At 71.1% G+C, this 192177-nt stretch carries 177 protein-coding genes and 1 pseudogene (1 of these 178 cut by a window edge); 88 read left to right on the forward strand and 90 right to left on the reverse strand.

Going from position 1 to position 192177, the window contains the following annotated elements; all coding sequences use genetic code 11:
• Window positions 1-4 carry the start of a TetR/AcrR family transcriptional regulator C-terminal domain-containing protein gene (locus AWQ68_RS17985; RefSeq protein WP_066941833.1) on the reverse strand. 911 nt of this gene lie to the left of the window's left edge, so 4 of the gene's 915 nt are visible here — the first part of the coding sequence; it begins with the start codon at window positions 2-4; its stop codon lies beyond the left edge, outside the window.
• A gap of 91 nt (window positions 5-95) precedes the next feature.
• On the opposite strand from AWQ68_RS17985, the gene AWQ68_RS17990 reads away from it, so the two are divergent.
• Window positions 96-1217, forward strand: a complete 1122-nt coding sequence (locus tag AWQ68_RS17990) for an FAD-dependent monooxygenase (RefSeq protein WP_066941835.1) — start codon at window positions 96-98, stop codon at window positions 1215-1217.
• Window positions 1218-1341: 124 nt separating this feature from the next.
• Here the strand turns inward: AWQ68_RS17990 and AWQ68_RS17995 are convergent, their stop codons facing one another.
• Entirely contained in the window at window positions 1342-1791 is a 450-nt protein-coding gene (locus AWQ68_RS17995) for a MarR family winged helix-turn-helix transcriptional regulator (RefSeq protein ID WP_066941836.1), read from the reverse strand.
• Between the two features lie 92 nt (window positions 1792-1883).
• On the opposite strand from AWQ68_RS17995, the gene AWQ68_RS18000 reads away from it, so the two are divergent.
• On the forward strand, window positions 1884-2354 hold the full coding sequence (locus AWQ68_RS18000; protein ID WP_066941838.1) for an SgcJ/EcaC family oxidoreductase: 471 nt from the start codon (window positions 1884-1886) through the stop codon (window positions 2352-2354).
• A 99-nt stretch (window positions 2355-2453) separates the two neighbouring features.
• Window positions 2454-3227 carry a CAP domain-containing protein gene (locus AWQ68_RS18005; RefSeq protein ID WP_066941840.1) on the forward strand — a complete coding sequence of 258 codons (774 nt, stop codon included), beginning with the start codon at window positions 2454-2456 and terminating at the stop codon, window positions 3225-3227.
• A gap of 75 nt (window positions 3228-3302) precedes the next feature.
• Here AWQ68_RS18005 and AWQ68_RS18010 read toward each other — a convergent pair whose 3' ends face one another.
• Window positions 3303-6230 carry a DUF6351 family protein gene (locus tag AWQ68_RS18010; protein WP_084464133.1) on the reverse strand — a complete coding sequence of 976 codons (2928 nt, stop codon included), beginning with the start codon at window positions 6228-6230 and terminating at the stop codon, window positions 3303-3305.
• Between the two features lie 82 nt (window positions 6231-6312).
• Window positions 6313-7770 carry a hypothetical protein gene (locus tag AWQ68_RS18015; RefSeq protein WP_066941842.1) on the reverse strand — a complete coding sequence of 486 codons (1458 nt, stop codon included), beginning with the start codon at window positions 7768-7770 and terminating at the stop codon, window positions 6313-6315.
• Window positions 7771-7936: 166 nt separating this feature from the next.
• Here AWQ68_RS18015 and AWQ68_RS18020 point away from each other — a divergent pair, with 166 nt between their 5' ends.
• The 7 genes from AWQ68_RS18020 to AWQ68_RS18050 are packed head-to-tail and all read left to right on the forward strand — an operon-like array spanning window position 7937 to window position 15936.
• Window positions 7937-9241, forward strand: a complete 1305-nt coding sequence (locus AWQ68_RS18020; protein ID WP_066941844.1) for an ABC transporter substrate-binding protein — start codon at window positions 7937-7939, stop codon at window positions 9239-9241.
• Window positions 9242-9271: 30 nt separating this feature from the next.
• The gene (locus AWQ68_RS18025; RefSeq protein WP_084464135.1) at window positions 9272-10222 is read left to right on the forward strand and encodes a carbohydrate ABC transporter permease; all 951 of its coding nucleotides are present in this window, start codon (window positions 9272-9274) and stop codon (window positions 10220-10222) included.
• Window positions 10219-11094, forward strand: a complete 876-nt coding sequence (locus AWQ68_RS18030) for a carbohydrate ABC transporter permease (RefSeq protein WP_084464136.1) — start codon at window positions 10219-10221, stop codon at window positions 11092-11094. Before AWQ68_RS18025 ends, AWQ68_RS18030 begins: the two co-directional genes overlap by 4 nt.
• Complete coding sequence (locus tag AWQ68_RS18035; RefSeq protein ID WP_084464137.1) at window positions 11091-12593, forward strand: DUF4127 family protein; 1503 nt, start codon at window positions 11091-11093, stop codon at window positions 12591-12593. The genes AWQ68_RS18030 and AWQ68_RS18035 overlap by 4 nt, the downstream gene beginning before the upstream one ends.
• Window positions 12590-13645 carry a LacI family DNA-binding transcriptional regulator gene (locus AWQ68_RS18040; RefSeq protein ID WP_066941848.1) on the forward strand — a complete coding sequence of 352 codons (1056 nt, stop codon included), beginning with the start codon at window positions 12590-12592 and terminating at the stop codon, window positions 13643-13645. The genes AWQ68_RS18035 and AWQ68_RS18040 overlap by 4 nt, the downstream gene beginning before the upstream one ends.
• Window positions 13646-15256 carry an FAD-dependent oxidoreductase gene (locus tag AWQ68_RS18045; RefSeq protein ID WP_066941850.1) on the forward strand — a complete coding sequence of 537 codons (1611 nt, stop codon included), beginning with the start codon at window positions 13646-13648 and terminating at the stop codon, window positions 15254-15256. It begins immediately after the preceding gene.
• Between the two features lie 14 nt (window positions 15257-15270).
• Window positions 15271-15936 carry a hypothetical protein gene (locus tag AWQ68_RS18050; protein WP_066941852.1) on the forward strand — a complete coding sequence of 222 codons (666 nt, stop codon included), beginning with the start codon at window positions 15271-15273 and terminating at the stop codon, window positions 15934-15936.
• A gap of 284 nt (window positions 15937-16220) precedes the next feature.
• Here AWQ68_RS18050 and AWQ68_RS18055 read toward each other — a convergent pair whose 3' ends face one another.
• The gene (locus tag AWQ68_RS18055) at window positions 16221-16910 is read right to left on the reverse strand and encodes a hypothetical protein (RefSeq protein WP_066941854.1); all 690 of its coding nucleotides are present in this window, start codon (window positions 16908-16910) and stop codon (window positions 16221-16223) included.
• A 259-nt stretch (window positions 16911-17169) separates the two neighbouring features.
• The gene (locus AWQ68_RS18060; RefSeq protein ID WP_066941856.1) at window positions 17170-18627 is read right to left on the reverse strand and encodes an MFS transporter; all 1458 of its coding nucleotides are present in this window, start codon (window positions 18625-18627) and stop codon (window positions 17170-17172) included.
• Between the two features lie 182 nt (window positions 18628-18809).
• Here AWQ68_RS18060 and AWQ68_RS18065 point away from each other — a divergent pair, with 182 nt between their 5' ends.
• Window positions 18810-19424, forward strand: coding sequence for a TetR/AcrR family transcriptional regulator (locus AWQ68_RS18065; RefSeq protein WP_157545417.1), 615 nt, complete (start codon window positions 18810-18812; stop codon window positions 19422-19424).
• A gap of 54 nt (window positions 19425-19478) precedes the next feature.
• Here the strand turns inward: AWQ68_RS18065 and AWQ68_RS18070 are convergent, their stop codons facing one another.
• A complete protein-coding gene (locus AWQ68_RS18070) occupies window positions 19479-19997 on the reverse strand; it encodes an Lrp/AsnC family transcriptional regulator (RefSeq protein WP_066941859.1) in 519 nt (172 codons plus the stop codon).
• Window positions 19998-20143: 146 nt separating this feature from the next.
• On the opposite strand from AWQ68_RS18070, the gene AWQ68_RS45730 reads away from it, so the two are divergent.
• Window positions 20144-22453, forward strand: coding sequence for a thiamine pyrophosphate-binding protein (locus tag AWQ68_RS45730; protein WP_281217669.1), 2310 nt, complete (start codon window positions 20144-20146; stop codon window positions 22451-22453).
• A gap of 36 nt (window positions 22454-22489) precedes the next feature.
• On the opposite strand, the gene AWQ68_RS18080 is transcribed toward AWQ68_RS45730, so the two are convergent.
• The 8 genes from AWQ68_RS18080 to AWQ68_RS18115 all read right to left on the reverse strand — a co-directional run bounded on the left by AWQ68_RS18080 (window position 22490) and on the right by AWQ68_RS18115 (window position 31998).
• Window positions 22490-23200 carry an ABC transporter ATP-binding protein gene (locus AWQ68_RS18080; RefSeq protein ID WP_066941864.1) on the reverse strand — a complete coding sequence of 237 codons (711 nt, stop codon included), beginning with the start codon at window positions 23198-23200 and terminating at the stop codon, window positions 22490-22492.
• On the reverse strand, window positions 23173-24966 hold the full coding sequence (locus AWQ68_RS18085; protein WP_066941866.1) for a dipeptide/oligopeptide/nickel ABC transporter permease/ATP-binding protein: 1794 nt from the start codon (window positions 24964-24966) through the stop codon (window positions 23173-23175). Before AWQ68_RS18085 ends, AWQ68_RS18080 begins: the two co-directional genes overlap by 28 nt.
• Entirely contained in the window at window positions 24966-25898 is a 933-nt protein-coding gene (locus AWQ68_RS18090) for an ABC transporter permease (RefSeq protein WP_066941868.1), read from the reverse strand. Before AWQ68_RS18090 ends, AWQ68_RS18085 begins: the two co-directional genes overlap by 1 nt.
• Window positions 25899-25914: 16 nt before the next feature.
• Window positions 25915-26739, reverse strand: coding sequence for a M55 family metallopeptidase (locus tag AWQ68_RS44270; RefSeq protein ID WP_066941870.1), 825 nt, complete (start codon window positions 26737-26739; stop codon window positions 25915-25917).
• Window position 26740: 1 nt separating this feature from the next.
• Entirely contained in the window at window positions 26741-28312 is a 1572-nt protein-coding gene (locus AWQ68_RS18100; protein WP_066941872.1) for an ABC transporter substrate-binding protein, read from the reverse strand.
• Between the two features lie 36 nt (window positions 28313-28348).
• Window positions 28349-29818 carry a class I adenylate-forming enzyme family protein gene (locus AWQ68_RS18105; RefSeq protein WP_066941874.1) on the reverse strand — a complete coding sequence of 490 codons (1470 nt, stop codon included), beginning with the start codon at window positions 29816-29818 and terminating at the stop codon, window positions 28349-28351.
• Between the two features lie 94 nt (window positions 29819-29912).
• Complete coding sequence (locus AWQ68_RS18110; protein WP_066941876.1) at window positions 29913-31316, reverse strand: amidase; 1404 nt, start codon at window positions 31314-31316, stop codon at window positions 29913-29915.
• Window positions 31306-31998, reverse strand: coding sequence for a TetR/AcrR family transcriptional regulator (locus AWQ68_RS18115; RefSeq protein ID WP_066941878.1), 693 nt, complete (start codon window positions 31996-31998; stop codon window positions 31306-31308). Before AWQ68_RS18115 ends, AWQ68_RS18110 begins: the two co-directional genes overlap by 11 nt.
• Window positions 31999-32094: 96 nt before the next feature.
• On the opposite strand from AWQ68_RS18115, the gene AWQ68_RS18120 reads away from it, so the two are divergent.
• Genes AWQ68_RS18120 through AWQ68_RS18140 form a run of 5 tightly spaced genes read left to right on the forward strand, consistent with a single transcriptional unit; the run spans window position 32095 to window position 38977 of the window.
• On the forward strand, window positions 32095-32907 hold the full coding sequence (locus tag AWQ68_RS18120) for an enoyl-CoA hydratase/isomerase family protein (protein ID WP_084464139.1): 813 nt from the start codon (window positions 32095-32097) through the stop codon (window positions 32905-32907).
• Window positions 32908-32909: 2 nt separating this feature from the next.
• Entirely contained in the window at window positions 32910-34097 is a 1188-nt protein-coding gene (locus tag AWQ68_RS18125) for an aminopeptidase (protein WP_066941880.1), read from the forward strand.
• 1 nt (window position 34098) lies between these two features.
• Window positions 34099-35733 (forward strand): serine hydrolase, encoded by a 1635-nt coding sequence (locus AWQ68_RS18130; RefSeq protein ID WP_066941882.1) that lies wholly within the window; start codon window positions 34099-34101, stop codon window positions 35731-35733.
• Window positions 35730-37622, forward strand: coding sequence for a S9 family peptidase (locus AWQ68_RS42540; RefSeq protein WP_066941883.1), 1893 nt, complete (start codon window positions 35730-35732; stop codon window positions 37620-37622). Before AWQ68_RS18130 ends, AWQ68_RS42540 begins: the two co-directional genes overlap by 4 nt.
• The gene (locus tag AWQ68_RS18140; protein WP_066941885.1) at window positions 37622-38977 is read left to right on the forward strand and encodes a serine hydrolase domain-containing protein; all 1356 of its coding nucleotides are present in this window, start codon (window positions 37622-37624) and stop codon (window positions 38975-38977) included. The genes AWQ68_RS42540 and AWQ68_RS18140 overlap by 1 nt, the downstream gene beginning before the upstream one ends.
• A 13-nt stretch (window positions 38978-38990) precedes the next feature.
• Here AWQ68_RS18140 and AWQ68_RS18145 read toward each other — a convergent pair whose 3' ends face one another.
• The 5 genes from AWQ68_RS18145 to AWQ68_RS18165 all read right to left on the reverse strand — a co-directional run bounded on the left by AWQ68_RS18145 (window position 38991) and on the right by AWQ68_RS18165 (window position 43091).
• Window positions 38991-39203, reverse strand: coding sequence for a fibronectin type III-like domain-contianing protein (locus AWQ68_RS18145; protein ID WP_066941887.1), 213 nt, complete (start codon window positions 39201-39203; stop codon window positions 38991-38993).
• A gap of 278 nt (window positions 39204-39481) precedes the next feature.
• Window positions 39482-40498, reverse strand: a complete 1017-nt coding sequence (locus tag AWQ68_RS18150; RefSeq protein ID WP_066941889.1) for a M48 family metalloprotease — start codon at window positions 40496-40498, stop codon at window positions 39482-39484.
• A gap of 3 nt (window positions 40499-40501) precedes the next feature.
• A complete protein-coding gene (locus tag AWQ68_RS18155; protein ID WP_066941891.1) occupies window positions 40502-40933 on the reverse strand; it encodes a BlaI/MecI/CopY family transcriptional regulator in 432 nt (143 codons plus the stop codon).
• Between the two features lie 59 nt (window positions 40934-40992).
• Window positions 40993-42180 (reverse strand): COG4705 family protein, encoded by a 1188-nt coding sequence (locus AWQ68_RS18160; protein WP_084464140.1) that lies wholly within the window; start codon window positions 42178-42180, stop codon window positions 40993-40995.
• Between the two features lie 548 nt (window positions 42181-42728).
• Window positions 42729-43091 (reverse strand): hypothetical protein, encoded by a 363-nt coding sequence (locus tag AWQ68_RS18165; RefSeq protein ID WP_157545421.1) that lies wholly within the window; start codon window positions 43089-43091, stop codon window positions 42729-42731.
• 203 nt (window positions 43092-43294) lie between these two features.
• Here AWQ68_RS18165 and AWQ68_RS40950 point away from each other — a divergent pair, with 203 nt between their 5' ends.
• Together AWQ68_RS40950 and AWQ68_RS18175 are read left to right on the forward strand one after the other, a co-directional pair.
• Window positions 43295-45112, forward strand: coding sequence for a glycosyltransferase (locus tag AWQ68_RS40950; RefSeq protein WP_084464141.1), 1818 nt, complete (start codon window positions 43295-43297; stop codon window positions 45110-45112).
• 158 nt (window positions 45113-45270) lie between these two features.
• Window positions 45271-46560 (forward strand): HAMP domain-containing sensor histidine kinase, encoded by a 1290-nt coding sequence (locus AWQ68_RS18175; protein WP_084464142.1) that lies wholly within the window; start codon window positions 45271-45273, stop codon window positions 46558-46560.
• A 15-nt stretch (window positions 46561-46575) separates the two neighbouring features.
• On the opposite strand, the gene AWQ68_RS18180 is transcribed toward AWQ68_RS18175, so the two are convergent.
• The 3 genes from AWQ68_RS18180 to AWQ68_RS18190 form a co-directional block, all read right to left on the reverse strand.
• Complete coding sequence (locus tag AWQ68_RS18180; protein ID WP_066941898.1) at window positions 46576-47253, reverse strand: response regulator transcription factor; 678 nt, start codon at window positions 47251-47253, stop codon at window positions 46576-46578.
• A gap of 273 nt (window positions 47254-47526) precedes the next feature.
• Window positions 47527-49467 carry a S9 family peptidase gene (locus AWQ68_RS18185; protein ID WP_066941900.1) on the reverse strand — a complete coding sequence of 647 codons (1941 nt, stop codon included), beginning with the start codon at window positions 49465-49467 and terminating at the stop codon, window positions 47527-47529.
• Window positions 49468-49611: 144 nt separating this feature from the next.
• Entirely contained in the window at window positions 49612-50172 is a 561-nt protein-coding gene (locus AWQ68_RS18190; RefSeq protein WP_066941902.1) for a TetR/AcrR family transcriptional regulator, read from the reverse strand.
• Window positions 50173-50229: 57 nt separating this feature from the next.
• Between AWQ68_RS18190 and AWQ68_RS18195 the strand changes: the two genes are divergently transcribed.
• The 7 genes from AWQ68_RS18195 (at window position 50230) to AWQ68_RS42545 (ending at window position 56731) form a co-directional block, all read left to right on the forward strand.
• Complete coding sequence (locus AWQ68_RS18195) at window positions 50230-51207, forward strand: DsbA family oxidoreductase (protein WP_066941904.1); 978 nt, start codon at window positions 50230-50232, stop codon at window positions 51205-51207.
• A gap of 167 nt (window positions 51208-51374) precedes the next feature.
• Window positions 51375-51764 carry a hypothetical protein gene (locus AWQ68_RS18200; RefSeq protein WP_157545423.1) on the forward strand — a complete coding sequence of 130 codons (390 nt, stop codon included), beginning with the start codon at window positions 51375-51377 and terminating at the stop codon, window positions 51762-51764.
• Between the two features lie 19 nt (window positions 51765-51783).
• Complete coding sequence (locus AWQ68_RS18205; RefSeq protein WP_066941907.1) at window positions 51784-52191, forward strand: hotdog family protein; 408 nt, start codon at window positions 51784-51786, stop codon at window positions 52189-52191.
• 120 nt (window positions 52192-52311) lie between these two features.
• Window positions 52312-53094, forward strand: coding sequence for a class I SAM-dependent methyltransferase (locus AWQ68_RS18210; RefSeq protein WP_218006917.1), 783 nt, complete (start codon window positions 52312-52314; stop codon window positions 53092-53094).
• Between the two features lie 171 nt (window positions 53095-53265).
• Window positions 53266-53703, forward strand: coding sequence for a Fur family transcriptional regulator (locus AWQ68_RS18215; protein WP_066941909.1), 438 nt, complete (start codon window positions 53266-53268; stop codon window positions 53701-53703).
• Window positions 53704-53803: 100 nt separating this feature from the next.
• On the forward strand, window positions 53804-55969 hold the full coding sequence (gene katG / locus AWQ68_RS18220; RefSeq protein WP_245655966.1) for a catalase/peroxidase HPI: 2166 nt from the start codon (window positions 53804-53806) through the stop codon (window positions 55967-55969).
• A gap of 519 nt (window positions 55970-56488) precedes the next feature.
• The gene (locus AWQ68_RS42545) at window positions 56489-56731 is read left to right on the forward strand and encodes a hypothetical protein (RefSeq protein WP_157545425.1); all 243 of its coding nucleotides are present in this window, start codon (window positions 56489-56491) and stop codon (window positions 56729-56731) included.
• A 152-nt stretch (window positions 56732-56883) separates the two neighbouring features.
• Here the strand turns inward: AWQ68_RS42545 and AWQ68_RS42550 are convergent, their stop codons facing one another.
• Window positions 56884-57132: a hypothetical protein gene (locus tag AWQ68_RS42550; RefSeq protein WP_157545427.1), complete on the reverse strand. Its 249-nt coding sequence runs from the start codon at window positions 57130-57132 to the stop codon at window positions 56884-56886.
• A 390-nt stretch (window positions 57133-57522) separates the two neighbouring features.
• Between AWQ68_RS42550 and AWQ68_RS18225 the strand changes: the two genes are divergently transcribed.
• Window positions 57523-58755: an NsdA family TPR-like regulatory protein gene (locus AWQ68_RS18225; protein ID WP_066942153.1), complete on the forward strand. Its 1233-nt coding sequence runs from the start codon at window positions 57523-57525 to the stop codon at window positions 58753-58755.
• Here the strand turns inward: AWQ68_RS18225 and AWQ68_RS40960 are convergent.
• Window positions 58705-58995, reverse strand: coding sequence for a helix-turn-helix domain-containing protein (locus tag AWQ68_RS40960; protein WP_157545429.1), 291 nt, complete (start codon window positions 58993-58995; stop codon window positions 58705-58707). The two genes, AWQ68_RS18225 and AWQ68_RS40960, sit on opposite strands and share 51 nt — an antisense overlap.
• A gap of 99 nt (window positions 58996-59094) precedes the next feature.
• On the opposite strand from AWQ68_RS40960, the gene AWQ68_RS18230 reads away from it, so the two are divergent.
• The gene (locus AWQ68_RS18230) at window positions 59095-59628 is read left to right on the forward strand and encodes a hypothetical protein (protein ID WP_157545431.1); all 534 of its coding nucleotides are present in this window, start codon (window positions 59095-59097) and stop codon (window positions 59626-59628) included.
• A 425-nt stretch (window positions 59629-60053) separates the two neighbouring features.
• Here the strand turns inward: AWQ68_RS18230 and AWQ68_RS18235 are convergent, their stop codons facing one another.
• Entirely contained in the window at window positions 60054-60347 is a 294-nt protein-coding gene (locus AWQ68_RS18235; protein WP_066941915.1) for a putative quinol monooxygenase, read from the reverse strand.
• Window positions 60348-60541: 194 nt separating this feature from the next.
• Here AWQ68_RS18235 and AWQ68_RS18240 point away from each other — a divergent pair, with 194 nt between their 5' ends.
• The 8 genes from AWQ68_RS18240 (at window position 60542) to AWQ68_RS18275 (ending at window position 71027) form a co-directional block, all read left to right on the forward strand.
• Entirely contained in the window at window positions 60542-61978 is a 1437-nt protein-coding gene (locus tag AWQ68_RS18240) for an MFS transporter (RefSeq protein ID WP_066941917.1), read from the forward strand.
• A gap of 39 nt (window positions 61979-62017) precedes the next feature.
• A complete protein-coding gene (locus tag AWQ68_RS18245) occupies window positions 62018-63598 on the forward strand; it encodes an FGGY family carbohydrate kinase (RefSeq protein ID WP_066941918.1) in 1581 nt (526 codons plus the stop codon).
• On the forward strand, window positions 63595-65277 hold the full coding sequence (locus tag AWQ68_RS18250) for a glycerol-3-phosphate dehydrogenase/oxidase (protein ID WP_066941920.1): 1683 nt from the start codon (window positions 63595-63597) through the stop codon (window positions 65275-65277). The genes AWQ68_RS18245 and AWQ68_RS18250 overlap by 4 nt, the downstream gene beginning before the upstream one ends.
• Window positions 65274-66836 (forward strand): FAD-binding oxidoreductase, encoded by a 1563-nt coding sequence (locus tag AWQ68_RS18255; RefSeq protein WP_066941922.1) that lies wholly within the window; start codon window positions 65274-65276, stop codon window positions 66834-66836. The genes AWQ68_RS18250 and AWQ68_RS18255 overlap by 4 nt, the downstream gene beginning before the upstream one ends.
• A gap of 16 nt (window positions 66837-66852) precedes the next feature.
• Complete coding sequence (locus tag AWQ68_RS18260) at window positions 66853-67464, forward strand: glycerol-3-phosphate responsive antiterminator (protein WP_066941924.1); 612 nt, start codon at window positions 66853-66855, stop codon at window positions 67462-67464.
• A gap of 238 nt (window positions 67465-67702) precedes the next feature.
• A complete protein-coding gene (locus AWQ68_RS18265) occupies window positions 67703-68806 on the forward strand; it encodes a DMT family transporter (RefSeq protein ID WP_245655979.1) in 1104 nt (367 codons plus the stop codon).
• On the forward strand, window positions 68806-69933 hold the full coding sequence (locus AWQ68_RS18270) for an alcohol dehydrogenase catalytic domain-containing protein (protein WP_066941926.1): 1128 nt from the start codon (window positions 68806-68808) through the stop codon (window positions 69931-69933). Before AWQ68_RS18265 ends, AWQ68_RS18270 begins: the two co-directional genes overlap by 1 nt.
• Window positions 69934-70319: 386 nt before the next feature.
• Entirely contained in the window at window positions 70320-71027 is a 708-nt protein-coding gene (locus tag AWQ68_RS18275; protein WP_066941928.1) for an alpha/beta fold hydrolase, read from the forward strand.
• Window positions 71028-71060: 33 nt separating this feature from the next.
• On the opposite strand, the gene AWQ68_RS18280 is transcribed toward AWQ68_RS18275, so the two are convergent.
• Together AWQ68_RS18280 and AWQ68_RS18285 are read right to left on the reverse strand one after the other, a co-directional pair.
• Window positions 71061-71720, reverse strand: coding sequence for a response regulator (locus tag AWQ68_RS18280; protein WP_066941930.1), 660 nt, complete (start codon window positions 71718-71720; stop codon window positions 71061-71063).
• Complete coding sequence (locus tag AWQ68_RS18285) at window positions 71717-73384, reverse strand: sensor histidine kinase (RefSeq protein ID WP_066941932.1); 1668 nt, start codon at window positions 73382-73384, stop codon at window positions 71717-71719. Before AWQ68_RS18285 ends, AWQ68_RS18280 begins: the two co-directional genes overlap by 4 nt.
• A 150-nt stretch (window positions 73385-73534) precedes the next feature.
• Here AWQ68_RS18285 and AWQ68_RS18290 point away from each other — a divergent pair, with 150 nt between their 5' ends.
• The 4 genes from AWQ68_RS18290 (at window position 73535) to AWQ68_RS18305 (ending at window position 77363) form a co-directional block, all read left to right on the forward strand.
• Window positions 73535-74350, forward strand: coding sequence for an ABC transporter ATP-binding protein (locus AWQ68_RS18290; RefSeq protein ID WP_066941934.1), 816 nt, complete (start codon window positions 73535-73537; stop codon window positions 74348-74350).
• Window positions 74340-75215: an ABC transporter permease gene (locus AWQ68_RS18295; RefSeq protein WP_066941936.1), complete on the forward strand. Its 876-nt coding sequence runs from the start codon at window positions 74340-74342 to the stop codon at window positions 75213-75215. The genes AWQ68_RS18290 and AWQ68_RS18295 overlap by 11 nt, the downstream gene beginning before the upstream one ends.
• 25 nt (window positions 75216-75240) lie before the next feature.
• On the forward strand, window positions 75241-76260 hold the full coding sequence (locus AWQ68_RS18300) for an ABC transporter substrate-binding protein (RefSeq protein WP_066941938.1): 1020 nt from the start codon (window positions 75241-75243) through the stop codon (window positions 76258-76260).
• A gap of 116 nt (window positions 76261-76376) precedes the next feature.
• The gene (locus AWQ68_RS18305) at window positions 76377-77363 is read left to right on the forward strand and encodes an NAD-dependent epimerase/dehydratase family protein (protein ID WP_066941940.1); all 987 of its coding nucleotides are present in this window, start codon (window positions 76377-76379) and stop codon (window positions 77361-77363) included.
• Between the two features lie 8 nt (window positions 77364-77371).
• On the opposite strand, the gene AWQ68_RS18310 is transcribed toward AWQ68_RS18305, so the two are convergent.
• The 6 genes from AWQ68_RS18310 to AWQ68_RS18335 form a co-directional block, all read right to left on the reverse strand.
• A complete protein-coding gene (locus tag AWQ68_RS18310; protein WP_066941942.1) occupies window positions 77372-79186 on the reverse strand; it encodes a glycoside hydrolase family 15 protein in 1815 nt (604 codons plus the stop codon).
• 40 nt (window positions 79187-79226) lie between these two features.
• The gene (locus tag AWQ68_RS18315; RefSeq protein ID WP_066941944.1) at window positions 79227-79778 is read right to left on the reverse strand and encodes a hypothetical protein; all 552 of its coding nucleotides are present in this window, start codon (window positions 79776-79778) and stop codon (window positions 79227-79229) included.
• Between the two features lie 5 nt (window positions 79779-79783).
• Complete coding sequence (locus AWQ68_RS18320; RefSeq protein ID WP_084464143.1) at window positions 79784-81130, reverse strand: molybdopterin-dependent oxidoreductase; 1347 nt, start codon at window positions 81128-81130, stop codon at window positions 79784-79786.
• Window positions 81131-81232: 102 nt separating this feature from the next.
• Window positions 81233-82798 (reverse strand): ArnT family glycosyltransferase, encoded by a 1566-nt coding sequence (locus tag AWQ68_RS18325; protein ID WP_066941947.1) that lies wholly within the window; start codon window positions 82796-82798, stop codon window positions 81233-81235.
• On the reverse strand, window positions 82795-83421 hold the full coding sequence (locus tag AWQ68_RS18330) for a TIGR04282 family arsenosugar biosynthesis glycosyltransferase (protein WP_066941949.1): 627 nt from the start codon (window positions 83419-83421) through the stop codon (window positions 82795-82797). Before AWQ68_RS18330 ends, AWQ68_RS18325 begins: the two co-directional genes overlap by 4 nt.
• Window positions 83422-83441: 20 nt before the next feature.
• On the reverse strand, window positions 83442-84092 hold the full coding sequence (locus AWQ68_RS18335; RefSeq protein WP_066941951.1) for a glycosyltransferase family 2 protein: 651 nt from the start codon (window positions 84090-84092) through the stop codon (window positions 83442-83444).
• Window positions 84093-84449: 357 nt separating this feature from the next.
• On the opposite strand from AWQ68_RS18335, the gene AWQ68_RS18340 reads away from it, so the two are divergent.
• The gene (locus tag AWQ68_RS18340) at window positions 84450-84764 is read left to right on the forward strand and encodes an alpha-amylase inhibitor (protein ID WP_066941953.1); all 315 of its coding nucleotides are present in this window, start codon (window positions 84450-84452) and stop codon (window positions 84762-84764) included.
• Window positions 84765-85044: 280 nt separating this feature from the next.
• On the opposite strand, the gene AWQ68_RS18345 is transcribed toward AWQ68_RS18340, so the two are convergent.
• Window positions 85045-85599 (reverse strand): hypothetical protein, encoded by a 555-nt coding sequence (locus AWQ68_RS18345; protein ID WP_218006918.1) that lies wholly within the window; start codon window positions 85597-85599, stop codon window positions 85045-85047.
• 693 nt (window positions 85600-86292) lie between these two features.
• Here AWQ68_RS18345 and AWQ68_RS18350 point away from each other — a divergent pair.
• From AWQ68_RS18350 to AWQ68_RS18385, 8 genes are all read left to right on the forward strand, one after another.
• Window positions 86293-87339, forward strand: a complete 1047-nt coding sequence (locus AWQ68_RS18350; RefSeq protein ID WP_066941955.1) for an iron-siderophore ABC transporter substrate-binding protein — start codon at window positions 86293-86295, stop codon at window positions 87337-87339.
• Between the two features lie 22 nt (window positions 87340-87361).
• Window positions 87362-88399 (forward strand): FecCD family ABC transporter permease, encoded by a 1038-nt coding sequence (locus tag AWQ68_RS18355; protein ID WP_066941957.1) that lies wholly within the window; start codon window positions 87362-87364, stop codon window positions 88397-88399.
• Window positions 88396-89448 (forward strand): FecCD family ABC transporter permease, encoded by a 1053-nt coding sequence (locus AWQ68_RS18360; RefSeq protein WP_066941959.1) that lies wholly within the window; start codon window positions 88396-88398, stop codon window positions 89446-89448. The genes AWQ68_RS18355 and AWQ68_RS18360 overlap by 4 nt, the downstream gene beginning before the upstream one ends.
• Window positions 89449-89492: 44 nt before the next feature.
• Window positions 89493-90275 carry an ABC transporter ATP-binding protein gene (locus tag AWQ68_RS18365; protein WP_245655967.1) on the forward strand — a complete coding sequence of 261 codons (783 nt, stop codon included), beginning with the start codon at window positions 89493-89495 and terminating at the stop codon, window positions 90273-90275.
• A 144-nt stretch (window positions 90276-90419) separates the two neighbouring features.
• The gene (locus AWQ68_RS18370; RefSeq protein ID WP_066941963.1) at window positions 90420-91385 is read left to right on the forward strand and encodes an alpha/beta hydrolase; all 966 of its coding nucleotides are present in this window, start codon (window positions 90420-90422) and stop codon (window positions 91383-91385) included.
• Entirely contained in the window at window positions 91378-92523 is a 1146-nt protein-coding gene (locus AWQ68_RS18375) for an acyltransferase family protein (RefSeq protein ID WP_066942159.1), read from the forward strand. The genes AWQ68_RS18370 and AWQ68_RS18375 overlap by 8 nt, the downstream gene beginning before the upstream one ends.
• Before the next feature lie 10 nt (window positions 92524-92533).
• On the forward strand, window positions 92534-93853 hold the full coding sequence (locus AWQ68_RS18380) for a sensor histidine kinase (protein ID WP_245655968.1): 1320 nt from the start codon (window positions 92534-92536) through the stop codon (window positions 93851-93853).
• Window positions 93850-94521, forward strand: a complete 672-nt coding sequence (locus AWQ68_RS18385) for a response regulator (protein WP_066941965.1) — start codon at window positions 93850-93852, stop codon at window positions 94519-94521. The genes AWQ68_RS18380 and AWQ68_RS18385 overlap by 4 nt, the downstream gene beginning before the upstream one ends.
• A 67-nt stretch (window positions 94522-94588) precedes the next feature.
• Here the strand turns inward: AWQ68_RS18385 and AWQ68_RS18390 are convergent, their stop codons facing one another.
• Window positions 94589-95449: a MerR family transcriptional regulator gene (locus AWQ68_RS18390; RefSeq protein WP_066941967.1), complete on the reverse strand. Its 861-nt coding sequence runs from the start codon at window positions 95447-95449 to the stop codon at window positions 94589-94591.
• Between the two features lie 103 nt (window positions 95450-95552).
• Between AWQ68_RS18390 and AWQ68_RS43585 the strand changes: the two genes are divergently transcribed.
• The 5 genes from AWQ68_RS43585 to AWQ68_RS18415 are packed head-to-tail and all read left to right on the forward strand — an operon-like array spanning window position 95553 to window position 101473.
• On the forward strand, window positions 95553-97811 hold the full coding sequence (locus tag AWQ68_RS43585) for an alpha/beta fold hydrolase (RefSeq protein ID WP_169808940.1): 2259 nt from the start codon (window positions 95553-95555) through the stop codon (window positions 97809-97811).
• Window positions 97808-99034, forward strand: coding sequence for a metal-dependent hydrolase family protein (locus tag AWQ68_RS18400; protein ID WP_066941970.1), 1227 nt, complete (start codon window positions 97808-97810; stop codon window positions 99032-99034). The genes AWQ68_RS43585 and AWQ68_RS18400 overlap by 4 nt, the downstream gene beginning before the upstream one ends.
• On the forward strand, window positions 99031-99588 hold the full coding sequence (locus AWQ68_RS18405; protein WP_066941972.1) for a YybH family protein: 558 nt from the start codon (window positions 99031-99033) through the stop codon (window positions 99586-99588). The genes AWQ68_RS18400 and AWQ68_RS18405 overlap by 4 nt, the downstream gene beginning before the upstream one ends.
• Window positions 99588-100586: an LLM class flavin-dependent oxidoreductase gene (locus tag AWQ68_RS18410; RefSeq protein WP_066941974.1), complete on the forward strand. Its 999-nt coding sequence runs from the start codon at window positions 99588-99590 to the stop codon at window positions 100584-100586. The genes AWQ68_RS18405 and AWQ68_RS18410 overlap by 1 nt, the downstream gene beginning before the upstream one ends.
• Window positions 100583-101473, forward strand: coding sequence for a DUF1028 domain-containing protein (locus AWQ68_RS18415; RefSeq protein WP_066941976.1), 891 nt, complete (start codon window positions 100583-100585; stop codon window positions 101471-101473). Before AWQ68_RS18410 ends, AWQ68_RS18415 begins: the two co-directional genes overlap by 4 nt.
• Window positions 101474-101652: 179 nt before the next feature.
• On the opposite strand, the gene AWQ68_RS18420 is transcribed toward AWQ68_RS18415, so the two are convergent.
• The 5 genes from AWQ68_RS18420 to AWQ68_RS18440 form a co-directional block, all read right to left on the reverse strand.
• On the reverse strand, window positions 101653-103608 hold the full coding sequence (locus AWQ68_RS18420; RefSeq protein ID WP_084464145.1) for an ABC transporter ATP-binding protein: 1956 nt from the start codon (window positions 103606-103608) through the stop codon (window positions 101653-101655).
• Complete coding sequence (locus AWQ68_RS18425; protein WP_157545435.1) at window positions 103605-105341, reverse strand: ABC transporter ATP-binding protein; 1737 nt, start codon at window positions 105339-105341, stop codon at window positions 103605-103607. Before AWQ68_RS18425 ends, AWQ68_RS18420 begins: the two co-directional genes overlap by 4 nt.
• Window positions 105341-105964 (reverse strand): TetR/AcrR family transcriptional regulator, encoded by a 624-nt coding sequence (locus AWQ68_RS18430; protein ID WP_066941982.1) that lies wholly within the window; start codon window positions 105962-105964, stop codon window positions 105341-105343. The genes AWQ68_RS18425 and AWQ68_RS18430 overlap by 1 nt, the downstream gene beginning before the upstream one ends.
• Window positions 105965-106126: 162 nt before the next feature.
• Window positions 106127-106417, reverse strand: a complete 291-nt coding sequence (locus AWQ68_RS18435; protein ID WP_245655969.1) for a DUF6204 family protein — start codon at window positions 106415-106417, stop codon at window positions 106127-106129.
• Between the two features lie 11 nt (window positions 106418-106428).
• Window positions 106429-107067 carry a TetR/AcrR family transcriptional regulator gene (locus AWQ68_RS18440; protein ID WP_066941984.1) on the reverse strand — a complete coding sequence of 213 codons (639 nt, stop codon included), beginning with the start codon at window positions 107065-107067 and terminating at the stop codon, window positions 106429-106431.
• Between the two features lie 196 nt (window positions 107068-107263).
• Between AWQ68_RS18440 and AWQ68_RS18445 the strand changes: the two genes are divergently transcribed.
• Together AWQ68_RS18445 and AWQ68_RS18450 are read left to right on the forward strand one after the other, a co-directional pair.
• Window positions 107264-107755: a pyridoxamine 5'-phosphate oxidase family protein gene (locus tag AWQ68_RS18445; RefSeq protein WP_066941985.1), complete on the forward strand. Its 492-nt coding sequence runs from the start codon at window positions 107264-107266 to the stop codon at window positions 107753-107755.
• Window positions 107756-107902: 147 nt separating this feature from the next.
• Window positions 107903-108700 carry an SDR family NAD(P)-dependent oxidoreductase gene (locus AWQ68_RS18450; RefSeq protein ID WP_066941987.1) on the forward strand — a complete coding sequence of 266 codons (798 nt, stop codon included), beginning with the start codon at window positions 107903-107905 and terminating at the stop codon, window positions 108698-108700.
• A 100-nt stretch (window positions 108701-108800) separates the two neighbouring features.
• Here the strand turns inward: AWQ68_RS18450 and AWQ68_RS18455 are convergent, their stop codons facing one another.
• Entirely contained in the window at window positions 108801-110027 is a 1227-nt protein-coding gene (locus AWQ68_RS18455) for a Cmx/CmrA family chloramphenicol efflux MFS transporter (RefSeq protein ID WP_245655970.1), read from the reverse strand.
• The gene (locus AWQ68_RS18460) at window positions 109994-110746 is read right to left on the reverse strand and encodes a glucose 1-dehydrogenase (protein WP_066941991.1); all 753 of its coding nucleotides are present in this window, start codon (window positions 110744-110746) and stop codon (window positions 109994-109996) included. Before AWQ68_RS18460 ends, AWQ68_RS18455 begins: the two co-directional genes overlap by 34 nt.
• A gap of 78 nt (window positions 110747-110824) precedes the next feature.
• Between AWQ68_RS18460 and AWQ68_RS18465 the strand changes: the two genes are divergently transcribed.
• On the forward strand, window positions 110825-111415 hold the full coding sequence (locus AWQ68_RS18465) for a TetR/AcrR family transcriptional regulator (RefSeq protein WP_066941993.1): 591 nt from the start codon (window positions 110825-110827) through the stop codon (window positions 111413-111415).
• Between the two features lie 39 nt (window positions 111416-111454).
• On the opposite strand, the gene AWQ68_RS18470 is transcribed toward AWQ68_RS18465, so the two are convergent.
• The gene (locus AWQ68_RS18470; RefSeq protein WP_066941995.1) at window positions 111455-111820 is read right to left on the reverse strand and encodes a nuclear transport factor 2 family protein; all 366 of its coding nucleotides are present in this window, start codon (window positions 111818-111820) and stop codon (window positions 111455-111457) included.
• A 101-nt stretch (window positions 111821-111921) separates the two neighbouring features.
• On the opposite strand from AWQ68_RS18470, the gene AWQ68_RS40970 reads away from it, so the two are divergent.
• A complete protein-coding gene (locus AWQ68_RS40970) occupies window positions 111922-112071 on the forward strand; it encodes a winged helix-turn-helix transcriptional regulator (protein ID WP_245655971.1) in 150 nt (49 codons plus the stop codon).
• A gap of 127 nt (window positions 112072-112198) precedes the next feature.
• On the opposite strand, the gene AWQ68_RS18475 is transcribed toward AWQ68_RS40970, so the two are convergent.
• The 3 genes from AWQ68_RS18475 to AWQ68_RS18485 form a co-directional block, all read right to left on the reverse strand.
• On the reverse strand, window positions 112199-113674 hold the full coding sequence (locus AWQ68_RS18475; RefSeq protein WP_084464146.1) for a cysteine desulfurase/sulfurtransferase TusA family protein: 1476 nt from the start codon (window positions 113672-113674) through the stop codon (window positions 112199-112201).
• Window positions 113671-114042, reverse strand: a complete 372-nt coding sequence (locus tag AWQ68_RS18480; protein ID WP_218006919.1) for a rhodanese-like domain-containing protein — start codon at window positions 114040-114042, stop codon at window positions 113671-113673. The genes AWQ68_RS18475 and AWQ68_RS18480 overlap by 4 nt, the downstream gene beginning before the upstream one ends.
• 250 nt (window positions 114043-114292) lie before the next feature.
• Window positions 114293-115948: a M4 family metallopeptidase gene (locus AWQ68_RS18485; protein ID WP_066941997.1), complete on the reverse strand. Its 1656-nt coding sequence runs from the start codon at window positions 115946-115948 to the stop codon at window positions 114293-114295.
• A 247-nt stretch (window positions 115949-116195) separates the two neighbouring features.
• Here AWQ68_RS18485 and AWQ68_RS18490 point away from each other — a divergent pair, with 247 nt between their 5' ends.
• On the forward strand, window positions 116196-117050 hold the full coding sequence (locus AWQ68_RS18490) for an HARBI1 family protein (protein WP_066941999.1): 855 nt from the start codon (window positions 116196-116198) through the stop codon (window positions 117048-117050).
• 672 nt (window positions 117051-117722) lie between these two features.
• On the forward strand, window positions 117723-118946 hold the full coding sequence (locus AWQ68_RS18495; RefSeq protein ID WP_066942001.1) for an MFS transporter: 1224 nt from the start codon (window positions 117723-117725) through the stop codon (window positions 118944-118946).
• A 6-nt stretch (window positions 118947-118952) separates the two neighbouring features.
• On the opposite strand, the gene AWQ68_RS18500 is transcribed toward AWQ68_RS18495, so the two are convergent.
• The 5 genes from AWQ68_RS18500 to AWQ68_RS18520 form a co-directional block, all read right to left on the reverse strand.
• The gene (locus AWQ68_RS18500; protein ID WP_084464163.1) at window positions 118953-119549 is read right to left on the reverse strand and encodes a response regulator; all 597 of its coding nucleotides are present in this window, start codon (window positions 119547-119549) and stop codon (window positions 118953-118955) included.
• Window positions 119549-120634, reverse strand: a complete 1086-nt coding sequence (locus AWQ68_RS18505; RefSeq protein ID WP_066942005.1) for a sensor histidine kinase — start codon at window positions 120632-120634, stop codon at window positions 119549-119551. Before AWQ68_RS18505 ends, AWQ68_RS18500 begins: the two co-directional genes overlap by 1 nt.
• Window positions 120635-120638: 4 nt before the next feature.
• Window positions 120639-121328 carry an ABC transporter permease gene (locus tag AWQ68_RS18510; protein ID WP_066942007.1) on the reverse strand — a complete coding sequence of 230 codons (690 nt, stop codon included), beginning with the start codon at window positions 121326-121328 and terminating at the stop codon, window positions 120639-120641.
• On the reverse strand, window positions 121325-122038 hold the full coding sequence (locus AWQ68_RS18515; protein ID WP_066942009.1) for an ABC transporter ATP-binding protein: 714 nt from the start codon (window positions 122036-122038) through the stop codon (window positions 121325-121327). Before AWQ68_RS18515 ends, AWQ68_RS18510 begins: the two co-directional genes overlap by 4 nt.
• A gap of 141 nt (window positions 122039-122179) precedes the next feature.
• Window positions 122180-122746, reverse strand: a complete 567-nt coding sequence (locus AWQ68_RS18520) for a DUF488 domain-containing protein (protein WP_066942011.1) — start codon at window positions 122744-122746, stop codon at window positions 122180-122182.
• Window positions 122747-122882: 136 nt separating this feature from the next.
• On the opposite strand from AWQ68_RS18520, the gene secY reads away from it, so the two are divergent.
• Complete coding sequence (gene secY, locus AWQ68_RS18525) at window positions 122883-124196, forward strand: preprotein translocase subunit SecY (protein WP_066942012.1); 1314 nt, start codon at window positions 122883-122885, stop codon at window positions 124194-124196.
• Here the strand turns inward: secY and AWQ68_RS18530 are convergent.
• From AWQ68_RS18530 to AWQ68_RS18545, 4 genes are all read right to left on the reverse strand, one after another.
• A complete protein-coding gene (locus tag AWQ68_RS18530) occupies window positions 124171-124836 on the reverse strand; it encodes a response regulator (RefSeq protein WP_281217683.1) in 666 nt (221 codons plus the stop codon). The two genes, secY and AWQ68_RS18530, sit on opposite strands and share 26 nt — an antisense overlap.
• 41 nt (window positions 124837-124877) lie before the next feature.
• Window positions 124878-125939: a sensor histidine kinase gene (locus AWQ68_RS18535; protein ID WP_169808941.1), complete on the reverse strand. Its 1062-nt coding sequence runs from the start codon at window positions 125937-125939 to the stop codon at window positions 124878-124880.
• A gap of 198 nt (window positions 125940-126137) precedes the next feature.
• The gene (locus AWQ68_RS18540) at window positions 126138-127367 is read right to left on the reverse strand and encodes a PP2C family protein-serine/threonine phosphatase (RefSeq protein WP_245655972.1); all 1230 of its coding nucleotides are present in this window, start codon (window positions 127365-127367) and stop codon (window positions 126138-126140) included.
• A 97-nt stretch (window positions 127368-127464) separates the two neighbouring features.
• Window positions 127465-127890: an IclR family transcriptional regulator domain-containing protein gene (locus tag AWQ68_RS18545; protein WP_444543171.1), complete on the reverse strand. Its 426-nt coding sequence runs from the start codon at window positions 127888-127890 to the stop codon at window positions 127465-127467.
• Window positions 127891-127910: 20 nt separating this feature from the next.
• Between AWQ68_RS18545 and AWQ68_RS18550 the strand changes: the two are divergent.
• Window positions 127911-128378, forward strand: a pseudogene (locus AWQ68_RS18550) (fumarylacetoacetate hydrolase family protein); the annotation flags it as partial.
• Window positions 128379-128567: 189 nt separating this feature from the next.
• Here AWQ68_RS18550 and AWQ68_RS18555 read toward each other — a convergent pair.
• Entirely contained in the window at window positions 128568-129665 is a 1098-nt protein-coding gene (locus AWQ68_RS18555) for an FUSC family protein (protein ID WP_084464148.1), read from the reverse strand.
• 446 nt (window positions 129666-130111) lie between these two features.
• Here AWQ68_RS18555 and AWQ68_RS18560 point away from each other — a divergent pair, with 446 nt between their 5' ends.
• Entirely contained in the window at window positions 130112-131089 is a 978-nt protein-coding gene (locus tag AWQ68_RS18560) for a sensor histidine kinase (RefSeq protein WP_169808942.1), read from the forward strand.
• A gap of 145 nt (window positions 131090-131234) precedes the next feature.
• On the opposite strand, the gene AWQ68_RS18565 is transcribed toward AWQ68_RS18560, so the two are convergent.
• From AWQ68_RS18565 to AWQ68_RS18595, 7 genes are all read right to left on the reverse strand, one after another.
• Window positions 131235-133301, reverse strand: a complete 2067-nt coding sequence (locus AWQ68_RS18565) for a sensor histidine kinase (RefSeq protein WP_066942022.1) — start codon at window positions 133299-133301, stop codon at window positions 131235-131237.
• A gap of 189 nt (window positions 133302-133490) precedes the next feature.
• A complete protein-coding gene (locus tag AWQ68_RS18570) occupies window positions 133491-133979 on the reverse strand; it encodes a nuclear transport factor 2 family protein (protein ID WP_066942024.1) in 489 nt (162 codons plus the stop codon).
• Window positions 133980-134146: 167 nt separating this feature from the next.
• Entirely contained in the window at window positions 134147-135469 is a 1323-nt protein-coding gene (locus AWQ68_RS18575; RefSeq protein WP_066942025.1) for an MFS transporter, read from the reverse strand.
• Between the two features lie 230 nt (window positions 135470-135699).
• Window positions 135700-137118, reverse strand: a complete 1419-nt coding sequence (locus AWQ68_RS18580) for an FAD-dependent oxidoreductase (protein WP_084464150.1) — start codon at window positions 137116-137118, stop codon at window positions 135700-135702.
• On the reverse strand, window positions 137115-137918 hold the full coding sequence (locus AWQ68_RS18585; protein WP_066942028.1) for an SDR family NAD(P)-dependent oxidoreductase: 804 nt from the start codon (window positions 137916-137918) through the stop codon (window positions 137115-137117). Before AWQ68_RS18585 ends, AWQ68_RS18580 begins: the two co-directional genes overlap by 4 nt.
• Window positions 137911-138744 (reverse strand): SDR family NAD(P)-dependent oxidoreductase, encoded by an 834-nt coding sequence (locus tag AWQ68_RS18590; RefSeq protein ID WP_066942030.1) that lies wholly within the window; start codon window positions 138742-138744, stop codon window positions 137911-137913. Before AWQ68_RS18590 ends, AWQ68_RS18585 begins: the two co-directional genes overlap by 8 nt.
• 69 nt (window positions 138745-138813) lie before the next feature.
• Window positions 138814-139251 carry a nuclear transport factor 2 family protein gene (locus tag AWQ68_RS18595; RefSeq protein WP_066942032.1) on the reverse strand — a complete coding sequence of 146 codons (438 nt, stop codon included), beginning with the start codon at window positions 139249-139251 and terminating at the stop codon, window positions 138814-138816.
• 170 nt (window positions 139252-139421) lie between these two features.
• Between AWQ68_RS18595 and AWQ68_RS18600 the strand changes: the two genes are divergently transcribed.
• The 3 genes from AWQ68_RS18600 (at window position 139422) to AWQ68_RS18610 (ending at window position 141397) form a co-directional block, all read left to right on the forward strand.
• Entirely contained in the window at window positions 139422-140105 is a 684-nt protein-coding gene (locus tag AWQ68_RS18600; protein ID WP_245655973.1) for an IclR family transcriptional regulator, read from the forward strand.
• A 72-nt stretch (window positions 140106-140177) separates the two neighbouring features.
• Complete coding sequence (locus tag AWQ68_RS18605) at window positions 140178-140855, forward strand: MerR family transcriptional regulator (RefSeq protein WP_218006920.1); 678 nt, start codon at window positions 140178-140180, stop codon at window positions 140853-140855.
• Window positions 140852-141397 (forward strand): flavoprotein, encoded by a 546-nt coding sequence (locus tag AWQ68_RS18610; protein WP_066942039.1) that lies wholly within the window; start codon window positions 140852-140854, stop codon window positions 141395-141397. The genes AWQ68_RS18605 and AWQ68_RS18610 overlap by 4 nt, the downstream gene beginning before the upstream one ends.
• 35 nt (window positions 141398-141432) lie before the next feature.
• Here the strand turns inward: AWQ68_RS18610 and AWQ68_RS18615 are convergent, their stop codons facing one another.
• Window positions 141433-141924 carry a GNAT family N-acetyltransferase gene (locus AWQ68_RS18615; RefSeq protein ID WP_218006921.1) on the reverse strand — a complete coding sequence of 164 codons (492 nt, stop codon included), beginning with the start codon at window positions 141922-141924 and terminating at the stop codon, window positions 141433-141435.
• Window positions 141925-142257: 333 nt separating this feature from the next.
• Here AWQ68_RS18615 and AWQ68_RS18620 point away from each other — a divergent pair, with 333 nt between their 5' ends.
• Window positions 142258-143307 (forward strand): RNA polymerase subunit sigma-70, encoded by a 1050-nt coding sequence (locus AWQ68_RS18620; RefSeq protein WP_066942041.1) that lies wholly within the window; start codon window positions 142258-142260, stop codon window positions 143305-143307.
• A gap of 86 nt (window positions 143308-143393) precedes the next feature.
• Window positions 143394-143834: a hypothetical protein gene (locus tag AWQ68_RS18625; protein WP_066942043.1), complete on the forward strand. Its 441-nt coding sequence runs from the start codon at window positions 143394-143396 to the stop codon at window positions 143832-143834.
• Window positions 143835-143987: 153 nt separating this feature from the next.
• Here AWQ68_RS18625 and AWQ68_RS18630 read toward each other — a convergent pair whose 3' ends face one another.
• On the reverse strand, window positions 143988-144248 hold the full coding sequence (locus tag AWQ68_RS18630; RefSeq protein WP_066942045.1) for a respiratory nitrate reductase subunit gamma: 261 nt from the start codon (window positions 144246-144248) through the stop codon (window positions 143988-143990).
• Between the two features lie 464 nt (window positions 144249-144712).
• On the opposite strand from AWQ68_RS18630, the gene AWQ68_RS18635 reads away from it, so the two are divergent.
• From AWQ68_RS18635 to AWQ68_RS18650, 4 genes are all read left to right on the forward strand, one after another.
• Window positions 144713-146116 (forward strand): MFS transporter, encoded by a 1404-nt coding sequence (locus tag AWQ68_RS18635; protein WP_066942047.1) that lies wholly within the window; start codon window positions 144713-144715, stop codon window positions 146114-146116.
• A gap of 187 nt (window positions 146117-146303) precedes the next feature.
• Entirely contained in the window at window positions 146304-146936 is a 633-nt protein-coding gene (locus AWQ68_RS18640) for a TetR/AcrR family transcriptional regulator (RefSeq protein WP_245655974.1), read from the forward strand.
• A 133-nt stretch (window positions 146937-147069) separates the two neighbouring features.
• Window positions 147070-147249 carry a hypothetical protein gene (locus AWQ68_RS18645; RefSeq protein ID WP_066942050.1) on the forward strand — a complete coding sequence of 60 codons (180 nt, stop codon included), beginning with the start codon at window positions 147070-147072 and terminating at the stop codon, window positions 147247-147249.
• Between the two features lie 85 nt (window positions 147250-147334).
• Window positions 147335-148531, forward strand: coding sequence for a low temperature requirement protein A (locus tag AWQ68_RS18650; RefSeq protein WP_066942053.1), 1197 nt, complete (start codon window positions 147335-147337; stop codon window positions 148529-148531).
• A gap of 79 nt (window positions 148532-148610) precedes the next feature.
• On the opposite strand, the gene AWQ68_RS18655 is transcribed toward AWQ68_RS18650, so the two are convergent.
• From AWQ68_RS18655 to AWQ68_RS18680, 6 genes are all read right to left on the reverse strand, one after another.
• Complete coding sequence (locus AWQ68_RS18655; RefSeq protein WP_066942055.1) at window positions 148611-149216, reverse strand: class I SAM-dependent methyltransferase; 606 nt, start codon at window positions 149214-149216, stop codon at window positions 148611-148613.
• An 82-nt stretch (window positions 149217-149298) separates the two neighbouring features.
• The gene (locus tag AWQ68_RS18660; RefSeq protein WP_066942056.1) at window positions 149299-150255 is read right to left on the reverse strand and encodes a TIGR01777 family oxidoreductase; all 957 of its coding nucleotides are present in this window, start codon (window positions 150253-150255) and stop codon (window positions 149299-149301) included.
• Between the two features lie 233 nt (window positions 150256-150488).
• On the reverse strand, window positions 150489-151250 hold the full coding sequence (locus AWQ68_RS18665) for a group II truncated hemoglobin (RefSeq protein ID WP_066942175.1): 762 nt from the start codon (window positions 151248-151250) through the stop codon (window positions 150489-150491).
• A 152-nt stretch (window positions 151251-151402) separates the two neighbouring features.
• Window positions 151403-152446, reverse strand: a complete 1044-nt coding sequence (locus AWQ68_RS18670) for a zinc-dependent alcohol dehydrogenase (RefSeq protein WP_066942058.1) — start codon at window positions 152444-152446, stop codon at window positions 151403-151405.
• A complete protein-coding gene (locus AWQ68_RS18675; RefSeq protein ID WP_066942060.1) occupies window positions 152443-153441 on the reverse strand; it encodes a Gfo/Idh/MocA family protein in 999 nt (332 codons plus the stop codon). Before AWQ68_RS18675 ends, AWQ68_RS18670 begins: the two co-directional genes overlap by 4 nt.
• Window positions 153438-154058 (reverse strand): polysaccharide deacetylase family protein, encoded by a 621-nt coding sequence (locus AWQ68_RS18680; protein ID WP_066942062.1) that lies wholly within the window; start codon window positions 154056-154058, stop codon window positions 153438-153440. The genes AWQ68_RS18675 and AWQ68_RS18680 overlap by 4 nt, the downstream gene beginning before the upstream one ends.
• A 140-nt stretch (window positions 154059-154198) precedes the next feature.
• Between AWQ68_RS18680 and AWQ68_RS42555 the strand changes: the two genes are divergently transcribed.
• The 8 genes from AWQ68_RS42555 to AWQ68_RS18720 all read left to right on the forward strand — a co-directional run bounded on the left by AWQ68_RS42555 (window position 154199) and on the right by AWQ68_RS18720 (window position 163633).
• Complete coding sequence (locus AWQ68_RS42555) at window positions 154199-154975, forward strand: GntR family transcriptional regulator (protein WP_066942064.1); 777 nt, start codon at window positions 154199-154201, stop codon at window positions 154973-154975.
• 9 nt (window positions 154976-154984) lie between these two features.
• Window positions 154985-156367: an ABC transporter substrate-binding protein gene (locus AWQ68_RS18690; protein ID WP_066942066.1), complete on the forward strand. Its 1383-nt coding sequence runs from the start codon at window positions 154985-154987 to the stop codon at window positions 156365-156367.
• A gap of 46 nt (window positions 156368-156413) precedes the next feature.
• Entirely contained in the window at window positions 156414-157346 is a 933-nt protein-coding gene (locus AWQ68_RS18695; protein ID WP_066942067.1) for a carbohydrate ABC transporter permease, read from the forward strand.
• Window positions 157347-157350: 4 nt separating this feature from the next.
• Window positions 157351-158382, forward strand: a complete 1032-nt coding sequence (locus AWQ68_RS18700; protein ID WP_157545439.1) for a carbohydrate ABC transporter permease — start codon at window positions 157351-157353, stop codon at window positions 158380-158382.
• A gap of 282 nt (window positions 158383-158664) precedes the next feature.
• Window positions 158665-159714 carry an NAD(P)-dependent alcohol dehydrogenase gene (locus AWQ68_RS18705; RefSeq protein WP_066942069.1) on the forward strand — a complete coding sequence of 350 codons (1050 nt, stop codon included), beginning with the start codon at window positions 158665-158667 and terminating at the stop codon, window positions 159712-159714.
• A gap of 36 nt (window positions 159715-159750) precedes the next feature.
• Window positions 159751-161580, forward strand: a complete 1830-nt coding sequence (locus tag AWQ68_RS18710) for a glycoside hydrolase family 15 protein (protein ID WP_066942071.1) — start codon at window positions 159751-159753, stop codon at window positions 161578-161580.
• Window positions 161577-162962: a glucose-6-phosphate dehydrogenase gene (locus tag AWQ68_RS18715; RefSeq protein WP_066942073.1), complete on the forward strand. Its 1386-nt coding sequence runs from the start codon at window positions 161577-161579 to the stop codon at window positions 162960-162962. Before AWQ68_RS18710 ends, AWQ68_RS18715 begins: the two co-directional genes overlap by 4 nt.
• Before the next feature lie 83 nt (window positions 162963-163045).
• A complete protein-coding gene (locus tag AWQ68_RS18720; protein ID WP_066942075.1) occupies window positions 163046-163633 on the forward strand; it encodes a histidine phosphatase family protein in 588 nt (195 codons plus the stop codon).
• A 20-nt stretch (window positions 163634-163653) separates the two neighbouring features.
• Here the strand turns inward: AWQ68_RS18720 and AWQ68_RS18725 are convergent, their stop codons facing one another.
• From AWQ68_RS18725 to AWQ68_RS18735, 3 genes are read right to left on the reverse strand one after another with little or no spacing between them, the layout of a single operon-like run.
• A complete protein-coding gene (locus AWQ68_RS18725; RefSeq protein WP_066942077.1) occupies window positions 163654-165186 on the reverse strand; it encodes a pyruvate, phosphate dikinase in 1533 nt (510 codons plus the stop codon).
• Window positions 165183-165794 (reverse strand): transcriptional regulator, encoded by a 612-nt coding sequence (locus AWQ68_RS18730; RefSeq protein WP_066942079.1) that lies wholly within the window; start codon window positions 165792-165794, stop codon window positions 165183-165185. The genes AWQ68_RS18725 and AWQ68_RS18730 overlap by 4 nt, the downstream gene beginning before the upstream one ends.
• Window positions 165791-166888, reverse strand: coding sequence for a TetR/AcrR family transcriptional regulator (locus tag AWQ68_RS18735; protein WP_066942081.1), 1098 nt, complete (start codon window positions 166886-166888; stop codon window positions 165791-165793). The genes AWQ68_RS18730 and AWQ68_RS18735 overlap by 4 nt, the downstream gene beginning before the upstream one ends.
• 353 nt (window positions 166889-167241) lie before the next feature.
• Here AWQ68_RS18735 and AWQ68_RS18740 point away from each other — a divergent pair, with 353 nt between their 5' ends.
• Window positions 167242-167592 carry a hypothetical protein gene (locus AWQ68_RS18740; RefSeq protein WP_066942082.1) on the forward strand — a complete coding sequence of 117 codons (351 nt, stop codon included), beginning with the start codon at window positions 167242-167244 and terminating at the stop codon, window positions 167590-167592.
• 81 nt (window positions 167593-167673) lie between these two features.
• On the opposite strand, the gene AWQ68_RS18745 is transcribed toward AWQ68_RS18740, so the two are convergent.
• Together AWQ68_RS18745 and AWQ68_RS18750 are read right to left on the reverse strand one after the other, a co-directional pair.
• On the reverse strand, window positions 167674-169233 hold the full coding sequence (locus AWQ68_RS18745) for an OmpA family protein (RefSeq protein WP_169808943.1): 1560 nt from the start codon (window positions 169231-169233) through the stop codon (window positions 167674-167676).
• 226 nt (window positions 169234-169459) lie between these two features.
• Window positions 169460-169858, reverse strand: a complete 399-nt coding sequence (locus AWQ68_RS18750; protein ID WP_157545441.1) for a hypothetical protein — start codon at window positions 169856-169858, stop codon at window positions 169460-169462.
• A 426-nt stretch (window positions 169859-170284) separates the two neighbouring features.
• Between AWQ68_RS18750 and AWQ68_RS18755 the strand changes: the two genes are divergently transcribed.
• Window positions 170285-171118, forward strand: coding sequence for a class I SAM-dependent methyltransferase (locus AWQ68_RS18755; RefSeq protein ID WP_245655975.1), 834 nt, complete (start codon window positions 170285-170287; stop codon window positions 171116-171118).
• Window positions 171119-171223: 105 nt separating this feature from the next.
• On the opposite strand, the gene AWQ68_RS18760 is transcribed toward AWQ68_RS18755, so the two are convergent.
• The 11 genes from AWQ68_RS18760 to AWQ68_RS18810 all read right to left on the reverse strand — a co-directional run bounded on the left by AWQ68_RS18760 (window position 171224) and on the right by AWQ68_RS18810 (window position 182591).
• A complete protein-coding gene (locus tag AWQ68_RS18760; RefSeq protein ID WP_066942090.1) occupies window positions 171224-171907 on the reverse strand; it encodes a carboxypeptidase-like regulatory domain-containing protein in 684 nt (227 codons plus the stop codon).
• A gap of 473 nt (window positions 171908-172380) precedes the next feature.
• On the reverse strand, window positions 172381-173079 hold the full coding sequence (locus AWQ68_RS18765) for a pentapeptide repeat-containing protein (RefSeq protein ID WP_066942092.1): 699 nt from the start codon (window positions 173077-173079) through the stop codon (window positions 172381-172383).
• A gap of 63 nt (window positions 173080-173142) precedes the next feature.
• The gene (locus tag AWQ68_RS18770; protein WP_157545445.1) at window positions 173143-173709 is read right to left on the reverse strand and encodes a TetR/AcrR family transcriptional regulator; all 567 of its coding nucleotides are present in this window, start codon (window positions 173707-173709) and stop codon (window positions 173143-173145) included.
• Between the two features lie 97 nt (window positions 173710-173806).
• A complete protein-coding gene (locus AWQ68_RS18775) occupies window positions 173807-175483 on the reverse strand; it encodes an urease subunit alpha (protein ID WP_066942096.1) in 1677 nt (558 codons plus the stop codon).
• Window positions 175480-176241, reverse strand: coding sequence for an urease subunit gamma (gene ureA / locus AWQ68_RS18780; protein ID WP_066942098.1), 762 nt, complete (start codon window positions 176239-176241; stop codon window positions 175480-175482). The genes AWQ68_RS18775 and ureA overlap by 4 nt, the downstream gene beginning before the upstream one ends.
• Window positions 176241-177098: an ABC transporter ATP-binding protein gene (locus AWQ68_RS18785; protein ID WP_066942100.1), complete on the reverse strand. Its 858-nt coding sequence runs from the start codon at window positions 177096-177098 to the stop codon at window positions 176241-176243. The genes ureA and AWQ68_RS18785 overlap by 1 nt, the downstream gene beginning before the upstream one ends.
• A 1-nt stretch (window position 177099) precedes the next feature.
• The gene (locus AWQ68_RS18790; RefSeq protein ID WP_066942101.1) at window positions 177100-178086 is read right to left on the reverse strand and encodes an ABC transporter ATP-binding protein; all 987 of its coding nucleotides are present in this window, start codon (window positions 178084-178086) and stop codon (window positions 177100-177102) included.
• Window positions 178083-178940: an ABC transporter permease gene (locus tag AWQ68_RS18795; RefSeq protein ID WP_066942103.1), complete on the reverse strand. Its 858-nt coding sequence runs from the start codon at window positions 178938-178940 to the stop codon at window positions 178083-178085. Before AWQ68_RS18795 ends, AWQ68_RS18790 begins: the two co-directional genes overlap by 4 nt.
• Window positions 178937-179890 (reverse strand): ABC transporter permease, encoded by a 954-nt coding sequence (locus AWQ68_RS18800; RefSeq protein ID WP_066942105.1) that lies wholly within the window; start codon window positions 179888-179890, stop codon window positions 178937-178939. Before AWQ68_RS18800 ends, AWQ68_RS18795 begins: the two co-directional genes overlap by 4 nt.
• Window positions 179887-181515, reverse strand: a complete 1629-nt coding sequence (locus AWQ68_RS18805) for an ABC transporter substrate-binding protein (protein ID WP_245655976.1) — start codon at window positions 181513-181515, stop codon at window positions 179887-179889. The genes AWQ68_RS18800 and AWQ68_RS18805 overlap by 4 nt, the downstream gene beginning before the upstream one ends.
• 77 nt (window positions 181516-181592) lie before the next feature.
• Window positions 181593-182591: an agmatine deiminase family protein gene (locus tag AWQ68_RS18810; RefSeq protein ID WP_084464157.1), complete on the reverse strand. Its 999-nt coding sequence runs from the start codon at window positions 182589-182591 to the stop codon at window positions 181593-181595.
• 109 nt (window positions 182592-182700) lie between these two features.
• Between AWQ68_RS18810 and AWQ68_RS18815 the strand changes: the two genes are divergently transcribed.
• The 6 genes from AWQ68_RS18815 (at window position 182701) to AWQ68_RS18840 (ending at window position 189419) form a co-directional block, all read left to right on the forward strand.
• On the forward strand, window positions 182701-183294 hold the full coding sequence (locus AWQ68_RS18815) for a TetR/AcrR family transcriptional regulator (RefSeq protein WP_218006922.1): 594 nt from the start codon (window positions 182701-182703) through the stop codon (window positions 183292-183294).
• 60 nt (window positions 183295-183354) lie between these two features.
• Window positions 183355-184566 (forward strand): PucR family transcriptional regulator, encoded by a 1212-nt coding sequence (locus AWQ68_RS18820; protein WP_066942111.1) that lies wholly within the window; start codon window positions 183355-183357, stop codon window positions 184564-184566.
• Between the two features lie 233 nt (window positions 184567-184799).
• Entirely contained in the window at window positions 184800-186113 is a 1314-nt protein-coding gene (locus AWQ68_RS18825; protein WP_066942113.1) for an MFS transporter, read from the forward strand.
• A 33-nt stretch (window positions 186114-186146) separates the two neighbouring features.
• Window positions 186147-187130: a dimethylarginine dimethylaminohydrolase family protein gene (locus AWQ68_RS18830; RefSeq protein WP_066942115.1), complete on the forward strand. Its 984-nt coding sequence runs from the start codon at window positions 186147-186149 to the stop codon at window positions 187128-187130.
• A complete protein-coding gene (locus AWQ68_RS18835; protein WP_066942117.1) occupies window positions 187120-188364 on the forward strand; it encodes a M20 family metallo-hydrolase in 1245 nt (414 codons plus the stop codon). Before AWQ68_RS18830 ends, AWQ68_RS18835 begins: the two co-directional genes overlap by 11 nt.
• 23 nt (window positions 188365-188387) lie before the next feature.
• On the forward strand, window positions 188388-189419 hold the full coding sequence (locus AWQ68_RS18840) for an agmatine deiminase family protein (protein WP_157545447.1): 1032 nt from the start codon (window positions 188388-188390) through the stop codon (window positions 189417-189419).
• A 67-nt stretch (window positions 189420-189486) separates the two neighbouring features.
• Here AWQ68_RS18840 and AWQ68_RS18845 read toward each other — a convergent pair whose 3' ends face one another.
• The gene (locus AWQ68_RS18845; protein WP_066942121.1) at window positions 189487-190758 is read right to left on the reverse strand and encodes an NAD(P)/FAD-dependent oxidoreductase; all 1272 of its coding nucleotides are present in this window, start codon (window positions 190756-190758) and stop codon (window positions 189487-189489) included.
• Window positions 190759-190867: 109 nt separating this feature from the next.
• Window positions 190868-192070, reverse strand: coding sequence for a PucR family transcriptional regulator (locus tag AWQ68_RS18850; protein ID WP_066942123.1), 1203 nt, complete (start codon window positions 192068-192070; stop codon window positions 190868-190870).
• Window positions 192071-192177: the final 107 nt, after the last annotated feature.

Below are 192177 nucleotides of genomic sequence, written 5' to 3' on the forward strand. Positions count from 1 at the left end.
CCATCGATCTGTCCTAGTACAGAAGAGGCAGGGGACGGCTGGATCTGTTCTAGCACAGTTGGGCGCTGCGGCGCAGGCGGGGATACCAAGGACTCGTGACTTCGATTCTGATCTCCGGCGCGAGCGTCGCCGGACCCGCGCTCGCGTACTTCCTCAGCCGGCACGGCTTCACCGTCACCGTGGTCGAACGTGCCCCCGCCCTGCGCCCCGGCGGGCAGGCGATCGACGTGCGCGGCGCCGCGCTCACGGTCGCCGAACGCCTGGGTGTCCACGCCGACCTGCGGCGGCGCCGTACGCACATGAAGGGCATGTCCATGCTGGACGGCGACGGCAACGAGCTGTGGCGGTCCACGGAGGTGGCGCTCTCCAGCGGCCGGCTCGACAGCGACGACGTGGAGGTGCTCCGCGACGACCTCACCGGCCTCCTCTACGACCGGACGCACCAGGACGTCGAGTACGTCTTCGGGGACTCCGTCACCTCGCTCGTCCAGGACGAGCACGGCGTGCACGTCACCTTCGAGCGCTCGGCTCCGCGCACCTTCGACCTGGTGGTCGGCGCGGACGGCCTGCACTCGAACGTGCGCAGGCTCGCCTTCGGCCCGGAGCGCGACTTCGTCCGCCACCTCGGGACGTACGTGTCGATCTTCTCCACGGAGAACTACCTGGGCCTGGAGGACTGGCAGACCTGGTTCGACGACGGCACGGTGGGCGGCGTCATCTATCCCGTGCGCGGCAACGCCGAACTCCGCGTCAACATCGGATTCCGGAGCGAGGACCCGGTCGAGTACGACCACCGCGACATCCAGGCGCAGAAGCGGCTCGTGGCCGAGCGCCTCGCGCACGCACGCTGGGAGGTGCCGCGTCTGGTCAAGGCGATGTGGACCGCGCCGGACTTCTACTTCGACTCGATGGCCCAGGTCAGCATGGACCGCTGGTCCGCCGGCCGGGTGACGCTGCTCGGTGACGCCGGCTACTGCGCCTCACCGCTGTCCGGGCAGGGCACCAGTCTGGCGCTGATCGGCGCGTACGTCCTGGCCGCCGAGCTGGCGGGGTCCGGGTACGAAGCCGCGTACGCCGCCTACGAGGCCCGGATGCGGCCGTTCGTGGAGCTCAACCAGGCGCTGATCGAGCAGAACCGCGAACTCATGGAACAGGACCCGTCGGGCGAAAGCCCGCTGGACAGCGTCAAGAACGCGATCCAGCTCCCGGAGCTGTGAGAAGCCGGGCGTGCGGGGCCCCGCGCCGTCCGAACTGAGCCGCTCGGTCGCCGAGGCCGCCACCCGCGCCGGGGGGCGGCCTCGGTGAAGCGCGGTGTTCGACCTGGCCTCCTTCGGCCGGCCCTCAGGCCCGCTTGTCGTGGAGTTCGGTGGTGGCGTCCAGATAGGCGTCGGCGGCGCGGGCGAAGTAGTCGAAGAGGACGGCCTGCTGCTCGGGTGAGTAGCCCTGGACGATCGCGCCGATCTTCTGGCGGGCCGGGGCCAGGACTTCGTCGAGGCCGCCGGGGCGGGCGACAAGCTCGACAATGATCTTGCGACGGTCGTCCGGATCGGGGACGCGGCGCACGTACCCCGCCTGCTCCAGTCGGTCGATCAGCCGGGTGGTGGGCCCGGTGGTCAAGCCGGTGCGGCGGCCGAGCTCGCCGGGGGTCATCGAGCCGCCCAGCCCCAGGACGTTCAACGCGTACAGGTCGGTCGCCCCCATGCCGACGGCCTTCGCTCCGGCGTGCCCGTGCAGCATCACGGCGCTGAGGTAGCGCCGGTACACCGCTCCCCCGTTCTCTGGCGTTGACATGTCTCACTTCCCTCCCTAACCTCTTCCTTAACGAAGAGAAATCTTCGACGAAGCAAATGCTCAAACGAAGCTATCACGAGAGGGTGCGAGCCATGAACATCTCCACCACCGCCCACGCCGCCGACACTGCCGCCGACACCGCCGCCGTCGCCGCCGTCCTGGACCGCCTCACCGCCGCCTGGAACGCCGGGGACGGGGTCGCCTACGGCGCCGAGTTCACCGACGACGCCACCTACATCACCTACGTGGGCACCCTCTATGTCGGCGGCACCGAGATCGGCAGCGCCCACCAGGCCCTGTTCGACAGTTTCCTCAAGGGCACCCGGCTCGCCGGCGAGATCGTCGGCATCCGCTTCACCGGCCCCGACACCGCCCTGGTCGTCACCCGCGGCGACGTCCACAAGGGCAAGCCCGGGAAGCTCCACAAGATCCAGACCTACACCCTGGTCCGCCAGGCGAACGGCGAGTGGAAGGTCGCCGCCTTCCAGAACACCAAGCACAAGGCCCTCATGGAGGCCATCTCCTTCAAGGCTCAGCCCGCCACCCGGCCCGCCGTCGCCTGACCGCCTTCCATGCCCTCGGACGTGCTTTAAAGGGCACCGCAAGGCGGCTGAAAGGCTCCCGGCTTATCACTGAGGAACGCCGACGCCGAGGAGCCCCCCATGAGCAGCCTCTTACCGTTCTCCCGCACGCCGCAGCGACTCGTCCCCGACAGCCCGGTGTCACACCGCCGGCAGGCCGCCGTCGCCGTGACCGGCGCCCTCCTGTTGAGCCTGGCCGGCGCCGTTTCCGTGGCACAGCCGGCAGCCGCCGCGGCCCCACCGCTGAAAGGCGCTGGAACCTGCGCGAACATCGACATGATCTACCAGCCCGCGTCCGCGTTCCCGGACACCAGCCGGGGACGTTTCGACTTCAGGATGCAGGTGAGCAAAATCCAGTCGGCGGTTCTGTGTCTGGTCAACGCCGAGCGGACCAACATGCGGCCGTTGACGAGCCCCATCGGGTTCAAGGGGACCCTCACACTCGGCACCGCCGCGGCCCGGCACGCCGCGGACGCCGTCGCTTTGCGCTGGTGGGGAAAAGTGGAGCCGGGTAAGAACTGCCGCCCCATGCAGGGCGACCCCACCACGTGCGATCCGCACATCAATCCGGAGACCGGCTCGACCCCGCTCAGCCGGGCCCAGGCGGTGGGCTACGGCCGCCGCTGCACCTCGTTCGCCGTCGCCGAGAACGCCTACGTGGGATGGGGGTCCGCGTCCGTCACGCCGCGCGCGGCCGTCACATGGTGGATGAACAGCAAGCCACACCGCGACAACATCCTCAACCCGGCTTTCACCGTGATGTACGCCAAGACAGCCCTGGGCAGCGCGGATCCGGCCGCCGGGTCCATCACCCCCGCCGTGACGTACGTCCAGATGTTCGGCCGCTGCAGCTGACGCCGGAAGTGAGCCGGGGGCGGAGCGGCATGCTCCGCCCCCGGCTTCGATCAGGTTGAGCAAAGGAGTCCGCCGTCAGAAGCGGAGCCAGGTGGCTCCCGTCCTCTGCTGGGACACTCCCGGCTTGGAGTAGTCGCACACCCCGCGAGGGAAGATCGTCCGCAAGCGGTCCCATTGCTCGTTGGTCCACGTCACCGCGTAACCGTCGCGCCTCGGCGGTGTCACCCGGCAGGTGATGATGTCGGCGGTGACGTCCTCCCCCGCCACCTCCCGGGGGAAGGACGCGGTCGGATACATCCGCTCACACGCGCTCGCCGGGTCGCGCTCGAGTGACTCGGCCACGAAGCGCGGTTCCGCGTCGCGGGTGTTGCAGCCCTCGGCCAGGGTGGCCGGCCGGGCGGCGACGATCCGCGTGATCTGCTTTCCGCCCGGGCGCAGGCCGTCGAGGTTCGTCAGCCAGTGGTCCATCTGGATCACCGCGTGCCGCACCAACGGGCTCTCCGTGCTGAACAGTCCGTATCGGGCGTCCTCCAGCAGGCTGACGTGGTTGGCCGCGGTGCCGTTGGCCTCCTTCAGCCGTTCCCGCATGGAGAACGTGTGGTAGCGGACGTGGATGTCGCCCCAGGACACGTCGTCCCAGTACGAGCGGTAATCGATGATCGGTATCGTGGCCAGCCCACGGCCGCCGCTCGTCACCCGTCCGGTGTGGTAGGCGATCCGCGCGGCCTTCGGGTCGGCCTCGACCCGCCGCGGTACGACGTTGGCGTCGGCGTCGAGGCCGCCGATGCGCTCGTTGAGGTCGAGGAACTGTTCCGGCGTGATGTTCCCGTCGTTCAGGGCGCCGAGCCCGTACTGGATGCCGACGTTGCCCAGCGGTCTGCGGGCGAACCCGGTGGCCGGGTCGGCGCCGTACACGTTGATCGCGTGGTCGTACACGCCGCAGCGGACACCGGTCGGGTTGGCGGCCGGGTCGTACCGCAGTTGCCCCGGCACGATCTCGCAGTTCTGCCGCGGGTCGATCCGCGAGGCGCCCCGTGACATGGCGGACACCATGGCGGCGGTGGCGAAGCCGGACGCCCGGCGCTTCTGCTCGTCCGTCCACGGGACCGTCGCTCCCGTGGTGAAGTACGTGTCGAGCAGCCGCGCGTCGGTGAGGAAGTTGACCGTGCTGACGCCGACGTCGGGGAACGAGCAGCCCACGACGATGCCGTCGAAGATGCCCGGGTAGTTGTCGGCGATCTGGTGGGCCTGGTACGACCCGCCGGAGCAGCCGTAGCCGATGGTGTGCTCCACCGGGCCGTGTCTCTCGACGAACAGCTCCTTCGTCATCATCGCCGACTCGGCCGCGATGACGTCGTTGCAGTTGTTCTCGAACACGTTCAGCGAGGACGACATCAGCGCGAACCCGCGGCCGAGCAGGAAGGGGTCGGTGACGGTGCCGGTGCTGTTGCCCGACCGGTACCACCCGCCCGCGCAGCCGCCGCCGAGGGTGAACACGGCCCGGCCGTTCCAGCCGGCGGGGCGCACGGTGGGAGACGGCTCCGGTTCGGCCAGCGGGTCGTGCAGCATGCTCATCTGGACCACCGCGCGGTTGGCGCCGGCGGTCTCCATCCGGACGATGAACGGGACCGTGGCGCCGAGCGAGTTCGTCGTGGTGGCCAGGTCGGCGGGGTAGGCGGTCGCGTCGGCCGGCCAGCGCCGGTACGCGCCGGTGGACGTTCGATAGAAGTAGTCGACCCTGGCCTTGATCGTGCAGTTCACGTCGAGCGGCTCACCGAGGGTCCCGCCGATCACCGGGATCTGGAACGACGCGGTCTCGCAGGCGAACGGCTGCTCGTGCGGGCCGGAGAACACCGGACCCTGCGCCGGATAATTCACCAGCGTGATCGAGCTGCGCGGCCGACGCGGGACCTGCGCGGTCACCTCGACCGTGTTCTGGCCCTCCCGCAGGCCGGTCACCAGCCCGATCAGCTCGTCGGCACCCGGTCCGTTCCGGAAGGCCGGCGTGACGTCGGTCCGGCCGTTCAATGTCACGCGCAGGCTCTCGCGCGGGACGGCGCGAGGGAGGTCGATCCGGAGCAGCGAGTCGCCTCCGGTCACCATGTCGGCTCTGCCGGAGATCGCGGAGATCCGCAGCTCCCCCGGCCCCGATCTGTCCGGCGCGGCGGTCACGGTGATCGTGACGGTCGCGGTGGATCGCTTGTCGCCGTCGCCGACCTCGTACGTGAACGTGTCCACGCCGACATACCCACGGTCCGGGCGGTAGCGGAACGCTCCGTCCGGGGAGGTCGTCAGGACGCCGTGGGACGGCTGTGACCAGGCCGCCACCGTGGGTGTGACGCCGTCGGGGAAGCGGTCGTTGCCGAGTACGCCGGGCGCGTCGGCCGTCAGTTCGGTCGCCTCCGGCGTGGTGAAGAAGTCGTCGGCGGCCGTGGCATGCGGCGTGGGCGGCCCCTCACCGGGTGCCCGGACGACCACCTCGTACACGCGGGCCACGTCCGTGCTGTGCCGCGACTTCTTGGTGATCACCAGGCGAAGCGCGCTCGTCACGATGTCGGTGGTGAACGTGACCACCGGCTTGGTGTTGTCGGTCGCCGTTCCGACCTTCACCCAGCCGGCGTCCGTCCGGGCTTCGACGGTGAAGTCCACGAGAACGGTGTCGGCATAGGGCGCGGGCCACCCGGAACCGCTGTAGATCCCGACCGTGCCGACCCGGGTCTCGGCCGGAAACGTGATCGTCAGCGTGGGGGTGGCGTCGCTCGCCGACGACATCCAGCGTGAGGACTCCGCGCACGCGCCGTCGATGGCGTTCTTCGCGCCGTAGCTCGAGCTGTAGGTCGAGGACGCCGCGACGGTCGCCCCCATCGCTCGATGGCCCGTGCATTCGATGTCCTGCGCCTGGGCGGTGGCGGACAGTGGCGCGGCCGTCAGGGAACTCGCTGTCAACACGGCGGCGGCGGACAGCGCGATTATCGAGGATCTCAGGATCTTCCTCGCGATCACGACATCTCCTCGTCAGCTAGGGGGGTGTGATCCGGGGGCGACGCCGGCCCGTCGACCGCGCGGTCGACGGGCCGGCGACCGCTCAGGGGCCGTCGGGGTAGACGAGGTGAACGCGGATGTTGGTCCAGTTCTGCGGGCAGGTCGCGGCCTGACAGTTGGCGGGGCTGTGCACCCCGACGAGCTCGGGGCTCAGATGCCAGGTCTTGCCGTAGTCGTAGGAGACCTCGAAGTACGTGGACTCGCTGAGGTTGCCCGGGTCGAACGTGGTCCGGGCGTACATGCCGAACACCGGCGCGATGGCCTCCCAGCCCGGGGAGAACGAGGGCGCGCCGTCGATGATGTACCGGTCGTCCCTCAGCCGCTGCCGGTCGGCGCCGACCGGGCCGACGATGAGCCACTGGGGACGGTCGATGAACGAGTTCTGCCCGAGGTCGTTGCTGAGGAACTTCACGTGGTTGGCGGGGACGATCTGGAAGCCGCCGCGGACGTTCTCATCCCAGCTGAAACCGACGTACGGCGAGGTCGAGAAGGTCAACGCGCCGGGGTGGTTGGTGTCCATCTGGCCGACGTGGGCGAACTCCGTGCCGCCGAAGCGCCCGGTGCCCTCCACACGCTGCACGACGTCGGCCACCCGGCGCTTCTCGCCCTGGGCGTAGCCGACGTAGATGCCCCCGTTCCGCGGGTGCGTCCGCCCGGCCACCGTGTCGCCGGCGGCCCAGTTCTCGAACTCGAGGTAGGTCGGCGAGGAGTTCCGCACCACCGGCCGGTAGGCGGTGAAGCGCAGCCGCCGCGGAGGCGCCGCGTTCGGGTCGCGGCGGAAGTGCTCGGCGATGGGGAGCCAGGACTGTCGCGTCTCGTCGAAGTAGCTCAGCGGCGAGCCGGCGGGCAGCGAGCTCTTCCCGCCGAAGATCCCCGAGCCTCCGGGGATGTCGGTGTAGATGGTGTCGGCCAGCCAGTTGCCGTGGTCGGCGCCGATGTAGCGGTCCGGGCGGATGTTGAGGAGGCTGGTGGTCCAGTCGCGCTGCCCGGTGGCCGGGTCGAAGTTCTCGTAGCGCAGCGGGTCGTAGCTCTCCTCGGGCCAGACCTTGGAGCGCAGGACGTAGACCGACGTGGCGAGCAGGTGCCCCGCGGTGCCGTCCACGGCGCGTGAGTACTTCGACGCCCAGAATCCGTCGTTGGCCTCGACGGTCGCGGTCGCCGGCCGTTGCACGTGCCCGAGCACCGTCCGCCTGCCGTCCAGCGCGACGTGCTCGATGGCGCCGCCGGTGACGTTGTCGATCTCGACGTGGAACTGGGCGACGAGGCGCGGCTTGTTCTCCGGCATGGCATGCGGGGGGATCTGCGCCCCCGCCATGTTGGTGATGCCCGACGACGCGCGGAGCGAGGGGTCCTTCGTGAGGGGCGACGCGCTCGCCGCGGTGGCGGGGACGAGCAGCGCCAGCGCGGCGACGCTCGTCCACCACAGCCGGGCGCCGCGGCGCCGACGGTCCGTTGTGGCGTGGGGGGTGTCCGAGCGCGCTGCTCGGCGGGTGGGAACCATGGGGGCGGCTCCTCCTCTTCTGGTGTTGCGCATTATCACGCCTGCAGTGCCGTCAGTGTTTCCAGCGAATCGTCGGCCTGTCAATATCCGGCCTTGACTGATAATGCGCAACACCTCCATGATGATGCGCATTATCGGGCTGGGTGCAGCCCGCAGAGGAGGCAAGATGATCAGGAAGTTGCGTGGAGCCTCGCGCCTGGCAGCCGCTCTCGTCGCGGTGACGGTCCTGAGCGCATGCGGCACGGGCGGCGGAGCCGGCTCAGGCGCCGACGCCGGCACTCTCCGGGTCTGGTTCCCGGGCAATCTCAGCGAGGAGATCGCCTGGGTGAACGAGAAGCTGGTCCCCGCGTTCAAGGCGGAGCACGGCGTCGACGTCCAGGTCGAGTTCGTGGACTGGGCCAACCTGGCCACGCGGCTGTCGACCGCCTTCGCCGGCGGTACGGCCCCCGACGTCTTCGGGCACGGCAACGCCGCGGCCGCCGGGTACGCCGCCAACAACCGGGTGATCGCGCTGGACGAGTACCTCGCGAAGATGCCCGCCGACGACGTGGCGGATCTGACGTTCCTCGACCAGGGCAAGGTGAACGGCAAGCAGGTCATCATGCCGCTGCGCGGCTTCGGCCACCTGCTCGCCTACCGCGCCGACCTGGTCAAGGAAGCGGGCCTCGACCCCGACTCCCCACCCCGGACGTGGCAGGAGCTGCGCTCGGCGGCGGACCGGCTGGTCGTGCGCAAGAGCGGCTCCATCACCCGTTCCGGCGTGATCGTCCCCGCCGACGATCCGACGAGCATGTCGCAGGCCTTCGGGAGCTTCCTGTTCCAGGCCGGCGGCGCCTTCCTCGACGAGAGCGGCACGACGATCACGTGGAACTCCGAGGCGGGCAAGCGGGCGCTCGGCTTCCTCGTCGATCTCTACAACGGCCCGCAGGCGGTGTCCACCGGCCTGGGCGAGGCGACGAGCGGGGCGGGGGCGCAGCACCCTCTCGTCACCGGGCGGGCGGCCATGGCCGTGATCACCGAGGCCACGCTCAAGAGCATTCACGAGCAGGCGCCCGACGTCGCCGCGCAGATCAAGGTGGCGCCGCCGCTGAAGGACGCCGTGGCGGCATCCTTCGGCGGGGCGGGCAACGGGTTGTTCATCAGCGCCGACTCCAAGCACAAGGACCAGGCGTGGGAGTTCATCGAGTTCCTGCTCAAGCCGGCGAACGCCAAGGCGTACGTCCAGGCCGTCGGCGGCATCCCGGCGCGAGCGTCCCTCGCCTCGGACCCGGACCTGGCGGCGAAGCCGTACATCAAGCCCTACATGGACGCCGCGTCCCAGTTCCGCGGGAACCCCAACGTCGAGACGTGGACGCAGCAGCGCGACGCGCTCTCCGCCGAGATCGAAGCCGCGCTGCGCGGCAAGGCGCCCGCCGGCGAGGCGCTCGACCGCGCGGCGGCGAAGGCCACGGCGCTGCTCAAGCGGAACTGACCGGCGGACGCGAACGGATGAAGCCCCATCATGGTGACTGACACCCGGCCGGCGGGAGCAGCCGTCAACCCTGATCCCGCCGGGCCGGCACGCGGGCCGAGGCGGCGCTCGCTCTACTCGGCCCAACGCAGAGCGGGCTGGATCCTGGTCCTGCCCGCCGTGTTCGCGCTCTCGTTGGTGACGATCGTGCCGATCGGGTACGGCTTCTACCTCAGCCTGACCTCGTACAACCCGGTCGAACGCGGCGGGCCCAGGTTCCACGGCCTGGACGGCTATCTCGATGTACTCGCCTCCGGCGAGTTCTGGCACGCCATCTGGGTCACCGTCCAGTACTCCTTCGGCACGCTCGTCCTGGCGGTGCCGGCGGCCCTCGGCCTGGCGCTGCTGGTCAACGGCCGGTTCCCGGGCGTCGCCCTCTTCCGCGCGGTGCTCTACCTGCCGCGCGTGGTGCCACTGGTCGCGGTGAGCATGATCTGGCTCTGGCTGTACTCCCACGACGGGCTGTTCAACTACCTGCTCGACCTGGTCGGCCTGCCGCCGGTGGACTTCCTCACCGACGAGGACAGCGCCCTGGCGTCGTTGATCGTGATGCGCGCCTGGAAGGCGCTCGGAGGCAGCATGATCATCTTCCTGGCGGGGCTCCAGGGGATCCCGAAATCGCTGCTGGAGGCCGCGTCCGTGGACGGGTGCGGACGCTGGCGGACGCTGCGGCACGTGATCCTGCCCCTACTCGTGCCGATCACCACCTACGTCGTCGTGGTCGACCTCATCTACCTCGCCCAGTCCTTCTCCGAGATCTACGTCCTGACCTCCGGAGGCCCCCTGTCCTCGACCACCGTCCTCAACATGCTGATCTACAACGAGGCATTCGAGCACTACCGGCTCGGCAACGCGAGCGCCATGGCGTTCCTGCTGTTCTGCCTGATCTTCGGGCTCGCCTACGTCAGCATCCGCACGATGGCGAGAGGAGGCCGACGGTGAACGCGCGACCGAGGATCGGCGGGACCGGGCCGCGCAGGACCGTCCTCGCCGGGGCCGTCGCCCTCCTGGTGGCGACGCCGTTCGTCTGGATGGTGTCGCTGGCCTTCAAGCCGAAGACCGAGGTGTTCGCCTATCCCCCGAGGCTGCTGCCCGAACAGCCGACGCTGGACAACTTCTCCTACGTCTGGAACTCCACGAACATCCCCGTGGCGATGACGAACAGCCTGATCGTGGCGGCGCTCACGGTCGCGGGGAACTGCGTCGCGGCGACCGCGGCCGGCTACGCCCTGGCGCGCATCGACTTCCGCGGGTCGAGATTGCTGTTCACGGCGGTGCTCGGCAGCGCCATGGTGCCGTCCATCGTGCAGCTGATCCCTCTGTTCCTCATCGTCAAGGGCTTCCCGCTGGCCGGCGGCAACGACCTGTTCGGCCAGGGCGGCACCGGGCTGCTCGACTCGCACGTCGGGCTCGTGCTGCCCATCCTGGTGCAGCCGTTGAACATCTACCTGGCCCGGCAGTACTTCCTCGACATGCCGCAGGAGCTGGCCGACGCCGGCCGCCTGGACGGCGCCGGTGAGCTGCGCATCTTCTGGCAGATCTATCTGCCGCTGGCCCGGCCGATCGTCGCCACCATCGCCATCCTGTCCTTCACCGGCGCGTGGGAGGACTTCCTGTGGCCGCTCGTGGCCGTGTCGTCGCCGGAGATGCAGACGCTGCCGCTGGCGCTCAGCTCGTTCGCCGGCAGCGGCGTGACCCAGTACGGCCCGCTGATGGCCGGCACGTTCCTCGCGATCGTGCCCGTCCTCGTGATCTTCATCGCGGGCCAGCGGCACTTCGTCCAGGGGCTGGGATCGGGAGGGGTCAAGGGATGAGCCGACGGACGCCGGTCGTGACGTTGCTCCCTCTCGACGACCGGCCGGTGAACACCGGCCACGTCGCCGGGCTGGCCGGCATCGCCGGAACCCGGCTGCGCCTCCCCCCGGCCGAGCTCCTGCCTCCTCGAGGCGCGCCCGCGGACATGGACGGAACGGCCCGGTGGCTGGAGCGTTCGGCGGCCGACAGCGACGCCGTCGTCGTCAGCGTCAACCAGCTCGCCTACGGCGGGTTCGTCGCCTCCCGGCGCACCGCGGAGCCGCTGGCCCGGACGCTGGCCCGCCTCGACGTGCTCCGCCGGATCCGGGCCGAGCGGCCGGCGCTCGACGTCCACGCCTTCGTGACGCTGATGCGGACCAAGCGGTTCGACGGCGCCGGGGCCGAGCCGGAGTACTGGGACCGGTACGGCCGGCGGTTCTTCACCCTGTCCGGGGAGACCTACCGGGCCGAACACGGCCGGCCGAGCGCGGCGGAGCGGGCCCGGGCGGCGATACCCGCGCCGTACGTCGCGGACTTCTTCACCCGGCGGATGCGCCTGCACGCCATGCAGCTCGCCTGCGTCGAGCTGGTCATGGAAGGGGTCGTGGACACGCTGTCGATCCTCGTCGAGGACAGCACGGTCGAGAGCGTGTCCACCAGCGAGCGGGAGTGGCTGGAGAACTGGATCGACCGCCTCGGCGTGGGCGACCGGGTTCGCTGCTTTCCGGGCGCCGACGAGGGCGCCGCCGTGCTGACCACGCGGGCCGCGCTGGAGCACGCCGGACTGCGGCCGAGGGTGGCCGTCGTGTGCCTCGACCCGGACGCTCTCCGGCGGATCGCGCCGTACGAGGACGTGCCCGTCGGCGACACGGTCGCGGGCCAGGCCGCCGCCGTCGGCGCCGAGCTGGTCGACGACCCCGGCCGGGCCGATCTCGTGCTCGCCGTGCATCCGCCGGGGGTGCCGCCACGCGACTGGTGCGCCTGGCCGGACGTGCCGGAGCGGGCGGGCGACGACGCGGCGCGGCTCGCCGCGCGACTGCGCGACCAGGTGGACTCCGGGCGACTGGTCGCGGTGGCGGACGTCGCCGACGCGAACGGCGCCGACCCCGCGCTGGTCATGGCGTTGCGCGACGCCGGACTCCTCCGGCGCCTCGCCGGTTACGCGGGGTGGAACACGGCCGGGAACACGATCGGCAGCGCGCTGGCCCAGGGATGCAGCCGGCTGCTCGCCGTCGACGACCGGCAACTGGTCGAGCACGCCCGGACCGTCACCCACCGCCTGGTGGATGATTGGGGGTATCAGACCTCGGCGCGGCGCGAGGTCCTCGCCGCGGAGACGGCCGACGGGGGCGACCGGATCGACCGGGTCACGCGGGAGCTGGAGGACCGCCTCGCGGAGCTCGGTCCGCCCGCCGATGATTTCCGCATCGTGCCAGGCAGCGTGTGCTTCCCATGGGATCGTCCCTTCGAGATCTCCTTTGAGCTGGGGCACCTCGAGGAAAGGAATGATCGCCTATGAAGGACGTACAGCGACGCCGGCCTCGCCAGTCCGACATCGCCAAGCTGGCCGGCGTCTCGCAGACGACGGTCTCCATCGTGATCAACGGGAGGGAGTCGGACACGATCCGGATCCCCCCGGAGACGCGGCAGCGTGTCTTCGATGTGGCCCGGGCGCTGGGATACGTCGCCGATCCGGTGGCGCGCAGCCTCGCCGGCGGCATGAACCACCTGGTCGGCGTCTACACGTTCGAGTCGATGTTCCCGATGGACCAGCACGACTTCTACTACCCGTTCCTGGTGGGCATCGAGGCCGCGGCCGAGGCGCTCGGCTACGACATGCTGATGTTCACCAGCGCCACCGGCTCCGACGGCGGCAGGTCGATCTACCGCGACGGCGTCAACCGGCTGCGGCTCGCCGACGGGTGCGTGCTGCTCGGCAAGGAGACCAACCGGGACGACATCGCCAGGTTGCGGGACGAGGGGTTCAGGTTCACGCTGATCGGCCGTCGTGACGTGTCCGGCCCGATCACGTACGTCACCGCGGACTACGCGACCGCCACGGAGGAGGTCGTCGACCACCTGGTGGAGCTCGGGCACGAGCGCATCGCCTACCTGACGGCGGCGGATCCGAGCGAACCCACCGCCGACCGCGACGCCGGGTTCTGGGCCGCCCGAGACCGGCACGGGCTCGACACCGGCGGGCTCGTCCTGCCGGTCCGCAAGGAGGCGGGACCGACGGCCGACGAGGTTCGGCGGCTGCTGGGAGCCGGGGCCACCGCGTTCGTCGCCCACGAGTCGGTGGTCGCCCTCCGGCTGCTCGACCTCCTCCGCGACATGGGCGTCGACGTGCCCGGCGCGTGCTCGGTGGCCGCGCTCAACGACCCGCCGGACGCCGTACCGGGTCCGGAGCTCACCTGCTTCCGCATACCGCGGCGGGAGATGGGGACGCGCGCGGTCGAGTTGCTGGTCGAGCAGCTCGAATCGGAAGCGGAGGTCGAGCCGCGGGCGGTCGCGCTGCCGTGCACTTTCGTCGCTGGACAGACCAGCGGCCCGAATCGAAAGGGATCATGAGTGACAGAGTTCCGCGCAGACGTGCTGGTGGCCGGCGGAGGGCTCGGCGGCATCGCGGCCGCACTGGCCGCGGCCGCGAACGGAGCGCGCGTCGTGCTCACCGAGGAGACGGCCTGGCTGGGCGGGCAGCTGACGACGCAGCTCGTCCCGCCCGACGAACACCCCTGGATCGAGTCCTTCGGAAGCACGGCGGGCTACCGGCGTCTGCGGAACGGAATCCGTGAGTACTACCGGCGCTGGTATCCGCTGCGATCCGCGTCGAGGTCGCTCGCGCACCTGAACCCCGGCGCGGGCCGGGTCGGCCCGCTGTGCCACGAGCCTCGCGTGGCACTGGCGGTGATCGAGGCCATGCTCGCGCCCTGGCAGGCCGCCGGGCGGATCGTCGTGCTGCGCCGGCACGTCCCGACCGCCGCCCAGGTCGACGGCGACCACGTGCGAGCGGTGACCTTCCACGACCTGGAGGCCGGGCGCGACGTGACCGTCGCGGCGACGTTCGTCCTCGACGCCACGGAGACCGGGGGCCTGCTGCCGATCACCGGAACCGAGTTCGTGACCGGCGCCGAATCGCAGGCCGACACGGGCGAGCCGCACGCCGCGGCGACCGCGCAGCCGTCGAACATGCAGGCGGTGTCCGTGTGCTTCGCGCTCTCGCATCACGCCGGGGAGAACCACACGATCGACAAGCCCGACGACTACGCGTCGTGGCGGGATCTGGCGCCCGAGTGGTGGCACGGCCCCCAGTTCGGATGGGTCGCCCCTCACCCGCACACCCTGGAGCCCCGGCGCTACGCCTTCACCCCGAACCCGGACGACGACCCGACCGCCATCGTCGCCGACCAGAGCAAGGATCCGGGGTCGGACGAACTGTGGTCGTTCCGGCGGATCCTGGCCAGGAACCACTTCCGGCCGGGCATGGTCGACAGCGACGTCACCATCGTGAACTGGCCGATGATCGACTACCTGGGCGGGCCGGTCATCGGCGGAACGGCGGAGCAGGACGCGACGCACACCGCGGCCGCGCGGGCGCAGAGCCTGAGCTTCCTCTACTGGCTGCAGACCGAGGCGCCCCGGCCCGACGGCGGCAGCGGCTGGCCCGGCCTGCGGCTGCGCCCCGACGTCACCGGCACGGCCGACGGCCTGGCGATGCGTCCGTACATCAGGGAATCGCGGCGGATCCGCGGGCAGTACCGGATCGTCGAGCAGGATCTCGCGGTGGCCGTCCGCCCCGAGGGCGCGGCGACCTACGACGACAGCGTCGGCGTCGGCGCGTACCGGATCGACCTGCATCCTTCGACCGGCGGGGACAACTACATCGACATCCCGGCCTGGCCGTTCCAGGTCCCGATGCGCGCCCTGGTCCCGGAACGCATGCGGAACGTGATCGCCGCGGGCAAGAACATCAGCACCACGCACATCACCAACGGCTGTTACCGGGTCCATCCGGTCGAGTGGACCGTGGGTGAGGCCGCCGGCCACCTCGCGTCGTTCTGCGTGGCCCGCCGCACCGAGCCGCACCAGATCACGGCGACGCCGAGCCTCCGGGCCGAGGTCCAGGAATCGATGGCCAGGCACGGCATGGAGCTGAGCTGGCCGAACGTCACCTACTACTGAGGCGGGGTTCTCGAATGCGTTTGCCCGAATCGCGGCTGGCCGTCCTGGTCAGCCTGCCGCGTAACGAGACCGCCCTCGCAGAGGCGGCGCGGCACGCGGGAGCCGACGGCCTGAAGGTGCACACGAACGTCCGGCACCGGGCCTCCGGGACGACCTTCGGGTCGCTGGACGACGAGTACGAGCGACTGCGCCCGATCCTCGCGCTCGGCGTTCCGACGGGCCTCGTCGTCGGCGCGGCGGGATCCGTGTCGACGACAGAGATGGTCGCGGCACACGACATGGGGTTCGACTACTTCGACGTCTACGCCGCCGACGCGCCCGCTGACTACGTCGATGCGTGCGGACCGGTGGCGGCCATGGTGGCTCTGGGGCCGGGCGACGGTCCGTCCCAGGCCCGCGCTCTGGTGCGGCGAGGAGTCCGGGCACTCGAGCTTTCCACGCTCGAACCCGAGCGGTACGGCACGCCGTTGTCACTCGGGACCCTGGCGAGATTGGAAGCGGTGGCATCGGTGGTCGACGTGCCCGTCATCGTGCCGAGCCAGCACGCGCTGGAGCCGCGTGACCTCGCGCTCCTCCGGGAGGCGGGCGCGGCCGCGGTGCTGCTGGGCGCGGTGGTGACCGGCGCCGATCCGTCCACATTCGGTGCGCGGATCGCCCCGTACGTCGCCGCTGCCGCCTGAGGCGAGTTCCAGCCGTTCTGCCGCCCCTCGGCGGCGCCGACCTTCGATCAGTTCCTCGGGCCCCTCAGCCATGCGGGCTTTGACGGAGTTTCATGCTGCGGCGCATGGCGGTGCTTGGACCGGACACTGGTCCGAGCACCGCTCGGTTTCCACGGGACCGCCTTCCGCCGGACGGCTCCGGGGTCATCCGGTGGCGGCGTGGAAGATCAGGACGCCGAGGGCGATGCCGCCCGCGATCGCGATCACGTGCAGCACGATCGACAGAGCGCGGATCGCGGTGGGGTTCATGCGTCGGGTCCGTTCAGCAGCAGGTTCTTCGCCCGGGCGTACTCGGCGTCGTCGATCCGGCCGGCCTGGTGGAGCGCGGCCAGCCGCTCCAACTCGCCGACCAGGTCGCCTTCGGTCGCCGGTGTACGGGAGGCTCCTCCCGCCGGAGCCGGGGATCTCACCGGGGCGGGCACGCGCGCGGGGACCGCGACGACCCGCCGGGGAATCGTGCGCGGTCCCCCGGCGGGCCCGGACGGCTCCCGCCCCCAGAACACGCCAAGGAAGACGTCCCGGTTGCGCAGGAACAGCAGCGGGACCCCGCCCATCAGGATGAAGAGCACCGCGCAGACCATGAAGCCCCCGTCGACGCCGTCCCCGGCATGCAGGGCCGAGTCGAGGAAGGCGTATCCGAGGCTGAGGAACAGCGCGGGCCAGGCCAGCGGGGTCAGCCTGGGCCCCACCGGGAGCGAGCTCGCGATGTAGAGGCCCATTCCGGCTATCCCGCCGAAGATCGAGCCGGGGACGATCCAGGCGACGCCCTCCGGACAGGGCGTCGCGATCTCGTACGCCCCGCCGGAGGCGCAGGAGCCGCCGATCGACATGACGGTGGAGGAGCCCAGATAGAGCAGGGTCAGACAGCAGCTGACGGTGCCCAGGCCGACGAGCGTCCCGAGGGAGCGCCGGACGAGTTGCAGGGGGGTGAGCACGCTCGCATCGTAGAAGCGGCGCGCCCCCTCGGACCAGAGGCAAGCAGGCCATTTCGGCAGCCGCGTGCCCACCCCTCCGCCTGGATGCACCATGTGACTTCTTGGCGGCCATCCGGCGCCGTCGTCAGCCGGACTCGCGGCGGCACAGTGGGCGATGGACGCGTCGGGCAGGCGGGCTGCCTCGCCGGCGACATGGACGATGCTGCCGCCGTCATCGTTCTTCTCCCGCAGTGGGAGGGCGGCCCGGTTGAGATCCGCTTCAGTCAGCGGCCTGGCGCGGCTTGGTGCGGAGAAAGAGTGCGGCGAGGAGGACGCCGAGAAGGACGAGGGCGGCGTTGACGGCTATGGCCACGGTGACACCGTGCAGGATCGCACCCGCGGTCACGGCGCCGGCGGTGGCGGCGGTGACGACGGCGGACATGATCGGGGTGCCCATCGTGATGCCGACCTGCTGCGACATGGTGGCCAGCCCGGTGGCGAGGCCCTGCTCGTGGTCGGGAAGTCCGCTGGTGGCGGTGACCATGAAGCCGACGATGACGAGCATGTTGCCGACGCCCCCGAAGAAGGTGGCGGGCAGCAGCAGCCCCATCGACGCGGCCGTGCTCGTGCCGAGAAGGAGTAGGGCGGCGGTGAAGACGGTCTGGATCAGGCCGCCTGCCACCAGCGTGGTCAGAGTCGAGGTCCTCGCGATCACCCTCGGCGCCAGCATGCCGCCGGCGACGGTGCCCAGGCCGAGGACGCCGAAGGAGATCCCGGCTGCCAGCGGGGAGAACCAGAGGGTCTTCTGCAGATACAGGGTGAGCAGGTAGACCAGGGACGTCTCGGTGACGAAGGCGAGCAGCCCCAGCACGTTCCCCCAGGCCACGTTCCGGCGGCGCAGGACGCGCAGCGGGACCAGCGGCTGGGCGACCTTCCGCTCCACGGCGTAGAAGACGGCCAGCAGGACGACGCCGGCGATCAGGCCGGTCAGGGCGTACGGGTTGGTCCAGCCGTACTCGCCGGCCTGCGTGAGCCCGTAGACGAGGCCGAGTAGGCCGAGGGTGACCGAGAGGGCGCCGGGAAGGTCCAGCTTGGGGCGGTCCTCGGGGCGCGACTCATTGATCACCGCCGGGGCGATCAGCAGGACGGCCAGCGCGACGGGGACGTTGATGAAGAAGGCCCACCGCCAGGACAGCAGGTCGGTCAGGACGCCGCCGAGGATCGCACCGGTGGTGAATCCGGCGGACATCAGAGCGCCGTTGAGACCGAGCGCCTTCTGCCGCAGCGGCCCTTCGGGGAAGGAGGTGGTCAGGAGGGACAGGCCGGCCGGGGTGACCGCCGCGGTGGCCAGGCCCTGTGCCACACGCGCGACAAGCAGGACACCGGGGCCGGCGGCCAGGCCGCCTGCCAGTGACGCCAGACCGAGGACACCCAGGCCCAGCAGGAAGATCCGCTTGCGGCCGACCAGGTCGCCGATGCGGCCGAAGAACAGCGTGAAGCCTGCCGCGCAGAGCGCGAAGGCGGTGGAGACCCACTGGAGATCGGCGAGGGAGAAGCCGAGACCGTCGCCGATCGCGGGCAGCCCCACGTTAAGGATCGAGAAGTCGACGGCAAGCATGAACTGCGCGACGAGAAGGACCGCGAGCACCAGCCGCAGGCGACCGGTCAGCCGCTGCGGAGCACCGGTGGGAGCAACCGCGCGAATCGTGCCGGACGCACCTGATCCAGGTCTGGACATGACCGAATTTCCTTTCGGGCTCACCCTCCTTCGAAACGGATTCCAGGAGGGCGCGAAGTCTGGGCAGCACCCACCACACTAACGGGTCTGCCGTTCCGTTAGCCGAGACTGTAGCATCAGGCATCGAACTAAAGGAACTGCAGTCCCGATACGCTGTCTTGGGAAACGAGAAGGAGAGCCCCGTGTCAGAGACCCCTGTCCCCGGCACCGTCCGTCCTGGTGGGCGCACCGCACGCGTCCGCGAGGCGGTGCTCCGGACAGCCGGAGACGTACTCGCCGAGGAAGGCTTCGACTCTCTGGACCTGGCGGAGATCGCTCGCCGCGCCGGCGTCGGGAAGACCACCGTCTACCGTCGCTGGGGCACCCCCGGCGCACTCGCGGCGGATCTTCTGGACGACATGGCCGTCCGGTCAGTCCCCCGAGCCGACACGGGATCGCTCGACGAGGACTTGCGCGCCAACGCGCGGCTGGTCGTCAAAACGCTCACAGACCCCCGGCAGGGACGTCTGTTCACCGCGCTCATCGCCGCGTCCCTCTGCGACGACCAGGCGGCCCAAGCCCTCCGCCGCTTCTACGCCGTACGCATCGACGAATGGGCCGGATGCGTGACGGACGCGATCCGACGAGGCGAGCTGCCTGAGACCACCAACCCCCGCCAGGTCATCGCCGCCGTCTCCGCCCCCCTCTACTACGCACTCCTCAACTCGGGCGAACGGCTGGACAGCGAGGCCGCCGACCGCGCAGCCGCCGCGACCGCGGTCGCGGCGCGCGCCGGGGTATTCGCGTCCGTGCCATGACCGCCGCCGAGCGCCTTTACGGCGTAGATCACAGAGCTGCGTGGCCGACCGGGGTCACGTGGGCCGATACGGCTGGCGCGCGGGCCGTTCCGGCGTACCGGCGGCCCGGCGGAGCAGCGGCGCGATGCGGTAGTCGACGAGCCGGCGCATGACGAGGGCGGTGTTCGTGCGCTCAACCCCTGGGATCGCGAGGATCTGACCCGCGATGCGGTAGAGGTCCTCCGCGCTCTCGGCGACGACGTGGATGAGCAGGTCGCTCGGCCCCGAGATGCCGTAGACCTGGAGGACTTCGGGAACGGCCTCCAGCGTCGCGGCCACCTCGTCCAGTTTCCGCTGGGTGACCTGGGCGGTGACGAACGCGGTCAAAGGGTAGCCCAGTGCCTGCGGGTCGACGCGGCGCTCGAAAGAGGCGAGGGCGCCGCTTTCCTCCAGCCGGGCCAATCTCGCGTGGGCGGTGTTGCGCGCGACGCCGGCCTGGTCGGCGATGGCCACGGTGGTGGCCCTGGGATGCGCGGCCAGTTCGAGCAGGATGCGGGCGTCTATGGCGTCGAGGGTGTGCGGTCGACTGGGCAAAGTGCTTACCCTCTCACAGGACGGACGAGCTGGGGTGCGCAGAATGCTCAATAGACTGCCACCTTATTGAGCAATGGCCAATGTCATTGCTTGAATTTTGCGCATCCGAAACGCCAGCGAAGGGTGCGCACACGATGATCAGCCCGGTGACCAGCCCGCGGACGACCGGTGAGTTCGCGGTGCTGCGTGAGGTGGAGAGCCGCGTGCTCTGGCTTTCCTCGGCCCTCATCCACCACGCGAACCGGGTACGGGAGAACCCCTCGGGGTTGAAGGTCGGCGGTCACCAGGCGTCCTCGGCGTCGATGGTGTCGATCATGACGACCTTGTGGTTCCGCCATCTGCGGCCGGAGGACCGGGTTTCGGTGAAGCCGCACGCGTCGCCGGTGCTCCACTCGATCAACTACCTCCTCGGCTGGCTGGACGCGTCGTACCTGCCACGGTTGCGGGAGTTCGGCGGGCTGCAGAGCTATCCGAGCCGGATCAAGGACCCCGACCCGGTGGACTACTCGACCGGGTCGGTCGGGATCGGGGCGACCGCGCCGATCTGGGGCGCCCTGTCGCGTCGCTACGTCGACACCGTGCTGGGAGGCGCAGGCACCGGCCGCCAGTACTCGCTGGTCGGCGACGCCGAACTCGACGAGGGCGCGGTGTGGGAGGCCGTGCTCGATCCCACGGTCGGCGAACTCGGCGAGGTGGTGTGGGTCGTCGACCTGAACCGGCAGTCGCTGGACCGGGTGGTGCCCAACATCGCGGCCGACAAGCTGCAGGGCATGTTCGCGGCGGCGGGCTGGCAGGTGATCACCGTCAAGTACGGGCATCTGCTGGAAGAGCTGTTCGCCCGGCCGGGCGGGGCGGAGCTGCGCAGGCGGATCGACGAGATGTCCAATCCCGAATATCAGCGGCTGCTGCGATGCGGCGCGCAGGAGCTCCGGCGGCGGCTCGCCGGGGTGGGACGGGGCGCGGCGGAGATCCAGGCGCTGGTCGACCAGGTCGACGACGACACGTTGGTGGACGCGATCGCGAACCTGGGCGGCCACGACCTGGAGGCCCTGGACCGGGCGTTCTCCTCCATCGACGACACGCGTCCCACGGTGATCTTCGCCTACACCGTCAAGGGGTACGGCCTGGCCACCAGGGGGCACCCGCAGAACCACTCGGCGCTGCTGACCGAGCGGCAGATGCAGGAGCTGGCGGACCGGGTCGGCGGTGACCTGGCCGACCCGTGGCGGGCCTTCTCGCCGGGCAGCGCGGCGCACGCCCTGTGCGCGCGGACGGCGGAGCGGCTGCGGAGGCCGGAGACGCCGTCGATCCAGTCTCCTGAGCTGCCCGCCGACATCGGTCGTACGCCCTCGGGCACCGCGACCACCCAGGCCGCCCTGGGCCGTACGCTGCTCGACCTGACGCGGGCGGCGCCGGAGGCGGCCAAGCGGGTGGTCACCGTGAGCCCGGATGTCAGCTCGTCGACCAACCTCGGAGGCTGGGTGAACAAAGTCGGCGTCTGGTCGGTCAACGAGCGCCTCGACTGGTTCGCCGACGACGCCGAGACCATCCTGCACTGGCAGGAGAAACCGACCGGCCAGCACATCGAACTGGGGATCGCGGAGACCAACCTCGTCAGCCTGATCGGGGAACTGGGCGCGACCTGGAGCCGGTGGGGACAGCCGCTGCTGCCGATCGGCGTCCTCTACGACCCGTTCGTGGAACGCGCGCTGGAGCCGTGGTCCTACGGCATCTACGCCGGCGGGCAGTCGATCCTGGTCGGTACACCGTCCGGCGTCTCGCTGGCGTCGGAAGGCGGCGCGCACCAGTCGATCAAGACGCCGTCGATCGGCCTGGAACAGCCGGGCTGCGTCTGCTACGAACCGGCGTTCGCCATCGACACCGAGTGGACGCTGCTGGCCAGCCTGGCCCGGCTGGGCAGGCCGGACGGCACCTCGGCCTATCTGCGGCTGTCCACGCGTCCCGTCGATCAGACCCTGGCGGCCGTGCCCACCGACCCCGCGGCGCGGGAACGGCGCAGGCGGCAGGTGGTCGCGGGCGCGTATCCGCTGCGGCGCGCGGAGAACCCCAAGGTCACGCTCGCCGCGATGGGGGCGGTGGTGCCCGAGGCGCTGGCCGCGGCGGACCGGCTGGACCGGCTCGGCGTTCCGGCGGACGTGGTCTGCGTGACGAGTCCCGACCTGCTGTACCGGGCGGTGCGGGCCCGTCAAGGCCATGAGCAGGCCGAGTCGTGGGTGCTGGACCAGGCGTTCCCCGCCGATCGAGCCGCTCCCCTCGTCACGGTGCTCGACGGGCATCCCCACACCCTGTCCTTCCTCGCGACCGTCAACCGGGTGCCGACCACGGCGCTGGGCGTCACCCGCTTCGGCCAGTCGGGGTCGCTCGACGACGTCTACCGGTACCACGGGCTGAACGCCGACAGCATCGTCGCCGCCGCGCTGGACCTGACCGAGTGACGAACCTCGGAGTCGTCGACGCGGCGGTCGATCAGCTCATCGCCGGGCTGTCGCGGTGCGGCCGACCTGGGGCACGGCGTCGAGCAGGGCGCGGGTGTAGGGCGCGTGGGGCCGGGACGTGATCTGTTCCGCCGGCCCCACCTCGACCAGCCTGCCCTCTCGCATGACCGCGATCACGTCGGCGACGTACCGGACGACGGCCAGGTTGTGCGAGATGAACAGCACGGAGAGGCCCAGCTCGCGGCGGAGCGACCGGATCAGGTTGAGCACCGCGCCCTGCACGGAGACGTCCAGGGCCGAGGTGATCTCGTCCGCCACGAGGAGGGAGGGCCTCGCCCCCAGCGCTCTGGCCAGGGCCACGCGCTGACGCTGCCCGCCGGACAGCTGCCGGGGGTAGGAGCCGGCCAGGGCGGGGTCCAGGTTCACGAGCGTGAGGAGCCTGGCCACTTCGGCCGCGCGGGCGGCGCGCGGCAGCTTCAGGCCCTCCGCCACGGACGCGCCCACCGTCATGCGCGGGTCGAGCGAGGCATAGGGATCCTGGAACACCATCTGGACCCGGTCGGCGCCGGTGACGGTCCCGGTGTGGGGAACCAGGCCGACCAGGGCCTTGGCGAGCGTGGACTTGCCCGATCCCGACTCGCCGACGAGGCCGACGATCGACCGTTCGGGAATGGCGAGCGACACGTCGTCCACGGCGACGTGCGTGCCGTAGCGGACGGTCAGTCGCTCGATTGCGGATGCAGGCATGCGATCCCATCCTCCAGGAGCGGCCGCGTGGTACGGCAGGCGGACGTGGCGGCGGCGCATCGGGGGGCGAACGCGCAGCCGTCGGGGTCGTCGAAGGGACTCGGCGGCTGTCCGGGGATCGTGGCCAGCGGCTTGTCCCGGTCGGTGGTCAGGTCGGGTGTGGCGGCGATGAGCGCCCGGGTGTACGGATGCCGGGCACGGCGCAGTTCCGCGACGGTCAGTTCCTCCACCACGCGGCCCGCGTACATGACGACGACGCGGTCGCACAGCTGCGAGACGACGGCGATGTCGTGGGAGATCAGGATGACCGCCGCCTCCTTGGCCGCCTCGCGCAGCAGCAGGAGGATGTCACGCTGCACGGTGACGTCGAGTGCGGTGGTCGGCTCGTCGGCGATGATCAGTTTGGGGGTCCCCATCAGGCCCATCGCGATGATCGCCCGCTGGCGCATCCCTCCGGAGAAGGTGTGCGGATGCTGGCGTGCCCGCTCCTCGGGCCGGGCGATGCGGACGCGACGGAGCCGGTCGACCGCCCGGGCGAGCGCCTCCTTGCGCGGCATCTTCTGATGTGTCGTCGACACCTCGGCCAGTTGGCCTCCCACTCGCAGGGCGGGGTTGAGCGTGGTCATCGGGTCCTGGAACACCATGGCGAGCGAGGTGCCCCGGAGACGGCGCAGCTCGCCGGGCGAAAGCGCGGACAGGTCCTGACCGCACAGGTTGATGCCGCCGGTGACCTCGCCGGGATAGGGGACGAGTCCGCCGATCGCCAGCGCGGTCAGGCTCTTGCCGCTGCCGGACTCCCCGACGACGCCGACGATCTCGCCGGGCGCGACGTCGAGGTGGACGTCGCGGACCGGAACGGCGCCGCCGGGGAAGGCGACGCTGAGGCCCCTCACCGACAGGACGCCCTCGGACCGGGCCTCCCTCAGCGCCTCGCCTGTCGCCGCGCCACGGGGGACGACCGCTCTGCGGGAGGCGGCCTTGGCCAGCCCCTCGCCGAGGAGGTTGAACCCGACCGCGGCCAGCCCGATCGCCACGGCAGGGCCGAGCGCCGCCTCCGGGTCGACGTAGACGCGGCTCAGCCCGTCGAACAGCAGCCGTCCCCAGTCGTAGTCGGGCGGCTGGACACCGAGTCCGAGAAACGAGAGCCCGGCCAGGCCGAGCAGCGATCCGCCGAACAGCAACGTGATGTTGAGCAGCAACGGCTCGGCGATGTTGGGCAGCACATGCCGTACCGCGATGCGCAGGCGGGACACGCCCAGCACACGCGCCGCCGAGACGTAGTCCGCGTTCGCGACGGAGGCGGCCAGCGTCTGCGTGAGCCGGGCCAGTACGGGTGCGGTGGCGATCCCCATGCCGAGGACGGCGCCGCGGGCGCCGAGCCCGGAGACGACCGCGGTGAACATCGCCAGCAGCAGCCCGGGGAAGGCCACCAGCGCGTTGATCGTCCCGGCGGCGGCGCGGGCGCCGCGCGGCGGCAGCACCGCGGGCAGCACGCCGAGCGGAAGGCCGATCGCCACGCCGACCACCGTGGCGAGGCAGGCGAGCAGCAGAGAGAGCCGGGTCGCGACGAGGATCCGGGCGAGCAGGTCGCGGCCGAGGTCGTCGGTGCCGAGCGGGTGCGCGGGCGAGTGTCCCTGCAGGATGGCGCCGTCGTCGATCCGGGCCGCGCTCTCCCCCCAGAGCGCCGGGCCGAGCAGGGCGAGCGTGAGGACGGCCGCCACGAGCAGCAGCCCGGTCAGCGGAGCGGGTGAACGGAGTGCGCGCATCACGTGCCCCTGATCGCCGAACGTGGGTCGAGCACGCCCAGGGCGACGTCGACGAGGAAATTGACCAGCAACACGATGGCGCCGTAGACGAGGATGACGGCCTGGGCGACCGGATAGTCCTTCTGCAGGATCGACTCCGTCATCCGCTGGCCCAGTCCGGGCCAGGCGAAGACGTTCTCGACGAGCACGGTGCCGGGGATCAGCGACGCCAACAGCAGCCCGCCGACGGTCAGCGTCGCCGTCAGCATGTTCGGCAGCAGGTGCCGCAGGTACAGGCGCCGGCGCGGCAGGTGCTTGGCCCGCGCCATGCGCAGGTAGTCCTTGTCCAGTTCGCGGAGGGCCTCGACTCGGACGAGCCTGGCCAGGACGGCGACCGGTCCCACAGCGAGCGCGATCACCGGAAGGACGTAGGAGGCGGGGCCGTCCTTGCCCGCGGGCGGCAGCCAGCCGAGCGTGATGGCGAACACCACGACGAGCCCGACCGCGAGGAGGAACTCGGGGATCGCCGCGATCGTGCCCGTGGCGGTGGTGAAGGCCAGCTCCGAGCCGGGGTTGCGGCCGTTCTCGGTCCTGATGGCGAGCCACATGCCCATGGGGATCGCGACGAGCAGCGCGATGAGCGCGGCCAGGACGGCCAGTTCGGCCGTGCTCGGCAGCCGGTCGGCGATGATGCCCGCGACCGTTTCCCTCGTCTGGAGCGAGGTGCCGAAGTCGCCGGTCAGCACGCCCTTGAGATAGCCGAGGAGCTGCTGGTGGATCGGCTCGTCCAGGCCGAGTTCGGCGCGGCGGGCGGCGACCAGTTCGGCCGGGGCCGCGGTCCCGAGCGAGGCTCTGACCGGATCGCCGGGGATGAGATGGATCATGGAGAAGGAGGCGAAGAGGAGTACGGCCAGCGAGACGGTGAGCCTGGCCAGGCGGCGGAGCAGGAACACGTGGGAGACCTCCCGTTCACGAGGCGGCCAGGCCGAGCGTGGCGACGAGCTCGACCAGGCGGTAGGCGGTCGGGTAGTCGGGGGCCGGGTAGCACAGCGTGGTGCCGCCGGTCCTCCGCATCCCGGGCACGAGCAGCGCGTGATCGGCCGTCGCGGTACGGTGCACGTCGATCTCCAGCTCGACCGGCCCGGTGAAGCGGGGCGGGCGCACCTCGGCGCGCGCGTCCAGCGCGGCGGGCACGGCATCCTCGATCAGTTCGCACGCGCGTACGGGATGCAGGCTGTCGGCGGCCGAGGCGCCCAGTGCCCGTTTCACCTCCACCGTGTGCACGCCGGGGATCGTCTGAGCGGCCTCCCGCACGGTCAGGTCGTCACCGGTGACCAGGACCGGCGCGGCTCCCAGGTGGGCGGCCAGCGCGGCGTTGAGCCCGATCTCGCCGAGGGAGCGTCCCTGACAGCGGACGTCGGCGATCACCGCGCCGCTCACCGTGTGGGCCAGGACCGCTCCGGCGGTGCCCGCCTTGGCGTGGTAGCCGAGGAAGATCACGGCGTCGGCGCCCCGTTCGAGGCCGGCCAGCATGCCGTACGTCTTGGGCCGGCCGCGCAGGACCCTGGCGCGGGGGTCGAGGTCGGGAAGGAGCAGGTTGCGGAAGGCCGCGTGGGCCTCGGTGACGGTGACGGTCGCGCCGGGGTGACGGGCCAGCACTCCCCTGACGGCGGCGTTCACCTCGGCGGTGAGCTGGCGACGGTGGCGTTCGTACTCGGGCTCGCCGGGGCGGACGTCCGCCGCGTCGGCCACACCGGCCACGCCTTCCATGTCGGCGGAGATCAGTACGCGCATGTCAGGCGGTGTCCATCTCGATCGTGAAGGGCAGCAGGTCCAACCGGAACCTCGCGCCGTTGCCGTACACGGGCTGGGCGATCTGCTGGAACGGCACAATGTCGAGGTTGCGGATCAGGGCGGTTTCGGCCTGGTTCCACAGCGCGCACCCCTGCTTGCCCGGCATGCCGGACGCCTTGGCCGCCAGCTCCTCGTACGCCTGGTTGCGGGTGCCAGCGAGGTTGCTGCCGCCTTCCGGGAAGGTCTTGCCGGAGAACCACGGGATCATCTGGGTGGGCAGGTGCCACACGATGGGCATCGCCAGCAGGTCCCACGAACCGTTCGCCATGGCCTCGTTGATCGCGATCTGGTTGCCGCCCTTGGGCAGCAGTTCGACTCCGGCGGCCTTGAGCTGCTGCTGCATGAGTTCGGCCGCCGCCGTGCCGTTGCCGGGCGACGTGACGAACGGAAGCGTGAACGACAGCCGGACGCCGTCCTTCACGCGTACCCCGTCGGGCCCCGGCTTCCAGCCCGCCCGGTCGAGCGCGCTCGTGGCGGCGGCGAGGTCGAAGGCCGGGACGTTGCCGGTGACGGTGTCGGCGGCGCAGACGGGCCGGCCGTTGGAGGAGGCCAGGATCTGGGTCATCGGGGTGCCCATGCCGCCGGTGGCGACCTTGCCGACCATGGCGAGGTCGAGCGCCCGGACGACGGCCTGGCGCACCCGGAGGTCGGCTCCGGGGTGGCCCTTGGTCTGGTTGAAGTACAGCTCGGCGGCGGGGGCGACGGACTCGGCTTTGAACAGCTTTCGCGCCTCCAGGCGGCGGCGGTCGGCGCCGAAGACGGCGGCGAAGTTGAGCTGCCCGGACAGCAGCATGTTGGCGGCGGTGGTCTCGCTGATCACCACGCGGGCGACGACGGTGTCGGGGTGCCGCCTGCTCCCGCCGGTCCCGATGTCCGGCGCCCACGCGTAGTCCTTGCGCCGGGTGAGCGTGTAGTGGTCGCCGCCGACGATCTCGGTGACCGTGTAGAGCCCGGTCCCGCCCTTGCCCGCGGCGCGCTGCCGGGGGTCGGCCAGCGCCGACCGGCACACGATCGGGACCGATCCCAGGTTGTTCACCAGGAAGGGGTCGGGCCGGCCGCTGGTCACGGTCACGGTGCCGGCGGCGTCGTCCGCGCTCGCCCGGGTCCCCGGTTGGACCCACAGGCCGAGCAGGGGCGAGGAGTGGGCGGGGTCGGCCACGTAGTTCAGCGCGGCGGCGATGTCGGAGGCGGTCAGCGGGGCACCGTCGGCGCAGGTGACGCCCTTGCGCAGCGTGAAGGCGGCGCTCCTGGCGTCGGCCCGCCAGGTGGTGGCCAGGTGCGGACGCGCCTCACCGTCGGCGTCGACGGCGACCAGGCGGTCGTACAGGAACGTTCCGATCAGCCTGGTCAGCGACATCGTCGTCTGGTATGGGTCGAGATTGCCCAGGTCGGTGCCGACGGCCATGGTGAAGGTGCCGCCGGTCGCACGGTGCTGACCGCCGGCGCCGCCGCAGGCGGCGAGCCCGAGGGTCGCGGCGACCGCGAGGGCCGCGGGCATGCGGAAGGATCTCATCGCTCCTCCAGGGCGTGAGAGGGGGGAGGGAGGTGGCTAGCGGCCGGCGAGCGCGCGCTTGTCGACCTTGCCGATCCCGAGCAGCGGCAGCTCGGAGACGATCGTGAGGCGCTTGGGCACCTTGTATCGGGCCAGCCGCTCCCGCAGATGGGCGATCAGCTCGTCGGGGTCGGTCGCGCCGCCGGAGGCCTGGACCCAGGCGTGCCCGACCTGCCCGTACAGGTCGTCGGGGACGCCGAGCACCGCGGCGGCCTGGACCGCGGGGTGGGATTCCAGCGCGATCTCTATCTCGCGGGGGTAGACGTTGTAGCCGCCGGACTTGAACGTCTCGTGGGTGCGTCCGACGAGTTCGAGGTTGCCGTCGGGCCGCCGCACCGCGAGGTCGCCGGTGTGCAGCCAGCCGTCCGGGTCGATGAGACGGGCGGTGGCCCCCGGGTTGCGCCAGTAGCCCAGGGCCCGGCACGCGCCGCGTACGACGATCTCGCCGGGCTCGCCGTCGGGCGCGTCGGCGCCGTCCTCGCCGAGGATCCTGATCTCGTACTCGGCCGCCGGGCGGCCGATCGTGCGGGTCAGCACGTCGTCGTCGGCGTCGGGATCGGCGAAGCACACCTCGCCGACGGTCTCGGTGCTGCCGTAGCTCATCACCAGCCGGTCACACCGTCGCCGCAGCTCGCTCACCAGCGCCGGGGAGGCCGCGCCGCCGCTCCAGAGGATCGCTTTCAGGTGCGACAGGTCGGCCCGCTCCCACAGGTCGGTGGCGACGCTGAGCTGCAGCATGGTCGGCACCGCGCCCCAGTACTCCACACGCTCGCGCTCCAGCAGCGCCAGCGCCTCGCGCGGGTCGTAGAGGTCCTGGAAGACCAGGCGTCCGCCGGCGACCAGGACCGTCATGCAGATGTTGCCCACCGAGCCGACGTGGTTGATCGGCAGGTTGCACAGCATCGACGGCGCGCCGCCGGTGAAGGTCCGCTCGCCCTGGATCCGCGCGGTGGTGATCAGCGACGTGTGCGAGAGCAGGGCGCCTTTGGGCCTGCCGGTCGAGCCCGAGGTGTAGACGATGAGCGCGGCGGAGCCGGGATCCACGACGGGGTCCGCGGCGAGCGGCGTGGCGACGCGCAGCGCCCGGCGCAACTCGTCTCCGCCGAGCGTGCCCTGTTCCAGGGCGGCATCGCCGAGGAGCGCCGCGGGATCGAGCACCACGCGGGGCTCGCTGTCGGCCAGCAGATAACGGAGTTCGTCGGGGCGGCTCCTGGGGTTGAGGCCCTGGAATACGGCGCCCAGCCGGGCCGCGGCCAGGAAGGCGAACAGGAAGCGCGGCTCGGGGTGGGAGGCGACCGCGACCCTGTCCCCGGCGCGCACCCCGGCGTCGCGGAGCGCGCCGGCCCAGCGGTCGATCTCGGTGTCGAGGTCGTGCCAGGTCCACCGGCCGGCGCCGTGGACGAGCGCCTCGCGGGCGGGGTGGCGGGCGGCGGCGGTGCGGATGACTTCACCGATCGATGGCGGCATCTCACTTCTCCGATCGTTGACGGGCGTGCTGATGCCCGTTGGGGGGGCAGGCTCACGCCGGGGCGTGACGCTCAGGGCGGGCGGTGAGGAGCGGCTAGCCGCGGGCGCGGGCCGGCAGGAAGGCGGCGCGTTCGGCCACGGCGGCCAGGCCGAGCAGCAGATCGTCGTGGAATCGGGCGGCGATCACCTGCATGCCCACGGGGAGTCCGTCGCGGGTCAATCCGGCGGGGATCGAGACGGCGGGTACACCGGTGAGGTTGGCGATCGGTCCGAACGGCTCCGCGCCTGACACTCCGGCGTCGCGGCCGTCGATCACGGTGGGGATGGGGCCTTCCGCGGCGAACGGCGGGCAGGCGGTTGAGGGGGTGATGAGCAGGTCGGTCTCGGCCAGCACGGCCGCCATCGCGGCCTCGAGGTCGGCGCAGGCGGCCAGCGCCGCGGCGTGCTCGGCGGCGGTGATCTGCTCGCCGCGCAGCGCGCCCTGGACGGTCGTCGGGCACAGCAGGTCGAGGACGTCCGGCCACGGTCCGAGCAGGCCGAGCTCGCGCCGGAGTTCGACGCAGGCGAGAACCAGCCAGGGCGGTCGGGCGTCCGGCAGCGTGAGCGGCCGTTCGTCCAGATGGAACCCGGCGAGCGCGGCGAGCCGGCGAGCGCCTTCCCTGGCGACTTCGACGACCTCCGGATCGACCGGCGCGAAGCCCATGTCGGCGGAGAATCTGGCCCGCAGCCCCGGCGGCGGCAGCCGTACGGCGAAGGCGCCCGGCCGGTGCGGCAGCGACCAGCGGTCGCCGGGACTGTCACCCGCGGCCGCCTCCAGGGCCAGCGCGGTGTCGGCCACGCTCGCGGCGAGCACGCCCGGCGTGGAGAACAGGTGGGAGGTGCGGCGCGGCACACGGCCGTGGGTCGGTTTGAGCCCGACCAGGCCGCAGAAGGCGGCCGGTTCGCGGATCGAGCCTCCGCCGTCACCGGCCGTGGCGAGCGGAACCAGTCCGGCCGCGACCGCGGCGGCGGAGCCGCCCGAGCTGCCGCCGGGGGTGAGCGCGGGCGACCAGGGGTTACGCGTCGGGCCGTGCGCCCGGGTCGAGGTCGCCGAGTCGAACCCGAACTCGGCGGTCGCGGTCTTGCCGATCGGGATCGCGCCCGCCCGGCGCAGCCGCCGTACGAGCGGGCTGTCGGCGTCGGCGGGCGGCGCGTGGGTGAACAGCAGCGATCCGGCCCTGGTCGGCATGCCCGCGCAGTCCTCCAGGTCCTTCACGCCGAACGGCACTCCGGCGAGCGGGCCGGGGTCCTTGCCGGCCGCCACCAGGGCGTCGATCTCGGCCGCCGCGCGGCGGGCGCCGTCGGGGTCCACGTGCACGAAGGCGTTGTGCTCGTCGGCCTCGACCGCGGCGAGCGCGGCGTCGACGACGTCGATCGCGCGGACGTGTCCGCGGCGTACCCGCTCGGCGGTCTCGGCCGCCGAGCGCGGGCGCGGGGTCGTGTCGGGGCTAGGTCTCACTCCACCCTCCTGTGGTCTCGCCGACCTTCGCCAGTTCCTCCGCGATGTCGGCGGCCAGGCCGTTCAGGTCGGGGATGGCGACGTCGGCGTGGGTGAGCCGGCGGTCGTCCGGCCCGCATGCGTTGATCAGGCCGAACGCCATGTCGACGAACGTCTCTCCGAGCGTGCGGTCGTCGACCGGCCCGCGAGGCGAGTACCAGCGGGCCACGCCGGTGCACATCTCCAGCAGCGCCAGCCTGGCGATGCCCAGCTCGTTGAAGCGGAACGCGCCGGCGGCTCGGCCCTCCGACAGCGCGTTGCGCCACAGCAGCTCGTAGCGGTCGCGCAGTTCCATGACCCGGCTCCTGGCCTCCTCACCGAGCGATCTCAGCTCGCTGTCGATCACCAGGGCGTCGAGCTGCGCGTGGGCGTGCACGTAGACGTGGACCGCCACCAGCCGGGCCAGACGCTCGGCCGGACCGGCCGCCCCCGCGAGGGCGGCCTCGGCGAGGTGGAGCAGCCGGGCGTTGCCGCGGTTCATCACCTGCGCCAGCAGGTCTTCCTTGGTGCCCATGTAGTGGTACAGGGCGCCGCTGGAGACCCCGGCACGCTCAGCGATCTCCCGGATGCCCGTGGCTGCGAAGCCCTTTTCCGCGAACAGTTCCAGCGCGGCCCGTTCGACCCGCTCACCCGTCGTCACCATTGCGCCATGCTGGCAGTCGATCGATCGATTAGTCAAGAGAGTGCCTGATAAAGCGAAGCCTTGTCAGGTAATCAATCGATCGATTACCTTCACCGCATGGTTCTCACCGACATCCCCCTCGCCGATCTGAGCGTGCGCGGACACGGGCCGGTCGTCACCGTCCAGGTCTCCCGGCCCGATGTGCTCAACGCGTTCAGGGCGCAGACACGGGCCGAGCTCGCCTCCGTCCTCGACGCCGTGCGCACCGACGACCACGTCCGGGTCGTCGTCCTCACCGGCGCGGGCCGGGCCTTCTCCGCGGGGCAGGACCTGCGCGAGCTGGGCGGGCGGCTACAGAACGAGGAGGCCTCCGACGACCAGCTCAGGCAGGGCATCGAGGAGCTGCAGGACCTCACCCGCGCGCTACTCGCGCTCCCCCAGGTGACGATCGCCGCGCTGAACGGCGTCGCCGTGGGGCTGGGCGCCGAGCTGGCGCTCGCCTGCGACCTGCGCGTCGCCGCGGAGAGCGCCGCGATCGGCTTCCCCGAGGCGCGCAGAGCCATGTTCCAGACCAACGGAGTCATGTGGCTGCTCCCCCGGATCGTGGGCCTGAGCCGCGCGAACGACCTGGTCCTGACCGGACGCCTGGTCCAGGCGGCGGAGGCGGGTCGCATCGGCCTGGTCCAGGGGGTCTGCCCGGACGCCGACCTCGCCTCGACCGTCGAGGCCCTGGCCGCCGACATCGCCGCCAACGCGCCGGGGTCGCTGCGTCTGGCCAAGCACCTGCTGCGCGACACCTGGGGTCTGGATCTCGCCCAGGTGATGACCCGGGAGACCGAAGGGATGCTGGCCTGCCTGCGAAGCCGGGACCTGCGGGAAGGGACCCTGGCCTTCCTCGATGGCCGGACCCCCCACTACGAAGGGCGTTGACGATGACGACTCTCGAATACAGGCTCGCCGAGCTGGCCGTCGGCTTCGGCGTCGCCCTCAGGCCGGGGCAGATCCTCGCGGTGGACGCCCTGGTCGGCCAGGAGAGCCTGGCCCGCGCGGTCGCGGACGTCGCCTACGGGGCCGGCGCCGCGTACGTGGACGTCCAGTACTTCGACCCGCGCGTGCGCCGCTCCAGGCTGCTGACGGGCGAGAACCTGACATTCACCCCGGGATGGCTGACCGGGCGGGTGGCCGAGCTGGCCGAGAGCGGCGCCGCGGCGATCCACCTGGTCGCGCCGACCGATCCCGCGCTCGCCGAGGGCGTGGACCCGCTCCGCTCGACGCTCGCCCACGACCGGATCCTGCCGGAGATGATGGCGCTGGCCCAGCGGCAGGCGATCGCCTGGTGCATGGTGCCCGGCCCCACCCAGGAATGGGCACGCGCGCTCCGGCCCGCGGCCGACCCCGGCACCGCCCTGGCCGCCCTGTGGGACGACGTGGCCTACGCCTGCCGCCTGGACGAGCCCGATCCGGCGGCGGCCTGGCGTGTGCGCACGGCCGAGCTGCGGCGGATCGCCGACCTGGCCAACGCCGGCCGCTGGGACGCGGTGCGCTTCCGCGGCCCCGGCACCGATCTGACCGTCGGCCTGTTCCCCACGTCCCGGTGGGCGGCCATCGGTGAGACCTCGGCGGGCGGTGCCACGTACCACGCCAACCTGCCCTCCGAGGAGGTCTACACCGCGCCCGACCCGCGCCGTACCTCGGGCGTCGCCACACTGCGGCGCCCCCGGCTGCTGCACGACGGCAGCCGGGTCGACGAGCTGACCCTGCGCTACGACGACGGACGTCTGGTCGCGGTCGAGGGAAAGGGCGACGTCGAGGCGATCCGCCGCCAGTTCGAGCGCGACCCGGGAGCCTCCCGGCTCGGCGAGGTGGCGCTCGTCGCCAGCGGCGGCAGATGCGGGCGCCTCGCCCCCACAGGCGCGGTCCTCCTGGACGAGAACGCCGGATGCCACATCGCGATGGGCACCCACTATCCGTACACGGTGGGCGATCCGGATCGCGAGCACGCCAACGTCAGCACGATCCACATGGACCTGGTGATCGGCGAGCGCGACGTCGAGGTGGACGCGGTGACCGCGACCGGGCAGGCCGTGCCGGTCCTGCGCCACGGGCAGTGGGTGATCTGAGATGGACGACCTGCTGCGGGCCATCGAGGACGAACGCGAGCGCTGCGGAGTGCCGGGCGCCGGCGTCGCCGTCGTACGGGCCGGTGAGACCGTACTGGAGCACGGCTTCGGTCCGGGAATCACCGCCGCCACCCACTTCCCGATCGGCTCGGTGACCAAGGCGTTCACCGCCACCGCCGCGGGCTCGCTCGTCGACGAGGGGTTGCTGGCCTGGGACGTGCCCGTGCGCGAGTATCTGCCCGGCTTCCGGATGTGGGACCGGGCGGCCACCGAGCAGCTCACCATGCGCGACCTGCTGTGCCACCGCTCGGGGCTGCCCCGCCACGACCAGGTCTGGTACGGCAACCGCGAGGCCACCAGGGCGGACGTGATGCGGGGCCTGCGCCACCTCCGGCCGAGCCGGCCCATCCGGCAGGAGTGGCAGTATTCCAACCTCATGTATCTGGCGGCGGGCGAGGTCGTCGCGCACCTCCACGGCGGGACGTGGGAGGACGCCGTGCGCGCCCGGGTGCTCCGGCCGCTCGGCATGTCCGGCACCTTCCTCACCTCGGACGAGGCGCTCGCCTCCGGTCGGCTGAGCGGCGGCCTCCTCGACGGCGGGCCGATGCCGCGCCGCGACCAGGACCTGTGCGGCGCGTCGGGCAGCATCATCTCCTCCGCCGCCGACATGGCGGCCTGGCTGCGGGCCAACCTGGACGGCGGCGTCGTGTCGGACGCGACGCTGCGCGAGCTGCACCGCCCGGCCATGCTGGTGCCGCCCCCGCCGATCCCGTGGGACGAGCTGCGTCCCATGGGCTACGCGCTCGGCTGGCACGTCGATATCTACCGCGGCCGGCGGGTCGTCCAGCACGGCGGCAACGTCTACGGCTACAGCGCCGTCGTCAGCCTCATGCCCGAGGAGGGCATCGGCGTCGTCGTGCTCACCAACGGCGACTTCAATCCACTGCGCGACATCGTCGCGTTCCGGGTGTACGACGAGTTGCTCGGTCTCGACCCGCTCCCGTGGGGCGACCGCTACCGCGAGATGTACGCCGCGGCGACCGAGGGACGCGGGCTGGCGGCGGCGCGGCGGCGTGAGCTGTCGGCGGGAGCGCCGCCCGGCCATCCGTGGGAGGAGTACGCGGGCGAGTACGCCCATCCCGCCTACGGCTCGCTGCACGTGACCGCGGGTCCGGACGGCCTCGCCGTCGCCCTCCGCGATCTCCCCCTCGCCACGCGGCACGTCAACCGGGAGGCGTTCGAACTTCACCTGGACACCCTGGATCAGACCTTCCCCGCCTGCTGGAACGCCGACTTCGAGGGGAACGTCCGCTCCGTGTCGGTCCTGTTCGAACCCAACGTCGAGCCGATCGAATTCGTCCGGGTCGCGCAGGAGGTCGCGCCGGACACCCTCGCCTCCTTGACGGGGTCGTACCGGATGGGGCCGGCCAGGGTGCTGGTCGAGCTGGTCGACGGCGCGCTGCGCGTCTCGGTGGTCAACCGGCCGAGCGCGGTGCTGAAACCCCGGCGCGGCCTGGTCTTCGACGTCGAGGGGCAGGCCGGCATGTGGGCCGAGTTCCTCCTCGACGCGGACGGCGCGGGCGGCGAACTGGTCGTCTGGCCGCTCGGCCGCTTCACGAAGGAGGCGACGGCGTGACCCATCTACGGATCGACGACCTGTACGACATCGCGCTTCCCCAGCAGCCGGCCGTCTCCCCGTCCGGAGAGGTCGTCTTCGTGCTGCGCCGCGCCGACCGCGACGCCGACAGAGACGTCACGGCACTGTGGCGCGCCGAAGGGCCGCTGACCTCCGGGCCCGCGGACCGGGCGCCCGCCTGGTCCCCGGACGGGCGCACGATCGCCTTCCTCCGCGCCGCCGACGGCCCGGCGCAGATATGGCTGCTGCCGATGCGCGGCGACGCCGTTCCCGAAGAGGCGGCGGAGCGGGTCACCGCGCTGCCGCTCGGCGCGGGCCCGCCCCGCTGGAGCCCGGACGGCACCGCGATCGCGTTCACCGCCCCCGTCTCCTCCGGCCCGATCGACCTCGACGCCCCGATCGAGATCGACAGGCTCGACTACCAGGCCGACGGGGCCGGACTGCTGCGCTCGGTGACCACCCAGGTGCATGTGCTCGACCTGACCACCGGAGAGGTCACCCAGGTGACCACGCGACATCGGCACACGGGCGATCCCGCGTGGTCCCCCGACGGCACGCGCCTGGCCTTCCCCGCCGCGCTCGACGACGACACCGACCTCACCGGCAACCTGGCCGCCTACGTCCTCGACCTGGAGACCGGCGCGGACCGGGTGGTCCTCGACGGCTCGGCGGGACCGGCGACCTGGACGCCCGACGGCCGCGCGCTGCTGATCGTGGGCCGCCGGGACACCCGTGCCGGGCACGCGGGCCTGCTGCTGGCCCCGCTCGACGGCGGCCCGGTCGTCGATCTCGCGGCCGGGCTCGACCGCAACGTCATGCCCGGCGAGACCGGCTACCCGGGGGCCAGGCCCCAGGTCACCGGGGATGGGCGCGCCGTCCTGTTCTGCGTGCGCGACGCGGGCCGTACCGACCTCTACCGGGTCGATCTGAGCGGCGGCCCGGCACGACGGGTGCTCGGCGAAGCCGGCCACGTCGTCTCCGAGGCGGCCCTCGCGCCGGACGGCATACTCGTGGCCGTCCGGTCCACCCCCACCAGCTTCGGCGACCTGGTCCGCGTCGAACCGGACGGCGGCACGCGGACGCTGTACAGCGGCGCCCGGCCGCTGCTGCCGTACCGGGAGCGCGTCTTCACCGTCGCCGACGGCACGACCGTGCACGGCTGGCTGCTGCGCGCCCCCGGCGCGAGCGGGCCGCAGCCGCTGCTGCTGGACATCCACGGCGGCCCACACAACGCCTGGAGCGGGTCGGCCGATCCGGCGCGCCTCTACCACCAGGTGCTCGCCGCGCGGGGCTGGAGCGTGCTCGTGCTCAACACGCGCGGCAGCGACGGGTACGGCGAGGCCTTCTACACCGCCACCTACGGCGCCTGGGGCGAGGCGGACGCGCGCGACTTCCTCGACCCTCTCGACGAACTGGTCCGCGACGGCCTGGCCGACCCGGCGCGGCTGGCCGTCACCGGCTACAGCTACGGGGGTTACATGACCTGCTACCTGACCGCGCACGACGACCGCTTCGCCGCGGCCGTCGCGGGCGCGCCGGTCAGCGACGTCACCGCGATGGTCGGCACCGCCGACCTCGGCCACCACATCGGGGTGCGCGAGCTGGCCGCCGAGCCGTGGGCGGCGCCCGAGCGTTACGTCGCCCAGTCGCCCCTCACCCGGGTCGGCGAGGTGCGCACACCGACGCTGCTCCTCCAGGGCGTGGCCGACCTGCGCTGCCCCATCGGCCAGTCCCAGCAGTGGTTCGCCGCGTTGCGCGAACGCCGCGTGCCCACGCGTCTGGTCCTCTATCCGGGCGCCGCGCACGAATTCCTCCTCACCGGCCGGCCCTCGCACCGCGCCGACTACAACCGCAGGGTCATCGACTGGGTCACTCGGGAGGAGCACTGATGTCCGCTCTCGAGTCCCTCGCCGACCGCCTCGCCGATCGGCTGCCCGGGCTGCTCGCGGCGTGCGGCGTGCCCGGAGCCGGCCTCGCGGTGCTCGTCGGCGACGAGATCGTGGAACACGCCGCGGGCGTGCTGAACGCCGCCACCGGCGTCGCCGCCACCACCGACTCGATCTTCCAGATCGGGTCCATCACCAAGATCTGGACCGCCACCCTGGCGATGCAGCTCGTGGACGAGGGGCGGCTCGACCTCGACGCGCCGGTCCGCGAGTACCTTCCCGGCTTCCGCCTGCGCGACGAGAGCGCCGCCCGCACGGTCACCGCCCGGCACCTCGCCGCCCACACCGCCGGCTTCGACGGCGACGTCGTCCCCCCTGTGGAGTGGGGCGACCAGGCGCTGGCGGCGTTCGTCGACGGGCTCGGCGGGGTCGGCCAGATCTTCCCGCCCGGTCTGATGTTCTCCTACAACAACCTCGGCTACGTCGTCCTCGGCCGGCTGGTGGAGGTGCTGCGCGGCCGGCCGTACGACCAGTGCCTGCGCGAGCACCTGCTCGCGCCGCTCGGGATCACGCACGCCGCGCCGACCCCGTGGGAGGCGGTCATGCGCCGGACGGCGGTCGGGCATATCGGGGGCGAACCGGCACCGCACTACGCTCCCGGCAGGCTGGAGGCCCCTGCGGGTTCGGTGCTGGCCATGCGCGCGCGGGACCTGCTGACCTTCGTCCGCATGCACCTTCGTGACGGACTCGCCGACGACGGCACCCGCGTGCTGTCGCGCGCGGGGGCGCGGCTGATGCGCTCGGTCCAGGTCGAGCAGCCCGACCTGGGCTGCCCGGGGGACGCGCGCGGCCTCGGCTGGGCGCTGTACGGCCGGCACGGCGGGACGCTCATCGGGCACAACGGCGGCACCGTCGGCCAGAACGCCTACCTGCGCGTCGTGCCGGAACGGGGGATCGCGGTCGCGCTGCTCACCAACGGCGGCGACCCGGCACACGTCTACGAGGAGGTCGTCGGAGGGGTCCTGGCGGAGCTGGCGGGGATCATCCCGCCGCCCCGGCCCGCGCCCGCCGCCGATCCCCGGGTCGTCGACGCCTGGCGCTACGTCGGCGTGTACGCCAACGACGTCGCCGAGACCACGGTCGAGCAGGACGCCTCCGGCCGGCTCTGGATGACGATCAAACCGATCGGAGCCGGGAGCGTCCTGCTCGGCGCGCCCGAACCGGTCGAGTTACTCGCCTACCGCGGCGACACGCTGCTGACGGCGGGTGAGCACACCGCGGTCGCCTTCCTCGGCGACGACGGCCAGGGCCGCGCCCTGTACGGCCACGCGGGCCGCGCCGTACGGAGGGTCGCATGACAGCCGCGCTCTCCTACAGAGTCAGGTCGGTGGTGAGGCGGATGTCGTCGAGTGAATGCCCGGTCCGGAGCACGTAGTCCCCGGAGACCAGGCGCCATCCGTCCGTGCCCCAGACCTCAGCCGCGTGGCGCGGGATCTCCACGGACACCTCGGCGGTCTCGCCGGGGCCGGCCTCGGCGACGGTGAACCCGGCCGGCCACCGCGCGGGCCGGGACTCGTCGAGCACCCCGTGATCACGCTACAACGCGCGCGACGCCGGGGACATCGTCCGATTTGGCTCACTCCTGGCCGGCGGTCTACGCCGTCGCCGCCTTGGCGCCGCTGCCGGCCGTGCCGCTCGTTCCCGGCCGCCGCCGCTGAGGACCCTACCCCGCGCGTACGGACCGCCGCTCGATCAGGGCGTCCAGGTCGGGCAGGAACCAGGCCCGCTCCCCCGGTCGTGTATCGTCCCCCACCGCTCCGCTGCCCAGGGTCACTTCATCGCAGAAAACGATCGCTCGAGTGTCATGGGCCTGACAGGACGGATGCGATCGTCTGAGAACCCCCGTACGGGGAGGATGACAGGACTGGCGCGGGCAGCTCGGCTTGGTCGAGCCGATCGTCGAGTTGGTCCACAGCCACCGAGGAACCCAGGAGGGTGATGGTGGTCAGTGCCAGCAGACCGACGGCGATGGCGCGGCGCGGGCGTGGTGCCGGTTCCAGCAGGGCGGCCGCACGCTGGGCGACGTGTCCACCGGTGGCCGAGAGGCTGACGGAGGCGGTGCCGGTGGATCCTTCGTCGAGGTCGTCGGCGCGTAGTGCGGCGGCCTTGGCAAGTGCCGCGCGGGCCAGCGCGCGGGCGACCAGCCGGCGGTTGCCGAGCCGGCGCGCCGCGGCTTCGTCGGCGGCTCGCTCGACCGCGAACCGCACCGCGCGGGCGGTGGGGCGCAGGAGGGGGTTGGTCGCGGAGGCGAGGTGCGCCGCCTGGACGTAGAGGTGGTGCCGGCCGGAGACGTGAGCTGCCTCATGGGCGAGCAGTACACGGCTTTCCTCACCGTCCAGAGCGTGCAGCATGGCGGTCGTCACGACAACACGTGCGGGAGTCCCGGGCAGGGCTGGAAGCGTGTAGGCGTCCGGCACGGCACCGGGCACGATGACCACGCCGTCGGGGCCCGGTACCAGCCGCCGGGCCGTACCCGCGACTCTGAACAGCTCGCGAACCATCCGCGCCGTCGTGTGGAAACCCGCGGCGAGCAGCAGTGCGGCGCCTGTCCCGGCCATCGCCTCGGCCGCCACCGGCCACGGCTGTTCGGCGCCGAGCCGGCTCGCGGACCAGCTGCCGAGCCGCGCCACCTCAGGTACCTGGGCGAATGACAGGAACCCGAGCGTGGCCAGCACCGTCCCCGTGCCCATGGCCACGACCACCATCGCGATCGGGACCAGCCGGACGGCCATCCCGGGCGGCAGAGATCGCGCGATCCACGGACCGAGAAGGCCGAGCACGAGATTGGCCGCCAGTGGCGACCACACCAGCCACGCCACCGCTCACTCGTCCGTTGTCCGGCGGGCACTCCCCCGCCTCTGGCGACCGTCTTCGAGGCCGCGCAGCAGCTCGGTGAGCAGCCGCTCGTCCTCGGGACCGAGGTCAGCGACGAAGTGAGCGAGAACACCGGCACGGTCACTGCCCTTCCCGAGCAGGCGACTCATCTGCGCGGCCACGGCGATGGACTGCGCCGCCTCAGCGTCGGAGGCCACCCGGTAGGCGTAGGCGCGGCCGGCGGGCTCGCGCTCGGCCAGCCCTCGCTTGTGCAGCCGGGCGAGGGTGGTCATGACGGTGGTGTAGGCGAGTTCGCCACCTAGCTGGGTCTGCACCTCGCCAGGGGTCAGCGGTCGACCGGCCTCGGTCAGGCAGTCCAGGATCTCCTGCTCCAGGACGCCCGGGGAACGCCTGCCTGACCTTCGCGGCGACTTGGTCATTCCCACCCCCAGGTCTACTACAGACGCCAATCGTAGCTCGTGGCGTCGAAGTGCGGGGCTCAGGCCTGCAGGTGTTTCAGGGTCTTCTCGAGGGTCCTCATCGCCGCTCCGCATCGCGCCTGGCTCGGGGAGTCGGCCCGCAACGCGGTCAGCGCCCCGTCGATCGCACCGTCCAGGGCGTGCCAGTCACCCGGCGAGCGGGGCTTGAGACCAGCCTCGGCGGCGTCCCAGGCCACCTCGAGATCCTTGATCCGAGCCTTCGCCCCGGCCAGGTCACCCTTGACGGTGAGAGCGTTGACGTCGTCGATGATGACGGCGAAGGAAGACAGGTCCCCGAGCTTGGAACTCGACACCTGCTTCACCGTCGCCGGGGAACCAGCCGGTTGGGCCGCGGCGCCTGCTGACATCCAACTGCCGATCCCGACGACGACCACGATGCCGGTGGCCGCCCACACCAGGTCCGCGGGCCGGCCCAGGCTCGCCCTGCTCGACTTGCCCTCGGCGTGCGAGCCCGCACGGCGGGCCCTGGTCGCGGCCACCTGCTCGCGGGCGACCAGCACGACGATGACGGCGAAGAACAGCATGCTGGTCCTGGTCGCGCCCAGGCCGAAACCACCGAGCGAGTGGTCCTGGGTCAGCAGGTCACCGACCGCGGCGCCCAGTGGGCGGGTCAGAATGTAGGCGGCCCAGAACGCCGGCACCTGCCAGGCCTCGACCCGCCAGAGCATCAGCGTGACGAGGAAGGCGCCGCCGAACAGCAGCGCGCCGTTGCGGAAGCCGAGGCTCAACGCCTCGGTGGCCAGGTCGCCTGCCGCGGTGCCGAGCGCGAACGTGGTCAGAATGGCTGCCCAGTAGAACGCCTCCCGCCGAGGCGTGTTGATCGCGGTGATCGACAGCGTCATCTCCTGCCGGTACCAGACGGCGAAGACCACGGCCAGAAGCACCGCGAACAGCGTCGTGCTGACGTACAGGCTGATCCCGAGCGTGTCGGTGAGGAAGTCGGTGATCTGCGTTCCCGAGATGCTCACCAAGACCACGGACAGCCAGTAGATCCACGGGGTGTAGCGGCGGGAGGACGTCTGCAGGACCAGAGCCGCCGCCAGGACGACGAACACCAGACCATCGGTCAGCACCGGGCCGAGCCCGACATTGACCGTGAGGTAGTCCGCGAACGTCTCGCCTACCGTGGTCGAGAGGATCTTGATGACCCAGAAGGTCGCTGTGACCAGGGGCACCTTGTTTGCCATCTGCCGTCGCCGAGGTGGGGCAGAAATGGACACCATGCGCACGCTCCAGACAGGAAAGGGACACGGTCACTGGCGCCTCAGGAGCACCAGCCAAGAGCAGATACTACTCGTACGAGTAGTAGTAAGCGGTCAAAGCCACGCCTCGGTATTCCCCCAGAACATCTCCGAGCCGATCACGTCGGCGGATGTCCAAGGGGGTGATCGAGGCCGAGTTGATGCCGGATCAAAGAGCGCTCAAGATCGCGAGGGCCCCATCAGATCTAGCGAGGGGACTGCCGGGTTTACCCGGCAGGGAATCGCTTCCTTGATATGGTTCTGTTGTTCGAAACGGGCAGGGCTTGTCCGTCGCCTACCTCGGCCGAGGGAAGCGAGAAGCCGCTCCCTTCAGGGAGCGGAGGAGTCACCGATGCCACCCTCCTACGTTCGTAAGTGAGCTGCCCAACGTGGCGGGGCGGCCCCGAGGCGGAGCGGCCCCGAGGCGGAGCCGTACGCTCAGGACCGAGCCGGGGACCCGGGCACGGCGAGTCTCGGGTTGCCCGGCGCCTGGCTCAGCCGTCCTCGGGCTCGCCGGCGTCGCCCTTGCTCTCCTGCTCGTGCTGGTCGCCCGCCTGGCCCTGCTTGCCTTCCTGGGGTTCGGACCCGGCCTCCCGCCCCTTGTCGTCCTGACCGTCCTCGGCCCCGGCCCTCTGGCCCTGCTCGTCCTCCTCGGTGCCCTCGTCGGGCTCCGCGTTCTCCGCGTTCTCTGCGGGCGGGGCGACCTCGGACTTGGAGTCCTGGTCGGCAGGGGCGGCGGAGGACTGGACGGGGGCGGGGCTCTGGTCGGTGGAGGAGGCGTACGCGGCGGCAGCTCCGCCGCCCGCCACGAGGACGGCCACGGCGGCGAGCCCGGGGATGGTCACAGACCTACGCATTGAAATATCTCCGATGCATTGACGTCGTACTGACCCCCTCAGTCTGCGGAAACGTGGGATAGCGGCAGGTTCGGCCAGCCATAACGCGAGGTTAATCCTGCTCCGAAACCCGGATCCGCACATGGCCACGCGCGCGCGAAGGTAAGCGCCGCGCTAACCGAGTGCTGAGCGGGCGCTGAGATGTCCCTCCATAGCGTGCGGTCATGCGATCAGGCAGCAGAACGACAGTCCCGACGCCGGTCTCCGCCGCGTTCCTGGGCCTGGGGGTGGTCGTCGGCTTCGCCGCGCGCACGCCCGCGTGGACCGCGGCGGACACGCGCGTGAGCCAGGCGGTGCAGTCCCTACGCGGCCCCTGGCTGACCGCACTGGCGCAGGTCCTGGACGTGGGTTTCGGCACAGTCGTCGGCACGGCCCTCTCCGCCCTCCTCGTCGTGGGTGTCGCCCTCTCCGGTCGGACGCGCGCCGCCGGAGGCATGCTGCTGGTGATCGCCGCCGGGTGGGGCGTGAGCGCGCCGGTCAAGGCCATCGTCACCCGTCCCCGGCCACCGGCGGTCCACGCCCTGGTGCGGGAACTGGGCCCCGACAGCTTTCCCAGCGGTCACGTGTGCCTGACCCTGTCGATCGCGATCGCCGTGGCACTGCTGGCCAGGAAGTCCCGTTTCGTCTGGCCTGTCGTGGCGGCGGGCGGCGTGCTGGTGGCCGGCCAGATGTTCGCCAGGGTCTACCTCGGAGCGCACTATCCCACCGACACCCTGGGCTCGATCATCCTCACCCCGGCCACCATCCACATCGCCGCCCACGCGCGGAGGCTCGGCGTGCTCCTGCTGCGCGCGGACAACCGCCGCAGGGCACGCCGTACCGGCCCGCCCGACACCCGCCAGGTGAAGATCCTCCTGCTGCACGCCCACGGCATGGGCGGGACCATCAGGACCGTCTTCAACCTCGCGGGCACCCTGGCGGCCGAGCACGATGTGGAGATCGTCAGCGTCGTCCGGACCAAGCCGGAGCCCTTCTTCCCGGTGCCGCCCGGCGTCCGCGTCACCTTCCTGGACGACCGCGTGGGCCGCCGCCCCCGTGGTCCGCGGCTCGCACGCCTGCTGCGCAGCCGTCTCATCCCGCCGGACGAGGCCGCGTACGACAGGTTCGACCTGCGCACCGACCTGGCCCTGCTGCGTTTCCTGCGCGGGCTGCGCACCGGCGTCCTGATCACCACGCGCCCCGGGCTCAACCTGGCCGCCGCCATGCTGGCTCCGCCCGGCGTGATCACGATCGGGCAGGAGCACGTCGGCTTCGGCTCGCACAAGCCCTCTGTCCGGGAGATGATCTCCCGCAGGTACGGCAGGCTCGACGCGCTGGTCACCCTGACCGAGACCGACCTGGGCGCCTACCGGGCGGCGCTGGGCCCCCGGGCGCCCCGGCACCTGCTGCGCATCCCCAACGCCGCGCCGCCCCTCACCGGCGGTCCCTCTCCCCTGAACGCCAAGACCGTCATCGCGATCGGCCGCCTGGTCAAGGTCAAGGGCTTCGACCTGCTGCTGCACGCCTGGGAACGGGTCAGCGCCGTACGTCCCGGCTGGATGCTGCGCATCGTCGGCTCAGGGCCCGAGCGCGCCCGGCTGCTCAAGCTGGTCGGCGAGCTCGGGCTGGCCTGCTCGGTCGAGTTCCCCGGTCCCTCGCGCGACGTCGGCGCCGAACTCGACGACGCCTCGATCTTCGTGCTCAGCTCGCGCCGCGAGGGATTCCCGATGGCGATCCTGGAGGCGCTGAGCAAGGGCGTGCCCGTGGTCGCCTTCGACTGCCCGCACGGCCCCGGCGAGATCGTCACCCACGGCCACGACGGGCTCCTGGTCCCCCGAAGGGACGTCGCCGCGCTGGCCGCGACGCTCGGCCTCCTCATCGACGACGAGAGCGAGCGCCGCATGATGGGAACCGCCGCGCTGACCACATCGAGACAGTACGACCCGGACGTCATCGGCCGGCGATGGACCGAGTTGCTGTCCGAGCTGGAAGCGGGCCACTGAACGGTCACCGGTCGCGCTCCCAGGTCGCCGCCGGCCCGGGCATGGCCAGGGCGATGGCGCTCTGCCGTACTTCATACGCGCCACGCCATGAACGGCCGGAGCACCCGCTGAGTAAAGGGTTAGCGGGGCGTTTACCTTGCCTCTGCCACCCTGGAGGGATGACAGCACAGGGCGTGCCGCTGCGGCGGCGGGTGCTGGTGGTGATCCTGAGCGTGACCGCCCTGGTCGTCGCGCTGTTCCTGGTGCCCCTGGCGGTCGCGGTGAACCTCCTCTACCACGACCAGACGGTGGCCGCCCTGCAACGCGACGCCGCCTGGGTCGCCGCCGCCGTCCCCGACGAACCGCGAGTGCCGTTGAAGCTGCCGACTGGCCTGCCGGGTGACCTGGCCATCGGTGGCTACAGCGTGCGCGGCACGCGAGTGTTCGGCAACGGCCCCGGCCACTCCAGCCTGGCCGCCTCCAGCAACGACGGCCGCGTGCACGACACAGTGGAGGCCGGATTCCTGGCCGTGTCCGCACCCGTGCCCTCCGACGAGGGCCCCGCGCTGGTCATCCGCGTGGCGACACCGAACTCGGAGGTCACGGAACGCGTCCATGAGGCGTGGCTGCTCATGGGCGGGCTCGCGCTGATCGTGATCGCGCTGGCCGCGGCTGCGGCCGTGCGACAGTCGGCCAGGCTGGCGGCCCCGCTGGAACGGCTGACCGCCGCCGCGCAGGCACTCGGCGGTGGCGACTTCAGCGTCCGCGCCTCCCCCTCGGGGCTGCGCGAGGCCGACCAGGCCGGGCAGGCGCTGGAGTCGACGGCGCGCCGCCTCGGCGACGTTCTCGCCCGCGAGCGGGCCTTCAGCGCCGACGTCTCCCACCAGCTGCGCACCGGGCTGACCGGCCTGCTGCTCGGCCTGGAGTCTTCACTGTCGCGCCCCGGCGCCGACCTGGCCTCCGCGGTCCGTACCGCGCTGGCCAGGGGCGAGCGGCTGCAGGAGGTCATCGACGATCTCGTACGGCTCAGCCGCGACAGCCGCGGGCCGAGCGAGCGGCTCGACGTCGCCGCGCTGATGGAGGAGCTCCGCCAGGAATGGCACGGCCCGCTGGCCGAGCACGGCCGCCGCCTGACCATCGCCGTGGAGCCCGCGCTGCCGCCGGTGACCGCCCAGCCCGCGGCCGTCCGGCAGATCCTGCGTGTCCTGCTCGACAACGCCCTGCGCCACGGCCAGGGGGAGGTCACCGTGACCGTCGCCGACGTGGGCCCCGGGACGGCCGTCGAGGTGGGCGACCACGGGCCGGGCGTGGCAGAAGGGGTGGACCCGTTCGTCAGGTCCAGCGGCCACAGCCACGGCATCGGACTCGCCCTGGCCCGCTCGCTGGCCGAGGCGGAGGGCGGCCGGCTGGTGCTCAGCCGGATCAGGCCGCCGCTGTTCAGCCTGCTGCTGCCCGGCGACGACATCTGACCGGACGGGCACGCGTCAGGGCTCGTAGCGGTAGCCGTGTCCGCGTACAGTGACGATCCGCTCCATCCCCTCGCCGTGCTCGGCCAGCTTGCGGCGCAGCGCGAACACGTGCACGTCAAGCGTCTTGGTGGGGCCGAACCAGTTTTCGTCCCACACCTCGTCCATGAGCTGCTCCCGCGCCACCACCTCGCCCGACCGGCTGACCAGCGCCGTCAGCAGGTCGAACTCCTTGGGCCGCAACGCCAGCTCCGCCTGGCCGATGTAGGCGCGCCGGGCGGGCAGGTCGAGCCGCAGCCGCCCGGCGGTCACCATGCGCTCCCCCTGCGCCGGGCTGCGCCGCCGCAGGTGGGCACGGATCCTGGCCATCAGCTCGGTCAGCCGGAACGGCTTGGTCAGGTAGTCGTCGGCCCCGGCGTCGAGCGCCACCACGACCTCGAACTCCTGCGTGCGGGCCGTGAGCACGACGATCACCGTGTCGGGCACCCTTGAGCGCAGCCGCCGACACAGGGCCACACCGTCCAGGTCGGGCAGCCCCAGGTCCAGCAGGACGAGGTCCGGCTGGTGCCGCTCGGCCGCCCGCAGCGCCTCGGCGCCGTCGGCGGCCGGCTCGGCCTCGTAACCCTGGGCCGCCAGCGCCTCGACCAGCTCGGACCTGATGACCAGGTCGTCTTCCACGACCAGCACACATGCCATGCGCCCGATGGTACGGGCGACGCCGTCATGCGAGGTTGAGCTGCCGAGATACGCCGAACCGATCGATGCCCCGGCCGAGCTTCGTGCTGAACTCACAGGAGCCCAGCGGCATCAGCGCCTGCCCGCCCTGGACAGCAGGCGGTCGATGTCCTCCTTGAAGGCCGGCGCCAGTCGCACGGCCCTGGCCTGCCGGCAGATGGCGGGAGGGCCGGACCAGGCCCCGCCACACAGGCGAATCCCACAGATTGATCACAATCCGACACGCACCCAAAACTATGCGTGATCCAGTGTGGGGTCGGCGAGCCATCGGTCGAACCACGCGCGGGTGCGCCGCAGCACGTCGAGCTGGTGATTGCGTTCCAGGATCGCGTGACCTTCTCTCGGGTAGACGACGAACTCGTGCTCGACGCCGAACCGCCGCAGGGCGCGATGGAAGTATGTGGCCTGGCCGACCGGCACATTCGGGTCGTCCTCGCCGTGCAGGATCAGCACCGGAGTGCTGATCCTGGAGGCGTAGGAGATGGGGCTGAGTCGATCGTGGCGGTGTGGGCCGGTTCCCTCCCAGCCGCAACTGCCGCCGAGTCCCGCGTCCCAGACGCCCAGTTCGCCGGTGGCGAGGAGCATGCCCCAGTCGCTGATGCCCGCACCCATCACCGCGGCCTTGAACCTGCTCGTCTGCCCGACGGCCCAGGCCGCCATGAACCCGCCGTGGCTCCACCCGCCGATCCCGAGCCGGTCGGGGTCGGCGATGCCGTCGGCGATCAGCAGGTCGACGCCGCTGACGATGTCCGTCCACTCGTCCATGCCGACCGCTCCCGCGACGCTCGCCGCGAAGGCGTGCCCACGGCCCTCGCCGCCGCGTGGATTGGGCAGGAAGACGGCGTACCCCGCGGTCGCGAGCCACTGCGCCGACGGGCTCATGCCGAGCAGTAACTGGTCGGCGTACCTGTCGTACGGGCCGCCGTGCACCAGCGTGATGAGCGGAAACGGGCCGTCCTGGCGGGTCTTGGCGACGGGCAGGATCACCAGCCCGTCGAGGTCGAGCCCGTCGGATGCCGTGTAGGACAGGCGTTCCTGCGTTCCCCACTCGATCCCGCGCAGCTCCGGCCTGGTGTCGCTGAGCCGCGCCAGCCGACCGGTGGGCGGCCCCGCGTGCACGTTTCTCGGCTCGTACGCCGTGCTCGCCACCACGGCGACGACGTCGCCCGAGCCGCTGGCCGTCATCAAGCCCGCATACCCGTCGAGGCGCGACATCGGCTGGAACCGCCGCGTTTCGGCATCGAGCCGGTGGATCGCGGTGTCGAGCCCGTCGGCGAACAGCGCCAGCGGCGGCCCGTCGGCGACCTGCGCCAGGCCCGACGGGCAGACGGTCATGCCGCTGGTCAGGTTGCGCTGCTCCTCCGCGGCGCCGTCCTCGGGCACGGTGAGATCGAAGACGGCGCGCCCCCCGACGGGGCCAGGTGGGGTCGTCCCCAGATAGCACAGGTGCCAGCTGCCGTCGGTCTTCCACCAGGTCAGGCCGGATGCCTCCAACCCGGCCGGGCCGAGATCCTGGACCTTGCCGGTTTCCGGGTCGACCAGGTGCAGCTCGCAGGCGGGGAAGACCGGATCGAGGTCCGGGGTGGCCCAGGTGAGCACCGCGATCGGGCCGCCGTCCGGGCGCTGCGCCAGTTCGACGACGTGCCTGTCGCCGAGCCCGTCCACCACGCGCAACCGGCCGGTGTCCAGGTCGAGCAGCCGCAACCGTCCGTACGGCACCCGCTCCCCCCACACCTTGGCGTCGTCGCGTTCGGCTTTCCTACGCTCGTCCTCATCGGTCGGCTCGTCGGCGGCCACCACTGCGACCAGCCGGTCGTCGGCGAGCGGAAGGTGGTAGGAGATCCCGCTCTTCCAGGTGGTCAGCGCCTGCACCTGCCCGCCGCCGACCGGGATCCGATGCAGCTGCGTGGTGCCTCGCGTCAGCCGATCGGATCCGAAGAAGAGCGAGGCCGCGTCCGGCGCCCAGCGGGGGTCGGCGTCTCGTGCCCTGCCTTCGGTCAGTTTCCTCGGCGGTGAGCTCCCGTCGGTGGCGGTGACCCAGATGGCGCTGCTCGGATGCTGCTCTTCGCGCGTGTACGCGGCGACCGTGTAGGCGACCCAGCGGCCGTCGGGAGAGATCATCGGATGCCGCGGGATGGCGCCGTCCACGATCAGCTCCGGTGTGACCGTACTCATCGAACCCGTCCTCCAGCATCGACGTCGGCGGGCACCCATCGGCTCAGGCGAGCACAGCAGGCGGCGGATCCTTGATCATCGTTATCCGCACTCAGCCTCGTCAACGGCCGAACCGATGTAAACGGCCTCCCCCGCCGCGCCACGTCAGGAGAGGCGGAAGAGCCGCCAGAACGCCAGGGTCACCTCCGCGGCGGGGGCGGGACGGTCGCCGGTGACCCAGTGCGCGATCACGCCGGTGAGGGCACCGGCCAGGTAGGTGGCGTGCATCTCGGCGGGGACGTCGTCGAATCCCCCGGGCCGTGACCCGTCGACGAAGCGCGCGGCCAGTTCGGCGGTCAGCCGTTCGCGCATGCGCGTGGCGAACAGCGCGCTGCCCTGGGCGCCCAGCATCCGCCGGTACAGCGTGGCGCGGGCGGCCACGTGCTCGAATAGGTCGATCAGCGGCTCGGGCGCCCGGTCCCGGGGTGCCTCTCGTGGGCACAGTGCGGCGGCCCGCGCGATCTGGGCGACCGTGTCCTCCATGGCGTCGGTCACGAGCGCGTCCACATCGGGGAAGTGCAGGTAGACCGTCGCCCTGTTCACGTCGGCGCGCCTGGCCACCTCCGCCATCGTGATGGAGCCCAGCTCCTTGTCGGCCGCCAGGTCGAGGATCGCGGCCCGCAGCCGGGCCCGGGTGCGCTGCGCGCGGGGATCATCCGGGTTCACGGTCCCGACTATACGACACATGTTGCTTAATCGACAGATGTCGCATAGATTCCCGGCATGCGAATCGAGATCTGGGCGGACGTCGTCTGCGCGTGGGCGTACATCGGCAAGCGGCGGCTGGAGGCGGCCCTGGCCGATCCGACCCTGGACGGCGTCCCCGTCGAGGTCGTGTGGCGGCCCTTCCGGATCGACCCCGCCGCCCCGGCTCAGGCCGTCCCGATCGAGGAGATGTACCGCGATCCGATGGTGGACGCCGCGCTCAGCCGGTGCGCGCCCGACCTGTCCCCCGCGGAGAACCGGGTCCGCGTCTCCGAGATCGCCGCCGAGGAGGGGCTGGGGCCGCGCTGGGGAGCGGCCTGGCGCGCCGACACCCACGACGCCCACCGGCTGCTCGCCCTGGCGTTCGAACACGGTGGAGCGGCCCGGCAGGACGCCGTGGCCGAGCAGGTGATGAAGGCGCACTTCATCGAGGGTCGCGACATCAGCGACCGCGAGGTCCTCGTGGCCATCGCGGCCGAGGCGGGCTTCGCCGACGGCGTCGCGCTGCTGGACGCCGGCGCGGGCGAGGACACGGTGACGGAGCTGCTGCTCACCGGCAAGGCCAGGGGCGTGGCGACCTCGCCGACGATCGTCGTCGGCGACCGCGCGTTGGCCGGCGCCCAGCCCGCAGAGGTGATCAGGGACTTCCTCCTCCAGGGCGGCCGGCGGCGCGAACTGCCCGAGGAGGTGGAACGCCTGCGCTATGCCGAGTCCCTCCTCGACCAGCGTGATCCGCTCGGCGCGCTCGTCCTGCTGCGGCCCCTGCTCGACGAGCACGGCGACGACCGCAACGTCCGCATGCTCGCCGCCCGCGCCTACTTCACCTCGGCGCAGCTCGGGCGGGCCCGCACCACGCTGGAGGGGCTGGTGGCCGACTCGCCGGACGACTCCTACGCCCGTCACCTGCTCGGCCGCACCCTCCAACGCCAGGGCCTGACCGCGGAGGCCGCCCCGCACCTGAGCATGGCCGCCGCCATGACCCCGGACTTCGCCTGAGCGACCCCGGCCCCGTCGGCGCCATGCGCGTTCCCCGGAACTGTTTCTTGTGTGACTTGTTGATCATCCGCCTGCCTGTGCGACATGATTCGAAGCGGCGGTTACCTATGAGTAGGTAGCGAGTCGACCGCCTTACGCCACGTCGTTCTCCCTTGCCGGAGGGGATGTTGTCATCGACCACCATCAAGAACGCTGTCCACGGAGAGATCGCCGTCGGCACCGTGCTGGTCTGGACGAAGCAGTACACGGACCAGGAGGTGGCCGAATACTGCGAGTTGAGCGGCGCGCCGGCGGATCCGCTGCCCGAGCACCTGCCGTACCTGCTGGCCTTCGCCCCGCTGACCAAGCTTGGAGGGGATCTCAACTACCTTTCCCGCCAGATGGACTGGGCGGCCACTCGATCGATCCGGCGAAACGAGGCGATCACCGCCGAGCTGGAGGTCACCCGCCTGGAACCGACCGACGGGATGACCAAGATCGCCTTCAATGCCCGCATCCGGTGCGGGGATGAGCTGGTGATCACCGGAAGCAGCAAGGGCCTCATCGTCGGCGAATAGAGAGATCGGACGTACCGCCGTGGGCATCACTCGTACCGCCACACGCGCCTTCACTTCGGAGGACATCGACGCCTGCGCCCGCCTCACCGGCGACTTCGGTTCGCACCACATGATCGGCATCGGTGACCGCCGGATGACCCAAGGCGTGCTCACCCTCTCCGCGGTGCCCCTGCTCGCCGAGCCCGGGGTGCACATGCGGGAGCTCTCCTTCACCTTCCTCGCCCCGGTCTACGCGGGAGACACGGTCACCGCCACCGTCCGTGCCACCGAATCCGAAGAGCTGGGCGAGGGTCTGGTCCTTATGACCTGTCAGGTCAGCGTGGCGAAGGACGACGGCACCACGGTTCTGACCGGCACCGGAATCGCCGAACTGTCCCGCACGCTGGCCGACGACCTCGCGACCGAGACGGCGACCGAAGAAAACTGAACCGCGCCCGCCGCCGGCCCCGAACCGCTCCTTCCTCATGTACGCGCTTCTGCACGACCACGATCCGGCGCACGGGGAGGAGCCACGATCGGTAACCGGGCGGCGAGTTACCGTGACCGCATGAACGATCCCATGACCTTCCCCGACCGGATTGTTTCGCGGGCGTTGTCGTTCGGCACCCAGGCGGCCGCGTACGCCGAGGAGCGCCCGGGATATCCCGATGAGGCGATCCTGTGGGCACTGGAACCCGTCCGCTCCCGCACGGCGCTGCGCGTCCTCGATCTGGGAGCGGGGACGGGAAAGCTGACGGAGGCGCTGCTCCGGCAGGCGGTCGACGTCGTCGCGGTGGAGCCCGATCCGAACATGCTCTCCGAGTTCCGGCAACGGTTTCCGGAGGTGAAGTCGCTCGCCGGGTCGGCGGAGAAGATCCCCCTGCCCGACGGCGCGGTCGACGCGATCCTGGTCGGACAGGCGATGCACTGGTTCGATCTCGATCGCGCCGTCCCGGAGATGGCCCGTGTACTGACCACTGGCGGGGTGGTGGCCGGACTCTGGAATCTGGACGACGACAGCGTCGCGTGGGTGCGCGGCCTGAACGAGGCCTCCGGCGGGTGCGCCACTCCGGCGAGCGCGGGCTGGCCCGAGTCGACCCGGTTGGACGGGCGGGTCTTCTCCGTCGTCGAGCACGCCCGGTTCGCGCATTCCCAGCGCAGGACGGCCGAGTCGCTCGCGGCGACGCTCGCCACGCGTTCCGGAATGCTGATCCTGTCCCAGGCGGGGCGGGAGGCCGCGATCATCCGGATCATCGAGTATCTGCGGTCGGTCCCTGAGACGGCGCACGGCGAGTTCGACCTGCCGCTCGTCACGGGCGTTCTGCGGGCACGGCTCGCCCCCGACCGGTAGCGGCCCGGCCCCTCCCGGGTTCGGCCGCGGGAGAAGGTCGTCGCGACGGTGACCCCATCGACCCGGGCAGCAGGCCACGCCGCACCAGGGCGAACGCCACCAGACACATTACTAAAATTGGGTTCTTCGTTCTCTTGTATGATTCGTGTTTATGAAGGTAGGTTTCGTCTCATGACCGCACCGAGGACCCCGACCACCGCAGAGGAGCTGCGCGGTGCCGGCCTGCGAGTGACGGCCGCCCGTGTCGCGCTGCTCGAGACCGTCCGGGCCGGCGACCATCTCGACGTCGAGGCGCTCGCCTCCGGGGTGCGCGACCGTGTGGGTCACGTCTCCCTCCAGGCCGTGTACGAGGCCCTCCACGCGCTCACCGCGGCAGGACTTGTCCGCCGCATCGAGCCGGCCGGCAGCCCGGCCCGGTTCGAGGGACGCGTCGGGGACAACCACCACCACGTCGTGTGCCGGTCATGCGGCGTCGTCGCCGACATCGACTGCGCGGTCGGCGAGGCGCCCTGCCTGTCCGCTTCCAACGACCACGGCTTCTCCATCGACGAGGCCGAGGTCATCTACTGGGGCCTGTGCCCCGCCTGTTCCACTGCCCGAAGTTCCTGAGCATCGTGATCCGCCCTAGTCCGGAAGGATTCCCGTGTCTGAGAACCATGACGCGATCGTCGTAGACGCAAAAACGGAGACTGAAGGTGGCTGCCCGGTCGTGCACGGGCGCGCCCCGCACCCCACTCAGGGCGGTGGAAACCGCCAGTGGTGGCCGGAGCGGCTCAACCTGAAGATCCTCGCCAAGAACCCCGCCGTGGCCAACCCGCTCGGTGGGGAGTTCGACTATGCGGAGGCGTTCAACACCCTCGATCTCGCTGCCGTGAAGCGGGACATCGCGGAGGTGCTGACGACCTCGCAGGACTGGTGGCCGGCCGACCACGGCCACTACGGCCCGCTCATGATCCGGATGGCCTGGCACAGCGCGGGCACCTACCGGGTCAGCGACGGCCGCGGTGGCGCCGGATCGGGCCAGCAGCGCTTCGCCCCCGTGAACAGCTGGCCGGACAACGCGAACCTCGACAAGGCCCGCCGCCTGCTCTGGCCGGTCAAGAAGAAGTACGGCCGGAAGATCTCGTGGGCCGACCTCCTGATCCTCGCCGGCAACGTCGCCCTGGAGTCGATGGGCTTCACGACCTTCGGCTACGCCGGCGGCCGCGTGGACGCCTGGGAGCCTGACGAGGACGTCTACTGGGGCCCCGAGACCACCTGGCTCGGCGACGAGCGCTACAGCGGCGACCGGGACCTCGAGAACCCCCTCGCCGCGGTCCAGATGGGCCTCATCTACGTGAACCCCGAGGGCCCGAACGGCAACCCGGACCCGCTCGCCTCGGCGCGCGACATCCGTGAGACCTTCCGCCGGATGGCGATGAACGACGAGGAGACGGTCGCCCTGATCGCGGGCGGCCACACCTTCGGGAAGACCCACGGCGCCGGCCCGGCGGACAACGTCGGCGCCGACCCCGAGGCCTCCCCGATCGAGCAGCAGGGCCTCGGCTGGAAGAGCACGTACGGCACCGGCAAGGGTGGCGACACGATCACCAGTGGTCTCGAGGTCACTTGGACCACCACCCCGACCACGTGGGACAACAGCTTCTTCGAGATCCTGTTCGGCTACGAGTGGGAGCTGACCAAGAGCCCCGCCGGCGCGAACCAGTGGAAGCCGAAGGACGGCGGCGGCGCCGGTACCGTCCCCGACGCCCACGACCCGTCGAAGAGCCACGCCCCGATGATGCTGACGACCGACCTCGCGCTCCGGGTCGACCCGATCTACGAGCAGATCTCGCGGCGCTTCCTGGAGAACCCCGACGAGTTCGCGGACGCCTTCGCCCGCGCGTGGTTCAAGCTGACCCACCGCGACATGGGCCCGGTCGCGCGCTACCTCGGCCCGGAGGTCCCGAGCGAGACGCTGCTGTGGCAGGACCCCCTCCCCGCGCGGACGTACGAGCTCATCGACGCCGAGGACGTCTCCGATCTCAAGGGCCGGATCCTTGCCTCGGGCCTGTCGGTGTCCCAGCTCGTGTCCACCGCGTGGGCGTCGGCCGCGTCCTTCCGCGGCAGCGACAAGCGCGGCGGCGCCAACGGCGCGCGCATCCGCCTCGAGCCGCAGAGGGGGTGGGAGGTCAACGACCCCGACCAGCTGGCGGCCGTGCTGCGCACGCTGGAGGGGATCCAGGAGGCGTTCAACGCCGGCCAGACCGGCGGCAAGCAGGTCTCGCTCGCCGACCTGATCGTGCTCGCCGGGTGTGCCGCCGTGGAGAAGGCCGCCAAGGACGCCGGCTTCGACGTCGAGGTCCCCTTCAAGCCCGGCCGGGTGGACGCCTCACAGGAGCAGACCGACATAGAGTCGGCCGCCGTGCTCGAGCCGGCCGCCGACGGGTTCCGCAACTACGTCGGGAAGGGCAGCCGGCTGCCGGCCGAGTACCTGCTGATCGACCGGGCGAACCTGCTGAACCTGAGCGCCCCGGAGATGACGGTCCTCGTGGGCGGCCTCCGCGTCCTGGACGCGAACTACCAGCAGTCGCCGCTCGGCGTCTTCACCACGACCCCCGGCTCGCTGACCAACGACTTCTTCGTCAACCTGCTCGACCTGGGCACGACGTGGAAGGCGACGTCCGAGGACGCGAGCACCTTCGAGGGTCTCGACGCCGCCACGGGCGAGGTCAAGTGGACCGGCAGCCGGGCCGACCTCGTCTTCGGGGCGAACTCCGAGCTGCGCGCGGTCGCGGAGGTCTACGCGAGCGACGACGCGAAGGAGAAGTTCGTGCACGACTTCGTCGCGGCGTGGAACAAGGTGATGAACCTCGACCGGTTCGACCTCGTCTGATCACGGCGTCCAGGCCGGCCACCGCGCCGGCCGGCCTGGACGTCCTCAACTCGGATGCTCTCGCCCCGCGCGCCCGCCGGACTCGGCGGCCGCGCGGGGCTTTCGCATCCCTCCCGATCGGCGAAGCGGGACCGTGATCGCGCCGTTTGGAACCACCCGGCTGTAGAGAGCTTCCACAGGAGGGAAGGAACCCACCTCAGCCACGTCAGCGACCCTTGGCGTCCACGCGATTACTCCTCGTAATCTTCTGGCCCATGGCAACGATGGATCGCGAAACGCTGCTGGAGCTCGTCCGCAACCGCCCCCTGCTGGCGGTCGAACTCCTCTGGGCCGCCCTATCCATGAGCGATGAGCAGCCGATCGATGTGGAAGCGCTCCTGCGACGACCTCCTTCGACAGGGCACGGGAGCACGGACGAGCCCGCGCTCGCGGCCCGCTATCGCAAGCTCATGTCCGAGGCACGCCGGTCCCGCGCACAGTCAGGCAGTATCCGGTGCGAGGGGTTGCGCGCGTTCCTGCATGCCCGAATATCTGAGGGCCTGGGCCAGGCCCACAGGTCGGCGGGACGCAGGGGAGCCCGGCTGGCGCAAGGCGGAGCGGGACCTGGCCGCGAAGCGGGACCGCGTGAGTTTCCTGGAGTCCGTGCTCGTCAACGAGCTCTACCTGTCGGTCGAAGAGCACGCCCAGGCGGAGCACCTGCTGAAGCTGGAGGCGTCCGCGTACGACTGGCATGCCCACTACCAGGACGACTGGCGCCCCTGAGCCTGGTCAACAGTCGTCCGTACCCGACGGAAGGAGAGTGAGCAGCGGTCGCTGCCGCCTGGAGCCGCCCTCCGTTCCGCTGGGCGTGGAGAATGCGACTTCGCCGGGAACACCGAAGTGGACCGCGGGGAAAGCCCGGGCAGGCGGGCGGCTCAGGTGGCGGGGCAGCGGTAGCCGGCGTCCCGGTTCGGGGAGCAGCAGACGACCGCGCACGAGACGAACCGGCCGCCGCGCAGCCAGATGCCCCACTGCACGTCCGCACCGGCCGCGGCTCTCCTCGATCCACCGCAGCTCCGTACGCGCGGCACGGCCGGATGCGGCGATACTCCTGGGAAGTCCTCGTCGTCCTCTTCTCCGACAACGACATCGAGCAGGAGCAGGCCCGCAGCGGTCACTGTCACCGGCCCCCTCCGCGATGCACTCCTGCGCGGCGATCACCTGGCACAGCTCGACCAGGTCGTCGGCGTCGACCGTCCGGTGCGCGCCCGCCTCCTCCTCGGCCGAGGGGAACGGCCGCTCGCGGGTCGCCCACAACCGCCCGGCGTCGCTGCGCATGATCCGCCACCCGGCGAACACCGGACGGGTGACGGCAACAGCCCTACTCTGTGTCATGGGTCAGGACCACCATCCTGTTCAAGGGGTCCGTACGGCGGTCGCAACGCCTGCGGACCCCGACTTCGGTCGCGTCACCTCCGATTACAACAGCGCGTAACCCTGCCACCACAGGTGTGATCAGGGGACACTAAGGGGTGGTCAGAACGTCCCCCGGGTCTGACAGCGAGGTGGTCACGATGGTCTCCGAACTTCCCGCATGGGCCGTACGGCTTCGCGCCGAGCGGCGTACCAGGCTTTGGAGCCAGAAGGACATGGCCCGCCGGCTCGTCGAGGTCGCCGACGACGATGTACGAGCACGACTCCCCTCGCGCGAGAGCATCGTCCGCCGCATCAAGGCGTACGAGGCAGGACACAACCAGCCCGACGACCCCTATCGTCTCCTGTACGCCCGCGCCTTCAGCCTCAGCGAGAACGAACTGTTCGGCGGTGCCCTCAGGAACGTCGGATCAGATGGCGACGATGAGTGGGACGCCCTGGAACTGGCTCGTCGGGCCTCCGCCACGGAGGTAGGGCGGGAGACTCTCGAACGGCTGGAGTCGGCGGTCGATGACCTGGCAGTGGCCTACCACGGGACGCCGCCCCGCGAACTGCTGATCCGCGTACGCCGTCACCTCGACTATGTCTCCCAACTCCTGGACGCCAGGAAGACGCTCGCCGAGCACCGGCGGCTTCTGGTCACCGGCGGCTGGCTGTCACTCATCGCCGCGACCTGCCTCATCGACCTGCGCAGGTTTCCGGCCGCCGCAGCGCGACTTCGTACGGCCGCCCAACTCGCAGAAGAGACCGGGCATCGCGAGATCACGGCATGGTGCCTGGAAACCGAGGCATGGCAGGTCCTTACCGAAGGCGATTACCGGCGGACCCTGGCCCTCTCCCAGGCAGCACAACAGGTCGCGCCGCGAAGCAGCGCGTCATACATTCAGGCGGCCGCACAGGAGGGCCGGGCCTGGGCACGCCTCGGTGCCGCCCGGGAGACACGCGATGCGCTGAACCGAGTGGCGCGGCTGGCGGCGCCGTTGCCTGTCCCGGACCAGCCCGAACACCACTACCGCTACGACCCCGCCAAATCCGACGCCTACCTCGCCACCACGCTGTCCTGGCTCGGCGACCCGGCAGCCGAGTCCTACGCGCGTGGGGTGCTCGCTCGGCTGGAGTCGGACAGTCCGAAACGGCCGCGCAGAGCGCTGGCCGCACGGCTCGACCTGGCTCTCGCGCTTCTGTCGGCCGACCAGCCCGAGGAGGCCGGGCACATGACCATCGCCGCCCTTACCGACCCCTATCTCGTCCCTTCACACCATTGGCGTGCCACCGAGGTGATTCGAGCTCTGGAGGCACGGCGTGTGCCCGCGGCCGTGGAACTACGCGAGGCATACCTGGAGCTGTTTGGGTCGTCCAAGGAACCAGCGTGATCGACAACTCCAGAAGCGGCCGGCGTCGCTCAGAAGCCGAGACCAATCGACACCAAGGGCCACGGCGATGGCATCGAGCATATTGTCGCTGGGATTCCTGCTCCCCCGTTCCAGTTTCCGGATCATGCTGGGGAGATGTTGGCCGCCCCACGCCAGATCGTCCTGCGTGATGCGGCGCGCGGTGCGAACCGCGGCGATGCGTCCTCCCGGGCCGTCGTTACAACTCATCACCGAGCGCATCGTCCCGTCCGGTTGTCCGAATCGCCGTACGCATACCAAGACGTGCACGTAAAGTAATAGCTCGCGTTCAGGGAGTCACAGGCGTATGTTGACGAGTCCATGCGTCTCGATGGTGGTCTTTACGTGCTCGCGGCTGTCATCGTCCCGGACAACCGGATCGCTGAGCACCGAGCAGCCTTGCGCGACCTCCTCCTGACAAAGCAGCCGCGGTTGCATTGGCGAGATGAAGGACAAAAGCGGCGCTTGCAGATCACGCGCGCCATCGCCCTCCTGTCACTGACCACGGTCATCGTGATCGGTACCGGACTCACGCCGGCGAAGCAGCGCCGAGCCCGGCGTAAGTGCCTCGAGCGGCTGCTGTGGCAACTGGCGCTTCTTGACCTACGCCAGGTCCTGATGGAACGGCGGAATGCCGAAGGCAACAAAGAGGACCTCGACATGGTCAACGCCCTCCGCGCTCAGCAAGCGCTACCTCAGGACATGCATGTCGAGTGGGGTGACCCTCTGGTCGAGGAACTTCTTTGGCTTCCAGATGTCGTCGCAGGCATAGTCGCCAGAGCTGAGATGGGCGACGACACCTTGAGGAACCTACTGCTCGGCGAGCATCTGATCGAGCGTGTGATCTGCGACTGATGCGCAAAAACGCGAAGCCCGGGTTCCCGTCAATTCCGGCGGTAAGCCCGGGCTCACTTCCTCTCCCCCTCGCAGGGGGCGGCATCAGGAAGCATACCCCAGGAGACCGTTCCGCACATCACGTTAAGTGACACCCGCGTGACTCGCCAGACCTGGCCTGGGCACCCAGGGGGGCCGACCATGTGACGAGTCTCCCGGCCGACCACCATGTGGTGACCATGATCGAGCTGGTCGATGACGCCTTCCCAGCCGTAGGCACGGCAGACCACCTCGTCGATCGCCCGGTGGACGCGGCGCAGCTCGCCGATGTCCTCGTCCTGGCATGTTGGCCAGGCTGTACGTCGAGGTCAGGCCGACCTTGTGGACGAGCATGAGCCCCCGCCAATACGCGTCGAGACGGGCGTCCGGCGCGTCCCGTGGTCGGGTCAGGGGGTGAGCGGTTCGTACGCGGTGACCTCCCGGGAGGCGAGGCGGGCGAGGCAGTCGCCGACGACGTACTTCTGGAAGTGCTCGGAGGCCCGGTGCGCCTCGAAGGCGGCGGCGTCGACGTACCGTTCGTAGATCATGAACCGCCGGGGGTCGTCGGCGGAGACGTGGGCCTCGTAGCCGAGGTTGCCCGGCTCCGCGCGGGACAGCGGGGTCATGGTCCGGATGATGTCGGCGACGGCGTTCTCCTCGCCGTCACGCGCGGTCCAGACGGCGATCACGACGTAAGTCATGACGGGGGACTTTAGGGTGAATGTCCATAAATGTCACGCCCGCCCCTGGTGCTTGACACATCGAACGGCTTGGGAATAACGTCCCGTCAACCGACAGGCACAGACGAAGACATCCCTGTCAGTGGTCTTCGTCTGTGCTTTTTGTCGTTCCCGGACCGCTGGCAAGGGACTCACCCCCCGAAAGGCGGCTGGGCATGAACGACGGCCCTGCGAACACGAGAGCGACGGTCATCCGCAACGCGGGAGACGTGGCCGCCCTCATCGACACCCTCAAGAGCCTGAGCGCACGGGCGAACTGGATCTGGTTCCTCGCCCTGGCGGGCCTGTTCCTGGACGCCTATTCCAACGCGGCGCTGGGGGCCGGCCTGTCCCCCATGGTCAAGCAGCTCGGCCTCTCCCCCACCGAGGTCGGCGTGCTCACCGCGATGGCCCCGGCGATCGCGATCATCTCCAACCCCTTCGGCGGCTGGCTGGCCGCGCGCATCGGCCGGATCAGGCCGCTGATGATGACGAAGGTCGTCTTCGCCGTCGGCGCGCTGCTGACCGCGGCCGGTTCCGACTTCCAGACGGTCTTCGCCGGGCGGGCCCTGGTCGGCATCGCGTACGGCATCGACTTCGCCGTGGCGATGGCGCTGCTCGCCGAGTACACCCCCGCCTCGCTCAAGGGCCGGCTCAACTTCTGGCAGGGCGTCTGGTACACCGCGACGACCACCAACCTCCTGCTCACGCTGCTGTTCTACAAGTTCGACGTCGGCGCCGACATCTGGCGCTGGTCCGTCGGCTCGTCGGCCGCGTTCGCGCTCATCCTGCTCGTGCTGCAGCTGACGTTCCTGGTGGAGAGCCCCACCTGGCTGGCCTCCAAGGGCAGGCTGCCGGAGGCGGCGGCGAACCTGCGCCGGATGTACGGCTTCGCCGTGGAGGAGGGCACCCGGGAGGCCGGGCAGGCGGACACGCCCGCGCGTCAGGTCGGGTTCCGGGACGCGGGCGTGCTCTTCCGCCAGCCGTACCTGCCCAGGACCGTGCTGTCGACCGTCATCTCCCTCACCCAGGCCATGCAGTACTTCGCCGTGGGCTGGTACCTGCCGGTGATCAGCCTCGAACTGTTCGGCGCCGAGTTCGAGAAGGCCACGCTGGGCTCCATGGCGTTCAACGCCGTCGGCATCGTCGGCGGCTGCCTGTCGGCCTATGTCGGCCGCCGGATCGGCCTGCGGGTCGGCTCGATGGCCGGGTACGTCCTGGTGTTCGTCGCCCTGCTGGTGATGGGGGCGACGTTCAAGCAGCTGCCCGTCGCTCTGGCCGCGCTGCTGCCCGTGGTGTTCATCTTCTCCCACTCGGCCGGCCCCGGCCCCAACGGCAAGTCGATCGCGGCGCTGTCGTACCGCAGCGACATCCGCACCCTCGGCACCGGCGTGACCGGCATGCTCGGCAGCCTCGGATCGGTCGCGGGCCTGTACCTGTTCCCGCAGCTCCAGGCGGGCATCGGCGTGGGCAACAGCCTGATGGCCCTGTCGGTGGTGCCGCTGATCGGCCTGCTGACCTGCCTCGCCGTCAAGTGGGACCCGACCCGCGTGACGGTGAACCTCGAAGAGGAGGCGATCCGCCTCCAGGAGCGCACGCCGGTGTCGGCCTGAACGGTGTCCGGCCCGGACACGACGAAAGGACCTTCGCGGATGACCAGGGAACGCCGCCGCGGCGTACTCAGCATCGATGAGGGCACCACGGGGACCCGTGCCGCCGTCGTCCTCGACGACGGCGGCGCGGCTCCCGCCGCGTACCTGCCCATCTCGGTCCGCTCGCGCGACCACCTGCTCGTGGAGCAGGACGGCACGGAGATCTGGGTGAACACCGTCCAGGTCTGCCGTGAAGCGCTGGACCGGGCGGCGGCCGACGGGGTGGAGATCACCGGAGTGTCGATCTCGACGCAGCGCGCCACGGTCCTGTTGTGGGACACGGTGACGGGGACGCCGCTGAGCCAGGCCGTCGTGTGGCAGGACCGCCGGTACGCCTCGCGGCTGCGGGAGTGGGAGCCGGAGTGGGACGCCCACCTCATCGAGCACACCGGCCGCCCGGTCGGCTCCCGGGCGCCGCTGCTGTGGGCGGCGGAGGAGATCGCCGCGAACGAGGCCGCCCGCCGCGCCCACGACCAGGGGAGGCTGGCCTTCGGCTCGATCGACACCTGGCTGGTCTGGAAGCTCACCGGCGGAGCCCGCCATGTCATGTCCGCCACCAACGCGGTCGCCCTCGGCGCGTACGACCTGCGGACCGGGGACTGGCACGAGCCGTGGGTGAAGTTCCTCGGCTGCCCGCGCGACGTGCTGCCTCAGATCGTGGACGAGGACGACGACTTCGGGTTCACCGACCCGGCGGTCCTCGGCGTGCGGCTGCCCGTCCTGTCCGTCATGGGCGACCAGCACGCGGCGATGATCGCGCTCGGCGCGCACCGGCCCGGCCAGGCGACGTGCGTCCACGGGACCGGGACGTTCGTGGACGCCGTCGCGGGCGACCGGCCGCCCGCCCACCGCAGCCGGGTGCCCGGCGTGCTCACGCTGGTCGGCTGGCGCTCCCGGGGCGTTCCCGTCTTCAGCCTGGAGGGGTACGCCTCGACGACCGGCTCCGCGATGCGCTGGCTGTGCGAGGAGATCGGGCTGTTCGAGTCGCCCGCGCGGCTCGCCCAGCTCGCCCGGGAGCACACCGGCCCGACCCGGGTGATGTTCCTGCCCGCGCTCGCGGGGCTGCGGACCCCCGTCTGGTCGCCGGAGGCCACCGGCCTCCTCACCGGGCTCAGCCTGTCGACGACCCGGGCGGAGCTGGCGCGCGGCATCCTCAACGGCTTCGCGCATTCGGTGTGCGACCTGCTCGAAGGCGTGGAGGAGGCCATGGGCCGGCCGGTCACCGAGCTGTTCTGCGGCGGCGGTCTCGCCACCAGCGACGTGCTGATGTCCAGCCAGGCGGACCTGCTCGGCCGGCCCGTACGACGGGCGCGCGACAACGAGAGCGCCAGCCTGCGCGGCGCCGCCTACCTCGGCGGCGTACGGGCCGGGCTGTGGCCGAGCGTCTCCGCCGCCGTCACCGGGCTCGCCGCGGCCCCCGTATTCGAACCGACCCTTTCCGACGCCGAGCGCCAGGAGGCCCGCGCCGAGTGGCGCGACCTGCTGGCCCGCCACGTCACCGTCGCCGCCCACGGCGCCCGGCCCCCCGCGCCGGAGCCCCGCGGCCCAGAACCCGATCCACAGGAGGAATCACCGTCGTGATCCGGCTTCCCGAACGTAAGGCGAGATCAGAGACGAAGAGCGCCATCCGGCGCACCGCGCTGAGACTCGACCGCCAGGGGCAGATCGAACGGCTCGCCTCCCGGCCCGTGGACGTGCTCGTCGTCGGCGGCGGCGTGACCGGCTGTTACACGGCGCTGGACGCCGTCACCCGCGGCCTGACCGTGGCGCTCGTGGAGCGGGACGACTTCGCGTCGGGTACGTCCTCGAAGTCGTCCAAGATGGTGCACGGCGGACTGCGCTACATCGAGCAGGGCAACCTGCCGCTGGTCCGGCGCTCGCTGCTCGAGCGGCAGCGGTTCCGCCGGAACGCGCCGCACCTCGTGCAGCGGCTGCCGTTCGTCTTCCCCGTGCTCGCGCAGGACGGCGTCTTCGACGCGCGCATCGCCACGGCCTTCGAGGGCCTGCTGTGGACCTACGACCTCGCCGGCGGATGGCGCATCGGCAGGCTCCACCAGCGCCTCACCGTGCCCGAGGTCCTCGCCCGGGCGCCCCGGCTGCGCGCCGACCAGCTCAAGGGCGGGCTGCTCTACTACGACAGCCGCACGGACGACGCGCGCCTGACCCTGACCATCGCGCGGACCGCCGCCCACTTCGGGGCGACCGTGCTCAACGGCGCCGCGTGCCGCGGCCTCCTCCGCGAGGGCGGCAGGGTGCGCGGCGCCACCGTCGAGGTGGACGGCCGTGAGATCGAGGTGCGGGCGGGCGTCGTCATCAACGCCACCGGCGTCTGGTCCGACACACTCGACGCCATGTCCGACCCCGGCCACCGGCCCCGGATCCGCCCCGCGAAGGGCGTGCACATCGTGGTGCCCTGGACCCGGCTGCCCGTTGACGGCACCGTCACCGTGCCCGTCCCCGGCCGGGCCCGCCGCGCGACCTGCACCCGCTGGGGCGACGTGGTCGTGGTCGGGACGACCGACACGGACTACGACGGCTCCATGGACGAGGTGCTGTGCACCGCGTCGGAGATGCGCTACCTCCTCGACGGGGCCAACACCGCCTTCGACGCCGACCTCACCCCGGACGACGTGATCGGCTCGATCGCCGGGCTCCGCCCCCTGGTCAGCAGCAAGGACGGCAAGGAGGGCGCCACCCTCGACATGAGCCGCGACCACCGCGTCACCACCGACGCGTACGGACTCGTCACCGTCACCGGCGGCAAGCTCACCACCAGCCGGCACATGGGCGAGCTCGTGGTCGACGAGGCGCTGAAGGTGCTCGGCCGCCGGGCGCGCTGCCGTACGGCGCACCTCCCCCTGCTGGGCGGGGCGGGCTACGACGCGGAGGCCACCTCCGCCACCGGAGGGCTCGGCGCGCACCTGGGCGGCCGGTACGGCACCGAGGCCCGCTTCGTCGCCGACCTCTTCGCGGAGGACCCCTCCCTCATGGAGCCGATCGCCCCGGGCAGCGCCCACCTGCGGGCCGAGGTGGTCTACGCGGCCCGGTGCGAGCTGGCGCGAAGCGTCGACGACGTGCTGTCCCGCCGCACCCGGATGCGGGTGTTCGCCCGCAACCTGTCGGTGCGCGCGGCCCCGGAGGTCGGCCGGCTGCTGCAGCGGGAGCTCGGCCTGTCCGACGACGAGGTTGCCCGGCAGATCGACGACTACGTCTCCGGCATCGAGCGCGAGAAGACCGTACTGATGGAGGAAGTTTCATGATCAGCAGGCAGACCGTCACCCATCCGTTCAACCGCGGCGACTACGTCGTCGGCGCGCCGACCCCGCCGCGGTGGGCCGCCGACTGCCCGCCGGGCCAGGGGAAGGCCAGCCTGCAGGGCCCGGTGGTCGAGGTTCCCGACGCGGTCGTCGCCGAGCTGCGCGCCGTCGCCGCCGCCGTGCACACCGACCGCGACGAGGTGATCCTGCGCACCCGCGACTGGTGGGCGGGCACCTCCATCGGGGAGACGGACGGCGATCCCGCCACGCCGGACGCCGTGATCGTCGAGGCGGCCGACGAGGAGCAGGTGGCGGCGGTGGTCCGCGTCTGCCACGCCCACGGCATCCCGCTGACCGTCTCGGCCGGGCGCAGCAACGTCCTCGGCGCGGCCCTGCCGGTGTTCGGCGGGGTCGTCCTCGACGTCTGCCGGCTCAACCGGATCATCTCGTTCGACGCCGAGTCGATGATCGTCGAAGTGCAGGCGGGCATGTTCGGCGACCTCTTCGAGAAGGAACTGCAGGAGGTCCACGGCGCCACCACCGGCCACTGGCCGTCCGCGTTCGCCATCTCGACGGTCGGCGGCTGGGCGGCGTGCCGCGGCGCCGGCCAGCTCTCCACCCGGTACGGGAAGATCGAGGACATGGTCGTCGGGCTCGACGTCGTCCTCCCGGACGGGAGCACGGCCGGCTACGGCACCTATCCCCGGGCGGCGGTCGGGCCGGATCTCCGCCAGCTCTTCATCGGCTCCGAGGGCACGCTGGGCGTGATCACCCGGCTGCGGCTGCGGACCCACCGGCTCCCGTCGTACGCCGTGGGGCTCGCGTACGGGTTCGACACCTTCGCCGTGGGGCTGGACGCCTGCCGGGAGATCCTCCAGCGCGGCACCACCCCGGCGGTGCTCCGCCTGTACGACGCGCACGAGAGCGGCACCCACTTCGGCGAGCCGGGCACCAACCTGCTGCTCATCGCCGACGAGGGGGACCCGGCGCTGGTGGACGCCACGATGGCCGTGGTCGAGGAGGTCTGCGCGGAGCGGGCGTCGGTGACGCTCGACGGCCAGGCCGCGCTCGCCCGCTGGCTGGACGAGCGGATGCTCGTCGGCAAGTCCGGCGACGGCTTCGCCAAGGGCCCCGGCTTCGTCGCGGACACCTGCGAGATCGCCGCCCCCTGGTCGTCCCTTTCGGCGATCTACGACGAAGTGGTCGCGGCCATCGAGGCGGTGCCGGGGACGCTGCGCGCCTCCGCCCACCAGTCGCACGCGTACACCGACGGCGCCTGCCTGTACTTCTCGCTGCGGGGCGACGTGGAGCGGGCCCGCCGCCGCGAGTGGCACCGGGCCGCGTGGGACGCCGCGAACGAGGTGCTCATCCGGCACGGCGCGGCGATCAGCCACCACCACGGCGTCGGCCTGCTGCGCTCGCCGTACATGGAGCGCTCGCTGGGCGACGGCTTCGCCACCCTGGTGGCGGTCAAGCAGGCACTCGACCCGGCCGGGATCATGAACCCCGGAAAGCTGGGACTGCCCAGCCGCTTCGGGGCCGGACCGCTCGAACAGCGCTAACGAATAAGGTGGATCGGTGAACCTTCGTCCGAAACGTCCTGTTGATCGGCGGCTGCTGGCCGCGCTGGCGCAGCATCCGGTGATGGCATCGCTGGTCGGTGTCGAGATGGCGGACCGGTTCACCACGACCTCGACCCCGCTCGGCATCCTCGCCTCGGTCCCGCTCGGTGATCTGGAGGCGACGGTCCGGCGGACGGCCGCGGCCGGCAAGATCGTGTTCGTCAACATGGACTCGACGCCCGGCCTGGGCCACGACCCCGGCGCCCTGACCTACCTCAAGGGCATCGGGGCGGTCGGGATCTGCTCCACCCGAGCGGCGATCGTCGAGCGGGCAACCGGCCTGGGCCTGCTGGCCATGCAGAAGGTGTTCGTGACCGACCGCTCCAACCTGCACCGCAGCCTCCAGTCCGTCGCCCGGTCCCATCCGGACCTGGTCCAGCTCATGCCGGCGGTCGTGCTGCCCTACGTGGAACGGCAGGCCAAGGAGATGGGGGTGCCCTACCTGGCCGCCGGGTTCGTCCAGAGCCCGGCGGACGTGGTCGCGGCGCTCGGCCACGGCGCGGCCGGGGTCTGCACGTCGGACGAGGGGCTGTGGGAGCTGCGCCGGTCGGCCCTGCGCGCTTCCTGAACCCCCTCCCCGCCCGCCCCTGCCCGAGCACCACGGCCGCGCGGCCGACCGCCCCTCCGGCGCGTACGCGGGGCCGGTTCGGGCGACCTTGAGGCGTGCGCGGCGCCCTCCCGGCGGCGCACCCGCCCGATGGGGCTCCCCTCGGCTGGGGTCCCCCGATGGCGCTCGCCCCGTGGCGCGGCCCTCGTCGGCGCTCGCGTAGAGCCGCTCCGTATGGAAGGACGATTCGTTGACACGGGTGACACCGGACCTGTCCGGCCCCCGGCCCGGTAGGCCGCCGCAGGTTCCCGGCGAGCCGCCCGGCCGGGCAGGCGGGCCGGGTGAGGCCGCGTCCGGTGAGATCGCACCGGGCGAGGTCACCTCCGAGATCACGCCCGGTGAGCTCGCGTCCGGCGCGGCGGCGCGGGCGGGCGGCGGCACACGCCTGATGGCGGTCGCGCCGCCCCTGTTCGTCGTGCTGTGGAGCAGCGCGTTCATCGCCGGCATCCCGGGGGTCAAGGCCGCTCCACCGCTGCTCCTGATGTTCGCGCGCTTCGCCCTGGCCGGAGCGCTGCTCAGCGCGTACGCGCTGGTCACCCGGGCGCCGTGGCCGCGCGGCCGGGCCCTGGCGCACATCGCCGTCACGGGCCTGCTGATCCAGGCCGTGCAGTTCGGCGCCTTCTACACCGCGCTCGGCATGGGCTTCCCCGCCGCCGTCGTCTCGCTCGTCCAGGGGCTCAACCCGGTCGTCGTCGTGCTGGCCTCCCGGTTCCTGGGTGAGACGGTCTCCCGGCGGCAGGCTCTCGGGTTCGTCCTCGGCGCGGCGGGCGTGGTCCTCGCGGTCGCCGACCGCGTGAGCCTCTCCGCCTGGGGCGTGGCGCTGTGCCTGGTCGGGCTGTCCGGGCTGAGCGCCGGCACCCTCTACCAGAAGCGTTTCGTCCCCGTCATGGACGTCCGCACCGGGACCGCCGTGCAACTGCTGGCCAGCGCCCCGGTGGTCGGGTTGGCGTGCGTCGCGCTGGAGACCCCGCGGGTGTCGGACTGGGCGGCCTTCGGCGGGTCGGTCGCCTGGATGGTCCTGGTGAACTCCATCGCGGCGTTCATCCTGCTCAACACGATGCTGCTCCGCTGGTCCGCCGGCCGGGTGAGCACCCTTTTCTTCCTGACCCCCTCGGTGACGGCGGTGATGGCCTGGCTGATCGCCGGACAGACGTTGCACCCGCTCGCCGTCGCCGGGCTGGTCCTCGGCGCCGCCGGCGTCCTGCTCGCCAACCATCGGGCGTCCACGGACCAGCCGAACGGCCCCGTCCCCCGGCGTGGCGCCACCCAAGACATCCTGGAAACACCCGGAGAGGTGAAGTGATGAGGATCCGCGGAGCCGTCCTTGAGGAGGTCGGCCGGACCCGCCCCTACGCCGCGTCCCGGCCGCTGTCGATCTGCGAGCTGGAGCTGGCCCCGCCCGGCCCCGGCGAGATCCTGGTCAGGATCGAGGCCGCGGGCGTCTGCCACTCGGACCTGTCCGTCGTCGACGGAACCCGGGTGCGGCCCGTCCCCATGCTCTTGGGCCACGAGGCGGCCGGCCGGGTGGAACGGGTCGGCCCCGGCGTCGACGACATCGAGGCCGGACGGCGGGTCCTCATGACCTTCCTGCCGCGCTGCGGCGCCTGCGAGGGCTGCGCCACCGATGGCGTGACACCGTGCGTCCGCGGCAGCGCGGCGAACAACGAGGGGACGCTGCTGTCGCGCGGCGTCCGCCTGCGCCGTGACAGCGCGCCGGTCCTGCACCACCTCGGGGTCTCCGGGTTCGCCACCCACGCCGTCGTCGACCGGCACTCGGTCGTCCCGGTGGACGACGACGTCCCTCCCGAGGTCGCCGCGGTCCTCGGCTGTGCCGTCCTGACCGGCGGCGGCGCGGTCGTCAACGCCGGACGCCCCTCCCCGGGCCAGACGGTGACGGTCGTCGGGCTCGGCGGGGTCGGCATGGCCGCGCTGATCACCGCCCTCGCGGTGGACGGCGTCACGGTCGTCGGGGTCGACGGCAACCCCGACAAACTCGCCGCCGCGCGGAAGCTGGGCGCGCACGCGACGTACAGCCCGGCGGAGCTGGTCGAGTCCGGGATCAGGGCGCCGATCGTGATCGAGGCGGCCGGGAACGTCCGGGCCTTCGAGACCGCCGTCGCCGCGACCGCCCCGGGCGGCCGCACCGTCACCGTCGGGCTCCCGGCACCCGACGCGCGGTCGTCGATCTCGCCGCTCGGGCTGGTGGCGGAGGGCCGGACCATCATCGGGAGCTACCTCGGCTCGGCGGTCCCCGCCCGCGACATCCCGGTCTTCGCGCGGATGTGGCGCGAGGGCAGGCTGCCGGTCGAGGCGCTGGTGTCGGCGAGGATCCGGCTCTCCGATGTGAACGAGGCGATGGACCAGCTCGCCGACGGGACCGCCATCCGGCAGGTCATCGTGTTCGACGACGCACCCGACCGGCGCGACTGAGCCCGTACGTCTGACGCGGCCGGCCGGATCCCGTGTTCATTGGCGCTCGCTTCGCTCGCGCGGGCTCGGGGCGCCTTGAGGCGATGTCTTCCCTCGTCGCTCGGAGTCGCTCGTTCCTCGCTCCCCACTCGCTCCTCAGTCCAGACACCGCCGCGCCCCTCGCGGCCGATCTGCTTCGGTGGCGGACTGGCCCAGCGGGTGTGACCAATGTTTGCGGGATGGTACCGATCGGTTCGATCGACTGCTAGCATCGCAGATCGTACCGATCGGTTCGATCTATGGAGTCCACCGTGCCGGCCCTTCTCGTCCGTCGGCCCGACAGTGGCGCGCTTCGCCGAGAGACCGCTCCCGCCCGCCATGCGCGATGAACGACAAGGAGTACGACCATGGCCGCGTTTGTCCTGATCCCCGGCATGTGTCACGGCGGCTGGTGTTTCGACGAGCTCACCGGAGGGCTCCGCGACCACGGGCATCGTGTCCACCCGCTGACCCTGACCGGGCTCGGCGAACGCGCCCACCTGCTGCGCGGCGGGGTGAACCTCGACACGCACATCCAGGACGTGGCCGGCGTGCTGGCGGCCGAGGACATCCGGGACGCCGTCCTGGTCGGCCACAGTTACGGCGGAATGGTGATCACGGGGGTCGCCGACCGCATGCCCGACCGCGTGGCCGCCCTGGTCTACGTGGACGCCGTCGTGCCCGGGAACGGCGACTCCTGCTGGAGCCTGGTCTCCGACCGCGAGCGGCAGTGGTACGCGGACGTGGAGGAGACCGGCTACGCCACGCGGCCGCTGCCGTTCTTCGACGCCCGGGCGACGCCGCACCCGATCGCCTCGCTGCTCCAGCCGCTCCGGCTCACCGGCGACCCCGCGCAGGTCCGGCGCCGAGTCTACGCGTACGCGGCGGGCTGGGACGGCGAGTCCCCCTTCACCCCCGTCTACCGGCGGTTGCGCGAGGACCCCTCGTGGACGACGCACGCGCTGGACGGCGGGCACAACCTCATGCGGGACGCCCCGCAGGACCTGCTGAAGATCCTGCTCGACGCCGTCGAACCCCACGCGCACCCGTCGTCGGCGACCGCGGTCATTCCGTAGGTTCCGACATGTCGCCCGGCCGAGCCGGTCGGGTCAGCACCAGGTGTAGAGGTGCTCGGGGCGGCCGGTCGCGCCGTACCTGAGCGTCATGGCGACCCGTCCGGACTCGGTGAGGCCCGCGAGGTACCGCTGCGCGGTGGCTCGTGAGACGCCGATGCGAGCGGCGATCTCCGCCGCCGACAGCGCGTTCTCGCTGGCCCGCAGGATGTCGGCGATCAAGCGGACGGTGACCGGCGAGTGCCCCTTGGGCCCGCGCGCGGGGGCCTGGTCGGCACGGTGCAACACGCGTAGCGCCTCGTCGATGGACGACTGGTTCATGCCGGTCGCCGAGCCCAGCAGGCGGCGGTAGCGCGCGTACCCCCTGAGCCGGTTGCCCAGGTCCTGCGCGCCGAAGGGCTTGATCACATAGTGCAGGGCTCCCCTGGAGAGGGCGGCGCGCACGGACGCGGCGTCGTCGGCCGCGGTCAGCACGATGACGTCGGCGGCCAACTCCCGGATCAGGTCCAGCCCGGACCCGTCGGGGAGATAGACGTCCAGCAGGACGAGGTCGGGACGGAGCCGGGCCGCCGTCTCCGCCGCCGCCACGGCGGTGTGGGCCTGCCCCGCAACCCGGAACCCGGGGACGAGCTCGACGAACCCGGCGTGGACCTGCGCCACGCGGAAGTCGTCGTCGACCACGAGCACATCGATCATCTCAGCACCCCCGGCAGGCGAGCGAGGAACATGGTGCCATCCCGTTCGGGCCGGGGCGTACCGCCGGGCGGCTCGGACGCCCGCGCGGCCCCGGCGTGCTCCGCCTCCCCCACGGTCACGACGGCTCCGTGACCGAGGACGATGTCTCCGCCGCGGGCCCGGGCGACCTGACGCGCCAGCGCCAGGCCGAGCCCGCGCGGCCGGTCCCCGGTCTTGGTGGTGAAGCCGTCCTCGAACACCGCCTCGGCGAGCTCCGGCGGGACGCCCTCCCCGGAGTCCGTCACCGTGACATGCAGGTCGTCGCCGTCGCGGAGCAGCTCCACCTCGACGTGCGCCGGCCGGTCGGGACCCTGCTGGGCCGCCTCGAGCGCGTTGTCGACCAGGTTCCCGACGACCGTCGTCACGTCCAGAGGGCTGACGACCTCGCCGGGCGCCCAGCTCCCCGGCGCCACGATGAAGCGGATGCCGCGCTCCGCCGCGACGGCGGCCTTGGCCGCGAGGAAGGCCAGCAGGTACGGGTCGGTGATGACGTCCCCGGCCGCGCCGGGGACCGCGGCGAGCGGCTCCACCGTGAGCATGTGCAGGTAGTCGGCGGCCTGCTCGTGATGGCCGAGTTGCAGCAGTCCGGCGACGGTGTGCAGCCGGTTGGCGTGCTCGTGCCGCTGCGCCCTGAGCGCGTCGAGCAGGTCGCGCTCCGCGTGCAGTTCCCGGGTGAGCTTCTCGAGGTCGGTGCGGTCGCGCAGGGTCAGGACGGTGCCGAGCTCCCGGCCCTCCCTGCGCACCTGCCGCCGCCCGACCACGAGCACGCGGTCATCCGCGACGACGAGTTGGCTGGCGGCCTCGTCGGCGCCGCCGAGCGCGGCCTGCAGCCGGGGCGGCAGCGGCAGGTCGCGGAAGGGCCTGCCCAGAACCTCCGGTGACTCCTCCCCCAGCCCGAGCAGCCTGGCCGCCTCGGCGTTGCACACGGTGACCCGGCCGTCGGCGTCCACGGCGAGCACGCCCTCGCCGATGCCGTGCAGCACCGCCTCCCGCTGCGAGATGAGCTCTCCGAGCTCGGACGGCTCCAGCCCCAGCGTCTGGCGGCGCAGGCGGTGACCGATCGCGGCCGAGCCGACCACCCCGAGCAGCAGCGCCGCCCCGGTGAACAGGGCGGCCAGCACGAGGACCCGCCCCACGCGCACGTGGATCTGCTGGACGGCGAAGCCCACACTGACCTCGCCGACGATCCGGCCGTCCGGCGTCCGCAGCGGCACCTTGCCCCGCGCCGACAGGCCGAGCGTCCCTTGCTCGACCGTCACCACCTCGCGCCCGGACAGCGGCCCCGACGGATCGGTGCTGACCCGCCTGCCGATCTGCTCGGCGCGCGGGTGCGACAGGCGGATGCCGCGCCGGTCGGTGACGACCACGAACAGCGCTCCGGTGGCCGCCCGCACCGCCTCCGCCCTCGGCTGGATCAGGCGCGCGGGGTCGTCCAGCGCCGCGGCGACCGCGACGGAAGGGTCGGCGGCGAGCGCCCGGGCCACCGACACCGCGCGCTCGCCGTACTGGACAGTCAGCTCGTCGCGCATGAGCCACGCGGCCAGCGCGAAGCCGGATCCCGCGACCAGCATGACGACGACGATCTGCAGCGCGAGCACCTGATGGGCGAAACGGAGCGAGCGCACGCGTGCACGTTAGCCGAGGTGGGTCGCGAAAGGACCGTGCGCGTAAAGCGCAGAACCCTCTAAATCGCAATTAACAGCGCGAAACATGACTTGCGCGGCTTAGCTGCGCAAGGGTTCACCGCGTCCGGGCCGCTCCGTACGGTCCCGGCCATGACATCCGAAACTGTGCCGGTGATCGAACTCGTCGGCGCGACGAAGCGGTTCCGGTCCGCGTCGGGCGGCGTTCACACCGCCGTACGCGATCTGGACCTCACCGTGGCGGCGGGCGAGTTCGTCGCCGTCGTCGGTCCCACCGGGTGCGGCAAGTCCACCACCCTTTCCCTCGTCTCCGGGCTGGAGCCGCCCTCGCACGGCCGCGTCGCCGTGAACGGCCGGGAGGTGACCGGCATCCCCGAGGGGGTCGGGTACATGTTCCAGGCCGACGCCGTGTTGCCGTGGCGCAGCGTGTTGGACAACGTGGCCCTCGGGCCGCGCTATCGCGGCGCCACCTCGTCCGAGGCCCGCGACCGCGCCCGCGACTGGGTCGGCCGGGTCGGCCTCGGCGGATTCGAGGACTACTACCCGCACCAGCTGTCCGGCGGCATGCGCAAGCGCGTCGCCCTCGCCCAGACCCTCGTCAACGAGCCGCGGATCCTGCTGATGGACGAGCCGTTCTCGGCCCTGGACGTGCAGACACGCGGGCTGATGCAGGCCGAGCTGCTGCGGCTGTGGTCCGGCACGGGCGCCGCGGTCGTCTTCGTCACGCACGACCTGGAGGAGGCGCTGGTCCTCGCCGACCGGGTCGCCGTGATGACCGCGGGGCCCGCGACGGTCAAGCAGGTCTTCGACGTACGGCTGCCGCGCCCGCGCGACGCGGAGGAGATCCGGCTGACCTCCGGCTTCCTCGACGTCTACCGCGAGGTGTGGGAGTCCCTCCGCGAAGAGGTCCAGATCACCAGGGAGAGGATGTCCGGCCGTGTCGCATGACGTCGCCCTGCCCGGCTCCGCCGCGCCCACCGACGAGGATTTCGCGGTGTCGTCGGCCCGTGCCGCCGTACGGCGCAGGAAGCTGACCGTCACCGGCGTACGGCTGCTGCTCGTCGCCGTCTGGCTCGGCTCGTGGGAGCTGTCGGCCACGTACCTGATCGACCCCTTCTACTACTCGAAGCCGTCGGCGATCGGGGGGAAACTCGTCGACTGGTTCACGCGGACGACGGCCTTCGGCTCCATCTGGACGCAGATCTCGTACACGCTCCAGGAGGCCGTCGCCGGGTTCGTGCTCGGCGGCGTCGCGGGCGTGCTGCTCGGCATCGTCCTCGGGCGCAGCCGGTTCGTCGCCGACGTCCTCGCCCCGTTCATCAAGGCCGCCAACGCGATCCCCCGCATCGTGCTCGCCTCGCTGTTCGTGATCTGGTTCGGGCTCGGCATGTCGTCCAAGATCGCGACCGCGTTCATCCTGGTGTTCTTCGCGGTGTTCTTCAACGCCTTCCAGGGGGCGAGGGAGGTCGACCGGGGCCTGGTCAACAACGCCAGGATCCTCGGCGCGGGCCGCGCCCAGATCCTCTGGACGATCGTGGTGCCGAGCGCCACCTCATGGATCCTCGCCTCGCTCCATTCGGCGTTCGGCTTCGCCATCATCGGCGCCGTGGTCGGCGAGTACTCGGGCGCCGACAAGGGCCTCGGCCTGTTGATCAACAACGCGCAGGGCACCTTCGACTCGGCCGGCATCTACGCCGGAATGATCATCATCACGCTGATCGCGCTGGTGGCCGAGTGGCTGCTGACGCTGCTCGAACGCCGCCTCCTCCGCTGGCGGCCCGCCGTCTCCGGCTCCCACGACGTGCAGATCTGACCCACCTGAAAGGCGAACCCCCCACATGAAGAAGCACCTCGCGCTCACCGCCGCGGCCCTCGTCCTCGCCGGCGCGACCGGCTGCAGCGGGTCGGCGTCCGGAACCGACCAGGTCAAGATCATGGTCGGCGGCATCGACAAGGTCATCTACCTGCCGGCCAAGCTGAGCGAGCAACTCGGCAACTTCACCCAGGAGGGCCTGAACGTCCAGCTGCTCACCGAACCCGCCGGAGCACAGGCCGAGAACGTGATGCTGTCCGGCGACGTCCACGGCGTCGTCGGCTTCTACGACCACTCCGTCGACCTGCAGGCCAAGGGGAAGTGCGTGAAGAGCGTCGTCCAGTTCGCCGACGTGCCCGGCGAGGTGGAGATCGTCGCCGCGGACAAGGCGGACGCCATCACCGGGCCCAAGGACTTCGCCGGGAAGAAGCTCGGCATCACCAGCCCCGGGTCGTCCACCGACTTCCTGACCCAGTACCTCGCGGTCAAGCACGGCGTGGCGCCCGAGTCGTACACGCGGGTGAAGGCCGGGGCGGGCGCCACCTTCATCTCCGCCATCGAGAACGGCGGCATCGACGCGGGCATGACCACCGACCCCACCGCCGCGCAGCTCGTGACCACCGGCAAGGGCAAGGTGTTCATCGACATGCGCACCAAGGAGGGCACCCGCGCCGCGCTCGGCGGTCTCTACCCGGCGAGCTCGCTGTACATGACCTGCGAGTGGGTCGAGGGACACAAGGAGACCGCGCAGAAGCTGGCCAACGCGTTCGTGCGCACGCTTCGGTGGATCGACGCGCATTCCGCGCAGGAGATCGCCGACAAGATGCCCGCCGAGTTCAAGGGCGCCGACGAGACGCTGTACGTCAAGGCGATCAACGATTCCAAGAGCATGTTCACCGCCGACGGCATCATGCCGGACGAGGGCCCGAAGAACGTGCTGGAGGTGCTGTCGGCGTTCAACCCCGACGTGAAGGCCAAGAAGGACCAGATCGACCTGTCCACGACCTTCACCACCGAGTTCACCTCCAAGGTCCCCCAGTCCTGACGGTGCCCGGCGTCACGGCGGCCCGGTTATCCCCCCCGGCCGCCGTGACCGGCGTCGGCCACCCGCGGACACCTCAGCGATCGCGGCGGGAATGGGCGGCCGGTTAGTCTCGGTGGGTGAGAGTGCTGGTCACCGGGGCGGCCGGCTTCATCGGAAGCCACGTCGCAGAGATCCTGGGCGAGGCCGGTCATGATGTGTCCGGGTTCGACGTGCGCGACGGTGCGGACATCCGGGACGCGGACGCGCTGGACCGTGCGACGGACGGCGTGGACGCGGTCGTGCATCTGGCGGCCAAGGTCGGGCTCGGCGTGGACGTCGCGGACATGCCCTCCTACGTCTCCATCAACGCGTACGGCACCGCTGTGCTGCTGGCCGCGATGGCGCGGCGCCGCGTCGCGCGACTGGTCCTCGCCTCGTCGATGGTCGTCTACGGCGAGGGCGCCTATGACTGCGCCGCGCACGGCAGGGTGCGGCCGGGACCCCGCGCCGTGCGGGATCTGGCGGCCGGGTTCTTCGAGCCACGCTGCCCGCGCTGCGGCGCCGAGCTGACCCCGGCCGCCATCGGCGAGGGCGCGCCCCTGGACCCGCGCGGTGTGTACGCGACCACCAAGGTCGCCCAGGAGCACCTGGCCGCGAACTGGGCACGCGAGACCGGTGGCACGGCGGTCGCGCTGCGCTACCACAATGTGTACGGTCCACGGATGCCCAGGGACACTCCGTACTCCGGTGTGGCCGCGATCTTCCGATCCGCGCTGGAGGCGAGGCGGGCGCCGACGGTGTTCGAGGACGGCGGGCAGCTGCGTGACTTCGTCCACGTGCGTGATGTCGCCCGTGCGAACGCCGCCGCGCTCGACGCCGGGGTGCCCGGCGCGTTGGCCGCGTACAACATCGCCAGCGGAGAACCGCACACCGTCGGTGAGCTGGCGGCCGCGCTCGCCGCGGAACGCGGCGGCCCCGAACCGTTGATCACCGGCGAGTACCGGCTGGGAGACGTGCGGCACATCGTCGCCTCGCCGGACCGGGCGGCGGCGCAGCTCGGATTCCGCGCCCGCGTCGGCTTCGCGGCCGGGATGAGGGAGTTCGCCACCGCGCCGCTCGGCTGAACCGCCCGTCACGGGCACGACGGCCGGCCCACGTCGCCGATCGCCCGGGCGGCGTTGATCAGGCCGATGTGGCTGAACGCCTGGGGGAAGTTCCCGATCGGCTCCCCGGTGGCCTGGTCCACCTCCTCGGCCAGCAGGCCGACGTCGTTGGCGTGCGAGGCCGCGGTACGGAACACCCGCTCACCACGTCCGGCCTGGCCGGTGAGAGCCAACGCGTGGGCGAGCCAGAAGGTGCACAGCAGGAACGTCCCCTCGTGGCCGGTGAGCCCGTCGCGGGTACGGTAGCGGAGCACCAGCCCACGCCTGTCCGCCAGCCGCGTCGCGACGGCTTCCACAGTCGACCGCACACGCGGGTCGTCGCCGGGCAGGAACCCCACCAGCGGGAGCATCAGCGCCGACGCGTCCAGATCCGTCCCGTCGAGTACCTGGGTGAACGCGCCCGCGTCCTCGTTCCAGCCCCGGGTGAGGATCGCGGCCCGGATCCGCTCGCGCGTGTCTTCCCAGAAGGGCACCCTGTCGGCGGCCCCGAGAGCAGGAGCCAGGGCGACGGCCCTGTCCAGGGCGACCCAGCACATGAGTTTTGAATGCAGGAAATGCCGGCTTGGACCGCGTATCTCCCACATACCCTGGTCGGGTTCCTGCCAGCGGCGCGCGGCCGATTCGGCCGCGCCGAGCAGGAAGGAGCGCGTGAGCGGGTCGAACCGGCCGGGGGAAAGCTCGTGGGCCGCGTCGAGCAGTTCACCGTAGACGTCGAGCTGACGCTGGCGCCAGGCGTCGTTGCCGATCCTGACCGGGGCGCTGCCGCGCCACCCGGTCAGGTGCGGCAGGGTCCTCTCGCTCAGATCGCGTTCGCCGCCCACGCCGTACATGATCGGCAGGTCGGTGTCGTGGTCGAGCAGACCGGCCGCGGCGCCGGCGAGGAAGGAGAAGAACGCGGTCTCCTCCTTCTCGCATGCGGCGGTGGCGAGCGCCTGCAGGGTGAGGCTGGCATCCCGTACCCAGGTGTAGCGGTAGTCCCAGTTCCGCTCGCCGCCGACGCACTCGGGCAGCGAGGTGGTCGCGGCGGCGACGATGGCGCCGGTGGGAGCGAAGGTCAGCGCGCGCAACACCCGCCCGCTGTGCCCGACCAGTTCCTGCCAGGGGCCCTGGTAGCGCGCGTGCGCACGAGACCAGGAGCGCCAGCCCTGCGCCGTGTCCCCGATCCGGCGGTGGACGCGCCACGGGCGCCAGCACGGCGGGGCCGGCTCCCAGACCGGCCCGATGCGCAGGGCGAGGCCGAGCCGCTGTCCGGCGCGCAGCGTGACCGTGGCCCGCGCGGTGGCGTCGCGCACCCGCAGCTCGACCGGGCACGACAGGGTCAGCACCTGGGCTCCTCCTCGCGCCACCAGCCCGCCGCGCACCGGTTCCATCAGGGGTCGGATGAGCCCGAACTCGGGTCGGGGGGCGAAGTCCACGGTGATCGGCACCTGTCCTTCGACGCAGGTCACCTCGCGCAGGAGGGCGCTCGGCGAGGCCGCGCCGAGCGCGTGCCCGCGTTCCCGGCGGCCGAGGGCGAGCGTGTCGCGGAGCACCGCGATCCCGGTCGCGGTGCGGAAGGTCGTCTCGACCACGAGGGTGTCGTCCAGGTACCTGCGGGTGATCTCAGCCGGGCAGGCCGGGCCGACGCACCAGTGCCCGGCGTTCTCGTCCAGCAACCGGGCGAAGATCGCCGGGCTGTCGAAACGGGGAGAGCACAACCAGTCGACCGAGCCGTCCGATGAGACCAGGGCCGCTGACCGGCAGTCCGACAGCAAGGCGTAGTCGCTGATCGCTCGCGTACTCACACAGGCACCTCGTCCGGTTGGTTGCGTGTCGGGCGACCGGTCACCCCTGTCCGGGACCGGGTGGGCCGTCCGGTCGTGCGGCGGATCCCTTCCTCTCAGGCTGCGCCCGCCGGCGCAGCCTGACGGCGTAGGCCAGCGCCGATCCGGCGAAGAGCAGGCCGGTCACCAGGAGCCACCGTCCCAGGTAGGGGGTCGTGTCCAGCGCCACCGACCTCCGGTACCCGTCCTGGGACAGGCGGAGGATCAGCGGGAACCAGACAAGCAGCAACAGTGCCGACAGGGCGAGGGGAACGCGCAGGTAGTTGATCCACGGCGGCGGGTGGGAGAGCGCGGCCGACGGCCGCACACGACGCCAGGGTCGCCACCGCACGGCGATGTCGGCGACGGCGTACAGAGGATAGAGCACAAGGTCATGGATGATCGCCGCGCCGACGAACCACACGACGAAGCCCACCCAGATGCCGGCCACGACGACGCGGCTCGCGGCGTAGCCGGCCAGCGTGAAGCAGGCGAGCAGCGCGAGCAGGTGCAGCGGGTCGGCGCCGTAACGGCCGGCGGCCCACTGCCGCAGGGCACGCGCCCGGGAGGCCATCGCCGTCACCCGCTCGGAGGCCGGAAGGTGAGCCTGCGCACCCACTTGGTGTTGTGCACGCCGGGCGCGTTGGGGACGATGATCCGGGCCGGATAGCCGTGGTCGAGGGAGAGATCCGCACCGTTGACCCGTAAGGCCAGCAGGGAGCGGTGGTCGGCCACCTGCCTGGCGCTCAGCGACGCCTCGGAGAACGCGCCGCCACGTTCCAGCGACTCCACGTAGGCCTCGACGCGGCCCGGGACCGCCCCCGCGAGCCGGGCGAGGTCGGCGAGGCGCGGGCCGGTCCAGGTCTGCTGGGTCGACCAGCCCTCCACGCACGCGATGGGCAGCGCGTAGGTGTACTGCGGCAGCGCCAGCAGTTCCGCGCGTGACAGCCGCAGGTCGGTCCCGGCCAGTTCCAGCCGCCAGCCGGGACCGGTGCTCATCGGGTCGACGCCCATGGCGGACGCGGACTTGTTCACCTGGAAGTCGTTCGGCCCCAGACCGTACATGCGTCCATGCGGGGCGAGCAGGGCGGTGCGGCGCAGCGGCCCGTCCAGTGTCTGCCCCACGGACAGACCGAAGATCAGCAGGGAGCCGCCGCCGACGAAGCCGAGGAGACCGCGCCGGGAGAGGCTGGGCTCCGCGGGACGGGTGGCCACCAGGCCGTCGGGGTCGGGCGGCTCCGGCCTTGTGCCGTCCAGGCCGGTGCGGAGTTCGCGGCGCAGGCTCCGCGACCGCAGTGCGCTGACCATCCGCGGCAGCTTGAGCGCGACGTGTACGGCGAACGCGGCGATGAAGATCCACGCTCCGTAGAGGTGCGCCGGATAGAAGGAGAACGGGAACACGGTGTAGAAGAGCTGGATGTTGAGCACACCGGTCACGAACTCGAACACCGCGCCGCCGACGAGCAGCAGCAGGCTGGCGCGTTCGACGGCCATGGCCAAAGAGCGGGTCGGCGGCCACGTGAACAGTTTGGGGATGACCGACCACAGCTTGGCCAGCAGCACGGGGATGAGCGTCAGACCGAGGATGACGTGGGCTCCCTGCGTGACCCGGTACAGCCACGCGGGCCAGGTCGGCCAGTCGAAGAAATAGAACCCGAGCAGGCCCCTCTCCGGTGTCGTGTCGTTGCCGGGCAGCCACGGGTTGTACGCGGCGTACGACAGCAGGCCGGTGATCGCGATGATCGGGATGCCGACCAGCAGGACCAGACCGAACACCGAGGTCAACCAGGAACCACGCAGCGGACTGCGCCAGAAGTCCGGCCGGAACGGCCCGGGCGGTGGATGCGATCCCAACCACGCGCCGCCCCTCCGCCACACGGACTCGCCGCCCTCGCGCCCCTGCTCTTCGCCCGGCTGATCTGGCACCGGATCACCACCCCCGCGTCGGCGGCCGACGGTATTCGCGCACGAACACCGGCCTACTAGAAATATCCAGACATGCCCCTTTCGCGTATTGTAGCGACACGATTACGCTCCGGCACGCCGGGTCAGTTCAACCGCGAGCCGGTGAAAGGCCGCCGAGCAGGACGCGCCGCCGACGGGGAGCCACAGCTCGGCCGGCCGTACCCGGGGCCCGGTGACCGGACGGAACACCTGCCGAGGAACGCCCGCGAGCAGAGTCCCGGGGCAGCGGCGGTAGGTCCGGGCCAGGCCGGCCGGGAAACCTTTGAGGTCCTCGGGCTGCTCGACGACGATCGCCGCGAACCGCCGTTCGCCGATCGCCCATGCGATGGACCGGCTCAGCGACGCCTTGCCGGCGGCGCTCGTGCCACGCAGGATGTCGTAGACGGCTCCCCGATGGGCGACCGGCGGCTGCCCGGCCGCCACGCCGAGACCGGGATCGGAGAAGACCGCCACCCGACCGCCGAACCCCCGCACCCACGCGACCAGCGCGTCGCCCACGCGCCGGTCGGCGGCGGTGGGGACCATCCGGACCGGGGCGAACGTCGTCGCGGCCAGGAACGCGATCTGCAGCAGGACCAGCGCACCGGCCGTGGCACGGCGCCACTCCGAACGGGGGCCGCCCATCGCGACGCCGGCGAGCAGCGCCACCGCCGCGAAGGCGGGGAGCATGTTGTTGACCGCGCCGCCCGCGTGCAGCAGGCCCGCATAGCCCTCCGCCATCAGGGCGAGGCAACCCGCGCCGACGACCGGGGTGACCCTCCCCGCGGCGAGCAGCGCCGCACCGAGCGCGACCCCCATGACCGGGAACAGATACCAGATCCAGAACCCGGCCCACGCTCCCCGTTCCCAGGAGTGCTGTCCGAGCAGTTGGAAGACGTAGAACACGTACCAGCCCCGGCTTGCCGTACCCCAGACGAGCGTAACCAGTGCGACCACGCCCGCGAACGTCCCCGCCATGATCACCGCCAGGCGGCGGGCGGGGCCGCAGAGCAGGACCGCGGTGACCGCCACCACCTCGGCGAGCGCGCTCTGCTTGGTGAGAAACGCCGCGGCGAGCAGCGCCCCCGACACCACCGCGCCCCGCGTCCGGCGCATCCAACGGGCGCCGTACAGCCCCGCCAGGCTGAAGGCGAGGAACAGCGAGTCCACCCGGGCGAGATCGAACCACGCGCCGGCCGCGAAGTAGGTCGCGGCGTACAGTCCCGCCGCCGCGACTCCGGCGGCGAGATCACCGGTCTCCCGCTGGACAAGCCGGGCGAGCGCGACGAAGCAGCCCACCGACGCGAGCGACGACACCAGCCGGAGCGGCAGGTAGGACACTCCCAGGAGAGCGGCGGGGCCCGCCGAGATGACGAAGTACAGCGGCGGATAACCGTCCGGCACATAGTCGACGGTGGGGGCGGAGTACAGCGGCAGTCCGGCGCGGAGCCGCCACACCTCGACCAGCGAGTTGCCCTCCAGCCACTCGAGCGCGTACGGATAGTCCAGGCGGCGTGCTGCGGTCCACAGGAACACCGCGATCGCCGCGAGCCCCGCCACCGCGGCGAAGCGGCGGGCGGCGCGCGCGCCCGTCTCCCAGATGTGCGGACCTCGTGCGAGCGGCGGTCCCGCCTTCGCTCCGAAGCTCACGGGCGATCGTCCCACCCTGCGGCGATCCGGGCCAGGCAGGCGGCGAAACGGGTACCCGGCGCGAGGGCGGCCACCGCGGCGGCGTCCTCAGCGGTGTCGACGTCCCGCAGAAGCGGCAGCACGGCCACCCGCAGTCCGGCCTCGCGCAACCTCAGGAGCTGCGCGGCGCCGGTGTCCGGCGTGGAGACGGGGACGCCGCGCACGAGAGCCGGGTCCGGCACGCGCAGGCCAAGAGCCCAGAACCCGCCATCCGCGGCGGGACCGAACCACGCGTCGACGCCTTCCCATTCGACGGCGAGCAGTTCCGGCGCCACTTGCGGGGTGTCCATGCCGATCAGGAGCGCCGGCCCCCGCACCGCGGCGAACGCCGAGGCCAGCCGCTCGTCGAGTGGGCCGCCACTCTGCGGGATCACTTCGAAGCCGTCCGGCAGCCACGGCCCGGGCCGCCCCTCCAGAACCAGGACGCGGCGGCACGCGGGAACCGTGAGCGCCGCCGCGAGCGTGTCGGACAACGCCGCCTCGGCCAGCTGCGCGGCCTGCTCGAAGGTGTACGGCGGCACCAGCCGGGTCTTCACCCGGCCGGGCAACGGCTCCTTCGCGATGACCAGCAAGGTCGTGCGCATACCGTCCCCGCCCCCTGTCTTCACTGGGCGAGCACCTTGCGCATGTCGCGCACGGCCTGCCAGTAGCCGCGCGCGGTCCCGGTGACCTTCGAGCGGCCGATGCGCGGACGGTAGTCCACGTCGGTCTCGCTCACCCGCCAGCCGGCGTCGGCGGCGCGCACCAGCATCTCCAGCGCGTACCCGGACCGCCGGTCGGCCAGGTTCAGCGCGAGAAGCTCCGCGCGCCGGGCCGCCCGCATCGGCCCCAGGTCGTGTACGCGCACGCCGGTGCGGCGCCGTACGAGCCGGGCGAGTTCACGGTTGGCGAGCCGCGCGGGCAGCGGCCAGGCGCCCCTGGCGACGGGCCGCCGGCGCCCGAGCACCAGATCCGCGTCGCCGCGGAGGACCGGCCCGGCCACCCGCGGGAGCTGCCAGGGGTCCAGGGTGGCATCGCAGTCACAGAAGCACACCACGTCCGTGGTGGCCGCCAGCAGACCCCGGCGGCAGGCCGCGCCGAAGCCGCGCCGGGGTTCCGCCACGACGACGGCCCCGAGCGACCGGGCGATCTCCGCCGACCCGTCGGACGAGCCGTTGTCCACGACGATGGCACGGAACCCCGGCGGGAGGCGGCCGATCACCCATGGCAGCGCTCCGGCCTCGTCCAGGCAGGGCAGGACCACATCCACACTCATTCGTCCACTTTAAGCGACCGGACAATTACGAATCGTGATGGGCGGGATTGGGCGCGCGGCTCGGCGTGGGGTCCGCGCTTCGCTCGAACGGCATCACTGTCGCCCACAGCTGTCTCGCCGACAGAAGCACGTCGTTCACGCTGCGAGGTCCGGTCCGCCGTCCGCGAATTGGCTTCGCGTTCGGCCGATTCACCGACGTGCCAGACGCGTTCGATGCCGCAATGGCTGGTTTGAGGCGCAGCCCAACGAGGCGACGAAATGGCGTGGCCGGTTTGTGACATTTCTCTAGCGGTTCACAATGGCGTCCCGTAGCCTTCCCGCAACGCAAAAACGATCTTCGAATGAGGGGATTCAAGGATGCTGCGAGCGGGTTTCAAGGCGTGGGCCGTGGCCTCGGGTGCCGCGCTTCTGCTGGTCGCCGGAGCGGGCAGCGCGAGTGCGCAGACCGCACGCGCGACGTCGTGGGCGACCTGCGTGAAGAAGGTGGACGGGGGCCGGAAGATAACGGGCGACCCCTGGGTCAAGGTGAAGAGCGGGTGCGCCTGGACGTACAAGGTCAAGGTGGTGTGGAAGGCCGGACCGGACAGCAGGTGTTTCGACCTCGCGCCGGGTAAGACGGCCACGAGCGAGTCCATCCCCCTCGCTACATACCAGGGCGTGGCGTACTGCTGAAATCGCCGAGCCGGGTAAAAAATGGTGCGCTGCGGCGTACCGCGCAACCGCTGTCGACCTGATCAGGGCACTGCCGGATATCGGGACAGCGCGATGATGTGCCGCGGAATCGCGTGAAGGCAAAAGAGCCCTCCGGATATCTCACCCAGGGGCTCTTTTGCTTTTCCCGTCCCATCGACTCCGTCGCGGTGGCCGACCGGTGCGCGATTCCGATGCCGCGCAGGTGGACGCCCAGTGGTGCGGGAGCGAGTCTCCCTTCCTTCTCAGGAGGTGGGGCCGGTCAGGCGGCGCCGGGGATGGTGACGTTCTGCTCCTTGAACGGGTAGCCCGTCTTGGTGGCGTCACCCTGGAGGGCGTCCATGGAGCCCTTGCTGGCGTCGAGGTCGGCCGACGTGGCGGTGCCGCTCTTCAGCTTGTCCGTGAGGTTGGTGAAGTGGCCGGTGACCCCCTCGACGGCCTTGCACAGCTTCGGATTGGCCGCGGCGAAGCCCTTGGCGACCTTCAGCTCATGCAGGGCGAAAGCACCGGCCACCGCCGCCTTCAGGAACGTGCGTTTCCGCTTCTCCGCCCCGGCCTGGAAGCCACCGCTGCGCAGCGGCTTGTAGATGTAGCGATGAAAGGCACCCAGCGCGAGACCCGCGTGCAGCGCGAAGCGGGTCTTGGCGAACCGCTTGGCGTTGCCTCCCGTCGGACACGCGCCGGCGTACTCGCCCTCGGTGCTCGTGGGAGCCACCGCCTTGGGGGCGCCCGCGCCTTCGCGGGCCACGGTGGTGGTCGTGCTGCCGCCGCAGCCGGCGAGCAGCGTCACCGCCAGCAGAGCCGCCGCCGCGTTCACGCCGACAGATCGAATACTCCGCGCCGCCACTTCGTTCCTCCTATGGATGCCTGTTATCCGGCGGCGTACCGGTCCGCGATCGTCGGGGTTCTCGGATGCCGGACCGCCGCCGGTCGATGTGCTCATGGCCCTGTGTCGTCGAGTCGGGACGCGCCGGGCATCGGCACGACTTTCGTCCGGATGGTGGCTCCGGACGCCGCCCTTCGCTCGCGCCCGGCCCGACGAACCCAATCTGACAGGGCCCGTTCGACGTCTTCGCTCGGCCACCGTCCGTGGCTGGTCATGAAAAACTCAACACCTCGGCGGGCCGAGCCGCCGCCGGGCGTCGTTCAGGCGATCGGGTCGCCACGGCGCTCTCGGCCGGCCCGCCCTCCGGCGCCGACTCCGCCGGCCGGATCGGCCCGGCCACGACCATGCGGTTCAGCGGCGCGACCTGCCGCACCGCAGGCATTCGCGTACCCTCCCGGCCTCTTCGCGTGGCCGACCCGACGGCCGAACGCCGCCGGGTAATGATCCGGTCATCGACAGGTAGATTGCGCACGAAGGGCCGGTTAGGTTAGCCTCACCTAAGTGCATGGCCCTGGTGGTGACCTGCGCGGTTTTCCGCTCGGGCTCATTCCGCGGGGCGCGTACCTCCGCCTCCTCGCGGAGGGGAACACGACCCGCGCCGTCCGCAAAACGCAAGGAACATCGATGCCGTTCTCGTTCACCCGTGTGCGCCGCCGCGCGCTCACCGTCTCGACGATCGCCGCCGCGGCCGTCCTCGCCCTGGGGGCCTGCTCGGCGACCGATGAGAAGCCCGCCCCCGAACCGGCGAAAGCCGCGAGCGCCGTCTTCCCCGTCACGATCGACAGCGCGCTCGGCCAGGCGACGATCAACGAGAAGCCGGAACGGATCGTCACCCTCGGACAGGGCTCGGCCGAGACCGCGATCGCGCTGGGCCACACACCGGTCGGCATCGAGAGCTACCCGTGGGGCAGCGACAAGACCGGGTACCTGCCGTGGATCCACGAGGCGGTGACCAAGGCCGGCGGCACGCTGCCGAAGCAGTTCGCCGGCGGTGAGGACATCGACTTCGACACGATCGTCGAACTCCGCCCGGACGTGATCCTGGCCCCCTGGTCCGGCATCACCAAGGAGCAGTACGACATCCTCAAGGACATCGCGCCCACCGTGGCCTACCCGGGCGAGCCGTGGACGACGAAGTGGGACGAGCAGATCCAGATCATCGCCAAGGCGCTGGGCCGGCCCACCGACGGCGACACGCTGATCGCGCAGATCAAGCGGCAGCTCGCCGACGCGGCCGCGTCCCGCCCGCGGTACAAGGACGTGACCTTCTCCTACATCTACACCACCGGTCCCGGCACGCTCGGCGTGTTCCTGCCGGGGGAACAGCGGGTCGACATGGTCTCGGCTCTGGGACTCACGGTCGACCCGGTGGCGAACTCCTTCGAGGAGACCAAGGGCACCGCCTCCGCCCTGATCGGCCTGGAGAACGCGCCGAAGCTCGCGAACAGCGACCTGATCTTCACCTTCTACATGGACGACAAGACCCGCAAGGAGATCGAGGCGCAGAAGCTGTACGCCGCGATCCCGGCGGTCAAGCGCGGCGGCGTCGTGTCCAGCGACGACAACTCGTTCGTCACCGCGTCGTCGATCATCAACCCGCTCACCGTTCCGTGGGTGATCGATCGGTACCTGCCACTGATCGACAAGGCCGTGTCCACCCTCGACCGCTGAGCCCGCGGACGGCCCGTCGCCCATGTCCACCGGTTCCCTGTCCCGTCCGCGCGAGGCCGCGGCGAAACGCGCCGGCCTCGCGCGGCGGCTGTCCTTCCTGCTCCTCGCCCTGGTCGTGCTCGCTCTGGCGATCCTCGCGAGCGTCGCGTTCGGCAGCCACCCCACCTCGCTCTCCCAGGTGTTCGCCGTACTGAACGGCACCGCGGACCCCGACATCGCCGTCGTCGTGGAGAGCCGCTATCCGCGTACGGCGCTCGGCCTCCTGGCCGGGCTCTGCCTCGCCGTCGCGGGCACGCTCATGCAGGGCGTGACCAGGAACCCCCTCGCCGACCCCGGTCTGCTCGGCATCACGGCCGGCGCGTCCGCCGGGATCGTCACCGCCACGGCCTTTCTCGGCGCGTCCGGCCAGTGGGCCGCCGTCTGGTGGGCGCTGGCCGGGGCGCTCGCCGCCGGGGTGCTCGTCCACGTCATCGGAACGGCGGGATCCGCCGGCGGCCTGGTACGGCTCGTCCTCGCCGGAGCCGTGGTCTCGGCGGTTCTCGGGGCGTACGTGCAGGCGGTGGCGCTGAGCAAGCCGCAGGTCTTCGACAGCTACCGCTACTGGGTGGTCGGCGCTCTGGGCGGCCGGGACTTCGACGTCTTCGTCTCGGTGCTCCCGCCCGCCGTCGCCGGTCTCGTCGTCGCGGTGCTGCTGAGTTCGGGCCTGAACACGCTCGCGCTCGGCGACGAGTCCGCGGCGGCGCTCGGCGCCAACCCGGCCGTGATGCGTTCGGGTGGACTCCTCGCCGCCGTGCTGCTGAGCACGGCGGCGACCGCGGCGGTCGGCCCCATCGCCTTCGTCGGCCTGGCCGTGCCGCACATGGTCAGGGCGCTGGTCGGCGTGGATTTCCGGGTCCAGATCGCGTTCTCCGCCGTCATCGGTCCCGCTCTGCTGCTTCTCGCCGACGTGGTGGGCCGCCTGGTGCTGCGGCCGCAGGAACTCATGGTGGGCGTCGTGACCGCGTTCATCGGAGCCCCGGCGCTGCTCCTCGCGGTGCGCAGGATGAAGGGCGCCTCATGACCAGAACCCGCGCCGCGTCCCCGCGCGGCTTCGTCACGATCGGACGCGCCGTGGCGATCCCGGTCGCGCGCGTCTCCGTGGTCGTCGCGATCGTCACGGTCGTCCTCATCGTCGCGGCCGCCGTCGCCACGCTGTCACTGGGCCGGCTCGGCGTCCCCGTCACCGATCTTCCCCGTGCGCTCACCGGAGGCGCGGACGGCGCGCAGGCGTTCGTGCTGGGACGGCTGCGCGGGCCCCGCCTGGTCGTGGCCGTCGGTACCGGGGCCGCGCTCGGGCTCTCCGGCGCGCTGTTCCAGACCGTCACCCGCAACCCGCTCGGCAGCCCCGACGTGATCGGGCTCGCCGCCGGCGCGGGAGCGGGCGCCGCGGTCGTCGCGCTGTACCTGCCCGGCGTGCTGCCGGTGCCCGTCGGCGCCTTGGCCGGCGCCGCGGCCGCGATGGCGCTGGTCTACGTGTCGACCGGGACCGGCTTCCGCAATCCCGGGCGGCTCATCGTGGCCGGCATCGGCGTCTTCTCGATCGCCACGGCGTTCACGCAGTACGTGGTGTACGCCGTGGAGCGGGACAAGGCCGCCGTGCTCACCGCGTACGTCAACGGCAGCCTGGCGGCGCGGTCCTGGAGTCACGCGGTCACGATCTGGGCGGTGCTCCTTGTGGTGGTGCCGTTGGTCGCGCTCATCGCCGGACGCCTGGAGATCGGCGAGATGGGCGACGAACTCGCCGGAGTGCTCGGAGCCGGGCCGAGATCCACCTGGGCATGGGCCGTCACGCTCTCGATCGTCCTTTCCGCGGGGGCCGTCTCCGTGGCCGGGCCGATCGCCTTCATCGCGCTGACCGCCCCGCAGATCGCCAAACGGGTCACCGGACGGCCGGGCCCGCATCTGACGCCGTCCGCGCTGGTCGGCGCCCTGCTGCTGGTGCTGGCGGATCTCGCCGCGCAGCAGTCGCCCCTCCCGGTGAACCTGCCGGTCGGCATCTACACGCTGGCGCTCGGCGGCGCCTACCTCGGCCATCTGCTGATCCGCGAGTGGAGAAAGGGACGCCTGTGAACACTCCAGCTGAACCGGGCGGGAAAGGGCTGAACGTACGGGAGGTGACGCTCTCCTACGGCGGCGCCCCGATCGTGCGCGAGGTCAGCCTCGACATCCCGCACCGCGGCTTCACCATGATCATCGGGCCGAACGGGTGTGGCAAGTCGACCCTGATCAAGGCGCTGGCGCGCGGGCTGAAGCCGGCTGGCGGTCGCGTGCTGCTGCACGGCAGGGACCTCTGGACGTACCGGGGCAAGGAAGCCGCCCGCCACGTGGCACTCCTGCCGCAGACCCCGGTCGCGCCCGACGGGATCACCGTACGAGACCTGGTACGCCGGGGCCGCTACCCCCACCACACGCTGCTCCGCCAGTGGTCACCGGACGACGACACGGCGATCGGCTTCGCGCTCGACCGCACCGGCCTGTCCGATCTCGCGGACGCGCAGGTGAACGAGCTGTCCGGTGGCCAGCGGCAGCGTGCCTGGATCGCCATGGTCCTGGCGCAGCAGACGAACCTGCTGCTCCTCGACGAGCCGACCACCTTCCTCGACATCGCCCACCAGTACGAGTTGCTGGAGCTCTGCCGGGAACTCCACGACGAGGGCAAGACCATCGTCGCCGTGCTCCACGACCTCAACCAGGCCGCCCGGTTCGCCTCCCATCTGGTCGTGATGCGTCGCGGTCAGGTGGTCGCCGAAGGTCCACCGGCCGAGGTGCTGACCTCGGGGCTCGTCGCGGACGTCTTCGGGCTGGCCTGCGACATCGTGCCCGACCCGCGGACGTTCACCCCGATGGTCGTCCCGCACGCCCGCTTCCCCGCGAGTTCGAGTCCCGGCGCCGCCTGACGACCTACCGGCGTAGGAGCCCCTACTCGTAGTACTTGAGAGCTACGCGAGAAGTTCGCTCCCTGGCGGGACGCCGCCCAGGAGGGGTGGTCCATAGCTTCGGTTCCCGACGTACGAGAGATCCGTTACGGAAGGACCACCCCCATGGCGTCCACCCCGCTGCGCCGTGCCCTGCTCGCCGCGCTCGTCGCCGGGTCGGTGGCGGTGCCGGTGTCGGGCGCGGCCCGCTCCGCGGCCGTCCCCGCGCCCGTCCCCGCTGTCTCCGCCGCCTGGGCTCCGCCGCGGGCCGTGACTCCCCCGGCTTTGACCGAGCAGTACGCCGTCAGCCGTGCGGCCATCCGGGCGGCCGAGCGGACGGCCGCCGGTCACGGCGACCGGTGGCGGGCCGGGATGCTGCGGGCGCTGGCGGATCCGGCGCGACAGTTCCTGTTCTTCGACGGCCGTGACGGTGGCCGGGCGGCCGAGGTCTACGGCGACCTGTCGGCGGCGGAGCGGATCGCCGTGCTGGTTCCCGGCGCCGACACCAATCTCGACAAGTACGGGCTCCTGCGCGGCGGCGCGTCGCGGCTGGCGCGGGAGCTCGGTACGCGGTCCGCGGTCATCGCCTGGTTGGGCTATCGGACGCCCAGCACGGTGAGCCTGGCGGCGCTGACGCCCGGCCGAGCGGATGAGGCCGTCCCCGTTCTTCGGGCGTTCGTCCGGGGGTTGGGGGTGGCCCGGCCCGGCGCGCGGATCTCGCTGCTGTGTCACTCCTACGGGAGCGTGGTCTGCGCCCGGGCCGCGTCCGACCTGGAGGTCGCGGACATCGTCCTGTACGGCAGCGCCGGGGTGGCCGCCGGCGACGTCGCCGCGTTGCGGACGCGGGCGACGGTGTGGGCCGGCCGGGGTGGCGGTGACTGGATCGCCGGCGTGCCGCACGTCCAGCTCCGTCTTCCGTTCGTCACGGTCGGGTTCGGGGTCGATCCGGTGTCCCCGGAGTTCGGCGCGCGCGTCTTCGCGGCGGGTGACGGCGGGCACAGCGACTACCTGAAGGCGGGTTCCCCGTCGCTGGAGAACATCGCCAGGATCGTCCGCGGACAGCTCCCTCCGGTGGTGCGTCGTGGTGCGTGACCTCATCCGGCGGATCGACGCGGTGACTCCCGCCGGCCGCGACCGTGCCGTGGACGCGCTGCGCGCCCTGGCCGTCGGCGGTGTGGTGGTCGGCCACTGGCTGGTGACCGCCCTGGTTCTCGACAGCGGCACGGTGCGTACCGCCAGCCCGCTGCGCTCCATGCCGCAGCTCGCCCCCTTTTCCTGGACGTTCCAGACGTTGGCGGTCTTCTTCCTGGTGGGCGGCTGGACGGGGGCGCGTGGCTACGCCTCGGCGCGTGCCCGAGGCCGGACGTACGGACGGTGGCTGGGCGGGCGGATGGCCCGCCTGTCGCGGCCGGTCGCCGTCGTGCCGGCCGTATGGGTCCTGGTCGCCGTGGTGCTCCTCGCCTCCGGCGCCGGGCTGGAGACCGTGCGCGTGCTGGTCAAGCTGGTGTACTCCCCGTTGTGGTTCCTGCTGGTCTTCGCGGCGCTGACGGCGGCGACCCCGCTGGCGGCGAAGCTGCACCCGCTGTGGCCGTTCGCCGCCGTCGCGCTCGTCGACCTGGTCCGGTACGGCCTGGGCGGGCCCGCCTGGCTCGGCTGGATCAACGTGGCCGCCGGCTGGCTGGTGCCGTACTGCCTGGGGGCGGCGTGGGGGCGGGGCGGTCTGCGCGGCGGCGCGACCGGATGGGTTCTGCTGCTCGGCGGCGCCGCCGCCACCGCGGCGCTCATCGGCTGGGGCGGCTATCCGGTCGCCATGGTCGGGGTGCCCGGCGCCGCGATCTCCAACCTCGCCCCGCCCACCCTCGCGGCCGTCACGTTCGGGGTGGCCCAGTGCGGTGCGGCGCTGCTGCTGGCCGGCCCGCTGCGGCGGGCGCTGCGCCACCCCGTCGCCTGGGCGGTCGTGGCGCTGGTGAACCTGTCCGCGATGACGATCTTCCTCTGGCACCAGACCGCGATGATCGCGGTGACCGCCCTCGGCCTGCTCGCGGACGCGCCCGTGCCCGGCCTGCACACCGTCCCCGACAGCTCAGGCTGGGTGCTCGCCCGGCTGGCCTGGCTGCCGGCGTTCCTCCTGGCCTTGCTGGTGTGCGTGGCCGCGTTCGGCGTCCACGAGCACGGGCGGACAGTACGCGGAAAGCGCCCCACGCAGGAGTTGGAGGTGCGGCGTGCTTAGGGTGATTCCCGTGCAAAAGGGGGAGACAGGCGCCGGGGCGCGGTTCGTGGCGGCGCTGCGGGCGGTGCCGCGCAACCTGCGCGACGACCTGTGGACGACGGCGCATGACCCGCTATCGCGTACGGAGCGGCCCGGCTGGCGGGACTGGATGCCGGCGTTCGCGCTGGTGCTGGGGTTCACCGCGGCGTTGATCGCCATCCCCAACGTCAACCAGCTCACCGCGGTCTACGGGCTGAACATGTCGTACGCCGTGCTGCTCGGCGGACTCCAGTCGGCGGCGCTCGTCCTCGCGCTCGTCCGGCCGGTGCCGGCGTGGTGGGCGGTCACGATCGCCATGGTCATCGTCACGGCGCTCGCGGAGCCACGCGCCCCGGACGTGTTCCTCCCCTGGACCGGCCCCGGGCTCGCCCTGCAGGCCGGAGTGTTGCTGCTCCTGGCGTTGCGGGTCCGCCCGCGGGCCGCGGTCGAGGCGCTGCTGATCAGCATTCTGGTGGGACTCGCCGGCGGCCTGTTCGTCTCCCGGGCGCACGACTACGACATCGGTGCCGCCGCCGCGATTCTCACCACCGTGGTCGTGATCGGCGCCGCGCTGCGCGCCAGCCGGGTGGCCCGTACGGAACTGGTCATGCAGGAGGAGCTCACCGCCGAGGAGCGGGCCCGGCGCACCCTGCTGGAGGAGCGCAACCGGATCGCGCGCGAGCTGCACGACGTGCTCGCCCACCACATGTCGTTGATCTCCATCCAGGCGCAGGTCGCGCCGCACCTGGTCGAGGACCCGCCCGACGAGCTGAAGGAGAACCTCGCGGCGATCCGGGAGAACGCGGTGGAGGCGCTGACCGAGCTGCGCCGTGTGCTGGGCGTGCTGCGGTCGGAGGACCCCCTCTCGGAGGGGGCACGGCACACGCCGCAGCCCACCCTCGACCGGCTGGACGAGCTGGTCGGCAATGTGCGCGACGCCGGGCAAACCGTCACCGCCCGGACCACCGGTGAGCCACGTCCGCTGTCGCCGGGCGTCGAGTTGTCGGCGTTTCGCATCGTCCAGGAGGCGCTCAGCAACGTGATGCGGCACGCCCCCGGAACGGAGGCGCGGGTGGAACTCGGGTACGAGCCGCACGCTCTCGCCATCCGGGTCACCAACACCGCCCCGGCCGAGCCCGCCCCGCCTTCCCGGACCGCCGGGCACGGGCTCTTGGGCATGCGCGAGCGCACGACCATGCTGGGCGGCGAACTGGCCGTCGGGTCCACCCCCGACGGGGGCTACGAAGTGACCGCGATCCTGCCCGCCACCCCGCGGAAGCCGCCCGCCAACCAGGTTGAGGACACCCCGTGACGAACATCCGCGTACTGATCGCCGACGACCAGATGATGGTCCGCCAGGGCTTCACGGTGCTGCTCAACGCCGAGCCCGGCATCGAGGTCGTCGGCCAGGCCGTGGACGGCCTCGACGCCGTCGCCAAGGTCGCCGAGCTCGCCCCGGACGTCGTCCTGATGGACATCCGGATGCCCCAGCTCGGCGGCATCGAGGCGACCCGCCGGATCACGGCGCCGCCCGGCGCCGCCGTCAAGGTCCTCGTTCTGACCACCTTCGACCTCGACGAGTACGTGTACGAGGCGCTGCGCGCGGGCGCCTCCGGTTTCCTGCTGAAGGACGCCTCGGCCGCCGACCTGGCCCAGGCGGTGCGGGTGGTGGCGGCCGGCGACGCCCTGCTCGCCCCGAACATCACCAAGCGCCTCATCACCGAGTTCTCCCGGCTGACCGGCACCGCCCGCGCCCCGCTCAAGGAGCGCGTCGGCGACCTGACGGAACGCGAGTCCGAGGTGTTGTCCCTGATCGCGCAGGGCCTGTCGAACGCGGAGATCGCCGAGCGACTGGTGGTGGCGGAGCAGACCGTGAAGTCACACGTGAGCCGCATCCTGGTCAAGCTGGGCCTGCGCGACCGTACCCAGGCCGCGGTCTACGCGTACGAGACGGGACTGGTGCGCCCGTCCGGACAGTAGGTTCGCGGGGGTGTGGATCAGTCGTCCGGCCAGGTCAGGCCGCGTCCCGTTCCGTATGCCGACAGCTTCATGACCGATCCCGGTCGCCGGCGTCCTCGTCGTCCGGCTGTGCCGAGCGGACGATGTTGGTGGCGCGGGCATGCTCCCACGCGCCGGCCTCCAACTGCTCGACCCACAGCACGCGGGCCGGCTCCTCCCCCGGGTTGTCCCAGGCGAACGGGGTGTGAGCGGGCAGAATGACCGAATCGCCGTCCGCCAGGACGATCTCCTCCTCGTCGGGAAGCGTGACCCGCAACCGACCGGCCAGGACGAAGGCGAACGACTCCCCGGGACGGGCGTAGGCGCCGTGACTGGCCTCGCCGGGTGGCACGGTGAGCAGCGACGACTCCATCCGGTATCCGGGCAGCGTGAGCTCCTCCCAGATCACACCGCCGGCGAACAGTCCACGAGCGCGCTCGTCCTGGCGCACGACCATCGTTCCCTGGGCGCGGAACGTGGCGAGCGCGCTCGGCGGCACGAGCAGGGCGTCCGCGATGCGCATGATGAGCTGTGTGGAGACGCCGGTGTCACCGCGCTCGACCGCGCCGAGATGGGCGGGCGACACTCCGACCATCTCCGCGAGCTCTTTCAGGGTGAGCCCGCCGGCCCGTCTGGCGTCCCGTATCGCCCTGTTGTCCTCCCAGCGGCGCCTGCCCCCCTCGGGGGCGGACTCCTGGGCCAGGGACGTGCGGATCGCCGCCGGATTCCAGCCCTGTCTACGGCGCAGGTCGGCGATGCGCAACGCCCGCGCCAGATGCTCGTCGGTGTAGCGCCGCTGGCCGCCGCCACTGCGGTCGGGAACCAGCAGCCCCTGCGATTCCCAGACCCGCAACGTCTGCGGGCTCACGCCGACCGCCGCGGCGACCTCGCCGATCGTGCGGTACGTCATGGATCGCGAGTTTAGCGGGACGCCGGGGATCGACTATCGACAAACCTACATTTCTTTTGTAGGTTTCCCTCACCGTTTTCCAACGCTCTCGGTGGAGATGCCCTTGAGCAGCCACGTTTCCGTCTCCTCCCATCCCCACTCCACCTCCACACCCGCGCGACTCCTGCGCATGATCGAGGTTCGCTCCATCGACTACATCCCGTCGTCCGAACGTCGGGGCAAGGCCTGGCACCAGGCGCCGTTCTGGTTCACCGGCCAGCTCGTGGTCTCCACGATCATCGTCGGGTTCATCGGGCCCGCTCAGGGCCTGTCGGTGGGCCTGTCGATCCTGGCCAGTGCGTTGGGTGCTCTGGCGGGGGCATTCCTCATGGCCTTCCACGCCAACCAGGGCCCGACCATGGGCCTGCCGCAGATGGTCCAGTCCAGGGCGCAGTTCGGCGTCAAGGGCGCCGCCCTGCCGATGCTCGGCGCGATCTTCCTCTACGTGGGGCTCAGCGTGTTCGGCGTCGTGCTCGGCGGCCAGGCGATCTCGCTGGTGCTACCGGGCCCCCCGCTCATGTGGGGGGCGGGCGTGGTGGTGCTCGCCACTCTGCTGGCCGTCGTCGGCCACGACCTGCTGCACGCTGTGCTGCGGTGGCTGTCGTACCTGGTGGCGCCGGTCTTCGTCGTACTGACCGTGCTCGCCCTGGTCCACCTCCACCCTCAACCGGCCAGCGGAGAAACGAACACGCCGGCCGCGATGCTGGTCCAGTTCGTCGCCGCCGCGGGATACCTGCTGGGATACGCGGTCTACGTCTCCGACTACTCGCGCTACCTGCCGGCGTCCACCTCCCCCAGGGCGGTCATCGGCTGGACCTATCTGGGCGCCGCGGCGTCCGCGATCTGGCTGATGTCGCTCGGCTCGTTCATCGCCTCCTCCGTGCCGGTCGCGGACGCGCTGCCGAACCTGCGGGACATCGGCGACCGGCTGTTCCCCGGGTTCGGCACGTTCGCGGTGGTGATCACCCTGGTGCCGAGCGCGATCGCCCTGATGGGCGTCAACCTGTACGGCACGATGCTGTCCGGGGTGAGCATCGCGGCGGGTTTCCGCCCCATCGCTCTGTCGGTGCGGGCCCGGGTGATCGGGATCGTGGCCGGCGGCGCGTGCGCCTTCCTGGTCGCGCTGGCGATGCCGGACGCCTATCTCGGCGCCTTCAACGACTTCGTCACGATGGTGCTGTACCTGCTGGTGCCCTGGTCCGCGGTGAACCTCGTCGACTACTACTGGGTGCGGCGCGGCCGCTACGCGATCACGGCGCTGTTCGACCAGAACGGCATTTACGGCCGGTGGGGCGTCGCCGGGCTGGTCGCCTACGGGCTGGGCTTCGTGGCGATGATCCCCTTCATGTCCACCGGCTTCTTCACCGGCCCGGCGGTACCCGCGCTCGGCGGAGCGGACATCGCGTTCGCCGTCGGACTGCTCGTCGCCGGCGGGGCCTACCTGGTGGGCAACCGGGGCTTCCACCCGTCGAGCGAGCGGCCCGCCATCCTGGCCAGCCTGCGGCTGCTCGGCGAGGGCGCGCACGACGGCGAGCACACGGCGGACGACGTCGAGCGGCGGACCGTCGACACCGCGACGGGACCTCTGTCCGTCCTCCTGCGTCGCGGTGACGAGGGGACGACGCCGGTCCTGTTCCTGCACCCGGCCAACCTGTCCGCCCGCTGCTGGCGCATGGTGGCCGAGCGGCTGCCGGCGGACCGGGGGTGGATCGCGCTCGACCTGCGCGGTCACGGGGAGTCGACCCGATCAGGCACGTACGACGTCGAGGGCTGGGCCGAGGACTGCGCGCACGTCCTGTCCTCGCTCGGCGTGCCCAGGGCACACCTGGTCGGCGGGTCGGCGAGCGCGGCCGTCGCGGTCGAGCTGGCCGCGAGGCATCCGGACCTGACCGCCTCGGTCGTCACGGTCGGCGGCGCCTTCCGCCCCGTCGACCCCGAGGAGGGCGGACTGATCGAGGAGATCGTCGCGCTCGGGTCCGAACAGGCGCTCAGGCGCCACGCCGCGGCCGAGGCGGTGGCCGTGCCCGAGGCCGCGGAGGAGGCGATCGCCGACCTCAGCCGCAACGACGACGCCACGACGATCGCCATCTGGCGCGCGGCGGCGGCCACCGACTCGGAGCGCGCGGCGGCGACGCTGCGCCGCCCCGTGCTGGTCGTGGTGGGCGAACTCGATCGCACGTGCCCGGCCGAGGAGTCCACCTGGTTCGCCGAGGTCACCGGAGCGCGCCTGGAGGTCCTCCCGGGGATCGGCCACCTGCCGATGTACGAGGCCCCCGATGACCTGGCGTCGCTGCTGACCGAGCACCTGCGGAGGCTCTCATGAGAACGATCTATCGCGGCGCGGCCGTCCACGACGGCACCGGAGCGCCGCCCGTGACCGCCGACCTCGTGGTCGCCGACGGGCGGATCGAAGCCGCCGGGCATGCCGATCCCGCCACGCCCGTCGTGGACGTGTCAGGGCGCAGCATCATCCCCGGCCTGATCGACTGCCACACCCACGTCACGCTGCCGACCCTCGACCCGCTGCGGCTGATGAACACCCCGCTCTCCCACCGCTTCCTGGAGACGGGACGTACGCTCGCCACGACACTCGACCTCGGCATCACCACCGTGCGCGACGCGGGCGGGGCGGATGCCGGCATCGCGCAGGCGGTCGCCGACGGCGTCGTCCGCGGCCCGAGGGTGCGTACGGCCATCGCGATGATCTCGCCGACCGGGGGTCACTCGGACCCCTGGCGGCTGTCCGGAGTCGACGCGCGCTGGCTGTTCCCGCTCTACCCGGGCATGCCCGACAGCGTGGCGGACGGGCCGGTCGGGCTGCGCCGCGTGGTCCGCGAGATCGTCAGGGCGGGCGCCGACGTGATCAAGGTGGCGGTCTCCGGCGGGATCAGCTCGCCGCGCGACGACCCCCGGCACTGCCAGCTCCGCCAGGACGAGCTCGGCGCCCTGGTGGAGGAGGCGGGCGCGGCGGGCCTGCGGGTGATGGCGCACGCGCACGGACCGGCGGCGATCACCGCGGCGGTCCGGGCCGGGGTGGCCTCGATCGAGCACGGGGTGTTCATCGACGAGGAGAGCATCGCCCTGATGGTCGAGCACGGCACCTTCCTGGTGCCCACGCTCACGGCGGCGCGCGCGTTCCTCAAGGTCGCCTCGGCCGATCCGGACAGCCTGGCCCAGGCGAGGGAGGCCGTCGCGGTACACGAGACCAACCTTCGCCGTGCGCTGGCGGCGGGGGTGCGGGTCGCGATGGGGTCGGACTCGGGGTTCTCTCCCCACGGCCGCAACCTCGACGAGCTTGCGGCCCTGGCCTCGGCCGGTCTCGATCGGGCCCAGGTGCTGCGCAGCGCGACGTCGGGCGCGGCCGAACTGCTCGGCCTCGACCACGAGATCGGCACACTGCGGCCCGGCATGCGGGCCGACTTCTGCGTCGTGACCGGAGACCCGCTCGACTTCGCCGGGCTCGCCGACCGCATCGAGGCGGTCTACCAGGACGGCGTCCTGGTCGGCGGCACGGCGTTCACCAAGAAAGTAGAGGAAGAGAGATGACGGACAACGACGTCCAGTACATGACCCGTACCGCGTCGGCCGAGGACATCGACGAGATCCTGCGGCTGAACCGGGAGTGGTGGGAGTCCAACATCGGCTACGACATCCCCCGCATGACGGAGGTGTTCCCCTCGCCGGGCGAGGAGTACCTGATGTTCAACTTCAACGGCCACCCCTACTTCAACATGCGGGAGAAGGTCGCGCTCTGGAGCTACTACCGCGCGCGTGAGGACTTCGTCGGCAGGCCCGACGTACGGATCATGCGCCTGGAGGTGCGCGGCGACACCGCGTGGCTGGCCTGTGAGGCCAGGATCGACGAGATCGCGCTGGACGACGGCGAGCACGCGCCCGACACGAGGAACACCCTGCTGGTGCGGGCCACCGAGATCTACCACCGCGACAACGGCGACGGTCTCCCGCAGTGGCGGATGTGGCACACCCACATCAGCCCGCTCCCGCCGGCGGACGAGCCGCGGCCCGGGTTCGGCGACACCACGGAGCAGCGCGGCCTCGGCTGGGTGCCGTGGCAGCCGCTGCCCGAGCGGGAGGCGTGATGACCCGCGCCGTGCGTCCCGCCCTCGGGCTCGTGCTCGGCAGCTCGCAGTCGCCGCAGGACATCCTGACCGCCGCCGCCGCGGCCGAGCGGGCCGGTCTGGACGAACTCTGGCTCGGCGAGGACTACTTCTTCACCGGGGCCTTCGCCACCGCCGCCACACTCCTGGCCACCACGCGGTTGCCGGTCGGCGTCGGCATCGTCCCGGCCACCACGCGTCACCCGGCGGTGACCGCGATGGAGGTCGCCACCCTGGCCGGGTTGCACCCGGGACGACTGCGCGCCGGGATCGGCCTCGGCGTACCCGAGTGGCTGGACGCGATGGAGCTGCGTCCCCGCTCTCCGCTCGGCGCGGTGCGGGACACCCTGCGCGGGTTGCGCACCCTGCTGGGGGGCGGCGCGCTCAGCGGCGAGTTCACCTCGTTCACCGCGCACGAGATCAGGCTCGAACACCCGCCGGCGACGCCGCCACCGCTGTACGCGGGGGTGGGCGGGCCCAAGGCGCTGCGGCTGTCCGCGGCCGAGGCGGACGGCACCGTGCTGTCCGTGCTGGCGGGTCCGGACTACGTGCGCTGGGCCCGGGAACAGCTGACCGAGGCGGGAGCCCACGCCGGTCACCGGGTCGTGGTCTACGCCATGTGCATGATCGACGACGACCGTGACGCCGCGCGGGCCGCGCTGCGCGAGCTGTTCGGGTTGTACCTGCTCAGCGGACCCCGCAATCCGATGTCGGAGGTGCAGGGCATCGCCGACGAGGCGGAGGTGCTCGCGGCACGGGGAATCGAGGCCGCGATCCCCGACATCCCCGACGAGTGGCTCGACCGGCTGGCCGTCGTGGGTACGCCGGACGACTGCGCGCGCCGGCTGGCCGACCTCGCCGAGGCGGGAGCCGACGCGGTCGCGCTCGCCTTCCCGGCCGACCAGCCGATCGACACGATGGTCGAGCGGCTCGCCGCGGACGTGATCCCGCTGCTCGGCGCGACTGCGGGTGCGCGATGACGTTCTCCATCGTCGCCCGCGACGAGCGGACGGGACGGCTCGGCGTCGCGGCGGCCTCGCACTTCCTCGGCGTCGGACGGCTCGCGGTGTGGGCCAGGCCCGGAGTGGGCGCGGTCGCCACCCAGGCGTTCGTCGACCCGGCCTACGGCCCGCGCGGGCTGGACCTGCTCGCCGAGGGGAACTCCCCGCGGTACGCGCTGGACCGGCTGATCGCGGACGACCCCGATCAGGGCCAGCGCCAGGTGGCGCTGGTGGACGCCGCGGGCGCGGTCGCCGTCCACACCGGACGGCACTGCTACGCCGAGGCGGAGCACTGGACCGGGCCCGGCGTGTCGGCGCAGGGCAACATGCTGGGCGCCCCGGGCATCCCGCGCGCCATGGTCGAGGCCTTCCTCGACGCGGAAGGAGACTTCGCCGGCCGCCTGCTCGCCGCCCTACGGGCGGGCGAGCGGGCCGGCGGGGACGCCCGGGGACGGCAGTCGGCGAGCCTGTACATCGTGTCCGCGAATCGGGCCGAGCCGCCCGTCGCCGGGGTGGAGGTCGATCTTCGGGTCGACGACCACGACGACCCGCTGGAGGAGCTCGGCCGGCTGGTCGAGCTGCACCGCGCCTACGTGGACATCGGGGTCATCTTCACGCCCGGTGTGGTCAGCGGTGACCGGGCTCCGGAGGACGACGAGGTGGCGCAGGCTCTCGCCGCGCTGTCACGCGCGGCCGGGCTTCTGCCCGGACAGGCCGAACCGCTCATGTGGACCGCCATCGTGCTCGCCCGCGCCGGTCGGCTCGACGAGGCGGCCAAGGCGAGCGCGGAGGCTGTGGCCGCCAACCCCGATCTCGGCCGCTTCTTCGACCGGCTCCGCGAGCAGGGCGTCGTCCCGGGCGCCTGAGGAGGTCCGTCCGGTTCTCCTGGCACACGCCCACCACACGTGTGCCAGGAACCAGCGCGCCGGTGCGGATCGGCCCCGCCGGCGCGCCTCCCTTGGGCGCGTCGGCGGGGCCGTTGTGTGATCGAGCTCAGAGCACCGCACCCCCCTCACGGACGTGGGAGACGGCGATGGTGCGAGAGCTAGTCCACCTCCGCGACAGCCTGGGCGAACTGGGCCGAGTACAGCCGGGCGTAGGCGCCGTCCGCGGCCAGCAGCGACTCGTGCGTGCCCTGCTCGACGATCCGCCCGTTCTCCATGACCAGGATCAGGCTCGCGTCGCGGATCGTGGACAACCGGTGGGCGATCACGAAGCTGGTGCGCCCCTCGCGCAGCGAGCTCATCGCCCGCTGGATGAGCACCTCGGTCCGGGTGTCGACCGAGCTGGTCGCCTCGTCCAGGATCAGGATCGCCGGCTCGGACAGGAACGCCCGGGCGATCGTGATCAGCTGCTTCTCGCCCGCGCTGACCGTCGCGCCCTCCTCGTCGATCACCGTGTCGTAGCCGTCGGGCAGCGTGTGCGCGATGCGGTCCACGTGGGCGGCCTCCGCGGCGGCTTCGATCCGTTCGCGCGTCGCGCCTTCCGCCCCGTAGCCGATGTTCTCCGCGATCGTCCCGCCGAACAGCCAGGTGTCCTGCAACACCATGCCGATGTTGGCGCGCAGCTCCTCCCTGGACATCTCGGCGATGTCGACGCCGTCGAGCGTGATGCGGCCGCCGGTCACCTCGTAGAAGCGCATGATCAGGTTGACCAGCGTCGTCTTGCCCGCTCCCGTGGGACCGACGATGGCCACGGTCTGGCCGGGCTCCACGGTCAGCGACAGGTCCTCGATCAGCGGCCGGTCCGGCGCGTACCGGAAGGACACGTTCTCGAACGCCACGCGGCCCCTGACCTGCGCGGGCCGCGCGGGCTCGGCGGGCTCCGGCGACTGCTCCGGAGCGTCCAGCAGCTCGAAGACCCGCTCGGCGGACGCGACGCCCGACTGCACCAGGTTCGCCATGCCGGCCACCTGGGTCAGCGGCTGGCTGAACTGCCGCGAGTACTGGATGAAGGCCTGCACGTCGCCCAGCGAGATCGAGCCCGAGGCCACCTTGAACCCGCCCACCACCGCGACCAGCACGTAGTTGAGGTTGCCGATGAACATCATCGCCGGCTGGATGATCCCGGAGATGAACTGGGCGCGGAAGCTGGAGGTGAACAGGGCCTCGTTGTGCTCGGTGAAGGTCTCGGCGGCCTCCTTCTGCCTGCCGAACACCTTGACCAGCGTGTGCCCGCCGTACATCTCCTCGATGTGGCCGTTGAGCTTGCCGGTCGACGACCACTGCTTGACGAACTGCGGCTGCGACCGCTTGCCGATGACCGTGGTGACATAGACCGACAGCGGGACGGCGACCAGCGCGATGAGCGCCAGGACCGGCGAGATCCAGACCATCATCACCAGCACCGCCAGGACGGTCAGCACCGACGTGATGAGCTGGCTCATCGTCTGCTGCAGGGTCTGCGCGATGTTGTCGGTGTCGTTGGTGGCGCGGCTGAGGATCTCGCCGCGCGGCTGGCCGTCGAAGTAGCTCAGCGGCAGCCGCGCCAGCTTGGCCTCGATCTGCTGGCGCAGCCGGAACGCCGCCCGCTGCACGATGATCGTGGTCAGCCGGAACTGCACGATGCCGAGCAGCGCCGCCAGCAGGTAGATCGCCAGCACCCAGACCAGCACCCGGGCCAGCGCGGTGAAGTCGATGCCGTGGCCCGGCACCACGCTCATCGACGACACCATGTCGGCGAGGGTGCCCTGGCCCTTGGCGCGCAGCCCCGCCACGGCCTGCTCCTTGGTGATCCCCGCGGGCAGCCGGGCCCCGACGATGCCGGAGAAGATCAGGTCCGTCGCGTGGCCGAGGATCTTGGGACCGGTCACGGTCAGCGCGACGCTGGCCGTGCCGAGGGCGAGCACGACCGTCAGCAGGGCACGCTCGGGGCGCAACAGCCGCAGCAGGCGGCGGAACGTACCGCCGAAGTCGAGGGCCTTCTCGGCGGGGCCGGACATCATCCTGGCCGCCGGGCCGAAAGCGCGCTGAGGTCGGCGTGGGGGCGCCTCGGTGGTCATGCCGCGGCCTCCTGCTCGGTGAGCTGGGACAAGACGATCTCCCGATATGTCGGGCAGGTGGTCATGAGCTCGGCGTGTCTGCCGCTGCCGACCACGCGGCCGTCGTCGAGCACGAGGATGCGGTCGGCGTCGCGGATCGTGTTCACCCGCTGGGCCACGATGACGATCGTGGCGTCGGTGATCTCCTCGGCCAGCGCGGCGCGCAGCCGCGCGTCGGTGGCGTAGTCGAGAGCGGAGAAGGAGTCGTCGAACAGGAAGATCTCAGGCCGGTGCACCAGTGTCCTGGCGATGGCCAGGCGCTGGCGCTGGCCGCCGGAGACGTTCGTACCGCCCTGGGAGATCGGCTCGTCCAGGCCGCCGGGCATCGCCTCGACGAACTCCCGGGCCTGGGCCACCTCCAGGGCCCGCCACAGCTCCTCGTCGGTCGCGTCCGGCCTGCCGTACCTCAGGTTGGAGGCGATGGTGCCGGAGAAGAGGTAGGGCGACTGCGGGACCAGGCCGACCGCTCGGGAGAGCGCCGCCGGGTCGAGCTCGCGCACGTCGACGCCGTCCACCAAGACCTCGCCGGCGGTCGCGTCGAACAGGCGCGGGATGAGGTTGAGCAACGTCGTCTTGCCGCTGCCCGTGCTGCCGATGATCGCGGTGGTACGGCCCGGCCGCGCCGTGAAGCTCACGCCGCTCAGCACCGGCTCCTCGGCTCCCGGGTAGCGGAAGTCCACGGACCGCAGCTCCAGCTCGCCGAGGCGTCGTTCCGGGGTGACGGGGCTCGCCGGCGGATGGACGGTCGGCTCGGTGTCGAGCACCTCCTGAATGCGCTCGGCGCAGACCTCGGCCCGGGGGATCATCATGAACATGAACATCGCCATCATCACCGACATGAGGATCTGCATCAGGTAGGAGATGACCGCGGTCAGCGCGCCCACCTGCATGGTCCCGTCGGCGATGCGGTGGCCGCCGAACCACACCACGGCGACGCTGGACAGGTTCACCACCAGCATGACCGTGGGGAACATCAGCGCCATCAGCCGCCCGACGCGCAGTGACACGTCGGTCAGCTCGTCGTTGGCCACGCCGAAGCGCTCGCGCTCGTGCCGGTCGCGGACGAAGGCCCTGATGACCCGGATGCCGGTGATCTGCTCGCGCAGCACCTGGTTGATCCGGTCGATGCGCTCCTGCATAGTGCGGAAGAGCGGGCGCATCCGCATCACGATCAGGCCCACGATGACGATCATCACGGGCAGCACGACGAGCAGCAGCGACGACAGCGCCGCGTCCTGGCGCAGCGCCAGCACGATGCCGCCGACGCACATGATGGGCGCGGCCACCACCATCGTGAACGTCATCAGCGCGAGCAGCTGGATCTGCTGCACGTCGTTGGTGGTGCGGGTGATCAGGGACGGCGGGCCGAACCTGTTGACCTCCGCGGCGGAGAAGTCCTGGACCCGGTGGAAGATCGCGGCCCGCAGGTCCCTGCCCAGGGCCATCGAGGTCCGCGCGCCGTAGTACACGGCCACGATCGAGCAGGTGATCTGAACGAGCGTCACACCGAGCATCACCAGCCCGACCCGGGCGATGTAACCGGTGTCGCCCTTGACGACGCCGTCGTCGATGATGTCGGCGTTGAGCGTGGGGAGATAGAGCGTGGCCAGCGTCTGCACGAACTGGAAGAGGACGACGAGCGTGATCTCTTTCCTGTACGGCCTGAGCTGGACCCGCAGGAGACGGAGCAGCATCACGAGGCGCTTTCTGTGGAAGGGGTGGGGGAAGGCCGCACGAGCAGCCCGTCGAGCAGGTCGGAGACGATCTCCTCGTCGTCCATGTCTCCGAACTCGCCGCCCTGGCCGAAGCCGCGGTGCACACTCGCCACGATCAGCATGAGCAGCAGTTGTGCCGCGGCCTCCGGGGAGCGGCGCAGCCGGTCGCGGTCGGGCTCGATCAGGGCGGCGAGCCCGGCCATTATCCGGCGCCGGCCGGCCATCATCCGCTCGCGGAACTCGGCGTCCTCGGCCATCAGCTCCCTGGGCGCGGTGATGAGGGTGGCGTTGGCGCTCATCCCTGCCCGCAGCATCGTGACCGCCTCGCGCAGCCGCGCGCGCAGGTCGGTCTTCGTGCCGATGGTCGCCAGGGCGTCCACCGCCGGCTGCGGGTCGAACGCGCTCATCAGCGCCGCCCGCAGCAGCGAGGCCTTGTCGGGGAAGACGCCGAAGATCGTGCCCTCGGCCACGCCCGCGGCCTCGGCGATCTGGCGGGTGCTGACCGCGGGGCCGTGCTCGCGGAGCAGAGGGAGCGTGGCGGCGATGAGCGCGGCGCGGCGGTCCTCGGGTGCCATGGCCGGCACCCTTCGCCTTTTGGTCATGCGGGCGAGCTTAATGAGCGAGCACTCACTCGTTCAACCGGATATCGCCCGGCACCGATTTCGGGGTTCCAGCACCAAGGACAACTCGCCCTCCTCAGGGAGGGCATGTTCCGCTCGCCGCGACGGGCCGCCCACCCCATGGGCGCGTCCCGCCTGCCCGGTTTACGAGGGTCTGTGGGATCGGTGGCGGATCTTGATGTCGCGCATGTCCGTCACTGCGATCTTCAGGATCTCGTACGGGTGCCCGTGCGCGTCCAGAGCGGCCATCGCGCCCAGGGCCGCCTCGTCCTCGCCGTCGTCCGGACCGGCGGGCACCTGGCAGCGGAAGGTGAAGACGGACACGGTCGCATCGTGCGTGAACGTCCCCGCCTCGTTGTAGGCCGCGCCACCCGCCGCCATCACGGCGGCCCGACCGGCGTCGTCGAGCCCCGCGAACTTCCCTCTGATCGTCACCCTGAACACGGTCATCCCTCTCGTACGGCATAGGTGAGGACGCGCTCGCCGAGCAGGTCCTCGGCGACGTCCAGCAGGTCCAGCACCGCGGCGGCGATCGCGTCGGGACTCTCGCCCGCCGTCGTGCGCCGGCCGATCTCGGCGTACACGAGCGCGTGCAGGCAGCCGATGTGCCAGGCGACCAGGCGCGGCAGCGGATCGTCCTCGGCCGCGCCGGTCTCCTCGGCCAGCGCGACGGCCAGCGCGTCGGTCATCTGGCGGCCCAGGTCCTCCAGGCGCGCGGTCAGCGTGGGGGCGGCCCGCATCATCTGCAGGACGCGCCCGAACCCCGCACTCAGCCCGACCCTGCGCTCGCGGTCGCGTATCTCCTGGCGCAGCCGTGCCAGCACCGCGCCCGCCGCGGACCGGCCCGGCGGCCGCTCCCGCACGATCTCGGCCAGCCGCTGCGGGGACGCCTCCTCCGGCGGCAGGACCAGGTCCTCCTTGGACTCGAAGTAGTTGTAGACGGTGTTGACCGACACGTCGGCCGCCGCCGCGACCTCGGCGATCGTGACCCGGTCGAAGCCGCGCTCCACGAACAGGCCGATGGCCACCTCGGAGATGCGCTGCCGGGTCTGCCGCTTCTTACGCTCCCGCAGCCCTTCCTGCATGCATGGAGTCTACTGCAAACTTTGAGTCCACTACATTTTTACACCGCGATGCGGTTTCCTCTGCGGCCTGTCCGCCACACTCCGGGTCCGTGAGTCTTGGGGCCGGGGACAGCGGGCGGCCAGGGAGCGACGCCGTTTTGTCGGTCCCGGGTGACAGGCTGGGCAGGTTGCCCAAGATCGTGCGACAGGAGCTCGAATGGCCAACTGGCGCGAAGTCACCGAATCGGCGCCGGAGTTCGCCGCCCGCGTCCGGGAGTCGTTCGAGGCGCACAAGCACAAGACCATCGCGACACTGCGCAAGGACGGCGCGCCGCGAGTCAGCGGCATCGAGGCCTACATCATCGATGACGAACTGTGGTTCGGATCGATGCCCGGCGCCTTGAAGGCCCGCGACCTGCTGCGCGACCCACGATTCGCTCTGCACGGCCCTCCGGTTCTCCTCAACGCCGACGACTCCCCCACCTCACCGGGTGACACGAAGCTGTCCGGCTACGCGGTCGAGGTCACCGACCGGGACCGGCTCACGCCGATGCTGGCCGCGCGCGGCTTCGGTCCCGACGCTTTCCGTGACTCACATTTCTTCATGGCCGACATCCGCGAGATCGCATTGACGCATATCGAGGGATCAGCCATGGTCATCGACCTTTGGCGCCCCGGCGGCGAACTCCGGCGCTTCACGCGCTCATAGACCACGGCCGGCGCTGCCGCAACGGCCGGCGCTGCCGCCCGGCGGTGGTCGCCGGCCACCGGAAACGGGCGGGAAACTTTCGCCATGAATCGGGCGTCGCCCCCCACCCCGGCGAGCCGTCGTCCAGTGCCGGGTAGGGGTCAAGCCATGCTGATCGACCTCACCGGCAGGACGGCCTTCGTCAGCGGCTCGACCCAGGGGATCGGTCGCGTGATCGCCGCGCGGCTGGCCGCCGCGGGCGCGGACACCACGATCAACGGCCGCGACGCCGAACGCGTCGAGGCGGTGGTCGCGGAACTACGCGCGGAGCTGCCGCCGGGCACGCGGCTCGATGGTGTGGCGGCCGACGTGTCCACGCCGGAGGGCGCCGACGTGGTCGTCGACCGGCTGCCGTCGGTGGACATCCTCGTCAACAACCTCGGCATCTTCGCTCCCCGACCGGTGCTGGAGGTCGACGACGACACCTGGCAGAGGTTCTGGGACGTAAACGTCATGTCGGCCATCCGGCTGACGCGTCACTACCTGCCTGGGATGCGCGACCGGGGCTGGGGCCGGGCACTGTTCATGGCTAGCGACTCCGCTCTCGTGATCCCCGAGGAGATGGCCCACTACGGCGTGACGAAGACGGCGCTGCTCGGTGTTTCGCGGGGCTTCGCCAAGGCGATGGCCGGTACGGGCGTGACGGTCAACGCGGTGATCGCCGGGCCGACGCACACCGAGGGGGTGGAGGACTTCGTCCGCGCCCTCGTCGGTGACGAGCTGCCCTGGGATCGGGCCCAGGCCGAGTTCATGAAGCGGCACCGGCCGGGATCGCTGATCCAGCGCCTGATCGAGCCGGATGAGATCGCGGCCATGGTGGTCTACCTCAGCTCGGACCACGCCTCGGCGACCACCGGCGGTGCGCTGCGCGTCGACGGCGGCTACGTGGACTACATCGTCCCCTGATGCCCCTGATCCCACGATCCCGGAGTGCTCTCGCGTCGTGGCGGGGCGCCGCTCTCACGCGCCGCCCCGACGGCGATGAAACCCGGCCGCGGACCCGCGATCAGGCGGCGGCCGAGCATCGCGGATCTTCACGACGCGCCATGGACCGCTGCGGGCTGAACCGGCCCATCGCCTCCACGCCGAGGAGCGCCAGGGCCAGTACGGCGAGGCCGGCGCCGATCCAGGACACGGCCGGGTAGCCGAGCCCCGCCGTGAGCGCGATCCCGCCGAGCCACGGGCCGACGCTGATGCCGACGTTGAAGGCGGCGGTGTTCCCGGCTACCGCCAGGGTCGGCGCCGCCGGGGCGATCCCGAAGACGCGCGAATTGAGAGCCGGGTTGGTACCGAACCCGGCGAGCCCGAGCAGGAACACCACGATCACCACAGGGACGACGTGGCGCGCGGTCAACGCCATGAGGATCGACGTCGCCAGCACCCCCGTGAAGCCGACAGCCAGAACGCCCAACGGCCGGGCGTCGGCGGCGCGGCCTCCGATCGCGATCCCGATCAGAGCTCCGACGCCATAGGTGAGCAGCACCGCCGGCACCCAGCGCGCGTCCAGTCCGGTGACCTCGATCAGCATGGCGCCGAGGTAGGAGAAGGTGCCCAGCAGCGCGGCGGTCGAGCCCGCCGTCATCGCGTACGACAGCCACAGCCGTGGTGTGGCCAGTCCGCGCAGTTCGTCACGCACCCGTGGCGGCCGGTCGGGGCGCAGGTCGGGAACCTTGACCAGGACGGCGGCCATGGCCAGGACGGACAGCACGGCGACGGCCCAGAACGCTCCCCGCCAGCCCAGATGTTGTCCGATCCAGGTCCCCGCCGGGAGGCCGATCACCGTGGCGACGGTCAGTCCTCCGGCGACGACGCTCATCGCTCGGCCCCGCCGGTTCTCCGGCACCAGCGCCATCGCGGTGCTGCCACCGATCGCCCAGAAGCCGGCGTAGACGAAGGCGCCGATGAAGCGGCTCGCGAACAACACCGCATAACTCGCGGTCACCGCCCCCACAACGTGGGCGAGAATGAAGATCACAAGGAACGCCAGCATGGCACGGCGACGCGGCCACCGCAGGGTGACGACCGCGAGCACCGGCGCGCCGACCAGCATGCCGAGCGCGAACCCGGAGATCAGCAGGCCCGCCTGCGGGATGGTGGTGCCCAGGTCGGAGGCGATCTCGGGCAGCAGCCCGGCGAGCATCAGCTCGCTGGTGCCCTGCGCGAAGATCGCGAACCCGATGATGACGACGGCGATCGGCATCAGAGCATCGACCCGCCACTGCCATCGATCCACTGCCCCGTCACCCAGCGGGCGTCGTCGGACGCCAGGAACGCCACGATGTCGGCGATGTCGGCGGGCTGGGCCACCCGGTTCAGCGGCGACAGCGCGGCGATCGCGGCCCGGCCTTCCTCCGTCGACAACCGGGCGGCGTTCATGTCCGTCTCGGTCGCGCCCGGCCCGACCGCGTTCACGGTGATCCCGCGCGAGCCGAGCTCCTTGGCCAGCGCCGCCGTGAGCGAGTCGAGCGCGGCCTTCGACATCGCGTACGCCGTCAGCTCCGGGCTCCGGGCACCGCGGGTGAACCGGGTCGAGATGTTGACGATCCGTCCCCCGTCCCGCAGCCGCGACAGGCCGTGCTGGATCACGAAGAACGGCGCCCTGGTGTTGATCGCGAAGATCCGGTCGTAGATCGCCTCGTCCACATCGGCGTACGGCATGCGGCCCCCGAGAATCCCGGCGTTGTTGACCAGGATGTCCACTCCGTCGGCATGCTCGTCGAAGGCGGCCCACAACGCGGCCGCGTCCCCGGGCGTCCCGAGGGCGGCCTGGATCGCGAAGGCGTCACCGCCCGCATCCGTGATCGCGGCGACCGTCTGGGCCGCACCATCGGCGCTGCTGCCGTAGTGCACCCCCACCCGGGCACCGTCGCGCGCCAACCGCAGCGCGATCGCCCGACCGATCCCCCTCCCCGCGCCGGTCACCAAAGCGGTCTTCCCCGCCAGCGAACCCATGACGAACCCACTTTCTCTATCGATCGTTACAGAAATCGACCATAGCACCTTTTCTATCGATCGCTATAAAATTGGGTCATGGTGACAGCGGCACGGGGACGTCCTCGCTCGTTCGACCGGGACGCGGCACTGGACAAGGCCATCCGGCTGTTCTGGCGGCGCGGCTACGAGACCACCTCGGTGCGGGACCTCACCGAGGAGCTCGGGATCGGCGCCCCCAGCCTCTACAGCGCTTTCGGCGACAAGCAGCAGCTGTTCATGGAGGCGCTGCGGGTCTACGACGAGAGGTACGGCGGATTCATCGACCGCGCCCTCGCCGACGAACCCACCGCCAAGCGCGCCGCGGCTCGCGTGTTCGCCGAGGCGCCGGAACGCTATACCCGCTGCAACCTCCCGGCGGGGTGCCTCATCGTCAGCGGCGACGCCGGCACCACCAGTACTGAGATCGCCGAGCACCTCAGGCGGATGCGCGACAGCAAGGTCGACGCGTTCGCGGCCAAGATCCGCACCGACATCGCCGCCGGCCGCCTTCCCGCCGACATCGACCCGCGGGCTCTCGGCCGCTACACCATGGCCGCTCTCAACGGGATCGCCCAGGCCGCACGCGACGGTGTCACTCGCGCCGAACTTGATCGAGTCGCCGAGATCGCGCTCCACGCCTGGCCGTGAGACAGCCCGAGGCGGCCCGAAGAGACGCTCCCCCGCAGCTCAGCGGTAGTCGTTCTCCTTCAGCTCGATCACCCAAGCCCGGCGCTCGGCGATCTTCCCGTCCCGCATGACGAACACCTCGGCCATGGACATCCGCATGACCTCGCCCGTGTCGCGCACCGCGGAACCGGTGAGCTCCGCCATGACCACGTCGTCCTGTTCCACCATGCGAACCACCTCGAGCGTGGGCGGCCCGGCGAAGCCGGGCCCCTCGATGGCCTCGTCGTACGCCTGCTTGCCCGTGAGGTGGAAGGCGCCGAAGACGGTCCATTCGATGTCGTCGGTGAGGCAGGACAGGATCTGCGCGTGGTCGCCCTTGCGGAAGCCGTCCAGGTAGGTCTCGACGGTCTGCGTGTTCCTCGACATGCGCTCTCTCCCCGATCTCGAAACCACTTGCGGGTTGCAAGCGGAAAACCCCGTTTCCACGGAGTGACACTAAAATGCAAGCAGTCTCTGCTGGGGGTGAAATGAGCGACGCGCCGCGTTCCGGCTGTCCCATCAATGCCGCGATCGAGGTTCTGGGAGATCGCTGGACGCTGCTGGTCCTGCGGGACGTGATGTTCGGAGACCGCCGCCACTTCCGGCTGACCCCGGTCTGCCCGCCGGCTCCGCCGTGATCTCGGGCTGGTGGCGCCTTCGGCACAAGCCGAGTGCGTGCCTTCAGGCACGCCGCCGGACCCGACCCGCCGTCCGAGCGACGCCCAGTCGGCGAGGTGGATCTTCGGAGGTGAGGTGACCCCTGGGTCATTGGCCGGACTCGTCCCGATGCCAGGGCCGGTCGGGCCGGGTCCGCCGTTCTGACGAGGCGAGGCGGACGGCGTAAACCGGAGGACCGTCGCCGGGGACGGGGCCGAGGTAGTCGTGGCCGGTCATGTGGCACCAGGCGGGCAGGTCGACCGGGGCCACCGGGTCGGTGGCGATGATGTGCACCACGGTCCCGGGCGCGGCGCCCTCGATGCGGTCGCGCAGCTTCAGCAGAAGGGTGACGCAGAGAAGGCCGGTGCCGTCGACGGTGATGTCGGCTTCGGGTGGCATGGAGTTCTGAGCGCTCACGGTGGCCGCCGCGTCGGTCAGTGCGGTGGCCGCTTTCGCGATGTCGTCGCCTGTGGTCCACCGGCCCAGGGACAGCCGCAGTGCCCCGAGCGCCCGGTCGGCGTCCAGGCCCATGGCGGTCAGCACAGGTGACGGGGTGTGGGCGCCGCTGTGGCAGGCCGAGCCGGTGGATGCCGCGATGCCGGGTGTCGAGGCGAGGAGTTCATGTCCGGCGATGCCGTCGATGCTGATGTTGAGCGTGTTCGGCAGGCGTCCCTTCCGCGGCCCATTGAGCCGCACGCGGCCGGGCAGGCCGTCGGCCAGCCGGCGGTGCAGGTCGTCGCGCAGCGCTTCGATCCGGATGGCGGCGCCGTCGGCGAGTTCGTCGGCGGCCAGTCGGGCGGCGGCGCCGAGGGCGACGGCGAAGGCGACGTTCTCGGTCCCGGCCCGGAGCCCGCGTTCCTGCCCGCCGCCGTAGACGACCGGCTCCAGGCGTACGCCGTCGCGCACGTACAGGGCTGCGATTCCCTTCGGGGCGTACATCTTGTGCCCCACGAGGGTGAGGAGATCCACGCCCAATGCCGTGACGTCGAGAGGGATCTTCCCCGCCGCCTGAGCGGCGTCGCAATGGAACAGCGCCCCGTGCGCGCGGGTGCGGGCGGCGAGTTCGCCGATGGGCTGCAGGGCGCCGGTCTCGTTGTTCGCGGCCATGACCGACACCAGCACGGTGTCCTCGTCGAGGGCTTCGGTGAGCGCGGCCGGGTCGACCAGGCCGTCGCCGTCGACGGGTAGCAGCGTCACGCGGACATCGTGCAGCCGTTGCAGGGCGCGGCAGGACTCCAGCACGGCCGGGTGCTCGGTGACCTGGGTGATCACGTGTGGGCGCTCCCGGCCGGAGGCCAGGACCGCACCACGAAGCGCGAGCAGATCGGCCTCGGATCCGGAGGCGGTGAACACGATCTCGTCCGCGCGTGCCCCGATCAGCGCGGCCACCTGGGCGCGGGCGTGGGCCAGGGCCGAGCGGGGCTCGACGCCGTAAGTATGGCCACTGGAGGGGTTGCCGAAGAAACGCGTCAGGTGGGGCAGCATCGCCTCGGCGACGCGGGGATCGACCGGGGTGGTGGCGTTGTAGTCCAGGTAGACCGGTTGTCCGGTCAGCCCGGGATGCTGCGGCGTGCCGTGCGTCATGCCGGTTCCTCGATGGCCACGGGGAGGGCCGCCAGCCGCCACTCCAGCATGCCGTCGTTGAGGCGGATCGCGCGTCGGCCGCAGTCGCTCAGCAGCCGGACGGCGTCGTAGGCGAGCACGCAGTACTCGCCCCGGCAGTAGCCGACGATCTCGGCGCCCTCGGGTAGCTCGCCGATGCGGTCGGCGAGCTCGTCGACGGGGATGGAGACGGCTCCGGGGATGTGGCCGGCCAGGTACTCCTCCACCGGACGCACGTCCAGGACCATGGCCTCCCCCGCTTCCACGCGGGCGCGCAGCTCTTCGCGGCTGACCTCGCGGCCCCCGTCGTGGCCGAGGTACTTCCGCTCGCGATTAATCCATAAATCCATGGAATATGGTAGTCGAGCGCCCACGGTACCGGCATGCGACGCTCCGCGCGCTCTGCGAGAGCGCGGTCGTCGTACGGGGTCATCGGCCGCGAGCGGCGATCGCGACGGCGGGCAGGACGGCCGGCGCGAGGACGCCGGAGGTCAGGGCGTTGAGCGGTGGACGGCTCCTTGTCGCCGGCCACCGCTCACGTGATCGGATCCGCCGCCCGAGGGCGGAGACGTCGGACGGCTCCCCGCCGGGAAACTCCTGTTACTGCGGGGCGACCGTGCAGATCGGCTCACCGGCTTGCGCGGGTACGCTCACCGCGGCCCAAGCGGCCTTGGTCGCGTTGACCTCGGCGCAGCTCTCCGGGAAGAGCGACCTCGCCGCGCGCACGGTGGCCAACCGCGCCTTGGCGTATGTCCACGGGATCGTCTTCATGTTCAGGCCGGCCTGGAAGATCCTTCCGGCCTTCTGGATGCCGATGCCCGTCACGGTGGTGCTGTTGCAGGTCGGGCTGGCCGGCTTGCCGCCGCCGGGGTTGCTGCCCTCGGCCAGCAGGTAGAACCAGTGATTCTGCGGTCCAGCCCCCACGTGCGGATCCATGGTCCCGATCCCGGGGCCGTAGCAGTTGGGGTCGCCAAGGGCGCTCGGGTTGTACATGTTGCGGATCGGCCCGGTGCCGATGAGGTTGACCCCCTCGCCGACAAGGTAGTCCGGCGTGTCGTACGGCGCGGGCTCGTTCGCGTAGTGCTCGGTCAGCGCGCCGAAGATGTCGCCGGTCGACTCGTTCAACGCGGCTTCCTCGCGGTTGTTGCTCTCCTGAGAGCTGCCGGAGTACTTGAAGACGACGTGGCCGTATTCGTGGGCGACCACGTCGATCGCGGTCGCCTGCTTGTTGTTGGCCTGGTTGTGGCCGAAGTTGGTGTAGCTGCCGTTCCAGTACGCGTTGACGTCGTTGAGGCCGACCCGGGCCGGGAAGGCGCCGCCGGAGCCGTTGAAACCGTTGCGCCCGAGCCAGTCGCGCAACATGTCCCATTCCTTCTGCGCCGCGAACATCGCGTCGACGCAGGCGGTCTCCAGGTCGGTGCCCGACCCGTTGCCCCATGCGTCGGAGGTCTTGGTGTACGCGGTGCCGTTCTGACCCCCGCACCGCAGGCCGGGACGGATCGGGTCGGTCATCGAGTAGGAGGAGCCGGTGTTGATGGTGCTGATCGTCACGGGGCCGTTGTAGTTGCTGTTGCCGGTGCCGGCCTTGACCTCGTCCCAGGAGTCGAAGGCCGAGCCGTCCCGGGCGTCCACGTAGACGTGCAGCACGCTCGGGCCCTTGTCGGTGGCGCCGGTGACGACCACCTCCCAGGCGAGGCGGGGCCGCTCGCCGATCGCGTGCACGAGGAGGGTGGGCTCGCCCACGCTCTCGACAACGGACAGCTTGGCCCTGGCCGTGGTCGCGGCCTCGCTCGCGGTGACCGAGCTCTTGGGGTCGATCTTGAGGGTGGCACGCTGGCCGGTCGTGACGGTCTGGACGACCTGGCCCGACTTGTCGGTCGCGACCACGACGTCGCCGCCGTACACCGGCAGGCCCCGGTGTGTCCTCCGGTAGGTCAGGTACTGGAGGCCCTGGCTGCCGGCGACCGAGCGCTCAAGTTGGAACGCGTCGTCGGAGGAGGTGTGCAGCGCCGTCGCGTCGGTGAGGAGCGCGCTGCCCGCGCTGCTGATCGCCCGCTTGCGCTCGTCGGGACTCGGCGGACTGAAGGCGGGTGAGGGGTCGGCGGCGGATGAGGTCGACGTGGGTCCGACCGGGCTCCATCCGCTCGTGGCCGACGATGTCCGCGCGGCTGAGGCCCCGGGGCCGGCCTCGAGCGAGGCGGCGGCCACGCCCGCCGCGAGCACGGCGACGACGCCCGGCCTGACTTTGGGATTCACTCTCGTGACTCCTTTGTGGGGGGTGGGGGAAGCCCGGATATGGGCTGCGTAAAACTCACATCGAGAGCGCGGGGATGGGCGCCCTCAAACAATTCAATAGCGCCGCGATTTAGAACTGTCCACTGAGCCATTGCCGGTAACGGCTTGTTGCGCTGGGTAACGAGCGGGGGCAGGATGATCAGAAAGCGTAAAGCCCCTGGTAGAAGTGATCTTGCCTAGAGATCAACTTCACAACCAGAGGCTTCACGTGCCCACAAGTGTCACATACACCGCGACCTTGAGCATCCGCCGGGAAACCGTCCTGTTCCTGGCGACTCTCCTACGCGAGGAACGCCGCCGTCGAGGTACCCGCCGAGGCCGCCGCGCGATCACCTGCTTCACCCAGGCCGTGCTCATCCTGCGCTGGTTCCTGGACGGCGCCAGGATCGGGCAACTGGCGATCGATCACGGCATCAGCCGCACGACCGCCTACCGGTACCTGCACGAAGGCATCGACGTCCTCGCCGCCATGGCACCCGACCTGCGCGATGTCCTGGAGAAGGCGAAGCACGCAGGGCTCACGCACGTCAACCTCGACGGCATCGTGATCGCCACCGACCGAGTCGCCACTCCAGGCCCCAACCGCGCCGACCTGTGGTGGTCGGGCAAGCACAAGCATCATGGCGGGAACGTGCAGGTCGTCTCCGCGCCGGACGGCTGGCCGCTATGGGTGTCCGACGTCCGGCCCGGCCGCGAACACGACATGACCTGCGCTCGCCGCCACGGGGTCATCACCACTCTCGCCACTTTCCGCCCCGACCTGCCGGCCCTGGCCGACCTAGGTTACGAAGGCGCCGCCGACGTCGTACGCGTCCCTACCAAGAAGAAGTCCGGTCAGCCCAAGCTCGGCCATGACCAGCACACCTACAACAAGCTGCTTCGCGGCTTGCGAGGAATCGGCGAGCGGGCGAACGCCCTGCTCACCGTCACCTTCAAGGCCTTACGCCGGGTCAGCCTCGACCCTTGGCGCATCGGGAAAATCGTTCAGGCCGCGCTCGTCCTGCTCAACCAGGAGCACAAGTGGACCATGTCAGCATCACACAACGTGATCTTCAGTTACTGACAATGGCTCACTGTCTTTCACGTGGTTTGTCGAACTTGCGGAAGGCTCGCCGTCCTGCAGACGCACCACACCGGGGCACTTCAGGGATTTATTCACGCTCGACGAACCCTTTTATCACCACATTTGGCGGCCTTATTCGCGTTCACAAGAGCCCGGCAGCAGGTTGATACGGTCGCACCGAAAGTCCCACTTCTGGCGCCCGTCGCACTCCAGCAGGTTTTCCAATTCGGACGATGAAATCGATTACCGCGCGAAGCCGCGCTTTCCACCGGTGACGGCGACAACGCGCGGACTCTTTTTCTGGACCGCTGAATCCCTGATTACGTGGATGGACCGGAACCGAAACATCCCACACCCGCGACCTCGCCGGAGTCGTCGAACAGAGCCCCTGCCCGCCGGGCAGGGACGTCCTGCTGTCGGCGGGAACCGTCCGACGTCACCGGATCGGGCATCGGCATCCTCGCCTCGGACATGTCGCGGCGCCCCGGACCTGGACGCGGCGTGGCCGTGGTGATCAAAACTGGGAAAGCTCCGGGAAAATGCGCTGACGCCTGATTTAGTGGACATGGCAGGCACTCGGCGCCCTGGGCATCGGCCGTTCCCCGCGGCCGGGAAACCCATGTCCGGTCACCCCGTCCGAACCGTCGCGACATCGTGAGCGAAGGAGAGCCCATGGACCCCCGGCCGGCGTCAGACACAACGGAGCCGGGCGAGCGGATCCGGCCGCGCTCGCAGTGGGCGACCATCGTCATCGTCTACATCGGCGGGGTCGTCGCGGCGATGAGCTTCGGCAAGTTCGCCTCGGTCGGGCCGGTGGTGGCGGAGCAACTCGGGCTGTCGCTGTCGCAACTGGGCTGGGTGATCTCGGCTGTGACCGGCGTGGGAGCCGTCGCCGGCCTGCCCGCCGGGTACCTGGTCCGCCGCTTCGGCGCCGATCGATCACTGGTCGCCGGGTTGATCCTGATCGCGGCGGCGAGCGCGGTGAGCACGGCGGCCGGCGACTTCGCCTGGATGCTGGCCGTCCGGGGCGTCGAAGGCATCGGATACCTCCTGGTCACCATCTCCTGCCCGGTGCTGATCCTCCGTCTCGCCCAGGAGCGGGACCGCGGCACGGCCCTGTCGATCTGGGCCACCTTCGTCCCGGTGGGCCTCGGAGCGAGCACGCTGGCTGGGGGCGCGCTCGGCTCGGCCCTGGGCTGGCGCGGCTGGATCGCGGTGCTCGCCGGCCTGACGTTCGTGATGGCGCCGCTCGTCTGGACGCGGCTGCCGCGCGGGGCCGGACGGCAGGCGGCGGCCGGGTCGGTCCCCCGCGCACGGGCGTTGACGTGGCCGGTGGTGCTCGCCGCGTCCTTCTGCCTCACCGCGCTGGTGACCATCCCGGTGGTCGTGCTGTTGCCCACGCTCCTCATCGACCAGCAGGGACGCTCGGCCGCCGCAGCGGGCGCCATGACCTCGGCGATCTCGCTGCTCAGCGCGCTCGGCGGGCTCGCTGTGGGAGTGCTGCTCCGCCGGGGCACGCCGGTCGGCGTCGTGGCGCTGTTCGGGCTGCTCGCCGTACCGGCCGCCTGGCTCCTGTTCGGCGGCGACGCCCCGCTGGCCGCCGCGCTGACCGGCGCGGGCGCCATCTCCCTGGTGAACGGATATGTGGGCGCTCTCGTCTTCGCCGCGCTCCCCCTGGTGCTGGAACGACTCGACCATGCCGACGTCGGCAACGGCGTGGTCGCCCAGGCGGGCAGCCTCGGATCGCTGCTCGGCCCGCCGCTGTTCGGCCTGCTGGCCGGCGAGTTCGGCTTCCCGTCCCTGATGCCGGTCATCGCCGTCGGCATGCTCACCGCCGTCGGCTCGTTGCTGCTGGTCGGGAGGCGAACCGCCCGTCCCCTGCCGAGCGGCGACTGACTCATCTCAAATGAGCCCTCGCTCCAAGGCCACCGCGACCGCCGCGGCCCTGCTGTCGACACCGAGCTTGGCGAAGATGTGCTTCAGATGCGTCTTCACCGTCGTCTCGCTGATCAGCAGGGCTCTGGCGATCTCCTTGTTCGCCGAGCCCCGTGCCACCAGGCGCAGCACCTCCAGCTCGCGCCGGCTCGGTTCCTGGGTCGGGGGCCTGCCGATGAGGGCGGACGCGATCGACGGGGCCAGGACCGCCCCGCCCGCGGCGGCCGTACGGACCGCCCTGTGCAGTTCCTCCCGTGGCGCGTCCTTCAGCAGGTAGCCCGCCACCCCGGCGGCCATGGCCCGCGTCACGTCCGCGTCCGTGTCGTACGTGGTCAACACGATCACCTTGATCTCCGGATGGTCCGTCCGGAGCCGCTGGATCGCGCCGACACCGTCCAGGCCGGGCATGCGGAGGTCCATCAGCACCACGTGCGGCCGCGCCCGCCTGGCCATGACCAACGCCTCGAACCCGTCGGAGGCCTCCGCCACCACCTCGATGTCCGCCACGTGGTCGAACATGCCGCGCAGCCCGTCGCGGACCACCGGATGGTCATCGACGATCATCAGCCTGAGGGGATGCGCAGGCATAACGCCGTCCCTTCTCCTGGAGAGGACTCCACCGTCAGCGTGCCCCCCACGCTGCCGGCCCGCTCACGCATGGCCGCCAGCCCGTAACCCGCGCTCCGCACGGTGGGGTCGAAGCCCACCCCGTCGTCGAACACGTCGAGCGCCACCTCATCGTCCATATAGGTCAGCGTGATCGCCACCCTGCCCGCCCGAGCGTGCTTGGCGGCGTTCGACAGCCCTTCCTGCGCCGCCCGCAACAGGGTCGTTCCCACCTCACCCGACAGCGGCCGGGGTGTGCCTTCCACGGACACGGTCGCCGTCACCCCCGACGTCCGCGACCACCGTCCGGCCACATCCGCGAGTGCCGCGTCGAGCCCCGCGTCGGTGAGAGGGCCCGGCCGCAGCGCGTCGACCGAGCGCCGCGCCTCCTGCAGGTTCTCGCGCGCCAGCTCCTTGGCCAGCGCGACCCTCTTCTGTACGGCGTGCGGATCGGGCATCGCCTGCTCGGCCGCCTCCAGCTGGGTGACGATCCCGCTCAACCCCTGCGCGAGCGTGTCGTGGATCTCCCTGGCCAGTCTCGCCCGCTCCTCCAGGATCCCGAGCATTCTGTTCTGCGCGCTCTGCCGGGACACGTAGTCCACGAACGCCCCGATCGCCACCACCAGACCGGAACTCCCGATGAGCTCCCAGAAGGCGTTGGGCTCGGCCAGATGGCCTCTGGCGGCGAACGTGCTGAGGACCGTCGCCACCGCCCCCACGTAGGACCAGGGACCGGCCAGCATCAGGTACGGCTGGGGCATCAGCCCGAAGATCACCACGTCGAAGGACCGATCCCGCACCACCAGCGCGACGTAGAGCGCGCAGATCACCGCCAGGTGGACCGCCATCGGGTTGAGCCGCCCGAGCAGATGCGGCCGCCGTACGACGAAGAAACCGTGCCAGCCGGCCATCGACGCGAGAATCCCCACCGTCAGCGGCTCGGGGGCCGTGTTCTCGCCGAACGAAAGGATCAGTCCGAGCGCCAGGCAGACGTAATAAAGCAAATGGAAGGCGCGCAACCAGCGCGCCTCCCAGACGTTCACGTCCTCACTCCCATCGGAAGAGCGCGGCGGCGACAGCCGTGGCCGCCACGATTATCCCGGTCAGGATCAGCAGGGGGAAGGCTGCGGCGGTGCCGGACCAGGCGTCGCCGAGGGCTTCCACGCCCTGGGTCAGGGGCAGGAAGTCGCCGATCCGGCGCAGCGACTCGGGCAGGGCCGTCCTCGGCACGGCCGCGCCCGCCAGGAAGATCATCGGGAACATGACCAGCATGCCGATCAGGCTCGCGCCTCTGGTGTTGCGTACGACGGCGGCTATCACGAAGCCGAGTGAGCAGACCATCACCGAGCAGAGCAGGAAGGCGACGGCCAGCAGGAGGACGTTGCCGGGCGCCTTCGCGCCGAACAGCGCGATCGCCGCGACCACCAGCAGCACCGAGCCCGCCAGACCCGCGGCGACCTGCGCCACCAATTGGGCGCCGAGCAACAGGACGGGAGAGATCGGCGTGACGGCCAGCCGCTTGAGCACCTTGCGCTCGCGATAGGACGCCACGATGCCCGGCAACGCGCCCATGCCCCCAATGGCGACGACCATCGCGACGTACCCGGGGACCGCGCCGCTGTCGCCGCGCTTGAGCACCAACAGCATGAGCGGGAAGGCCATCATGAAGAACAGTGAGGCCGGGTCGCGGAACAGCAGCCTGAGCTCGGTGGCCGCCAGAGCGGTGAACGCCTTCATCGGTCTGCTCCCTCCAGGGCGAAGTAGGCCTCTTCCAGCGAGGCGGTTCCGGTCCGGGCGATGATGTCGTCCGGCGTGCCCATGGCCACCACGCGGCCGCGGGCGAAGACGGCGACCCGGTCGCAGAGCGCCTCGGTCTCGTCGAAGTAGTGGCTGACCAGCACGACCGTGGTGCCCACCGCCTTCAGGTCATCGACCAGTCGCCAGGTCTCACGGCGGGCGATCGGGTCCAGGCCCGTGGTCAGTTCGTCGAGCACGACCACCTCCGGGTCGCCGACCAGGGCGAGCGCGAGCATCAGCCGCTGCTTCTGCCCGCCGGACAGGTCGCCGAACGCCTTCCTCGCCAGAGGCCGCAGGCTCCAGCGCTCCATCACCTGCCGCCAGTCGGCCGCCTCGCGGTAGAAGGTGGCGAACATGCGCAGCGCCTCGGCGACCTTGATCCGCTCGGGCAGCGAGCTCTCCTGCAGTTGCGCCCCGATCCGCTGGGCGAGGGCCCGCCGCCTGCGTGCCGGGTCCTCGCCGAGCACCCGCACCGTGCCCGCGTCGGGTCGCTTGAGGCCGATCAGGCACTCGACGGTCGTCGTCTTGCCGGCGCCGTTGTGGCCGACGATGCCGAACGTCTCGCCGGTCCGTACCGTGAAGGTCACCCCGTCCACGGCGTGCGTGTCTCCGTACGTCTTGCGAAGGTCTGTCACCTCGATGGCGTCCATGCCTCAAGGTTCGTGCCGGAGCGAGTCGCGCGGCATCGCCCATCACGTCGTCCGGCATCCCCCATTCGGAGGATGACCGAGCGACATGCCCGTAGAGGGAGTGGCGGCCGCTCGGCGCGCGGGCCGTACGGCGGCCGCGGGTCAGGCGGCGTCGTAGACGAGGAGCCCGTCATCCAGAAGGCGCGCGCCCGGGGTCGGCCGGTGTTCGGTGAGCCGCCCGTCATGGGCCAGGTGCAGGACGGGGACGTGGTGGACGAGCACGGCGTAGTCGGCGATGATCCGCCGATGGCAGCGCCACCAGACGGTCTCGCTGCACATGATCGCGGTACGGCCGGCCGCCGCCTGGTCCAGGAGGTCCTTCAGTGCGGCGTGGAACTCCGGTTCGCGGCTGTAGCCGGCGTACCCCCGGAAGGAGTCGTTCCGCCAGAACGTGTCGGGCGAGTCGGGAGCCGGCTTGCGGAAACCGCCGAGCCGCTTCTCCCACCGATAGCCGATGCCCTCCTCCGGCAGCCAGGTGGAGAGCTCCTCCCTGCCCACGTCGGGGACGCGTCGGCTCCCCGGCGCGGTACGCACGTCCACGACGGCCTCCGCGTCGACGCGGTGGAGGAGGTCGGCGATCAGGGCCCGGGAGGCCGTGCCGTGGCCGAAGGTCAGCAGCGGAGGCGCCTGGACGTCGGCGGACGACGGATGGAGGTCGGCGGTACCCACCAGCGGCGCCTACCCCGGGGCCCCGAGCGCCAACCCCCTGATCAGGACGCCGTCTCCAGACGTACGCGGATCCGCGTAGGACGAAGCCGCCGGTGAGCGGATGCCCCGCCGCCGTCCCCGCGACCACACTCGGCGCATGCTGACCGTGCTCATCCGTGCCTTCCGGGTGCCCGACGTCCGGAAGAAGATCCTTTTCACCCTCGCGCTGATCGTGTTGTTCCGTTTCGGGCAGATCCTCCCCGCACCCGGCGTGAACGTCCTCGCGGTGCGGGAGTGCCTCAGCGGCAGCCGGGGCGGGATCGTCGACATGCTGCAGCTGTTCAGCGGCGGGGCGATGCTGAAACTGTCGGTGTTCGCCCTCGGGATCGTGCCGTACATCACCGCGGGCATCGTCATGCAGCTGCTCGCCGTGGTGATCCCGCGCCTGGAGGCGCTCAAGAAAGAGGGACGGCAAAGCCAGGCGAAGATCACCCAGTACACCCGCTACCTGACAATGGTGCTGGCGCTCCTCCAGGCGGCCACGATCGTGTCCCTGGCCCGCTCAGGCGGCATCTTCCCGACCTGCCACCGTCCCCTGCTGCACGACCAGGGCCCGCTGATGCTTGTGGTGATCGTGACCACCATGGTGGCGGGGACCGCCGTGATCATGTGGCTGGGCGAGCTGATCACCGACAGGGGCATCGGGAACGGCATGTCCATCCTGATCTTCACCCAGGTGGTGGCCGCGTTCCCCTCCTACGTCTCGAACATCTTCCTGCTCAACCCCTTCGCGCTGTCCGCGATGCTGATCGCGGGTGTCTTCCTGGTCGCGGCGGTGGTGTTCATGGAGCAGGCACAGCGGCGGATCCCCGTCCAGTACGCCAAGCGGATGGTCGGGCGCAGGATGTACGGCGGCACCTCGACCTACCTGCCGCTGAAGATCAACCAGGCCGGGATCGTGCCGGTCATCTTCACCTCGTCGCTGCTCTTCCTCCCGCAACTGGCGACCCAGCTGACGGGCGGCGCCGGGCCGGTATCCGAGTGGATCGCGCGATATCTCGTCTCCGGCGACCATCCGATCTACGTGACGACGTATCTCCTCCTGATCGTGGGATTCACCTACTTCTACGTGTCGATCACCTTCGACCCGATGGAGGTGGCCGACAGCATGAAGCGATACGGCGGCTTCGTCCCCGGCGTACGGCCCGGCCGGCCCACAGCGGAGTACCTGCGGTACACACTCTCGCGGCTGACCGCGCCGGGCGCGCTCTATCTCGGCGCGCTGTCACTGATCCCGATCATCGCGTTCGTGCTGCTACGCGATCCGGCGACTCAGCAGAGCTTCCCGTTCGGCGGGACGACCATCCTCATCATGGTCGGAGTGGGGCTGGACACGGTGAAGCAGATCGAGGCGCAGGTGGAGCAGCGCGCGTACGCGGGCTTTCTCAAGGAACCGTCAGCCCGGACCTGACCGCGAAGACGACCAGCTGGGCGCGGTCGCGGGCTCGGAGCTTCACCATGGCCCGGCTGACGTGGGTACGCACCGTGTCAGGGCTGATGACCAGTTCCCTGGCGATCTCGGCGTTCGACCGGCCGGTGGCGACCCACGCGACCATCTCGCGTTCCCTCGGCGTGAGCGTCCCCAGGCCCTCGACCGGAGCGACGCCGTGGCGGCCGAACAGGCCGATGACCTTTTTGGTGACGGACGGGGAGAGCAGCGCCTCACCCGAGGCGACGACCCTGATCGCGTGGGCGAGCTCCTCCGGGGCGCTGTCCTTCAGCAGGAACCCGCTGGCCCCGGCCTGCAACGCGGCGAACACGTACTCGTCGATCTCGAAGGTGGTGACCACGACCACCCGGGTGCCGTTGAGGTCGGGGTCGGCGGCGATCGCGCGCAGTGTGGCGATGCCGTCCATGCCGGTCATGCGGATGTCCAGCAGCAGGACGTCGGGACGGGTCTCACGCAGCAGCCGGAGCGCCGCCGCGCCGTCCGCCGCCTCTCCGGCGAACTCCAGGTCGGGCTCGCGGTCGATGAGCGCCCTCAACCCCATGCGCACGACCGCCTGATCGTCGGCCAGCGCCACCTTGACCCGATCCGCCGACGGGCCCACGCGGTCGGCGTACGGTGCGGCCGCGCCATGCGTTCCCGGGATCACGCGGTCTCCGCGGGCAGGGGGAATCGGGCCACGACACGGAAGCCGCCCCCTTCACGGGCCCCCGCGGCGAAGACGCCGCCGGCGTCGGTCGCGCGTGCCCGCATCCCGGCCAGCCCTCGGCCCTCGGCCGTTCCGAGCGGACCGCGCCCGCCGTCGGCGATCTCCAGGACGAACTCGCCCGGTTCCGTGGCGGCGCTGACCAGGGCCGTGGTCGGACCGGCGTGCCGCACGACGTTGGTCAACGACTCGCGTACGACCCGGTAGACGGTGTCCTGAAGGTGGGCGGGAACGTCCGGCTCCGCCGGTCGCAGCTCCACGGGGAGCCCCGCCGCGCGCACCTCGTCGATCAGGCGGGGCAGGTCGTGATCCGGCGCGACGGGATCGATGAGGTCGAGCGCCGAACGCAGCCGGTCGAGAGCCCTCGTGCTGGTGGCGCGGATCGCCTCAAGGGACTCGCGGACCTGGTCCGGCCGCTCGTCCAGCATGAGCAGGGCCACGCCGGCCTGCATGGCGATGGTGGCGAGACCGTGCCCGGCGACGTCGTGCACTTCCGCGGCGATGCGTGCCCGCTCCGCGGCGATCAGTTGCCCCGCGCTCAGCTCCCGCCGGTCCTGGCCCCGTACATTCGACGGATTCGACTTCGACGTGACCGGAACCGCGGGACGCCGTTCCGGCTTGACCAGGAGCGGCGGCTGAGCGGGCGGCGCGGGCAGCGACCAGCCCGTCGCGACAGCAGCGCCCGGACCGTCACCGGCCGACGCACCAGGATCGGCAACCGGCTCAGCATCGGTGTCGTGAGCGTCTCCGATATCGGCGCCGATCGTACGATCCGGGGATGTTCCCGCGCTGAGGCGCTGATCTCCGGCGCTGAGGCGCTGGTCGGCCGTGCCACGAGCCTGGCCGGGGCCGCCGAACGGCCACGGGATGGCCAGCCAGCCGACCCATGCCAGCATGAGGACCACCGGCATGTCACGCAACCGCCCCAGCTGGGACAGCGTCGCCACGGCCGCCGCCAGTGAACTGCGCGGGCGGCCTTCCGGCTGCGTGTGCTCGGTCACCATCCCCCATCAGAACAGGCACAGATGATCTGATCCTAGCCAGGATCCGATGGTCCTCGCTCGGACCGGCTCTCCTGTCGTCGGCCCGAACGGCCGACCGCTCCCGCCCACCCCTGCCCAGAGGTTGTCTGGCGGCTCGTCGCACGGGCCTTGACGGCACCCGGATCGGCCGCGCCGCCGTCCGGGCGTCTCATCGGATCACATCGCGAACTTCCGGTGCCGCTCGGTGCGCCACTCGACGAGCATCACTGTCGCGTCATCCTGAAGCACGCCGTGCTGATGGTCCAGAACGCTACGAATGAGCCGTCGTCCGGTCTCCGGGGCCGACACGCCGTCCGCCTCCCAGCGAAGAACGAAGTTGGTGAAGCGGTCCATACCGAACGGCTCCCCTTGGGGGCTATGGGCCTCGATGATGCCGTCGGTGTAGAACAGCAACCGGTCACCGGGCTCAAGGTGGTAGCGGCTGATTCCGCTGGACACGCCCAGCCGCAGGCCCATCGGCGGTGACGGCGGCGCCTCGTCCAAGGTGGCGACCTGCCGCCCCCGCCTCAGGACCAGGGGTGGGGGATGCCCCCGGTTGACCCAGGCCAGCCAGCCGGCCTTGGTATCCAGCATGGCAAGGACGCCGGTGGCGAAGCGGCCGCCGCCGAACTGGTCGTCGATGGCTTTGTCGATCAACTCGCTGGTCTCGATCAGACCGAGACCACGCCGTCGGCTGTTGCGGTACGAGCCCACGGCGATGCTCGCGGTCAATCCGGCGGCGGTGTCATGACCCATCGCGTCGAAGATGGCCAGGTACGCGATGTCTCCTCTCATGGCGTAGTCGAACGTGTCTCCGCCCACGTCATATGCCGGCTCCAGGGAGGCACTGATCACCACACGGTCGTTCGCGAAGGTCGAGGCGGGCATCAGGTTCCACAGCACCTCGGCCGACAGGGTCATCGGATGGGCGCGCACCAGGCACGCGTACGCGTCGCTGCGGTCGCGTTTGGTCACCACCAGCAGGGCCATCAGGGTGCCCAGCCGCTTGGCCCGCCACCGGTTCGTCTCGTTGTCCGTGGGCACGGTGACCCCGAGAACGCCGATCCGCTCGGCGCCGTCCAGCATCGGCACCCACAGCCGCCGCTGCTCAGGGGCGGCGGCCGCGATCACCTGCTCGCCGGCGAGCAGGTCGGGGGCCTGCGGGGCCGCGACAACGTCGAGATCGCGAAAGGCGCGCCCCGCCACCGTGACGTCGATGCGAAGGGGGTCGAGCGGCTTGCCGCGCACGTCCAGTTGGCCCGGCAGCGGCAACAGGAACTTCTGCTGCAGGTCCGGCACATAGATCATGATCTGGGAGAAGCCCACGAGCGCCGCGTGCTCGGCGAGCAGGCCGGGCAGATCTTCTATCGTCGTCAAATGGCTCGCGCGTAGCAGGCCGCCCAGCATCAGTTCGGCCTTGCTCTGCATTCGCCTTCTCTCCTCCCTGGAAGACCCATGCGACTATCTACCCCTTGTCCGTCCCGTCAGCCGTGCGCCGCACCCCTCAGAGGGCCCGGGTGATCGCGTCGGCCGCAGCCGTGATCGCGGCGATGAGCGGCTTGACCTGCTTCGGGGAGTAGCGGACGCTGGGCATCGAGATCGCCAGCGCCGCGACGGTCGCGCCGGTGCGGTCCTTCACCGGGCACCCCACCGCGACCACTCCCCGCTCGGTGCGCTCGAGGTTGAGCGCGACGCCGCTGTGTCGTACGGACCCGAGTTCCCGGCGCAGCTTCGCCAGATCCGGCAGTTCCTCGGCGGGGTCGCTCCGATCGTCGGCGGCGTACAGGCGCTCAAGTTCCTCGTCCGAGAGTGCCGCCAGCGCGACCAGGCCGCCGGTGGCCTGGTGGGCCGGGAAGACCATGCCCTCGCGGCTGCCCACCCGCAGGGCCTGCGCACACTCGACGGAGGCGATGAACCGGACGTCGGAGATGGGCCGCGACGGAGGCCGAGCTCGCCGTGGTCATCGGCCGGCAGGTGCGCCGGGCGGACGAGGAGCAGGCGGTCGCCGCGATCGCCGGGTTCACCGTACTCAACGACATCACCTGCCGCGACTGGCAGTTCCGGACCCGGGAGTGGCTGCAGGGCAAGAACTGGGACTCGACCACCCCGATCGGTCCGTTCCTCGTCACCGCGGACGAGACCGGCCCGCGGCCGGCGCTCGACATCCGCTGCGAGGTCGACGGCCAGGTGATGCAGTCCGACAACACCGGCGATCTGCTCTTCGACCCGGTCCACCTGGTCCGCTACGTCTCGACGATGGTGCGGCTCAACCCGGGCGACGTGATCGCGACCGGCACGCCGGGCGGCGTCGGCCACGCCCGCAAGCCCCCGGTCTTCCTGAAGGGCGGCGAGCTGGTCGTGACCGAGATCGAGGGGCTCGGCCGGCTCGAGAACCGCGTCGTTCCCGACGGCGCGTGATGGCGCGACCTCGCCACCACGCTCGCGTTGGTCGACGCGGGGACCCGACCCGCCGGGATTTGGGGGTCAGGGCGCACGCATCCGCCTTCGGCGAGGCCGGCGCGGGCCTCCGGCTCGCGCCGAACCGCACCCGCCCCCTGGAATCGACGACCGCGACCCGATCATGACGTGGGTGACGGCTGCTCGGCCTCAGCCGCGGACGCTCTCGCCGCTCGGATCGTCCAGCGGGGTCAGGGCCGCCGTGGCCTCGTCGTGGTCCATCCCGGTCGCCTCGAGCAGATCGACGGCGATGGAGCGCAGCTGCGCGAGAGTGACGTTCGCGGAGAAGCCCAGGTTTCTGGGCCGCTCCCGTGCGGCGACGGCGAGCAAGGCCTGCCTGGCCAGCATCGGTTCGCGCCCGGCCCCCAGTTCGAGTTGGAGCAGCAGCGCCGCCTCCGAGACCTCGCGCAACGACTCGGCCAGCTCGGCCGGCGGCGGGCTGGTCTCCCCCAGCGCCGCGAGCGTGCGGCGGGCCAGGACCCGCGCGTTGCGCAGCGCCAGGTCCACCGGCACGGCGGCGGTCCCGTACCTGGCCAGCCTGGCCCGGTGATGCCAGCGCAGCGGCGAGATCCTGATGATCTCCTTGCTGTTCTCCAGCGCCGCCGCGAACTCCTCGACCACCGTCTGGGTCCTGCGTCCGCACTCCAGAGCCTCGGCGGCCAGGTCCATGTCACCCTTCTCGATCGCCTCCGCCGCCTGCTCCAGCAGAGTGGAGAGGGCGTCCAGCACGCCGGACAGATGCTTGCCCGCGATGGTGAGCGGGCTGGCGGGCAGCAGCGCGACCGCGGCGATGCCGACGAGGCCGCCGGTGAGCGCGTCGGCCATCCGGTCCACCCCGCCGGAGTCCGCACCCGGCACCAGCATGGTGACCAGCACCGCGGACGACCCCACCTGCGAAACGAACAGCTCACCGCTGTTCAGCAGCGCCGCGACGGTCATCGCCAGCGCGATCACGAGCGCCATCTGCCAGGGCCCCGAGCCGATCCAGGACACCAGCAGGTCACCGATGCCCACGCCCAGGCTGACGCCGAGCACCAGCTCGACCACTCTGCGCAGCCGCTGCCCGAGCCCCACGCCCACGCAGATCATCACGGAGATGGGCGCGAAGAGGGGGTGGTCGTGACCGAGCAGATAGACGGCGATGATCCAGGCCAGCGCGGCGCCCAGGGAACATTGCGCGATAGAAGGCACGAGCAGGCCAAACGTGCCCAGCCGTTTCTTGACTTGATCACTGAGCCACGTTCGCACGCCTCCACAATGGCGGATCTTTATGACATTAGGATCACATTTGCCCTGGATTCTTATGATTCGCGAACCAACAGGCGGTGATCAGGGTGACCACCGCCTCCTGTCCGCCGGGACCGGCGGACCGGAGCGGCGCGCCTGCCGACCACGCCGTCCACTTCACGCGGGCTCCGGACATCCGGGGCGGTGCGCATCGGGCCGCCTGTGCCCCCGCCCGTCGGGGGAGCTGCCCGACGGCACGTCCGCGGACCTGGGATGATAGACGTCACGGACGCATCATCTTGAGTGTCACCGAGGTGGTCGAACGTGGGAATAGAGAGAAGCCCATCCGCTGTTCGGGTGGCGAGACCTTCCACAGCTACATCCAGGGTGTCTCCAGGATGATCAGCTTGAGAGCATGGCATCACTGCTCCGTCAGAACCCGTGTGACCACTGTGGCGAGCGCCGTCATGGCGCTACTCTGCGTCTGCGCCACCCTGCTGCTGCTGTTGGCCGCTCCCTCGCCTCCGCTTTACGGCAGCGCCGCCGTACTGGCCGGATTCATCGGTGGGTCACTCCTGCTGATCGTGGCCACCGCGTTCGGGACCTACTGGATGATGAGCACGACCCTGCGGCCGGTGCGCGCCATCAGCGGGAAGCTCGCCACGATCCGGCCTTCCAATCTGAGCGAACGGGTTCCGCTGCCGAGCCATGACGACGAGTTCAGGGAGCTCGCGCGGGCCACCAACCAGGCGTTGGAGCGGGCCCAGGCGGCGATCCAGGAGCAGCTGAGGTTCGCCTCGGACACCTCCCATGATCTGCGCAACCCGCTCGCGGCGATGCGTACGGAGATCGAGGAGTCGCTCATGCGGCGGGAGGAGACCGACTGGGCGGAAACCGCCGACAGGCTGCTGGACTCCGTCGAGCGGCTGCAGGAACTGGTGAGCAACCTGCTGGAGATCTCCCGGCTTGACGCGGGCGTCGTCGGCCACCACGACTTCCTCAACCTCGGCGTCCTGGTGGCGGGCGAGCTCGACCATCGGCAGAGCAAGGTCAGGGTGGTCAGGAGGTTCAGCAGCGGTGTGATGGTCTACGGAGAGCGGATCGGCCTCACCCGGCTGCTGAACAACCTCATGGACAATGCCGAGCGCCACGCCCGCTCCACCGTCAGGGTCACCGTCGAGCACCGGGGGGACGCGGCGGTGCTGGAGGTCTACGACGACGGGAACGGGGTGCCGCCCGAGCAGCGGGAGGTCATCTTCGAGCGCTTCGCGCGCCTGCAGGAGGCGCGGGCCAAGGACGCCGGCGGCAGTGGCCTCGGCCTGCCGATCGCCCGGCAGATCGCCGAAGACCATGGCGGCACCCTCACCGTCGAGGACAGCCCCTCCGGAGCGCGGTTCGTCGCGCGCTTCCCCCGGCCGACCGCACTGGGGTCGCCCGACAGGTAGCGGACATCGGCCGACGTGCCGGAGCTCGCTGACGCCGCGCTCATGGGGAGCGCGCGTCAGCGGTCGGCTCAGGACCGTAGGTTCGATCACCAATTGGACATGACCGGAACAGGGCATGATCCTTAACTCGCCGGAAACGGCGTGATCATGCTGTTTCCGGCGCGACGGGAGTCGTCGCGAAACGCCGTACCGGCGGCGCGCCGGTCGTGGGGACGGGGAGCATGACCTCCACCGTGGTGCCCGCCCCCGGCTCCCCGGTGATGAGGCAGATCCCGCCCAGCTCTGCCGTGCGCTCGCGCATGGAGGTCAGGCCGACGCCCGAGCGGCGCTCCGGCGGCAGGCCCACGCCGTCGTCGGCGATCAGCAGGCGCAGCGCCGCGGGCTCGCGGCGCAGCTCGACCCGGACGCGGGTGGCGCGCGCGTGCCGCCGGACGTTGGTCAGCGCCTCCTGCACGATCCGGTAGACGGCCACCTCGACGGCGGCGGGCAGATCGGCCAGGTCGCCCTCGACGCTCACCTCCGCGGCGAGGCCTTCGGGATCGTCCGGCCCGGCCAGCGCCTGTACGGCGGCGGCCAGGCCCAGATCATCCAAGGCGGGCGGGCGCAGGCCGTACACGAGCTGCCGAAGGTCGCCCGTGACCGCGTCCATGCCGGAACGCAGCTCGCGCAGCAGCCCGTCCGCCGCATCCGGGGAGGTCTTCAGGCTGACGCGGGCGATGTTGACGGTCATGGCCATCCCGGTGAGCGTCTGACCCAGGCCGTCGTGCAGGTCGCGGCGCAGCCGCCGCCGCTCCTCCTCCCGGGCGGCCAGGATGCGCTCCCGGGAACGCTGCAGGGCGGCCGCCATCCGCACCGCGTGCGCCACGTCGGCCGCGTACGGGACCAGCGTGTCCAGCACCCGTTCGTCGTGCGCGGCGGGGAAGCGGCGCGGCGTGGGCGGGCCGACCAGCAGCCGCCCGACCTGCTCGCCGTGCCAGACCAGCGGCACCTCGCGCGGAGCGTCGCCGACCTGCCCGCTGACCGTGCTCGCCACGCTGACCTGGTGCCCCGGCTCGCCACCGGTCACCTCCACCGCGACCCCCTGCACCGCCAGGCCCTCGCGCAGCACGCCGATCACCGACGCCAGCGCCTGCGCCGGATCACCCCGGCGCACCTCCTGGACCAGCCACTCGGCGAGCACGCGCGGGTCGCCCACCGGGCCGTACAGCAGGCGGTCGACGGCGCGTTGCAGCACCCGGCGCAACGGCTGGAAGAACGCGCCGGTGAACAGAGCGGAGGCGAGCCCGGCGATCTGGTGGTACCCGGACACCATCAGGCTCGACAGGGCGGCCACACCGAAGTAGACCGAGCCGACTCCGGCCAGCAGCCCCGCGGCCACGAAGGTCCGGCTGATGACGGTGTCGATCCCGTACAGCCGGTAGCGCATCACCGAGAACACCAGCGCGACGGGGATGAGCGCCGCCCAGACGACCGACAGCCAGTACAGCTGGGGCACGAATATGCCCGCGAGCATGAACAGGATGTATCCGGTGAACGCGAACAGCGGCCAGCCGATCTGCCGCCTCCCCAGCGGGTCCGCCCGGCGGAAGCGCAGCAGCAGCGACAGCGCCGACAGCGCCACCGCCACCATGATCGCCGTCCAGGCCACCACCCCGATCGGCGCCATGTACGGCGTCAGGGCCCGGACCTGCAGCGGATTGGGGATGACGGCGGGGAACATGTAGCCCTCGATCGGCGGATCCGGCCGCATGAACTGGCGTGCCATCTCGGCCCCCATGGACGCCGCGCCGAGCAGCACCACCGCCCGCCAGCGCGGCGAGGGGAGCCTGCCGTCCGGGCTGTACAGCGGCAGCAGAATCTCCAGCAGGAGCCCGTTCACCGCCCAGCCGACCTGCGCCCCCAGCCTCAGGAGCCCCGCCGACGCGAGATCCCCGTGCGCCGCGGACGCCAGCATCGTCGCATTGTAGATGTCGTAGACGGCGCCGCCGAGTCCCCCCGCACACATCAGCCACGCCAGTTTGCGCCGGGGCCGGTACGCGAGGAGGAACGCGCCGACCGCCGGGAAGGTCACCCCCGCCGCCGACTGCGTCGTGATCGTCTCCGGCAGTCGCCACTCCGCCGGAAGCTCCGCGGAGATCGAGATCGCCGCGACCACGAGCACCGGAGACACCACGGCCATGACGACGGCGACCGCCCGGGCTGCCCACGCCATCCCGCCCCGCCTTCCGGCTCCCGCTCCTGCCTGGCCCTAGCGTGCCCGCAGAATGCCGCAAAAGCCGCGTTTCCGCGCCATCGTGCCAGGGCCGTTACCAACCGGAGGCTCGGGCGCGGGGCCGTTCGGGTGAACGCCGCCCGCGCCGGTCCGTGGACGCGATCGGCGGAGTGCGTGGGCGTACGACCGTCAGGACCGGTAGACGGGATCGGTGGCGTCCCGCCGGGAGCGGACCCAGCCGGAATCCAGGTTGTCGACGATCCGCTGCTCCCGCACCTCGTCGAAGACCACCACGCGGTCGGCGATCCGCCAGCGGCCGCCGCGTCGCTCGAAGCGGTCCACGTACCGGCACCGGATGATCGCCAGCTTCTGGTCCGGCGCGCCCGCCTCCGGCATCTGCCGGAGGTAGCACAGGCAATACGACTCGACGTCGGCGGAGTGCTCGCCGGTGAATTCGATGAGCACGTTGCTGATGAAGTGCTGGGAGGAGTCGATCGTGGCGTGCCGCCTGCGGATGTCCTCCACGAGGCCGTCCACCGGCCCCTGGTAACCACCGTGGATGTCGATCGCCTCAGGGAAGTAGCAGTCCCGGATGGCCTCGTAGTCCAGACGGTCCACCGCTCTGGCGTAGCGGAACAGCACCTGCTCGATCTCGACCCGATCCACCAGTTGGTTCATGTCGTACTACCTCCGCTTTCGCCCGGCGGCCCGGCTCGGCCCGCCGCTTCCTGCTCTGCCCTCGAGCCCGACACGTGGGCCACCGATTCGCCGGTGCTGCCCGACGGGGACCGTCTCCGCCGCGTCGCCCCCGGCACGTCGCCCTCGTACGTGCGACCGAGCCGATGTCATACCTCCAGCGCCTTTCCTCTGGTCTCGGTCAGGAAGAAGGACGCGACCAGGGTGATCAGGGCGCAGAAGACGAAGAACCAGGACGGGGCGAGCCTGTTGCCGGTGGTGCTCACGAGCAGGGTCGCGATGAACGGGGCGGTCCCGCCGATCAGCATGTTGGTGACGTTGTTGCCCAGCGCGATGCCGCTGTAGCGGAATCGGGTGCGCAGCATCTCGGCGTACGTGGCGAACGACACGCCGTTGACCACGGAGACGCAGATGAACAGCACCGCCGGCGCGAACAGTGCGAGCGCCTCGGGCCCGTCGCCCATCAGCATGAACATCGGCACGCCGAGGGCCACCGCCGCCGCGGAGCCGGCGATGAACACCGGCTTGCGGCCGATGCGGTCACCGAGGTAGCCGCTGATCGGCAGGGTGATCACGCCGGCGATCAGGGCGATGCAGGTCGCGGTGAACGCGAACTGCGGTGAGCGCCCGCCGGTGGTCTGCAGGTAGGTCGCCGAGTAGACGGAGGAGATGTAGTAGCCGCCGGTGATCAGGGCGCCCAGCAGGATGATCTGTACGATCTGCCGTCCGCCCGTCTTCAGCAGGGCGAACAGCGGGATCTTCACGACCTCGTTGTTCTTCTGCAGCCCTTCAAACTCAGAGGTCTCCTTAAGGGAACTCCGGATCCACAGGCCGACGAGACCGAGGACGAGGCTCAGCAGGAACGGAATCCGCCAGGCCCACGCGGTGACCTGCTCCGGGCTGAGCACCGTGGTCAGCGTGAGCGCCATCAGCGAGGCGAACATCGATCCGAGGTACGTGCCGCAGTTGACCATGGAGGTGTGGAACGCCCGCCATCTGCTCGGGGCGTGCTCGGAGACGAAGGAGTTCGCCCCGCTGAGCTCGCCTCCTGCGGCGAAGCCCTGCAGACAGCGCGACAAGGTGAGCAGGGTGGTCGCCCAGACGCCCAGCGTCGCGTAGGTGGGCAGGAGGCCCATCAGGGTGGTCGCGACGGCCATCAGCAGAATGGTCCAGGTGAGGGCGTTCTTGCGGCCGTACTTGTCGCCGATGTGCCCGAAGAAGATCCCGCCGGGCGCACGGAGGAAGAAGGCCACCGCGAACGCGGCGAAGGTGCCGAGCAGCGCCGCGGTCGGATCGTCGTCCACGAAGAAGTGAGTGCTGATCATCGTGGCCATGTAGCCGTAGATGCCGAAGTCGTAGTACTCGACGATCGTGCCGACGACGGCGCCGCGGATCACCTTGGCCTGGGCTCTGGAGGGACGTGCCCGGAGTTCGTCAGCGGGAGCGGCACTCTCGTAAGTGGAATTCGCCATTGCGTTCCTTAGTGAGGTCCTCTTGCCTGGGCGTTGCCCGAGGCACACGGCGGGGGGTCAGGGTGTTCCGACAGTGGGAGTGACATTCGAGTGAGGGAATCAGGGGTACGTCCGCTTGCCGGGGTCACCGCCGCCGCAAGCGGCGGCGGTGGGATGCGCCGCGCAGTCGTCGTCCACGACGTTCCTGCGAAGCCGAGCGGGAATGCTCGGCGGTTGAAGCGCCGGACCCGCTAGTGTCGGGCGGTCCTGGCGCTGTTGCGGCCGGCGATGCGGCCCATCGTGATCGCGTTGGCGATGGCGTTGCCGCCGCCGACGTACCGGGCGCCGAGGATGCCCGCCCCGGCCTCGCCCGCCGCGTACAGTCCCGGGATGACCTCGCCGCGCTCGTCGAGCACCGCCGCGTCGGCGTTGATCTCCATGCCGGCGTGTGTGCACACCAGCTCGGCGGGGAGGGTCCGCACCGCATAGAACGGCGCCTGATCGATCGGCTCCGGCGGTTCGGTCGAGCCCTTGCCGGCCAGCGTGCGGTGCCGCTGGAAGTCGTCGTCGCGGCCGCGCGGGAGCTGGTCGTTCCACCGGTCGACGGTCGCGACGAGCGTGTCCGCCGGGACGCCGATCCTCGCGGCGAGTTCGGGCAGGCTGCCGGCCCGCACGGTGCGTCCGGCCTCGGCCTCCGCCAGCACCACCTCGGCGGTCCAGTGCGCGTACCCGGGGGGCAGCGTGAGACGGGCGCGTTCGTCGAAGATCGACCAGACCGATCCGCCCTGCGCCTCGATGATGCCGCCGGAGACGGCGTAGGATGCGTCCTCGTCCATGCACCGGCGGCCCTGTCCGTTGACGTGGATCCGCGACTTGGGCGGGAACCCGGACTGCCAGTGGTGCAGCCGCTGGAAGTACGCGGTGGGCAGCATCAGGCCCCACCCGTCGCCCGCGACCGAGGCGCCCACCTGCTCGCCGAAGCGCAGGTGGTCTCCCTGACTGCCCGGCGCCGCCACCACGAAGAGCGCGTCACCGGCACGCGTCGCCGCCGGGTAGTACCGCGCGACGAGTTCGGGATCGTGGGCGAAGCCGCCGCTGGCGACGACGACCGCACCCGCTTTCACCTCCACATCGTCCGCGACGACGCCGGTCACCCGGCCGTCCCGTTCCAGCAGGCGCTGCACCCGGGTGCCCAGCACGATCTCCACCCCGCCGGTACGGCAGGCCGCGGCGAGCACCTGCACCAGCCCCAGCCCCTGGTCCTTGGGGACGTGCCCGCGCCACACGTCCTCGACGCCGGCCTGGCTGAGGCCGGGCGTGTGGGCGTTGCCCGACCGCACGGCGGGGATCTCCACCCCCAGCCCGATGAGCCACTCCAGCGCCGGGCCGGCCTGCTCGCAGAAGGTCGCGACCAGGCCCGGGTTGAGCAGCCACTGGTTGAGGTCCATGTAGTGCTGGAAGAACCGTTCGGCCGAGTCCTCGATCCCGAGCGCGGCCTGCACGCTGGTGCCGGCGGCGGTGAACATGCCGGCGGACAGCTGGGTCGACCCGCCGAGCTCGTGCTGGGACTCCAGCAGCAGGACCGAGGCGCCCCGCTCGGCCGCCGACACCGCGGCGGCCATGCCCGCGCCGCCGCCTCCGATGACGACGACGTCCCATTCGTCGTTCACGACAGTTGACCTCCGGTTTCAGCGATGATGCGGTGATACAGACCGTTCGAGACCAGGCCGCCGTCCACGGTGACCTCACTGCCGGTCATGTAGCCGGACCGGTCGGACAGCAGGAACAGCACCGCATCGGTGATCTCCTGCGGGCGAGCCATCCGGCCGGCCGGAACGCTGCCGATCGAGGCCTCGACGAAGGCGTCCGCTCCGGCCAGCAGGGCCGTGTCGACCAGGCCAGGGTGCACCGAGTTGACCCTGATTCCCCACTTCGCGAAGTTCCCCGCCGCCGCTTTCGACAGGCCGGTCACGCCCCACTTGCTTGACGAGTACGCGGGAGAGAAGTAGCCGATCTGCCCGGTGATCGAGGAGATGTTCACGATCGACCCGCCGCCCGAGTCGCGCATCAGGCCCGCCACGGCCTTGATCCCGTAGAAGGGGCCGAACAGGTTGACCCGCAGCACCTGCTCCCACACCTCGTCGGTGGTGTCCATGAACTCCAGCCGCCGGGAGATGCCGGCGTTGTTGACCAGGCCGCCCAGTTGCCCCTTCGCGGTACGGATCTCCTCCACCACCCGGGCCCACCCGGCGGGGTCGGTGACGTCCAGGAGGTGGACGCCGGCCGACCCGCCCGCCGCGCGGATCTCCTCGGCCACCGGCGTCGCGTCGACGACATCGGCCAGGCACACGTGCACTCCCCGGGCGCCCAGCGCCCGGGCGTGGCTGGCCCCCATCCCCGCGGCGGCACCCGTGACCAGGACGACGCCGGGGTAGCGAACCGTCTCGCTCGCCCGCGTCGTCTCACACATGGCGCGATCCGCCGTCCACGGCGATGCTGTGCCCGGTGATGTAGCGGGCGCTGTCGGACAGCAGGAACAGCAGCGCCCCGAAGACCTCCTCGGGCGAGCCGAACCGGTGCAACGGCACAACGTCGAGCGCGTGCCGCAGCGCGACCGGATCCTCCTGGACCCAGCGGGTCATCTCCGTGTCGATGTAGCCGGGGGCGATCGAGTTGACCCGGATCCCCCTGTCCCCGAACTCGACGGCGAGCGACTCCGTCAGGTGCGCGACCGCCGCCTTGGACGTGCAGTAGGCGCCGCGTCCCTTGCGCACCCGCACCGCCGACACCGAGGACATGTTGACGATCGCGCCGCCGGGACCCATGTGCCGGGCCGCGGTCTGCGCGCCGTACAGCACGCCCTCGACGTTGACCGCCAGCGTCGACCTCATCTGGTCCGCCGGGATCTCCCCCGCGAGCGCGTACGGGAAGACACCCGCGTTGTTGACCCAGAAGTCGATGCGCCCGAAGTGCTCCAGCGCCGTCTGGGCCACCGTCTCGTGGTCGTCGGGCTTGGTCACATCGATGTGCGTGCCGACGACGCGGCTCGGAGCGTCGAACAGGGCCCGCTCGGCGACTTCCGCGTTGACCTGAGCCGCGGTGGCGGCCATCTGCTCGCCGTCGATGTCGGCGCCGACGACGTGGACCCCGCGGGCGGCCAGGCCGGCGGCGAACCGTGCCCCCATTCCGCGCGCCGCGCCGGTGATCACCGCCACCTTGCCCGGCATCTCCGGATAGATGGCCGTCATCGCCGCGTTCAGTACCCGTCCGGGGCCGGCCGGTTCGGCGGTAGTCATGCGTTCTCCTCGTGCTGCGAATCGTGGATCGGAGTCGTGGATCGGAGTCGTGGTGCGGGCGCTCGTCGGTCACGGCGTGTCGTCACGGCGGACCACCCGGCGGCGGATCAGCCATCGCCCGTCCTGCCGGACCAGGTCGTCGGTGATGGTGGTCATCCGCACCAGCCGGGGCTCCCCGCCGACGGGCGTGCTGACGATCTGCAGGTAGGCGTGCACGATCGCCGACCGGTCGTCGGCGGAGTGAACGAAGAGGTTGGTGATGACGTGGCGCGTCGTCACCCCCGACGAGCGGGCCTCTTCGAAGAAGCGTTCGGCGAACGTCGTCAGTCGGGCGGTGCCGACCACGGGGTCGGGGTAGGTCGGCGAGTGGAACTCGCCGTCCGCGCTGAAGGTGGCCGCCCACTCCCGCGCCCGGCCGTTGTCGATCAGATGACTCTGCTCTCCGTAGAGCTGGTGAATGCGTACGAGGGTCTCCGTGTCGATGGACGCGCCGGTATCGGCTGACATGGCTACCTCCGGGGGCGTTCGTCCGACCCGCGACGGCGTACGCCGGGGGGAAAGCGTGCTAATATCGCACGTGATGTGCGATAACCGAAATAGTGTGGAAACAGTATGTAGCGTCGCTCACATCCGTCAAGGGGTGGCATATGAGTCTTGAACGGCGATATGTTCCGGTTGTGCCAGCGCCCGAGATGGACCCCGGAATGTCGAAGACGCTGCACAACGGCCTGCAGATCCTGGAACTGCTCGTCGACCATCCGCAGGGGCTGTCACTGACCGAGATCGCCGAGGGGATCGGCGTTCACCGCACGGTCGCGCACCGCCTGGTGCGCACCCTGGAGGCACACCGGCTGTGCCGCCGCGACAGGTTCAAGCGGATCTCGCTGGGCACGGGTCTGGTCCTGCTCGCCGAACCGGTCGAGCAGGATCTGCGTACCCTCGCCCGCCCCGTGATGGAGGAGTTGACCGACGCCACGCAGACGACCGCGCATCTGGTCGTACGGGAGAACGAGACCCAGGTGCGGAGCCTGATGACCGTGGAGCCGCGCCGTTCCCGGGTTCACCTGGCGTTCCGGCCCGGACGTCTCGACCCGATCGACCGGGGCTCAGCCGGTCTGGCGATGCTGGCCGCCCTGCCGCCCCAGCCGGGCGAGCGGGCCGAGGTGACCCTGGCGCGCAAGCGCGGGTTCGCCGTCTCCTACGGGGAGATCGTCCCGTCGGTCATCGGGATCTCGTCCGCCGTCCCGGGAGCCAGAACGCTGACCAGCATCGGCCTCTCCTCGTTCGACTCGCCAGATGAGGAGAAACTCGGCAGCCTCGTCGTCGATGCCGCCCGCCGTCTCGGTAGCCTGCTCGGCTGACGGAGCTCTGCGGGCGGCTCCTACGCGCCCTGATGGGATCTTGCAAATAGGACGACATGGCGGACTCTCGAGATGGAACTCGACCGCCATGTCGACCAAGCGCCTTCGCCGCAGCCCCAACGCATGCGGCGTGCTCTACCGGCCCTCACTCCGCCCGCGTTCAAGGCGGGCCTTGAAGTACAACGACGGTCGACGGATTCAGCGACGATTCCCCTCATGATGCGCCGCGACTTACGCCAGGTTGATCCCGTTCGACACGACGACGTTCGTGCGGCCGCGGAGCGGTTCGGGCTCGCCACCCACGTCCTGCGGCATTGGGAGTCGATGGGATTGCTGACGCCGGTAAGGATCGGCGGCGCGCGTCGCCGATACGGATCGGACGACCTCTGTCGCGTCGCGGTCATACTGCGGGCCAAGGAGGCGGGGTTCGGTCTTGACGACATCCGCGAGATGATCGCCACCGCGGACGCGGCCGCACGGCGGGAGATCCTGCGGCGCCGGCGAGCGGATCTTGCCCGGCGCATCGCGGAGGCGCAGGCTTCGCTGGAACTCATCGACTGTGCCCTGGCCTGCGATCATGAGGACTTCACGAGCTGCCCGGACTTCCAGGCGTCGGTCGCGGAACGGGTCTCCCCCGCCACTGTCCCCTCGGCGCCGAGCAGGCGGGCCGGCGACTCCGTAGCCACCGCGCCCGTACGTGTCCGCCGCGAAGCGCGAGAGCACGCCGAAGCCCAGGGAGTCAGCGCGTGACCGAATCCGGCAAGGTCCTCTACATCATCGTGTGCGCCGCAGGAGCGGCCGGCGACGTCGGCCGCCTCGTGACGATGGCCCAGGAACAGGGCTGGACCGTCCAGATCATCGCCACCCCGGCCGCCCTCGACTTCATCGACGTGCCCGAACTGGAGAGGCTGACCGGCCGCCCTGTCCGCAGCCAGTACCGCAAGCCGAGTGAACCCAAGTCCCCCAGAGCAGATGCCATCATCGTCGCCCCGGCCACGTACAACACCATCAACAAGTTCGCCCAGGGCATCTGCGACACCTACGCTCTGGGGCTCTTGGCCGAGGCTCCTGGCCTGGGCATCCCGGTCGTCGTCCTGCCGTTCGTGAACAGCGCCCTCGCCTCACGCGAACCATTCCGCCGCAGCGTGGAGACACTACGAGCCGAAGGCGTTCACATCCTTATCGGCCCCGGTCAGTTCGAGCCCCACGCTCCCAGCACCGGAGCCGAGGTCATCGACACCTACCCCTGGCATCTCGCCATCACACAGGTAATGATGTGCTCCACCACCTGATCAACCGCCGGCCCCCGCGCCACCGCCGGACGTAGTCAGAGCTCAAGCACCATCAGGATCTCGTCGCGATCGTCACCGGGCGCGAGCCGGAGCGCACCGGGCCACCGGCCGATCTCTTTCCAGCCCAGCCGCCCATAGAAGTCATCGAGCCCCACCCCACCCCGGGCGGCGAGATGGAGCTGTTCGAGCCCCATCTCTTCGCGGGCAACCCGGCGCAGACGGTGCATCAGCGCGGCCCCGACACCCCTGCCCCGGAAGCCGGTATGTGTCTGGACGTGATGGACCGTGCCCCAGTGAGCGATCAACGGGTTGGCGTCGCTGCGCACGTTCAGCCACCCGGCGAGCGTCCCGTCGACGCAGGCCAGGAGGAGTCGACTGCGTTGCGGAGCGAGGCCGGCGATGATCTGGTCGGCGACCACCGCCACCTGATCGAAGTCGACAGGTGGGAAGGGAAAACCGGCCGCGCCCCCGGCGTTGGTCACCGTGACCCAGCACTCGATCATCTCCCGTCGCAGCTCGGACGACATCTCATCTGGGCTGGTGATCTGCAGGAACTCAGGAGTCTCCTCATGCATCATCGCCACAGCCTGACAGACGCCTCCGACAGAACAAGAAAGACCGCCTCCGGCCCCGGCTGATCACCTGCGAGGCTGCGCAGAGGACTCGGATATTGCTTTGCCGGGCTCGGACGGGTTGCATACCTTTGCCGTCCTCAGCGGCTGAGGCAGGCTGATCACCCCTGGTCGTCATACAGGAACAAGATCCGGCCTGTCCGGCGGCAGCGATGGCACCGGCGAGGGCGGTCCTGGGCGGTAGCCTTCCGGGTGATCTCGTATGTGCGACGGTGACGCGGGGCAGGTATGAGCGAACGGGACGGCACGGCCGGGGAACCCACCGCGGAGGCGGTCCGGGCGGGCGACGAGGCCGTGTTCGGTGAGCTCGCCGCGCGGTACTGGCACGAGTTGCGGGTGCACTGCTACCGGATGCTTGGGTCGTTCACCGACGCGGAGGACCTGGTGCAGGAGACGCTGCTGCGGGCCTGGCGCGCGAGGGAGAGCTTCGAGGGGCGCTCGACATTCCGGGCGTGGCTGTACCGGATCGCCACCAACGCCTGCCTGGACACTCTGTCCAGCCCGGCCCGCGCCCGGGAGGCGGTGGCGGCGGACGCTTCGCGACACCCGGGGCGCCCGGCGCCGGCCGACGTCACCTGGCTCCAGCCCTATCCGGACGAACTGCTCGATCTGGCGGCGCCGGACGAGGGCGGGCCCGACGCGGTGGCCATCGCCCGGGAGACCGTCGAGCTGGCGTTCCTGGCGGCGATCCAGCACCTTCCGCCGCGGCAGCGGGCCGTGCTGATCCTGCGCGACGTGGCCGGCTGGCCGGTGGCCGAGACCGCCGAGGCACTGGAGATGAGCGTCGCCTCGGTCAAGAGCGGGTTGCAGCGCGCCCGCGCGACGCTGCGCGGGCGGCTGCCCAGGCGGCGGGCGGACTGGGCCGCGGCCACCCGGCCCAGCCGGGACGAGCTCGACCTGCTGGAGCGCTATGTCACCGCCTCCAGGAACGCCGACCTGATCGCGCTGGCGGCGCTGCTGCGCGAGGACGTCCGGCAGGCCATGCCGCCCGCCACCCTGGTGTTCGACGGGCGGGAGGCCGTGCTCGACATGTGGCGTCCGGTCCTGGAGGGCGAGGGGCGCTGGGGCGAGTGGCACTGCCTCCCGCTCGCGGTGAACCGGCAGCCTGCGGTGGCGAACTACGTACGGCGGCCCGGCGAGACCTCCTACACGGCGGTCAACATCGACGTCCTGTGCGCCGAGGACGGCCTCGTCACGGAGATCACCACCTTCGGCCCCGAGTTGCTGCCCCTCTTCGGCCTGCCGCTCTCCGTCGAATCCACCGTTACCGAACCGTGATGCGAATTGTCCGTGCGGACCGATTCCGTCTCCCCGCCCCCGCCGTCGTACGAGCGACATCGCAATCCATCACGAAGGGGAACACCATGCCGGAGATCACCGAGAGGACGCAGCCGGACGAGCAGGTCAGGGCGCTGGACCGGCTGGTCGGCTCATGGCGCGTGACCGGCGGCGCGGAGGGCACGGTCACCTACCGCTGGATGGAGGGAGGCTTCTTCCTCATCCAGGACATCCGGCTGGAGCAGGACGGCGAGCCGATCGTCGGCTTCGAGGTCATCGGCCGTGAGAGGCCCTACGGGACGGACGGGCCGAGCGAGGACATCAGGTCCCGCTTCTACGGCAGCCGGGGCGACACCCTGGACTACGTCTATGAACTCGACGGCGACACGCTGACCATCTGGTTCGGCGCGAAGGGGTCCCCGGCGTACTTCCGGGGCGCCTTCACCGCCAGCGGCGACGCCATGAACGGCCGCTGGCACTACCCGGGCGGTGGCGGCTACGACTCCGACATGACCAGAATCGGATAGTCCCGTCACGGATGTCCGCCGAGGAGGGCCGCCGACTTCAGCCACAGGTGAAGCGGAGGCGGTCCTCCCCTTCGGTGAGGTCGAGCGCGGTGAGGTGCCCGGCCCCGAGCCGGTGGACGCCGAAGTGCTGCGGTCGGCGCCCCGGCGTGCCGCTCACCCTGCTGAGGACACGTTCCGGCGCATGGGCGCGTCGCGCACGGCGGCCGGCGCGGGCTGCGCGGGCGGCACGGTCCCGCGGCGCGCACGGTAGACGACGTACGGACGCCACAGGTAGGCCAGCGGCGCCGACCACACGTGGACGAGCCGGGTGAAGGGCCACAACGCCAGGAACAGGAAGCCGCCAATGGCGTGCAGCTGGTAGACCCCGCACTCATGGTTGCCTCCACTGTGTATCGCTCCAGGCGCGGCGATCAAAGGTGTCGCCGCTGGGCGTACACAGCGTTTCCGGCCGGTAGATCAACGGGACAGGGACCTTGGACCTCTCTGTACGGGCCCCGCGTCACCCGTTGCCACCGGCGTTCGGCCGGGCACGGCCGTCCCGGCCGTTCGGTGACGCCGTGTGCGGCGTCGGCAGGAGGGGCGGGCCCCGGCGGCGCGACGCCCCTGACCAGGGGAGATGCCGGGCAGCGAGAGTAGACTCGGCGACAGGCGTTTCGCCGGTCGGGTCGCGCCGGTCAGGTCGCACTGCCTTTCGCGACAGGTGACGAGGGGCCGGGTGAAGGCCGGGCGCGGGCGCGTCGTGTTGGACAGCCGGATTGGGGGATCTCGCTGTGACACGCATCTGGCCGCCTCATATCCCAGTCCGGCTGATCGGTTCCGACGGCCGCGGTCCCATCGGAGCACCGCCTCGTGCGAGGTGCCGGGGGCGCTGAGCGGTCATGGCCCGCCTGCTGGGAGAACGCCCCCGCCCGGCACGGGTGCGGGAACACCGGTACGCGCCGTGGTTCGCGGTGGCGGCGGTGTGCATCGGCGCGTTCATGGGGCAGTTGGACGCGAGCATCGTCACACTGATCTTCCCGGCGCTCCAGCGCGGGTTCCACGAGCCGCTGGCGGCCGTGCAGTGGGTGGCGTTGGCGTACCTGCTGACCGTGGTGGCGCTGCTGGCCGGGGCGGGACGGCTGGCCGACATCGTGGGACGCAAGCTGGTCTACCTTCACGGGTTCGTCGTCTTCACCGCGGCGTCGTTGGCGTGCGGGTTCGCGCCGTCGCTGCCCGTCCTGGTGGCGTGCCGGGTGGTGCAGGCGGCTGGGGCGGCGATGTTGCAGGCCAACAGCGTGGCCCTGGTGGTGACGAGCGTCCCCCGGCGGCGGGCGCGGGCGGCGCTGGGGGCGCAGGCCGCCGCGCAGTCGCTGGGCCTGGCCGTCGGCCCGCTGGTCGGCGGGGTGATCGTCGGCCTGGTCAGCTGGCGGTGGGTGTTCTGGATCAACGTGCCGGTCGGGCTGGTCGCCGTCGTCGCCGGCCGCTATCTGCTGCCCCGCACCCGCGAGCGGGCCCACGGCGGGGCCTTCGATCTGGTCGGTCTGCTGCTGCTCGCCTGCGCCGCCTCGGGCCTGCTGCTCGCCGTCTCGGCGGCCTCCGGCCTGGGGTGGCCGCCGTGGGCGGTCGTGGTCCTGCTGGCCACCGCCGTGGCGTCCGCCGTCCTGCTCCCGCGCAGGGAACGGCGGGTGGCCGCCCCGCTCCTCGACCCGGCCATGATGGGCGACGCCGCGGTGGCGCGGGGGCTCGGCGGAGCACTGTGCGGGTACCTCGTCCTGTTCGGGCCGCTGGTGCTGATCCCGCAGGTGCTGCTCGCGGCCGGTCTGAGCGAGCCGCACGCCGGTCTGGTGCTCAGCGCGCTACCGGCCGGCTTCGCGCTGGCCGCCCTCGCGGGCGATCACCTGCTGCCGCGCCGGTGGGGCAACCGGCCGCGCTGCCTGGCCGGCGCCCTGACGGCGGCCGCAGCGGTCGGACTGGCGGCGCTCGCACCCGCCTCGTCCGGCCCCCTCGCCGGTTTCCTGGTCATGCTGGGCGCAGGTCTCGGCGTCTTCGTCCCGGCCAACAACGCCGCCGTCATGGCCACCGTCCCGGTTCGGATGTCGGCGACCGCCGGAGGGCTGATCAACATGGCGCGCGGCGTCGGCACCGCGCTGGGCATCGCCGCCGTCACCCTCGCCCTGTACGCCACGGGAGGGCCCGGCGTGGCCGGGGCCCGGGTCGCACTGGCGGGACTGGGAGGAGCGGCGCTCGTCGCCGCGCTGACCGCGGCAGCGCCGTCCCGGTCAGGCCCATCACGGGCAGGATGACCCGCTCCGGATAACTCGATTGACGGAGTGAGTACTCACTCCGTATCGTTACGGCAGGCCTTGGACATTCGCTTCTCGGAAGGAGAAGGGAGAGGGCCGCTGTGGCCCCCGCTCCCGCCATCCCATGACCACACCCCCACCGGCCCGGCGCCGCGCGCCGGGTATGAGCGCGGACGAACGCCGCGCGATGATCGTGCAATCCGCGCTGCCGCTGATCGCCGAGCGCGGCGCGATGGTGAAGACCAGCGAGATCGCCGCGGCGTGCGGCATCGGCGAAGCCACGATCTTCCGCGTCTTCAAGGACAAGGAGGAGTTGCTCGACACCTGCGTGGCCGAGGCGATGCGGCTGGACACCGCACTGGAGGTGATCAAGGAGATCCCCGGCGACCTTCCGCTGGCCGACCGGCTCTGCGAGGCGATGTCGGCGCTGGAGGCGCATACCGGGCGCATGGCCCGGGTGTTGGGCGCCATGGCGGCCTCACGCGGACAGGTGCGGCGCGAGGCCCCCGCGGCCGACCGGCCCGATGATGAGCGCGCCGATGAGCGCGGGAACGACCGGCGGCCCTCCCGCCCGGAGCGCGGCCACGGCGGCAGGTCGGAGGCCATCCGCCTCTCCCGCGCCGCCCTGGCCGAACTGCTGGAGCCTGACCAGGAACGCCTGCGCATGCCGGCCGACCAACTCGCGGGCATCCTGCTGAGTCTGGTCTTCGCCCGTTCCCAGCGGTTGTCCGACGGCTCGCCCCGGGTGTCGTTCAAGGAGCTCATCGACGTGTTCCTGCACGGGGCCCTGCTGCCGGAGCCGCCACAGGAGGCGACGTGAGCGGCGGGGGCGGTTTGGAGTCGGCCATGCGGCGCGCCGCGTTCGGCTTCGACGGGCCGACGAGCGTGCCCGCCAGCGGACTGACGGGGCCGATCGACATCCCCGACCCCGCGCCTCCCACCGGTTCTCCACGGTGCGCCGGGCCGACCGGATCCTGGTGCTGCGGGAGGGCAAGCTCATCGAGCACGGCTCCCACAGGGAGCTGATGGCCGTGGGCGGCGTCTACGCGGAGCTGTTCACCCTGCAGGCCGCGGCCTATCTCGGCGACCCCGACCAGACCGCCGAGAGCGAGCCGGTAGAGCCCGGCCGGTGATTTGCCGCGTCAACCGGAGGCGCGCGACGCTGTTTTCACAGCAATTGCGTAAGCATGTAATCATCCGAACTGCCACAATATCGGCATGCGCCTCCCCCAGTGGTTCGCCGAGCGAGCCGAGCCGATCTCTGACGACGGCGAGATCCGCGTCTCCACGCTGGAACTCTTCTTCGATCTCGTCTTCGTCTTCACCGTCACCCAGCTCACCACGCTGCTCACGGACGGCTTCAGCGAGGACCGCTTCGTCGGCGAGGGAGCCCTCCAGGCGCTGCTGGTGTTCGGTGTGATCTGGTGGATGTACTCCGGCTACGCGTGGCTGACGAACACGATCCCGCCGGTCCGTGCGGCGCGGCGGGTGCTGCTCCTGCTCGGCATGACGGGTTTCCTGATCGTCGCCCTGGCGATCCCCAGCGCGTTCGGGAGCGGCGGTCCGGCGTTCGCGCTCGGCTACCTGCTGCTCATCACCGTGCACGCCGCCCTCTACCTCCAGGCGACGACCGCGTTCTGGCGCGTGGTCCCCTTCAACGCAGCCGCCACCACGCTGATCTTCCTGACCGGGTTCGTCCCGTATCCCTGGTCGTACCTGCTCTGGGCGGGGGCGCTCGTGCTCCTGTGGGGCAGTCCATACTTCATCGGGCAGAAGGGGTTCCCGCTGCGCGGCGCGCACATTGTGGAACGGCACGGCCTGCTGATCATCGTGGTGCTCGGCGAGTCGGTCATCGCCATCGGCATCGGCGCGCACGGCCACGCCGGACCCGGGTTCCTGGTGGCGGCGGCCCTCGGGCTCGCCGTGGCCGCCTGCCTGTGGTGGGCGTACTTCGGCGGAGACGACGAGACGGCCGCCGAACACGCGCTGGCCCGCCGGGACCCGGTCAGCCGAACCCGGCTCATCCTGGGTGCCTACTTCTACGCCCACATCCCGATGCTGCTCGGCGTGGTCACGGCGGCGGCGGGCGTCAAGAAGGCCGTGGAGCACCCCTTCGCACCGATGGAACTCGGACCGTCGGTCGCCCTCGCGGTCGGGATCGCGCTGTTCCTCGCCGGGCACCGCTGGTATCGGCGCGTACTGGGGCTGCGCCGCGCACCGGCCCCGCTGATCGGGACGGCCGCGGCGCTGCTGAGCGGCGCGGTGGGACTGTGGTCGGCGGCGGCGCAGCTCTCCGCGCTGCTCGTGGTGCTGATCGCCCTGCTGGTGGCAGAGCACCGCAGTCGCGCAGTCCCCGCCTTGGACAATGCGCTCGACACGGTCGGCGCGGCCCCCGATCACCACCCCGGCCGGTGAGCGGCCTCCGCCGACGCACGCCAGGGAGCGCCTGGGGATCGGTCAGCCAGTGATCTTGCAGCCATCCTCAGCCGCCGTGTCAGGCAGGGCGGAGGAAGGCAACCAGGAAGTTCGAGTCATCCCTGAACGGACGCAGGTCCCAAGTGGACAGCAGCAGGTCGGGTTCGAGCGCGCAGGCCGCGGCGTCCGCAAGGAACTCGCTGAACTCGTAACCGCGGCCGGCGCCGAAGCCGATCACGGCCCGGCCCTCGGGCGCGAGATGCGCACGGAACCGTCTCAGCACTTCACGACGCGTGCTTGGCGCGAGAAACGTCATCACGTTCCCGGCGCAGACGATGGCATCGAACGGCGTGGTGATGCCCTGTGCCGGAAGGTCGAGTTCGGCCAGGTCGCCAACCGACCATCGCGGCCCGGGGTGGTCCTGCTCGGCGGCCTCGATCAGAGCCGGGTCGACATCGACGCCGACGACGTCGTGGCCGGCCTCGGCCAACGCGCCACCGACCCGGCCGGACCCGCAGCCGGCGTCGAGGATGCGGGCGCGGCGCGCCACCATGGCGTCCACAAGACGGGCTTCCCCGGCGAGGTCGTCACCGGCGCGCGCCATGGAACGGAATCGCTCAATGAACCAGCTGGAGTGATCGGGGTCGGCGGCAACCTTCTGCATCCAGATGCTCTGTTCAACCATGCCTGCATTCTCCCGGACCGGAGAAGGCGATGGGCGGCCGCGGCTGTAGCCCCTCGCAAGCGCCAGAGCGGGGGCCGAAGGCTCACCTGGTGAAGCCGGGCCCGCCGCGCACGCGCCGCACCAGGTCGTCGGCGGCATCCGGCCACTGGTCGTAGTCGAAGGTGAAGCCCGCTTCGAGCAGGCGGCCGGGGACGACTCGGCGGCTTTTCAACAGGAGTTCGGTGTCCGAGCGCAGCGCGAACGCGCCGATCTCGGCCATCCACTTGGTCGCGGGCAGGCCCACCGGAACGCCCCAGGCGGTGCGCAGCACCCGCATGAACACGCGCTGCGGTAAAGGAGCGGGAGCGGCGAGGTTCACCGGCCCGGCGAGGTCGTCCCGGTCGGCCAGGAACTCGACGGCGCGGACGAAATCGCGGTCGTGGATCCAGGACACGTACTGCGCGCCGCCCGCGACCGGGCCACCGAGGCCGAGCCGCGCCAGCCGCAGCAAGGCGTCGAAGACTCCGCCGCGGTCGGGACTCATCACCATGGCAGTGCGCATGCTGACCTTGCGCGTGTACGGGGTTTCGGCTCGCTCCTGCGCCCGCTCCCACGCTTTTGCGATCTCGACGCTGTAGGCCCAGTAGCCCGGGACGCCGAATTCGGTGCCGCCGAGCACGCCGGTCGCCTCGTCGTTGGGCGCGTCGAAGCGGTGGGAGTAGACGGTGGCAGTGCTCATCTGCAACCAGACGCGGGGAGGCCGCGCGGCGGCTGCGATCGCCTCACCCACAACCCGGGCGGAGTGCACGCGCGAATCCATCATGGCCCGCAGGTTGGCTGCGGTGTAGCGACAGTTGACGCTGCGTCCGGCCAGGTTGACCACGATGTCGCTGCCGTCGATCTCCTCCGCCCATGGGCCCGGGGTCTCGCCGTCCCAGCGGACTTCACGGTCGCGCACCGGCCGTCTGGTCAGGACCACGACGTCGTGGCCCGCGGCGGTCAGCGCGCGGTTCAGGATCGCGCCCACCTGCCCGGTTCCCCCGGGTATCACGATCTTCATCAGGCTCCTCCCAGGTATGCGGGACGAGCCTAGCGCAGCGAGTTGAACGCGTTCAAAAGTGAGGTGACGCCCATCTCAAGGGAAGGTCGGCACGGCTCTGGCCTGGGGAACCGGAAGGACTGCGGGGTGGTGGGACTCGCGGCGAAGGCGTGGGGCTCGCCACCCGCACGGCCGAGACGCCCCTTGCCCCAGCGGTCGGGAGGACCGCCGGGGCGCAGGGCGTTGACCGGGGCTCAGCCGGTGTACGGAGGGGCGACGCCCCAACCCCAGTGCGGCACGGGAGCGTCCTGGAGGGGCGTCGCGCCGGGCTGGGAGTTGCCGAGCGCCAGGCGCGTCCCCCACTCGATGTAGCCGGCGAACGCGGCGCGGAACTCGGGGTCGTCCGGGAGGCCCACCTCGTCGGCGGCGTCCATCAGCAGGCTCACCCAGCGGCGCCGCATCGGCTCGGTGATGGCCTTGCCGAGGTGCATGGACAGCATGTGGCGGTATCCGCCTCGCTCGTCGGTGTAGCGGGAAGGGCCGCCGAAGACCTCCGACAGCCACATCGCCACATAGTGGGGGTGGTGGGGGTCCATGTTCTTGAACAGCGGGCCGATCAGCTCGTCGTCCAGGACGAGTTCGTAGAACCGCGTGGTGAGCCGCTCGAACGCCTCGGAGCCGCCCGCCCATTCATGCATCGTCGGGACGGAGCCGCCGGAGCCGCGCACGGCCGTGCGCTCGTAGTGGCGCATCTCCGCGATGTCGTTCACGTACGGCCGGATCTCCGTGAAGAACGCCCGGAAATGCTCGCCCGACCGGAATCCCTCCATGTGGTCCCGGGCCGACGTCCAGGTGATGCGCAGGATGTACGAGGCGGGCTCGTCCACGCATCGGGAGAGCTCGTAGTCCACGCATTGCGGGGCGGCGGCGAGTGAGCGGGCGGCCCGCGCGTAGGCCGCCTCGAACTCCTCGGCCCGCCCCTCCGCTATCGCGTACCGGATGTATTCCACGATCATGCTCAAGAACATACAGCCCTTCACTGTAATCTTGTAATCGCATATGCGGCAGCGATTCCGGCCGAGGGTGCCGGGGGATCTCCCGGCGGCCGAGCCCTGCCGTACGCATCGCCGCGCGGGAGGTACCGCCGCCGCCACAATGGTCGTGACGGTCACTGTTCCTGCGCGCGTTCGGTCTGCTGGTCGTGCGGCAGCGCGGACCAGTCGAAACAGATCGTCCCGGCCGGCGCGTCACCGTCACGCAGTCGTTCGTACGTCTGCGCCGCGTGGAGGGGCGACACCTGTCCGGCGATCATCCCGGCGGTGCGGAAGGCGCCCGAGGCGAGCCGGCGGAAGTACAGCTCGGTCACGGCGTCGCGGTTGAGCGGGCCGGCCGACGGGTCGTCGGAGACGATGTCGGCGTGCGCCCCGAGAATCGTCAGCGAGTTGCTGACCACACCGGGGCCGAGCATCTGCCTGGACGGCGTGGGCGTGTCGCCGAGCAGCACGACGCGGCCCAGCCTGCGCGTGAGCCGCACCGCCTGGGAGAGCACGGCCGGGCTGCCGGTGACGTCGAAGACCACGTCGACGAGACGCCCGCCGGTCAGGTCGGCGACGGCGGAGTGGGCGTCGGCCGCGGACATCGCCAGCACGTCCGTCGCGCCGCTCCCCCGCGCCAGGTCGAGGCGCCGGGCGTCGGTGTCGATCGCCACGACGCGCGAGGCGCCGTGCGCGACGGCGTACTGGACGACGAGCTGTCCGACCGGGCCGAGACCCAGGACCGCGACGGTCTCGCCCATGGCGATCGCCGCCCTGGCGTCGCCGGCGGCGGCGGTGACGACCAGCGGCACCCACACCGCCTCCTCATCGGACACGTCATCGGGGAGGAGACGCGCCTCACCGGCTTTCAGCGTGACCAGTTCCTGGTGGGGGGCGTAGCTCTGCACCCGGTCACCTGGCCGCAGGTTCGTGACACCCGCTCCTACGGCCTCCACGACCCCGGCCATGCTGTACCCGGGCCGGAACGGGTAGCGCACCCACTCCTCCCAATTGGAGCCGGGGTCGAACTCACCGCGCAGGCAGGCCAGCTCGGTGCCGGGACTGATCAGCGAGAGCGTCGAACGGCAGAGCACCTCGCCGGCGCCGGGCGGCGCGACGTCCTCCCTGGCCACCCGGACCTCACGCGGCATGACGAACTCGATGAACCACGACTTCATCGGTTGCTCCCAAGGTGTACCGTCTGGCCGCTGGACGCACTCTGGTATGCGGCATCGATGATCCGCATCGAGGTGATGCCGTCGGCGGCGCCGGGCGCGGGCTCGGCCCCGGCCAAGGTTCCGAGAAACGCGCGCATCTGCGCGTCGTACCTCCGCTGGAGTTCCTGCTCGGACAGCTCGGCCGGAAACTTCTGCACCGGCTCCGCGCCGGCGCGGACGAGCGTGCCGGGGAAGGTCCGCGCGTACGCTTCGGTGCCGCACACGTGCACGCTTCCCGACGGACCGGGCGCGTGCGGATGCCACCAGCCCGCCTCCACCGTGGAGGTGACTCCGTTGTCCCAGACGATCGTGAGGATCGCCGTATCGTCGACGCGGAGGTCGCGGTAGTGCGTCCCGCAATGCGCGGTCACGCTGACCGGCTGCGGATCTCCGAGTACGTAGCGGCTGGCGTCGATGGCGTGGACCCCGAGGTCCATCAGCGCGCCGCCGCCGGACAGGGCGGGATCGGTGAACCAGCCGTCGGGGCCGAACCCCGCGTGCACGGCGTACGCCGTGGTGTGCACGGGACGGCCGAGCGTCCCGTCGCGTACCAGGCCGCGCAGCCAGCCGACCTGCTCGTCGAAGCGCAGGCAGTGGGCGAGCGTCACTCGGGCGCGCGGGCTCTCGGCTGCGGCGACGGCCCGGGCCTCGGCGGCCGTCATCGCCATCGGCTTCTCCAGCAGCACCGGCAGTCCCGCCTCCAGCGCCTTGACCGTCTGCCGCGCATGCATCGCGTTCGGCGTGGCGACGATGAGCGCGTCCACCTCGCCGTCGGCGAGGAGCCGGTCGAGATCGAGGTAGCGGCGGTGGAAGCCGTACCGCTCCGACAGCGCGGCCAAGGACTCCGCGCGGTGGTTGACGGCGGCGACGAGCCGGCCGCCGCCGGCGGCGATGGCGCGCGCGTGATAGTCGGCGATGTAGCCGGTTCCGGCGATGGCGAGGCGCGGGGCGCTCATCCGAGCTCGTCCAGGCGCACGAAGCGGGCGCCGGCGGCGCGCAGGCCGTCGATGACCAGCGGCATGGCGCGGCCGGTCGCGCGGGTCCACGGGTGGAACAGCACCACCGCGCCGTCGCCGTGCGCGGTCGCCTGCTCGATGACGGCGCGGGCGACCTGGGGCCCGGTGGCCTTCGTCCGCCAGTCGAGGGCGTCCACCTGCCAGCTCACCTCCTGGTAGCCGAGCCGGTCCAGGGCGGCCAGGACCGCCGGGTCGTCGGTGCCGTCGCCGAACGGGCAGCGGAACCAGGGCCGGGGGTCGTGCCCGGTGATGCGGCGGATGGTCTGCTCGGCGAGCCGTACGTCATTGGCCAGCCCTTGGGAGGACAGCCATGTCATCCGCGCGTGGTGGTGGGAGTGGTTGCCGATCAGATTGCCGTGCCGGGTCAGTTCCTTGGTGAGCGCCGGGTGCGCCTCGGCCCAGCGGCCCTGGACGAAGTGCGTCGCCACCACGTCGCGGTCGGCGAGTGTGTCGAGTACGAGCCGGGTGCCGTCCGGGTGGGCGGGGCGGTCGGCGTGCTCGACGTCGAAGGTCAGCGCGACCCGCCAGGAAGCTTGTTGTTGGGGGGACTTCGCCACGTCTTGCCTACCTCTGTCTCGAGGGAGTCGCTTTTTTGCGTTCTTGACAGGCATGACAGCCATGGCGATTGTTGCTGACAATATTGTCATCAATCAACCGCTTGGTAGTGATCCGTGTCCGCAACCGGAAGGAACACCTGGTGGCCCGCTATCGGCTGGAAACCGGCTCGACCCCTCTGCACCACCAGGTGTATCTGGACCTGAGCGCCGCGCTTGACGAAGGGGAATGGCGTCCCGGTGACCGCCTGCCCCCCGAGCGTGAGCTGGCCCGCCGGTACGGCTGCAGCCTCATCCCGGTACGGCGAGCACTGGACGAGCTGACCCGCGAAGGCCGCCTGGAGCGCACCAGGGGACGCGGCACGTTCGTCCTGCATCCCCGGCTGGAGGTCGAGATCGGCCACAGCGGGAGCTTCGCCGACCTCATGCGCATGCACGGCATGGACCCGGACACCAGGCTGATCACCTCCCGGATCGAGCCGTCCGGGGAAGTGGTGGCCGCCGCGCTCGCGCTGCCCCCGGGCACGCACGCCATCTACCTCGAACGGTTGCGCATCGCCGACGGCGAGCCGCTGTTCCTGGAACAGGTCTACCTTCCCGCCGACCGATTCACTGGCCTGCTCGACCACGACCTCGAACGCCACTCCCTGTACGACCTGCTGGCCGAGCAGTACGGAGCCGTGGTCGTGCGCGCCCGCGAGGCCATCGAGCCGGTGCTGCTGCGGGCGCACGAGGCCCACCTGCTCGACCAGCCGTCGGGTCGCCCGGCCCTGCTCGTGGAGGGGATCGCGTTCGGCCCCGAGAACGAGCCGATCGAGTTCACCCGCAGCTACATAAGAGGCGACAGGGCCCGCCTGTCCTTCGAAGGAAGCATCCTTCGTCCGCCCCGCCCCAGCCCCGGGGAGACCGACACCCCCTGAAGGAGACGCATGAACGGGACCCGCCCCCGGCTCCTGCCCGCCCTGGCCGCGCTCGCGTCCGTCCTGACCCTCGCCGCGTGCGGACCCGGCGCCGGCACGCGCACCGGGGCCGCGCCGGTGGAACTGCGCTGGTACTGCTGCCTCGGCACCGGCGAGCAGGCCGACCAGGTCAAGGTGGAGCGGGCGGTCGTCGACAAGTTCAACGCCCGCCATCGCGACATCAGGGTGAAGCTGGAGGTGGTCACCTACAACTCCGCCCGTGACACGCTCGCGACCCAGATCGCCTCCGGCAACGGGCCCGACGTCGTCGGCCCCGTCGGCGTCGGCGGCGCCGCGGCCTTCCACGGTCAGTGGCTCGACCTCGGCCCGTTCATCAAGTCAAGCGCCTTCGACCTCAGCACGTACGCCGAGGGCACGGCCGACCTGTACCGGATCGGCTCGGTGCAGGAGGGCCTCCCGTTCGCGATCTACCCCTCGACCCTGTACTACAAGGCCGACCTGTTCACGGAGGCGGGTCTCGCCGAGCCTCCGCACAAGTACGGCGAGAAGTACAGGTGGCCGGACGGCCGCGAGGTGGAGTGGAACTACGACACGCTCAAGGAGCTGGCGCTCAAGCTCACCGTCGACAAGAACGGCAAGGACGCCACCGAGGACGGCTTCGATCCCGAGAGCATCGTGCAGTACGGCTTCGAGCCGGCCCGCGACGACCTGCGCTATCAGGGCGCCGCGTTCGGGGCAGGGTCGCTGGACTCCGGTGACGGCGAAACCGTGAAGATCCCCGACGCGTGGGCCGACGCGTGGCGCTTCTTCTACGACGGCATGTGGAAGGACAGGTTCATCATGACCGGGCCGGTCTTCGAGACCGACCAGTTCAACGGTGACGGCGCCGCCTTCTTCTCGGGGCACGTCGCGATGAGCGTGAACTTCCTCTGGTCCACGTACGGCGTCGCGGGCGCGGGCACGGACTGGAACCTGGCCGCGATGCCCTCACACGACGGCACGACCACCTCGCCCACCAGTGCCGACACCTTCCGGATCCTGGCCAGGAGCAAGCACCCGGCCGAGGCGTTCGAGTTCCTGAGCTACCTGGTGGGCCCGGCGTCCGGCGAGTTGCTCTCGGCGTACGGCGCGATGCCGGCGCGCACCGCCGACCAGGACGCCTTCTTCGGGAAACTGGCCGGCCAGTTCACCAACACCGTCGACTGGCAGGTCGTCAAGGACAGTGTGCGGTACGCCGACACGCCGCACTCCGAGGCGTACATGCCGAAGTACAACCAGACGCTCTCCATCCTCGGCACCTACCGGAGCCGCTGGATGACCAAGGGCGGGCTCGACATGGACGTGGAGCTGAAGAACATGCGCGACGAGATCCAGGACGTCTGGGACCGGTAACCGCGCGCCCGCCTCTCTCGCCACCCCCCTCGTGAAAGGCGTCCCGATGACCGCCGTCCCCATCCGCCGGCGGGCCCCGATGTCCCGGATGGCCCGCCGCGAAGCCCGGCACGGGTTCCTGTTCGTCCTCCCCTGGATCATCGGGTTCCTCGCGTTCACCGCGATCCCGATGGTGGCCACGTTCGTGTTCACGTTCCTCAACATCACGCTGTCCGAGTCGGAGCCGCTCAGGTTCGTCGGCCTGGAGAACTACCAGCGGCTCTTCGGCGACAGGCAGGCGTGGGCCTCGCTCTGGGTGACCGCCCGCTTTGCGCTGCTCTGGCTGCCGGTGGTCGTCGCCCTGCCGTTCCTGCTGGCCGTCGCCGTCAACAGCCGGTACGTGCGCGGCGGCGGGCTGCTACGAGTCCTGCTGTTCATGCCGTACGTGGTGCCGTTCGTGGCCGGCGCGCTGATCTGGCAGAACATGCTGGTCGACGACGGCTGGATCGACTCGGCCCTGCGCCGGATCGGCGTCGCCCACCCGCCCAGCTGGCTGAACGACCCCACCTGGGTGATCCCGGGGCTCGTCCTGATCGGACTGTGGGGGCTGGGCTCGGGCATCATCATCAACCTCGCCGGACTGCGCGGCATCCCCACCCACCTGTACGACGCGGCCAGGCTCGACGGGGCGGGCTGGTGGCGCCGACTGCGCCATGTGACGATCCCGATGATGTCGCCGGTGCTCTTCTACACGATGATCCTCGCCGTCGTCGATGTCATGCAGTACTTCCTCGTGCCGCTGGTGCTCTTCGACGGCAGCGGCGACCCCGGCGGGGCGACGCGCTTCTTCAACCTCTACCTGTACCAGACGTTCTTCACCTTCCAGGAGATGTCGTACGGGTCGACGTTGGCCTGGCTGCTCTTCGTCATCACCCTCGTCGTGACCCTCCTGTTGTTCCGCCTGTCCCGGCACTGGGTCCACTACACGAGCGAAAGGTGATCCGGTGACACCGCACATCGCCCGACGCGTCCGGGTCGCGCTGATGACGATCGTGATGTTCGGCGTCGTCGTCGCGTTCCTGGCCCCTCTGGCGCAGATGACGCTGACGTCGCTCAAGAGCGAGCGGCAGATCAGCCAGGCGCGCTCGCCGCTTCTGCCGTCCGACCCGCGCGGCTACACCTACCAGGGGCAGCGGTACGACGTGTACCTCGTGCCCGTCGACGGCACGGTCCGCGAGCTGGCCCTGGTGAAGAAGGGACGCACGGAGAGCGGTTTCGTCGACCCGGCCGAGCCGGAGAAGGGAGTCATCACCTGGCGGGGCTCCTGGCGCGGCCTCCAGCCGAGCTGGACCCTGGCACCGCGGTGGTCGAACTACTCCGACGTGTGGAACCTGATCGACTTCCCCCGATTGCTGTTCAACACCGTCGCGATCGCGCTGATCGGCACGCTCGGCACCGTCCTGTCCTGCACGCTGGTCGCGTACGGCTTCGCCCGCTTCCGCTTCCCCGGACGGGGACCGCTGTTCACCCTGCTCATCGCCACGATCTTCCTGCCTGTCACGGTGACGCTGATCCCGACGTACACCGTCTTCGCGAAGATCGGCTGGGTCGGCACCTGGCTGCCGCTGCTCGTGCCGACGTTCTTCGCCAACGCCTACAACGTCTTCCTGCTGCGGCAGTACTTCATGACGATCCCGCGCGAGATGGACGAGGCGGCCGCGATCGACGGGGCGGGACCGCTGCGCACCCTGCGCTCGGTGATCGTGCCGCAGGCCTGGCCGGCGATCGCCGCCGTCATCCTTTTCAACTTCGTCTACACCTGGAACGACTACTTCACCCCGCTCGTCTACCTGTCGGGGCAGCCGGACCTTCAGCCGCTCCAGGTCGGGCTCGCCGCCTTCAACGGCCTCTACACCCACAACCCCGCCTACATCCAGGCCGGCACGATGATGACGATCGCGGTGCCGGTGCTGCTGTTCGTCTGCTTCCAGCGCACGTTCGTCCGGGGCATCATGAGCACCGGAGTCGACAAATGACCCGGGCCGCCGGGGCCCCGGTCCACCGGAGCGCCTGAGGACCTGTTCGCGGTCGCCGAAGCCGGGCTTCCCGGTTGTCGGCGACGCGGCGGGGCATGAACCGGCTACGGGGCACGCCCACCCGTGACCTGCGGAAAAACGGATCACATGGTGGCGGCGCGTCCACGACCTCGCTGGGACATGACCGCACGGATGCGGTGCGGTCGGCCGCCACCAGGGGCCGATTCGGCCGGCGTGCCGCCGTCCCCGCGACGGTGACCGCCGGCAGGAGGGACGGATCAGGTGAAGGCGTTCGTGATGAAGGAGATCGGGCGCGTGGGCTTCATGGAGAAGCCCATTCCGCGGCCAGGCCCGGTGGACGCCGTCGTACGGACGACAAGGGCCCTCATCTGCACATCGGACTCCCACACGGTCAGGGGCGGCATCGGTCCTCGGGAGAACCTGACGCTGGGTCACGAAGCGGTGGGCATCGTGGACGCCGTGGGAAGCGAGGTGGCGTACTTCCGGCCCGGCGACCGCGTCCTGGTCGGCGCCATCACCCCCGACTGGGGCGACCCGTCCTCGCAGAACGGGTACCCGTCGCAGTCCGGCGGGCCGCTCGGAGGCTTCAAGTTCGCGAACTCCAAGGACGGAGTGTTCGCCGACTATTTCCACGTGAACGAGGCCGACGCCAATCTCGCGCGAATCCCCGACGGCATCCCCGACGAGATGGCGGTCTACTGCGCCGACATGCTCTCGACCGGATTCATGGGGGCGGAGAAGGGGAGCATCCCGATCGGCGGGACCGTCGCCGTCCTCGCGCAGGGCCCGGTGGGCCTGATGGCGACGGCAGGGGCCAGGCTCCGCGGCGCCGGCCTCGTCATCGGGGTCGAATCGGTCCCACGCCGGCAGCGACTCGCGCGCACGTACGGCGCGGACGAGATCGTGGATTTCACCGGTGAGGACGTCCTCGGGCGGATACTGGAACTGACACGTGGCGAGGGCGTCGACACCGCCATCGAGGCACTCGGCGCGGATGTGACGTTCCAGACCGCGGTCAAGATAACCAAGCCCGGCGGCACGATATCCAACATCGGCTATTTCGGAGAAGGGGAGTTCGTGCGCATCCCCCGCGTCGAGTGGGGGGTCGGAATGGCCGACAAGACGATCGCGACCGGGCTCTGCCCCGGAGGCAGGCTGCGCATGGAGCGACTGCTGCGGGTCCTGGAGACGAAGCGGCTCGACCCCACCCACATGACAACTCATGAGTTCCGTTTCGACGACATGGAGCGGGCCTTCGAGGTCGCGGACAAGAAACTCGACGACGTCGTGAAAGTGCTGATCACCTTCTAGCTCTGTACCCTTCCGGCCCTGCGGAAGCGAGGCGGCATGCTCAATCCGGATCCACCGTTCCGGCCGGTTCGCAGGCGTGACGGCTACCTCCCGCTGGAGGACCTCGGCCTCATCGGGGACGGCGCGACGGCCGCGCTGGTCGGTCTCGACGGGTCCATTCCGTGGCTGTGTCTTCCCCGGTTCGACGCCGAGCCGCTGTTCTGCGCTCTGCTGGATCACGCACGGGGCGGGCATTTCACGATGACGCCGGAGGAGTTGCGGGAGGCCCGGCAGTGGTACGAACCCGACACCGGGGTGCTGGTGACCGAGTTGCGCGGCACCACCGGCCTGGTCCGGATCACCGACGCGCTGGCCCTGCGCTCCGGCGCCGACCTGACCGACGACGCTCCCGTCGACAGGGCCGAACTCATCCGGTCGGCCGTGGTCCTGTCCGGGAACGTCCGCCTCCGGGTGGACGTGGAGCCCCGCGGCGGCGCACAGGCCCGGGCCCTGTTCAGCGGGCTGGACGTGCGGGCGTACCGGCGGCCGGACCTGCGGCTGCACCTCCCCGCCAACCGTCCCCTGACCGGCCTGCACAGCGCGTACGACCTGGAGCAGGGCGACCGTCTCGACCTGGTGCTGTCCTGGGGACGCTCCCACCGCCACCACCGGTTCGACGCCGAGGCGATGCTGCGGGGAACCGCGGACGCGTGGCGTCACTGGATGACGCATTGCGATTATCACGGGCCTGAGGAATCGCTGGTCAGACGTGCTGCGATCACCCTGAAACTGTGCGACCACTGGGTCAACGGCTCGCTGGTGGCGGCGCCCACGTCCTCGCTGCCCGCACCGGTCGGTGGCGTCCGGAACTGGGACTATCGCTACGCCTGGATCCGCGACGCGGCCTTCGCCGTGTTCGCCATGCGTCGCATCGGCTTCGTCGGCGAGGCCGACGCCTTCCTCGGCTGGGTTCTCGACGCCTTCGAGCAGAGCGGGCGACCTCGGATCATGTACGACGTGGACGGCCGCCCGGTACCCGACGAGGTCGAGGACGGCGAGCTGGAAGGCTACCGGCGCTCCGGCCCGGTGCGCTGGGGCAACGGAGCCGCCGACCAGCGCCAGCACGATATCTACGGCGAGGTGCTGGACTGCGCCGACCAGTGGCTGCGCTCCTGCGGGGACCTCCAGCCCGATCTCTGGCACAGCCTGGCCGGGCTGGCCGACCTCGCGGGCCAGGCGTGGCGGCAACCGGATCAGGGCATCTGGGAGGTGCGCGGCGAAGGTCGCGTGTTCACGTACTCGGCCGGGATGTGCCAGGTTGCCGTGGACCGGGCCGCGGCGATCGGTGCGCGGCTTGGACTGCCCGGGCAGGTCGCGGCATGGCGCGCCTCGGCCGAGCGGCTGCGCCACCTCATCCTGACCCAGTCGTGGAACGAGGAGGCGCGGAGCCTGCGCGAGCACCTCGACGGCAGCGGCGGTCTGGACGCCAGCCTGCTCGCGCTTCCGCTGCGCCGCGTCGTGCCCGCCGATCACCCGCGGATGGTGGCCACCACCAGTGCCATCGCCGATCGCCTCTCGGCCGGCGGCGGCCTGCTCTACCGCTACCTGCACGATCAGTCGACCGACGGCGTACCCGGTGACGAGGGCGCCTTCCTGCTGTGCAGCTTCTGGCTGGTCGACAACCTGGTACGGCAGGGCCGGGTCGGAGAAGCCGACGAGCTCTACGCGTCCCTGTGCGCCCGGGCGAGCCCGCTCGGGCTGCTGCCGGAGCAGATCGACCCCTCGACCGGCGAGTTCATCGGCAACTTCCCGCAGGCGTTCAGCCACATCGGGGTCATCGCCAGCGGGGTGAACCTCACACGGGCGAAGGCAGGCGCGACAGCATGATCGATCGACTCGCGATCTTCGGAGCGACGGGTGACCTCAGCGCACGCTATCTGCTGCCGGGGCTGGCCGCCCTGAGGGCGGCCGGGCATCTGGGCGACGGGTTCCAGCTGACCTGCGCCGACCTGGAGAGCTGGGACGACGAACGGTTCCGGGGCTGGGCGGCCACCCAGCTCGACCGCCACGGCACCGCGTGGCCGGTGGACGTCAGGGAGGCGATCATCGCCTCCGCGCGCTACCGGCGGGCCGATATCACCGACCCCGCCGACGTCGCGTCGGTCATCGCCGGCGCGGGACCCGTCGCCGTCTATCTCGCGCTGCCCCCGGCGCTCTTCCCCATCGCGGTCCAGGCGCTGCACCAGGCGGGCCTGCCACCGGACAGCCGGATCGTGCTGGAGAAGCCGTTCGGCGAAGACCTGGACAGCGCCGTCGAGCTGAACCGGCTGCTCGCCGCTCTCGTACCGGAAGAGGCGGTGTTCCGGGTCGACCACTTCCTCGCCATGTCGACCGTGCAGAACGTGCTCGGCAGCAGGCTCGCCAACCGCGTGCTGGAGCCCATCTGGAACAGCACGCACATCGCCGAGGTGGAGATCGTCTGGGACGAGACCCTCACCCTGGAAGGCAGGGCGAGCTACTACGACGGCGTCGGGGCCCTCAAGGACATGGTGCAGAACCACCTGCTGCAGTTGCTGTGCCTGGTGGCCATGGAACCGCCGATCAGCCTCGGCGAGCGCGATCTGCGTGACCGGAAACTCGATGTGCTGCGGTCGGTGCGGCCCCTCACCGGCGACGACGTCCTGCGCCGTACCCGCCGCGCGCGCTACCTGCCCGGCCGGATCGGTGACCGTGACGTACCCGCCTACGTCGACGAGGAGGGCGTGGACCCGGGGCGCCGAACGGAGACCTTCGCCGAGATCGAGCTGCAACTCGACTGTTGGCGTTGGTCGGGAACGACCTTCCGGCTCCGCAGCGGCAAGGCGCTCGGGGCCGACCGCAAGGAGGTCGCGGTGCGCTTCCGGCCCGTGCCCTACGTGCCCTTCGGCCACGGCGGGGAAGCCCTGCCCAACGTGCTGCGCTTCGGACTCGATCCGGAATGCATGACCCTGGATCTGACCGGCATCGGTTCCCACACGCGCACCTTCGTGCCGCTCGCGCTGACCGCGCGGATGGAGCCGCCCGACCTCCCCGCCTACGGCAGGCTCCTGCTGGACGTCCTGAACGGGGATCCCACCCTGTCCATCCGCGGTGACGAGGCCGAGGAGGCGTGGCGGATCCTCGCGCCCGTACTGTCGGCCTGGTCGGACGACCTCGTGCCACTCGAGGAGTACCCGGCCGGCTCGGACGGGCCGGCCCCCCGGCAGCCGTACGGAGCCGACCCGGCGTGAACGGAGGAGTGGGGGGCCGGGCATTGGGATGTTGATAACATCCCAATGCCCTTAACATCTAAAGACTTCCCCGGGAGGACCTGATGGCGATCCGGCATCTGTACGTGGTCCGGCACGGTGCGGCGGACGCGTTCGGAGAGCTGACCGACGTCGGACAGCGGCAGGCGGAACTGCTCGCGGAGCGCCTGGCCCACCTGCCGGTCGACGCCGTGTGGCACTCGCCGCTGCCCCGGGCCGCGAGGTCGGCGCGGATCATCGGCGAGCACCTGCGCGGCGTGCCCGTGCGGGAGGCGGACGAGCTGGTCGACCACGTCCCGCACGTGCCGGCGCAGGCGCCGCCGGCGTGGGCCGGGTTCTTCGACGGGTACGACCCCGAGGAGGCGGCCGAGGGTGAGCGGCTCGCGGACGCGCTGACCGGCCGGTTCGCGCGCCCCGCGGAGACCGAGACGCACGAGGTCCTGGTCACCCACGCCTACCAGGTGGCCTGGCTGGTACGGCACGCCCTGGACGCCCCGCGGGAACGGTGGCTGGCGATGAGCTGCGGGAACGCGGCGATGACGGCGATCGCGTACTACGACGGCGCGGCGCCGGCACTGCTGGTGTACAACGACATGAGCCATCTGCCGTCGGACCTGCGCTGGACCGGGTTCGGCCCCGGCGTCCGGCCCTGAGGCGCGCGCCCGGCGACCGGTCAGTCGCGGCGGAGCGCGGCGTGGGCGTCGCGCAGCCGCTGGGCCTCTCCGCGCGCTGACCGGTCGCCCGAGACGTCGTCCGCCCAGGCGAGCAGCCGGTGCAGGTGGGCGTCGGCCGCTCCCGTGGCGACGCGGGGGCGGCCGAGCGCCACCTCGCCGCTGGTCCCGTCGATGGTGATGGTCGCGCCCTCACCGAGGGTGCGCCCACCGACCCTGATCGAGGTGCCGTCGACGGTGAGGTCCCCGGCTCCGACCACCGCCGGTTTGCCCATCGCGCGGGCGACGACCGCGGCGTGGCTCGCCGGGCCGCCGCGCGCGGTCAGGACGCCCGTGGCGGCGGCCAGACCGCGCATGTCGTGCGGGGACGTCTCCGGTCGCACCAGGACGACCGGGCCGTCGGCGGCCATGCGCACCGCGGCGTCGGTCGTGGTCGCGACCCGGCCGACCGCGACACCGGGGCAGGCCCCCACGCCCCGGGTGAGGACGTCGACGTCCGGCGCCACGATGCGGGGCGTGCGCACGTGCTCCAGGTGGTGTGGCGAGACCCGCAGCAGCGCCTCGTCGCGGGTGAGCACGCCCTCGTCGGCGAGGTCGGTGGCCACGCGCACGGCCGCGGCTCCGGTGAACCGGCCGGGGCGGACCTGGAGGAACCACAGCTCGCCGGCCTGGAAGGTGAACTCGACGTAGCACGCGTCGCGGTAGTGTGCCTCGATCCGGCGCAGGGCGTCGAGCAGGCCGGCCCACACGGCGGGCTCCCGGTCGGCGAGCGCGCGCAGGGGCAGGGTGGGGGCGCGGCCCGAGACGACGTCCTCGCCCTGGCGTTCGAACAGGACATCGCCGAACGGGACGTGCTCGCCGGTGTTGGGGTCGCGGCTGAAGGCGACCCCGGTGCCGCTCCGCCCGTCACGGTTGCCGAACACCATCGCCTGCACGATCGCGGCTGTGCCGAGGTCGTCCGCGATGTCGTGGAGTCGGCGGTAGGTCCGCGCGCGCGGCGTGTTCCACGAGGAGAAGACGGCCCGCACCGCCAGCGTCAGCTGGTCGGCGGCGTCCTCGGGGATGGACGCCTCGGTGTCCGCATGCGGGGCGTCGACGTCGGTTCCGGTCAGCGCGGAGGCGAAGCTGGACAAGAACCGGCGTCGGGAAGCGGTCGCGAACAGGGGGTCGCCGGTCTCGGCCGCCAGCGCGGCGGTCGCCTCGGTCGTCAGGCCCAGGTTGAGGATGGTGCTCATCATGCCGGGCATCGACACGCCGGCCCCGGAGCGGACCGACACCGCCAGGGGCCTGTCACCTCCCCCGAAGCGGCGTCCGGTCCGGGTCTCCAGGTCGGCCGTGGCGGTCCGCAGCTCCTCGGCGAGCCCGGCCGGGAAGCTCCCGGTGCGCAGGAACTCTCGGCAGGCCGGCGTCGTGACGACGAACCCGGCGGGCACCGGCAGTCCGAGCCGGTGGAGCAGCACGAGGCCGTGCGCCTTGGCGCCGATGACGTCCGCGGTCTCCGCGACCCCCGCGGAGACCGGGCGCACCCACCTCATCGGGGGATCCCCAGGGTGGCGAGCAGGTCCTCGTGCAGCTCGGCCCACACCGTGTGGTACGACGCGATGTCGTCGGTCACCAGCTCCAGTTCACCCGCGGTGGCGCGGTCGAGTGCCGCGGTGAGGCGGGCCGGGTAGCGGGCGAACCGCGGCAGGACCGCGGACAGGTCGGCGCAGACGAGGGCGAGGCGCCGGTCCAGGTCGGCGAAGAGGTCCAGGACGCGGGCGTCGTAGGACGGGTCGTCGTGCCTGTTGACCGTGGGGACGCCGTCGACGGGCCGCAACTGCCAGGCCGTGCACAGGTCGAGCAGTTCCGGGTTGAGTTCGAGGAAGCGCTCGTACGCCGCGGTCACGACGGGGCGGGCGCCGGCCGTCTCCAGTTCGTCGGTGATCCGCCGGGCGTCCTCGGCGCGGCCGGCCTCGGTCAGGCCCCACGCGCCGGACGGCCGGACGACGTGGCCGGCCACCGCCAGGTCGATCAGATCGGACTCGACCGTGGGCTCGTCCAGCCCCGTGGCCGCCGCCACGCGGGCCACCCCGCAGTAGCCGCAGCAGCGCAGGGCGTGGAGTACCAGCAGGTCGGTCCCGGTCTCGGGCGGCCGGGTCATGCGTCGGTCCTCCGCTTCCGGGAGTCGGCCGGAGCCGTGCCGGCCGCCGAGACGGCGGCGCCCCGTCCGGCGGCCCGTGCGACGATCGCGCCGTCCCGGACGCGCACCGCCGTCTCGGTCTGGTCGTCGACGCCGGCCAGGCCGAGGGCCGACGCCACGAACGCGCCGTCGTCGACGACCAGCCGGAGGGGCCGCCAGGCGTCGGCGGGGAACACGCCGCGCAGGCAGGTGAGCAGGTCGCGGACGCGCAGCCGGACGAGTCGGCCGGTCTCGGCGGGGTCGTCCGTGACGGCGACGACCGTGACGTGCTCACCGGGTCGAGCGGAGCGGACGGCTTCCTCCGCGGCGCCGAGGCGGCGTGCGCCGAGCACGGTCACCAGGCCGTCGGCGGCTAGGTCGACCGGGTCGCCGGTGATCTGGTCGGGCAGACCGGTGGGCGGAGTCCAGGACTCGTGCCGCTGTTCGGCGGGTTCGACGTAGGGCGCGTGCGCCGGGGCCCACGTGTCGGCGAGGTCGAGCCCGGCCAGATGCCGGCAGGCGCGCACCCGGTCGAAGGGGTCGCCGAAGCCGGGCGCCGTCTCGGCCAGGGCGCCCGCGCCGCCGAGCAGGGTCAGCACCAGCTCGGCCAGGCGGACCCGCCGCCCGGCCATCGGGTCCCGGGACTCCAACCCGACGGCGAGCAACAGCGCCTCCAGGCGGGCGAGCTGGGCGAGCACGGCCCGGCCCCGGTCGTCGTCCACGACCCCGACGAGCGACCGCAGCCGCAGCCGGCCGCCGGGCGCGTCCTCGTCGACCAGGGGCAGGCGGTCCAGCCACGTCCGGGCGAACTCCCCCAGCGCGTCCTCCAGGGACACCGGCGGCCGCACGGGCTCCACTGTGGCCGTCTCCTCGACCATCGCGACGAGCACCGCCAGGTAGAGCGCGCGCTTGCTCGGGAAGTTCGAGTACACCGCGCCCCGGGTCAGCTCGGCCCGCTCGGCGATCCGGTCGACCTTGGCCGGGGTGTAGCCGCATTCGACGAACTCCTCCCGTGCCGCCGCCAACACCGCCGCGCGGGTACGCGCCTGCTGTTGGGCCCGCGTCAGTCGCGCCATCGCCGCTCCCTCCCACGACAGATCGACATGTCCACACAATCCAGATGACATTATCATCCGAGCTCCGGTGGTGGCCGGGGACCGCCGCCACGGCGATCGCACGTCCAGCCGCCGCGACCTGGCACCCGGGTGCCAGGTCGCCATTCCGCGTTCGATGACCTCGATGATCCGGGGCCGTAGGCCAGACCGGCCGGCCGGCGACGAGCACGTCGTGGACGCCGACCACCCCGCCTGGGCCCGGAGCCGCGGGTGCCGTTCGCGGACGGCCCCTCCTGAGCAGGAGCGCGAGCGGGGGAACGCCGTGGCGGCGAAGACTTGCATCCGGTACCCAGGTACAGGCTTACCGTCCAGGTATGACCAAAGACACGGCCCTTGACCTGGGATGGGCTCCTTCAGCCTGCACCCTGCCCACCGCCGAGCAGCCGCTGCGCGTCGCCGAGTTCGACGCCTTGTTCGCCGAAGCGGTGCAGGCCATCACGCGCCCGGAGCGGACGCGGTTGCGGCTGGAACTCGTCTTCGGCCCGGACAACGCCGCCCGCGCCGCCGAGCTGACCGCACGGGAGAACGGCTGCTGCTCCTTCTTCACCTTCGCCCTCACCGTCGCCGGCGGCACCCTGACGCTGGAGGTGGCGGTGCCGCCGGAGCACGTCGAAGTGCTGGACGCGCTGCAGGCGCGCGCCGGCGCGACAGCCGGGTCTGTGTGAAGCGGCCGCGCTCGGCCGCCACAAGGAAAGGGATGCGATGGAGCGCATCACGCGGCGCCCGTCGTTCATCGACAGCCGACGCTATTGGACCGGCACCTTCAGTTCCCGAAAGTCTGCGATCTTGACGTTCAGCGTGGCCGCGTTCTCGGGTAGGGCGAACAGGTCCCAGAACTCCTTCACCTGGCCCGGTCCGAACTTCTCGGTGCTCAACCGCACTCCGGCCAAGTCGCTGCAGGCGCAGTAGGAGTCGATGTGGCCGTCGCCGGCAGGCGTTTGGAGGCGGCCGGGCAGGTACTGGCGCCTGGCCGTCACGTCGGTCAATGTGACGTTGGCGGCGGCCTGGTGCTTGAACGACATCCAGTCCCGCGCGTGATGCAGTCCGTTGAACCAGGCCGCGCGGTCGCCCTCGTTGGTGATGCGGTACGTGAGCAGGCCGAGGCCGTCCGGCAGCCGCCGAAGGCCGGTCACCTCCATGGAGATCGGCTGGCCGTCCGCCTTTCCCGTGTCCTTCAGCCCGGCTCCGCCCGGGGCGGCCGAGGTTGAGGACGTGGCCGCCGGCTCGGTCTCGACGGCCTGCGGCCTGGCGAACATCACCGTGACCCGGCGGTTGCGCCGCCTCCCCTCCTCGGAGTCGTTGCTGTAAAGCGGGCGGCGCGAGCCGTACCCCCTGGCTTCGAAACCGACGTCCTTCCGGGTGACGAGCGCGGACAACGCCCGCTGTACGGCCCGGGCGCGGGAGGCGGAAAGCGGATCGTTGATGGCGTCGGTGCCGGAGGAGTCCGCATGCCCCTCCACCTTCACCGTGGGCCCGGCCGAGGAATCGACCAGCTTCGCGGTGCGTGCCAGTGTCGCCTTGGCCCTCGGGGTGAGCGTGGCCTTGTTGACCGCGAACAGTACGTCCGAGGAGAGGTTGACCTGGAGGTCCTTGCCGTCGTCCGCCGTCTCGTCGGACCGGTCAAGCGCTTCGGATGGCGTCACGACCTGGCGCACGACGGTCGTGACGGGTTCGGCATCGGGGTCGGGGATGAGCATGCCGGGAGGGGTGACGGGTGGCTCGTCGCTGATCGGCACGTTCGGCATCGGGGGGCCGACCGGAGTGACCACTGTGGTGGTGGCGGCGTTGCCGGCGGGGGCAGGCATGACCGCGTACAACGCCAGCGACCCTCCGGGGGCGATGAAGTAATCGAGGCCATCACGATCCTGGTCGCTGCACAGGCAGGGCGAGCCGGCCGGCTTGTAGGGCAGGATCCAGGTACGGGCCGCGGCGTCGAGCACACCGATGCCCGACGCCCACCGGATCTCCCCCAGCGGGCGCGTGAAGTCACCCATCTCGCCGGTCCATGTCAGCTTTTTGGTGCCCGTGTTGGTGAGCCTGAGCTGGATGACCAGGTGCCTGCCCTTGACCCTGTTCAGCCCGACGACTTCAACCTTGAGCTCCGGGGTCATGGTGCTGCGCGTCTCGGCCAGCGCGGGCCGCGGTGCCTGCTCGGAGGCGTCGGGGGCGGCTGAGGCGGAGGTCGCCGCGGCGGTGCCGGAGGATGTAGGGGACGTCGCGGAGTTCGGTGGCGTGGCGTCCTGCGCTCCTCCACAGGCCGACACCATGAACAGCGCCAAGAACGATAGAACAGTTCGAAAACTCACCCGGTCAATACTGCATGACCTTGGGCCAGGGACCGCCGTCGAGGCGATCATCCAATGCCGGAAGCCCAGCCCGGCTATGCCGACCTGGGCTTTCCCACTGCTGCGCGGCCAGGGACCCGGACCCCGGACCCGCTGATCCGATGGCCGGCTCCTGGCATTCCGGATCGGCCTCGTCGGGAAGGTGCGGCCCGCGTACCGGGCAGAGCGGCCATGCAACCGCCGCTGACTACGGCGTGTAGACCTGGGAGACCTTCACGATCCGCTTGCTGGAGTCGAACCACACGTAGAAGCCCATCCTCCTGGCGGAGGACGGCTTCAGGTGCGTGCGCAGCCACTCGTAGCTCACCCGCTTGGAGGCCGAGCCGTTCGCCAGGATGTTGACGTACAACTTGGCCTTCGGGGAGACCTCGTAGTCGCGCCACTTACCCGTCCGCTTCCAGCTCCACGCCTCGAACTCGGGGTTCTTCCAGATCTTGCCCATGGCGAAGCCCAGATGGCCGTCCTCGGCGGGGGCGAGGAACCCGAACCGCTTGGTCGTGGCCGTGGCTGTGGCTGTGGCCGTGGCTGCCTCGGCGGGAGCGGCCACCGCCAGGGCGAGGATCAACACGAAGAGGATTCTTCTCATAAGGGAACCAATATCGCGATCTTCGCATTCTCGCCAACACGCCCCACGGTGTCGTGGTCCGGTCGGGTCGGCCTGATTGAGCGGTGAGCCGCTCGCGTAGGTATTTCCCGCTTCCGAGGCAGTGCCGAGCACGTACCCTGCGCTCAGAGATCAGGGAGTACCGAGCGATCAGAGCGAGCTGAGCGACGGGAGCCATCTTGATCGAGCAGATGAGAAACGACTGGTGGTGGCGTCCCGGCTGGCGGGTCAAGGTCCAGTTCGCCGTGCCACAGCCGTACGGGCACGGTGATGGTCCCGAGGCCGAAACCCCACGGGCTGCCGAACAGCGCCATGACGTCGTCGACCCAGCCTTCGATGCCGGGGCGCGCACGGTCGAACCGCTCCGGGGTCGCCCACCCAGGCATCGGATCAGAGCACGATAATGCGGTGACAGCGGTGTCGCCGCACTACGAAGCTTGGATCATGTCACACGATCTTCGGCTGCGAACCACCTTCGACCACGCGGCTGACACCTATCAGAACGCACGCCCCGACTACCCTGCCGAGCTGTATTCGGACCTGCTCACGATCACGGCGATCACGCCACCCGCGCACCTGCTCGAAGTCGGATGCGGTCCGGGGAAAGCCACGCTGCCATTGGCGCGGATGGGCTTCGGGATCACCGCGGTCGAACTCGGCAGTGCTCTGGCGGCGGAGGCACGGCACCGCCTCGCCGAATTCGCCGACGTTTCCGTAGTCACGTCGTCATTCGAAGACTGGGAACCGCCGACAGGGATCCGCTTCGATCTCGCCTACGCGGCCACGGCGTGGAAGTGGGTGGACCCCGAGGTCAAGTACGCGAAAGCAGCCAAGCTGCTCACCGAGGGCGGCCACTTGGCCGTGTGGAACGCCGAGCACGCAATGCCGGCAGACTTCGACCCGTTCTTCACCGAGATCCAAAAGGTCTACGAGGAAATCGGCGAAGGCCACGACGGCCCGTGGCCACCGCCACCGCCCGAGGCCCTGCCCAACCCCATCGCCACCGAGTTCGAGGCCTCCGGGCATTTCACGGTGGTCGGGACGAGACTCTACGTCTGGGCTTTGCGCTACACGGCAGACGAATACATCGCTCTGCTTGACACCTTCTCCGGCCACATCGCCATGGAGCCGGCCAAGCGTGAACACCTCTACCAGGAGGTACGCCGCCGCCTCGCCGCACGCCCGGACGGGCGACTCACCCGCCACTGGTCGGTCGTCCTCACGATCGGCCGACGCCTGTGACGTGGGTGTCCCCCAGAGTCGCCGCTTCTCACCGCCGGATCACGTGCGTGGCCACCGTACGCTCGCGCGGGGCGCAGCCCGCCTCTTTGTCCGGCCGAGCTCATCTCAGAGCGCCAGTTCCAGGTTGATCTGGTAGACGCCGGTCATGATGGTCTCGAAGTCCGCCACGATCTCCGGCGCGTACTCCCCGCTGTTGCGCGGCTTCACACGAAGCGGTCGTCCTTCGTACGTCGCGGTGATCCGGTAGCGACCGACGGGCACGTCGTGCACGCCGGAACCGTCACCGGTCCGGCTCGACTTCCGGGTGATGGTGCTCCCCTGCGAACCGTCGATTAACGGCCCTTCGGGGGTGAGCGTGAGCTCCACGTTCTCGTCCTGCAGGTACGCCTCCGGATCCTGCGGGTCGCGGTAGTCCAGATAGATGAGCACCGAGCTTCCGTGGACACCCAGGCCATCGGCTCTCTGCCCGGTGAGCTTCCAGGTGAAGTTCCTGATCGCGCCGGTGGGCCCTGCGAAGGAGTTGTCGTCGTCGGGCGCCAGGTCCAGGGAGTATGTCTGCCCGTTGTACTGACGGGTCACCGTGGCCGTCACGTGGAACGTGGTGGCGACATTCGTCTCCACGCGGTAGAAGCCGTCGGCGTCGGTCGGAACGATGAGGTTGCTGTTGTACAGCAGTTGGTTGTCCGCGACGACCTGCACGCCGGCGAGCGGCTTGCCCTTCCCGTCGACCACCCGACCCTTGAGCACACCGGGTTCGATCTCCCCGACGCCGGCCTGTTCTCCGCTCACCGAATCACTCCTCCGTCCGCCGCCTGCCGTGTCCGTCACCTCTGCCGTCCCGGAGCTTCCGGGAATCCCGGTCATCCCACATCCGGTCAGGGTCACGGCCAACAGGCCGGTCGCCAACAACGTTCTTCGCACCCGGAGCACGCTAAAAGGCTGATCTTGCACTCCACTTGGAGGTGCCTGGGATCGCCACGCGGCGAGCGACCTGGCGTGGGCGATGACAGGGCCCGGCGGTCATGTTGTACGTGGACGCCATGGAGTGCCGGTAGGCGCCGGTGGCGGCCACCACGATCAGATCGCCGGGGCGGAGGTTGGCGGGATGCTCCACGCCCTGGGCGATCACGTCCACGGCCGCGCTGTGGTGACCGCCGCGACATAGTGGCGTGGACCCGAAGGGCAGACAGTTCGGCCGAGGAGTTGAGGACAAAGCCCCGGCCCCATGTCATGAGAACAGCGCCCTGCGATGTGGCAGGTGTTCAGAGAACCGTAAGTCCACGTGCCGCGAGCACGGCCACGGCCTGGGCAGAACTGATGACAGCGCCGGCGAAAGCACGGAGTTGGCCGTCGTCAGGTTCCCCTATGTCGGCCCCCCGGAGGTCGGCCTTGGCGAACTTCGTGTCGACCAACCTGGCGCGGACAAGGCGGCAGTCGGTGAAAACGGCACCGGTGAAGTCGCAGGCGGCGAGGTTCGCCTCGTCGAATCGGATTCCGTTCAACTCCTGCTTCCGGAAGGAACATCCGGACAGGTCGGCCAGGGTGAGATTGGAGTGGGAGACGGAGAAGGACGTCCCCCTGGATCCGCCCAGCGCGGCACCGATCATCCGGCAGCCGGTGAAGCGCGCGTCCGTCAGCAGCGCGTTGCCGAACTGCGCGCCCGACAGGTCGACACTGGTGAATTCCGCGTCGGTCAACTCGGCTCCGCCGAATCGGGTCGTCGCGCCGCCGCCGCCGTTGAATCGGGCGCCTTCGAGGTCCGCGCCGCGGAAATCGGTTCTTAGGAGACCGCACCCCTCGAAGACGTAGCCCGCCAGGTCGGCCTCCCCAAGATCGGCGTCCGACAGGTCACAGTCTTTGAAGACGTACGGTTCCGCCGCCAGCAGATCGGTGAGCGCCGTACCCGAGAGATCGAGCCCTTCGATGTGCCGTTCCTCTGCCAGCAGTTCTTCGATGTTCATGCCTTGAATCCGTTCTGAAACGCGGTGGCCGAGGATATGGAGCAGCAGACGCGGTTTTCCTGATCACGTCGTGAACGCCCGGACGAGCGTGTCACCGAGCAGGCGTCCCGCCTCCTCCGGGCTCCTGCGCCCGGCGACCACCTGCTCGTTCGCGCCGACGGCGAGGGCGCGGATCATCGCGTACGACCAGTCCGGCGGCAGGTCGGTTCGTACCTCGCCCCGCCCGTGTGCGGCGACGAGCCAGGCGAGCAGAGGCTCGGCCGGGGAGGGGTGCTTCAGGGGGTCGTCGATGACGAGGTCGCGATGCGTGTCGAGAAAGCGATAGCGCTCACCGATCCCCACGATCTCGGGCCCGAGCCGGCGGAGGATCGCGGCGGCCGTATCGCCCTCGGCGATGGCCGCGGCGACGACCGCCCGTTGCTCGTCCACGACCATCGCGAAGAGCGCGCGGACGAGATCCTCACGTGAGGGGAAGTGCCGGTAGACGGTGGTGCGGCCGACGCCGGACGCGTCGGCGATCTCCTGAATGCTCGCCTCGGGCTTCTGGCCGAGCAGGCGCATCGCCGTGGCGAGCACGGCATCGCGATTCCGCTGGGCATCGGAGCGAAGGAGGGGTTTCTTGTCGGGCACGGAGAGGCGACCACCCTGGAGATGAATTGGAACAGTGGAGTACCAATTGGAACACCACTGTACCAGTTCATCGGCGGCCTTCGCGGTGAGGGCGTGGTCAGAGGAAGTAGAGCCGGTTGAGGCTGACGCTCTGGGCGGGTGGGGAGGAGACGAGGTCGCCGTCGAGGGTTACCCGGCCGGTGGAGGCGTCCACCTGTACACGCCCCGTACGGACGTTCCGGACCATCGCCGACGGCCCGATGCCGCGGGTGTTCCGGACCCCCACCCGGCGCCGGCGTGTGGGCATGCGGTCCGATTCGGCGGCCGCGGCGGCCTCGCTGACGAAGGCCACCGACAGGTCGGCGGCGGTGGCTCCATGGGCGCCGAACTGCGGGCCCAGCACGAGCGGCTCGCACGCGTCGGTGGACGCGTTGGGGTCGCCGGTCACACCGAAGGCGGGGAACCCGGCCTTGAGCACGAGCTGCGGCTTGGCCCCGAAGTACTGCGGCCGCCACAGAACGATGTCCGCCAGCTTGCCGACACTGATGGAGCCGATCTCGTGCGCGAGTCCGTGGGCGATCGCGGGGTTGATGGTGAGCTTGGCGATGTAGCGGAGAACCCGGTCGTTGTCGTCGCTTCCCTCGACCCCCCGTTCGGCCTTCATCTTCGCGGCCATCGCGAGGGTCCGGCGGACGGTCTCCCCGGCCCGGCCCATTCCCTGGGCGTCGGAGGAGGTGATGGGGATGACCCCGAGGTCGTGCAGGACGTTTTCGGCGCCCATCGTGCCCGCCCGGATGCGGTCGCGGGCCATGGCCGCGTCGCCGGGCAGGTCGGTCTTCAGACCGTGCGCCGAGACGATCATCCCGAAATGCTCGCCGAGGGCGTCGCGGCCGAACGGCAGGGTCGGGTTGGTGGAGGACCCGATCACGTTGGGCAGGCCGGCCATGGTGAGCACGTCGGGGACGTGGCCCCCGCCGCACCCCTCGATGTGGAAGGCATGGATCGTCCGGCCCTCCAGGACGGCCACGGTGTCCCGCACCGACAGGCACTCGTTGAGCCCGTCGGAGTGCAGGGCCACCTGGACGTCGTAGTCCTCGGCGACACGCAGCGCGGTGTCCAGGGCGCGGATGTGGGCGCCCATGTCCTCGTGCACCTTGAACCCGGAGGCGCCGCCCTCGGCCAGCGCCTCGACCAGGGGCGCGGGATCGGAGGAGGAGCCGCGGGCCAGGAAGCCGATGTTGACCGGCCAGGCGTCGAACGCGTTGAAGGCATGCCGCAGCGCCCAGGGCGAGTTCACGCCGACGCCCCAGACGGGACCGAACTCCTGGCCGATGATCGTGGTCACGCCGGAGGCGAGGGACGCCTGCATGATCCGGGGCGAGAGCAGGTGGACGTGGGTGTCGACGGCGCCTGCCGTGGCGATCATCCCTTCCCCGGAGACGATCGCGGTGCCGGTGCCGACGACGACGTCGACCCCGTCCAGCGTGTCGGGGTTGCCCGCCCGGCCGATGGCGCAGATCCGCCCGGCCCGGATCCCGATGGACGTCTTGCGGATCCCGAGCAGCGCGTCGATCACCAGCACGTTGCTGATGACCAGGTCGCAGGTCTCGCGTACGGCGGCGGCCTTGAGATGCATGCCGTCCCTGGCCGTCTTGCCGAAGCCGGCGAGGAACTCCTCGCCTCGCCGCTGCGCGTCGTGTTCCACGCGTACGACCAGGCCGGAGTCTCCCAGCCGGACCAGGTCGCCGGTGGTCGGCCCGTGTACGGCGGCGTACTCGAAGGCGTCCGTCGTCATGGTGTGTCCTCCCTGCCGCCGCTCACGTTTCCGGCGGTTCTCGTCGAACTCGGGGTGGGCGTGGGCTCCGCGCCCGCGGGCAGGTCGAGGTACCCGCAGGCGCGGGCCCGCCGCAACGCCTCCTCACGTGCTCCGGGGGCGTCGAGCGGACCGTCGACGAACCCGGCGAACCCCACCGCGACCCGCGCGCCGCCGATCGGCGTCAACGGGACGGCGACGGTGTCGCCGGGGCCGAAGCGCAGCGTGGAGCCGGCCGGGATCGCCGCCCTCCTTCCGTAGGCGGCCGCGCGGTCGAAGCGCAGCCTCGGATTGACCTCGAAGAAGTGGAAATGGGAGGTGACGCTGATGGGTACGTCGGCGGTGTTGGTGACCTCGACGGTCGCCACCGGCTCGGCCACCGCGGGCGGCGCGTCGGCCGGGACGATCGCTCCGGGAGCGAGCGGGCCGAGCGAGCCCGCGCCGATCGGGTCGGTGATCACGGCCAGCCTGGTCCCGTCCTCGAAGACCGCCTCCACCTGGACCTCGGTGACGATGTCGGCGACACCGGGCAGGACGTCGTCGGCGCCGAGGACCGCGCACCCCGCCGCGATCGCCTCGGCCAGCCGGGCGCCGTCCCTGGCGGCCTCGCAGACGGTGTCGGCGATCAGCGCCGTCGCCTCCGGGACGTTGAGCCGCAGTCCGCGCGCTCGCCGCGCCCGGGCGAGTTCCGCGGCGGTGAACAGGAGCAGTCGGTCCTGCTCCGTGGGGGTGAGACGCATCAGCTCTTCCTGTGGTCGGGTGATGAGGGAGAAGGCGCCGCCGTCGAGGCGAGGGCGCGGCGGTCGGCGGCGACCCGGCCCGGATCCCAGCCGGGCCGGGGCACCGAGTCCAGCAGCAGCCGGGTGTACGGGTGCTCCGGTGCGGCGAGAACCCGTTCGGTTGGGCCGCGTTCGACGATCGCCCCGCGCCACATCACGACCACGTCGTCGGTGACGCACCGGACGACGCCCAGGTCGTGGGTGATGAACAGGTAGCCGATGCCGGTCTGCTCGCGGATGTCGGCCAGCAGGTTGAGGATCTGCGCCTGCACCGATACGTCGAGCGCCGCCACCGCCTCGTCGAGCACGAGCACGGCGGGTTCGACGGCCAGGGCGCGGGCGATGGCCACCCGCTGCCGCTGGCCGCCGGACAGTTCGCGGGGCAGCGCCGCGGCGGCCCGCTCCCCCAGGCCCACCTGGTCGAGGAGTTCGGCGACCCGTGCGGCGCCGTCCCGCCGGGGGAAGTGCAGCCGGAGGGTCTCACGCAGCGCCGTGCCCACGGGGATCCTCGGGTCCAGGGACAGGAACGGGTCCTGGAAGACCATCTGCACCTCGCGGGCCCGCCGCAGCCGCTCGGCCCGGCCGTGCCGCCGGCTCTCCGTACGGTCGCGTCCCGCCACCGCCACCTGACCGGTGTCGGCGTGTTCGAGGCCGACGATGATCCGTGCGGTGGTGGTCTTGCCCGACCCGGACTCTCCGACCACGCCCAGCGATCGTCCCTTGTCCAGAGTGAACGAGACGTCGTCCACCGCGCGTACCACGCCGTACGTCTTGCGCAGGCCGCTTACCCGCAGGACGGGATCGGCCCCTCCTGTCATCTCATGCACGAGGGCGGTCCCCTTCCCGTACGGTCGCCAGGACGAGCTCGCCGGCCCGGTGGCAGGCGACGCCGTTCTCCGGCTCGGGTCGCTCGGCACGACAGCGTTCGATCGCGTACGCGCACCGGGCCGCGAACGGACAGCCGGACAACGGGGCGCGCAGATCCGGAGGCTGCCCGGGGATCGCGGCGAGCCGCTCGCTGGGCGCCTCCAGCCGGGGCGTGGAGTCCAGCAGCGCCGCCGTGTACGGATGGCGCGGCGCGCCGAACAGCGACCCGGCCGGGCCGTGCTCGACGATCCGGCCCGCGTACATGACGAACACCCGGTCGCTGATCGCGGCCGCCAGCCCGAGATCGTGGGTGACGAAGAGCATCCCCGTCCCGAAGGTGTTCCGCAGGTCCGCCAGCAGGGCCACGATCTCGGCCTGGGTCGTGACGTCCAGCGCGGTTGTGGGCTCGTCGCACAGGAGCAGCCCCGGATCGTTCATGAGCGCCGAGGCGATCATGATCCGTTGGAGCATGCCGCCGGACAACTCGTGGGGGTACTGGCTGAGAACCCGGTCGGTCAGCCCGACGGCCGCGAGCAGGTGCCGCGCCCGTACGACGGCTCGCTCGCCCCCGGCTCCTCCGTTGATGCGGGCGCTCTCGGTGAGGAAGTCCCCGAGCCGCCGCAGCGGGTTGATGGCCGCCCGCGGGTCCTGGAAGATCATCGAGGCCGTGCCGGCCCGCAGGTCCCGCAGCCGGGCGGGCGTCATCGTGAGGACGTCCTCGCCGGCGACCCGGACCGACCCTCCCACGGCCGCCTGGCGGGGCAGCAGCCCCAGGGCCGTCCGCAGGGTCATCGACTTGCCCGATCCCGACTCGCCGACGAGAGCGACGATCTCCGAGGCGCCGACGGTGAGGTCGACGCCGTCCAGGACCGGGCGGGCGGTGCGCGGCAGCCGCAGGGTCAGCCCGTCGATCTCCAGTACATGCGTCGCGGCGCTCATCGTTCCCTCCTGGCGACCCGGTCGGCCCAGTGCTCGCCGACGACGTTGAAGGCGACGACCGTCACGACGATCAGGACGCAGGGGAGGACGGCCGACAGCGGCTTGCCCTGCAGGAGGGCGGTCTGCCCGGCGTTGATCATCGACCCCCAGTCCGGGGTCAGCGGCGGGACGCCCAGGCCGAGGAAGGACAGCGCCGCCATGTCGAGCAGCGCGTACCCGAAGTTGACCGTGGACTGGGCGAGGACGACGGGTGCGATGTTCGGGATCAGGTGCCGTACGCAGATGGACAGCCCGGAGAACCCCTGGACCCGGTAGGCGGCGAGATACGGACGCTGTCGTTCGCTCAATGTGAGGCTGCGCGCCAGCCTGCTGACGAACGGCAGGTAGGCCAGCGACAGCGCGACCACGGGAGCGAGAAGCCCCTCACCGTAGAGGGCGACGAACAGGATCGCCAGCAGCAGGCCGGGGAACGCCAGCAGCAGTTCGCTGCTGCGGGACAGGGCCGTGTCGATCCAGCCTCCGCGCCAGCCGGCGGTCACCCCGACCACGACGCCGAGGACGGTGGAGAAGGCCACGATCCCCAGGGGACCGAGCAGCGAGGTGCGTGATCCCAGGAGCAGCCGGGACAGGGTGTCGCGACCGGCGATGTCCGCACCGAGCGGATGGCCGGGCGACGGGTCGGTGAGCGCGGCGCCCAGGTCGGTGGCGTTGGGGTCGGCGGGCGCCAGCCACGGGGCGATCAGGGCGACGACGACCACCAGGCCGACGAACGCGAGGCACGTCAGGTACAGCCCGTTCCGCCGGGTCCGGATGTGCTTGAGCCCGGGGCGGCGGGTCAACGCGGCGGCCGTCATCGCGCACCCCTCGCGCCGTACCCCACCCGCGGGTCGATCAGCGGGTAGAGGAGGTCCACCACCAGGTTGACCACGACGAACAGGGCGACGATGAGCAGGCTGATCGCCTGGACGACGGGGAAGTCCTTGACGGACACCGAACGGGCCAGGAACTCTCCCAGGCCGCCCAGGCCGAACGCCGACTCCACCAGCACGGTGCTGATGACCAGCCCGGAGATGGTCAGGCCGCTCATGGTGCTGATCGGGCCGAGCGCGTTGCGCAGGACGTGCCGGCGGATCACCGTACGTTCGGGGATGCCGCGGCTGCGCGCCACCTCGACGTGCTCCCTTCCGAGTTCGTCCAGCATCGAGGTCCTCGTCACGCGGGTCAGGACGCCGATCCAGTAGAGGGACAGGGCGACGGACGGCAGGGTCAGGTGGTAGATCATGTCCGCCAGGCCCTGGCCGCCGCCGATGGTCGGGAACCAGCCGAGCTTCACCGAGAACAGCCACAGCAGCACGATCGCCGCCACGAACGACGGGGTCCCCAGCGCGACGGTCGTACCGACCAGGACGGCCGAGTCGGTGGCGCCGCCCCGCACCGCGCTGATCCAGCCGAGGCCCACGCCGAACAGCACGACCAGCAGGGCGGACATCGCGATCAGCAGGAGGGTGCCGGGCAGCCTCGCCTCGATCAGGCCGAGGACCGGGCTGCGGTACTGCACCGACTGGCCGAGGTCGCCGGTGACCATCTGCCCCAGCCACTTGACGTACTGGATGAGGAACGGGTCGTCCAGGTGGTACTGGGCGCGGATCGCCGCCAGCGCCTCCGGGTTGGCCGCGCGTCCGGCGAGCAGGAAGGTCTCCGGGCTGCCGGGGGCCAGGTAGAGGGCGCCGAACACGAGGAACGACGCGGCCACCAGGGTGGCGGCCAGCCCGGCCAGTCGCCGGGTCAGGAAGCCGGCGATCATCCCGCCGCCCCCACGTCCGCCGCCCAGGGGTAGTACATGTACGCGATGGTGGTCGGCGCGCCGGTGATCCTGTTGTTGAGGAACATGGTGGTCGGCCACTCGGCGACCGGGATCCACAGGGCCTGCTCCGTCTCCATCTTCTGCAGACGCGCGGTCAGTTCGGCCCGCTTCGCGGGGTCGTACTCGGCGGTGGCCTGGTCGAAGAGTGCGTCGTAGGCCGGGTCGCTGAACCCGCTGTAGTTCTCGAAGTCTCCGCTGCGGAAGACCGAGTAGCTCGCCAGCGGGTCGGTGATGGACAGGTAGTAGGTGTTGGGGAACAGGTCCACCGCCTCCCGCGCCGTGGGGTCGGAGAACAGGGCGGTGTAGGCGTCGGGCGCGATCGTCTTGAGTTCCACGTCCAGCCCGATCTCGGTGCCCGCCGCCTGTACGGCGGTGGCGAGCAGCGACACGTCGGGACCGATCGGGCTGGTCGCCACGACGACCTTCTTGCCCGTGGCGCCCGCCTCCTGGATCAGCCGCCTGGCCTGCTCGACGTCCCGGGACGCGGGCGCGAGACCCTCGTACGCGGCGTCGACCGTCGCCGCGGGAGCGCCCTGCCAGGCGTCGCGAGCGGCCGGCGCGCCGGAGAGCGTGCCGACGCCGCCGAGGCCCGTCTTGAGGAAGCCCTGGCGGTCGAGGGCCAGCATGAGCGCCTTGCGGACGCGCACGTCGCCCACGGCGCCCTTGAGGTTCGTCACGCTCAAGCTCACCGTCGTCAGGCTCTTGCCGAAGTACAGCTTGCCCTTGCCGCTGGACTCCAGCCGGGTGTAACTGTCCGGCGTGATCAGGTAGCCGCCGTCGGTCTCCCCGGTGGTCATGGTGGCGGTCCGGGTCGCGACATCAGGAATGAAGCGGAAGGTCACCTTGCCGGCCTTGGCCCGCTTTCCCCAGTACCCGTCGAAGCGGTCCAGTTCGATGGACTGCCCCTTGGTCCAGGTGCCGAGCGTGAACGGGCCGGTGCAGTCCACTCCCCCGTCGGCGGTGCCGAAGCGCTTTCCCATCGCTTCGGCGGCCTTGGCGCTCACCACCGTGCCGGCGGAGGTCGCCATCCACTGCGGGAACAGCGCGTCGGGCCGCTTCAGCGTGACGGTCACCTGCATCGGGCCGGTCTTGGTGACCGACTCGACGTTGTCGAGCGCCTTGTTCCAGTACGACCCGAGCGCGGGGTCGAGATGACGCCGAATGCTGTAGACGACGTCGTCGGCGGTCATCTCACCGCCGCCGTGGAACTTCACACCGGGCCGGATCGTGTAGACGAAGGTCTTCGCGTCGGGGTTGGTCACCTTCGTGGCGAGGCCCGGCTCCATGGTGAGCTCGGGCGTCCAGCGCATCAGGCTCTCGCAGACGTTCGCGAGGATCATGTTCTGCGGGTAGTCGAAGGCGTGGATGTAGTCCAGCCCCGGAGGTTCGGCGTAAAGCGCCCAGGTGAACGACGCGATGTCCCCCTTGGGCGGCGGGGTGCCCGCCGACAGCGTGTAGGCCGTCGCGCCCGGCGTACCGGTCGGCGCGGTGCCCCCGCACGCGGCGAGGAGGACGGAAAGTACGGCTGCTCCCGCCATGTGGCACGGCTTCGGAGATCTGCGCACGGAAGGCTCCCTAGTTCATGGATCGGCGGAGACGCTCGACGAGCACACTCCTGCGCGTCGTCGGCCGGCCCGTTTCGTCACGGGCGAGGCGCCGGAATCTGCTGGGTGATGCAGTGCACTCCCCCGCCGCCGAAGGCGACGGCGCGGGCGCGCACCCCGACGACCTCGCGATCGGGGAATGCGTCCGCGATGACCGCCAGGGCGCCCTCGTCCGCCGGAACGCCCGCGACCGGCACGACGACCCCGCCGTTGGCGACGTAGAAGTTCAGGTAGCAGACCTCGGTCGTCACGCCGGCGACCGTCGCGAACGCGCTCTGCGGCACCTCGATGATCTTCAGCGTGCGGCCGCGGGCGTCCGTGACCGCCTCAAGCACCGCGCGGTTGGCGCGCATGCGCGCGTAGTCGGGGTGGGCCGGATCGTCGGGCAGCGACACGATCACGGTGCCGGGCGCCGTGAAGGCGCAGACGCCGTCCACGTGACCGTCGGTCTCGGTGTCCTCCAACCCCCCGTAGGGCAGCCAGATGATCTTTTCGACGCCGAGCTTCCCCTTCAGTTCGGCCTCGATCTCGTCCCGGCTCAGCCCGGGGTTGCGGTTGGGGTTCAGCAGGCACTGTTCGGTGGTGATCAGCGTGCCCTCGCCGTCCACGGTGATCGCGCCGCCCTCCAGCACCATCTCCGACCGGACGGTCTCGACTCCGCGCAGGTCGAGCAGCCGCGCGGCGAACTTGTCGTCGGAGTCGTAGGGCGCGTGCTTCTCCCCCCACGCGTTGAACCGGAAATCCACCCCGACCCGGCGGCCGTCGCCGGTCAACGTGAAGATCGGCCCCGAATCGCGCAACCACGAGTCGTCGATCGGCACCCCGATCACCTCGACACCCTCGCCACAGGCCGCGCGGGCATCTTCGACCTGGTCCGGCCGGGCCACCATCGTGACCGGCTCGAACGCCGCGATCGCCCGCGCCACCGCCGCGTACTCGGCTCTGGCCTCGGCCAGCACCTCGCCCCACAGGTCTTCGCGGGTCGGCCAGGCCATCAGGCAGCCCTCGTGCGCTTCCCACTCCGCCGGCATCCGCATGACAGCCTCCTCATCACTGGCTGAAAGTTCAGTCAGCCGCTCATCGGTGGGTGCTATCGTGGGACTGACTTAATTTTCAGTCAATACCTTCGAGGATATTTTCAGTAACGTGAGTGAAGTGAGTGGTCGTCAGAAGTCGATCCTCGAGGCCGCGACACGGGTCATCGCCCGGCGCGGCGTGCGAGGACTCCGCGTCGAGGAGCTGTCGGCAGAGGCGGGGGTCTCGACCGCGCTGCTCTACTACCACTTCAAGGACCGCGCGAACCTGCTGCGCCGGACCCTGGAGTTCATCAGCGACCGCGCGGACCGGTACACCGGCGAGGGCGTCTCGGCCGACGACCCGCGCGCGGCCCTGGAGCGCACATTGCTCCAGGAACTGCAGGACGAGCCGGACGTGCGGGAGAACAGCACCGCCTGGGGCGAGCTGCGGGCCAGCGCCATCTTCGAGCCGGAGCTGCAGGACCAGCTACGCGCGTCGACCGAGCAGTGGGTGCGCGACATCGCCGAGCTCGTGGAGCGCACGCGGGCGGGCTCGGCGACACCGGTCACATCGCACCCGACCGACACCGCCGAGCGCCTCACCGCCCTGGTCGAAGGGCTCAGCGAGCGCTGGCTCAGCGGTTCGATCACCTTGGAGCGGGCCCGCCACCTGCTCCGCGACGCGATCGCGGCCGAACTCGGCGAGACCCTCCACACGGCCTGAGACGTCGCATGACGATCCGCCGGCCGTCGACCACCCTCGCGAGGAAGGCGAGCAGCGGCCGTGGAATCGACAGACCCCACGACGTCGGACGAGAGCCGAGGTGACGGCGGCCCGCCCGCACCGGCCGCGGACGGTCGGCGGGGCCTCCGTGCCATAGCCGCCGCGACGCTCGATCGCCTGCCGGAACTCGTCGAGGCGTTCGTGACCCAGGTGCTCGCGATACCCGGCTACGCGAACGGCGAGGTCGGCGACCACGAGCTCAGGAGCGGCGCCGGAGCCAGCATCGAACTGCTGATCCGCCGCGTCGCGGGCCTTCCTCTGGACGAACGCCTGCGCCGCGCGTCGGCCGAGATCGGCCGCGCCCGGGTCGATTCCGGCGTGCCGCTCGAGTCGCTGATGCAGGCCGTCCGCCTGGACTTCCGGCTCGTCTGGTCGGCGCTGTCCGACGAGATCAGGCCGTCGGAGATGGCGGTCCTCGTCGCCGGCGGCGCCGACGTGTGGGAGGCCGTCGAACAGCACGCCAACGCCGTTCTGATCGGATACCAGGCGCGGCTGGCGGAGATCACCCGGGCGCTCGAGGACGAGCGGCGGGAGTGGTTCGCCCGCCTCCTCGCGACGGACGGGCAGCGGCCGGAGATCGTGAAACGGGCCGCGAACGTGCTGGACTTCGTGCCCGAGCGCAGGTTCGTCGTCGCGGTGGCCCGTCGCGGGGAGTCGGCCCTCGCCCACGTACGCGCCGACGTCCTGGCACGGGGTGCCTCGTGCCACCTGCACACGCAGGCGGAGTCGGACACGCTGCTGGTCCAGTTGCCGAACGGGACCGGCGACGATCAGTGGCGTCGGTGGTTCGCCGGGACGACCTGCGTGCTGAGCTCACCCTTCGAGGGACTCGCCGCGGCTCCCCGCCACATCCGGCTCGCGCAGGCGTGCCGAGGAGCGCTCGGCGAAGTCGACGGCCCCCGGCTCGTCCGCGACTCGTGGCTGGAACTCGCGGCGGCCTCGATCGGAGAGTTCCGGCGCGACCTCGCGCACGACCTCCTCGGACCGCTGCGCGGCCTCACCGCGGCGGATCGCGAGCGGACCGTCGAGGCGGTGCGCACGGTTCTGGAAACCGGCAGCGTCCCCGCGGCGGCGGCGCGCCTGTACTGCCATCGCAACACCGTCTTCAACCGCATGAACCGCTTCCGCACCCTCACCGGTCTCGACCCGTCGAGCCCGCGAGACGCGGCATTGATCAACCTCGCCCTGCTCTGCCGGGAAGCGGCGGACTGAGACCGTCTCCGGTTCACGTACGGCGGAGCCCGCGTGGGGCGACGACGGGGCTGTCGAGGAGTCCACCGGCGTTCGGCACCGCGTCCGTGTTCGCCTCGCCTCTCCTTCGCACGCGACCGTTCCTTGGACGGCAGCACAGTATTTCGCCTGGAAGCCGCGACAGCCGCCCCTTCTGCCGCGCACCCGGCCGCCCTAGTTTTACGGCAATCCCCCCTGACCCCCGAAGGACTCCCATGCCCACGACAGTGGCCCGGCCGGCCTCGCTGAAGCGAGTCGCGGCCGCGTCGTTCACCGGCACCGCGCTCGAGTGGTACGACTACTACCTCTTCGGCACGGCCGCCGCCCTCGTCTTCAACACCGCGTTCTTCACCGACCTCGATCCGCTGGCCGGCACCCTCGCGTCGTTCGCCACCTTCGCGATCGGTTTCGTGGCGCGACCGCTCGGCGCCGCCGTCTTCGGACACGTCGGCGACCGCTACGGCCGCAAGCGAAGCCTGCTGATCACCATCGTGATGATGGGCGCCGTCACCGGAGCCATGGGCATCCTGCCCACCTACGAGACGATCGGGCTGGCCGCCCCTGCGCTCCTGATCGTTCTCCGCTTCCTGCAGGGGATCGCCATGGGCGGCGAATGGAGCGGAGCGTCCGCGCTGATCACCGAGCATTCGGAGCAGCGGAACCGCGGCTTCTACGCCATGCTCCCGCAGCTCGGGAACCCGGTGGGCATCCTCGTCGGGGTCGGCGTCTTCACGCTGCTCACCAACATCCAGTCGCCCGAGTCCTTCCAGGCGTGGGGGTGGCGCGTCCCGTTCCTGCTGGCCGTGCCGTTCACGATCGTCGCGCTGTGGATCCGGACGGCCATCGACGAGAGCCGCCACTTCGCCGCGGAGGCCGGGGGCGCCGAGGCAGAGGTCGCCGAGCGTCGCATCCCGCTCGTTCAGGTTTTCCGCGCGGAGAAGACGCGCCTCCTCGCCGGCATCGGCGTCGCCTTCCTCGGCATCGCGGGCTACTACTTCTCCGACACGTTCCTGCTGAACTACGGCACCCGCCAACTCGGGATCGACATCTCGTTCCTGTTGAACGCCGGACTCGTCGCGTCCGTGCTCAACATCCCGCTCTTCGTCCTGTGGGGCCTTTACGCGAACCGCGTCGGCGGCACCACGATCGCGGTGATCGGCGGCATCGCCACCGTCCTGTTCGCGTACCCGATGTTCGTCCTCGTCGGGCAGGGCTCCGCTCTCGCGGTCGCCGTCGCGATGGTGACCGGGTCGACGCTGGTCTCGATCTCGTTCGCGGCCAGCGGCCAGATCCTCAACGAGCTCTTCCCGACCGCGACGCGGCAGAGCGGGATCGGCCTCGCCTACAACCTGGCCGGCGCCGTGTCCGGGTTCGTGCCGTTCATCGCCACCGTCATCATCGACGCGGCCGGGGACGCCCGGCTCTGGGCCACCGCGGGCCTCCTCGTGGTCATCGCCCTCATCACCCTCGGCAGCACCGTCGCGGCCCGCCGTCTGAGGCTCCCCGACCTCGACACCACCGTCGACTGACCACAGCACACGACAGGAAAGGACCCGCCGCACATGAGCGGTTTCGGCAAATCACGAGTCCACGACATCCTCGGCCCCGAGCCCGAACCCGGATTCCACGACACCGGTGAGCTCACCCGCAACTGGGGCGCGAAGTGGGGCGCGGCCGACGAGGTCGGCCCGCTGCGTACCGTTCTGATGCGTCGCCCGAACCCCGGCCTCGCCCGCATCAGCGCCGACGCCTGGGACGACGAGCTGGGGGCCCTGGTCGATCCGGGCAAGAACTGGTACTGGTTCGACCGGAAGGCCCCCGACCTCGACCTGCTGCACCAGCAGTACGAGGGCTACGTGGCGGCGTTGCGCGCCGAGGGAGTCGAAGTCGTCTTCGCGCCGGAACTCCCAGAGAGCTTCACGAAGTCGATCTACACCCGCGACCCGCTGATCACCGTTCCCGGCGGCGCGGTCATCACCCGCCTCGCACCGCGCATGCGGCGCGGCGAGGAGCGGTCGATCACCGCGACCGTCGCCTCCGCGGGGATGCCCGTTCTGGGAACGGTCACCGGGACGGGCATCGCCGAAGGCGGCAGCTTCGTGAAGCTGAACCGCGACGTCGCGGCCTACGGAACCTCCATCCGCTGCAACAGGGAGGGGCTCGACCAGATCCGCCGCCTCGTGGAACCGGCGGGTGTGAACGTCATCGAAGTGCCGCTCCCCGGATATCTCATCCACATCGACGGTGCGATGGTCATGATCGACCACGACCTCGCCATGGTGAACAGCACGCTGCTGCCGTACGAGTTCCTGACGACCCTGCGGACGCTCGGCATCGAGACCGTCGAGGTGCCTCCGGGTGAGGAGTGGGCGGTCAACTCGCTCACCGTCGCTCCGAGGCGTGTGATGGTCGCCGACCACCTCACCGCCGCCGCCGACCTGCTGAGCCGGCACGACGTGGAGGTCGTGCCCGTGGCCTACAGCGAGATCACGAAGAACGGCGGCAGCCTCCACTGCAGCACGATGGAGCTCCGTCGTGACTGGTGAACGGCACCGCCCGGCGGATTCCGCGTTCCTGCGCGACTTCGCCTACCTGTCGTCGATCGGCGCCACGCCGAGCGGTGGCGTCGACCGGGAGGCGGCGACCCTCCCGGACGCCATGCAGCGGGCCTGGCTCGGCGGCTGGCTGACGTCCCACGGATTCGACGTGCGCGTCGACGCGATCGGGAACCAGTTCGGGCTCCTCGAACTGGTTCCAGGAGCGCCGTACATTCTCACCGGGTCGCATCTGGACAGCCAGCCGACGGCCGGCCGGTTCGACGGCGCGTACGGCGTCGCCGCGTCCGCCCACGCCGCGCACGCGGTGGCGCGGCGAGCACGTGAAGGGCGGATAACACCTCGGCACAACCTCGCGGTGGTGAACTGGTTCAACGAGGAGGGGAGCCGGTTCGCGCCGAGCATGATGGGCAGTTCGGTGTTCACCGGCAAGCTCTCGCTGGAGAGCGCCTACGACGTCGAGGACGGCCGCGGCGTCAGCGTGCGCGAGGCGCTGAAGCGCATCGGCGCCATCGGCTCGGCGCCCGAACTTCCGCTCGCCGGGTACGCCGAGATCCACATCGAGCAGGGACGGGAACTCGAGGACGGCGCCGCCCGGATCGGGGTGGTGACCGGCACCTGGGGAGCGCGGAAGTTCCTCGTCATCGTCGACGGAGAGCAGGCGCACACCGGACCCACGGCGATGGCCGACCGCCGGGACGCCCTGCTGGGCGCCTCCCTGCTCGTCGTGCGCGCCCGGGAACTGGCGGACGAGCTGGCACACGCGCCGTTGCACACCGCCGTGTCGAAGCTCGACGTACGGCCGAACTCCCCTGTGGTCGTGGCGAGGCGGGTCGTCTGCAATCTCGACCTGCGCAGCCCCGACCCGGAGGCGCTCGAAACGGCGGAGCGGCTCCTGCGCGAGGCCGCCGCCGACATCGAGCGCACCCACGGGGTGTCCGTCAGGCTCGACCGTACGCACCACTGGGACCGCAACGACTATTCGGCCGACGGCGTCACGCTCGCCGAGGGCGTGTGCGCGGACCTGGGGCTGGCGAGCCGCCGGGTCCTGACGGTCGCCGGCCACGACTCGACGAACGTCAAGGACATCACGCCGACGGTGATGCTGTTCGTCCCCAGCGAGGACGGGATCTCGCACAACGAGCGCGAGTTCACCGCCGACGACGACATGGTGGCGGGGCTGTCGGTGCTCACCGGCGTCCTCGAACGCCTCTGCGTCGGATGACCACACGGATCGGAGGAGGAGTCTTGGGCAAGCTGCGCATGCCGGCGGAGTGGGAGACGCACGAGGGGTGCCTGATGGCCTGGCCGACCCGGGCGGAGTTGTGGGACGGGATGCTGGGCGAGGCCAGGGCCGAGTACGCGGCGGTGGCGCGGGCGATCGCGGCGTTCGAGCCGGTCACGATGGTGGCCCGGCCGGACCAGGTCGAGGACGCCCGCGCGGCCTGTGGCGAGGGTGTCGAGGTGATCGCGGTGCCGATCGACGACTCGTGGTTGCGCGATTCGGGGCCGATCTTCACGTTGACCGGCGACGGCCGCCGGGTCGGGGTCGACTTCGCCTTCAACTCCTGGGGCGAGCGGTACTTCCCCTATGACTCGGACAACAAGGTCAGCAGGCGGCTGCTCAACCTGCTCGGCACCCCGCGGCGCGCCTCATCGACGGTGCTGGAGGGCGGCGCGATCACGGTGGACGGCGAGGGCACGCTGATCACCACGGAACAGTGCCTGCTGAACGCCAATCGGAACCCGCACCTGGACCGTCACGACATCGAGGCCGAGCTCTCCGCCCTGCTCGGCATCGAGAAGGTCATCTGGTTGCCGTACGGCCATGCCGCCGGTGTGACCGACGGGCACGTGGACGGGGTCTGCGTTTTCGCCGGGCCGGGCCGGGTCGTCGTGGAGTCCTGCGTCGATCCGGCAAGTCCCGACTACGCGCGGCTGCGCGCCAACAGGGCCGTCCTGGAGGCGGTCACCGACGCCCGGGGACGCCGGCTGGAAATCGTGGAGGTGCCGCCCCAGCAGGTCGTCACCGTCGCGGGACGGCCGGCCCGGGTGGGCTACGTGAACTTCTACGTGGCCAACGGCGGCGTGGTCGTGCCAACGGCCGGCACCGCCGACGACGCGCGAGCACTGGAGGCCGTCGCCACGGCCTTCCCGGACCGCGCGGTCGTCGGTGTGCGGGCGAGCGCCGTCGCCCTGGGCGGCGGCGGGATCCACTGCATCACCCAGCAGGTACCCGCCCCGGCCGCTTCCGGGCACGGATCCCTCCTGCCGGGCTGAACGGCGACGCGGCCGCCCCCGTCGGTGACAGGGGCGGCCGTGTCGCGACCGGTGCGGCCGGGCTCGGTCACCCCATCACCGTGCCCGTCGAGTCCGCGTTGCGCGGGCGGTGACGGCCGAAGGCCGCGAGCCCTATCTCCAACCGGGTGTGCTCACCGACGACGCTGCTCTCACCGTCGATCACGGCCCGCATCAGGCGCCCGACCATGGGGGCGTTCTTGAACTGGTTGCCGCTGGTCCCGATCGCGACGTAGAAGCCCGCGCGTTCCGTGCCGTCGTAGATCGGGGTCCAGTCCTCGGTGACGTCGTAGACGCCGGCGATGCCGATCGGCTTGCCGGGCACACCGAGCTCGGGAAGGCGGCGGGCGGCGCGCGTGACCTGCGCCTCGAAGACCTGCGCGGTGGGATTGGGGTTGATGGCGTCGGGGTCGTCGACCCACTGCAGCTCGTCACACTCGGGCTCGGTGCCGCCGACCAACAGCCCGTCACCCGGGGCGCCCCGCATATAGATGCCGAGGTCCAGGTCGGCGACGCACGGGCCGATGCCCTCGCCGTTGTAGCCGGCCGGCGCGGGCACGTGGTGCACCTCCTGGCGCATCGGCCGGACGGTGACCGACCAGCCCGCGCCGACGCCCGCCAGCGCGTTCAGCCTGCCGGACCACGGCCCGGCCGCGTTGACGACGACGGGCGCGCTCACGGTCGTGCCGTCGTCGAGCCGGACACCGTTCACCGCACCCTCGCCGAGCACGGCGATCACCTGACGCCTGAACAGGAACCGCGCACCCCGCCGCTTCGCGGCGTTGGCGAGGTTGACGGCGGCCAGACCGGGGTCGTCGACGAAGCCGGCGTCCGGGGTCCACAGCGCGCCCAGGCGCTTGTCCGTTTCCTCCCAGAAGGCCGGGTCCTCGATGCGCTTCGGAGGCCAGAACCGGCCGGGGTCGAGCCCGGGCATTCGGCGGGCCAGCTCGTCGGCGTCCCAGACCTCGTACGGGATCCTCGCCCGGTCGAACATCTCGAGGACACGGTCCATCGGCGCGATGTCGACGTCCATGAACACCTTGCCGACGCGGTGGAACTTCGCCATCCCGGCGTCGTCCACGCCGTCGAGGTGGTCGGCCCACTTCTCCCAGCAGTGCTTGGACTCCCAGGACAGCGCGATGCCGTCCCAGGTCGAGTAGTTGAACCGGATCACCGCGCTGGACGCGCCGGTCGACCCCTGCCCGGGTCCGCTCGCCTTGTCGACCACCACCACGGAGCGGCCCGTCCTGGCCAGCTCGAACGCGATCGAGGAGCCGATCACGCCGGCGCCGACCACCACCACGTCTGCTGTCACGCTCATGTGCACAGTCTTCCTTCGCGTCGACGCGGAGCCCACCGACGACTGTCAAGGCTTCCCTGTTCCCGGTTCGTCACCTGCCGGGCGTGGCCTGCCGACCTGGGCACCGGGCTCACCTCAGGCCGATGAGCCTGGCGACCTTGAATCCCAGATGCAGGGCGAGGCGGTCGTCGCCACTCGCCAGGTCCACCCGGGCGACCTCCTCCGCCTTGCGTAGCCGGTAATAGAGGCTGGCCCGGTGGACGCACAGCTCGGCCGCGGTGCGCCGGACGTCTCCCCCGTTGTCCAGGAAGGCTTCCAGGGTCTCCGCCAGCGCGCCCTTGCCGCCGTCGTGGTCGAGCAGCCGGCGTACCCCCGGGTGCAGGTTGTGGCCGAGCCGCTCGGCGGGCAGCTCGGCGAGCAGGCCGTAGACGCCGAGCTCCGCACTCCACACCACCGGGCCGAGCACCTTGACGATCCTGGCCACGTCGGCGGCCCGTCTGGCCTCGCCGTACGACTCGTGCGCCGCCGACAGGCCGGGGCCGCGCTCGCCGACGCCGATCCAGCACTCCTTACCGCTTTCCTTGGCGATGCGCGCGTGTACGGCGGCGGCCAGGTCGTCGATCTCGGCCCGCGAGAGAACCTCCTGGACCACCACGAGGATGCCGTGGTCGGGGCGTTCGAGATGGAGGGCTCTGCGGGGCGGCAGCCGGCGGCGCGCGTGTTCGAGGCCGACGGTCAGGGCCAGCCGGTCCTGCTCGCCGAGCGGCTCGCCCGGCGCGTGCGCGAGGGTCGCCGCCAGCACCCGGATCGGGCCGGCCACCACGAGTTCCTCCTCGATGAGCCACCGGGCCGCCTCGTCACGCAGCTTCGCGTCCGCGGAGACGAGGTCGCGCACCAGCTCCCGCTCGCGCCCCCTGCTGATCTCACCCAGCAGGAAGTCACGGTGCAGCGTGTGCGCCGCGTTCTCCGCCCCCTGCCGTACGGCGGCAGCCTGCTCGTCCGTGACGGGGCCGTCGGACAGCAGTAGCCACAGGAAGCCGAGGAGGGTGTCGTCGTAACGGATCGGCATGCCCACCCGCGCCACGTCGAAGCCCAGGTCGGGTCGGGAGGGAACGGTGAACAGATCGCGAGCCGTGAGAGCGCCGCCGCTGTGGATGTGGCCGACCAGCTCGGGCGACACGCTCCTGCGCATGATCGACTCGAGCCGCGCGTTGTCGACAGCGCCGGTGTGGGAGTTGTAGGCGAGCAGGCGGATGTTCGGATCGTCGATGGCGACCGACCTGCCCAAGCGCGCGCCCAGGCTGTCAACCAACCTCTGCAACTCCAACGCCACGCCCAAAGGTTACGACGTTCGCCCCGTAATCGGCGGACAAGGTGTCAGCCGCGGGCCGGCATGTGCGTCTGGAACCAGTCCACAACACGGGTGCAGAAGTCGATCAA

The sequence above is a fragment of the Microtetraspora fusca genome (genome assembly GCF_001570365.1).
Lineage (GTDB): Bacteria > Actinomycetota > Actinomycetes > Streptosporangiales > Streptosporangiaceae > Microtetraspora > Microtetraspora fusca.

Coding starts and splice junctions, on each gene's coding strand:
- secY (WP_066942012.1), top strand. CDS start 122,883: ATGCTGACCGTGCTCATCCGTGCCTTCCGGGTGCCCGACGTCCGGAAG.
- AWQ68_RS18775 (WP_066942096.1), bottom strand. CDS start 175,483: ATGACGACGGACGCCTTCGAGTACGCCGCCGTACACGGGCCGACCACC.
- AWQ68_RS18565 (WP_066942022.1), bottom strand. CDS start 133,301: ATGGCGTGGGCAGCCCGGGCGGTCGCCGTCGTCATGGCCGTGGTGTCT.
- AWQ68_RS18570 (WP_066942024.1), bottom strand. CDS start 133,979: ATGAACCAACTGGTGGATCGGGTCGAGATCGAGCAGGTGCTGTTCCGC.
- AWQ68_RS18675 (WP_066942060.1), bottom strand. CDS start 153,441: ATGAGCGCCCCGCGCCTCGCCATCGCCGGAACCGGCTACATCGCCGAC.
- AWQ68_RS18330 (WP_066941949.1), bottom strand. CDS start 83,421: ATGCGCACGACCTTGCTGGTCATCGCGAAGGAGCCGTTGCCCGGCCGG.
- AWQ68_RS18795 (WP_066942103.1), bottom strand. CDS start 178,940: ATGACGGCCGCCGCGTTGACCCGCCGCCCCGGGCTCAAGCACATCCGG.
- AWQ68_RS18560 (WP_169808942.1), top strand. CDS start 130,112: ATGGCGCTACTCTGCGTCTGCGCCACCCTGCTGCTGCTGTTGGCCGCT.
- AWQ68_RS18420 (WP_084464145.1), bottom strand. CDS start 103,608: ATGACCACCGAGGCGCCCCCACGCCGACCTCAGCGCGCTTTCGGCCCG.
- AWQ68_RS18495 (WP_066942001.1), top strand. CDS start 117,723: ATGGACCCCCGGCCGGCGTCAGACACAACGGAGCCGGGCGAGCGGATC.
- AWQ68_RS18430 (WP_066941982.1), bottom strand. CDS start 105,964: ATGACCAAAAGGCGAAGGGTGCCGGCCATGGCACCCGAGGACCGCCGC.
- AWQ68_RS18275 (WP_066941928.1), top strand. CDS start 70,320: ATGGCCGCGTTTGTCCTGATCCCCGGCATGTGTCACGGCGGCTGGTGT.
- AWQ68_RS18590 (WP_066942030.1), bottom strand. CDS start 138,744: ATGACTACCGCCGAACCGGCCGGCCCCGGACGGGTACTGAACGCGGCG.
- AWQ68_RS18245 (WP_066941918.1), top strand. CDS start 62,018: ATGACCAGGGAACGCCGCCGCGGCGTACTCAGCATCGATGAGGGCACC.
- AWQ68_RS18340 (WP_066941953.1), top strand. CDS start 84,450: ATGCTGCGAGCGGGTTTCAAGGCGTGGGCCGTGGCCTCGGGTGCCGCG.
- AWQ68_RS18445 (WP_066941985.1), top strand. CDS start 107,264: ATGGCCAACTGGCGCGAAGTCACCGAATCGGCGCCGGAGTTCGCCGCC.
- AWQ68_RS18290 (WP_066941934.1), top strand. CDS start 73,535: ATGACATCCGAAACTGTGCCGGTGATCGAACTCGTCGGCGCGACGAAG.
- AWQ68_RS18785 (WP_066942100.1), bottom strand. CDS start 177,098: ATGACAGGAGGGGCCGATCCCGTCCTGCGGGTAAGCGGCCTGCGCAAG.
- AWQ68_RS40950 (WP_084464141.1), top strand. CDS start 43,295: ATGCGATCAGGCAGCAGAACGACAGTCCCGACGCCGGTCTCCGCCGCG.
- AWQ68_RS18830 (WP_066942115.1), top strand. CDS start 186,147: ATGAGCGGTTTCGGCAAATCACGAGTCCACGACATCCTCGGCCCCGAG.
- AWQ68_RS18650 (WP_066942053.1), top strand. CDS start 147,335: ATGCGCCTCCCCCAGTGGTTCGCCGAGCGAGCCGAGCCGATCTCTGAC.
- AWQ68_RS18720 (WP_066942075.1), top strand. CDS start 163,046: ATGGCGATCCGGCATCTGTACGTGGTCCGGCACGGTGCGGCGGACGCG.
- AWQ68_RS18115 (WP_066941878.1), bottom strand. CDS start 31,998: ATGGTGACGACGGGTGAGCGGGTCGAACGGGCCGCGCTGGAACTGTTC.
- AWQ68_RS18845 (WP_066942121.1), bottom strand. CDS start 190,758: ATGAGCGTGACAGCAGACGTGGTGGTGGTCGGCGCCGGCGTGATCGGC.
- AWQ68_RS18230 (WP_157545431.1), top strand. CDS start 59,095: ATGCGTCTCGATGGTGGTCTTTACGTGCTCGCGGCTGTCATCGTCCCG.
- ureA (WP_066942098.1), bottom strand. CDS start 176,241: ATGCGTCTCACCCCCACGGAGCAGGACCGACTGCTCCTGTTCACCGCC.
- AWQ68_RS18750 (WP_157545441.1), bottom strand. CDS start 169,858: ATGAGAAGAATCCTCTTCGTGTTGATCCTCGCCCTGGCGGTGGCCGCT.
- AWQ68_RS18480 (WP_218006919.1), bottom strand. CDS start 114,042: ATGGATTTATGGATTAATCGCGAGCGGAAGTACCTCGGCCACGACGGG.
- AWQ68_RS42545 (WP_157545425.1), top strand. CDS start 56,489: ATGCCCGAATATCTGAGGGCCTGGGCCAGGCCCACAGGTCGGCGGGAC.
- AWQ68_RS18825 (WP_066942113.1), top strand. CDS start 184,800: ATGCCCACGACAGTGGCCCGGCCGGCCTCGCTGAAGCGAGTCGCGGCC.
- AWQ68_RS18355 (WP_066941957.1), top strand. CDS start 87,362: ATGTCCACCGGTTCCCTGTCCCGTCCGCGCGAGGCCGCGGCGAAACGC.
- AWQ68_RS18790 (WP_066942101.1), bottom strand. CDS start 178,086: ATGAGCGCCGCGACGCATGTACTGGAGATCGACGGGCTGACCCTGCGG.
- AWQ68_RS18470 (WP_066941995.1), bottom strand. CDS start 111,820: ATGTCGAGGAACACGCAGACCGTCGAGACCTACCTGGACGGCTTCCGC.
- AWQ68_RS18335 (WP_066941951.1), bottom strand. CDS start 84,092: ATGAGTGTGGATGTGGTCCTGCCCTGCCTGGACGAGGCCGGAGCGCTG.
- AWQ68_RS18300 (WP_066941938.1), top strand. CDS start 75,241: ATGAAGAAGCACCTCGCGCTCACCGCCGCGGCCCTCGTCCTCGCCGGC.
- AWQ68_RS18655 (WP_066942055.1), bottom strand. CDS start 149,216: ATGGTTGAACAGAGCATCTGGATGCAGAAGGTTGCCGCCGACCCCGAT.
- AWQ68_RS18695 (WP_066942067.1), top strand. CDS start 156,414: ATGACCGCCGTCCCCATCCGCCGGCGGGCCCCGATGTCCCGGATGGCC.
- AWQ68_RS18225 (WP_066942153.1), top strand. CDS start 57,523: ATGGTCTCCGAACTTCCCGCATGGGCCGTACGGCTTCGCGCCGAGCGG.
- AWQ68_RS18280 (WP_066941930.1), bottom strand. CDS start 71,720: ATGATCGATGTGCTCGTGGTCGACGACGACTTCCGCGTGGCGCAGGTC.
- AWQ68_RS18100 (WP_066941872.1), bottom strand. CDS start 28,312: ATGAGATCCTTCCGCATGCCCGCGGCCCTCGCGGTCGCCGCGACCCTC.
- AWQ68_RS18085 (WP_066941866.1), bottom strand. CDS start 24,966: ATGCGCGCACTCCGTTCACCCGCTCCGCTGACCGGGCTGCTGCTCGTG.
- AWQ68_RS18810 (WP_084464157.1), bottom strand. CDS start 182,591: ATGCGGATGCCGGCGGAGTGGGAAGCGCACGAGGGCTGCCTGATGGCC.
- AWQ68_RS18140 (WP_066941885.1), top strand. CDS start 37,622: ATGTCCGCTCTCGAGTCCCTCGCCGACCGCCTCGCCGATCGGCTGCCC.
- AWQ68_RS18195 (WP_066941904.1), top strand. CDS start 50,230: ATGCGAATCGAGATCTGGGCGGACGTCGTCTGCGCGTGGGCGTACATC.
- AWQ68_RS18050 (WP_066941852.1), top strand. CDS start 15,271: ATGCGTTTGCCCGAATCGCGGCTGGCCGTCCTGGTCAGCCTGCCGCGT.
- AWQ68_RS18405 (WP_066941972.1), top strand. CDS start 99,031: ATGACGGACAACGACGTCCAGTACATGACCCGTACCGCGTCGGCCGAG.
- AWQ68_RS18210 (WP_218006917.1), top strand. CDS start 52,312: ATGAACGATCCCATGACCTTCCCCGACCGGATTGTTTCGCGGGCGTTG.
- AWQ68_RS18025 (WP_084464135.1), top strand. CDS start 9,272: ATGGTGACTGACACCCGGCCGGCGGGAGCAGCCGTCAACCCTGATCCC.
- AWQ68_RS18215 (WP_066941909.1), top strand. CDS start 53,266: ATGACCGCACCGAGGACCCCGACCACCGCAGAGGAGCTGCGCGGTGCC.
- AWQ68_RS18370 (WP_066941963.1), top strand. CDS start 90,420: ATGGCGTCCACCCCGCTGCGCCGTGCCCTGCTCGCCGCGCTCGTCGCC.
- AWQ68_RS18575 (WP_066942025.1), bottom strand. CDS start 135,469: ATGGCGAATTCCACTTACGAGAGTGCCGCTCCCGCTGACGAACTCCGG.
- AWQ68_RS18035 (WP_084464137.1), top strand. CDS start 11,091: ATGAGCCGACGGACGCCGGTCGTGACGTTGCTCCCTCTCGACGACCGG.
- AWQ68_RS18350 (WP_066941955.1), top strand. CDS start 86,293: ATGCCGTTCTCGTTCACCCGTGTGCGCCGCCGCGCGCTCACCGTCTCG.
- AWQ68_RS18165 (WP_157545421.1), bottom strand. CDS start 43,091: ATGCGTAGGTCTGTGACCATCCCCGGGCTCGCCGCCGTGGCCGTCCTC.
- AWQ68_RS18040 (WP_066941848.1), top strand. CDS start 12,590: ATGAAGGACGTACAGCGACGCCGGCCTCGCCAGTCCGACATCGCCAAG.
- AWQ68_RS18080 (WP_066941864.1), bottom strand. CDS start 23,200: ATGCCTGCATCCGCAATCGAGCGACTGACCGTCCGCTACGGCACGCAC.
- AWQ68_RS18765 (WP_066942092.1), bottom strand. CDS start 173,079: ATGAACATCGAAGAACTGCTGGCAGAGGAACGGCACATCGAAGGGCTC.
- AWQ68_RS18120 (WP_084464139.1), top strand. CDS start 32,095: ATGGTTCTCACCGACATCCCCCTCGCCGATCTGAGCGTGCGCGGACAC.
- AWQ68_RS18510 (WP_066942007.1), bottom strand. CDS start 121,328: ATGAAGGCGTTCACCGCTCTGGCGGCCACCGAGCTCAGGCTGCTGTTC.
- AWQ68_RS18460 (WP_066941991.1), bottom strand. CDS start 110,746: ATGGGTTCGCTGGCGGGGAAGACCGCTTTGGTGACCGGCGCGGGGAGG.
- AWQ68_RS18180 (WP_066941898.1), bottom strand. CDS start 47,253: ATGGCATGTGTGCTGGTCGTGGAAGACGACCTGGTCATCAGGTCCGAG.
- AWQ68_RS18595 (WP_066942032.1), bottom strand. CDS start 139,251: ATGTCAGCCGATACCGGCGCGTCCATCGACACGGAGACCCTCGTACGC.
- AWQ68_RS18730 (WP_066942079.1), bottom strand. CDS start 165,794: ATGACCCGGCCGCCCGAGACCGGGACCGACCTGCTGGTACTCCACGCC.
- AWQ68_RS18155 (WP_066941891.1), bottom strand. CDS start 40,933: ATGACCAAGTCGCCGCGAAGGTCAGGCAGGCGTTCCCCGGGCGTCCTG.
- AWQ68_RS18585 (WP_066942028.1), bottom strand. CDS start 137,918: ATGTGTGAGACGACGCGGGCGAGCGAGACGGTTCGCTACCCCGGCGTC.
- AWQ68_RS18410 (WP_066941974.1), top strand. CDS start 99,588: ATGACCCGCGCCGTGCGTCCCGCCCTCGGGCTCGTGCTCGGCAGCTCG.
- AWQ68_RS18415 (WP_066941976.1), top strand. CDS start 100,583: ATGACGTTCTCCATCGTCGCCCGCGACGAGCGGACGGGACGGCTCGGC.
- AWQ68_RS18000 (WP_066941838.1), top strand. CDS start 1,884: ATGAACATCTCCACCACCGCCCACGCCGCCGACACTGCCGCCGACACC.
- AWQ68_RS18660 (WP_066942056.1), bottom strand. CDS start 150,255: ATGAAGATCGTGATACCCGGGGGAACCGGGCAGGTGGGCGCGATCCTG.
- AWQ68_RS18465 (WP_066941993.1), top strand. CDS start 110,825: ATGGTGACAGCGGCACGGGGACGTCCTCGCTCGTTCGACCGGGACGCG.
- AWQ68_RS18540 (WP_245655972.1), bottom strand. CDS start 127,367: ATGCTGGGCGGCCTGCTACGCGCGAGCCATTTGACGACGATAGAAGAT.
- AWQ68_RS18800 (WP_066942105.1), bottom strand. CDS start 179,890: ATGATCGCCGGCTTCCTGACCCGGCGACTGGCCGGGCTGGCCGCCACC.
- AWQ68_RS18105 (WP_066941874.1), bottom strand. CDS start 29,818: ATGCCGCCATCGATCGGTGAAGTCATCCGCACCGCCGCCGCCCGCCAC.
- AWQ68_RS18255 (WP_066941922.1), top strand. CDS start 65,274: ATGATCAGCAGGCAGACCGTCACCCATCCGTTCAACCGCGGCGACTAC.
- AWQ68_RS18605 (WP_218006920.1), top strand. CDS start 140,178: ATGGAACTCGACCGCCATGTCGACCAAGCGCCTTCGCCGCAGCCCCAA.
- AWQ68_RS18315 (WP_066941944.1), bottom strand. CDS start 79,778: ATGGCCTCCCGGGCGCGTGCCCTGCGGCAGTGGGCCGCCGGCCGTTAC.
- AWQ68_RS18185 (WP_066941900.1), bottom strand. CDS start 49,467: ATGAGTACGGTCACACCGGAGCTGATCGTGGACGGCGCCATCCCGCGG.
- AWQ68_RS18005 (WP_066941840.1), top strand. CDS start 2,454: ATGAGCAGCCTCTTACCGTTCTCCCGCACGCCGCAGCGACTCGTCCCC.
- AWQ68_RS18175 (WP_084464142.1), top strand. CDS start 45,271: ATGACAGCACAGGGCGTGCCGCTGCGGCGGCGGGTGCTGGTGGTGATC.
- AWQ68_RS18390 (WP_066941967.1), bottom strand. CDS start 95,449: ATGACGTACCGCACGATCGGCGAGGTCGCCGCGGCGGTCGGCGTGAGC.
- AWQ68_RS40960 (WP_157545429.1), bottom strand. CDS start 58,995: ATGCGCTCGGTGATGAGTTGTAACGACGGCCCGGGAGGACGCATCGCC.
- AWQ68_RS18425 (WP_157545435.1), bottom strand. CDS start 105,341: ATGCTGCTCCGTCTCCTGCGGGTCCAGCTCAGGCCGTACAGGAAAGAG.
- AWQ68_RS18635 (WP_066942047.1), top strand. CDS start 144,713: ATGGCCCGCCTGCTGGGAGAACGCCCCCGCCCGGCACGGGTGCGGGAA.
- AWQ68_RS18240 (WP_066941917.1), top strand. CDS start 60,542: ATGAACGACGGCCCTGCGAACACGAGAGCGACGGTCATCCGCAACGCG.
- AWQ68_RS18625 (WP_066942043.1), top strand. CDS start 143,394: ATGCCGGAGATCACCGAGAGGACGCAGCCGGACGAGCAGGTCAGGGCG.
- AWQ68_RS18450 (WP_066941987.1), top strand. CDS start 107,903: ATGCTGATCGACCTCACCGGCAGGACGGCCTTCGTCAGCGGCTCGACC.
- AWQ68_RS18440 (WP_066941984.1), bottom strand. CDS start 107,067: ATGCAGGAAGGGCTGCGGGAGCGTAAGAAGCGGCAGACCCGGCAGCGC.
- AWQ68_RS18740 (WP_066942082.1), top strand. CDS start 167,242: ATGACCAAAGACACGGCCCTTGACCTGGGATGGGCTCCTTCAGCCTGC.
- AWQ68_RS18125 (WP_066941880.1), top strand. CDS start 32,910: ATGACGACTCTCGAATACAGGCTCGCCGAGCTGGCCGTCGGCTTCGGC.
- AWQ68_RS18160 (WP_084464140.1), bottom strand. CDS start 42,180: ATGGCAAACAAGGTGCCCCTGGTCACAGCGACCTTCTGGGTCATCAAG.
- AWQ68_RS18715 (WP_066942073.1), top strand. CDS start 161,577: ATGATCGATCGACTCGCGATCTTCGGAGCGACGGGTGACCTCAGCGCA.
- AWQ68_RS18735 (WP_066942081.1), bottom strand. CDS start 166,888: ATGGCGCGACTGACGCGGGCCCAACAGCAGGCGCGTACCCGCGCGGCG.
- AWQ68_RS44270 (WP_066941870.1), bottom strand. CDS start 26,739: ATGCGCGTACTGATCTCCGCCGACATGGAAGGCGTGGCCGGTGTGGCC.
- AWQ68_RS18620 (WP_066942041.1), top strand. CDS start 142,258: ATGAGCGAACGGGACGGCACGGCCGGGGAACCCACCGCGGAGGCGGTC.
- AWQ68_RS17995 (WP_066941836.1), bottom strand. CDS start 1,791: ATGTCAACGCCAGAGAACGGGGGAGCGGTGTACCGGCGCTACCTCAGC.
- AWQ68_RS18515 (WP_066942009.1), bottom strand. CDS start 122,038: ATGGACGCCATCGAGGTGACAGACCTTCGCAAGACGTACGGAGACACG.
- AWQ68_RS40970 (WP_245655971.1), top strand. CDS start 111,922: ATGAGCGACGCGCCGCGTTCCGGCTGTCCCATCAATGCCGCGATCGAG.
- AWQ68_RS18400 (WP_066941970.1), top strand. CDS start 97,808: ATGAGAACGATCTATCGCGGCGCGGCCGTCCACGACGGCACCGGAGCG.
- AWQ68_RS18475 (WP_084464146.1), bottom strand. CDS start 113,674: ATGACGCACGGCACGCCGCAGCATCCCGGGCTGACCGGACAACCGGTC.
- AWQ68_RS18725 (WP_066942077.1), bottom strand. CDS start 165,186: ATGAGGTGGGTGCGCCCGGTCTCCGCGGGGGTCGCGGAGACCGCGGAC.
- AWQ68_RS18670 (WP_066942058.1), bottom strand. CDS start 152,446: ATGAAGTCGTGGTTCATCGAGTTCGTCATGCCGCGTGAGGTCCGGGTG.
- AWQ68_RS18270 (WP_066941926.1), top strand. CDS start 68,806: ATGAGGATCCGCGGAGCCGTCCTTGAGGAGGTCGGCCGGACCCGCCCC.
- AWQ68_RS18020 (WP_066941844.1), top strand. CDS start 7,937: ATGATCAGGAAGTTGCGTGGAGCCTCGCGCCTGGCAGCCGCTCTCGTC.
- AWQ68_RS18130 (WP_066941882.1), top strand. CDS start 34,099: ATGGACGACCTGCTGCGGGCCATCGAGGACGAACGCGAGCGCTGCGGA.
- AWQ68_RS18360 (WP_066941959.1), top strand. CDS start 88,396: ATGACCAGAACCCGCGCCGCGTCCCCGCGCGGCTTCGTCACGATCGGA.
- AWQ68_RS18060 (WP_066941856.1), bottom strand. CDS start 18,627: ATGTCCAGACCTGGATCAGGTGCGTCCGGCACGATTCGCGCGGTTGCT.
- AWQ68_RS18640 (WP_245655974.1), top strand. CDS start 146,304: ATGATCGTGCAATCCGCGCTGCCGCTGATCGCCGAGCGCGGCGCGATG.
- AWQ68_RS18615 (WP_218006921.1), bottom strand. CDS start 141,924: ATGTCGTCCGAGCTGCGACGGGAGATGATCGAGTGCTGGGTCACGGTG.
- AWQ68_RS18500 (WP_084464163.1), bottom strand. CDS start 119,549: ATGATCGTCGATGACCATCCGGTGGTCCGCGACGGGCTGCGCGGCATG.
- AWQ68_RS18665 (WP_066942175.1), bottom strand. CDS start 151,250: ATGATCGTGGAATACATCCGGTACGCGATAGCGGAGGGGCGGGCCGAG.
- AWQ68_RS18710 (WP_066942071.1), top strand. CDS start 159,751: ATGCTCAATCCGGATCCACCGTTCCGGCCGGTTCGCAGGCGTGACGGC.
- AWQ68_RS18235 (WP_066941915.1), bottom strand. CDS start 60,347: ATGACTTACGTCGTGATCGCCGTCTGGACCGCGCGTGACGGCGAGGAG.
- AWQ68_RS18690 (WP_066942066.1), top strand. CDS start 154,985: ATGAACGGGACCCGCCCCCGGCTCCTGCCCGCCCTGGCCGCGCTCGCG.
- AWQ68_RS18015 (WP_066941842.1), bottom strand. CDS start 7,770: ATGGTTCCCACCCGCCGAGCAGCGCGCTCGGACACCCCCCACGCCACA.